The organism is Lentibacillus sp. CBA3610, from assembly GCF_013373365.1.
Taxonomy (GTDB): Bacteria; Bacillota; Bacilli; order Bacillales; family Amphibacillaceae; genus Lentibacillus.
On record NZ_CP035925.1, the window covers coordinates 1,384,119 to 1,614,804 of the forward strand.

248 protein-coding genes, 6 tRNA genes, 1 other RNA gene, 9 pseudogenes and 2 other annotated features (1 of these 266 running past the window's edge) are annotated in these 230,686 nt (G+C 40.7%); of the genes and pseudogenes, 48 read left to right on the top strand and 216 right to left on the bottom strand.

The window, feature by feature from the left end:
• Window positions 1–141: 141 nt before the first annotated feature.
• A complete protein-coding gene (locus tag Len3610_RS20755) occupies window positions 142–309 on the top strand; it encodes a helix-turn-helix domain-containing protein (RefSeq protein WP_255259826.1) in 168 nt (55 codons plus the stop codon).
• Window positions 310–1,369: 1,060 nt separating this feature from the next.
• On the opposite strand, the pseudogene Len3610_RS20760 reads toward Len3610_RS20755, so the two are convergent.
• Window positions 1,370–1,820 (bottom strand): annotated as a pseudogene (locus Len3610_RS20760) (hypothetical protein).
• 142 nt (window positions 1,821–1,962) lie between these two features.
• Window positions 1,963–2,964 carry a DUF3231 family protein gene (locus tag Len3610_RS06970; protein WP_176447307.1) on the bottom strand — a complete coding sequence of 334 codons (1,002 nt, stop codon included), beginning with the start codon at window positions 2,962–2,964 and terminating at the stop codon, window positions 1,963–1,965.
• Window positions 2,965–3,218: 254 nt separating this feature from the next.
• Here Len3610_RS06970 and Len3610_RS06975 point away from each other — a divergent pair, with 254 nt between their 5' ends.
• Both Len3610_RS06975 and Len3610_RS06980 read left to right on the top strand, forming a co-directional pair.
• Window positions 3,219–4,235 (top strand): DUF3231 family protein, encoded by a 1,017-nt coding sequence (locus Len3610_RS06975; RefSeq protein WP_176447308.1) that lies wholly within the window; start codon window positions 3,219–3,221, stop codon window positions 4,233–4,235.
• 132 nt (window positions 4,236–4,367) lie between these two features.
• A complete protein-coding gene (locus Len3610_RS06980; RefSeq protein ID WP_176447309.1) occupies window positions 4,368–4,823 on the top strand; it encodes a hypothetical protein in 456 nt (151 codons plus the stop codon).
• Between the two features lie 165 nt (window positions 4,824–4,988).
• On the opposite strand, the gene Len3610_RS06985 is transcribed toward Len3610_RS06980, so the two are convergent.
• The 10 genes and pseudogenes from Len3610_RS06985 to Len3610_RS07030 all read right to left on the bottom strand — a co-directional run bounded on the left by Len3610_RS06985 (window position 4,989) and on the right by Len3610_RS07030 (window position 11,218).
• The gene (locus tag Len3610_RS06985; protein WP_176447310.1) at window positions 4,989–5,708 is read right to left on the bottom strand and encodes a nucleotidyltransferase domain-containing protein; all 720 of its coding nucleotides are present in this window, start codon (window positions 5,706–5,708) and stop codon (window positions 4,989–4,991) included.
• A 250-nt stretch (window positions 5,709–5,958) separates the two neighbouring features.
• Window positions 5,959–6,471 carry a type 1 glutamine amidotransferase domain-containing protein gene (locus Len3610_RS06990; protein ID WP_010530576.1) on the bottom strand — a complete coding sequence of 171 codons (513 nt, stop codon included), beginning with the start codon at window positions 6,469–6,471 and terminating at the stop codon, window positions 5,959–5,961.
• Between the two features lie 1,057 nt (window positions 6,472–7,528).
• The gene (locus Len3610_RS06995) at window positions 7,529–7,972 is read right to left on the bottom strand and encodes a pyridoxamine 5'-phosphate oxidase family protein (protein WP_176447311.1); all 444 of its coding nucleotides are present in this window, start codon (window positions 7,970–7,972) and stop codon (window positions 7,529–7,531) included.
• A gap of 105 nt (window positions 7,973–8,077) precedes the next feature.
• Complete coding sequence (locus Len3610_RS07000) at window positions 8,078–8,662, bottom strand: nucleotidyltransferase family protein (RefSeq protein ID WP_176447312.1); 585 nt, start codon at window positions 8,660–8,662, stop codon at window positions 8,078–8,080.
• A gap of 92 nt (window positions 8,663–8,754) precedes the next feature.
• Window positions 8,755–9,153: pseudogene (locus tag Len3610_RS07005) on the bottom strand (VOC family protein).
• A 74-nt stretch (window positions 9,154–9,227) separates the two neighbouring features.
• Entirely contained in the window at window positions 9,228–9,584 is a 357-nt protein-coding gene (locus tag Len3610_RS07010) for a hypothetical protein (RefSeq protein WP_176447313.1), read from the bottom strand.
• A gap of 86 nt (window positions 9,585–9,670) precedes the next feature.
• On the bottom strand, window positions 9,671–9,919 hold the full coding sequence (locus Len3610_RS07015) for a DUF2651 family protein (protein ID WP_176447314.1): 249 nt from the start codon (window positions 9,917–9,919) through the stop codon (window positions 9,671–9,673).
• Window positions 9,920–10,017: 98 nt separating this feature from the next.
• Entirely contained in the window at window positions 10,018–10,380 is a 363-nt protein-coding gene (locus tag Len3610_RS07020) for a YfzA family protein (RefSeq protein ID WP_176447315.1), read from the bottom strand.
• Window positions 10,381–10,416: 36 nt separating this feature from the next.
• Complete coding sequence (locus tag Len3610_RS07025) at window positions 10,417–10,767, bottom strand: hypothetical protein (protein WP_176447316.1); 351 nt, start codon at window positions 10,765–10,767, stop codon at window positions 10,417–10,419.
• Window positions 10,768–10,924: 157 nt separating this feature from the next.
• Window positions 10,925–11,218 (bottom strand): hypothetical protein, encoded by a 294-nt coding sequence (locus Len3610_RS07030; RefSeq protein WP_176447317.1) that lies wholly within the window; start codon window positions 11,216–11,218, stop codon window positions 10,925–10,927.
• Between the two features lie 640 nt (window positions 11,219–11,858).
• Between Len3610_RS07030 and Len3610_RS07035 the strand changes: the two genes are divergently transcribed.
• Window positions 11,859–12,419: a group-specific protein gene (locus tag Len3610_RS07035; RefSeq protein ID WP_176447318.1), complete on the top strand. Its 561-nt coding sequence runs from the start codon at window positions 11,859–11,861 to the stop codon at window positions 12,417–12,419.
• An 84-nt stretch (window positions 12,420–12,503) separates the two neighbouring features.
• Here Len3610_RS07035 and Len3610_RS07040 read toward each other — a convergent pair whose 3' ends face one another.
• A complete protein-coding gene (locus tag Len3610_RS07040) occupies window positions 12,504–13,598 on the bottom strand; it encodes a pyridoxal-phosphate dependent enzyme (protein WP_176447319.1) in 1,095 nt (364 codons plus the stop codon).
• A 395-nt stretch (window positions 13,599–13,993) separates the two neighbouring features.
• Between Len3610_RS07040 and Len3610_RS07045 the strand changes: the two are divergent.
• Window positions 13,994–15,198: pseudogene (locus tag Len3610_RS07045) on the top strand (IS110 family transposase).
• Between the two features lie 159 nt (window positions 15,199–15,357).
• Here Len3610_RS07045 and Len3610_RS07050 read toward each other — a convergent pair.
• Window positions 15,358–15,573 carry a type II toxin-antitoxin system PemK/MazF family toxin gene (locus tag Len3610_RS07050; RefSeq protein WP_255259891.1) on the bottom strand — a complete coding sequence of 72 codons (216 nt, stop codon included), beginning with the start codon at window positions 15,571–15,573 and terminating at the stop codon, window positions 15,358–15,360.
• Window positions 15,574–15,676: 103 nt separating this feature from the next.
• Window positions 15,677–15,847 (bottom strand): hypothetical protein, encoded by a 171-nt coding sequence (locus Len3610_RS07055; protein ID WP_176447320.1) that lies wholly within the window; start codon window positions 15,845–15,847, stop codon window positions 15,677–15,679.
• Window positions 15,848–16,084: 237 nt separating this feature from the next.
• Here Len3610_RS07055 and Len3610_RS07060 point away from each other — a divergent pair, with 237 nt between their 5' ends.
• Genes Len3610_RS07060 through Len3610_RS07070 form a run of 3 tightly spaced genes read left to right on the top strand, consistent with a single transcriptional unit; the run spans window position 16,085 to window position 18,485 of the window.
• A complete protein-coding gene (locus Len3610_RS07060; protein WP_176447321.1) occupies window positions 16,085–16,822 on the top strand; it encodes a MerR family transcriptional regulator in 738 nt (245 codons plus the stop codon).
• Window positions 16,819–17,754 carry an ABC transporter ATP-binding protein gene (locus Len3610_RS07065; RefSeq protein WP_176447322.1) on the top strand — a complete coding sequence of 312 codons (936 nt, stop codon included), beginning with the start codon at window positions 16,819–16,821 and terminating at the stop codon, window positions 17,752–17,754. The genes Len3610_RS07060 and Len3610_RS07065 overlap by 4 nt, the downstream gene beginning before the upstream one ends.
• Complete coding sequence (locus Len3610_RS07070; RefSeq protein WP_176447323.1) at window positions 17,754–18,485, top strand: ABC transporter permease; 732 nt, start codon at window positions 17,754–17,756, stop codon at window positions 18,483–18,485. The genes Len3610_RS07065 and Len3610_RS07070 overlap by 1 nt, the downstream gene beginning before the upstream one ends.
• A 249-nt stretch (window positions 18,486–18,734) precedes the next feature.
• On the opposite strand, the gene Len3610_RS07075 is transcribed toward Len3610_RS07070, so the two are convergent.
• The 15 genes and pseudogenes from Len3610_RS07075 to Len3610_RS07140 all read right to left on the bottom strand — a co-directional run bounded on the left by Len3610_RS07075 (window position 18,735) and on the right by Len3610_RS07140 (window position 26,382).
• On the bottom strand, window positions 18,735–18,938 hold the full coding sequence (locus Len3610_RS07075) for a hypothetical protein (RefSeq protein WP_176447324.1): 204 nt from the start codon (window positions 18,936–18,938) through the stop codon (window positions 18,735–18,737).
• Between the two features lie 86 nt (window positions 18,939–19,024).
• Window positions 19,025–19,351 (bottom strand): hypothetical protein, encoded by a 327-nt coding sequence (locus Len3610_RS07080; protein WP_176447325.1) that lies wholly within the window; start codon window positions 19,349–19,351, stop codon window positions 19,025–19,027.
• 446 nt (window positions 19,352–19,797) lie between these two features.
• Window positions 19,798–20,238 (bottom strand): PH domain-containing protein, encoded by a 441-nt coding sequence (locus tag Len3610_RS07085; RefSeq protein ID WP_176447326.1) that lies wholly within the window; start codon window positions 20,236–20,238, stop codon window positions 19,798–19,800.
• Between the two features lie 149 nt (window positions 20,239–20,387).
• Window positions 20,388–20,924 (bottom strand): SMI1/KNR4 family protein, encoded by a 537-nt coding sequence (locus Len3610_RS07090; protein ID WP_176447327.1) that lies wholly within the window; start codon window positions 20,922–20,924, stop codon window positions 20,388–20,390.
• A 157-nt stretch (window positions 20,925–21,081) separates the two neighbouring features.
• Window positions 21,082–21,327, bottom strand: a complete 246-nt coding sequence (locus tag Len3610_RS07095; RefSeq protein WP_176447328.1) for a DUF3923 family protein — start codon at window positions 21,325–21,327, stop codon at window positions 21,082–21,084.
• Between the two features lie 212 nt (window positions 21,328–21,539).
• Window positions 21,540–21,845 (bottom strand): DNA-binding protein, encoded by a 306-nt coding sequence (locus tag Len3610_RS07100; protein ID WP_176447329.1) that lies wholly within the window; start codon window positions 21,843–21,845, stop codon window positions 21,540–21,542.
• A gap of 465 nt (window positions 21,846–22,310) precedes the next feature.
• Window positions 22,311–22,502, bottom strand: a complete 192-nt coding sequence (locus Len3610_RS07105) for a hypothetical protein (RefSeq protein WP_176447330.1) — start codon at window positions 22,500–22,502, stop codon at window positions 22,311–22,313.
• A 94-nt stretch (window positions 22,503–22,596) separates the two neighbouring features.
• On the bottom strand, window positions 22,597–23,067 hold the full coding sequence (locus Len3610_RS07110) for a GNAT family N-acetyltransferase (RefSeq protein ID WP_176447331.1): 471 nt from the start codon (window positions 23,065–23,067) through the stop codon (window positions 22,597–22,599).
• 63 nt (window positions 23,068–23,130) lie between these two features.
• Window positions 23,131–23,478, bottom strand: coding sequence for a nucleoside/nucleotide kinase family protein (locus tag Len3610_RS07115; RefSeq protein ID WP_369693652.1), 348 nt, complete (start codon window positions 23,476–23,478; stop codon window positions 23,131–23,133).
• Between the two features lie 31 nt (window positions 23,479–23,509).
• On the bottom strand, window positions 23,510–23,662 hold the full coding sequence (locus tag Len3610_RS21740; protein ID WP_369693653.1) for a nucleoside/nucleotide kinase family protein: 153 nt from the start codon (window positions 23,660–23,662) through the stop codon (window positions 23,510–23,512).
• Window positions 23,663–23,755: 93 nt separating this feature from the next.
• Window positions 23,756–24,286, bottom strand: a pseudogene (locus Len3610_RS07120) (DUF1572 family protein).
• A gap of 142 nt (window positions 24,287–24,428) precedes the next feature.
• Window positions 24,429–24,776, bottom strand: a complete 348-nt coding sequence (locus Len3610_RS07125; protein ID WP_068446691.1) for a DUF4181 domain-containing protein — start codon at window positions 24,774–24,776, stop codon at window positions 24,429–24,431.
• Window positions 24,777–24,930: 154 nt separating this feature from the next.
• Entirely contained in the window at window positions 24,931–25,452 is a 522-nt protein-coding gene (locus tag Len3610_RS07130; protein WP_176447332.1) for a DUF6141 family protein, read from the bottom strand.
• Between the two features lie 110 nt (window positions 25,453–25,562).
• Window positions 25,563–25,805: a hypothetical protein gene (locus Len3610_RS07135; RefSeq protein WP_176447333.1), complete on the bottom strand. Its 243-nt coding sequence runs from the start codon at window positions 25,803–25,805 to the stop codon at window positions 25,563–25,565.
• A 181-nt stretch (window positions 25,806–25,986) separates the two neighbouring features.
• Window positions 25,987–26,382 carry a hypothetical protein gene (locus Len3610_RS07140; RefSeq protein WP_176447334.1) on the bottom strand — a complete coding sequence of 132 codons (396 nt, stop codon included), beginning with the start codon at window positions 26,380–26,382 and terminating at the stop codon, window positions 25,987–25,989.
• A 914-nt stretch (window positions 26,383–27,296) separates the two neighbouring features.
• Between Len3610_RS07140 and Len3610_RS20765 the strand changes: the two are divergent.
• Window positions 27,297–28,142 (top strand): annotated as a pseudogene (locus Len3610_RS20765) (IS3 family transposase); the annotation flags it as partial.
• 539 nt (window positions 28,143–28,681) lie between these two features.
• Here the strand turns inward: Len3610_RS20765 and Len3610_RS20770 are convergent.
• The 3 genes from Len3610_RS20770 to Len3610_RS20775 all read right to left on the bottom strand — a co-directional run bounded on the left by Len3610_RS20770 (window position 28,682) and on the right by Len3610_RS20775 (window position 30,954).
• On the bottom strand, window positions 28,682–28,930 hold the full coding sequence (locus tag Len3610_RS20770; RefSeq protein ID WP_255259827.1) for an ATP-binding protein: 249 nt from the start codon (window positions 28,928–28,930) through the stop codon (window positions 28,682–28,684).
• A gap of 579 nt (window positions 28,931–29,509) precedes the next feature.
• Window positions 29,510–30,658, bottom strand: a complete 1,149-nt coding sequence (gene istA, locus Len3610_RS07155; protein ID WP_255259828.1) for an IS21 family transposase — start codon at window positions 30,656–30,658, stop codon at window positions 29,510–29,512.
• A gap of 8 nt (window positions 30,659–30,666) precedes the next feature.
• The gene (locus tag Len3610_RS20775; RefSeq protein WP_255259829.1) at window positions 30,667–30,954 is read right to left on the bottom strand and encodes a hypothetical protein; all 288 of its coding nucleotides are present in this window, start codon (window positions 30,952–30,954) and stop codon (window positions 30,667–30,669) included.
• A gap of 169 nt (window positions 30,955–31,123) precedes the next feature.
• Here Len3610_RS20775 and Len3610_RS07160 point away from each other — a divergent pair.
• Window positions 31,124–31,566 (top strand): annotated as a pseudogene (locus Len3610_RS07160) (IS3 family transposase); the annotation flags it as partial.
• Between the two features lie 729 nt (window positions 31,567–32,295).
• On the opposite strand, the gene Len3610_RS21745 reads toward Len3610_RS07160, so the two are convergent.
• From Len3610_RS21745 to Len3610_RS07235, 17 genes are all read right to left on the bottom strand, one after another.
• Window positions 32,296–32,967, bottom strand: a complete 672-nt coding sequence (locus Len3610_RS21745; RefSeq protein ID WP_369693654.1) for a YhgE/Pip family protein — start codon at window positions 32,965–32,967, stop codon at window positions 32,296–32,298.
• Between the two features lie 330 nt (window positions 32,968–33,297).
• Entirely contained in the window at window positions 33,298–33,897 is a 600-nt protein-coding gene (locus Len3610_RS21750) for a hypothetical protein (protein WP_369693655.1), read from the bottom strand.
• 216 nt (window positions 33,898–34,113) lie between these two features.
• Window positions 34,114–34,416 (bottom strand): YhgE/Pip domain-containing protein, encoded by a 303-nt coding sequence (locus tag Len3610_RS21755; protein ID WP_369693656.1) that lies wholly within the window; start codon window positions 34,414–34,416, stop codon window positions 34,114–34,116.
• Between the two features lie 747 nt (window positions 34,417–35,163).
• Window positions 35,164–35,748 carry a nucleotidyltransferase family protein gene (locus Len3610_RS07170; RefSeq protein WP_010529446.1) on the bottom strand — a complete coding sequence of 195 codons (585 nt, stop codon included), beginning with the start codon at window positions 35,746–35,748 and terminating at the stop codon, window positions 35,164–35,166.
• 125 nt (window positions 35,749–35,873) lie between these two features.
• Window positions 35,874–36,125, bottom strand: coding sequence for a hypothetical protein (locus Len3610_RS07175; protein WP_176447336.1), 252 nt, complete (start codon window positions 36,123–36,125; stop codon window positions 35,874–35,876).
• A gap of 136 nt (window positions 36,126–36,261) precedes the next feature.
• Window positions 36,262–37,926, bottom strand: coding sequence for a mercury(II) reductase (gene merA, locus Len3610_RS07180; RefSeq protein WP_176447337.1), 1,665 nt, complete (start codon window positions 37,924–37,926; stop codon window positions 36,262–36,264).
• Between the two features lie 38 nt (window positions 37,927–37,964).
• On the bottom strand, window positions 37,965–38,363 hold the full coding sequence (gene merR / locus Len3610_RS07185) for a mercury resistance transcriptional regulator MerR (RefSeq protein ID WP_176447338.1): 399 nt from the start codon (window positions 38,361–38,363) through the stop codon (window positions 37,965–37,967).
• 212 nt (window positions 38,364–38,575) lie between these two features.
• On the bottom strand, window positions 38,576–38,791 hold the full coding sequence (locus tag Len3610_RS07190) for a hypothetical protein (protein WP_176447339.1): 216 nt from the start codon (window positions 38,789–38,791) through the stop codon (window positions 38,576–38,578).
• Between the two features lie 85 nt (window positions 38,792–38,876).
• On the bottom strand, window positions 38,877–39,029 hold the full coding sequence (locus Len3610_RS07195; RefSeq protein ID WP_176447340.1) for a hypothetical protein: 153 nt from the start codon (window positions 39,027–39,029) through the stop codon (window positions 38,877–38,879).
• Between the two features lie 14 nt (window positions 39,030–39,043).
• Window positions 39,044–39,928 (bottom strand): permease, encoded by an 885-nt coding sequence (locus Len3610_RS07200; protein WP_176447341.1) that lies wholly within the window; start codon window positions 39,926–39,928, stop codon window positions 39,044–39,046.
• A gap of 82 nt (window positions 39,929–40,010) precedes the next feature.
• Window positions 40,011–40,328, bottom strand: coding sequence for an ArsR/SmtB family transcription factor (locus Len3610_RS07205; protein ID WP_176447342.1), 318 nt, complete (start codon window positions 40,326–40,328; stop codon window positions 40,011–40,013).
• Window positions 40,329–40,496: 168 nt separating this feature from the next.
• Complete coding sequence (locus tag Len3610_RS07210; RefSeq protein WP_176447343.1) at window positions 40,497–41,111, bottom strand: DUF6241 domain-containing protein; 615 nt, start codon at window positions 41,109–41,111, stop codon at window positions 40,497–40,499.
• Between the two features lie 153 nt (window positions 41,112–41,264).
• On the bottom strand, window positions 41,265–41,555 hold the full coding sequence (locus tag Len3610_RS07215) for a hypothetical protein (RefSeq protein ID WP_176447344.1): 291 nt from the start codon (window positions 41,553–41,555) through the stop codon (window positions 41,265–41,267).
• Window positions 41,556–41,775: 220 nt separating this feature from the next.
• Window positions 41,776–42,489: a RecB family exonuclease gene (locus Len3610_RS07220; protein WP_176447345.1), complete on the bottom strand. Its 714-nt coding sequence runs from the start codon at window positions 42,487–42,489 to the stop codon at window positions 41,776–41,778.
• A 79-nt stretch (window positions 42,490–42,568) separates the two neighbouring features.
• Window positions 42,569–42,994, bottom strand: a complete 426-nt coding sequence (locus tag Len3610_RS07225) for a single-stranded DNA-binding protein (protein WP_176447346.1) — start codon at window positions 42,992–42,994, stop codon at window positions 42,569–42,571.
• 16 nt (window positions 42,995–43,010) lie between these two features.
• Entirely contained in the window at window positions 43,011–43,619 is a 609-nt protein-coding gene (locus Len3610_RS07230; protein WP_176447347.1) for a hypothetical protein, read from the bottom strand.
• A gap of 197 nt (window positions 43,620–43,816) precedes the next feature.
• On the bottom strand, window positions 43,817–45,085 hold the full coding sequence (locus tag Len3610_RS07235) for a RecT family recombinase (RefSeq protein WP_176447348.1): 1,269 nt from the start codon (window positions 45,083–45,085) through the stop codon (window positions 43,817–43,819).
• Between the two features lie 647 nt (window positions 45,086–45,732).
• On the opposite strand from Len3610_RS07235, the gene Len3610_RS07240 reads away from it, so the two are divergent.
• A complete protein-coding gene (locus Len3610_RS07240; RefSeq protein ID WP_176447349.1) occupies window positions 45,733–45,855 on the top strand; it encodes an FbpB family small basic protein in 123 nt (40 codons plus the stop codon).
• 221 nt (window positions 45,856–46,076) lie between these two features.
• On the opposite strand, the gene Len3610_RS21760 is transcribed toward Len3610_RS07240, so the two are convergent.
• From Len3610_RS21760 to Len3610_RS07365, 27 genes are all read right to left on the bottom strand, one after another.
• Window positions 46,077–46,157: a putative holin-like toxin gene (locus tag Len3610_RS21760; RefSeq protein ID WP_369693685.1), complete on the bottom strand. Its 81-nt coding sequence runs from the start codon at window positions 46,155–46,157 to the stop codon at window positions 46,077–46,079.
• Between the two features lie 143 nt (window positions 46,158–46,300).
• Window positions 46,301–46,447, bottom strand: a complete 147-nt coding sequence (gene sda, locus Len3610_RS07245) for a sporulation histidine kinase inhibitor Sda (RefSeq protein ID WP_176447350.1) — start codon at window positions 46,445–46,447, stop codon at window positions 46,301–46,303.
• Window positions 46,448–46,536: 89 nt separating this feature from the next.
• A complete protein-coding gene (locus Len3610_RS07250) occupies window positions 46,537–47,235 on the bottom strand; it encodes a hypothetical protein (protein WP_176447351.1) in 699 nt (232 codons plus the stop codon).
• A gap of 13 nt (window positions 47,236–47,248) precedes the next feature.
• The gene (locus Len3610_RS07255) at window positions 47,249–48,094 is read right to left on the bottom strand and encodes a S1 RNA-binding domain-containing protein (RefSeq protein ID WP_176447352.1); all 846 of its coding nucleotides are present in this window, start codon (window positions 48,092–48,094) and stop codon (window positions 47,249–47,251) included.
• 99 nt (window positions 48,095–48,193) lie between these two features.
• Complete coding sequence (locus tag Len3610_RS07260; protein WP_255259830.1) at window positions 48,194–50,395, bottom strand: type IV secretory system conjugative DNA transfer family protein; 2,202 nt, start codon at window positions 50,393–50,395, stop codon at window positions 48,194–48,196.
• A gap of 135 nt (window positions 50,396–50,530) precedes the next feature.
• Entirely contained in the window at window positions 50,531–50,758 is a 228-nt protein-coding gene (locus tag Len3610_RS07265; RefSeq protein ID WP_176447353.1) for a hypothetical protein, read from the bottom strand.
• Entirely contained in the window at window positions 50,755–51,852 is a 1,098-nt protein-coding gene (locus Len3610_RS07270; protein WP_176447354.1) for a replication-relaxation family protein, read from the bottom strand. The genes Len3610_RS07265 and Len3610_RS07270 overlap by 4 nt, the downstream gene beginning before the upstream one ends.
• Window positions 51,853–52,119: 267 nt before the next feature.
• Window positions 52,120–52,782, bottom strand: coding sequence for a hypothetical protein (locus Len3610_RS07275; protein WP_176447355.1), 663 nt, complete (start codon window positions 52,780–52,782; stop codon window positions 52,120–52,122).
• 272 nt (window positions 52,783–53,054) lie between these two features.
• Window positions 53,055–54,140 carry a peptidoglycan DD-metalloendopeptidase family protein gene (locus tag Len3610_RS07280; protein ID WP_176447356.1) on the bottom strand — a complete coding sequence of 362 codons (1,086 nt, stop codon included), beginning with the start codon at window positions 54,138–54,140 and terminating at the stop codon, window positions 53,055–53,057.
• 17 nt (window positions 54,141–54,157) lie between these two features.
• A complete protein-coding gene (locus Len3610_RS07285) occupies window positions 54,158–54,850 on the bottom strand; it encodes a hypothetical protein (protein WP_176447357.1) in 693 nt (230 codons plus the stop codon).
• 55 nt (window positions 54,851–54,905) lie between these two features.
• Window positions 54,906–57,170: a CD3337/EF1877 family mobilome membrane protein gene (locus Len3610_RS07290; RefSeq protein ID WP_369693686.1), complete on the bottom strand. Its 2,265-nt coding sequence runs from the start codon at window positions 57,168–57,170 to the stop codon at window positions 54,906–54,908.
• 74 nt (window positions 57,171–57,244) lie between these two features.
• A complete protein-coding gene (locus tag Len3610_RS07295; RefSeq protein WP_176447359.1) occupies window positions 57,245–57,868 on the bottom strand; it encodes a hypothetical protein in 624 nt (207 codons plus the stop codon).
• Between the two features lie 22 nt (window positions 57,869–57,890).
• The gene (locus tag Len3610_RS07300) at window positions 57,891–60,482 is read right to left on the bottom strand and encodes an ATP-binding protein (RefSeq protein ID WP_176447360.1); all 2,592 of its coding nucleotides are present in this window, start codon (window positions 60,480–60,482) and stop codon (window positions 57,891–57,893) included.
• A 24-nt stretch (window positions 60,483–60,506) separates the two neighbouring features.
• A complete protein-coding gene (locus tag Len3610_RS07305) occupies window positions 60,507–60,971 on the bottom strand; it encodes a TcpE family conjugal transfer membrane protein (protein ID WP_176447361.1) in 465 nt (154 codons plus the stop codon).
• A gap of 90 nt (window positions 60,972–61,061) precedes the next feature.
• The gene (locus Len3610_RS07310; RefSeq protein WP_176447362.1) at window positions 61,062–61,286 is read right to left on the bottom strand and encodes a TcpD family membrane protein; all 225 of its coding nucleotides are present in this window, start codon (window positions 61,284–61,286) and stop codon (window positions 61,062–61,064) included.
• Window positions 61,287–61,317: 31 nt separating this feature from the next.
• Window positions 61,318–62,208: a conjugal transfer protein gene (locus Len3610_RS07315; RefSeq protein WP_176447363.1), complete on the bottom strand. Its 891-nt coding sequence runs from the start codon at window positions 62,206–62,208 to the stop codon at window positions 61,318–61,320.
• Window positions 62,209–62,213: 5 nt separating this feature from the next.
• Window positions 62,214–62,348, bottom strand: a complete 135-nt coding sequence (locus tag Len3610_RS20780) for a hypothetical protein (protein ID WP_255259831.1) — start codon at window positions 62,346–62,348, stop codon at window positions 62,214–62,216.
• Between the two features lie 31 nt (window positions 62,349–62,379).
• The gene (locus Len3610_RS07320) at window positions 62,380–62,601 is read right to left on the bottom strand and encodes a hypothetical protein (RefSeq protein ID WP_176447364.1); all 222 of its coding nucleotides are present in this window, start codon (window positions 62,599–62,601) and stop codon (window positions 62,380–62,382) included.
• A gap of 132 nt (window positions 62,602–62,733) precedes the next feature.
• Window positions 62,734–63,105 (bottom strand): hypothetical protein, encoded by a 372-nt coding sequence (locus Len3610_RS07325; RefSeq protein WP_176447365.1) that lies wholly within the window; start codon window positions 63,103–63,105, stop codon window positions 62,734–62,736.
• A gap of 3 nt (window positions 63,106–63,108) precedes the next feature.
• Complete coding sequence (locus Len3610_RS07330; protein ID WP_176447366.1) at window positions 63,109–64,161, bottom strand: ParM/StbA family protein; 1,053 nt, start codon at window positions 64,159–64,161, stop codon at window positions 63,109–63,111.
• A 33-nt stretch (window positions 64,162–64,194) separates the two neighbouring features.
• Complete coding sequence (locus tag Len3610_RS07335; protein WP_176447367.1) at window positions 64,195–64,398, bottom strand: hypothetical protein; 204 nt, start codon at window positions 64,396–64,398, stop codon at window positions 64,195–64,197.
• Between the two features lie 58 nt (window positions 64,399–64,456).
• Window positions 64,457–64,909 (bottom strand): metal-dependent hydrolase, encoded by a 453-nt coding sequence (locus Len3610_RS07340; protein ID WP_176447368.1) that lies wholly within the window; start codon window positions 64,907–64,909, stop codon window positions 64,457–64,459.
• Window positions 64,910–65,058: 149 nt separating this feature from the next.
• A complete protein-coding gene (locus Len3610_RS07345) occupies window positions 65,059–65,199 on the bottom strand; it encodes a hypothetical protein (RefSeq protein WP_176447369.1) in 141 nt (46 codons plus the stop codon).
• A gap of 429 nt (window positions 65,200–65,628) precedes the next feature.
• Window positions 65,629–66,276 carry a hypothetical protein gene (locus Len3610_RS07350; RefSeq protein ID WP_176447370.1) on the bottom strand — a complete coding sequence of 216 codons (648 nt, stop codon included), beginning with the start codon at window positions 66,274–66,276 and terminating at the stop codon, window positions 65,629–65,631.
• Between the two features lie 55 nt (window positions 66,277–66,331).
• Window positions 66,332–68,545 carry an SF1B family DNA helicase RecD2 gene (locus Len3610_RS07355; RefSeq protein WP_176447371.1) on the bottom strand — a complete coding sequence of 738 codons (2,214 nt, stop codon included), beginning with the start codon at window positions 68,543–68,545 and terminating at the stop codon, window positions 66,332–66,334.
• The gene (locus Len3610_RS07360; protein ID WP_176447372.1) at window positions 68,542–69,435 is read right to left on the bottom strand and encodes a transcription termination/antitermination NusG family protein; all 894 of its coding nucleotides are present in this window, start codon (window positions 69,433–69,435) and stop codon (window positions 68,542–68,544) included. The genes Len3610_RS07355 and Len3610_RS07360 overlap by 4 nt, the downstream gene beginning before the upstream one ends.
• 97 nt (window positions 69,436–69,532) lie before the next feature.
• A complete protein-coding gene (locus tag Len3610_RS07365; RefSeq protein WP_176447373.1) occupies window positions 69,533–69,742 on the bottom strand; it encodes a hypothetical protein in 210 nt (69 codons plus the stop codon).
• Window positions 69,743–70,238: 496 nt separating this feature from the next.
• Here Len3610_RS07365 and Len3610_RS07370 point away from each other — a divergent pair, with 496 nt between their 5' ends.
• From Len3610_RS07370 to Len3610_RS07415, 10 genes are all read left to right on the top strand, one after another.
• Window positions 70,239–70,787 carry a DNA-binding protein gene (locus tag Len3610_RS07370; RefSeq protein ID WP_176447374.1) on the top strand — a complete coding sequence of 183 codons (549 nt, stop codon included), beginning with the start codon at window positions 70,239–70,241 and terminating at the stop codon, window positions 70,785–70,787.
• 49 nt (window positions 70,788–70,836) lie between these two features.
• Window positions 70,837–71,241 carry an ImmA/IrrE family metallo-endopeptidase gene (locus Len3610_RS07375; protein WP_176449585.1) on the top strand — a complete coding sequence of 135 codons (405 nt, stop codon included), beginning with the start codon at window positions 70,837–70,839 and terminating at the stop codon, window positions 71,239–71,241.
• Between the two features lie 19 nt (window positions 71,242–71,260).
• Window positions 71,261–72,787 carry a recombinase family protein gene (locus Len3610_RS07380; protein ID WP_176447375.1) on the top strand — a complete coding sequence of 509 codons (1,527 nt, stop codon included), beginning with the start codon at window positions 71,261–71,263 and terminating at the stop codon, window positions 72,785–72,787.
• Window positions 72,788–72,814: 27 nt separating this feature from the next.
• Window positions 72,815–73,093, top strand: coding sequence for a competence type IV pilus major pilin ComGC (gene comGC, locus Len3610_RS07385; protein WP_176447376.1), 279 nt, complete (start codon window positions 72,815–72,817; stop codon window positions 73,091–73,093).
• Window positions 73,080–73,505, top strand: coding sequence for a competence type IV pilus minor pilin ComGD (gene comGD, locus Len3610_RS07390; protein ID WP_176447377.1), 426 nt, complete (start codon window positions 73,080–73,082; stop codon window positions 73,503–73,505). Before comGC ends, comGD begins: the two co-directional genes overlap by 14 nt.
• Complete coding sequence (locus Len3610_RS07395) at window positions 73,492–73,833, top strand: prepilin-type N-terminal cleavage/methylation domain-containing protein (RefSeq protein WP_176447378.1); 342 nt, start codon at window positions 73,492–73,494, stop codon at window positions 73,831–73,833. Before comGD ends, Len3610_RS07395 begins: the two co-directional genes overlap by 14 nt.
• Window positions 73,781–74,227 carry a ComGF family competence protein gene (locus Len3610_RS07400; protein ID WP_176447379.1) on the top strand — a complete coding sequence of 149 codons (447 nt, stop codon included), beginning with the start codon at window positions 73,781–73,783 and terminating at the stop codon, window positions 74,225–74,227. The genes Len3610_RS07395 and Len3610_RS07400 overlap by 53 nt, the downstream gene beginning before the upstream one ends.
• Window positions 74,211–74,573, top strand: a complete 363-nt coding sequence (locus tag Len3610_RS07405) for a hypothetical protein (RefSeq protein ID WP_176447380.1) — start codon at window positions 74,211–74,213, stop codon at window positions 74,571–74,573. The genes Len3610_RS07400 and Len3610_RS07405 overlap by 17 nt, the downstream gene beginning before the upstream one ends.
• Window positions 74,574–74,701: 128 nt before the next feature.
• Window positions 74,702–75,400, top strand: coding sequence for a helix-turn-helix transcriptional regulator (locus Len3610_RS07410; RefSeq protein WP_176447381.1), 699 nt, complete (start codon window positions 74,702–74,704; stop codon window positions 75,398–75,400).
• Between the two features lie 73 nt (window positions 75,401–75,473).
• Window positions 75,474–75,716 (top strand): DUF2626 domain-containing protein, encoded by a 243-nt coding sequence (locus tag Len3610_RS07415; protein WP_176447382.1) that lies wholly within the window; start codon window positions 75,474–75,476, stop codon window positions 75,714–75,716.
• A gap of 264 nt (window positions 75,717–75,980) precedes the next feature.
• Here the strand turns inward: Len3610_RS07415 and Len3610_RS07420 are convergent, their stop codons facing one another.
• A complete protein-coding gene (locus Len3610_RS07420) occupies window positions 75,981–76,604 on the bottom strand; it encodes an MBL fold metallo-hydrolase (protein WP_176447383.1) in 624 nt (207 codons plus the stop codon).
• Window positions 76,605–76,756: 152 nt separating this feature from the next.
• Between Len3610_RS07420 and Len3610_RS07425 the strand changes: the two genes are divergently transcribed.
• Window positions 76,757–76,924, top strand: coding sequence for a DUF2759 family protein (locus Len3610_RS07425; protein ID WP_176447384.1), 168 nt, complete (start codon window positions 76,757–76,759; stop codon window positions 76,922–76,924).
• Between the two features lie 79 nt (window positions 76,925–77,003).
• Here Len3610_RS07425 and Len3610_RS07430 read toward each other — a convergent pair whose 3' ends face one another.
• The 4 genes from Len3610_RS07430 to Len3610_RS07445 all read right to left on the bottom strand — a co-directional run bounded on the left by Len3610_RS07430 (window position 77,004) and on the right by Len3610_RS07445 (window position 81,983).
• Window positions 77,004–78,962: an LTA synthase family protein gene (locus Len3610_RS07430; protein ID WP_176447385.1), complete on the bottom strand. Its 1,959-nt coding sequence runs from the start codon at window positions 78,960–78,962 to the stop codon at window positions 77,004–77,006.
• A 193-nt stretch (window positions 78,963–79,155) separates the two neighbouring features.
• The gene (locus tag Len3610_RS07435; RefSeq protein WP_176447386.1) at window positions 79,156–80,112 is read right to left on the bottom strand and encodes an ROK family glucokinase; all 957 of its coding nucleotides are present in this window, start codon (window positions 80,110–80,112) and stop codon (window positions 79,156–79,158) included.
• Window positions 80,113–80,116: 4 nt separating this feature from the next.
• Window positions 80,117–80,326: a YqgQ family protein gene (locus Len3610_RS07440; protein ID WP_176447387.1), complete on the bottom strand. Its 210-nt coding sequence runs from the start codon at window positions 80,324–80,326 to the stop codon at window positions 80,117–80,119.
• 199 nt (window positions 80,327–80,525) lie between these two features.
• Entirely contained in the window at window positions 80,526–81,983 is a 1,458-nt protein-coding gene (locus Len3610_RS07445; protein WP_176447388.1) for a spore germination protein, read from the bottom strand.
• 239 nt (window positions 81,984–82,222) lie between these two features.
• On the opposite strand from Len3610_RS07445, the gene Len3610_RS07450 reads away from it, so the two are divergent.
• Complete coding sequence (locus Len3610_RS07450; RefSeq protein ID WP_176447389.1) at window positions 82,223–83,086, top strand: hypothetical protein; 864 nt, start codon at window positions 82,223–82,225, stop codon at window positions 83,084–83,086.
• A 905-nt stretch (window positions 83,087–83,991) separates the two neighbouring features.
• Here Len3610_RS07450 and Len3610_RS07455 read toward each other — a convergent pair.
• The 5 genes and pseudogenes from Len3610_RS07455 to rpmG all read right to left on the bottom strand — a co-directional run bounded on the left by Len3610_RS07455 (window position 83,992) and on the right by rpmG (window position 87,686).
• Window positions 83,992–85,551 (bottom strand): rhomboid family intramembrane serine protease, encoded by a 1,560-nt coding sequence (locus Len3610_RS07455; protein WP_176447390.1) that lies wholly within the window; start codon window positions 85,549–85,551, stop codon window positions 83,992–83,994.
• Between the two features lie 100 nt (window positions 85,552–85,651).
• The gene (locus tag Len3610_RS07460) at window positions 85,652–85,843 is read right to left on the bottom strand and encodes a hypothetical protein (protein ID WP_176447391.1); all 192 of its coding nucleotides are present in this window, start codon (window positions 85,841–85,843) and stop codon (window positions 85,652–85,654) included.
• Between the two features lie 64 nt (window positions 85,844–85,907).
• Window positions 85,908–86,921 (bottom strand): ThiF family adenylyltransferase, encoded by a 1,014-nt coding sequence (locus Len3610_RS07465; protein ID WP_176447392.1) that lies wholly within the window; start codon window positions 86,919–86,921, stop codon window positions 85,908–85,910.
• Window position 86,922: 1 nt separating this feature from the next.
• Window positions 86,923–87,492, bottom strand: coding sequence for a 5-formyltetrahydrofolate cyclo-ligase (locus tag Len3610_RS07470; protein ID WP_176447393.1), 570 nt, complete (start codon window positions 87,490–87,492; stop codon window positions 86,923–86,925).
• Window positions 87,493–87,537: 45 nt separating this feature from the next.
• Window positions 87,538–87,686 (bottom strand): annotated as a pseudogene (gene rpmG / locus Len3610_RS07475) (50S ribosomal protein L33).
• A gap of 301 nt (window positions 87,687–87,987) precedes the next feature.
• Here rpmG and Len3610_RS07480 point away from each other — a divergent pair.
• Together Len3610_RS07480 and Len3610_RS20785 are read left to right on the top strand one after the other, a co-directional pair.
• Entirely contained in the window at window positions 87,988–88,221 is a 234-nt protein-coding gene (locus tag Len3610_RS07480; RefSeq protein WP_176447394.1) for a hypothetical protein, read from the top strand.
• Window positions 88,222–88,230: 9 nt separating this feature from the next.
• Window positions 88,231–88,779, top strand: coding sequence for a hypothetical protein (locus Len3610_RS20785; RefSeq protein WP_255259832.1), 549 nt, complete (start codon window positions 88,231–88,233; stop codon window positions 88,777–88,779).
• A gap of 44 nt (window positions 88,780–88,823) precedes the next feature.
• Here Len3610_RS20785 and phoU read toward each other — a convergent pair whose 3' ends face one another.
• The 16 genes from phoU to Len3610_RS07565 form a co-directional block, all read right to left on the bottom strand.
• Window positions 88,824–89,480, bottom strand: a complete 657-nt coding sequence (phoU, locus tag Len3610_RS07490; protein WP_176447395.1) for a phosphate signaling complex protein PhoU — start codon at window positions 89,478–89,480, stop codon at window positions 88,824–88,826.
• A 20-nt stretch (window positions 89,481–89,500) separates the two neighbouring features.
• Window positions 89,501–90,322 carry a phosphate ABC transporter ATP-binding protein PstB gene (gene pstB, locus Len3610_RS07495; RefSeq protein WP_176447396.1) on the bottom strand — a complete coding sequence of 274 codons (822 nt, stop codon included), beginning with the start codon at window positions 90,320–90,322 and terminating at the stop codon, window positions 89,501–89,503.
• A gap of 244 nt (window positions 90,323–90,566) precedes the next feature.
• Window positions 90,567–91,445 (bottom strand): phosphate ABC transporter permease PstA, encoded by an 879-nt coding sequence (gene pstA / locus Len3610_RS07500; protein WP_176447397.1) that lies wholly within the window; start codon window positions 91,443–91,445, stop codon window positions 90,567–90,569.
• Between the two features lies 1 nt (window position 91,446).
• Entirely contained in the window at window positions 91,447–92,373 is a 927-nt protein-coding gene (gene pstC, locus Len3610_RS07505) for a phosphate ABC transporter permease subunit PstC (RefSeq protein ID WP_176447398.1), read from the bottom strand.
• Between the two features lie 129 nt (window positions 92,374–92,502).
• The gene (locus Len3610_RS07510; RefSeq protein ID WP_176447399.1) at window positions 92,503–93,504 is read right to left on the bottom strand and encodes a PstS family phosphate ABC transporter substrate-binding protein; all 1,002 of its coding nucleotides are present in this window, start codon (window positions 93,502–93,504) and stop codon (window positions 92,503–92,505) included.
• A 341-nt stretch (window positions 93,505–93,845) separates the two neighbouring features.
• Window positions 93,846–95,918, bottom strand: coding sequence for a peptidoglycan D,D-transpeptidase FtsI family protein (locus Len3610_RS07515; protein ID WP_176447400.1), 2,073 nt, complete (start codon window positions 95,916–95,918; stop codon window positions 93,846–93,848).
• Between the two features lie 73 nt (window positions 95,919–95,991).
• Window positions 95,992–97,263: an MFS transporter gene (locus tag Len3610_RS07520; RefSeq protein WP_176447401.1), complete on the bottom strand. Its 1,272-nt coding sequence runs from the start codon at window positions 97,261–97,263 to the stop codon at window positions 95,992–95,994.
• Window positions 97,264–97,433: 170 nt separating this feature from the next.
• The gene (locus tag Len3610_RS07525; protein ID WP_176447402.1) at window positions 97,434–98,045 is read right to left on the bottom strand and encodes a superoxide dismutase; all 612 of its coding nucleotides are present in this window, start codon (window positions 98,043–98,045) and stop codon (window positions 97,434–97,436) included.
• A 304-nt stretch (window positions 98,046–98,349) separates the two neighbouring features.
• Window positions 98,350–98,422 (bottom strand) — tRNA-Phe (locus Len3610_RS07530).
• A gap of 220 nt (window positions 98,423–98,642) precedes the next feature.
• Window positions 98,643–98,735 (bottom strand) — tRNA-Ser (locus tag Len3610_RS07535).
• 9 nt (window positions 98,736–98,744) lie between these two features.
• Window positions 98,745–98,821: transfer RNA gene (locus Len3610_RS07540), tRNA-Ile, on the bottom strand.
• 31 nt (window positions 98,822–98,852) lie between these two features.
• Window positions 98,853–98,928, bottom strand: a tRNA-His gene (locus Len3610_RS07545).
• 19 nt (window positions 98,929–98,947) lie between these two features.
• Window positions 98,948–99,021 (bottom strand) — tRNA-Met (locus Len3610_RS07550).
• Between the two features lie 3 nt (window positions 99,022–99,024).
• Window positions 99,025–99,099: transfer RNA gene (locus Len3610_RS07555), tRNA-Asn, on the bottom strand.
• A gap of 226 nt (window positions 99,100–99,325) precedes the next feature.
• The gene (locus tag Len3610_RS07560) at window positions 99,326–100,951 is read right to left on the bottom strand and encodes a Na/Pi cotransporter family protein (protein ID WP_176447403.1); all 1,626 of its coding nucleotides are present in this window, start codon (window positions 100,949–100,951) and stop codon (window positions 99,326–99,328) included.
• Between the two features lie 251 nt (window positions 100,952–101,202).
• Window positions 101,203–101,862, bottom strand: a complete 660-nt coding sequence (locus Len3610_RS07565) for an NfeD family protein (RefSeq protein WP_176447404.1) — start codon at window positions 101,860–101,862, stop codon at window positions 101,203–101,205.
• A 77-nt stretch (window positions 101,863–101,939) separates the two neighbouring features.
• Here Len3610_RS07565 and Len3610_RS07570 point away from each other — a divergent pair, with 77 nt between their 5' ends.
• Window positions 101,940–102,269, top strand: a complete 330-nt coding sequence (locus Len3610_RS07570) for a hypothetical protein (RefSeq protein ID WP_176447405.1) — start codon at window positions 101,940–101,942, stop codon at window positions 102,267–102,269.
• A 34-nt stretch (window positions 102,270–102,303) separates the two neighbouring features.
• On the opposite strand, the gene Len3610_RS07575 is transcribed toward Len3610_RS07570, so the two are convergent.
• On the bottom strand, window positions 102,304–102,711 hold the full coding sequence (locus tag Len3610_RS07575; protein ID WP_176447406.1) for an MATE family efflux transporter: 408 nt from the start codon (window positions 102,709–102,711) through the stop codon (window positions 102,304–102,306).
• A 163-nt stretch (window positions 102,712–102,874) separates the two neighbouring features.
• Between Len3610_RS07575 and Len3610_RS07580 the strand changes: the two genes are divergently transcribed.
• Window positions 102,875–103,159, top strand: coding sequence for a DUF2624 domain-containing protein (locus Len3610_RS07580; RefSeq protein ID WP_176447407.1), 285 nt, complete (start codon window positions 102,875–102,877; stop codon window positions 103,157–103,159).
• Window positions 103,160–103,222: 63 nt separating this feature from the next.
• On the opposite strand, the gene Len3610_RS07585 is transcribed toward Len3610_RS07580, so the two are convergent.
• The 39 genes and pseudogenes from Len3610_RS07585 to gpr all read right to left on the bottom strand — a co-directional run bounded on the left by Len3610_RS07585 (window position 103,223) and on the right by gpr (window position 143,956).
• Window positions 103,223–104,116 carry a deoxyribonuclease IV gene (locus tag Len3610_RS07585; RefSeq protein WP_176447408.1) on the bottom strand — a complete coding sequence of 298 codons (894 nt, stop codon included), beginning with the start codon at window positions 104,114–104,116 and terminating at the stop codon, window positions 103,223–103,225.
• A gap of 15 nt (window positions 104,117–104,131) precedes the next feature.
• Window positions 104,132–105,436, bottom strand: coding sequence for a DEAD/DEAH box helicase (locus tag Len3610_RS07590; protein ID WP_176447409.1), 1,305 nt, complete (start codon window positions 105,434–105,436; stop codon window positions 104,132–104,134).
• Window positions 105,437–105,511: 75 nt separating this feature from the next.
• Window positions 105,512–106,627 carry a Nif3-like dinuclear metal center hexameric protein gene (locus Len3610_RS07595; protein WP_176447410.1) on the bottom strand — a complete coding sequence of 372 codons (1,116 nt, stop codon included), beginning with the start codon at window positions 106,625–106,627 and terminating at the stop codon, window positions 105,512–105,514.
• Window positions 106,614–107,321 (bottom strand): tRNA (adenine(22)-N(1))-methyltransferase, encoded by a 708-nt coding sequence (locus Len3610_RS07600; protein WP_176447411.1) that lies wholly within the window; start codon window positions 107,319–107,321, stop codon window positions 106,614–106,616. Before Len3610_RS07600 ends, Len3610_RS07595 begins: the two co-directional genes overlap by 14 nt.
• A 106-nt stretch (window positions 107,322–107,427) precedes the next feature.
• Window positions 107,428–107,835 carry a c-type cytochrome gene (locus Len3610_RS07605; RefSeq protein WP_176447412.1) on the bottom strand — a complete coding sequence of 136 codons (408 nt, stop codon included), beginning with the start codon at window positions 107,833–107,835 and terminating at the stop codon, window positions 107,428–107,430.
• Window positions 107,836–108,047: 212 nt separating this feature from the next.
• Window positions 108,048–109,169, bottom strand: a complete 1,122-nt coding sequence (gene rpoD / locus Len3610_RS07610) for an RNA polymerase sigma factor RpoD (RefSeq protein ID WP_176447413.1) — start codon at window positions 109,167–109,169, stop codon at window positions 108,048–108,050.
• A gap of 24 nt (window positions 109,170–109,193) precedes the next feature.
• On the bottom strand, window positions 109,194–111,008 hold the full coding sequence (dnaG, locus tag Len3610_RS07615) for a DNA primase (RefSeq protein WP_176447414.1): 1,815 nt from the start codon (window positions 111,006–111,008) through the stop codon (window positions 109,194–109,196).
• 975 nt (window positions 111,009–111,983) lie between these two features.
• The gene (locus Len3610_RS07620) at window positions 111,984–112,787 is read right to left on the bottom strand and encodes a pyruvate, water dikinase regulatory protein (RefSeq protein ID WP_176447415.1); all 804 of its coding nucleotides are present in this window, start codon (window positions 112,785–112,787) and stop codon (window positions 111,984–111,986) included.
• Between the two features lie 16 nt (window positions 112,788–112,803).
• On the bottom strand, window positions 112,804–113,433 hold the full coding sequence (locus Len3610_RS07625; RefSeq protein ID WP_176447416.1) for a transcriptional regulator CcpN: 630 nt from the start codon (window positions 113,431–113,433) through the stop codon (window positions 112,804–112,806).
• 84 nt (window positions 113,434–113,517) lie between these two features.
• Window positions 113,518–115,596, bottom strand: coding sequence for a glycine--tRNA ligase subunit beta (gene glyS / locus Len3610_RS07630; protein WP_176447417.1), 2,079 nt, complete (start codon window positions 115,594–115,596; stop codon window positions 113,518–113,520).
• A complete protein-coding gene (glyQ, locus tag Len3610_RS07635) occupies window positions 115,596–116,474 on the bottom strand; it encodes a glycine--tRNA ligase subunit alpha (RefSeq protein WP_176447418.1) in 879 nt (292 codons plus the stop codon). Before glyQ ends, glyS begins: the two co-directional genes overlap by 1 nt.
• 426 nt (window positions 116,475–116,900) lie before the next feature.
• On the bottom strand, window positions 116,901–117,644 hold the full coding sequence (gene recO / locus Len3610_RS07640; RefSeq protein WP_176447419.1) for a DNA repair protein RecO: 744 nt from the start codon (window positions 117,642–117,644) through the stop codon (window positions 116,901–116,903).
• Between the two features lie 30 nt (window positions 117,645–117,674).
• Window positions 117,675–117,824: a YqzL family protein gene (locus Len3610_RS07645; protein WP_176449587.1), complete on the bottom strand. Its 150-nt coding sequence runs from the start codon at window positions 117,822–117,824 to the stop codon at window positions 117,675–117,677.
• Window positions 117,825–117,921: 97 nt separating this feature from the next.
• The gene (gene era / locus Len3610_RS07650) at window positions 117,922–118,824 is read right to left on the bottom strand and encodes a GTPase Era (protein WP_176447420.1); all 903 of its coding nucleotides are present in this window, start codon (window positions 118,822–118,824) and stop codon (window positions 117,922–117,924) included.
• 397 nt (window positions 118,825–119,221) lie between these two features.
• Window positions 119,222–119,632, bottom strand: a complete 411-nt coding sequence (locus tag Len3610_RS07655) for a diacylglycerol kinase family protein (protein WP_255259833.1) — start codon at window positions 119,630–119,632, stop codon at window positions 119,222–119,224.
• Complete coding sequence (gene ybeY / locus Len3610_RS07660; RefSeq protein ID WP_176447422.1) at window positions 119,622–120,086, bottom strand: rRNA maturation RNase YbeY; 465 nt, start codon at window positions 120,084–120,086, stop codon at window positions 119,622–119,624. Before ybeY ends, Len3610_RS07655 begins: the two co-directional genes overlap by 11 nt.
• Entirely contained in the window at window positions 120,086–122,230 is a 2,145-nt protein-coding gene (locus Len3610_RS07665; RefSeq protein ID WP_176447423.1) for an HD family phosphohydrolase, read from the bottom strand. The genes ybeY and Len3610_RS07665 overlap by 1 nt, the downstream gene beginning before the upstream one ends.
• A 74-nt stretch (window positions 122,231–122,304) precedes the next feature.
• A complete protein-coding gene (locus tag Len3610_RS07670; RefSeq protein WP_176447424.1) occupies window positions 122,305–123,264 on the bottom strand; it encodes a PhoH family protein in 960 nt (319 codons plus the stop codon).
• Window positions 123,265–123,266: 2 nt separating this feature from the next.
• Window positions 123,267–124,493, bottom strand: a complete 1,227-nt coding sequence (yqfD, locus tag Len3610_RS07675; RefSeq protein ID WP_176447425.1) for a sporulation protein YqfD — start codon at window positions 124,491–124,493, stop codon at window positions 123,267–123,269.
• Between the two features lie 23 nt (window positions 124,494–124,516).
• A complete protein-coding gene (gene yqfC / locus Len3610_RS07680) occupies window positions 124,517–124,798 on the bottom strand; it encodes a sporulation protein YqfC (RefSeq protein ID WP_176447426.1) in 282 nt (93 codons plus the stop codon).
• A 110-nt stretch (window positions 124,799–124,908) separates the two neighbouring features.
• The gene (locus tag Len3610_RS07685; RefSeq protein ID WP_176447427.1) at window positions 124,909–125,388 is read right to left on the bottom strand and encodes a hypothetical protein; all 480 of its coding nucleotides are present in this window, start codon (window positions 125,386–125,388) and stop codon (window positions 124,909–124,911) included.
• A 33-nt stretch (window positions 125,389–125,421) separates the two neighbouring features.
• Window positions 125,422–126,423 (bottom strand): flotillin-like protein FloA, encoded by a 1,002-nt coding sequence (gene floA, locus Len3610_RS07690; protein WP_176447428.1) that lies wholly within the window; start codon window positions 126,421–126,423, stop codon window positions 125,422–125,424.
• 30 nt (window positions 126,424–126,453) lie between these two features.
• On the bottom strand, window positions 126,454–127,788 hold the full coding sequence (locus Len3610_RS07695; protein ID WP_255259834.1) for an NfeD family protein: 1,335 nt from the start codon (window positions 127,786–127,788) through the stop codon (window positions 126,454–126,456).
• Between the two features lie 183 nt (window positions 127,789–127,971).
• Complete coding sequence (locus tag Len3610_RS07700; RefSeq protein WP_176447430.1) at window positions 127,972–128,418, bottom strand: GatB/YqeY domain-containing protein; 447 nt, start codon at window positions 128,416–128,418, stop codon at window positions 127,972–127,974.
• Between the two features lie 18 nt (window positions 128,419–128,436).
• A complete protein-coding gene (gene rpsU, locus Len3610_RS07705; protein ID WP_176447431.1) occupies window positions 128,437–128,610 on the bottom strand; it encodes a 30S ribosomal protein S21 in 174 nt (57 codons plus the stop codon).
• A 145-nt stretch (window positions 128,611–128,755) separates the two neighbouring features.
• Complete coding sequence (gene deoC, locus Len3610_RS07710; RefSeq protein WP_176447432.1) at window positions 128,756–129,427, bottom strand: deoxyribose-phosphate aldolase; 672 nt, start codon at window positions 129,425–129,427, stop codon at window positions 128,756–128,758.
• Window positions 129,428–129,569: 142 nt separating this feature from the next.
• On the bottom strand, window positions 129,570–130,922 hold the full coding sequence (mtaB, locus tag Len3610_RS07715) for a tRNA (N(6)-L-threonylcarbamoyladenosine(37)-C(2))-methylthiotransferase MtaB (RefSeq protein ID WP_176447433.1): 1,353 nt from the start codon (window positions 130,920–130,922) through the stop codon (window positions 129,570–129,572).
• Complete coding sequence (locus Len3610_RS07720) at window positions 130,922–131,692, bottom strand: 16S rRNA (uracil(1498)-N(3))-methyltransferase (protein ID WP_369693687.1); 771 nt, start codon at window positions 131,690–131,692, stop codon at window positions 130,922–130,924. The genes mtaB and Len3610_RS07720 overlap by 1 nt, the downstream gene beginning before the upstream one ends.
• Complete coding sequence (gene prmA, locus Len3610_RS07725; protein ID WP_176447435.1) at window positions 131,685–132,641, bottom strand: 50S ribosomal protein L11 methyltransferase; 957 nt, start codon at window positions 132,639–132,641, stop codon at window positions 131,685–131,687. Before prmA ends, Len3610_RS07720 begins: the two co-directional genes overlap by 8 nt.
• Before the next feature lie 149 nt (window positions 132,642–132,790).
• Complete coding sequence (gene dnaJ / locus Len3610_RS07730) at window positions 132,791–133,909, bottom strand: molecular chaperone DnaJ (RefSeq protein ID WP_176447436.1); 1,119 nt, start codon at window positions 133,907–133,909, stop codon at window positions 132,791–132,793.
• Window positions 133,910–134,373: 464 nt separating this feature from the next.
• Window positions 134,374–136,215, bottom strand: a complete 1,842-nt coding sequence (gene dnaK, locus Len3610_RS07735) for a molecular chaperone DnaK (RefSeq protein WP_176447437.1) — start codon at window positions 136,213–136,215, stop codon at window positions 134,374–134,376.
• 30 nt (window positions 136,216–136,245) lie between these two features.
• The gene (gene grpE, locus Len3610_RS07740; RefSeq protein WP_176447438.1) at window positions 136,246–136,839 is read right to left on the bottom strand and encodes a nucleotide exchange factor GrpE; all 594 of its coding nucleotides are present in this window, start codon (window positions 136,837–136,839) and stop codon (window positions 136,246–136,248) included.
• A 162-nt stretch (window positions 136,840–137,001) separates the two neighbouring features.
• Window positions 137,002–138,030 (bottom strand): heat-inducible transcriptional repressor HrcA, encoded by a 1,029-nt coding sequence (hrcA, locus tag Len3610_RS07745; protein WP_176447439.1) that lies wholly within the window; start codon window positions 138,028–138,030, stop codon window positions 137,002–137,004.
• Between the two features lie 76 nt (window positions 138,031–138,106).
• Window positions 138,107–139,267 (bottom strand): radical SAM family heme chaperone HemW, encoded by a 1,161-nt coding sequence (gene hemW, locus Len3610_RS07750; protein ID WP_176447440.1) that lies wholly within the window; start codon window positions 139,265–139,267, stop codon window positions 138,107–138,109.
• 73 nt (window positions 139,268–139,340) lie between these two features.
• Entirely contained in the window at window positions 139,341–141,146 is a 1,806-nt protein-coding gene (gene lepA / locus Len3610_RS07755; protein ID WP_176447441.1) for a translation elongation factor 4, read from the bottom strand.
• Between the two features lie 140 nt (window positions 141,147–141,286).
• Window positions 141,287–141,436 carry a hypothetical protein gene (locus Len3610_RS07760; RefSeq protein ID WP_176447442.1) on the bottom strand — a complete coding sequence of 50 codons (150 nt, stop codon included), beginning with the start codon at window positions 141,434–141,436 and terminating at the stop codon, window positions 141,287–141,289.
• Window positions 141,437–141,640: 204 nt separating this feature from the next.
• Window positions 141,641–141,907 carry a stage II sporulation protein P gene (locus tag Len3610_RS20790; RefSeq protein ID WP_255259835.1) on the bottom strand — a complete coding sequence of 89 codons (267 nt, stop codon included), beginning with the start codon at window positions 141,905–141,907 and terminating at the stop codon, window positions 141,641–141,643.
• A gap of 58 nt (window positions 141,908–141,965) precedes the next feature.
• The gene (locus tag Len3610_RS20795) at window positions 141,966–142,583 is read right to left on the bottom strand and encodes a stage II sporulation protein P (RefSeq protein WP_255259836.1); all 618 of its coding nucleotides are present in this window, start codon (window positions 142,581–142,583) and stop codon (window positions 141,966–141,968) included.
• Window positions 142,584–142,869: 286 nt separating this feature from the next.
• Window positions 142,870–143,956, bottom strand: a pseudogene (gene gpr, locus Len3610_RS07770) (GPR endopeptidase).
• Between the two features lie 188 nt (window positions 143,957–144,144).
• On the opposite strand from gpr, the gene rpsT reads away from it, so the two are divergent.
• A complete protein-coding gene (gene rpsT / locus Len3610_RS07775; RefSeq protein WP_176447443.1) occupies window positions 144,145–144,414 on the top strand; it encodes a 30S ribosomal protein S20 in 270 nt (89 codons plus the stop codon).
• 98 nt (window positions 144,415–144,512) lie between these two features.
• Here rpsT and holA read toward each other — a convergent pair whose 3' ends face one another.
• Window positions 144,513–145,532: a DNA polymerase III subunit delta gene (gene holA / locus Len3610_RS07780; protein ID WP_176447444.1), complete on the bottom strand. Its 1,020-nt coding sequence runs from the start codon at window positions 145,530–145,532 to the stop codon at window positions 144,513–144,515.
• Window positions 145,533–146,514: 982 nt separating this feature from the next.
• On the opposite strand from holA, the gene Len3610_RS07785 reads away from it, so the two are divergent.
• Entirely contained in the window at window positions 146,515–146,649 is a 135-nt protein-coding gene (locus Len3610_RS07785; RefSeq protein WP_176447445.1) for a YqzM family protein, read from the top strand.
• 291 nt (window positions 146,650–146,940) lie between these two features.
• On the opposite strand, the gene Len3610_RS07790 is transcribed toward Len3610_RS07785, so the two are convergent.
• From Len3610_RS07790 to Len3610_RS07840, 11 genes are all read right to left on the bottom strand, one after another.
• A complete protein-coding gene (locus Len3610_RS07790; protein ID WP_176447446.1) occupies window positions 146,941–149,217 on the bottom strand; it encodes a DNA internalization-related competence protein ComEC/Rec2 in 2,277 nt (758 codons plus the stop codon).
• 9 nt (window positions 149,218–149,226) lie between these two features.
• Complete coding sequence (locus Len3610_RS07795; protein WP_176447447.1) at window positions 149,227–149,790, bottom strand: ComE operon protein 2; 564 nt, start codon at window positions 149,788–149,790, stop codon at window positions 149,227–149,229.
• Window positions 149,791–149,861: 71 nt separating this feature from the next.
• A complete protein-coding gene (locus tag Len3610_RS07800; RefSeq protein WP_176447448.1) occupies window positions 149,862–150,443 on the bottom strand; it encodes a helix-hairpin-helix domain-containing protein in 582 nt (193 codons plus the stop codon).
• Between the two features lie 255 nt (window positions 150,444–150,698).
• Complete coding sequence (locus Len3610_RS07805; protein WP_176447449.1) at window positions 150,699–151,448, bottom strand: class I SAM-dependent DNA methyltransferase; 750 nt, start codon at window positions 151,446–151,448, stop codon at window positions 150,699–150,701.
• A 5-nt stretch (window positions 151,449–151,453) separates the two neighbouring features.
• On the bottom strand, window positions 151,454–151,810 hold the full coding sequence (rsfS, locus tag Len3610_RS07810; protein ID WP_176447450.1) for a ribosome silencing factor: 357 nt from the start codon (window positions 151,808–151,810) through the stop codon (window positions 151,454–151,456).
• Complete coding sequence (gene yqeK / locus Len3610_RS07815) at window positions 151,800–152,387, bottom strand: bis(5'-nucleosyl)-tetraphosphatase (symmetrical) YqeK (RefSeq protein ID WP_176447451.1); 588 nt, start codon at window positions 152,385–152,387, stop codon at window positions 151,800–151,802. The genes rsfS and yqeK overlap by 11 nt, the downstream gene beginning before the upstream one ends.
• Window positions 152,374–152,943, bottom strand: a complete 570-nt coding sequence (locus tag Len3610_RS07820; protein ID WP_176447452.1) for a nicotinate-nucleotide adenylyltransferase — start codon at window positions 152,941–152,943, stop codon at window positions 152,374–152,376. Before Len3610_RS07820 ends, yqeK begins: the two co-directional genes overlap by 14 nt.
• Window positions 152,944–152,966: 23 nt before the next feature.
• A complete protein-coding gene (yhbY, locus tag Len3610_RS07825) occupies window positions 152,967–153,257 on the bottom strand; it encodes a ribosome assembly RNA-binding protein YhbY (protein WP_176447453.1) in 291 nt (96 codons plus the stop codon).
• Window positions 153,258–153,259: 2 nt separating this feature from the next.
• Complete coding sequence (aroE, locus tag Len3610_RS07830) at window positions 153,260–154,105, bottom strand: shikimate dehydrogenase (RefSeq protein WP_176449588.1); 846 nt, start codon at window positions 154,103–154,105, stop codon at window positions 153,260–153,262.
• Window positions 154,106–154,121: 16 nt separating this feature from the next.
• Entirely contained in the window at window positions 154,122–155,222 is a 1,101-nt protein-coding gene (yqeH, locus tag Len3610_RS07835) for a ribosome biogenesis GTPase YqeH (protein WP_176447454.1), read from the bottom strand.
• A gap of 2 nt (window positions 155,223–155,224) precedes the next feature.
• Window positions 155,225–155,740, bottom strand: coding sequence for a YqeG family HAD IIIA-type phosphatase (locus Len3610_RS07840; RefSeq protein WP_176447455.1), 516 nt, complete (start codon window positions 155,738–155,740; stop codon window positions 155,225–155,227).
• 385 nt (window positions 155,741–156,125) lie between these two features.
• On the opposite strand from Len3610_RS07840, the gene Len3610_RS07845 reads away from it, so the two are divergent.
• From Len3610_RS07845 to sigK, 12 genes are all read left to right on the top strand, one after another.
• A complete protein-coding gene (locus Len3610_RS07845; protein WP_176447456.1) occupies window positions 156,126–156,272 on the top strand; it encodes a sporulation histidine kinase inhibitor Sda in 147 nt (48 codons plus the stop codon).
• 288 nt (window positions 156,273–156,560) lie between these two features.
• Entirely contained in the window at window positions 156,561–158,969 is a 2,409-nt protein-coding gene (locus Len3610_RS07850) for a Na+/H+ antiporter subunit A (protein ID WP_176447457.1), read from the top strand.
• Window positions 158,966–159,397: a Na(+)/H(+) antiporter subunit B gene (locus Len3610_RS07855; protein ID WP_176447458.1), complete on the top strand. Its 432-nt coding sequence runs from the start codon at window positions 158,966–158,968 to the stop codon at window positions 159,395–159,397. The genes Len3610_RS07850 and Len3610_RS07855 overlap by 4 nt, the downstream gene beginning before the upstream one ends.
• Window positions 159,398–159,399: 2 nt before the next feature.
• Window positions 159,400–159,738, top strand: coding sequence for a Na(+)/H(+) antiporter subunit C (locus tag Len3610_RS07860; protein WP_176447459.1), 339 nt, complete (start codon window positions 159,400–159,402; stop codon window positions 159,736–159,738).
• A complete protein-coding gene (locus Len3610_RS07865; RefSeq protein WP_176447460.1) occupies window positions 159,731–161,221 on the top strand; it encodes a Na+/H+ antiporter subunit D in 1,491 nt (496 codons plus the stop codon). The genes Len3610_RS07860 and Len3610_RS07865 overlap by 8 nt, the downstream gene beginning before the upstream one ends.
• The gene (locus Len3610_RS07870) at window positions 161,221–161,697 is read left to right on the top strand and encodes a Na+/H+ antiporter subunit E (RefSeq protein WP_176449589.1); all 477 of its coding nucleotides are present in this window, start codon (window positions 161,221–161,223) and stop codon (window positions 161,695–161,697) included. The genes Len3610_RS07865 and Len3610_RS07870 overlap by 1 nt, the downstream gene beginning before the upstream one ends.
• Complete coding sequence (locus tag Len3610_RS07875) at window positions 161,697–161,972, top strand: Na(+)/H(+) antiporter subunit F1 (RefSeq protein WP_176447461.1); 276 nt, start codon at window positions 161,697–161,699, stop codon at window positions 161,970–161,972. Before Len3610_RS07870 ends, Len3610_RS07875 begins: the two co-directional genes overlap by 1 nt.
• Complete coding sequence (mnhG, locus tag Len3610_RS07880; RefSeq protein WP_176447462.1) at window positions 161,959–162,324, top strand: monovalent cation/H(+) antiporter subunit G; 366 nt, start codon at window positions 161,959–161,961, stop codon at window positions 162,322–162,324. The genes Len3610_RS07875 and mnhG (Len3610_RS07880) overlap by 14 nt, the downstream gene beginning before the upstream one ends.
• A gap of 269 nt (window positions 162,325–162,593) precedes the next feature.
• The gene (locus tag Len3610_RS07885; protein WP_176447463.1) at window positions 162,594–163,070 is read left to right on the top strand and encodes a Na+/H+ antiporter subunit E; all 477 of its coding nucleotides are present in this window, start codon (window positions 162,594–162,596) and stop codon (window positions 163,068–163,070) included.
• Entirely contained in the window at window positions 163,067–163,363 is a 297-nt protein-coding gene (locus Len3610_RS07890) for a monovalent cation/H+ antiporter complex subunit F (RefSeq protein WP_255259837.1), read from the top strand. Before Len3610_RS07885 ends, Len3610_RS07890 begins: the two co-directional genes overlap by 4 nt.
• Window positions 163,347–163,733 carry a monovalent cation/H(+) antiporter subunit G gene (gene mnhG / locus Len3610_RS07895; RefSeq protein ID WP_369693657.1) on the top strand — a complete coding sequence of 129 codons (387 nt, stop codon included), beginning with the start codon at window positions 163,347–163,349 and terminating at the stop codon, window positions 163,731–163,733. Before Len3610_RS07890 ends, mnhG (Len3610_RS07895) begins: the two co-directional genes overlap by 17 nt.
• A gap of 163 nt (window positions 163,734–163,896) precedes the next feature.
• Entirely contained in the window at window positions 163,897–164,604 is a 708-nt protein-coding gene (gene sigK, locus Len3610_RS07900) for an RNA polymerase sporulation sigma factor SigK (RefSeq protein WP_176447464.1), read from the top strand.
• Window positions 164,605–164,630: 26 nt separating this feature from the next.
• Here sigK and Len3610_RS07905 read toward each other — a convergent pair whose 3' ends face one another.
• From Len3610_RS07905 to Len3610_RS07990, 18 genes are all read right to left on the bottom strand, one after another.
• The gene (locus Len3610_RS07905) at window positions 164,631–164,858 is read right to left on the bottom strand and encodes a YrhC family protein (protein ID WP_176447465.1); all 228 of its coding nucleotides are present in this window, start codon (window positions 164,856–164,858) and stop codon (window positions 164,631–164,633) included.
• Window positions 164,859–164,940: 82 nt separating this feature from the next.
• Window positions 164,941–165,630: a 5'-methylthioadenosine/S-adenosylhomocysteine nucleosidase gene (gene mtnN, locus Len3610_RS07910; RefSeq protein WP_176447466.1), complete on the bottom strand. Its 690-nt coding sequence runs from the start codon at window positions 165,628–165,630 to the stop codon at window positions 164,941–164,943.
• Between the two features lie 40 nt (window positions 165,631–165,670).
• Window positions 165,671–166,327, bottom strand: a complete 657-nt coding sequence (locus tag Len3610_RS07915; protein WP_176447467.1) for a YrrS family protein — start codon at window positions 166,325–166,327, stop codon at window positions 165,671–165,673.
• A 254-nt stretch (window positions 166,328–166,581) separates the two neighbouring features.
• Window positions 166,582–167,058: a transcription elongation factor GreA gene (gene greA / locus Len3610_RS07920; protein ID WP_176447468.1), complete on the bottom strand. Its 477-nt coding sequence runs from the start codon at window positions 167,056–167,058 to the stop codon at window positions 166,582–166,584.
• Between the two features lie 105 nt (window positions 167,059–167,163).
• Window positions 167,164–167,805 carry a uridine kinase gene (udk, locus tag Len3610_RS07925; protein ID WP_176447469.1) on the bottom strand — a complete coding sequence of 214 codons (642 nt, stop codon included), beginning with the start codon at window positions 167,803–167,805 and terminating at the stop codon, window positions 167,164–167,166.
• Entirely contained in the window at window positions 167,798–168,454 is a 657-nt protein-coding gene (locus Len3610_RS07930; RefSeq protein ID WP_176447470.1) for an O-methyltransferase, read from the bottom strand. Before Len3610_RS07930 ends, udk begins: the two co-directional genes overlap by 8 nt.
• 131 nt (window positions 168,455–168,585) lie before the next feature.
• A complete protein-coding gene (mltG, locus tag Len3610_RS07935) occupies window positions 168,586–169,704 on the bottom strand; it encodes an endolytic transglycosylase MltG (RefSeq protein WP_176447471.1) in 1,119 nt (372 codons plus the stop codon).
• A 160-nt stretch (window positions 169,705–169,864) separates the two neighbouring features.
• On the bottom strand, window positions 169,865–170,152 hold the full coding sequence (locus Len3610_RS07940) for a DUF1292 domain-containing protein (RefSeq protein ID WP_176447472.1): 288 nt from the start codon (window positions 170,150–170,152) through the stop codon (window positions 169,865–169,867).
• Between the two features lie 14 nt (window positions 170,153–170,166).
• Complete coding sequence (gene ruvX, locus Len3610_RS07945; RefSeq protein WP_176447473.1) at window positions 170,167–170,583, bottom strand: Holliday junction resolvase RuvX; 417 nt, start codon at window positions 170,581–170,583, stop codon at window positions 170,167–170,169.
• Complete coding sequence (locus Len3610_RS07950; protein WP_176447474.1) at window positions 170,584–170,853, bottom strand: IreB family regulatory phosphoprotein; 270 nt, start codon at window positions 170,851–170,853, stop codon at window positions 170,584–170,586.
• Window positions 170,854–170,947: 94 nt separating this feature from the next.
• A complete protein-coding gene (gene alaS, locus Len3610_RS07955; RefSeq protein WP_176447475.1) occupies window positions 170,948–173,590 on the bottom strand; it encodes an alanine--tRNA ligase in 2,643 nt (880 codons plus the stop codon).
• Window positions 173,591–174,016: 426 nt separating this feature from the next.
• Complete coding sequence (locus Len3610_RS07960) at window positions 174,017–175,081, bottom strand: AI-2E family transporter (RefSeq protein WP_176447476.1); 1,065 nt, start codon at window positions 175,079–175,081, stop codon at window positions 174,017–174,019.
• 47 nt (window positions 175,082–175,128) lie between these two features.
• Window positions 175,129–175,320 carry a hypothetical protein gene (locus tag Len3610_RS07965; protein ID WP_176447477.1) on the bottom strand — a complete coding sequence of 64 codons (192 nt, stop codon included), beginning with the start codon at window positions 175,318–175,320 and terminating at the stop codon, window positions 175,129–175,131.
• A 60-nt stretch (window positions 175,321–175,380) separates the two neighbouring features.
• Window positions 175,381–177,705 (bottom strand): SF1B family DNA helicase RecD2, encoded by a 2,325-nt coding sequence (locus Len3610_RS07970; protein WP_176447478.1) that lies wholly within the window; start codon window positions 177,703–177,705, stop codon window positions 175,381–175,383.
• A gap of 18 nt (window positions 177,706–177,723) precedes the next feature.
• A complete protein-coding gene (locus tag Len3610_RS07975; RefSeq protein ID WP_176447479.1) occupies window positions 177,724–178,392 on the bottom strand; it encodes a tetratricopeptide repeat protein in 669 nt (222 codons plus the stop codon).
• Window positions 178,393–178,434: 42 nt separating this feature from the next.
• The gene (gene mnmA, locus Len3610_RS07980; RefSeq protein WP_176447480.1) at window positions 178,435–179,544 is read right to left on the bottom strand and encodes a tRNA 2-thiouridine(34) synthase MnmA; all 1,110 of its coding nucleotides are present in this window, start codon (window positions 179,542–179,544) and stop codon (window positions 178,435–178,437) included.
• Window positions 179,545–179,561: 17 nt separating this feature from the next.
• A complete protein-coding gene (locus Len3610_RS07985) occupies window positions 179,562–180,704 on the bottom strand; it encodes a cysteine desulfurase family protein (RefSeq protein ID WP_176447481.1) in 1,143 nt (380 codons plus the stop codon).
• Window positions 180,705–180,733: 29 nt separating this feature from the next.
• On the bottom strand, window positions 180,734–181,153 hold the full coding sequence (locus tag Len3610_RS07990) for a cysteine metabolism transcriptional regulator CymR (RefSeq protein ID WP_176447482.1): 420 nt from the start codon (window positions 181,151–181,153) through the stop codon (window positions 180,734–180,736).
• A 140-nt stretch (window positions 181,154–181,293) separates the two neighbouring features.
• Between Len3610_RS07990 and Len3610_RS07995 the strand changes: the two genes are divergently transcribed.
• Both Len3610_RS07995 and Len3610_RS08000 read left to right on the top strand, forming a co-directional pair.
• Window positions 181,294–182,568: a replication-associated recombination protein A gene (locus tag Len3610_RS07995; RefSeq protein WP_176447483.1), complete on the top strand. Its 1,275-nt coding sequence runs from the start codon at window positions 181,294–181,296 to the stop codon at window positions 182,566–182,568.
• A gap of 287 nt (window positions 182,569–182,855) precedes the next feature.
• The gene (locus tag Len3610_RS08000) at window positions 182,856–183,512 is read left to right on the top strand and encodes an RsfA family transcriptional regulator (protein WP_176447484.1); all 657 of its coding nucleotides are present in this window, start codon (window positions 182,856–182,858) and stop codon (window positions 183,510–183,512) included.
• A gap of 380 nt (window positions 183,513–183,892) precedes the next feature.
• Here the strand turns inward: Len3610_RS08000 and ssrS are convergent.
• The 4 genes and pseudogenes from ssrS to Len3610_RS08020 form a co-directional block, all read right to left on the bottom strand.
• Window positions 183,893–184,080, bottom strand: a non-coding RNA gene (gene ssrS / locus Len3610_RS08005) — 6S RNA.
• Between the two features lie 157 nt (window positions 184,081–184,237).
• Window positions 184,238–186,004, bottom strand: a complete 1,767-nt coding sequence (gene aspS / locus Len3610_RS08010) for an aspartate--tRNA ligase (protein WP_176447485.1) — start codon at window positions 186,002–186,004, stop codon at window positions 184,238–184,240.
• Window positions 185,997–187,285: pseudogene (gene hisS, locus Len3610_RS08015) on the bottom strand (histidine--tRNA ligase). The gene aspS and the pseudogene hisS overlap by 8 nt, the downstream one beginning before the upstream one ends.
• A gap of 53 nt (window positions 187,286–187,338) precedes the next feature.
• Window positions 187,339–187,620, bottom strand: a binding site (T-box leader).
• Between the two features lie 50 nt (window positions 187,621–187,670).
• Window positions 187,671–187,844 carry a hypothetical protein gene (locus Len3610_RS08020; protein ID WP_176447487.1) on the bottom strand — a complete coding sequence of 58 codons (174 nt, stop codon included), beginning with the start codon at window positions 187,842–187,844 and terminating at the stop codon, window positions 187,671–187,673.
• Window positions 187,845–187,940: 96 nt separating this feature from the next.
• On the opposite strand from Len3610_RS08020, the gene Len3610_RS08025 reads away from it, so the two are divergent.
• Complete coding sequence (locus Len3610_RS08025) at window positions 187,941–188,762, top strand: N-acetylmuramoyl-L-alanine amidase family protein (protein WP_176447488.1); 822 nt, start codon at window positions 187,941–187,943, stop codon at window positions 188,760–188,762.
• A 39-nt stretch (window positions 188,763–188,801) separates the two neighbouring features.
• Here Len3610_RS08025 and dtd read toward each other — a convergent pair whose 3' ends face one another.
• From dtd to Len3610_RS08060, 7 genes are all read right to left on the bottom strand, one after another.
• Window positions 188,802–189,248, bottom strand: a complete 447-nt coding sequence (gene dtd, locus Len3610_RS08030) for a D-aminoacyl-tRNA deacylase (protein ID WP_176447489.1) — start codon at window positions 189,246–189,248, stop codon at window positions 188,802–188,804.
• Window positions 189,249–189,274: 26 nt separating this feature from the next.
• Window positions 189,275–191,476 (bottom strand): RelA/SpoT family protein, encoded by a 2,202-nt coding sequence (locus Len3610_RS08035; protein ID WP_176447490.1) that lies wholly within the window; start codon window positions 191,474–191,476, stop codon window positions 189,275–189,277.
• Between the two features lie 262 nt (window positions 191,477–191,738).
• Window positions 191,739–192,251 (bottom strand): adenine phosphoribosyltransferase, encoded by a 513-nt coding sequence (locus Len3610_RS08040; protein ID WP_176447491.1) that lies wholly within the window; start codon window positions 192,249–192,251, stop codon window positions 191,739–191,741.
• Entirely contained in the window at window positions 192,241–194,568 is a 2,328-nt protein-coding gene (gene recJ, locus Len3610_RS08045) for a single-stranded-DNA-specific exonuclease RecJ (RefSeq protein WP_176447492.1), read from the bottom strand. Before recJ ends, Len3610_RS08040 begins: the two co-directional genes overlap by 11 nt.
• Window positions 194,569–194,623: 55 nt before the next feature.
• Window positions 194,624–194,953, bottom strand: a complete 330-nt coding sequence (locus Len3610_RS08050) for a LapA family protein (RefSeq protein ID WP_176447493.1) — start codon at window positions 194,951–194,953, stop codon at window positions 194,624–194,626.
• Between the two features lie 104 nt (window positions 194,954–195,057).
• Window positions 195,058–197,334 carry a protein translocase subunit SecDF gene (gene secDF, locus Len3610_RS08055; protein WP_176447494.1) on the bottom strand — a complete coding sequence of 759 codons (2,277 nt, stop codon included), beginning with the start codon at window positions 197,332–197,334 and terminating at the stop codon, window positions 195,058–195,060.
• 61 nt (window positions 197,335–197,395) lie between these two features.
• On the bottom strand, window positions 197,396–197,680 hold the full coding sequence (locus tag Len3610_RS08060) for a post-transcriptional regulator (protein WP_176447495.1): 285 nt from the start codon (window positions 197,678–197,680) through the stop codon (window positions 197,396–197,398).
• 126 nt (window positions 197,681–197,806) lie between these two features.
• On the opposite strand from Len3610_RS08060, the gene spoVB reads away from it, so the two are divergent.
• Window positions 197,807–199,360 (top strand): stage V sporulation protein B, encoded by a 1,554-nt coding sequence (spoVB, locus tag Len3610_RS08065; RefSeq protein WP_176447496.1) that lies wholly within the window; start codon window positions 197,807–197,809, stop codon window positions 199,358–199,360.
• Window positions 199,361–199,897: 537 nt separating this feature from the next.
• Here the strand turns inward: spoVB and Len3610_RS08070 are convergent.
• Complete coding sequence (locus Len3610_RS08070; protein WP_176447497.1) at window positions 199,898–201,190, bottom strand: ArsB/NhaD family transporter; 1,293 nt, start codon at window positions 201,188–201,190, stop codon at window positions 199,898–199,900.
• A gap of 138 nt (window positions 201,191–201,328) precedes the next feature.
• Between Len3610_RS08070 and Len3610_RS08075 the strand changes: the two genes are divergently transcribed.
• Window positions 201,329–201,706 carry a TIGR04086 family membrane protein gene (locus tag Len3610_RS08075; protein WP_176447498.1) on the top strand — a complete coding sequence of 126 codons (378 nt, stop codon included), beginning with the start codon at window positions 201,329–201,331 and terminating at the stop codon, window positions 201,704–201,706.
• An 80-nt stretch (window positions 201,707–201,786) separates the two neighbouring features.
• On the opposite strand, the gene yajC is transcribed toward Len3610_RS08075, so the two are convergent.
• The 30 genes from yajC to Len3610_RS08215 all read right to left on the bottom strand — a co-directional run bounded on the left by yajC (window position 201,787) and on the right by Len3610_RS08215 (window position 226,629).
• Window positions 201,787–202,056 carry a preprotein translocase subunit YajC gene (gene yajC / locus Len3610_RS08080; RefSeq protein WP_176447499.1) on the bottom strand — a complete coding sequence of 90 codons (270 nt, stop codon included), beginning with the start codon at window positions 202,054–202,056 and terminating at the stop codon, window positions 201,787–201,789.
• 19 nt (window positions 202,057–202,075) lie between these two features.
• Window positions 202,076–203,215 carry a tRNA guanosine(34) transglycosylase Tgt gene (gene tgt / locus Len3610_RS08085; protein ID WP_176447500.1) on the bottom strand — a complete coding sequence of 380 codons (1,140 nt, stop codon included), beginning with the start codon at window positions 203,213–203,215 and terminating at the stop codon, window positions 202,076–202,078.
• A gap of 756 nt (window positions 203,216–203,971) precedes the next feature.
• A complete protein-coding gene (gene queA, locus Len3610_RS08090) occupies window positions 203,972–205,000 on the bottom strand; it encodes a tRNA preQ1(34) S-adenosylmethionine ribosyltransferase-isomerase QueA (RefSeq protein WP_176447501.1) in 1,029 nt (342 codons plus the stop codon).
• A gap of 18 nt (window positions 205,001–205,018) precedes the next feature.
• Window positions 205,019–205,216 carry a DUF2905 domain-containing protein gene (locus Len3610_RS08095; RefSeq protein ID WP_255259839.1) on the bottom strand — a complete coding sequence of 66 codons (198 nt, stop codon included), beginning with the start codon at window positions 205,214–205,216 and terminating at the stop codon, window positions 205,019–205,021.
• Window positions 205,213–206,214: a Holliday junction branch migration DNA helicase RuvB gene (gene ruvB, locus Len3610_RS08100; RefSeq protein WP_176447502.1), complete on the bottom strand. Its 1,002-nt coding sequence runs from the start codon at window positions 206,212–206,214 to the stop codon at window positions 205,213–205,215. The genes Len3610_RS08095 and ruvB overlap by 4 nt, the downstream gene beginning before the upstream one ends.
• Before the next feature lie 15 nt (window positions 206,215–206,229).
• Window positions 206,230–206,832: a Holliday junction branch migration protein RuvA gene (ruvA, locus tag Len3610_RS08105; protein ID WP_176447503.1), complete on the bottom strand. Its 603-nt coding sequence runs from the start codon at window positions 206,830–206,832 to the stop codon at window positions 206,230–206,232.
• A gap of 123 nt (window positions 206,833–206,955) precedes the next feature.
• A complete protein-coding gene (locus tag Len3610_RS08110; protein WP_176447504.1) occupies window positions 206,956–207,687 on the bottom strand; it encodes a YebC/PmpR family DNA-binding transcriptional regulator in 732 nt (243 codons plus the stop codon).
• A 209-nt stretch (window positions 207,688–207,896) separates the two neighbouring features.
• Window positions 207,897–208,445, bottom strand: coding sequence for a YhcN/YlaJ family sporulation lipoprotein (locus Len3610_RS08115; protein ID WP_176447505.1), 549 nt, complete (start codon window positions 208,443–208,445; stop codon window positions 207,897–207,899).
• Window positions 208,446–208,517: 72 nt separating this feature from the next.
• Window positions 208,518–209,258, bottom strand: a complete 741-nt coding sequence (nadE, locus tag Len3610_RS08120; protein WP_176449593.1) for an NAD(+) synthase — start codon at window positions 209,256–209,258, stop codon at window positions 208,518–208,520.
• A gap of 31 nt (window positions 209,259–209,289) precedes the next feature.
• On the bottom strand, window positions 209,290–210,246 hold the full coding sequence (locus tag Len3610_RS08125) for a phosphotransferase (RefSeq protein WP_176447506.1): 957 nt from the start codon (window positions 210,244–210,246) through the stop codon (window positions 209,290–209,292).
• Window positions 210,239–211,231 (bottom strand): SafA/ExsA family spore coat assembly protein, encoded by a 993-nt coding sequence (safA, locus tag Len3610_RS21455; RefSeq protein ID WP_176447507.1) that lies wholly within the window; start codon window positions 211,229–211,231, stop codon window positions 210,239–210,241. The genes Len3610_RS08125 and safA overlap by 8 nt, the downstream gene beginning before the upstream one ends.
• Window positions 211,232–211,470: 239 nt before the next feature.
• Window positions 211,471–212,322, bottom strand: a complete 852-nt coding sequence (gene pheA, locus Len3610_RS08135) for a prephenate dehydratase (RefSeq protein ID WP_176447508.1) — start codon at window positions 212,320–212,322, stop codon at window positions 211,471–211,473.
• Between the two features lie 29 nt (window positions 212,323–212,351).
• Window positions 212,352–212,816: an Obg family GTPase CgtA gene (gene cgtA, locus Len3610_RS20805; protein ID WP_255259840.1), complete on the bottom strand. Its 465-nt coding sequence runs from the start codon at window positions 212,814–212,816 to the stop codon at window positions 212,352–212,354.
• Between the two features lie 111 nt (window positions 212,817–212,927).
• On the bottom strand, window positions 212,928–213,155 hold the full coding sequence (locus Len3610_RS20810) for a GTPase (protein ID WP_255259841.1): 228 nt from the start codon (window positions 213,153–213,155) through the stop codon (window positions 212,928–212,930).
• A gap of 326 nt (window positions 213,156–213,481) precedes the next feature.
• On the bottom strand, window positions 213,482–213,616 hold the full coding sequence (locus tag Len3610_RS20815) for a hypothetical protein (RefSeq protein ID WP_255259842.1): 135 nt from the start codon (window positions 213,614–213,616) through the stop codon (window positions 213,482–213,484).
• Window positions 213,617–213,954: 338 nt separating this feature from the next.
• Window positions 213,955–214,161, bottom strand: coding sequence for a Spo0B domain-containing protein (locus tag Len3610_RS08145; protein WP_176447509.1), 207 nt, complete (start codon window positions 214,159–214,161; stop codon window positions 213,955–213,957).
• A gap of 205 nt (window positions 214,162–214,366) precedes the next feature.
• Complete coding sequence (gene rpmA, locus Len3610_RS08150; RefSeq protein ID WP_176447510.1) at window positions 214,367–214,657, bottom strand: 50S ribosomal protein L27; 291 nt, start codon at window positions 214,655–214,657, stop codon at window positions 214,367–214,369.
• 36 nt (window positions 214,658–214,693) lie between these two features.
• Entirely contained in the window at window positions 214,694–214,987 is a 294-nt protein-coding gene (locus Len3610_RS08155) for a ribosomal-processing cysteine protease Prp (RefSeq protein ID WP_176447511.1), read from the bottom strand.
• An 11-nt stretch (window positions 214,988–214,998) separates the two neighbouring features.
• Entirely contained in the window at window positions 214,999–215,307 is a 309-nt protein-coding gene (gene rplU / locus Len3610_RS08160) for a 50S ribosomal protein L21 (RefSeq protein WP_176449594.1), read from the bottom strand.
• A gap of 12 nt (window positions 215,308–215,319) precedes the next feature.
• Window positions 215,320–215,402 (bottom strand) — a sequence feature (ribosomal protein L21 leader region).
• Between the two features lie 189 nt (window positions 215,403–215,591).
• A complete protein-coding gene (locus tag Len3610_RS08165; RefSeq protein WP_176447512.1) occupies window positions 215,592–216,455 on the bottom strand; it encodes a site-2 protease family protein in 864 nt (287 codons plus the stop codon).
• A complete protein-coding gene (locus Len3610_RS08170) occupies window positions 216,442–217,203 on the bottom strand; it encodes a M23 family metallopeptidase (RefSeq protein WP_176447513.1) in 762 nt (253 codons plus the stop codon). Before Len3610_RS08170 ends, Len3610_RS08165 begins: the two co-directional genes overlap by 14 nt.
• A gap of 95 nt (window positions 217,204–217,298) precedes the next feature.
• Window positions 217,299–218,096 carry a septum site-determining protein MinD gene (gene minD / locus Len3610_RS08175; protein ID WP_176447514.1) on the bottom strand — a complete coding sequence of 266 codons (798 nt, stop codon included), beginning with the start codon at window positions 218,094–218,096 and terminating at the stop codon, window positions 217,299–217,301.
• Window positions 218,089–218,775 (bottom strand): septum site-determining protein MinC, encoded by a 687-nt coding sequence (minC, locus tag Len3610_RS08180; RefSeq protein WP_176447515.1) that lies wholly within the window; start codon window positions 218,773–218,775, stop codon window positions 218,089–218,091. The genes minD and minC overlap by 8 nt, the downstream gene beginning before the upstream one ends.
• Window positions 218,776–218,816: 41 nt before the next feature.
• Window positions 218,817–219,356, bottom strand: coding sequence for a rod shape-determining protein MreD (mreD, locus tag Len3610_RS08185; RefSeq protein ID WP_176447516.1), 540 nt, complete (start codon window positions 219,354–219,356; stop codon window positions 218,817–218,819).
• On the bottom strand, window positions 219,356–220,237 hold the full coding sequence (gene mreC / locus Len3610_RS08190; RefSeq protein ID WP_176447517.1) for a rod shape-determining protein MreC: 882 nt from the start codon (window positions 220,235–220,237) through the stop codon (window positions 219,356–219,358). The genes mreD and mreC overlap by 1 nt, the downstream gene beginning before the upstream one ends.
• A 12-nt stretch (window positions 220,238–220,249) precedes the next feature.
• Window positions 220,250–221,290 (bottom strand): rod shape-determining protein, encoded by a 1,041-nt coding sequence (locus Len3610_RS08195; RefSeq protein WP_176447518.1) that lies wholly within the window; start codon window positions 221,288–221,290, stop codon window positions 220,250–220,252.
• A gap of 229 nt (window positions 221,291–221,519) precedes the next feature.
• Complete coding sequence (gene radC / locus Len3610_RS08200; RefSeq protein ID WP_176447519.1) at window positions 221,520–222,209, bottom strand: RadC family protein; 690 nt, start codon at window positions 222,207–222,209, stop codon at window positions 221,520–221,522.
• A gap of 196 nt (window positions 222,210–222,405) precedes the next feature.
• Window positions 222,406–223,356, bottom strand: a complete 951-nt coding sequence (locus Len3610_RS08205) for an SPOR domain-containing protein (protein WP_176447520.1) — start codon at window positions 223,354–223,356, stop codon at window positions 222,406–222,408.
• Window positions 223,357–223,492: 136 nt separating this feature from the next.
• Window positions 223,493–225,226: a sensor domain-containing diguanylate cyclase gene (locus Len3610_RS08210; protein ID WP_176447521.1), complete on the bottom strand. Its 1,734-nt coding sequence runs from the start codon at window positions 225,224–225,226 to the stop codon at window positions 223,493–223,495.
• Between the two features lie 107 nt (window positions 225,227–225,333).
• Entirely contained in the window at window positions 225,334–226,629 is a 1,296-nt protein-coding gene (locus Len3610_RS08215; RefSeq protein WP_255259843.1) for a bifunctional folylpolyglutamate synthase/dihydrofolate synthase, read from the bottom strand.
• An 88-nt stretch (window positions 226,630–226,717) separates the two neighbouring features.
• Between Len3610_RS08215 and Len3610_RS08220 the strand changes: the two genes are divergently transcribed.
• Window positions 226,718–227,611 (top strand): ATP-grasp domain-containing protein, encoded by an 894-nt coding sequence (locus Len3610_RS08220; RefSeq protein WP_176447522.1) that lies wholly within the window; start codon window positions 226,718–226,720, stop codon window positions 227,609–227,611.
• A gap of 10 nt (window positions 227,612–227,621) precedes the next feature.
• Complete coding sequence (locus Len3610_RS08225; protein WP_176447523.1) at window positions 227,622–228,482, top strand: ATP-grasp domain-containing protein; 861 nt, start codon at window positions 227,622–227,624, stop codon at window positions 228,480–228,482.
• A gap of 476 nt (window positions 228,483–228,958) precedes the next feature.
• Here the strand turns inward: Len3610_RS08225 and Len3610_RS08230 are convergent, their stop codons facing one another.
• Window positions 228,959–230,686: the 3' portion of a valine--tRNA ligase gene (locus Len3610_RS08230; RefSeq protein WP_176449596.1), read on the bottom strand. The gene runs 918 nt beyond the window's last position; 1,728 of the gene's 2,646 nt are visible here — the last part of the coding sequence; the start codon falls outside the window, past its right edge — the gene reads right to left on this strand; it ends in the stop codon at window positions 228,959–228,961.

A 230,686-nucleotide genomic window follows, 5' to 3' on the forward strand; every position in this document is an offset into this window, starting at 1 on the left:
TTTATTTTGCTTAATTTAATTGTGCCCAATCTAATTGTGCAATGCTATAAAACATAAAAGTTCTCCTCTCGTCAAAAAACAGTTTGACATTTCATGAACTTCATTATAGTTTAAAATAGAGAGGACTGAAGGAAGAATGTTATGGAGAAAGATGAAGCAATAAAATTAAACAACCAGCTGTGTTTTTCTATCTATTCATTATCAAGAGAAATCAATAAATTGTATCGTCCGTTTTTGGAAGAACTCAATTTAACTTATACACAGTATCTTGTCATGCTTGTTTTGTGGGAAAAGAATCCTGTACAATGAGGAGTTGGGAGACAGTCTTTTTCTCGATTCCGGAACACTTTCCCAGTGCTCAAGCGCCTACAGAAGAGCGTTAACATACCGACGAGGATCCCGATGATGAAAGGCGTGTATTAATTTCCTTAACTGAAGAAGGAAAACAATTAAAGGAAACGGCAGCGGAAATTCCCGGTAAGCTTATTAAAAAGAGTGGTCTCAGTGAAGAGGAATTTTCGAAGACCCTTTTCGACTTCACAAATTTATTACAGCAAATTCAGCAAGCGAATACAGAGTAGATCATGTGCTTCAGCAAAAAGGAAAGAAAAGGTAACAGGCCCCTCTTTCCTTTTTACAGTTTAAATGTCTTTCGCTTACTAGAATATTTTTGTATCCGGGATGGCTGATGCTCCTGAAAAAAATCCAAAATCAACAATAAAAAAAGGCGACAACCCCTCACCTCCTTCCTTACTTAAGTTAAACTACTTTTCTTCCTCAGCTATCATTAAAAGCTTATCATTTTCTCTATTTAGAGTACTGTTTTTTTTATGAATTCAATTTAAATACCAATCCATTTATTTTTAACATATCTTATTCAACTATCTGGCCCATGAGCCAAGAATGTAACGTATTCTTATTCCTGATATGCGCCCGATTGGAGAACAAATTCTTTGTAGTTATTCCTCTCATTCTCAACTTAAATTCCTTTATTTTGTTCTGTTTGAAACTCTCTATTCCTTTTATTAATCCCTTCCTTTTGTTTTTGCCACCACTTAGTACCAGAAATAATAAAAATAATACCAATTACCCCTATTTTTTAGGGCTGTTATGTCGGGAATATTATTTAGTCAACAAAAGTGGAGAATCAGCCCCTCCACTTTGCTTTACTGTCTTAAATCCTCAATTAAACCATCAAAAAAGATTCCTTCACTCAAAAATGAAAACTCCTACATAATATGGTCCAATTTTAAAGGACAACTTGTTAAACAAGCGCGCCGCCCGTTTCTTAAATAGTCTTTTTGGATATTACTGCAGAATGAAAAGGGGATAATCAAAAAGATTGAGCTTGGCATCACATCTCCATCTTTCATTGTTCTGATACGTACAGCATAACCTTTTGCACAATGAATCCAACCAACACACCCAGTATCACAAACAACATCGGTAGCCATACAGGTCCGAAAAGCACACCAAACAATGTCAATGTCGTAGAGTAAATTAGACCAACAGTTACAAAATAAGCCGAAAATACGAACGGTAAAAATGCAAAACGTGATTGTCCTTCTTCTGCATCCTTAAAGGCATCCCACATCGTAAAAAGGTAACAGACAGGGACAATAAAACATCAACCATCCATAATTGGCTTGCACTATTGCTGTTTGTATATCTCCTTGGAAACTGTAGAGGATTGTCTGATTAAAATTTGTCTGGATATTAATTATGAATTCAAAGATAATGAGCAGAATCCCTTTGATGTGTTTCCCGTTCAAAAGCTGACCGAATCCGGGGAGTGCGATGGACCAAAGCAATTTTTCCATTCATATCGCCTCACCCTTCCCTTTTTTACTCCGTATGACAGATCGCCTCCCAATTCTATTATTTTTAAACGGACCCACTGAAATTAGAGTTTTCTATCCAGCTTTGGCCAGTACTTTACTTAAAAAAGAGGGGTTCATTCGATTATAAGGAACGCTGAACATCGGAAAACTGAGGTGGCTGTTCCAGCCATTTATTCTTAATAGCCAACTCTGCACTATTTTTTGCATAACGTTCGGATCCTGTTATTAACTTTCCAAACAGAAAAGCTAAATCAGATCTTTGAGATTGTCCCATCGCTATACCATAATCAGAAATGCCAATGCCAGCAAGAAATGCAACATGCCCCATCATCAATTTGTCTAAGAAAGGTGAAATGGTCGAGTCGGTCACTTCAAAATCCGGAAAAGAAGGAGGATCAAGGTTTTCGTTTTTTATTTTTTGATTTAAAGTTTCTCTATGGCTGTCTGTAATGCCTTTCCCTTTCAGCATATGGTCTCTGACTTCTTGGGAATCGGCAACCTGACTGAAGCCTAACAATAAGTAACCTCCAATAGTATTCGTTATGGTGCTTTTATAAAGATGTCTGATCTCTACGGCATTTAAGGGCCTATCATTTGTGAAAAGACCGATATTCAAATAATACTTTTCGTCTTGTATAAAACTTGAATGTTCAGGATACGAAAATTTTGGGGCATGAGAATACACACCCTTATCTAACATTAATTTCGTCGATTGATCCTGTAACTTTATTGTTTTCATCAGAGCTTGTTCAAAAAAATTTAATGTTCTTTGATCTGAGGAATAGGAGTAATACGTTCCATAATTTCTTAATCCATAGTTCGCCATATGCTTGACGTAGACCAAACAAAAGGTGTCAGAAAATAAACGGGGCACATCCGGATTCACGTCACCCTCTGTAAACCCTTCAGGGATGGGATATCCCTCACTTTTGAAAATTTCTTCAATGGATTGAAGATGTTGGACACTGAGGTTAAATGCGTTCTCTATTATTTGTTGCATCTCTTTATCCACCATTTTTTCAGTAAAGTGCTGCAGAACACGCCGAGATAAACTTGCACTCATATAAGTCGACCAAAGAGAACCAATTTCTATAGATGTTAACTTATTCTTAGGATTTTCCATGTTGTTTCCTCCAAACATCCTATTTACGGTTATTTTTTACCTCCCCTCATTAAATATTCATTATAGATAAAATCAGCATTTAACGGACTAGTATTGCACATGGGTTTCCCAATGAAACAAGGGGATTGATTTTTTGTTTTCTACATCCCTTTCACTTTTCGAATCGTTTCCATAACCCAGTTTGATTCATTCATAAAATCCACTTTTATGCTAATAATAAACCTATCTCAGCATGCTTTTAAGGAGGCTAAACAATGAATGAAAGAAAAATTAATATAACATCTGCCGAAATTGGTTCTCTTTGGACGGGTTATATGAACGATAGCATGTCTAAATGTATCTTAGGTTTCATGCTAAAGCATATTGAGGATCCAGACATAAAACCTGTTATTCAATACGCCTACGACATATCATCCAATCACTTGGAACAGCTACTCGTTACATTTGAAAAAGAAAAATACGCAATTCCTAACGGGTTTACCGAACAAGATGTAAACATGAACGCGCCATGGCTTTTTTCAGACACATTTTGTTTAATGTATGTGAATCATATGGCGAAGGCGGGAATGTTAATATACAGTGGTTTTGTTTCTATGAGTTACCGGGATGATGTATGTAACTATTTTGTGCAGGCGTTAAATGAAACCAGTAACCTTTATAAACAATCTCTCGAAACTGGTCTTTCCAAGGGAATAATTTCCAGACATCCGTATATTGAAGTTCCTAAAGAAACAGACTATATTGACAGTAAAAAGTATTTAAGCGGTTTAAACCCCTTCAATGACAAACGGCCATTAAATGCTGTTGAGATTTCTCATTTATATCAGAACTTACTAACAAATTCAATGGGGATGAAACTATGCATTGCATTTGCTCAAACATCACCATCTAAAGATGTACAAGATTACATGATTCGTGGAAGAGACATCTCGAAAAAGCATATAAAAATTTTTACAGATTCACTTATGAAAGATGATATTGAACCTGCACAGACGAATATAGGCATAAGTGACTCCACAACCCAAACCTTTTCAGATAAATTAATGATGTTTCACATGAATTTGCTTATTACTTCTGGAATAGGGAATTATTCAACAGCAGCATCTGCAAGTCAACGAAGTGATTTGATGCTTAATTATGAACGATTATCATTAGAGGTTTCTCGGCTTGCCAAAAGCGGGGCTGATATCATGATTAAACATAATTGGTTGGAACAACCGCCTGGAACTAAGGACCGTAAAAAATTATCGAAAGATAAACAAAAAGGCTGATCTTAAAATGGATTAAACAAAAAAATAAATAAGAAGGTGACATCATGCGTTACATTCCTATTCCTGCGAATGCACAAAATAACCTCTTTTTTTTAGCTCGATCACTGATAAATACCAGGGGAAGGTTAGTATTTGAAAGCAGTTGAAGCCTTATTATGGAGCATCGCATTACCGGGATTTGGTCAATTATTAAATAAAATGTATATCAAAGGATTGGTATTGATTTTATTAGAGTTTTTGATTAATGTACTGGGAAATTTTAACGAAGTTATTATTTTAAGTTTTCAGGGGAACGTGGAAATGGCAGTTGAACAGGCAAACTATCAGTGGCTTATGTTTTATCCTTGTTTATACTTTTTTGCGATGTGGGATGCGTATAAAGATGCAGGTGGAGGAAAAGAACCTTTTTCCTTTTTACCATTTGTTTTTTCAGCTTATTTTGTGACGGTGGGAACGATCTATTCATCAAAAATAACGCTATTCGGCCAATTATTGGGAGTTATCTGGATTCCAATGTTGAGTGTACTCCCGGGGTTATTTGTGGGATTGTTATTAAAAAGAATATTTACAAAAAAGCTGATCTCATGATCAGCTTTTTTTATTTTCCGCAAAAAATTAGTGACAATTAAATTGTTCTTCTTTTATTCAATTATCCGGTCCGATTAATCAAGTAATGACACGCTTCTTATTCTGTTCTCGCGCCCGATTAATGAATAGTCGTTTCCAATTTTTAGCTGCTATTGCTTTTAAAAATTATTCCTTACCTAAAGAAAAGCCATCAAATAATCGTCCCCCATACGGATGCAATATTTCATCAACCAACGTGACAACTTTATTTTTAACCCCATTTTTATAAAATTCATCAAAAGCTTCAACAAATTGTTCTGCGAAATTTATGTCGTAATCCCTTAATGAACGTATTACCCACTTGGATGCACCAATCCATTTATTATTTGTCCTTAATACAAATTCACTGACAAGTTCAGCGAGCGTATTAGCAACGAAAATCTCTTCTGCTCTATTATTGCAACCAATAAAGTCATCAAGCGTATCCGTTATAAAGTATCGTTTCGTATTTATAGTATCAGTCGACCACATTTCCGGACCTTCAGATAATAATTCTTTTGCTTCACGTTTTATAGAATCAATTACCCCTTTATCTTTCAGAATTGTACCTTCTGATACCATGCGGGGAAGTGATGGCCTAGCTCTTTTAAAATCACTTTCAAAATAGTCTTGATAAGAATTTAAGTTGTGCGCAAATACTTCTATCCGCCAACCATAGGCAATTAGTGACTCCCTATAAGAAGATCTATATGTATCATCAAATATTACTATATCAAGGTCTGACGTTTTTGTTGCTTCACCACGAACAACACTTCCTGCCAATAAGGCTCCATCACAATTTGGAAAATAATTTTTGATGAATTTCTGTGCTGCTTTTAATGGTTCTAGCCTGTTAAACTCCCCCATAAACATCCCTCTTTTCGATACTTATCTTATTTTAACTCTACTGCCCTATAACGGACTAAGTACCAAGATAATGGCTGCTGAAACCAGCCCATATTGTTCAATTTTCGCGCCCAATTTATAAACAATTTTATTACGCAACTGCGCCCGTTTGAGGAAGATCATGGCAGATGGGCATGAGCGCTTTATCTATTATCAAATAAAAAATAAAGAGAGGCTGCATGATTAACAGCCCCCCTATACGATCGACGAATTATTTTTCTAAAAGCTTTAGAGATTCGCGATTGAATGCAGGAAGATCATCAGGTGTTCTGCTTGTTACAAGGTTTCCATCTACGATTACTTCTTCATCTTTTACAGTTGCTCCTGCATTTTCCAAGTCTTTTCTTACGGAAACAAAGCTTGTTAGCTCTCTACCTTTTAGTTGGTCTGTATTAACGAGAAACTGTGGACCATGGCAAATTGAAAATATGGGTTTATTATCTTGGAAAAATGTTTTCGCAAACTCACTATTCTTCGGATTAATACGTAGTAAGTCAGGAGAAAACCCGCCAGGTACGAGTAATGCATCATAATCGTTTGCATTTACTTCATCTATGCCTCTATCTGCTTGTATTTCGTCCCCATTTTTGCCATTGATGGTTTTTTTTGCTTCATTACTGATAATATCTACCGTATGCCCAGCTTCTTTGTAAGCTTTCACAGGATCAGTTAATTCAATTTCTTCTACCATGTCTGTTACAAGGACTGCAATGTGTCGACTCATATAGCACTTCCTCCCTTTATCATTCTCGAATATATTCTAGCAGACTGCCCATAACTTTATTAAGCAGTATGCTCATGAACCGTATTATACACGAACCAAATAACGATGCTCTAACTGACAGGCACTTGTTCCCTTCTACCTTATCGTGTTACATAAACGTGCACTACAATGGCATTTGGCCGCTGGTCTTTATTCCCCAACTGTTAGCAATAGGTAAGCCTTTGAAATTATCTCCAGCTTTTCCCCTGCTCCACATGGAGCATGCAGGTTTCCCCGCACTCCACGCTCCATCTAACGATATGTAATAAATGATAAGTTCCTCGTCAACTTCAGACAAGAGGAAAACTATTGCCCAAACAGAAAACTCTTGCCTTGAAGCTCGCACTGTGGAAAATCCCACGTTCCTACCCGATCGGTGCGATAAACGCTTGGAAAACCATCGTTCCATTCGCTAGACTTGGGGCTGTTCCTCCACTTCCATTACAGAAGATTCATAGGTCGTACCCCTACCTTCACAAGGATAAATACCTTTCGGCATATGCCTTATAGTACCGTTTCGGATGACAGTCCTTGTTTCAAACGTCCCTTGCTTCCCAAGTCCCTTACAACATAGCTATCGATACTGAACGTAGGTGCTTCCTATAAGCCTGTGAGCTGGATATCGCCCTTGTTCGGTATAGCGTATTTCAGAGGGCGCATTTTTAATCTACACCAATCACGCTTAAGAACATTCTCACCATATCCAGTTTTTCAGCCGTGCGGCATACCTTCTCTCATGGAGTGGCCCCAGCCTTCGTTCTGCCGAATCTACCTGTACTTCAAACCCCATGACCTGTCAGTCATGACGCATGCAGGAGCATTGACGGGATGGTTTCAGGAAACATGGTTCCATCATTCCCATCCTCGGTTGTAACGTTTAGATAATAATATTTTATAATCTACTGCCTTTCACGTTTGAATACGCTTATAGCAGAACTTGTCGATCGGCGCCCGTTTACGGAAGATCGTGAAACTTTATGTTAGCAGGTAATATCAACTCCTGCCACACAGGATAGCATCATTCATCGTTAAGAGAATATGATTGATCTCTAACCACTACGGTTTCAGGCTCAAAACGAATGAACACATTTTGAGGATCTTGATTTTTAAACCTAGAATCCCAGTTGTTTTCATTTGAACCCAAATATTTTGTAAATAACCGTTTAGCTAAGTCAAAATTAAATTGTTTTACGGTTGCTTTTCCTCTAAATCCTGCGTGCAACACTTTCCCTGTAGTAGAATCAAAATCTACAATACCGATAGCACAATATGGATGTTTATCTATCCTCAAGGGAAATGTATCTTCAGGGGTTCCTATAATCCAAAGACATTTATTCTCCCAAAGAAACCACACTGGTGATTGTCTTGGCCCTTCTGGTGAAAATGTTGAAAGATGAGCAAACAATGGCTTCTTTAAAAACTCATCCAAATCAAAACTTCTTTTACCTTTTATAATTTCCATTCGTTTCACATCCAATTATATAAGTTCAATATGTATGGAACAGACGCCAAGTCTTATTCCGGAATGGCGCCCTATTATGGAACAATCAAGACTATCTTAGTTGGTTTAATCAAGCATATTTTTCATATGCTTAATCCTTATTTTATTCCATTTAGAAATCCAATTTTTCTTAACCATCCGTTCCTCATAAATGGATATCCTTCCCCTGGAATTTATGAAATAACTGGTTGGTTTTACCTCTAAATTGATAACATCTTCAACTCCATAGGGAGCAGCTAATATCAGATTATCATATTTATCTAACTTTACCCCTAAAGCTGTCGCTGTTTCTGGGAATTTCGATATGGCATCAACAGAAGATGAATAAGGTTCAATATCATTAGCAATGTGCATTCTTGCTTCGTTCTTGACAGACCAAGGTTCCTTAGGATGTATTTTAATAAGCTTTTGTTCCAATCTTTTTTCAGTAACTTCATCTGTATTTGTATTATCAAAATAGATAACATCAATATCCGGTACTCGTGTCCTTTCACGAAACCCGTGTAAAGTATCCCAAATCTTTGATCGTATAAAACCGGCACATATCCACCAATCTGGCAAATTTAAAGATTTAACTGTCGCTAAGATCTCCATCATCCAATCATCTTCGCTAATTAAATTTAAGATATCACGTTCGTTTTTTAAGTTCATAATAGTCCCCTTGTGCCTATTTTTGTTCCAGATTGGCACCCCATAATGGAAGATCGACTTCAATACTTTTTTGCTACTTTCCAGAAGAGGCTTTATTGCGGTGCAACAAGCTCTACTTTTATTCTGTCTGGGTCCTCGAAATAAAGAGCATAATGGTCTTCACCCCCGGCAAATGGGTGCTAATCTTTATAGAGAATATTAATTCCTTTATTATTTAGTGTTTCAGTCATTTCATCGACGTGTCGCCGTGACTCTGCGTGAAATGCTATATGATTAAGACCCACCCGACACCTATGATATGGAACATCCTGAAACCTTTCCTCAGTTTGTACAAAGACGATATAGGTGTCGTCTAATCTCCAACTTTGTCCACCATCCCATTTCTGAAAAGTGTTATATCCGAGTTCTTCAAGGAACCAGCCCCAAAATTCAGCTGACCTTTTTAAATCCGTGACGTATATCTCAATATGGTGAAGTAATCCCTTGGTCAAGAAACACCCCCCCTTTATGTTCGAAAGTAATCGTCCTAAAGAAAAGCACATTCTTATTCAATTAGCGCGCCCTATTACGGAACAATGATATTTGAGATCATTCCAAAAATTACCGAACATACTATTATAAATATTGTTTGTATGCAAATAAGTGATTTTACCACGTCATAACCCGTTTTATCTGCCATATTTTTTGCAGCTTTTAAATTGGTTGGCACAAAGTATAAAGAAAACAGAAGTCCTCCCGAAAGTGAAATACTTATATAAACCAGAAATGGGTTAGTGGTTATATTTTCCACTGCTACTCCAATGATAAAGAAGGGAACGCCAGCCCATATAAAAAAGGTTGGAATTAGCAAAACCAATGCCATTATTACTAACATAAAGTTCTTTTTAAGCGACTTTAAATAACTTTGATAATAAACATTCATCGTTGAAACCCCTTGATATTTAATTCTTCTAAAGGCGTCTTTTTATTTAAGGAAAGCGGCCGATTGGGTTTAGATATAAGGTGTTTTCAGGTTGGCTTTTTTGAAAATAATAATTTAACAATTAATCCAGATAAAAATGATAATAATGTATACAAGGCTGCCCAAAACCAGAATGTATAATTAAATACCGTAAAGATTGCTATCACTGTGACCATCGCAATAATTATCGGTGTTATATAAATATTTTTAAAGATATAATATCCAAGAGCACCCATTATAAGAGAAACAGCTGGAAAAACAAATATAATAGATATGATAAACTGAGCTGAATTCATAGCCTATAACTTCCCCCTCTCCACATACGATTCAATTGTGGGATTCCCTGTAACAACTTCGATTCACAAATAAGTGTTCCTGATTAGCGCCCGATTGCTTAACTGGGTTTCGTATCCTTTTCCTTAAATCCAAGAACTGCGGTTTTTATTAAAACGTAGATTATATGAAGTATTGCAATAGGTGTAATGAGTCTAAAAATTGGATTATCATAAAGAAATGACCATATCTTAAAAAATTGTGCATCTGCTAAACCACTTGCAAAATTACCAATTCTGTTAAAATTCGGTTCCAAAAATGTCCCGTCAATAGCAATAAAGATTATCTGCATAATTAAAAAAAGACCAATAGTTATAATCAATCTTCTCAATTCATTAGCAAAGCCTTTTTTCTTTTTGGAGTACTGACTAAGATTTAACAAAGAACTTTTCAGCTCACCCACATCGCCTTTTTCATTTGTCATTTGTTTTCCCTCCCCTTATGACTTAGAAGTCATTCGCTATTCACCAGCTTGAAGCAAATACCGTTTTTCTTTTCCATCATACTCAACAATCAGAATGTCTTTTCTTTCTTTTAGTACAAAGATACTCGCACCAACAGGTAATTTATTAGCCATTCCTTCTGATATTTCTCCTATTTTTTCACCCTTGGTCAACTCTTCATCTTCGATCCAATCTACACCCGTTTTATAAACTTTATTATCATATTCAAAGAAGTCTGCATCTGGATCTAATTTTAGTACTTGTTTCTTACTTAATGTTCCCCCTTCATTCTGTCCGGGAATATCTGCACAGCCAATCAATATAGAAGGGATTAACAATAATATAGGAATAGTTGAAAATAATCGCAATAAGAGACCTCCAATAATCAATGCTAAAATAGCTTATATCAACATCAGATAAGGCATTGCTCCATAATATGAACCGACAATAGTAAACTGGGCGCTGACTCTTATTCCGTTCTCGCGCCCGTTAAAAGAATAATCCAATAAGCTTTTAGAATTATTACTACCCTTTTGCAGTCTTTGATTTATTATCCTCAACCTCTTTTAACAGCGTTGCTACGTCCTTACAAATTTTATGAACAGAGATGTTAAATAGAAACAAAATAATCCCCAATAACAAGAAAAAGACACACCAAATGGAGTAGGTACTACTTGCAGCTGCCCAGGGTCTAGTTAACACTTCCCACCCACCGATGAAGAAAAACACTGCCGAAATAGCAAATGATATCAAACCTGAAACGGTTAACATTATAATTAAACCACCACATTCTCTAAAATCGTAATATACCTTCTTCATTTGTCCACTACCCCCTTATACAAATTTACTCATACAATTAAAATATCAATAATCTTTACTCCGCATTGATTTACACTGCGCAAAAGCCTTGTTCAACAAACTGGCCCTACAATGGCAAATTGGACTCTGTTCTTTATTCCTGAAGCGCGCCCGATTGTTTAAGACGATTGTTTCTTAATCCTTAGTATAAGAGGATATAACAGTGATAGTCCAAAGGCAGATATAATAATCCGACCCGTTTCTCCAAACTTATTACCTTTCCACATAAGGGTAAGCCCTGCTGGGAAAAACAAAATTAACATAAATACGACAAACCAAGTCCTGTAATAATAGGGATAGTTCTCTGACATTGAATATTCTCCTTTTTGTTGTGTTGTTTAAAAACAGCAAAACTTCCATTTGTTCAACTATATGGGCCGACAAGAGCAAACTAGGCGTTGATCTTATTCGATTCGTGGGCCCTTTTGTGGAACACCAAAATAATGATTTTATCTTTAATTTCTCAAACTAAGGCATCAACAGTTTATTGAATTTTTCTAATTCCATTATACCTTATTTTAAAAATGAAAAACAGACTATAAATTACTCGTTTTAAGCACTATGATGGAATTATTATTTCAAAGGGGAAAGGGGTAAGTTCATGGAGTACTTGTATCATGTAGTGCCAAAAGATATGGTGGGAAGCCAGTTAATACCGCTCAATAACCTAAAGGTAAGTCAACCCGAAATTTATAAAAAAGAAATTGCGAAGTACAACGATCATCCGCAGCGCAAACGACTACCGAATACTAAAATTCCAAAACTTGATTGCCTATGGAACGACGTGGTTCAGCTCTGTCCAATTCATCCAAATATGATATACCAAGGGTGGGTTTATGTTGGAAAAACTATATCGCGTTCCTTGCAGTTCTTTCAAATTCCTATTACCGAAATTCAAGATAAGCCAACAGCTATTTATCACTACGATCCTGACCATACGGTAGGTACGCCTTTTAAAGATAAAAATTTCGAGCTCATACGAGTAGAAGACTATAAGGAATTGACAGCCTTACCGAACAAAACGTTGAAATGGTATCAATTATTGCACGAAGAAGGGAAATTTGGTGCTCATTTTCATGCGATGCCCCACATTATGGTTAAAGGGAACGTTAACATCAGTCATTCAAGAATAATTGACTGGAAAGAAGCTCCGGCAACTTAGCCACTTTTCTAAAAAGTCCCATGAATGAAATATTGGCGCTAATTCTTATAAAAGATTAGCGCCCCGTTTGCGGTAGATCCGATTTTATATTGGCGTAAACCTTGAGGAAGTTGTCACTGCTATTATGCTATCATTTCCTTCTACTAATTTATCCTTCCTAATTTGTTTAATTGCAGCAATTGCCGTGGACGATGATAACTCTAAATGGATTCCTGTTCTACCCATCAATGCTTGAGCATCCAATGCTTCTTCCTCTGTTACATTAATAGCATATCCGTTACTTTCAATGACCGCCTGTAAAGATTGCCATGTAACCGTTGCTCCGGCTATTGATTTTAAATTTGTATTTTGGTTAAAGTGATTCGTATATTTTTCACCATCTAAAACTTTACTAATCCTTTCAAACGGTTCCACCGCAAATAATTTAGGAATTTTTTCAATAAATTTCGCTTGCTTAAGTTCAGAAAAACCTTCATAGATTCCCCAAATTAAATCTCCTCGGGATGTAGGAATAACTAATGCATTGGGATTAGACCCTAACTGACCGTAACATTCCCTTGCAACTAATTTATAAGCCTGTATACCGATGGGCTGACTTCCCACTGGCGGATCAATATAATTCGTAGCAGAAAGAAATCCATCTTTGACATACTCCTTGGTCAATTCCCATCTTTCTAAAGATGTTTTTGTTAATACCAATTCAGCACCAGTACTCTTTATATAAGAAGCTAACTGTTCATTCAGATTATCAGTAGATATAATAACACAAGGAATGTTTGCATAACTCGCATACGAAGCAAGTGATAAACCTGCATTTCCGCTTGAAGCAGCCACAACTCCTCGATATCCATTTGCGATTGCCATTGATATTGTAAATGAACTCATACGATCTTTATGAGAACCTGTAGGGTTTGAGGCTTCATTTTTTATGTAAAAGTTTCCATGGTTTGTTGCTACATCAAGTAATGGTGTACTACCCTCACCAAGACTAACTGCCATTTGAAATGGAAGCCAATTTTCACCGTTGAAGAAGCCTTGGTAGATAGGTTTTACACTGGATGGCTTGCCATTAGACTTACATCTAGGACACCCTTCGTACATATCTTCTAATGGATATTCTCTTTTGCATTTTATACATTGATAACCAATTATCTCATCACTAAAATTAACCTGATTCATCAAAAATCCTCACTTTTGAACTTTTAATTAGGCCAAAATGATATCCATTACTTTAGACACCATCTTTTATAATACATTCTTTATGCTACGAAGCCAGAATAACCCAAATGGCCACTTTAATTTTATTCCGTTAAATGGCCCGATCGTATTATAAGGTCAGCCGGTCATTGAACTGGTTGACCTATTTTTTATAGGTTTTCTATGCTTGAGGAAGTCGGGGGAGGACGTCTGCGCCCGTGGGACACTGATCCCGTCCGTAATACTGTCCACCCCTTCCTTGTAGAAACATGTTTGAGGCTGGTTGGGACACGATCCCGCATAACAAGCGAAGCTATGACACTACAAGGAATGTGAGGGGCGCACCGACGAATCTATTTAAGGAGTTGTGATCAGTTATGAATCCTGTTATCGGCCTGGATGTCGCCAAAGGAGAAAGCCAGGTCCAAGCCTTTTTACAAAGGAAAAAAACGTATAAGCAAAGCTTTAAATTTGCGCACCATCTACAAGGACTTCACACGTTTTATCAGTTTTATCAGGAAGTGGAACAGGTTGCCGGTCAGCCTCCGGCCGTCATTTTCGAATCCACCGGGCACTATCATGAACCTGTGCTTCAATTTCTGGAGGATCAGGCTATCACGTATTATGTCATCAATCCGGTCGTTTCTTATGAGGCCAAAAAAACGGGTCTGCGTAAGGTGAAAACAGACAAAGTCGATGCGTATCATCTAGGTGAGTTGTACTATAAAGAAGATCTGGAAGCCTTTCAGAAGAAAACCGAGCAATACCTGGATCTGCGTCAATTAACCAGACAGCACAGTGCTTTAACGGATAGCTATGTTGAAGTAAAATTGCAGTTCCAAGCTGCAGTCGATCATATTTTTCCGGAATATCATAATGTCTTCAGTGATCTTTGTGGCAAGTTATCGTTGAACACCTTACTGCATTATCCGACTGCTTCGGCTATTCAAAAAGTCTCTCAACAAACATTAGCCGACGATATGTGTCAATTCGGGGCTAAGCGTTCCGACGCATGGTTTTTGGATAAAGCAGACCAATTAAAGGCTGCGGCAGACCGTAATCCCTTTCAGCATCCTATCTGTCAGGGTCATATTGTCAGCTTACAGATGTATATTCAGATGCTTTTTCAATATCAAGAGCACCTATCCCAATTAAAAAACGAGAAATAGATGCCCTGACTCGGTCTTTTGAAGACCATGGATTGATCCAGTCGATTCCCGGGATTGGAGATAAGCTTGCAGCTACAATTATCTCCGAAATCGGGGGAATCAATCAGTTCGAACGCGCAAAGCAACTGGCTGCTTATGCAGGACTAGACCCAAGTGTTTTTGAGTCAGGCAAGTATAAAGCATCCATCAACCGTATCACCAAAAGAGGGTCATCACGATTGCGCCAGGCCCTTTACACAGCTGTGCAATGCGGTCTTGCCAAAAACCGAAACAAGAAACTGATAGCCTTTTATAATCGCAAAAGAAACGAGGGCAAGCCACACAGGGTCGCTGTGATTGCCTGTACCAATAAACTCGTTCACTGGATTCATGCCATGTTCAAGCGTCAGGAAGTCTTTGTAGATCAATCCTAAGAAACTATTAAAGTTCACAATACTCTGAAACCTTACTGGTTCAGCAGTAAGGCTATTTGGTATGCTCAATTTGTAGTGTAACATGTTTTTTAAAACTTTTTTAGCCTTGAATGTTGACAGCTATTGGCTGGTATTAATGGAATAGGACAAGCTACACTGCTAAAATAATTTTCTGCACATATGAAGTACTCGGTCAAGAACATGCTTATGTAATACACCTATATGCCGTTTCAATTCAGATCCATGTACAGAAATAATTTTTGAAGTACGTGCCACAGATGGTTTTAATAACCCGGCCTCGTTCCAATACTCCAAAACTACATCAAATTGATTTCGTGGCTGTTGGCTGGTAATCGGAGCAATAATGACATCCACATCCAATGCCAATTCATTTCCGACAATAAAACATTAGCGCTGCTTAGTTTGACGAGTTCCTTTGAAAAGGACATCTGCCAACCAAACATCACCCTGTTTCATCCTACTGGTCATTATAGATGTCATCCTCCTCATTATTCCACCAGGCATAATTTTCACTTAGTAAAATAACATCCCTAGCCATATACTTTTCTTTAATTTTATCGAGTACCTTTTGCCTTTCACCCTCACTCAACATGTCAATTTCCTTGATAATTTTATCCGGAATAGACATATCAGCACCTCCATTTAGTTGTACTCCTATTATATCTTATATTCGATGAGACATAAAACGTTCAAAGGATTTTCTTTAGTCAAGAAAATAACGACTCCCCGCAAGATAGGACACCGATTCTTATTCCAGATAGGCGCCTCGATTCAAGAAGAGGGATGATAAAAATTTTTCCTTTACCTATTGAACAACACGTTACGTGTTGTTTTATACTAAAGAAAATAAAGATGAGGTGAAGCCATGTACACGATTGGAAAGCTATCAAAGAATACGGGAGTTACGGTGAGGACATTGGATTATTATGATGAGATTGGTTTGATTCAACCTTCATCAAAAACGGAAGGAGGGCACCGTTTATACAGTGAAGATGACGTCATGCGGCTGGAACGTGTTTTAGCGTTAAAATATATGGGGTTTTCACTGGAGCAAATTAAAGACATCATGGAAAACTCCACTTCGAACTGGCAGGAATCGATCCAGCAGCAACTGGAATTGATTAAACGGGAACAGGAACGACTGCAGACGCTGGAACAAGCACTGCTCGGTGTCTTTTATTCTATTGATATAGAGGGAGAGATTAACTGGCAAATTATTTTTGGAATTATTCAGTTGTACCAGCAGGATCCTTTAGATGCCTTAAAGCAATATGAGGATTACCTGAATAAAAACGAGATGAAAAAAATCATGGATATGAATCCGCAAAATATGAGTGAAGAAGACATCAGAGATTGGATAAAGGTCATTCAGGACATCAAAAATAACCTTGACATTGACCCGGCTTCAGATAAGGCCAAGCAGCTGGTAGAAAACTGGGCAAATCAGTCAGATGAAATGTTTGGAAATGATAAAGAATTGATGGGAAATGTGTGGGAAGCACTGCAAAATTTAAAGGAGGGCATTGCTTTTTACCCAATGAATAAAGATGTCATCGATTTCATTGAAAGGGTTTATATGACAAAGGAGGGAGTGGATAAATGATTCTCGATGTAAAAGGTGTCACGAAAGTTTTTCGCGGTAAAGGAAAATCCAGGAATGTTGCCAATGACAATCTCACATTTACGATTAATAAAGGCGAAATATTTGGGCTTCTCGGACAGAATGGTGCCGGTAAAACTACGTTGGTGAATCAAATATTAGGACTGTTAACGCCTGACGATGGTGACATAGAACTGTTGGGTGAATCAGTAATGCAGTCACCTGCCCGTGCCAGGTCTATTTGCTCCGTGCAGCCGCAATCTCAGGTGCCATTGGGGTTACTTACGCCAAAGCAGGCAGTAACACTGATGGGGAAAATGCGAGCCGGGAAAAAGTTCAATCCGAAGCGGGTAGAGAAGCTTTTTGAGGCATTGGATATGGGGGAGTGGGCAAACACAGAAGGTGAAAAGCTTTCAGGTGGTGCCAAACGTCTAACAACCTTTTGCATGGCGGTGGTTGCCCCGGGTGAATTAGTCATCCTTGATGAGCCTACCAATGATGTTGACCCAGTTCGCAGACGCTATCTTTGGCAGGTGATACGTGACCTGACGAAGAATGGAAACTCAGTGATTTTAGTAACCCACAATGTCATGGAAGCGGAAAAGGCGGTGGATCGAGTGGCTATTATGGATAAAGGAAAAATCCTAATACAAGGAGATCCATCAGAAGTAAAAAGTTCAGTGGGTGACCGGATGAGAATTGAGCTCAGTTTAGAAAAGGAATTAAAACATATCGAGGTTCCCAGTTGGGCGCTTTCTTCTCATCAGAACGGTTCGCGTCTCGTTTTCTCTATGGATCCATCCAAAGTATCATCCACCGTTAATTGGGCAAAGGATCAGGCAGATAAAGGACTTGTTATAGACTACGCCTTGTCTCCAACTACCATTGAGGATGCGTATATTGAATTAACTGCAAAAAAAGAGGCGGTGTTGTAATGGGTATAGTCAGCCATTACAAGTATGTTTTTCAAATTCAGCTTATTAGAAATGCCGGGTTTTTTATATTTATTGCTTTACTGCAAATCCTGATATCCATAGGGATTGTAATAGGATTCACCTATCTTATTCCAAATCCGGATACAGAAACTATTCTATTTTTAGCAACAGGTGCTCCGACGATTATATTCATTTTTACAGGGCTGGTAATTCTGCCTCAGCAAATCGGTAATGCAAAGACAGATGGATATATGGAGTATATGCGTACATGGCCGGTGAATCGTTCCGTCATTCTTGGAGCAGACACAACGATATGGTTGTTAATTACCTTGCCGGGAATAATCGTTTCAACTATTGTTGCACACCTTATGTTCACTCCGGGATACGATATCTCCTGGACAGTAGTCCCTGCATTACTCATGATTGCATTAACCTCCATCGGTATTGGATATGGATTTTCCTATCTGTTGTCACCAGTAGCATCGATGGGCATTTCTCAGGCTGTAGTATTTGGAGCACTTATGTTTTCCCCAGTGAATTTTCCAATGGATCGGCTGCCGGAATGGCTTCAGTCACTCCATGAAGTGTTACCAATTTATTCGATGGCAGAAGTGATGCGCGCTTCCCTGGCTGCATCTACCTTTGATGCAACGATAGGAAATTATATTAACCTAATGGTATGGTGCATTCTAGGGTTTGGTGGAGCTATATTTATTTTAAATCGAAAGTAACGGTAAAAAAATATTCCATTTCAGATGAAAATAAATTGGAAAGGGACTTGGAGGGAAGTCCTTTTTCTGTTTCTGTGGTATTATTATTTTTCTCATTTTTTATCAACCGACTAGCCGAAATTGGGTTATATTGTCGCCATTGACTGACTCCCACGGTTTCCCGTTCCAATGTTATTAAACTATTTGGCCTTACAATGCCAATATGGGCGCTTCCCATTATTCCGGATAAGCTCCCGGTGATTGAATATTTTATTCTGCCAATCTTTGTCTAAAATTCTTATAAAATCCAAATATGCTTTCCGCTGCAAAAACAATTCCTAAGATTAAATAAAGCATTGCTCGGTCCATCTCATTCCATCCAGCAATAGAAGCTAAAATTAGACCTACAGCAAAGATGAATATAAATGAGTGAAATATCAACTTGAACCTTCTATAACTTTTATTTTTATCCAATGCATTTACACTCCCTTTCTTATTCCGCGAAGGCGCCCGATTGCAGAAAGGTTATGATCCAAAAAGGATTTGTTAAGCAGATTAAACTACTTCCCCATCTGTTTAAACGCCTCTTTCATGACGTATTCAGTTATTTTTGGATCCTCCATAATATTTTTGATAGCATCTGTTTGAGCTTGCTTTTCATACAGTTCTGATTTACTCTGTATTTCAGTTTTAATTCTATCTATCTCCTGGGCATGCTGCTTCTCCATTTTTTCTAAATCAGCTTTCCGTTGTTCCTCCATCTTTTTTAAATCGGCTTCTTGCTGATTCTTTAAATTTCTAAGCTCTGTTTTGCCTTTATATGTTGCCAAAAAGTATGAAGAAACTGAACCAATTAAAGCTACTATGACAGGTATCCATATTTCCATTATTTATTCTACCTCCAATATACAGTTATTCATAAACGCTGAAAGTGTTTATACCAAATGGCCCTATGATGCAATATTGGAGCTATTCCTTATTAGAGAAAATCGCCCTCTTCTTGAATAGTTTTTTTGCTATTAGCTGGTACGTTGAATCTAATACTTTAGAAATATTCATTTATTATTTTAACCCAGCCAACTACTGCCAATATGAACATAACACCCCAAAAAAAGCTTCTGCGCCATATCCGAGGTATAGCAAACCAGTAAGATACAATCTTCAAAGATGTATCATCTTTTTTATTATTGTTTTTATCACTAATATGCACCACTCCAATTGTTAATCGCTTCTTAGATTAAAGCGCCCTATTATGGAATAGTCGTTTAAGCTATTAACCGGTATTTTTGAAATAAAACAGTAAAACTCTCTCATCCACCATTTTGACTTTACATTAATCATTTATATGGATATTAGGGTTTTTCCTTTGTAAATAGGAAATAAAAGCAACTTTACTTTTGGGTGAGACCATTGCAATTTCAGTGGTTAATTTGCCATAGATAATTTCATACTTATCAAAAGAAAAGGTGGCATCCGCGAGAATACCCTTAGTATATTTAATTGAGATAATGTCATCTATGGGGACTTTAGCCTTATGCGGACCAAAAGAAATAAGTAAAACATCGTCTTCAATTGAATAATATGCTCCCCACCAAACCCAACCTAAGTATATACTAGCAACTAACAAAAAGATTGCTATGAACCCTTTTAACATAATTGAAGAACCATCATTAGTTGGTACAAATAAAATTGCCAATATAGCCGTTATTAGGGATGCCAGCATAATGTAGTTCATAATAAAATGAAACAAACTTTTTTTCGGTTTGAATTTCAACTTTTCAGCCCCTATACGGATTAAATTATCACTAACAGATTAGTTCATCTCAACAATTTGGTTTTGGAAGGGTACCAATCCTTATTCCTGATAGGCGCCCGTTCGTATTGTTTAACCCCTATAACTCAAAACTAAATAGATTTATTTATTTATTTATAATAATTTTCTGGTTTAATTATATTCCATTCCCAAAAATGCGAACCTTGAGAAATAATAAATCTATCAAACCAAAGCTCAAAATTTGAGTTTAATCTTTCCCATCGATCAACCGGTGAAGATGAATCATCCCATAATAGGTAATCTAACTCATAGTCCTCGCACTTTTCAGAATTAACAAATAAATATTCTTCTGCATAGTAACCAATTGGATAGCAATAACCAGGCATATGGGATAAATGGTTTGATTTCATTTCATTTAAACTAAATAATTCCATTCCTCCACCATATTCACTCTCAAAAATTAATGCTCCATTGTGATGTAATAAAAAATTTTGCAAATCATCCGGGATTTTCCAACCAGTCTCTTTTTCAAAATCGTTTATATCCTTCAAACTTGCAGGTTCATTAAATTTACATTCAGCTTTTAACAACATACCTTCAGGTTTTTGTATAAGCAAATTATTATCTTTATCTAATCTTCGTTTTAATCCTTGAAGTGTCAAATGAACAAATGATTGATGTATCAATTGAGAACCTCCTATAGAATAAACTAACCGTTGACTTTTAAAAATGATCAGATATAAATACTATTTCAACAGTACTTGAAAGAACTCCTTCTTACTTGCTCACTTGACCTAGAAAACAACAAGTTTCTTCCGCGAAAGCGCCCTGTTTGCAGCATAGTTACTGTTGAATATTAGCTTTTTTGTTATTGTTAATTACCAAATTAATAATTAACCATATAACTTGAATTATTGCCGGAATTAAAAATGCAAGCAATAAAACCAAAAACGACAATAATTTAGTCTCAGGCGTTTGTACAGCACCCGAACCATCCACCTCTCTTGACCAAACAAACACTGTACCTACAACAAAAAGAATCATCCAAAAAACATTTGATATCCACCAGAAAATCCATGATATCTTCAAATTATTTTATACCCCCTTATTTTACTACTTGAAATTCTTTCCTTTGGCAGCTGTCTGCAAATGTGCTCTGTAGTTTAACATCTAAAAACATAAATCTATAATATTTATACGGTATCTAACCCCATAGGTTTCATCTTACACGACACTATCACCCTATATACGATTTTGGCGCCTTTCCTTATTAGGGAAAAGCGCCCGTTTATTTAATAAGTTTATTTCTCGTTGGCTTCAATAGAAGATAACCATTCCAAGAATTGTTTGTACGGATAATATGTTGTGCCATTTAGTTCTATTTTAGGAGCATCAGGATATTTATTTAGTAATTCTTGAACCTCTTTTTTATTTAGATTAGAGTAAAATTCCAGATCGTTTTCTTTTATAAAAAGATTATAATTATAATTATCTTTATCTGGTTCACCAATATTCTGCAAGCCCTTTCCTATAAAATATCCCACAAACGCTAATCCAACAGCCAACAAAATTAAACCAGTTCCTAAACCAGGTATTTCTACTTCCATTCAATTCCCTCCCATTTTTTTGTTCTTAGATCATACCGCTTCGTTAATTTTATTGTAATTCTTCACAACCTCAATAATTATTCTACACGAATACGTGAAAACCTCCTTTAACAATCTGTTCCTATAAGCCAAGATCGGTACAAACCTTATTCCGGATTTGCGCCCGATAACGTAATTAAAATGAATACAGATTTTTATTTTTTGTCTTTTTTAAAAACATTTCTTAACCCTACTCCGATAAGTATTCCTATAAAACCAGCTATGCTGAAATTAACTACGAATTCCCAGTCCATTTCCTCGTTTTGCAATAGGCTCGAAAAATACTCGTAAATAATTACTCCCAGAATCCAACAAGCGTCACTTTTATTATGCGCAACATCAACCCCCTCTCGGATAAATTAAATCACCCACAATTAAAGCGCCCGTTTGCAGTATATTTTTATTGCAAAGGCTATAGGTGTATTTTCAAAAGGAACTATCATCTGGTTTCATTTTACCCTTGGCAAATATCCCAACGACCAAAACAATAATGCCTATAATGCCCCCTATGAACTCAGCAATATAAAAATCTGAGTCCCATATTAAACGAATAAGAAATCCCCCAGCAAAATTTATTGTCATTGCAATACCAAGGATGATTAGAAAACCTTTCATCATTTTGCCCACTTCAAAAAAATATGACCCAATGAAGCAAATAATGGGAACAAAGGTTTTTCCGCGAAAGCGCTCGTTAACGGAAGTCCTCTATTAACTATTTTAAAATATCTTTTTCCATCTCTACACATTTCAAGACCGTTCCATCTGAAATATTATGACCCATTTCTTTATTTGGAATAAAACCCAACCGATTATAAAATCCAAAAGCATTTAGTGAAGAAATCAAGTTTAACTTTTGCAGTCCATTATCTTTGGCAATACTTTCAAGATTTTGGAACAACTGCTGACCTACACCCATTTTAGGATTATTCGAGCTAACATATATGGCTTCAATTTCACCATTACTAAGATTAAGTTGACCAAATCCCACAATTTCATCATTTATTTCTGCTACGAGCATTTCCTTATTTTCAATGCTCTCCAAATAAGAATTTGGATTTATTTTTCCTGCCCAGGCATTTACTTGATTGGGGGTATAATGAGAGCTGCACACATTCTTTATAGCATCTGTATGCACTTTCCAAATTGCTTCATTATCACCTTTTTCAGCTCTTCTTATAAGCAAAGGCAATCACCTCTCTCAATAAAATTACATACACCCATTCTTAGACAGAAGATACTCATAAATTTATTCTACCTGTTCGTATATTTCGATCTTACAATTTTTGATATCGGTTGGTGTTCCATCAATGATAATGTCGGAGTTTGGCTTAATTGTATTTAACATTTCAATATAACCTTTTCTTCCGTGAGAGATGCAATTCTTCATATCTGACAGGATATCTTCGGTAGAGGCCTGCTTAAAGTCCCTTGCAACCCGGCGCGCTAACGCAATATCCAATGGAGTATCAATAAATACAGTGAGGTCAATAAATTTACTTGTTTTGAAATGTTTATAGGCGAATGGAAAATCCAAGACAATATAATTGAGGTCGCAAAGCATCTCTAAATCCCTATGAGAGTGGTTAAATTCCATAAATTATAATCAGATCCACTCTCGACCACTTTTATAATATCCTCAGGACCTTCAAATCGTAGTTCATCAAAATAAGTGCCTTTGAATTATTTAGTTCCTGAATCAATCGTGCTGTAACTGCTGTCTTTCCTCCACCAGAAACCCCAGCAATTGCAATAACAAAGGGAGACCCCTTTTCTTTCATAAAAATCCATCCCTAACGATTTCCTTGTTATATATTCATTGGCATAATGTTATTCCTGAAATGCGCCCGATGATGGAACAAAGGCTAACGACTTTATGACTGATGTCTTTTTAGCATTTGTTGTAAATATTCTTCTGATTTCCCTTTTGGGATACTAAGGGTTTCCCAATTCTCATCTTTTGTTTGTTTACCAATATAAACGATTTGCCCTATATGATAGGCATAGTGAGCCATTTGTCTTTCAATCGCGTCTAATACCGTATGACTTTCACCACGGATGTACACATTTTTTAGTAAATCTTGCTCCTCTTAAACATTTATGTTTCAAATAAAGTTGTTCAACCTTTTTCCCAAACTGTTATCATCCTCTTTAGACGTTATATCATTCTCAATTCTTGGTCGATTCCTGTACGGCTTTTCTCCATCCGAAAGTTAAAAGTCAGACCATCTAGAAATCATATTTCCGCTTAAATGTTTGGCTATAACAGCAACGCTATTTGAGGCTTCATTTAAAATCCAGTGAATTTCGTCGTTCGACAATTGACTTATTGTCTTATCCCCGAGGTCTTTGACACTTTTAAATCTTTCCTGTACAACTTTTAGGTACTCATTCCCGAGATTCATAACGAATCCTCCCTGTGAGATTGAATTCCGATCAATAAATACAATTTATGGGAATAATTTTTATTCAATTACCGCGCCCGGTTGCGGAAGAACACTTCACAGTTACCTATTTAAAGCACTCAAATTAATTATAGATAAAACATTAGAATATAAAAATTAAAATATAAATTAGCCCAATCATTAGTACAACTAGTGAAACCATATATTCCCTGGTTTCCCTCAGAAACTTCCACTCTAAAAATGATTGAAAGCCCAGTGTTATTGTCAAAAAGAATAACCAAAACCACTTCATAACATCATTATTGGAAATATCTAAAACAAAGAGAATGCAAGATATACCAATAACACCAAATATCACTAATCCGACTATTTGAATATTTTTACCAAACTTGTCAGAGATTTTTCTCTTTTTATTCCCGACAATTATCTTACCTACAATGATGTACGCAATACTGACAACCAACGCTAAAATTGGTGTTGTAATACCCACTCTCATATCCCCTTGTGATTAGAATGATGCCTATAATTTAAAAAAATTCTATAAACCTTATTGAACTAAATACACCTTAGTCGCTAAAAATAATAAAGTGGACTGAATAACATAGGCAGGATGTTATTAAATATTCGCGCCCGTTAATGGCATACTAATTTTCATTGTATTTTTGTACCGAATCCATTGCTTTTATCAATTCATTTGAGTTTTGTGTACCTACAACAACATTGTTGTTTCTGAACTGTAGTTCTACTCCTTGTTTACCACTAATGTTATACGCTGTTTCCCCTTTGGCGTTAAAACGTACTCCCCAACCACCAAAACGCTTGAGCGAATTGTATACTACGGGTTTATAGCTAATAATGTCCTTAAACAAGAAAGACTTATAGCCTTTATGAAAGGGGGCAAAGCGCATATAAACCCCATCTGAGCGTACTTCAATGATTAATCTGCATATCCATAGCATAAACACTGGAAAGATAATTCCAAATGCCAACCAAAAAATCACTAATAGTAAATCGGGAGCGGGGTTATCGCCCATAGGGATTCCAAAAATAATCTGCTTGATTGTGATATACCACATAAGTCCAGCAAGCAACAAAACTAATATCCATAACCAAACTTGGTGGAAACGTTGAATCTCACAATACACAACTTTATTAGTTTTCCTCATTTCATCCCCCTTTTTGTTCCGTTAAATGGCCCTACAATGACAAATTGGGCAATTTCCTTTATTCCGCAAGTGCGCCCGATATTTGAAGATAAAGATAAATCATCCGATTGTTATAAAAAGTTACCAATAAACTCCTTTATTGAAACAGAAAACATAACGAGTGCTGTAACAATGTATAGATACCCCCACTTTCTTTTATCTTCCTTAACTATTTCTAAACCACTAAAAAAGAAAAATATAGTCAAAAATAAAGGAAAAACACCCGCCGAAATATTAAAATTATCTATAGAAAAATAATAAAAGCCAAGAGCTATAGCAGTAATTGCCATAACTATATTTATTTTACTCAACATTTTCATTTCCCCTCATTCAACAATACTGCCCATTTATTTAACACCAATTATTTAAAATGCTAAAAATTAAATCGATATTATACTGTAAAAATGGCACTTACCTTATTCACGACAAGCGCCCTACAATGGCAATTTGGATACTGTCCTTTATTCCGGAATGGCGCCCGATTGCTGAACTTTTTTACTCTTTACCGACTATGATTTTAGTGGCGATCATTTGGTTTTCGGGGTTATTATTCCATTTACCTTTAACCCAAATTTCCACATTTTGTTCTGCCTTTAACCTTGAAAATTTATTAACGTTTCCCTCGATGTCCGTTTGATTATCGATAAATACTTCATATGCAGGATAAGATGCCTCAGGGTCAACATCATCTGTTCCAACCGTAATGCTGGACTTTCCCAACTCTAGGATTACACCTTGGAAATCAGCACTATTTTCGCCAGAATTTGTGTCATCCACGCTAAGGGAATCAGAACCTGTTTGGTTGTTTGAAACAGGATCGTTACTTGTTCCGCATCCCGCCATTAACACACTTGCTAGAAGAACAATCAGAAAAAGAAATATCCTCTTCACTAAACATAGCCCTCCTCGATCTTAACTCTTTGCAATATTAGACGCCTTAAATTCTTTAAAGGTTTCGGATTTCTTCAACAATCTGGCCCGTTTGTTGCATAAAATTTAAACCGAAAATGTTTGATTCAATACCATTTTGTTATAATCTTTAGATTTATTTTAACATAAATATTTAGAGTACCTGGCTATTTTTTAACTGTTGGGGAAAAATCCATTTGATTAATTTTTTTAGAATGGACTCAATACTAAATTACAACTTGCCTTACAAAACGATCTTACAGTTGAGGTAGAATATTACGATTATAATTCACATGACTCTCGAAAAATAAAGGGAAAGTTGTTGGTAGCCGATACATTGGCTAATACTTTGAAATTTGACAACGACGAAAATACGGCTGTTTCGCTTGATGATGTTTTGGAAGTGCTGATTGATTAATATAATGAGAAACAACATTTAACCTTTTTGTTTTGCCCAAACATTTCAAATTTCATGTTAGTATTAATATTGAATTTTCTTTCAAGAATGCTTCTTCTAACAACAGTCCTTGTCCACCAGCTAAAAGAAATCATTTAGCCTGTTCAATTAAAGGGCCAGTTTCTGGAACTATAATGTCAAATGAAACTGGATATTGATGATACAAGACGTATTATTCACGTAAGATGAATAAAACAAAGCTGCTTAGTATTAAATGTACCCTATAGATTAGACACTTTTTAAAAAAGTCTCTCTGTGGGGTACTTTTATTGTATATGTGATATAGGCATATTGAGGAATATTATTTAACTACGGCTTGGATTTAGGTGTTTATGATTGTTGACCGGGGAGGGGGGCAACATCACACACGCGCGCGCCGGACAAACTACTTAGAATGGGAAGCCAAAATGAGTAATACATTTACAGAGAAAGAAATTAGATATTATCACGTAATCTTTATGTTAAATCGGTTTAGTATAAAGGAATTAACATATACAAATGAATTTAAACGTTATTTTTTATTACGGAAAATGAAAAGGTAAGTTCCCAAGGGAGATATTTACTGAATATGGTTTCGATATTAATATTATTGGTTTAAAGCGTGTTCAGTCGTCGGGTAAGAGGTGGCGTGCTGCGTTTAGAAAAAATGGAGTAGTCGGCCTACAGGATACCAGAAAGGCAAATTCGGGTAGACGAGTGAGAAAGAACTTTCATTGGCAGAAATATGCTCGACTTGAGCACAAAAATCATTATTGAAAGCAGAGAATGAAACTCCTAAAAGATCGAATAAATGGAGAGGGGGCTACGGAAGAAGAAATAGTATTAGCGGCATTTCAGAAGTTTGAACTTATTAATGGGATCATTAATAAATACAAGCTAAACAATAAAGTCAGCTACTTATGCAACCTAGCTGGTGTGTCACGATCGGGTTTATAATTATTTTTCATTAGAATCCCAAAACAGGAGAAAACAGCGGGAAAATCAAGATGAAGAAGTAAGAGATATTATATTGAAGGCGTATCACTTTAAGAGACGTAAAAAGGGTGCCAGACAAATTAAAATGACATTAGAAGGTCAGTACGGTATCGTTTATAATTTAAAGCGTATCAGAAGAATTATGAAGAAATATAATATTATTTGTCCAATTAGAAAAGCAAACCCTTATAGAAGAATGATGAAAGTTACAAGGGAACACACCGTTGTGCCTAATTTACTTAACAGAAATTTCAAACAAACTACACCCGGAAAAGTATTGCTTACAGATATAACCTATTTATTTTATGGAAATGGTGATTACAGCCATCGGAATTTACCACCCTTGCCATCTTTTTTACCACTGTTTGCCAAGGTATTTACCACCCATTGCCTGTGTACTTACCAATGATTGAAGAAGCTTTGCCGGCCAATGTTAAAAAGCAGAGTTTTTTAGCTTATGAGTTGAATATCACAGCGGATATGGCTCATCCTTTATTTTATAGGGGGTTGGGGGCGTAGCTTTCGTCATGAGCGTTTGCTTGCGGAGCAAGCTAACGCGATTAGAAGGAAGCAGCATACGCGCGGTAGCTATCTCGACAGTATATAATAATTACAGCCATTTGGGGCAGAATTTAGTCCAATGGCTGCTTTGATTTATTTAAACTTTTATCAACCTATTGCTTATCAATAATCTCGATTGCCAAAGTACAAGTTCATCATGCTCTAAATCCTCTTCCTCTGCCCATATGCAAGGGGGTAATAATTTGTTTTCAATGTCAATTCGCACCTCATTAGGTAAATACCTATGGAAAAAATATTTAGCTATACGGTTTTCCACTTCTATAGGGATCATTTAGATTCCACCAATCCATGACGCTCACGCATGGAAACTTCTCCGTCTATCAGGATTTGATAGGAATCATGGATTATGCGGTCTAAAATAGCTTCCGCAATTGTTTCATTCCCTAATTTCAGGTGCCAACCACTTGGATCAATTTGGGAACAGAAGATGGTTGAAGCTAATTTATGGCGTACCTCAGTGATTTCAAGCAATATGGCTGCTTCGTCAGCTGTTAGGTCAGTCAGTAACCATTTCATAGAATAGCAGATCGACTTTGAATATTTTTTAATGCATTCCGATAAGTCCGTCTGCGGCTAACTTGGCAAGTTGTCAGTTCATCCATAACTCCGGTAGGCGAACGTATTTACTTTATTAAAATGCCGACAGGCAGATATACTAATGCAGTTGCTAAAAATGATTTGCCAGAGCCGGTTGCTCCTTTTATAACGTTGTGACCATCCTGGATATAAACACGCTTTGCTAGCTTTATATCAGGTCTTTATCCAGTTTGGCGATCATCATGTACTCTAAATCTCGATACAGGCCTTTGAGTTTAGGAAAGTCGCTTGCTTGATCAGCCGTTGAAGCTTATTGCTCTTACGGCGAGAATGTTCCAGATCGACTAGTAAAGAAAGCCGGTCTTCAAACCATGTTTTGAAATTCTTGTTAAATGCTTGTTTGTAGGCTCAGCCATGCCGGTTATTTTCGTGTAATTTTGTTCAGTGTTGGTTCATTCATTATTGATCCATCCTATAGTAAGCAGCTCACGAGTGAACCCATAGTTATTTTCTTTGACTTCCGTTTTGCGTTTTAATTCTTGCTCGGCATCGTTCTTTTTATTGTTCTTTAAAAGCGTTTGAAGGCTCTTGACTGTCGGCCCTGTTCGTCATCGAAGTTATCATTTTACACGCACGCTCTATCTCGTATTTCGTATAACGGCGCTCTAATTTTTTTAACGAAAACACGGATTGTAATCCTTGTTTTTCCGCCTGTGTCGTATTCAGAATGAATTGAACAATATCGAGAGTAGATGGGCCAATGCTTTCGGCCCATTCAATCGCTGCCTCTGGCGTTTGATCTACAAACAGCTTATGATTGTCAGGCATATGGTCACGGATTGTAGCTAATTGACCAAATTTCCCATATAATCGCTTGTGAGAAGCAACTCGCATATGATTAAAAAAGATCTCGACGAGATCATCTGAAAGTTTTATTTCCACTTCTCGATTGATATACTCATATGGAACAGAATAAAACATGCTCTCAACAGAGACATGGTAATCAGGTCGCACCTTTGCCTTTTTCCATTGAGACATTTTATAAGGGGCGTTTGGAAGAGGAGAAAGCGCAAATTTCTCCTCTTCTTCAAATGCTGACAGGCGACATCCTTGTTTGCGAGTGAAAGGGCGCTGATTAAACTCATCTAATTTCCGCCAAACCTCTTTATTCAGTTCATAAATGCTAAAGCATTGTGTATTTCTTAATGCTGCAATTATCCATGTTGAAATAACACCGACAGAGCCTTCAACACTTGGTTTATCCTTGGGAGCGCGAACCCGGGCAGGCATAACTATAGTATTATAGTAATCTGCCATTTCTCTGTAAGTAGGATTTAAAACTAGGTCACGCGTTGTATGCTTTGTTACACTTGCTTTCAGATTATCTGGTACTATAATCTGCGTCGATCCGCCAAAATAATCGTACGCATGATTATGGGCCATTATCCAAGCATTTAAATCCATGGATAAAGTTGCTTCTGCGTACGATAATTGACTACAAGGCAGAGTCGCAACAAAAATGTAGGCTTTAATTCTCTCCCCAGTATCTCGGTCAATAATAAAGGCTGTAGAACCCGCCCAATCAACTTCCATGATTTCACCAGGTTTTCTTCGAATGCGTAAAGTAGCCTTATATTTATCCGCATACTTACTGTAATGACGAACAAAGCTACGATAGGAATATGAATTTATGATTCGCACGGGCATTCATTTCATTATTCATGATGAGCAGCGATAGAGTCACATTTGGGCTTCGCTAACTCTTTATGATATATTCGATCTATGGCTTTCGGCCCTGACGCCTCCAAGGTTGTCTCTGGATAAAGGAACTCTTCCAGCCATTGATCTGACATTTCCTCTTCTAATGGACACATCACCCCTTTCTTTTTTGCCAGTTCGATAACTTCTGTTACCTTCTGACGGGAATTGCCTGTACTTACTGAAATGCCCCTAAGGCTGATGCCTTCATCGTGCAATTCCAGTATCTTTCGATAATGAATCATTAAAAAATACCTCCTATAACCATGTCACGCCAAAGGCGTGCTCATTAATTATATAGAAGGTATCGCGTAGGTGGTACATTTATTTGTCATTTGATGGTACATTTCTTGTCATTCAGTGGTAAATAACATGTCACTAGTGGTACATTTTGTTGTGGCCGCAATCAAATGGAAGAAAGCTTATTTATCGACCATTAAGGATGTTCAACAAATGAAATATTAGCGTATAACGTTTCTAGTAGTCTAGCATTAGATTTGGCAACTGACACTATCCGAAAACTTATGAAAAACAGAAAAGTTAAACTGGCAACAAATGCATTTATACATTCTGACCAGGGAGTTCACTATACTAGCCCGGAGTTCCAGGCATTAGTAAAGAAGTACAACTTAGGACAATCTATGTCACGACGAGGAAACTGCTGGGATAACGCACCTCAAGAATCATTCTTCGGTCATTTTAAAGATGAAGCCTATATAAAACCATGTGAAACCTTAGAAGAGCTAGAGAAAGAAATTAAACAATACATGATTTATTACAATAATTATAGATACCAATGGGATCTAAAAAAGATGACTCCCATACAATTTAGGAGTCATCTTTTGGTTGCCGCATAGTCTTTTTTAAAATGTCCTTGACAAAGGGTACAATTATATTGGGTTACCGAAGTAGCATGTGGGCTCCCCACAAGGAATAAGTTGGCTTTTTTTGGCATAAGCCTTATAGCAACCGTTTCGGATGACAGTCCTTGTTCCCAACGTTCCTTGCTTTCCAAGTCCCTTACAAACGTAACTATCTATTCTGGACGTAGGCGCTTACTATAAGCCTTTGATGGATGCCGCCGTTGTCCGGTATAGTGTATTTCAAAGGGCGAATTTTACTCTACACCACTCACACCATCGTTGGATGACTCATAGGTTTCCCTATGTTTAATCTTTAGACCCGTACATTCGGAAATTCGCCAGTTCCGAACATTCTCACCTTATCCAGTTTTTCAGCCGTACGGCATACCTTTTCCAAAAGGAATGGCTTCAGCCTTTGTTCTGCCGAATCTACCTGTTCTTAAAACCCCATGACCTGCCAGTCATGACGCATGCAGGAGTATTGACGGGATGGTTCCGTCATTCCCATCCTGCGTTGTAAAGTTTGGATTAACTATAAGTAATCCTCTGCATTTCACGTTTCAAAGTGCTTATAGCATAGCTTGTTGAACGGCGCACTATAGCGGGCTTTTTCTATACTGATAAACATTAATGGAATAAACCAGCCTCCTTGGACTTTTTCATCAGCCTGTCGGTATGTTTATTAACCACATTTTTAAACAGGACACCGAGCCCCCGAGTGCTTCACCGCCAAATTAAACAAAAATCCCCAATGCAAACAATAAAGGTGAAACGGAAAAGGGGAAACGGTTGATTGCCTGGAAAAAAAACAGGAAGCCAAAAACAACCCGGATATGTGCCGCCCGCACCGGCAATTTGCAGAACAAGCAGGACAATGACCATTGCTTTTCCGACATCGCCAAAAAGTGAAACGAGAGTATAGATGATTGTCATAAACACCAGACTAATCAACAGTCCGAATATCACAAACCAGACAGGGTGTGCCATGTAGGCGTCTACGATAAATCGATCACCCAACGTCACAATAACTGTCTGCAGTAATCCGATCGTAAGGAATGTGAGCAACTTTCCAATATAACGCTCCCTGTCCGTTAGTTCTTCCCCACCATGAACGTCTGCGGCCAATAGGGAAATCAGTAGCAGACCGCCAACCCATATAGCCAGGACAGTGTAGAATGGGGTCATCCCGGAACCGTAGTTCGGAATTGGAAAAAGTTCATTTTTGCTGAGCTTGACCGGTTCCTCAAAAAAGCTCCGTTCTGCTTCAGGATCGTTCTGTAATAATTCAATAATTTCATTGATGTCAGTTTCACCCTGGATGTCACGAATTTTATCAGCAAGTTCATTGACTTTACTATTCACGTACGGATATTCGCCAAGAATTGTATTCAGCATTTCCTGCCCTCACCAATATTATTTTCGGTATTTGACAGGACTTGTTTACCCTCCGGATTGTGACTGATCTGATAAAATCCCTTTTGCATCAGATAACGTCTGTTGCGCATTGTTGATTTTCTGTTTGACTATTGGCTCAATATTTTCTTTATAATCTGTCAGGAAATCTCCTATTCTGTTTGCTGTATTGCCAGATAACTCTTCTAAATCGATGATAACGGAATCGACTTCCTGCTTTGTCCCTCAATGATGCTGTATGTTTTGACCATTCTTCTGCGCTCTTCAAGAGCTCCACGCAGTGTGCTCAAATCGTTCTATGGGCATCTTTAATTACCTGATCCTGATAGCGCTGTATTCTGGCCGTTTGTCTGATATTATTCGGTCGCTGTTTTCCTGACCGTTTGAACCCTCATCACTATTCTGCTTATTTCCATGTTCACCGCCATCGGCCTGTTGCTCCTGATTCATTTCCTTCAGCTGCTTCAACTTTGCTTCTATTTCACCGATGTGACTGGTTGCATCACCCAATGAACTGTCAATGCTTTGCTGCAGTTCTTTACCCTTGCTAAAATCAATGTTCACATTCTGGGCATCTTTAAGCAGTTTGTTGATGTCTTCAGCAGTGCCTTGCGCTTTTTTCAAATCCTCCTCAATTTTCGGTGCCATTTCATTTAAGCGGCCTTCAGCTTTTGACATTAAGTCAGCTGTTTCATTAACCGTTTGAAGGCCATCATTGGTTGTCCGCTCAGCTTCCGGAAGCATGTTTTGCGCTTTATTGATGATAGACTGCGCATCCTTTGTATCCTGCAGGCCATTTGAAATCAAATCATGAATTTCCGGTAATTTTTTTTCCATCGTAAAAACATAATCCTCAAACTTTTTGATATCAGGCAGCTTTTCGTTCAGCTCTACACCAATTTCATCAAACATATTAAATAACGCCAATTTTACTGTGGAAATAAATTGCTACTGACCTGCTTCCACAATCGTACTGGCACTTGTCTGTTATTTTCGGGGATATGGGCATGATTTTTTCATTTACGTAGATTCCGTTTTGCTTTTTTTTTTGGATATCTGTAATTACCGTTGACAGGTTATCGGAGAAATCCTCCGGTATGACAATGACAGCAAAAATATCGCCATATTTTAGATTTTCCATTGCCTTTTCACGGTTTGTAAATGCCAATCCATTGAATCGTTGTTTTTAAGTGTATTGACAAGGTCGTTACCAACGTTGATTTTTTCGTCCCTGACCTGCCCCCCTGCATCTTCATTCACAACACCGATTGGAATTTGATCGGTCTGCCCATATGGGTCCCAGGAGGCCTTTATGTTAAACCATGCATATAATGATGGCAATATAATAAGTCCCCCAATCAAAATAGCTGCAACCCAATTGCGTGTTATATTCTTCATATCTTTCGAGTAAATTTTCCAGCCATTCTTCATGCATATACCTTCTTTATTCTTTATCATTTTGACAGTTTGAGGATCAATAACTTTTTCGCATTTAAACATTGTAGCACTTTTCACGTTGAAAACATAATCGAAAAGAAAACCTTAGCATTCCCCTATTAATAGTATACTTGGTTTCAGCAAATATTTTCCACAAAAATTAAAGGTCTGTTAATCGTTCACAACCCTTTTTTAAAAGAAAGAGATTTATTTATGGGAACATTAGACAAACTACAGACTTTAGTAATACTATTTGCTGTTGGTTGGAAATAAATGTATAATCTCAAAAATGATTGGGCCACTTAATCTCCACCTTTCAAACTGAATGGAGTATAGCATTCCCTTGCAGGACCTGTTCTAATGCCTGTAACCGTTTCTGCTGCCGTCCTACCATTTCAACTGCTGTTCAACCGATTGTTGCCATCTAGCTTTCCTTGATTTGCTCCAATGAAAAGCCCATATATAAAGATCCCCTTATATAAATACTATGAATTTCCCTTGGTAAAACATAAAGGCAGCTCTCTTTTATTCGCTGGATTGCTAATTGAAATTTATGATTAATTTTTTCAGAATCAGACTCGTTTATTATGTAGCCTTTGTCATCCAAGGAACATAAGGATCCTATTTCTCTAATCTCGGTCATTATATAAAATCCCCCATTTCTTTTGTTGATTGTGTTTATTCGAAAATATGGCCCTATGATGCAACATTGGTACAATACTTATTAGAGATAAGCTCCCGTTAGCTTAATACAGTTGGAATATGCTGAACCTTTATCTGATTCCAATTCGATGTCCAATTCTTCTTCAATATCCGTTTTTCATAAACTGCTGCACGTTCCTTGGTCTCTGCGAAAAATGCAGTTGGCTTTACTATCATATTTAGAACATCATCGACCCCATGGGGGGCAGCCAATACCAAGTTGTCATGTTCATCTAGCTTAACCCCCAAAGCCGTTGCTGTCTCTGGAAATTTTGATATGGCATCAACAGAGGATGAATAAGGGGAAATATTATTGGCAAGGTGCATTCTAGCCTCATCCTTTACAGACCAAGGCTCATTAGGACAAAAACTTAACAGCCTTTGCTCAAGTTCCTTTTCTTTATCCTCATCTGTATTTGTATCATCAAAATAGATTACATCAATATCGGGCGTGGTTGTCTTTTTATCAAATTCGTGTAAAGTATCCCAAACCTTCGACCGAACAAAACCAGCGCAGACCCACCAATCTGGTAAATTTAACGATTTTGCCATGACCAAAATATTCGTCATCCAATCATCTTCACCAATTAACTTTAATATATCAAGCTCGTTTTTTAGTTCCATGCTAGCCCCCATTTTCTTTCTTCGCTATGCCGCAAAATGGGCCTACAATGGCAAACTGGACGCTGCCCTTTATTCCGGAAGCGCGCCCGATTGAGGAGTATTCCTCTTAATCTCCGCCTTAAAAATCACTTTTGATTTTTAGTAATTTTCATTGCCCCAAATATAAATAAAATCAAACCTAAAGCCAATAAAAATCCAACATAGAAGTTGTCAAAAAGGCCCGGCATTTCTAAAGGACCGTAAGAACCATTTTCATTCAATTGGATTGAAAAAACTTCAATACCGTATAGGAAAGCCGCAATAAACCTTTCGAAAGTAAATAAAATTCCACTCAATGCTATTAATCCAATTCCTGAAAAGAAACTAACCTTCCCCATTTATCTCCCGCCTTTATCTCTGTTGTATTGTTACTTTTTCAACTGTCTGGACACCAAAAGGAGCAGCCTTATTCGATTAGTGCGCCCGATTGTTTAAGTGTATTCATTCACATAAAGCACCTATAAAATCAGAACTTTACCCTGCGCAACAAGATAATTTTGAAACATCTTTATCAAATGTAAGAGCAGCTAGCCTTAGCCCTTCAGCCATTGTTAAATATGGTGCAAGGCTATCTTTTAAATCATCCACGGTTAAGCCATGCTTTACTACTAGCGAAGCTGCATAAATTACATCTCCTGCATTTTCAGATACAATATGAACCCCAAGAACTTTTAATGTTTTAGCATCAGCAACAATCTTAAATACACCAATCGTTTCATGATTTACTAATGCCCTTGGAACGGCGTCTAGAGATAATACCGATGTTTTTACTTCATAGCCTTTTTCATTTGCTAGTTCTTCAGTTAACCCAACTGTTGCAATCGATGGATTTATAAACGTGACAGCAGGTATAACGGATAAATTTAATTTTTTATTTAACCCACCTATCGCATTATCAGCAACAATTCCACCTATATAGGCTGCTACATAGACAAATTGAGGTCCCAATGTTACATCTCCTGCTGCATAAATCTTCTCATTACTTGTTCTAGCATATTCATTTATCTGGACTTCGTTTCGTTTTCCGACTTCAATCCCTACTGCACTTAAATTTAAAGAATCCGTATTTGGTTTTCTTCCTGTTGCAACAAGTACATGCTCTGATTCCACGACTTTTTTCTTACCATCTACCGTTATATTAACCTTTTTTATCTCTCCAACTTGTTCTACACGATCATAAGTTACCTCTTTAATAAGGTTTATACCCTGTTCGATTAAGACTCTTTCTACAGCTTCCGAAATTTCTGGGTCATACTCTTTTAAAAGGCAATCACTTCTTTGAATAAGCGTGACTTCTGAACCTAAATTATGAAATAGTTGTCCAAGTTCCAAACCGATATAGCCTGTACCAATAACTGTTAATCGTTTAGGCACCTTTTTTAATTCGAGTAGTGTTGTACTTGTTAGATAATCCACTTCTTCTAGTCCTGAAATTGTTGGTATAGCTGGCGAAGCACCTGTTGCAATTAAAAAGCGTTTTGCAGAAAGTTTCTCCCCATTTACTTCAACTGTATTTTCATCAACAAACTTAGCTTCACCTTTTATTAAATCAATGCCATATTCATCAATTAAATCTATATATTTTTGATTTCGAAGTCCGCTAACTAATTCATCCTTTTGACTCACCAAAGAGGCTAAATTGATTTCCCCAGCAGATGTTTGTAAACCTGTGAACGGATTTACTTTTGCTAAATGATTGATTTCTCCTGCTCTAAGAAGTGTTTTTGATGGAACACAGCCAATATTTACACAAGTTCCTCCAACTATCTCACGTTCAATCATTCCCACTTTTGCCCCATATTCAGTTGATTTAATAGCCGCAGAAAAAGCTGCCCCTCCTGAACCGATTATGAGTAAATCATAATCATCTTTGTTGTCTAACTCGATACTTTTTAAGTCCTGTAATGAAATTTTTTCTATTTCTTCTATTTCTTCTATTTCTTCTGGTTGATAATTTGTTTGCCGAATTGCCTGTCTTACATTTTCAGCATTAACATCATCTGGTAATTCAAATACCGATTCACCACATTTAAAACTGGTTTCGATATTTTTAGCACCTATGCTTGTTAATGCAGCATCAATATGTTGTTCACATCCTGTACAGGTCATTCCATTGATTTTAACACGATATTTTTTCACTATTTCTTCCTCCTCTATCTATAAAATCTATAGTACCCTCAATCAAATATTAACGATTCAATAATAGGACATTGATTTATTGCCTTTTGATCTGGACATCGACTTTTTAAATCCTTTAACATTGACTCAATACGCTTTAAGTCTACAATTTGTTCTTGAATTTCTATTTCTTCTTTTGATACAAATTCAAATATATTTTTGCAACGAATTTCATCGTTATCAACAACACCAAGTAATTTATAGATTTCACTCAATGAAAAGCCCAGGTCTTGCAGTCTTTTGATAAATTTTACACGCTTAACATCGTCATCCGAATATATCCTATAACCTGTATTGATTCGGGAAGGTTCTTTTAATAATGCTTTTTGTTCGTAATATCTAATCGTCTCTTTATTTACACCACACTTTTCTGCAAATACTTTAATTCGGTAACTCAAATTATTCACCTCTATAAACATAATAAATCGTGTATCTTAGTACACGGTCAAGTATAATATTAAATTTCTCTTCTTCAAGTATCTGGCCCTTATGTGCGATATTGCGATATTACTTTTTAGAGAATAGCGCCCTTTTGATGCATTAACATTCTTGTAAATCTGCATCTAAGTTATTTTATCATACTGTTTCTCCACCGATAATTAGATTGTCTTTACCATTCACCTGATATATCAGTTTTCAATTCCTTATAGGCTAATAAAAAATTCTTATAGGTTTCCTGCCCAAAACGGTTTTCATCCTCTCCAAATAACTGTTTAAAAGCTATGTTCTTTGCCTCTTCAGAAGAACATTCATTTGCACTTATAATCAATTTTATATAGGACTTAAAATAATCTTGGGTTAGTGTTCCTCCATGATTAACGGTCATTGAGAATCATCCTTTTCTACGTCTCCCTGTATAATTTTTTATGAAAAGGGATGCCACTTTATTTAAAGGCATCCCTAATAAGCCACTAGGCTTCTTTTTGTTGGTTTTCACTGTTCTCTTCTTTTTCACCGCAGCATTTATCGTTTTTAGTTTCTTCAACTTCTTCAATTTCAACGCTGCAACAATCCTTATCAGGCTTGGAGAATAGCCTTTTTAGTCCTGATTTTTTCTCTGCCATGCTTATCACCTCCTTTAAAGGATAATTTGAAGGATAAATCCTGTACTGATAGCAACAACCAAAATTGAAGCCACAAACGTAATCACTAATTTCTTTTTAAAAAGCTTACTCAATAGGACAACCTCAGGAATGCTTGCTCCGGCTCCTCCGATTAAAAGAGCGATAACAGTGCCGATACCCATCCCTTTGCTTACGAGCGCATCACCAATCGGTAAAATGGCCTCTGCTCGTATATACATTGGAATACCGACAACAGAAGCAATCGGAATCGTCCAGGGTTTGTCCCCCCCTGCATATTTGGCGATAAAATCTTGCGGGATAAAGTCATAAATGAATGCCCCGATAAAGACCCCGATTAATAGATAAGGAAGTAAGGGATAAAAGAAGCCCCAAGCATCTTCCAACGCTAGTTTCCATTTGGATTTCCCTTCATTATTGTCTTGACTACTTGCTTTTCTTACATTCACGTTTTTAACCGAACGATCCAGCCCCAACGCTTTCCAAACAACACCGATTAAAATGGCAAATATGCCGACAATGACGACGTAATAAAGTGTCAGTTTCCATCCAAGTAACGTCCAAAGTAATATGACAATGACTGGATTCAACAGAGGCGAGGCAATCAAAAATGACATTGACGGACCAAATGGTGCTTTAGATGATAATAAGCCCGCTAAAATTGGTATTGTTGAACAAGAGCAAAACGGAGTCAAAGCACCTAACCCTGTTCCATATAGATAACCACTCCATTTATTGGGTCGATCAAGTATCCTTTTAATCCTGTCCTCTGTAACCATCTGCTGTAGCCAGCTTACCAAGAAGCTGATAAAAATAAATAACACGGTTAATTCCATAAAAAGCGTAAAAAATGTTTTTAAAAACTGCAAAAAGCTATCCATTCTATCCCCTCCTCCTTCTTTATAAATCAAATTAAGTTGATATATAAATCAAATTTATTTGATGTTTAGTTTAAAAATTTTTTTATTTTTTCTCTGGATAAAAAATACAGCATAACTCTTCTGACAATAGCCCCCTTACTTCCTCCTCATTTAAACGATAATAGTTCCAAGTACCAATCTTTTCTCTCTCGATTAGATTAACATCAAGTAAAATCTTCAGATGATAAGATAATTTTGATTGAGATAAACCAATAATTTCAGTTAAATCACAAACACATATCTGCCCTTTTTGATTTAACTCATACATAATCTTCAGGCGAAGCTGATCAGACAAGGCTTTGAATTTTGCTTCATACGTCCTAAACATTTCCTGATTAGCATCACTTATTTTTTTTAGCATCTCTTTATCACTCCTATAAATCAAAATTATTTGATTTAATGTTATTGTATTACCATCTGTTTTTAATTGCAACCGTTAAATCAAATATTTTTGATTAATATTTAACTTAATAATGTAAAAGGCGCTTAATCTTATTAGATTAAAGCGCCCATTAATTGAACAAAATTTCTAATTGGAAGCTTCTGCATCTTTATACGTTTCATCAATTTGCTCTGTATTTTCAATATATTCTTTTTCTTTCGATTCACTCAATATCTCCGTAGCCTTCTGGCTTTCTTTTTCTCCCCCTAAAATTTCCCAAACATAGTTATGGTCATTGACGACATCGCTAAAATTACCGTCTTTCCATCTATTCAAAATGTCTTTATATTCTTCCGCCTTCTCCAAATACTCTGTCTCATCTATTGCATCTAACAACCACTCAATACGCTCATCCGTTATTTCAAAAAAACCCCATTTATCATCTGCTTTAACTTTTTGATGGGACATCCAATGGATATATTGTAAAATATTGCTTTCCATTATTTGAGACTTGTCTTTTTGATTGCCAAATGGATTAAGTTCTGGTTCTGTTGCTTCTTTTCCTTCCTTGTTGTTTTCTTCTACTCGTACACTGTCATTATTGTTTTGAGAATTATCTGCTCTGCCGTTATTAACTTCATCATTATTTAAATTACAGCCATTTAAAAATAGTAGTATCAACGTGAAAATCGTATAACTAGTTACTTTTTTCACTTCAATTCTCCCTTCATACAATATTCTTTTTAACCAATAAATTTCCATAGATAGTATTCCTAAGGTTTTTTACATAGATTACGAATTCGCTATATCGGCGCTAGTTCTTATTAGGGAATATCGCCCGATTATGAAATCTTTATAAATGCTTGTGTGGCAATTTTCTTCTATTAAAAATCCCATTAGCAAGATTTTAATTTCTTAACTCGATGTAGCCATAGTCATACCAATTTTAAACCCTACAGGAATGGAAGCCCAAGTAAATATAAGTGATATTACAAAAAAAGGTATTAAATCCTTAAAGTACTGAATCAAAACGAACAAGGCGCCAACTCCCCAAATAACTAGGATGATGAAAAACTCTGGTGCAACAAACGTTTTGTCTGTATAATTTTCCGCAATGGCTCCCCCGGCAAAAAATATAGATATCGCTAGGGCAATAAAGCCACTTATTATAAGGTTAACCAGTGCTACTATCTTTCGTCTGCTCATACTTTTCCCCCTTTCATTATCTTAGTCCATCCATATAGTCTAAGTGCATAACATAATTTATCTGAAATTAAATTGTTAACATTCAGCAATTTATTGTTACATTTATTTCTAGTTATAAATACATAGTAATACAAAAAGTTATTCCATTAAATGGCCCGATTGTTGAATATTATAACATTTTTAGCTTGTTAATAATAACTCAAAAAATAACACCGCCAGATTATACTCCAAGCGGTGTTTCGATATCATTTATTTTAATACACGACTTTGCAAAAGGACAGTGACTGCATAAACGTGACGGTTTAGCCGGATACAGTTTTTTATAGTCGTGCGGCTGTATTTTTAATAATCCTTCCTTTTCGTTAATTTCTTTTGCCAGTTCCAGCGCCCATTTCCTTGCTTTTTCCATATCGTCTACCGTAAAAGTATGGCTGCTTTCCTTCTTAAAACGAAGAAAATTTAGAACACCTTTCACTGTTTTTAAATCTTCTATTTGGCTGATTGCCCAAGCATACAATGCCAGTTGCTTATTTGCGGTTATATTATAAGAAACACGGTTTGTTTTCCAGTCTGTTATAATGCCATCTTCATACAAATCAATATATCCCTGGATTTCAGGTGCATTGGCTTCATCTGCTAACGGCAGTTTGAAATACATCTCCGTTTCACCCATATTTAGCTGGATGGGTGCTCGATCAACCAACTCCGAGATTTCCTGTTGTTTCAACTCTTTATGGAAATCCGCTGCAGCATACCCATTCAAGACGGCTTCTTCATGAGACAGGCCATTTATTTTATCGTCAATGGCCTGATGAACAGCCTTTCCCAGTGCCAGTGGTTGTGTCACGGGTTCGTCTTTACCCAGGATATATTTATTGTAGAACCGAAACGGGCACTGTTCATACAAATTTAATCGAGAAAATGAAAAGATCATGCGTTCACCCGCTTTGATAATTTTAATTTAAAAAAGGAAGATGGATCTTTTACCATCTCCCCTTTGTTCCATTTTTCTTTTAAAACGGCAAATCCTCATCGTTGACATCAACCGGTACGCCCTGGCCCTGATACGGATTATTCGATTGCTGATTTTGGTTGTTTTGTGGTTTTCCCTGACTGCTTTGATTGCGTGTATCAAGAAATTCGACGTTATCGGCGACGACTTCCGTCATAAATACGGTTTTGCCATCCTGCCCCTCAAAAGAGCGCGTCTGGATACGGCCTGTGACACCTACCTGAGAACCTCTCTTACAGTATTGTGCTGTGTTCTCGGCAGGTTTGCGCCACACCTGACAACGAATGAAATCCGCATCCTGATTGCCCTGATGATTTCTAAAAGGACGGTTGACCGCCAGCGTAAAAGTTGCCACGGCATTGCCGTTTTGTGTGTATTTCAGCTCCACATCTTTTGTCATGCGCCCGATTAATTGGACATTGTTCATTTTAAATGACACTCCTTTAAATTTGTATTTTGACATGACGCTTGGTATCCTTAACTTTGTTATATAACTTTTTCTGTGACACTTTCCGTTTTGGATTGTGTCTTTTTTTATCATCAATTTTCGTTAGCGCTTTTAAAAACAGGATATTGAGAAACAACGAATCCAGATCAATATCCATCGTTTTCAAACAAACGCGCCACGCACTGCGGCCCAATTCTGTTCCTTCTGCCGCCCAATCTTTTAAATCCTCATAGCGTCCTAAAAATGCATTTTGAACTTGGTCATACATGGCAGGAATCGGTGACGTCCAGCATTTTCGTATGAACCAAGTCATCAATTCCTTTTGCCGCTCATTTTGATTTTCCAAATGCGCGATGCACAGAAACAGCGCATAATGCGTCACCAGTTCATCATGAACAAATTGCTTCCAGTCTTTGAGTACGTGCTCCCGCTTCTGCAGAAAGCCGTTAAATGATATTCGTTTATAATTCTGCCATCCGATGCATTTCAATTGGTACGGATTGAGTTGATAGGCCGGATGAAGCGATTTTCGCACTTTACCGAAGTACTGTTCTTTCACGGCGTTAAACGATTTACCGCTTAACTTGACCTCAAAGTCCAGCACACCGCCGGCCTCCTTGCAAAACCAGCACTTGTATAGATTGTCTTCCGTGTTTAACGAAAGATAGTGCTTTTTAGGTTTCCTGGCATCCTCACGGCAAAAAGGGCATTTACACAACGTCTCCTTCCTGCCATATGATTTGGCGTGAAAGGTTAACCCATATTTTTGCGCAACATCCAGAATACTTGGCAGCACGCTGATCACCCCACTTGCTGCCGGCTCGATTCAATCACTTCAACGAGAAAGAGGAAGCCGTTTTCCTTTTTCAGGGAAAGAGTGACGTTAGCACCTTGCTCCAAGCCTTCCGCTTGTTTAACCGCTTGGTCTCCGCGCGCAAGAATCAATTGGGTGTTACCATCAATCTCACCGCTGATTTTGGCAAACATTTCGGACCCTTTCTTTCCAAATTGGACATTTTGAACCAGAACCTCGCAGGTGTTTTCGTCTTGCTCATTTACCTGAGATGCCTGTGCAGATTCTTCAGCTTCGTTTGCTGGTTGGCCGCTTTGTTTCGTTTCGTTTTCATCTTTCTGTTGATGAGCTCTTTCGGCATAATCTTTAAGGAAATAGAAACTGTTTTCTTCATATAGTTCCAGGTTTAAAATCTCCCCGGACGATACATCCTGCAGAGACTTCATCAACGACTCATCCCGGATCAACACCTGAACAGCCTGATTGGACGCTTTGCTCTGAACCGACAGGACACCGTATTGTTTATTGGATGAGCTTGTTTTGATGTCGTACGATTTAACCACCATTTCCTGATTGATGACATCGTTTCTCTGCTGTGACGTATCTTTTTCATCGGTTTTCAGTTCCACTTTGTGCTGATTTGATTGCTGTTTGACCGTTGATGCTGTTTCATTGGCATCCGCCGTTTGCAGCGTGTCATCCAATCCCATCTCTTCCTGCGTATATAAGCCGCCTAATGGAAACTGCCTGCGCAACACAAAGGTTTCAGCAATTTTGATGATCATGGCGCTCGGCAGTGTGTCCCACACGTTGGGGTTGCCGTAACGGGAGTTTTGCCTGCCGCTGTTGGCTTGAAAATACTCTTGAAAATCCACAAAAACAGCCACAGGATTATGCTTTTTATGCTGCATAATCGCATATGCGCCCAAAATCTCACCACGTTTTGCTCCGAATTTATGCCTGACCGTTCCTTCAGAAGGGAGAAACTCAAAATGATCGCCTTCCTTCACCACGTTGGCGTTGGGCGGTCCGACATATCCCGGCTGACTGGTTGCGACACGGAGAAGCCCATCACGTGTGGTAATAAATTGGGTTTTGGCGCCGCGTTTCGTTTCATAGCGCTGAAAGACAATATCGCCCAATAACGGGTTCAACCCAAAGTTTTCACAGACTTCCAGAAAGTGCTCTGTTTCCTCAGGCGTGCCTTTAGCCGGTTCGATAAATCGTTTCCAGATCAGGGACTTTTCATTGTTTGAAAATTGAAGTGCTTTTTCCATGCTTAAACCATCTCCTTTTAACATGTTTTAAAAATAACCGGTGATTGCTCCCTGACAGAAAACAACACCGGTTCTTTACGTGACTTCCCATAACCAATACAACCATCCCGTTTGTTACGTCATGGCATCACTCCTTCCATATAAGGTTTTTATCTATAAAAAAAGCCAGTTCACCTCATAAACATGAGATAAACCGGCTTTTATTAGCAATAAAAAAGCGCATTGTTCCGGCCAATACACTGCTTTTAATATCTTGAGTTTTCATGCATATCATACGTTATTCAGGCAATTGCCTGAAAGCTGTTCAACCTTTCCTTCAATGCAACATCGGACTATTCGAACATGAAGCATGTCGTGTCGAATCTTCCTCCCAGTGGAGGATGCGACGACTTTCACCATGGTGGGTGACAAAAACACTACTAAATTATAATTGTAGCTTAACAAAAACGAACAAATGTGTCAAAAATGTCCGAATAGTCACTGAATGTATTCACTCAGTTTTATGCCTTATTGTTGTTTCTTCCATCTTTTTTACCGAATTGTCATAAACTTTCACATATTTGTTATAATTTCGTTGTTTCGTGAAGGCATTTTTATATTATAATTGAATCAGGATTTGAAATAGTATGATAAAGGAAGTGAGACACATGCGACATCAAACCCGACTTGATGAATTAACAGACAACATTAAAGAGGAATTACTCAATGACGAAGAAGCATTGAAAAAAATCGAGCAAAAAATTGATGACCGTTACACAAAACAAGCTTAAAACGTATCAGACCAAAAACTCGCTTTGGGATCAGGCTTCTTAACGTTTAGAGTTTTCATTTAAGCAAATTTCGGGTATAATAAAATTAGAAAATACCTCATATAATAAAAATGACCGTTAGTGCGGATACACTAACGGCCATGTACAACAGCCCTTCAAGGGGGCGACTCACGAAGTTAGGCTTCATAACCACCTACTTGCTTGTCAGGCTTACAGGGTGGTTATTTTTTTGTGTTTGACAATATTGACACGACCAATGTTGCAAATACAATCATCAGTAAAAGTGTTTGGAATACTGTCATAAGGCATCACCCCCTTTCCAGGGGCGTGAGCCACCACCCATGAAAGCCTTATTGTACAAACTCTATTGTAACAAAAATCAGTTTATTATAACAGAACATATTTTCTCATTTTGAAGTCAAAGCTATTTGTGTTTGTTTTCTGCTTAATGTCTGTTGTCTTCTTCTATCTGATCCAACAGGTTACGCCTTACCAATTCTTCCTTTAACAGCACGATGAAATTTTCCTCCAAATTCAAGCGAAGAGCTTGGTTATACGCACGGATTAAAGTCTCATCGGACGCACGTTTCATTCTAACCCTCCATTTAAATCCAAATATTCGGCCTAAGACAGTCAATCACCCGTTGATTCTTTATTGACATGCTTGTGATCAAGCAATCACTACGTTTCTTTCACGATTTCACCCCTCTCATCCAAAAAATAAAACATGTTTGCAAAATTAAACCCACTTGCCATTAAATCCTCATCAGTTGTGACACGCAATTTTATTGCCTTTGCATACATTTTCAACGGTTCAAGATGTTTGATGGCTTCCGTGATGACAATCAGCCGCTCGTTTAACGACGGGCCCTGCCACTTTAAATGCATCATTAAGTCTTCCACATCGCCGCGAGCACTGTATATATAAAATAGTTTTCCATTCCGTTCGATGGCACCAGCAAACGGTTCCGGCGCAGGTACAATTGTTGATGCCTGAAAGTACTGATACAACTCAAAAAACACCAGACGTTTCAGTACATCACTTAAGCGGTACGCCACCCAATAATTCGGTTCATACGACACGTTGGTGATGACAGCGCCCGTCTGTCCCAATGTATAAACAGGCATAATCTGCTTGTTGCAACGCATTTCATGGCGGACGATTTTTTGTTCGCGCACCATCTGTTTTAAACGTTTTTTCTGGAGCCGGAATAATCGGAAGAGTTGTTTTCCTCCGATGATCCCGACTTTCGCCAACGCATCCAAAGCCGCCCTTTCTTTAGGGGATTTATCATTCACATAATGGATTGGCTTCAGGTTGGACGGGAGCCGCTGCCAGTGCAATGTCCATGGCTGTTCGATTGAAAATGGACTCAGCATCGTTTGACCTCCTTTATAAAACACGGGTAATCCGTGTCCGGATCTGTTCTTTTTCCGTATTAATGTTATCGACGCGTACCAGCACCCGGTCATCTTTCCGGACGTTCTGGAATTTTAAGTGGCTGGACAACGAGTCCACACCCGGCTCCAAACGGACAAAGACCCCATATTCCCGGACGCCTGAGACGACCCCGACGTATTCACCGTTCTTTTGATACCGTTTGACACAATCGGGCCATGGGTTCTCCTGCAGGGCTTTGGCACTCACATCCACCTCTTTTTTATCCCTGTCAATGGCCGTAACTTTGACCTTAAGCGCATCCCCGACCTTAAACTCCTCGTGGATATCATCAATCCACCCGTAGCGGATTTCCGAAATCGGGAGAAATACCTGAATCCCGCCGATGTCGCCCAGCATATAGTCATCACCAACATGCCGGACGACCGCAGGGATGACATCACCTTCCTCGATTTTCCGAAGGGTGATATCGGCCATTTTTTCCAATGCTTTTGTCCGGGAGCCGGTAAACACCCCATTTTCCTGATCGTAATTGAGCACCATGAACGCGATATCCTGACCGGTCATGGCACGCAGATGCCGAAGATTTTCCGCTCCGGTAAATTCCAACGGAATCAGACCGCGGATGGCGCCGACACGAACGACTGCGCAGGCTTTTTTGTCTTCCCCGTCCGGGCCGACTTTTTCAATGCCTGAGATGGGCGCATAGAGAATTTTGCTGTTCTGATAGGCTCCGTATATGGTCATCCAATTTTCCATACTGTGGTCCTGTTGCTGATCCACCATTCTGGCCGGGTCAAAGCCTTCAATCATCACGTTTTCATTCAATTCTTCCGCCATTGTTGATCGCTCCTTTTAAATATTTTTTCATATAAAAAAGCAACCCTGTTTAAAGGATTGCTGCCTTATAATTTTTCTCTGAGGTTTTTAATTTATGGTCTAATCCCAAAAACCATCACCGGATACTCTTTGTTTTGAGGTCACCTTATTTGGGTTACTTTGTTCAGCCGCGTCTTTTTCTTCTTTACGTGTCTGTTGGGCTGGCTCGGTGACAATTTCCTTTCGATTCTTTGCTTGGCTGGCTGGTAATGATTCCACCTCGTCATGCGTGTTAATCTCAGGTTGTTTTGTACTTTCTGACTGCTTGAGTATCGGTTCTTCAGCTGCATTGTCCTCCGATTCATTTGAAACCGTTTCTGCTGGCATTGGTTCTGTTGCTCGTGCTTCCAATGCAGCATCTCTTATTGGCTGGTAATCTTTGTTCTGAGATTTGGATGCTGCAGCACGTTTTAGCTGTCGAATAGTCCCAGTACCGGCTTTTCTCATAAGATTGTTCACCTTATATGACAGATTTTTCGTCTCCCACGCTTTCTTTTCTTTCCAATCAGCCGGTACGAGATTCCCTCTTGCCAGGGATGGTTTCTGCATGGCCGCTTCATACATAACTTTATGAATAAAACTGTATTTCGGCAGATTATCCATAATATCCGTCGGATCAAACCGGTATTCCTCTGATTCCGTATCCCGATACGAATGCGGGAACAGATTCGGCATAAATATCCGATGTTTGTATGTTGACTGCCTTAACATGATTTTGTCCTTGCCGAATTCATCCGCAAATTCCCGGGCATCCTGATAACCAATTCCGTTAAAGCATAATTTGTTCCGGCAGTTGGTCATAATCGCCTGCTTCATGGCACGGGGGCTGATATCACCCGCTTCCACTTCCAATTGGCCGAGTGATTGTGACGCCAATACACTCGAAACCTTATAAGATGCTGCAAGCGATAGAAATATTTCCACCTGCGGGTTGATGTAACGCTTATACTCATCTATCACCATGAAATGCGGTGTCCGTGTGTCTTCCGTTCCCGGTCTACGAAAGGTGCCATTTTGCAAATGCATTATTAGGAACTGTCCAAATGCATCGCCAGCTTTTTTAAGGGTGCCGAGGGCAGTATTAACAATTAAAACACCATCGTTAGCAAAATGTTCATCGACTTCCAGATCGCTTTTGCCGGACATGATGTTTTTCAGCAGTTCATTACTGGTGATATTCTCCAATTGCGCCCGCAGGCCGATGACAAACTGTTTGTATTTCTCAGCCATGCTGCCGAGCAGCTCGTGCTCGATTGAGTGAACGAGGTCGGTTTCCCCGTCACGCTGTCGCAGTTCACTCGTTCGTTTCTGCAGAAGTTCCAGATCCCTCAGTGTTTCCAGCACTTCCATCAGATCCACATCGTCCCCTTTGAGCTCTTTAAGAAGCCGTGTGACGTTACGGGCGGCCAGTTCCTGCACATTGGCAAAGAATGCATCCTGTTTGCCGAATAAACCGCGCAGAACAATGACGGTTCCTTCCACCACGTCTTCCACATTGCCTTCCATCGGATTGAATTTATCGGTATCCGGGCTGGTGGGGTCAATGTAGATGTAGGGAATAGCCATTTCATCACAGAATTCCTTCACTTTCTCAGCAAATTCACCTTTGGGTTCAACGACTGATAAGCCGAGTTTCTTCCCCTGCTTCTTTTGCATCAGCAGCTGATATATCATCGGCTCCAGGACGGATGCGGTTTTGCCTGAACGAGTGGCGCCGACCACCAGCATATGGGTGAACATGTCTTTGCCTTTCCAGACGATCGGCACATCGCTGTGTTCAAGCGAGTTGCCCAGCACCGTCACAATCTCATCGCTCTTTTTGCTTTTTGACTGCTTCAAGTCTTTTTTATATTCCGTATACCCTTCTTCAGGCTGTTCCGTGATGCGTTGATTCCCCCTCTTTTTGCGATAAGCGGATTCCGCCCGCATGACCATAATGTTCAAATAGATGCCAAGCACGCCAAATAAGATGAGTATCAATTGCATCATAAATTCCCTTGTCACCATCTGTTCCCATTGCCAAAGTTCAAATGCAAGGCTTCCCAGCGTTAAGACCATAAACAATGTGATGGTAAACGCCATAAGCCGGTTCGCTTTGGCTGGCTTTATCTTTTTAACCAAGCGCGTCAGAAAATAAAGCCCTACAACAATGCCCCCTGCCGTTACAATCAGCAGCGGGGCCGGGATGAAAACCTCCTGGAACATGAGTATAAAACCGCTCACGGCCAGGACGAAGCCTAGAAAGGCTATTGTCATAAGCATGCGTATCACCTCTCTTAAACTAATTCATGTAACGATCGTCTAAAACCAGTGCTTCCTCGTTCGTTAAAATTAATAACTTTTGAATTATACACATTTTTCACACTTCTCCACATTCGATTGTGGATAGGATTTTTCTTATTCATCAGGACGTTTATGGCGTTTCAGATTCTCGACGGATAATACATAAGCCATTTCATCCGCCATCAGAGTCTTCATGGTACGGAGTATACGTTGCTGAATTTTGGGCCGGAATGTTGCCAGCTCATAATTCAGCGATTGTTCGGAATGTGTAAGGCTTGTAATGGTTTTTAGCTCCGGCATGATGTCATATGTCGGATAACCATTATGTTCTTCTGCTATCATGTGTGAGCCTCCCTTTCATTGGATTTGGTAAAGGCGCGGTGCATAAAGTCTGTGCTGACGTCTAAAAATTCAACGTGATGAACATGCTCCAGCAGTTCTTCGTGTTTTGGGCGCAATCCCGGGTGTGTTAAAATAAGCACCTTGCGTCCATCCCGCTCATACCGGTCTTTACGGTATTGCAGAATGTGTTTGATTTTGACGACATCGGTATCCAGCAGATTGATAAAGTACATATCCTCACCCTGGTACTGCACAATTTGATCAAAACCATCCGGGTGGCGTCTGTTCTCCGAATTTGTATGCTCAGGTAAAAATCTCAGGTTCAATTGACTTGCCAGTTCCTTTTCCAGCGCTGTTTCGCTCGCACCGAACGTTAAGAGATAATCAATGCCGAACGTCTGCGGAAAGATTTTGAGGCTTTCGCACTCCCGGATGACCCGGCTGTCCATCAAACGGTTCACAACCTGATCATAGCTATCCTGCCCTCTGGCAAAGAAGGCATAGGCGTCAAAATGGCGCTGGCCGTTTTTCGTTGTGACATCGGATTGGTGCTGATCCATTTCCCGGATGATTTTCGCCAGGTTTTTTGCCGACGTGCTGTGCATGAACGTGTAAATCGTGAAGGCTGGACCTTCTGGGCTTGTGATGATGCCCTGCACGTTGCTGGAACGGTTCAGGTTATATTGCCGTTTGACATCCCGGCTGTCCTGCACCGTCCATCCTGCCTGTTCGAGTTTGACGAGAATGTTGTTGGTCGATAGGACAAACGGCAGATGGAAGCGTCTTACACGCAAGTCGTCCGCCCGACGCTCAACAGGATAGCCCTGCTTCCGCAAGCAGGCTATGCCGGTCTCGCTGATACGGTGGTAGTTTCCCTGCCGGCTTTGGCTCTTGATATAGCCGCGTATCGGTTCCGACTTAATGTAGCCGGTATTGCGCAATAGGTTGAGCTTGCGATAAGTGTACGGCATCGTCATGTCATGAAATTCGCAGATCTGTTCGGTGCTCAGTGCCCGGTAATCGTATAAATGTTTGAGTATCTGAACGTCCAATGGCTGCAGACGTTTGATGACCTGCTTTTTGGTTTTTGCCATGTTTTCACCTGCCTTTCTCAATTCGCGTGGGGGCTGTTTTGTTTCGTCATTTCTCCGTGACCTCCGCACTGCCTCAACAAAACTTCGCTTATTGGGCTATCTGAATTCAATTCGTTTCTTGTTTCCAAAACGGGTTATCGGCCAGCTGAGGCAGAACTGCAGTCCATGTATAATATCAATTAAATCGCTGAATCGAATATCAGGGATTGCAAAAATCGTGAATATTATACATAAAAAAACACCGTTAAAACGATGTATAACATTGACCTATTCACCCCATAATTCTTGAAACGGCTGTTGCTGATAAAATGAGCTTGTGTCTTCCTTCCGATACTGTTTCAATTCACACTCTAACTCGCTTCGTTTCCCTACTTCCGGTATTTTCTTCAACTGGTGTTGATGGTGTTTAAGATAGCTCAAAAAGTTAATTTTATTTTCTTCTTCCACCAGATAGACCTGAATATGGTTCCCCTTATCGTGTTGGCCTTCTTCGATGATTGAAAGCTCTTGCCAGTTATCATCTTTAACAAGGCCTGTATAGCGTATCGCATCGATAACATACTTTCGATTTCGATTATCGAGATCCCGAATAACATGATCATTGAAGAAATGTTGTATGATAAGCCCGGCACGCCCAAACTGGTGTTGAACATCAGCATAGTTATACGATTCAAACGTAATGCGTTGATAATAGTGGCGCACCATTGCTGCATAGTCTCTGTCATTCGCTTTGTATAACGGCAGCATACCGTCATACGAGAACTGAAATACAGGATAACCATTGACCATACGTGGTGTGGCTGTTGCTAAAGGGTTACGGCTTGGCTCCTTGTTGTTGATATCTTTCGGTTTCTCTTCATACAACCGGCGCATTGTTTCTTCCTTAAACATTTCAACACTTTTAAGTAAATCCAGATAGTGTGATTTCAACAAGGTCTCACCTCCTCTCTAATGTCAGACGTTAGTTTGCCTTTTAGAACACTGATACTGCAACATTCCAATTTCCTGTCGTCTGACATTATGGAATTCTATAAATTATATCCATCTAACGTCCGACGCCTTACTGTAGAAAGTCTGTTACAATTATAAACACCCCCTTTTAAATACGTCTGACGTTGTTTATGACAGCGTCAGACATTCTTATTTATTAAGTCCTGTCATATCAGTAGTTTAATACTTTTTCTAACGTCAGACTTTGATGTTTACTGGCTGTTTCCCAAAAAGTCATTGACATATGGCATCGGATCCACACGCTGAAAACCTCCTTTTTCTGCTTTGACATGAACTTCAAAATGCAAATGAACACCTGTGGAATGCCCTGACGTTCCCATTTTCCCGATAACCTGGCCTGCCTTGACTTTGGTTCCCGCCGAAACACCTTTTTCCATCAAGTGAGCATAGAACGTCAGCATATGATCACCGTGTTGAATGACAACCAGATTGCCATAGCCATCACTGTTATGCTGTGATAAAACAACTGTCCCATCTTTAAAGGCAACAATCGGCTTTCCCCGGTCATTGCCTGCCGCAACATCAATACCACCGTGGAAATCCCTCTCGCCATTCATCGTTCTGTACCCATAATCCGACGTAAGGTTTTTTGTATGTGGAACCATCCAGGCTTTACCGTCGAGTACTTCCACACTTCCGCCATCTTTTGCTTCAAACCCGTCATTGTACAGTTGGTAGTAATGCATCACATCCTCCACATACCAATGAGCATGATTATAAGCGAACAGTGCATCCCGCAGTCCCGTATTGCCATCAATATAGCCGGACAAGTGATTAGCCGCGGCAAAAATGGCATCCTCTTTTTCCCACGGACTTGCCTTGCCATTGCCATTGGCATCCACCCCGAAACCACCGTAATCTTCAATCTTTTCAGGATCTGTTTTGATTGCTTCCGGGATGTCGATTCCTCCCAGCCCCTCACATTTGGGATAATCCCAGCCCAGCCAGCTGCAGGGCATCATCTGCATATGGCCTTGTGCATTAACCGGTGACACCATTTCAATCGAGGAAAATACCGTTTCCACACGATGTATTGAAGCAAGTAATAACCATGGGACATCGTATTCCTCTCCGGCTTCTTTATAAATTGGAATAAATTGTTCCGGTATTTCCTCTTCGGCAATTTGTGAGGGCGCATTGGAAAATGCCATTTCGTCCTCACCAAATTCAAATCCTGTAACAAACAGGAGAACAAATCCCAAAATTAGAGAAGCAATCATACCACCAACAAGAGCTACACCAATTAGCGAGCCAAATACAAATTGTATTGCTCTCATAGAGGTTTACACCTCAACTAAAAAGGAGCATTCAACGTATAGTTTTTTACCTTGAATGCTCCCTCCACCTTTGTTGTTTTGATGGTATAGACTTGACGCTCCACTGCCGTTTTATCGCCATTCTTATCAAAATCATATCCCTTGACCTGAACGTTCCATATTAACTGTTCTTGGCCAGGGTCATAAGGTTCATAAACATTAAGTGATGCTGCTTCTTTCTTATAGGTTGCGGCTGTTGGCCTGGGCGTTTGTTCCATTAATGCCTGATACAGGTCAGCGGTACTTAAAGGCTTTGTACTCTTCACATGTGCCATCGCCTCATCACCATTAAATGCGTATAAGTTTTTTACAAAACGCCTGGCTGTTTTGCGTGATTTTTCAATGTCTTCTTTTGAAAAATGGTCAGCATATTCACTTTCCGAGTTTTCCAGTGTCTCTGCTTTAGGCATTTCAATGTCTAAAGACCCGTGCTGTTCCACAATCGAATCTTTTTTCGTCTCTTTATTTTTATTTTCTTGGGTATATTCATCATCTGCTTCATATTGCCGTATTGCCTGTGATTGCGACTTTCCACCCGCCAGACCAGCCTCTGGTTCTTCCGCTTTTTCTTCTTGTTTTATATGGTTACCGACAAAAATGGCATAAATAAACAACGCAATGACAACCACCATCACGCTGTAAACAATCATATTTTTAGTTTTAGGACTCACACCAAATTCCCCTCCATTGCATAATTAGTGGGTTACCTTAGCTGGTTTTTCCATTTTAATTTGATTTGTCTTCCTCAGGCGGTAGCGACGCTTCTAACGATGCTAAATCCGCTTTCTCTACATCTGATCTTGTTGTATCAAATTCCGGTCTAACTAAATCACTGCTGTACTTGTCACTCACATACATATCTGATGTGTTTTCCATCTGAGTATCTGGTTGATACTCATTCTGCTTGTTATTTTGACTGGAACTGATTGGCTCTGAAAACATATCAGAATTTGTATTTGCATTCACAGCAGTTGTGCTCTCTGACCAATCATTGGTTTCAGGAAATGACTGATTAAACTTTTCTTTTTCGGCCGTTAATTCAGCTTTTGGTTGTTCTGATTTTTGTAAGTTTGACAGGCTTTGATATTGATGTTTCAACTCCCTGTCTTCCCGTTGCTGCCGATCAGCTAATCGTGTCGCGTGATCGCCTTTTGCTTCACCATCATGTTCCCCTTGTTGCGTTATGTGGTCATGAGTGCCATCCAAATCATCTAATGAAGCATGTTCAACTTCACTCCTTTCGAAGGCATTAGGTCCGTGTGCATCACTACTGTTATTTATTACATCGGCGCGAATATTTCGAGCTTCTGCATCTGATACACGGTTCACTTGATTGGCCTCAGAGTTATCGGCAGATGATGTTTTACGTAGTGACGCCATTTGCTGTGAACGATGCGCTTTCATGCCACTTTTGGCAATGTCACCAGCACTGCCTTCCCCCGTGGCTGCCTTTCCAACTGAACTTCCAACATTCGCACCCGCAATGGCGCCAGCACTTCCTGTTGCGGCCGCTCCAACTGCTGCTCCGGTAACGGTACCGGCCCCTTGTATCCCTTTTTTCAACGGGTTGTTAAGCTCGTCCATTCCTTCACGCAATTCCTGGACACTTTGAGAACCGGCGGAAAAAATCTTTCTAATTCGTTTACGCAAAAGGAAAATAAGCATAAACAACACAAAATGAATTAACGCAGCTGCGATGTAAGCAACAAACGGATTGCCATTATCAGAAGCTATAAAATCAGCTTCATATAATAAATCGGATATGGCAAAAATGACTAAGGCTGTAAACGAAACAACAATTTTAAGCACCAAAGGCAAGCCCAACTCAATAAAGTAGCGCTTCACAACGTTAAACTGGCCTGGTATCGCCCCAAACAAAAGCGCAAATGGTGCAAAAATCGCGATCAGCATAAACCAGAACTGAAAGATTAACAGCGCCAATGCCAAAAAATAAATTGGAATAGATACGATCCCATTTATCATCAAATACATTGGCGTAAAGGATAAGCGTGTGCTGATATTATCATAGAGTAGATAGTCATTATCATAATTGGTTAATTCATTGGATATCGCTGTAAAGCGTTCTTCTGAATTTGGCTGTTCTTTTAGAATGCTGTTCACCCTGTCCACTGCTTCTTCTTCACTTCGAGCTAAATTATTTAGATTTGTTTCACCATACATCATATATAGATACGGGCGGTCAACAAACAAAGCCCAGATGTTATCTTTCATACCATTTTTTAAGCTCTGTTCATCCAAGTTTGTCGGCGTATTTGCTTCAATGGGTTGTGAGCCGCCACCGGCATCTCTTTCTTGTGAATTTCCTGCTAATATTAAGGAACTCGCTTGTGTCGTAACCTGATTTAAGCCAGTTAGAAAGGTTGCGTAATTCGTGAACAATAAAATGGCGATTGTTAGCGCCATAATGGTTTGCAAAATGGTTCCAATTGATGCAAACATTGACCGTTTCCAAATCATAAGAAACGCTGCATAAATCACTGCAAATACAGCTGTGAACATAGCAAGGTTTCCAAACAGACCGGAATCAGAAAAATGACCGCCTCCGGTTATCCCTGTAATTTCCCCCATTATTTCATTTAACTTTTCAATAATTGTATTGATAAAATTAAAATCATAAGCGAAATCCAGGGAAAAGAGCATGAAATTGGTCATAAGAATGTTCATATCAAATGCTATATTTGCAATGTAGTTGAACATTTCGTTCATTTTCTGGGTTATTTCGTCCGAATTTAAAAACCAAAGATTACCCTTTATTCCATCAATAAAATTTTCTTCTTTAGCAAAGTCTTCAGGAACAGCATCCAAGTGATAATGAGACTTACCACCTTCTTTGAAATTACCTAATTGCTCTTCCCCTTGCTCCACTGCTTGGTCATCATCAGCATAAGTAGGCTGAGTAAACCCTGTAATGCTCAACACAACCATAATCAAAGTAATTTTTATTATCCGATTAAAGGTAAATTTACTCATTTTCAAGCATAAAAAATAACCCCTTTAAAAAGGGATTATCTTAAGCCGTCTGCCTCCTTTCTTTTATTCAATTATTATTCAAATCCATACTCATCATCTTCTGATTCCTCAGACTCTTCATATTTATGAATTATTGTTCCTGACTCTGCATCTGAAACTTGATCAGGTAATACACTATCTACAAACTCTTTTACCTTCCATTCGCCTTCTTGGTTTTGCTTCATGCTGATGAAATTATAATCAGCATCATCAAATTCAAATCCAGTCCAAGGTTGAACATAGTAGATAATTTCTTTGGAGTCTTCACTATAAACAGAATCGTACCGACGAATTTCGTAAGCATCACCCAACTCGTCAAAGTCTTTGAATTGGTCAGAATACTTATCTTTATAATTTTGATAATCCTCTTCCTGAATCATGTCCTGTGCGTGAAGCTTGTCACCGTTGTCTTTCACAACATCCGTTACATATGTTTCATTCTCAAGTTTGTCCTGTCCTTCCGGCGAAAGCATGGAATAGACTTTTGGAATATTTAACTCAAACCCCGCCCGATAAAATTCCTGTACAATTTCATCGGTTTCATTAAATACTTCAGCATTTTCATTTTCCTCAGGACTAGCATCCCCGTTGGAAGAACAGCCTACCACGAATAGTAAGCTGACAACCATCAGAACCAATCCTGTCAACTTCCTGTTCAAACTAACTCACCCCTTTATAATTTTAAGAAGTCTCCCTCAGCTCCCTCTGACGTTCCTCTTCAGTCGCCGTTGACGAGTCAAAGGCATCTAACAGATCTTTAAATACCGGATTGACATGAATAACAGCTGAACGCCCAAATATATCCTGAAACAGTGCGTCTCCACGCCCGAGATTTTTTAACGTATCAATATTTTCTTCGGTTTGCGGCAAGTTAAAATAATTTAACATTTCTTGAGCTTCTTCAGTCTTACGTAATCCAAAGCTGAATTTCATACCCATATTGGCGACTTCTTTTCCATGGTCAGACGCGTTTTGAGACCCTTTAATCAGCGTGGTGTTGTAGTAACGGCCCATTCGCACAATAAAATCCATCAACTCAGATCCGATTGCGCTTCGTTCAATAGCACTGGCCTCATCCTGAAGAATAAACTTGTGACGCATGCGGTCCTGATTAAACATATATTGTTTGGTGAAAGCCGTTAAGGAGATCATAATAGCTTCGGATATTTTGTGCTGCGGCCGCAATGTCTTTGCTGCGCTGCCCGGCAGGTTTAAGTTTTGAACCATTAGCACTTGAATGGGCACACTCGTTTTTAATACTTTATATTCCTGCCCGACTTCACCAAACAGCAATTTTGCCAGCTGATTACGTCGTAATGTTTCAAGCGTGCTCTTTAATTTTTCTACGGACGCAAAGCGAACGGCTGTCATTTTATCCTTTTCATGGTCATAAAGGTTTTGTAAGTACGTTATCACAGCACCAATACACGGGTCGTCCTGTTTCGATACAGTTTCAATCGCTTCACTTAACAGTGTATAAGCATCGTCATCAATCCCCACATTCACCAAATGGGACAGGATATCCATGCAAATGTCTTTTCCTTCTTCCAGGTTTGTGCTTGTCCGAAACGGGTCCAGCGAACCGGCGTCCCGTTCATCACGTCCCATTTCCCAGACGGATATCGATTCTTTTGGAATATACGGCAGCCCGTTTATCCATCCTTTCCGGTCACCTTTCGGGTCAATAATCAATCCCTGTGAGCCCGTTAAGGCTGCGAGATAGACAAACAGATTCATAAGAAATGATTTGCCTTTACCCGTCATGCCGGCCACAAGAACCGAAATAGAATCGAAAACATTATTCAAATTTTCATAAGCTTTCGCTGCAAGATCCGGTTTAATAAATACCGGCTTTTGAAACTGTTTCGTATAGCCGATATAAAACCCCCGATTATCACCGATATTGGTGGTCGCCCCAAACATCATACCGGCTAAAATATTAGGCGACACATGCATTTGATAATCGTTCATAAAGGATTTGGAACCGGGTATCGTTTCCATCATCAGATTCAATTGTTCCCCGTATGGCGGGAGAACAGATAATCCAAACCGGGATAATTCATCGGTTAGTTGTCCCACACGGGTGCTTAACGTTTTCTTATCTTTGGCGCTCACTTTAAAAACAAATGAACAGCTATAGGCCGGCTGTCCTGTCTGTTTAAAATAGTTTTCCATTTGAACAGCGCCTTTTTCCGATTCGTTAACACTGAGATCTACGTTTTCATGTCCTTTTGCTGCTTCCTGTCTTTGATCTTTAAATTCCAACCGGGCATTGCTCAGTTTCTTGCGTATCGATCTGTTAGATTGATAGTTTGCGCGAATGGAAACACTGACCGGAAAAGGCATTCGGGATTGCAGATGATACAACCACTCAAAACCAGGGTGCATGCTTATATCCTCCATGTTACTGCAAATAACGTACTGGGTATATAGTTCTTCTATTTCATTATTGATGATTTTACTTGTGCGTAATGTTTTTGGATCCACTTCTTCAATATTCGCATTCTGGACATCAACAAATGCTTTTTCTTTTGGCCGAACGGCTTCGTGTGATTGCGCTTTAGCATCTGTCCCTTCCACGCTATAGCCGGATTCAAAATCTTCCCGGTACGCCACATCCTGATTGGACGTGGAGACGGAGTATGTTTTCTCAGCCAGGTAGATGATTTCCGATGCCGTCGCAGGTTTAACCATGGACGAAAACCCATTGATCATATTGCCAATCAAACTTTCAGCCTGTTCCTGATAGGCTCGAATCTCCTCAATCGGAATGTCATAAGGATCTAATCCAACCGCATGATAAACCGGCGAACTTAACCCCTGAAGAAAGTTTTTCAACTGATAAATCGCCGAGTTTCCCATATTGAGGGATTGTATTTGATTTTGGGCCGGATCTAACTGAACGCCCAAATAATGAACATATTCGCCGGATTCGTTGATGGTACGCTGCCGGTTTAATTGGCTCTCCACTTGCTCCATAAAGTGAAGCCCGTTTTGTTTTAACGGGTAATCCAACCGGTTCATTTCCTGCTTGGTCTGGCTCATAATACCGCTGATATTCATCGGTGTCGGATCAATGATAAAGTGTAAATCATGCCCATTATTGGCTAAAAATCCCAATTGCCGCTGGAATGGTTTTATTTTATCATCGAAATCCAAAAAGTCATACCCGAATCCTTCAATCCGATAATAGGCCCAAACTGTTTGATCATTTGCAAAGACAAGATTTTCATCGATATGTTTTATCGGAAACTCTAAAATACTGGTTCGCATCTGTTAACTCCTTTCTGACTGACGCTATTTATACGTGACAACCCCTTTATAACGATAGCTTTTTGGTTTAAAAGCATCTTGCTTGATGCCATAGGTGTAATAACCGTGAAAACCATAATCCCTTTCTTTTGGAATTGCTCTAGCCCGGTGATACGTGACGCGCTGCCATTTGCGCAACTGATACAAAAACAGCGACCGAAAAAATGCCACCGGCGAGCGATTTTCTGTGCCGACGTCTGTTATCAGCCATGCAAGAACAATTGGCAGAGCAAACAGGACACCCGTTGGAATCCACTGAATCAAGTTGCCTAACACCGGTGTGAAATACCAAATAACTTCCAGTACGCCAAATACCAAAAAATATAGGACACCTTTAAACGGAATCGGTCTCCCTAATTTCACACCAAAAAACTGATATAACTTGCGATCGAACTTCAAAAAATTATTTAACACATACAAAGGGATGCGTTTGTTCTGTTCAGGTCCCATGTTTATCACTTCTTTCACATGTTTGCTTACCACCAATTAAGAGGAACAGTCAGCCTGTGCAACTATTCCTCTCCATTGGTCTGCGGTTATTTAATTAGCACCAATATTTAATTTGTCACTGAACCACTCGGACAAAGCCAAAATCGAATCCGGATTCAAAACAAAAATCCCGATAAAGGCCCCTGCTATCAGAACACCGACGGCAAATATCCATGCCCGCTTTGCGACAGCTACGAGAAGCAATACCAGAATGACAAAAAACAGCACATACTGCAGTTCCTCTGTAAACCAATTAAATAAAGATTCTAATGACATGAACACCTCACCTTTCCATTCATAAATTCATTCATGATTCAGATGCTTTTTCTTCAATGTTTTGTTCAGCATTCAGTTTGGCTACCACATAATGATCGTCCTTTTTCGCAACCACCAGCTTATAAACCGACTTCATTTCCATTTGCGTTGCAGGTTCCTCAAACGTGACCTCCGTCATGACAAAATAGTCACCGGCTTTGTTTCCTTCATAGAGCTCCGTCCTGTTTACGCCTTTGAATTTCAGTGCCCCGTTTAGTCCATTCCGGGCCGATTTATCCGTCAGCATGTAGCTTAACTGGTCTTCTGAATCTTGAACATAGCTCTTAAAAAAGGTTTCCAGAAAAGCTTCGATATTGTCGATTTCACCGTTATCGTTTATGGATGTTAAATTTGTCCGATTGACTTCGCGGTCTGCCTCGACATCGGTCCCGTCTTTCAGATATGTCACAAACGGAAGTTCATAAACACCGTAAGTACTCCCGTTATGAACAACAGGCACAGCAAAATCTTTCGTCACGAGCTTTGACTCCTTATTCTTTTGCATTTCGGAAGTGACCTCAAAGATAATATGGGCTTTTCTATCGGTTATTTCATCGGTTTTTTGATATGCAATTTCCTTACTTGCAGCATTCCATTCCAAATTTTCCGTTACAAGCCCTGCCTGGTCATCCAACCCTTCAGCCAAATAGTTGGACAGGCGCTGGCTTCGGTCTTTCCAGCCTTCAGTCGTTGGCTCCCAATTAAAATACGCACGGGTAAATTCTTTGGCAAATTGAATGGCAGCCGGTTTTGTAGCAGGGTTTTGATTAACCTCTGTTTGCTTGTCGTTACGGGTTTCTGCTGATTCAGGAGTCGATGTAACCGTGATGAACACGACAAGGAACATAAACGCGAAAAGCATCCAAAATGTGATCACGCCCATCTTTCTTACCACATACGTTTTCGGACGACGCGGCTTTTCTTTTTTGGGCTGCGCTTTAACAAACTTTTTGAATCGCTAAACCAGCCTACTTTCCGACTGTCACCTGCTTGCTTCTTTTTCTTCTTCTGGATTTTATTCATTCAGCTAATCCCTCCTCTCCTTAAGCAACTGTTACAGTTTTCGGTTTGAGCCAAAGACGACAAAAATCGCAATAATGATAATAAAGGTAGTGACGGCGCCATAACGGACCAGCGACATGTTGTATAACTGAACAACCTGTTCTTTAAATTCCTCCCAAAGTGGCTGTGTTGCCGGGAATTCTTCTAACACGAGACTCCCAACAATGAGAAATAAAAAGATGCCCAATATCAGTGCAAGAAAAAAGCGAATCAAGCTGCACCCCCCTTTCAATTGATTCTGGACTGAGTATTTTTGGTTTTGCCACATCCCCCCTTTAAATAATAAAAATACTCTGTCCTGAATTAAGACAGAGTTGCATTTAAGCCTGATAAAATTTTTGTTTGGTTATTCATCACTGATGCCAAATGACGCCAGGAACGCATTAGCTGTATCGGCTACAGCTTGATTACTCATTTCGCCATTTGTCCTTTTCGCCTCTTGCCTTTCTGTTGGATAAGCCAAGCCTTCTTGGACCCCTTGACGCAATAGGTCATATTGGTCCGTTTGAACGGCTTTGATATCGTTTAATGCTTGCATGATTTGCTGCAATTCGTGTTGGCGGTGGTCTTCCGCTTTAAGATAGTTGACCGCAACCTCTAATAAATAGCGAATCGCCTCGCTTCGTTTATTACTGGGTAACTGCTCCAGGAATTCATGAATTGCTGTGTCATGATCGGTTAGGCGAAAACTATAACGCTTTTTCCAATTGGCTGCCATAGGTTAACCCATCTTCTGATGGTGTTCCGGCTGTAATAACGTTTTGCCCAATCGCAAATAACCAATGGTATTGGCAAACTGATTTTCCGTAATACATTCCAGCCGATTATCAAAATGTGGCTGGAGAAACGACTCAAACAGTTTTCCGCCGCCCCCAGCCACAAATATGGCATCAAACAGATCGCTTTCTTCCGCCCACACACCTTTTAAACGATCCGCAATATTCGTCGCAATCGACTGTTTACTTTCCCGAACAGCTTCCGAAAATTCAATACGCTGACCTTTATAGGTGATGTATTCATGTTTCAAGACCCGGCTAATATTTGATTCATTTAAATCTGCACCACCCGTTTTTGCCTTGAATAACTGCCTGATGTCCCTGTGAAGATTAATGACCCCTTCATCGATTGTCCCGGAAAGTTTTGCCTTTGGGACAAATGCCCCGTTTTCCTGCATCTCCACAACAACAAAATCAGTCGTGCGAAAACCGATATCGATCAAAGCAATGATATTACCTTCCGTCATTAAATACGGATAGACAAATTTTCCTTCGTGGTTCATTAAGGCTGAAAATATGGCTGATGCTCCCTGCGGAAAAACCATGGCTTGATCAATGTTAATACGTTTTTCCTGCCCGGCAAGCGGTCCGGTTTCCCAAACTGTGACAGGCTGCATCCCGATGATGGTTTGCCTGAATTCTTTGGCCTGGGATTGATAAAAATCCAACGGCAAACCTGTTGAAACCTGAACAATGTCATCCTCTGTTACCAGTTGAATTGCTGTGTTCAGCAAAATTTGTGTGTAAACATGACTGAACCGTTCCCGTTCAAAGATTCGCGACACCGACCTCGATTCCTTAGCCAGTTCTCCCACAAAATACGCTTCCTGTTGATAGATCAGATGGATATTTTGACGATCATCAGGCGTTTCACCCATAACACTGGTAATACTGCGGTCATAGCCTTTTCCAACGAGTGATGGAAACAAAATGCGTTTTCCCGATGCGGAAACAGCTTTCACAAAGCCATAACCCAAATCAACTGCAACGTGCTCCATTTCAAAGTCCCCTTTCGACATTATAATAACTATTTAACTATGAGACAGATTCATATAGACTGCTTGAAACATTGCTTCCGCTTGTTGTGGTGACACATCAATGGCTGCATTCATCTCTTGAGCACTGACATGACAATCTGTTTCATAGTAACCACGTTTTCCTTTTTCAATTTTGACAACTTCCCCTGTTAATGGGTGGTTAACATAGCAGTAATCCGGCAAGTACGATTTTGCCATGCTCTTCCACTTCCTTTCCTTAAAAATCCACTTAATTTATATGACTGCTGCTACGTAATTAAATCAATGTCATCAACGTTTCGCGGCCTATATAAACTAACAATAGGATGGCTGTTAACCGGCCAATCATGTTGAACATCAAGGGGCTGGTGCTGATACCAAATGATTTTTGGGCTGGATAGAAAAACCTGACTTTTCCTGTCAGCATATCCCCTAAGCTGTGTGCCATTATGCCAGCAAACGCTGCAAGCCATATCCATGGGTCTGTAAACAAATATAAAATAATCCCTGCTAAAAAAGCAAAGAGCAGCGAGTGTGTGATGGTCCGGTGACCGAATGTTTTATTTAGAAAATAAGCAAGTGGCAATAAAACTTTTCCGACCTTTGACTTATGGTCATCCAAATCAGGAATAACACCGGCCAGGCCGCCAACAAGTGCTGCCCGCCAATCGCCGCCTGTTACCATATGACCGGCAGCCATGCCGGATAAGCAATGTGTCGTCCATTCCATCAGGAGTGCTTCCCATTGTTTATAAGTTCGTTTATTTTAAGTTCAATGCCATCGATCAAGCTTAAACACTCATGACAAACAAATTCGTCATTCTTTAAACCGCCATCATCTGCATACGTTTTACATATTGAGCACATGGTGAAGATCATTTATGAGTCCTCCCTTGTTTCATTTAAAAATTGTTTAACAGCCTTTTCTGTTTCCTTTGCATAGACACTGTCCGACTTACTTTGCAGGAACCACAAAAATTTCTCTAATTCTTTAGCATCCAGACATTTTTCTTCTTTCATTTTCTTACCCCTTCCCTTCAAAAGATCGCTTAAAGCTTAAACAGGATTCTTTGCGGTAAATTAACGCATTGTACATGACCAGCCAGCCCAATTCATCACTAAGGATTTCTCTAACCTTAAAAAGAAACAAATATTATCGGGTTAAGCTTCAACTCAACCGTTCATACCGAGTAACTCAATTCAATATTTATTCGTATAATAAGAGAGTGAGAAACGACACCACACCTGATATCCCCCTCAAAGTTGATATCACAGCTTTTGTCCAGTTTTTAGGGTGTGGCATTTTCGCCACACATGTGTGGTTTTTTTGCCACACCCCCTTTTCATACGTCTCCCATTTATGGGGTGTGGTTGTACTGCACAAGTCTTTCAATTAACAGCCCAACACCTTGATTAATCAGTGATTTAACGTGTGGTGATATACCACAACTACTGACGTTTCTTTAATTGCAAGTAGGTTTTACGCCGGTAAAGCCTTCCAAACTCACTATTATATTTCAACCATAATTTCCATGGCAAATACACCTTTTTTCGTTCTAACCGGTCAAATTCCATAACCAACCTTGAGAGTGTTGCGTTTATCCGGTTACGATCACCTGAATAAATAATTTCCGGATTCATAAACAACGGCCGCTGCGACACGCTTCGTTTATGTTCCTTAATTTCCTCTACATTGGCGAACTCAAACAGCATCCCTTTCTTTAGCAATTTGGACACCAGTTTACTTGTCGAAGTCCTTTCCCTGTCTAAGTACCGTGCAATATTTGCGATACTCATAAATTCATTGGTTTCACGATCAACAATCGCATTGGAATGCAGTTGAACTAATGGCATAAGCGAAAGGAGCAAGCCGATTTCACTGTTCATTAAAAGTTTGCTTCTTATAACCATGTCGAGATTTTCCTGTATAGCCTGGCAAAACGGCGCATGATTTTTTTGTTTAAGCTTATAAAGACCATATCCCTGTTCATTTGCTTTCACTTCTTCCTCTGATACGGCCGTCAAATTAATATCGTTTTGTCTATCACGCGCCTTAGCATTGCGTTCCACCTTATCCAAAGCTTTATGATCATCCATTCGAACACTCACTCATTTCCATCATTTTTCTTTATCTATTTCTCACGACTATTTCTCACGGATTGGAAACAACCCCTTTCAAGTTACCATTAGTGATTTGCTTGCCGGAACCCATCATCCGCTCAGCCAGCTTGCTGTTGCGCTGAATGGTTTGATCATTTTGAGCAGCAATCATCATTGCTTTTTCCGTCCCGATAAAGACCAACTTTTCTGTTGCCCGTGTCATGCCGGTATATATCAAGTTACGAGCAAGCATGACATAATGACTGGTCGTTGCCGGGATAATTACAACCGGCGCCTCACCGCCCTGCGACTTGTGAATCGTTATCGCATAGCCTAATTCCAATTCTTGAATCTCATGCCTTGTATAAGCGATGACTTTGCCGCTGTAGTCAACATGCATCACGTCAATCTGATCACCATTCTTGTCTGTTTCGCTGGAAAACGACTGAACTATCCCTATATCACCATTGAAGATTTGCTTATCATAATTCGTTTGAATTTGAATCACTTTATCCCCTTCACGAAAGACCCTTTGACCGATGTGCCATTCACACTTCTCAGGAAGTGGAGGATTGAGCGCGTCACGCAGTTTTTCGTTTAAAGCAATTGTGCCAACCGGCCCTTTCCGCATCGGACTTAATAACAAGATGTCAGATAATTTATAACCCAATCTTACAAACCGTTTTGCGCTTTTCACCATTAAAGCAGCAATCTTTTCCGGATCTTTTTGCAACAGAAAAAAGAAGTCATCCTTTTCTTCGTCAAAAAGAATAGACTTCCCTTGATTTATGCGATGTGCGTTTAGAATAATTTGACTTTCCTGTGCCTGTCGAAAAACTTCTGTAAGTTTAATCGTTGGCAATCCCGCTTTGATCATATCACCAAGCACATTGCCAGGGCTGACCGATGGCAGCTGGTCCGTGTCCCCGACGAATAATATTTTTGTATTGCGGTCAAGTGCCTGTATAAGATGGTTGGCTAAGCTGACATCCACCATGGACATTTCATCTACCACCAACAAGTTGCAGGATAAATGATTATCCGCATGATATACCGGTGGCTCGCCCTGCCGGTAGCCGATAAGCCGATGAATAGTTGACGCTTCGTGACCGGCCACTTGTGACAACTTTCGGCTTGCCCGTCCAGTGGGCGCTGCAAGACGTATTGAATCTTTTGGATACATGGCCTTATAGATATCAACAATCGCCCGGACCACAGTTGTTTTCCCTGTCCCCGGTCCACCTGTCAATATCAGGAGTCGTTCATCAAATAATTGCTGAATGGCTTCTCGTTGTTTTTCAGCAAGAATCATTTTATGCGTCTTTTGATACCGATCGATGTATTTTTTAAAATTGGACATACCTCGATCGCTGCGAGCAAAACGCATCTTTAAAAGTTTTTTGCTCAATTGTTCCTCATGATGATAGAGAAACTTCGGGAATATACAATCGTCCTCATTGACGATAAGTTTTTCTTCTGTACACATTAAGCTGTTTTCCAGCTCATTCATAGAGACCCTATCGGCTGAATCGGCATTATGGTTCAAAGCCCTTTCGGTTTCCACCAACAACTCGCTTTTGGGGATATACGTATGGCCTGACTCAAAGCATCGTTTTTTTAATATATATTGCAAACAGGCTTCGATTCGGTACCCGGATGTCGGCATAATCCCCATCCGCTTGGCAATCTCATCTGCTTTTAAGAACCCAATTAAGTTTAACTCGGTCAATTTATACGGGTTTCTTTTAAGCGTTTCAGTGGTATGCAGACCATATTCCTTATAGGCTTTTAATGCCATGTTGGCTGTAATGCCATATACCAGTAATTCTGATACAATCTTCTGTACCTCGAAGGTTGCTACCACGCTGTCTACAATTTTGGCAGCCCGCTTTTTTCCGATACCATTTATACTTGTCAAACACGCTTCACGCTCTTTAGTTATCACGGTTAATGTTTGGGTGCCAAATGTCTGTACAATCGCCCTTGCCTGTTTTTTGCCACACCCCTTTATCATCGGAGATGAGAGGAACGCAAGGATTTGTTCCTCGGTCTGTGGAATTGGTCTTTCCCAGGACTCCACAGCCAGCTGCCCCCCGTATTTCGGGTGTCTCTCCCATTCGCCCCGGACCGTCACCTTCTCCCCTTTTTCAACGCCATAAATACTGCCCTTGATTTTGATTGCCTCATAATCTGTTTTTAAAATAGCAATCAAAAATGCCTCATGTTGATAGAGAATCCGTTTAATGATACCGGTTTGTTCAATCATGCCAGTATCACATCGCTCCGTCTTAACCATCGCCACAGACGATGAATAAAATCAGAGGAGGATTTCAATTCGGCCGGGGGTAAACCATCATCCCCTTCATCATAGTACATATGGCGAAAGAGGAATGCAGGCATGGAGACGGTCGTACGCTTATTCTTAATAAATGTTTTGACTCGTTGCATCATTGGATGTTCTGTTTGCTTCATAGCATTGATTTCTGCTGTAACATCCGTATTCATGTCATCAAGCTGATTAACCATCGTTTGACTCTCTTCTGGGTTGTTCGTTTGATTTGCTTGATGCAGAAGCTCACTTTGCCTTTGAACATGTTCATCATAAGAAAGCAGTTCATTGAACTTAACTTCCACTTCGGCTGACATTTCCACTTCTTCAAAGAATGCATTTATTTCATGCTGAGGAATGTTCATTCGGCTTGGGAAACCGGTTACTTTAGGGATCGCCTTAATAAGATGCCACAAATGCTTTGGTAAATAATGAAAGTTGGTGTCCAATTCAATTAGAATATAGCCTTTTAAAACACTTTCAATTTTCTTTGAGTGATGGCGATACTCTTTTAACCTGCTCGTTAAATCTTTTATTTGCTGCCGATATGCTTCCATTAGATCAATCGTTTCGGTGTCTTTATAGTCTTGCATTTGATTATAGGCAAAACGCAGATTGCTCAAATTTTCCTGCAATCGCTGAACATATAGATGGTTGGTGATATCTGTTGTAGTTAAGTCATCCAAAGGATGAGCTGTCCGGGTATATGTTTCAAGTGCATAAATTGATGTAACGGTGTCATCTCCCGATTGATGTAAAACATCTTTTAACATTTCTTTGACTGCTATTTCAGACCCTGTACTCACTTGAACAGCAAAGAATGCCATACGCCCACCTCACTTCGCATTTATTTGAACCGAAAATCTTTTTAAACTCTGGAAGGTTTAAACAATTCAGCCATAAAATAGCCTTGTTTCTATGTTGTTAGTTGAAGCTGACAGCTTTAGGTGCTGAGTCTATGTCTTTCAAACTATCGTTCAGCTCTTCGTGCAATACTGTTATAGGAGAACTTTTTTCTCCCCATTTTCTTAATAGATTGATAGCTTGATCGGAATCTACATAAGATAACTCCGCTAACTTAATCGGTATCTCTTCTCTTTTTTTAAGCAGGTCAGTATCGATGGGCAGAACCATGACTAACACCTTCTTTCTGATTTTGATTATTTAATAATGTGTTAACCCTGTCTCGATCTTTTTAGGAGGTTGTTGTCCTTCATAAAAGACATAATCATTAAAATCGATATTTTCGAAAAAACAATAAGCTGCTACCTTCGAAAGAAATTTTGGGCCTGCATTACTGTTTGAATTTAGAATCCTATGAAGTTGTCCGGTGTCGACATTTAGCATTCGGCTGAATTGGTTGTAATTCCCACCCGTTTTCTTATTCATTAACTGTTTCATTCTTTGTTTATTCAAGTACAAACTCATCCCCCCTATTGAATGTTTTCATCAAAAAGCCATGATATTCGTTGAATTTATTCAATATTGATTATATTCCACATTATAAACATTGTGTTGAAACTAATCAACACCTTTGTGGAATTTTTTCAATAAATATTTTGTTCCCATTGATTTTATACAACAAAAAAATTATTATTAAAGTTAAGACGTTTTAGGAGGATTTTTGGCCATGGGTAAATTTGATAAAGATTTGTTTGGTGATCTATTAAATGCCGCAAAGGGAAACAGATCTATAAATAATTATGCTCAGCAATCGGGGGTTGACTCTGCTCATATATCAAGATTTATTAGAGGTAAAGTTTCAAATCCACCAACACCATCAACTATAGAGAGATTAGCAAACGTTGCACAAAACAATATAAGCTATCAATCATTAATGATTGCAGCGGGTCATATAGACGCAGATCATAAGCATTCACCGAATAAATCAACAGGTGATCCGTCAGATTATCATGAGGAATTAAAAATTAAGGAAAATCAAAATAAAAATTACGATGCTGATGCAGATACAAAAGAAGAAAAAGACATTGCAAAAAGAATGAAGCAAATTAGAGAGGATTTGACACATGACGACGGGTTAAATTTTGATGGTGAACCGATGAGTGAGGAAGCGATTGAGTCACTTTTAGATGCTATGGAGTACGCGGTTCGACAAACACAGCGTATTAATAAAAAATACATTCCTAAAAAGTATAGAAATAATAAGGACAACAATTAGGCCTGCGGGGAGGATTAGTTTGACTTGGATTAAACATATTGTACAACAGATGGAAAAAAAGTATAAAACCAATAATCCATTTGAAATTTGTTCTTTAGCCAACATTCAAGTAGTTCCATGGGATTTACATGAAGAAATCAATGGCTTTTATAAATATGATAGGCGAAATAAATACATATTTATAAACTTAAATTTAAGTGACGATATGCAGCGCTTTGTGTGCTCTCATGAATTAGGCCATGTTATTTTACATCCAAGATCAAACACACCCTTCTTAAGGAAAAAAACTCTATTTTCAGTTGATAAGCTTGAAGTTGAAGCAAATACCTTTGCAGTGGAACTTTTAATGAATGATGAAAAGGTTTACAAATTTAAAGATACGAACCTTTCGATTCGGGAAATAGCTAAGATTTATGGCATCCCAGAAAACGTTGCTTATCTAAAAAAATTGTAAGAAAGGAAGTTCATTTAGCATGCGTGTCGCAAATTATTATCGAGTATCCACACAATTGCAGGAAAAGAAATTCAGTCTCCCTGCGCAAAAACAGGAATTGAAAAGTTATATTTCACAAAAAGAATGGACATTAATTGATGAATTTATAGATGTTGAATCAGGCGGAAAATTAAAAAAAGATGGGCTGAATGCTTTACTCGACCTCGTTGAGGAAGATGGCATTGACGTTGTTTTATGTATTGAACAGGACCGCCTTTCACGTCTCGATACTGTTGCTTGGGAATACCTGAAAGATACCCTGCGGGAAAATCAAGTTAAAATTGCTGAACCGGGCGTATTAATTGACTTAGACAATGAAGATGACGTCTTCATTTCTGATATTAAAAATCTCATTGCACAGCGCGACAAGCGTAACATTGTCAAGAAAATGATGCGTGGTAAGCGCCAACGTTTACGAGAGGGAAAGGGATGGGGGCAGCCCCCTTTTGAATACAAATACAATCGTGAAACTGCACAATACGAAGCGAAGCCCGATTGGAAATGGGTCATTCCCTTTATTGATGAGTTGTACCTGAATGAACAGCTGGGCATGAGAATAATAAGTGACAAGCTGAATGAAGTCTCCAACACACCTACAGGTAAAAAATGGAATGAACATTTGGTGGAAACGAGAATTAAATCAAAAGCTTTTCACGGTATTCAAGAAAAGAACCATAATTCAGGTGAGATAATTTCAGCTTATGTCTATGAACCCTTAAGAACTGAAGAAACTTACAATCGATTGCAGGAAGAACGCAATAAGCGCGGTAAACAATACAGTGTCGCAGGCCGTAAGAATACCAAGAATATACACATGTTGAAAAGAACTTATCTGACATGCGGCCATTGTGGAAGAAAAATTAATCTTGAAACACATGGCTTGAAAAGCAGACCCCTTTATTACGCCAAACACGGCCGTAAAACTAGCATAAAATATGGTTATACCTGCGACGTAAACATTAATACAATTCGTTTTGATGCAAACATCATGAAGGCATTAAAAGACGTTCTCACAAGCGAGGAATTGGCTAAAAAATATATCCAAATCGACTACGATGAACAAGAAGTCAATCAATTAAAATCAGAGATAAAAGAACTTGAAAAATCCATTTCTGACCTTAATGCTTCACTCGATCGATTGTTGGACATATACCTTTCCGGTGACTTAAAAAAATCTAAATACACGGAAAAAGATCAATCGATTAATGCAAAAATAAAAGTACAGGAAGATACACTGGCTAAATTAAACCGTAAACTAGAAGCGATTGATGCAAGTTCATTTACTTATGAGAGTTTATACCAATACATGGAGATTGCCAAAAATATTGAAACAGAATTAACCGGGCTGGAAAGAGCCCAGTTAATTGGTACCCTCTTTCCAAAAGGTGTTGTTTACAAGGATAAATTGGTATTAATAACTGAGGTATTTAAAGGTATTCCTATTGAAATCACTATTTCTATTGAGGATGATCCCTATACTTGGCACCATACAAAAAAATTTAAATAACATGGGTAATCACCTATATTAATCGAAATGTTAATCGTTTTGATGATTATTTCCGTGCTGATCATTTTAATCGTTCCCAACTTGGGCGATAAGAGCGAGGAGGTACATGATAAGGGATGCGAGGCGTTAGTCAGTGTTGTGCAGGCGCAAGTGGATGCCTATCATATTGAAGAAAAGACTTACCCTGACAGTTTGGACGTACTAGTCCCCCAATATATAACAGAAGGTCAAAAAACATGCCCTGATGAAACTGAGCTGGATTATGATTCTGCATCGGGAGAGGTCTCAGAAAGTGAATCAAGTTAACGGTTTCACCCTTATCGAGGTACTGTTCGTTCTTGCTGTATTGTCTGTCTTAATCCTTATCACCACACCGCTTCAACTTTCGGTCCTGGATAAAAAGACGGAGGAACGTTTCCTGGAAACACTGGAGATGGATTTATTGTATATGCAAACATTAGCCTACAATTCCAGAATGACTCATCGACTGGCATTTCTCGACAGTGAACGTTATGAAATTAAAGCAAACAATACTTCAATTCTGGAACGAACAGTACCTGAAGGGTGGGAGATTGATACCCGTACATTAAAAACAATCTCATTCAATAAAAAAGGAACCATTGTCAAATCAGGCACGTTTGCCATCAAGACATTGACCGATCACTATAATGTGGTTTGTCCGCTTGGGAAGGGGCGATGCTACTTTGAGAAACAGTAAAGGTTTTTCGCTGATTGAGGCACTCGTGGCAGCCAGTCTTCTTATGATGATGATCACAACCCTGATTCCGGCCACGAACCTTCTTCTGAACGAACGTGAAAATTTGCGGCAAAAACGGTATATGATTAATGAATTGCAACATGAACTGCAGCCTTTTTTATGGGAGGCCAGCCATGACCTCCCCCACCGTTTTTTAAAAACAGTGGATGGATCTGAAGCGGAATTCCGGATGACACCTGATGGCAAATTGGTGAAAGGATGTGTAACTTGGAGCAATGTTAAAAACAGAACAGAAGAATTTTGCTTATACGGATATCCCGACCAATGAAAAAGGATTTACATTCATTTCAATGCTAGTGATGGTCAGCATCATATTTATGATGATCCCCTTTACTGCTTATCTCGCGAAAACAGTTGATTTCACCTCCAACTATGAACAGTTATCAGTACAGCAGTTTTTCCTGTTTCTGCGTGATGAAATGATTATGTCGACCGATATGACGATTGAATCAACAAAATTAACATTCGAACAAACAGATGAATCAACGGTTTCAATGGAAAAATATAATAATCTGATCGTCCGGCGACTAGATGGAGGGTTTGAAATATACCTGCGCGATGTTGAGGATGTTCATTTTACGTCTTCTTCGTACGGACTGCACGCTTCCATCAAAATGATGAATGGTGATCAATTTGAGAAAAACATTGTCTATTACAACTAACCAGCAAGGCTTCATTTTTCCCTATGTTCTGTTTATCATTGCCCTTACGCTGATTGTCATCACTGCAAGCGTTCAACTATATCAGAGCGAAATCCACATTACACAAAACCAGACAGAGCAACTGAAGATTGAAACATTATTTCAAATGGCCCATACACAGTTTAAAGAGGATATTACCAAACAATCTGAATCAAGCGGTACCATTTCATATGAATTGCCTTATGGTGACGTTCTTGTAGAATATGGACAACTTAACGAACGTGAGTATCCAACAAATTTCATTATGGAAACAGACACTGGCGCAACACACAATATCAACAATCGGATTTCAATTGACTATGAATAAAAATAACCGTTCCGTACCATCCTATAATTGACGTCAAGTTGTGTACAATTTTCAACAATTACACGAAAACTCCCATTTCACAATCGTTTTTTATTATAATAAAATTAAACGATCGTGAGGTGGTTTTGGTGGAACAAACATTAAAAGTGACCAACGTGCTGAGTGATCCGACCAGATTTAACATTTATCAATACATGATCAAGCATCATCGCGAAGTTACTGTAGCAGATATAGCAAAAGAATTCGAAATCCATCCCAATGTGGCAAGACTTCACCTATCAAAGCTGGAAGACATCCATATGGTGGAGTCGTACTCGGAAAAAACCGGCAGAGGTGGTCGTCCCAGCAGACTTTATCGGCTTTCGGACGAAGTGATTGAACTTCATTTTCCACATCGGGACTACAAACTTCTATCCTCGATAGCTTTAGAATCGTTTGTTGAACTGGGTGTGCCAGGCAGACAGGCACTGTACCAAACGGGCTATAAATACGGTGCGAAAATGGTTGATCAGTATCAGCGCAACCCTTCATCTGCTGATCTGACAACAGAGCAAAAACTTTCGATACTGGAAGATGCAGGTACAATGCTTGGCATGTACCCTGAATTTCAGTATAATGAAACAGCAGACAGCGTATCATTCCAAATCAACAATTGCCCTTTTAAAGAAATGGTTTCTAAAAATCATACGATGGTATGCCGCATGCATCATTCTTTTTTAAAAGGGATGTTTGAAGCGCTGTTCGATAATGTTGAATTAACTGAGACGGAAAATATGTTTAGCGGATGTGAAAATTGCACGTACGTGGCAAAGCTTTCAGTTGTTTAGCATGATTCATTTACATTATGCGGCAGGTCGTTTATAATAACATTTATAAGGTAACCTAAAGGAGGGGGAAAACATGGATCGGATGTTTAGGGTCCTTGCTTTTTGGGCAGGTATCATTGCTGTCATGTTTTACGTTGGAGATATGCTCAACGTGGCATTGCTTTTCCTTGTTCAAACGGCATTTTTCCTGGCAGTAAGCTATCTGAAATTATCTGAACGTATGTATATGTATTTATTCGGAGCTTATTGTACCATATTCATGGTCGGATTTACCTGGTATTCAGAATTCATATTAGTACCGGGATTCGGGCATTAATACGAAAATCACCTTACGAAAAAACCCTGCTTACATAAAAATTACAGGGTTTTTTCATTTTTTTGGGTTTTCACTATTGACATAGTGTTAACTTTACGTATATACTGAACGTAGTAGCTTAACTTTTATCCCTAACCAACAAAAGAGCAGAGCACATCCCCCCTAAATGTCAGCCATAACCGATGGCTGACATTTTTATTGCTCGCTTTATCTTACGCCCTATAAACATACGACGTTTTATAAAACAACTTTTCTATACTTCCTTCAAATGGGAAAAAATGGATTGTGCTGTTTTTCATTTTCAATAGTTGTTTCCGGTCCATGCCCAGGATAAACCGTGTAGTGATCTGGCAGTTGATACAAAGCATCCCGAATACTCGCCTCCAGCGTTTGTATATCACCACCGGGCAAATCAGTCCGTCCAATTCCCTGATTAAATAAGACATCCCCACTGATTACAAATCCATCATCATAAAATATAAAGCTGACACTTCCTGGTGAGTGTCCCGGCGTATGAATGACTTCGAATGGTATCGTGCCTATTTGAAATTTGCCGGGACGTAATACTTGCTCAGCACGATCCGTTACAATTTCACTTCCCATAAACAATGATGAGCCATTGTACTGCGGGTTTTCCAGCCAGGAAGCTTCATTTTCATGAAGATAGACGTCAAGATTATAATGCGCTCTTAACTCACCTACACCTCCAATGTGATCAAAATGTGCATGTGTTAACAGAATAGCTTTCGGTTCAAGCTTTTCTTCCGTCAAATATTGAATCATCTTTTCGGGATCTCCGCCAGGATCAACAATTAAAGCATGCTCACGATTATGTGCGATATAACAATTTGTTCCTAATGGTCCTGCTGGCATACTTTTAACATTCATTTTGATAGCCTCCATTAAATAGTTACTGAATTCATAAGGATTTAACTCGACAAAACTCATTTTATACTATAAAATAAGTATAGAAAACTGTTGACTACATAATAATACAAATAAGTTTTATACGCTATGTTTACAAGGAGGATGTATTACATATGGTTTTGGCAATTATCTTTTTACTTGTTACGTTACTGGCAATTGTATCTGTCATACGGCAGCTTAAAATCAGGAATTTATTTGCGCTTGGTTTTTCAGCCATAACCGTATTGGTTTTCGGATTCTTTTCAATCGCAACCATTATTACGGAATTAGGTAATATGTAAAAAACTAACTTTATCAGTTAGTTTCTTATTTAGATCAATAAAAGCTGACCCGGGAATTATCCGAGTCAGCTTTTATTGTTTATTCATTGTTTTGTTCATCTTCTGTTTCAGCAGATTCTATAAACCGGAACAAGTCTCCGTAAATAAGATTATCCGAGAGTTCCATTTCTTTCTCTACTTTTTGCTGGATCGGACTACAAGGAGAATCAGGCTGGTTTCCTGTCCGGTTTTCTGCCTCTGACTGATCAGCAGCAGACGGATCCTCATTCTCTTCAGCTTCTACAGGCTCACCGGTTTCCCTGTCGTAACAGACACCACTGGTTGATATATAGTCATCACTGATAAAGTCACCGTTTCTTAATCCGATATAGCCTTTACGGTCGTCAATGAACATGTCATTGCCGAATTGAATATCATTTTCAGCCGATACACCAAGCATATTCAGTAATGTAGGTTTGACATCAATCTGACCTGTTACCTCTGACATGACTTTTCCATCCTCATGTCCCGGTATATGAATGAACATGGGCACACGCTGTAATTGCACATGATCATATGGTGTAACCTCATCCTTGCCTAAATACTCACTCATGGCTCTATCGTGGTTTTCACTAATACCATAGTGGTCACCCATCATAACAATGATGGAATCCTCATACAGCCCGGCTTCTTTTAATTGGTCAAAGAATTGTTCAACGGCTTCATCCATATATCGGACAGTCGGGAAGAAATTATTCAATGTGCTTGAACTTGAATCATATTTATCAATTGAACTGTCTTCTTCACTGAGTTCAAACGGAAAATGGTTCGTCAATGTAATGAACTTCGAGTGAAATGGTTCTTCCATTGATTGCAGATACTTGATCGACTGCTCAAAAAATGGTTTGTCCTTCAATCCCCATCCAACTGAGTTCTCTTGATTAACCTCATAGGCTTCTTCACCATAGAAATGATCGACACCGAGACTATCGTACATTTGATCACGGTTCCAGAAACTTTTGTTGTTGGCGTGAAAGACAGCAGAATGATAGCCCTCTTCACCTAAAATTTCTGACAACCCATTATACTCATTCCCGCCGTGTGTAAAGAATACGGCTCCCCGGGATAATGGGTAGAGTGAATTTTCGACTAGAAATTCGGAATCTGAAGTTTTCCCCTGCAGTGTCTGGTGATAAAAATTCTCAAAGTAATACGTGCTTTCATCACCGACCAGACTGTTCAGAAATGGTGTTATTTCTTCTCCATTAACGTCATTATTAATAACAAAACTTTGAATGGACTCCAATGTTATGAAGATAACATTTTTATCCTCAGCAATACCGTATAATGGTGATTTCTCATCACGCTTAACTTCTTCTTCAACATACTCCGTTATCTCCGGCAATTCATTCCCATCGGCAAATACCCGCTGTGTTGTTGCCCTGGAATGAACTGCCGCATCATAAACATGATAGTTAAACAGACCGATATTTTTAACAAGGTATTCCCTGTCGAATGCGCGGGTGAATAATTGCGGACGTTCCATTTCAGCAAGGAAAAAGTTACCCGCAAGGAGCAGGAATGACATTGCCAGGGCAAATACCTTCCCACTTTTTTGATAGCTCACCGTCATGAGTTCCGGTTTCTTTTTGCTTAAATACCAGATAATCACAACATCGAGGAAAAGCAGCACATCATAAATTTCAATCAATGTCAGGATACTTGATCCCAAGTCACCCATGTTGCTCGCCTGAAATAATTGCGGCACTGTAATAAAATCATTAAATGACCGGTAGAACACAAGATTGAAATACAAAACCAGTGTTCCGATCAATGCCGTATATCTTAAGAATTTCATTTGGCGTGACTGCTTTCTAAACCAAACACTTAGGGCAAAAATCAAAAACGCAGACACAAACGGGTTGATGATCAGGATAAACTCCTGCATTTTATTTTCCAATTCCATATTAAACATAAAACGATAGATTATATACGTTTTAATCCCGAACAAGAATGTAGCCAAGATAAATAACGGGATCTTTAACCGTTTAAAGTCCATATTATTGCCTCCCAGTACTGGCATTTTGGGGGATTTGTTAATCGTCAATTCTTTTATTTCACAAACTGATATTTTTAAAACATATGGTTACCCTATACCATTATATGACGCTTTTCATCAATTAAAAGTTTCATAGAAGTTACAAAAAGTTAATGAAATGTTATTTTAATAGAATATGCCAATAAAGTAAAGACTAGAATGTCAAATCCTCGATATATTGCTTCACTAAATAGGCAGCACCGATAATACCGGCATCGTTACCTAATTGGGCCGTTTTCAATTCACAAATATCACTTGCTCTTGTCAGGGAATATTCGCGAAAAGCATCCTCAATACGTCGAATGAATTTATCACCTGCTTTAGACAAACCGCCACCAATAAGAATTTTTGAAGGATTAATAATCGCAGCAGCATTTGCAATCGCTAAACCGAGAACATCAGCAGTATATGCAATAATGTCGCTGCATGATTCATCATCAGCCTCTGCCAGTTCGAAAATATCCTTTGTTGTAATGGCGCCGTTCAACTTATACCTTCTGGCAAGTGCACTTTCCGGGTCCTGTTCCATCTTATCCATGGCCTGACGAACCATTCCGGTTGCTGAAGCGAGTGTCTCAAGACATCCTTTTCTTCCGCAATTACACAAATAACCATCAGGAGCAACCGTGGTGTGTCCGATTTCACCTGCCGTTCCATTTTCGCCATCAAGAATATCGCCATTAACGATAATACCACCGCCAACCCCTGTACCAAGTGTAAGGGCGACAAGATTCCTGGCATTGCTGCCGGCACCTTTCCAGTTTTCACCTAATGCGGCCACATTGGCATCATTTGCCGTAAATACCGGTAATCCGGAAATAGACCTTAATTCATCGGCCAGTGCTTTATTCCGCCACCCAATATTAACCGCTTCATAGACATAACCGGCATTACTGTCGATAAAGCCAGGCGCACCGACTCCGATACCTTTTATGGCTTCTGTATCTGTATTTTCTTTTATTGAATTCCATATATCTGAAATAATGGAAGCTCCGTGATTGTCTTTATTCGTAGGGATCTGCCATTTATCCATCACAGTCCCGTCATTAGCAATAATGCCCAATTTGACGGTTGTGCCGCCAACATCAACACCGATTATTGACTTCCCCATTCGATTATTTCGCTCCTTTTTCATCCCGCAGACGTGCTGCTTCTTTCCTCAAAAGCAGCAAGGCCTTTTGATAGTCGTTTGTTTCAATACATTGGATGCGGTACAATTCTTTTACTTCGTTTTCCATCAGTTCAAGGTCAGCTGATCTTTCTCCGGTATATATAATCGTGCCGAACCTTTTCAGTAATTGACGTACATCATAAATCGTTTCCATTCAAATCACCAAATTATATTATACCAAATCGGGGCGCAATAATGAATAAGAAAAACTCAGGGTTAGCCTCGTCTTTCCAGAGGTCAGAAGTAAGCGGTTGGATTGGTCGAAATCGGGAAATTAGCCGATTTCAAGATTGAAAACGTCCCTTGAAATGAAAAAATGCTTTCTTAACTCTTAAAAAAACAGACCACTGAAGTCAGCGGTCTGGATCTTGCGGATTCAAAAATATGGGTCTGCGGTTTTTCAATGGAATTGGTGAGCGAATGAATACATCCCTGAAGGCTCTGTATGAAAATGGCAGCAACGGCCAAAAATAGGCAATCCGAAATGACGACATCCGTACCAAATAGAGAAGCCAAAGCGTTATACCAACGATGTATCCTATAGCGCCAAACATTCCTGTCACGATGAGGAGAAACATTCTGACAAGCCGATTGGCCATGCTCATTTCATAACTTGGCGTGGCATATGTTCCAATCGCAGCAATTGCTATATAAAGAACCACTTCATAAGAAAACAATCCGACTTCGACTGCCACCTGACCGATTAATATCGCTGCAACCAGGCCAAGAGCTGTGGCCAGGGCAGATGGTACATGGACAGCAGCGAGCCTGAGTACATCAATTCCCAACTCTGCCAGAATGAATTGTGCGATTAATGGTACCGTTCCTTCTTCGCTCAGTCCGATAAATGAAAGATCCGCCGGCAAATATTCCGGATTAATCGCCAGCAGATAATACAGTGGCAGTATAAAAATCGATGCAAATACTGCTATATAACGGACAAATCGTAAATATGCTCCTACAATCGGTTTTTGCCGGTACTCCTCTGCATGCTGGAGATGATGCCAGAAAGTTGCTGGTGTGATCATCACACTTGGTGAGCCATCAATAAAGATTAAAACATGACCTTCATACACATGGGCAGCAGCTGTATCAGGTCTTTCTGTATAGCGGACACTCGGATATGGATTCCAGTGACGTCCACTAATAAATTCTTCAATTGTTTTTTCCGCCATCGCCAACCCATCTGTATCAATCTTCTCTACAATAGCTTTGGTTTCATCTACCCGTTCCTGATCTGCTATATCTTCCAAATAGCAAAACGCAATATCCGTCATTGAACGTCTGCCTATCTGCATATATTCCATCCGCAGCGAACGGTCCCGAACTCGCCTTCTGAGAAGAGCCGTATTAAAAACAATTGTTTCGACGAAGCCGTCCCTGGAACCACGGACAACCCGTTCAAGATCCGGCTCTTGCGAGGACCTTACAGGATACGTCCGTGAATCAATCATAATCACTTTATCAATACCTTCAACAACCAAAGCTACCGGCCCGCCAAGCACAAGGTCTGATGCCTCATTTAAGTCATCAACACGATCGATTTCGATGTATGGGATATACGTTTTAAACAGCTTTTCCAATGGATCAGGTTCCAGTTGTTCCGGTTCCAGTTGTGCCAATATCCTCATGATATAATGCATAATGTCATCTTTGGCAAACCCATCAATCATAAATAATGCCATATTCCGACCGGCATATTTCAAATCCAAATGGATGATGTCAAAACTTTTATCAACCGCCAGCCTTTCTTTCATATAGGAAACATTTTCGGAATACGTGGAAAATAATGATTGCTTTTCTTTCTCCATAAACTCACCTGCTAAAAAATAAATTGTCCATATGGCTTGCTGTGAAAATGGACTGCACATTTCTTCGTGTAATACCTCGTTGGCGAAGTAAGTCAATTTTCTCTGATAGTTTGTGTGAAACAACCGCTTCTATACACGAATAGACATAAAGATAAACACCTTTTCATACATTCTTTGTGAACAGGTTGTTTTAAGTCCCGAAAATCGCCTAATTGAATCAATCTTAAAGGATGGTCAGGATGAATAAACGCGTATTACTGCTGATCGCTATTCTATTAGTCAGTACAAGCCTGATAATATACTTATGGCAGCATGAATCTGCACCGGCAATTACTTATTTCCCTGAGGATGAGGAATTAAGTTTTACTGAGACAGGCACCTCGCTTGAAATGGTTTCGGAAAAAACAAGGGACTCCTATGAATTGGTCTGGAGAAGTCAATCGGTAAGTGAACGTAAGTTATATTTGCGTCAGGATGCTTCTTTACTATTTCATAATGGCCGTCTGCTCGGTATACGAAGTAAATGGGAAGAAAATACAGACACCATTCAAATAAAAGAAAAAATAAACGGTGAGGACAGCAATTACTTTCAGGCGATATCCTTTCATCATGGAGAAGTTCATTACCCGGATGATGAAATTAAAAGCATCCATCATATGACATATGACGAGCTATATGTTATTGACTCTCCAAGTACGACACTTGAATCATTCAAAACGCCTGAAACAGATTATGAACAGGAATGGTTCCGTCTTCTGGACCATACAACACAACAGCAATTGCAGTATAACTGGAAACGTCTTATGGAGCATTTTAACATTGATGAAGAATCTTACTGGGCTGTGCCACTTACAGATCTGTACAAGTACACTTCTGAACCGCTGAACGCCTTGACCCAAACGCAGACAAATCAAATCCTGGGCCAGCTTTGGGAAGGCATATACAAAAATTATATCCTGAACATCAAAGATTCTGAAGCCGGCACTGCGGATAGTTTTATACCACTTGTATTATTTGATAAACAAAATGAACATTTAATCGTTTTGTATGAATGGAATGGTGAAAAAGAAAGACTTATTCAGCAATACCCTGATGATTTCTAACGCTTAAATCCATCATTCCTTAGTGGAAGGCGCTTTTCATATACTTCGTTGCTTTTTACCTCGTAGTTCATATAAACTGAGACATACTGAAAAATCTCATTTGTGACATTCTGATTAAAGTTATGTGCTCAGAAACGCTTCGGCTATAAACTTGGGTGCTCACCTGATTTGCAGGTTTTTCGGTGAAGCGGCAATTCTCGCAATTCCCGGCCTACTCGGAAGATGATTTCGCTTGTCGCTCGGCCTCGGCTTTCTCAAATTTTCAGACTTTCCTGCACCTTCCTGATAGGTTTTGGACTTCGAGAAGACCTTTCGAGTCCTTTCTATCGTTTTTTTGATGAATTTTGGCACCGTCTCTAGTCCGTTTCATCGTCTTTTTGATGAATTTTGGGCACTGAGAGCCTTTCTCTAATCCGTTTCATCACCTTTTTGATGGATTTTGGGCACTGAGAGCCTTTCTCTAATCCGTTTCATCGCCTTTTTGATGGATTTTGGAAATTGAGGACCCTTCTCGAGTCCTTTTCACTGCCTTTTTGATAGATGTGGGAATCAGGAACCTTTTTTCGAGTCCTTTTTGCCGTCTTCCTAACATTATTGAATCATTCATACCACCTGCATCGTCAGAAGGCTATTCTAAAAAACAGTAGCACTATGTGTCGCAGTTTATCCCGCATTCAATAATGGTTAGTATCCCGCCAAAATACGGCGGCTAACTGGCCCTAAATGCCTGATTCTGTTCGGGTCGACACGATGTTGGTCGCGGGAGACGTTGCAACAGGGCGCCCGAATTTTTAGCCTTTGTTCCTCTACTTCAGTGCGGAAAAGTGCACTCCGCTGAAGGGAAGTTTCACTTTAAGGATTTTGTAGCAAAAACAACAACTTTTGAGAAAACGGGACTGATGCATTTACTCTGTCCGGTTTCCGGTTATTTCTTCATACAATCGCTGGATATCTTCGTGTTCGGGGTCTAGTTCATATGCTTTTTCAATGTGTTCCGCCGCTTTATCCTCTTGCCCATCATTGCCATACAAAATCGCCAAATTATGATGCGCCTCTGCAAATGAATCATTCAATTCAATCGTTTTTTCCAAATCTGTGACCGCCTGCTCAGCATTATTCAGTTGCATATGGCTGTATGAACGCTGAAACAATAAGAGACTTTCCAATTCCCTGTCAATATCATCTGAAATCTCAAGTCCCTCGGTTGTTGCTTCAATGACCTCTTCGTGCTGTTCTTCATTAATGAACTGCTCCGCTTTCATCAAATGATACGAAGGACTATTTTCATTATTCTCAAGACCATAAACCACAAGTGCTGAAACAGTCAGTAAATAAACAATGAGCGCAGAAAATTGAATGACGCCATTCTTTTTCTTTGGGAGATACAACATAGCCGATGCGATAAATCCCGAAATCAAACCACCCAAATGAGCACCATTATCCACCTGAGGAACACTTAATCCAAACACAATATTGATTCCGATAATTATCAGCAAATTCATGCCCATCGTCTGGAAAAAGACTTTTCGATGTATGCATCCGAAAAATAATAAGGCGCCAAATAACCCAAACAATGCTCCGGAAGCGCCCGCTGAAACGTTTGTCGTAAAGGCAAAACTCGCCAGACCTCCTCCGATCCCTGCCAGAAAATAAATAATGAAAAATCGGAATGAACCATATATTCGTTCCACGGCGGTGCCCAAATAATAAACAGCCAGCATATTCATCAATAAGTGAAATATCCCGATATGCAGGAACATTGACGTGATGATGCGCCACCATTCACCATTTTCTATAATGGCCGGATTATATTTTGCCCCAAATTCGATTAATGTTGGTGTTGAGGTGCTGTTGCCGTTCAGTTCAAGCAATAAAAAGAACAGGACATTGATTGCCAGGAGGACATACGTCAAAAAAGGCTTACCGTATGAAAAAATACTTTGGAATTCCCGTTCTCTCTGTTTAATCTGTCCGACTAGGTTTTTCCGGAAATTGGTCACCTCTGCTTCTTTTTGTTCTTCAGAGAGATGTTCCCCGGAATCCTGGAATGTACTCCCGATAGCCTCCTGCAGTCTTGCTAATTCTTCCTCTTTTTCATTATCTGATAAATAATAGACATTCATCCTGATTGGGTTCTTTTCATCCAGTTGCATTTGTTTTTTGAGAATTTCCCAATCATCTACCGGGCTATGGGAATCGATATAAACATTATGTATTACAATATGTTTCCCCCGAAAATACCGTCTTATGGCTTTGGCTTTCTGAAAAACCTGGCCTATGTCCTTCTTTAAATGATTTTTCCAGTCAAATCCGCCATGAAATAGACGCACGACCTGTGACGTTTTACCTTCACGTTTTTCCAGCCATAATTCTTCATTTTCATTAATATGTAATAGTTCAAAGCCATCTTGCTCTGTCAGATGTGTTGCTAATTTATACATTGTATAGCTTTCATCCAGGTACATTAAAGTTCCCCCTCACAACGCCATGATACCAAAATTTATTCAATATTTCTCTCTAAACATACAAAAGAAGCTGTTTTCTTAACAGCTTCTTAAACATGAATTATTTAACTGACTGGCGCTGAAATAAAGCCGGCATTAATTTTTCGCGAATGACTGGCATATTCATTGAAATCATAACTGCCGCCCGCCGCAAAAAGCTGATTGCCAATAGTGTATTCATAATCCGGAAACGCCATCTGAAAATGACAACAACAATTGTCATAAGCAATGTTAAAACTGCAAAGAATCTCATCGGTGACACCCTTTTCTCATTTTATGTCAGTCATAGTCTTCTTCTATTCGGATGAGATTATACATCATGATCCAATATAACGGTCATACCAGGTTCTAGCCTGAACACGATCTTCTGTGCCCTGAACGAGAACGCGCCCATCCTTAAACATGACAAAGTGAATACCTTCTTCAAACGTCGCCTTTAACAAGAATGGTGTTCGCTTTACATCGGCAATATTCGCTAACTGACCTTCCCATTGTTCCAGGTCTAAGGCGGGCTTGCTGTGAATCTGGACAGTGTCCCGGCCGCATAACACCGTTTCTTCGTCTTCTGCATTTTTTTGCAAAGCAGGGAATTCATTTTTTTGGCATGTTGCGCAATCCGCATCAGGGGTCAGAAGCTTCATATCATAGTGGCGATTATGCCAGATATCAATTGTTTTTAAGGTGTTCCGCAATGACGGCTCATTCAACGTTAACCATTTTAATGTCTCTGTCACCTGAAGTGATGCAACCATATCAACGGCCGGGGAAATAACACCAACCGTATCACAAGTCTGGCCGCCTCCTGCCCCTTCATGAGTGACACACCGTAAACAAGGCGTTTTTCCCGGTACAAAAAATGCAGTCATCCCCCTGGAACTGACAACACCACCATATGAAAATGGTATTTGCTGCTTAAAACAGGCATCATTTAAAAGAAACCGCGTGGAGAAATTATCCGTTCCATCCAATACAACGGTCATATCTTTTATGAATTCATGTATATTTTCAGCGGTGACATTTCCAACAATTGCCTCGATTTCTACCTGACTATTAATTTTCTCCAGTTTGTTTTTAGCCGCTACCGCTTTTGGCATTGCTTGTTCCACATCTTCCTCATCAAACATCATCTGCCGCTGCAAGTTGCTGAGTTCAACATAGTCACGGTCGATCAGCCGAATTTTACCAATTCCGGCTCGTACCAGCTGGTTGCTGATGACAGTGCCTAATGCACCTGCACCAACCACAAGTGCAGAACTGGATGACAATTGATGCTGCCCACTTTCCTGGATCGGGCCAAATAGCATTTGCCTTGAATAACGGGTTTTATCCATGTTAGCTCCCTCCCCGCTCTATAAAACCGCTCTCAGTAATGATTTCATCTACCGGAATATCAAATGGTTCAACCGGAAGCTCTTCTGCGATTTGCCTGTTTGCTGCCAGTGACAGCTTCAGATTTGGAAAATCAATTAAAAAACGATCATAATACCCGCCGCCAAACCCAATCCGATAGCCATTTTTATCAAACAACAATCCTGGTACGACGAGTAATTCAATGATATTTTTCATCACTTTCCCGGTTTCGTCAGGCTTTGGTTCCCATAAATTATAATAGACGGACTCCAATTGATTGAAGTAATCTATTATACGAAAATCAAGCTGCCGTTCCCTCGGCCAGCATTTGGGAACACAAACCGTTTTACCTTCCTGCCACGCCTTTTCGATAATCGATCTTGTATTCCACTCCATTCCGTGTGAAACCGTTATGCCGATTACTTCAGACTGCTTCCATATATCAGATGTCACCAAATGCTCCGTCAACGATTGTTCTATTCTGTCACGTTCCGAAAGTGATAAATTATTTAATCGGTGAATGATATCTTTCCGAAGTTCAGTTTTTTCCATATCATTCAACCCCCTGCCTGCATTATATACAATCACGGCAAATCATTATTTCGTCTCACGATGCAAGTTGTGTTTTTTCAACCGTGGACAATTTCCATCAGTCTATACCGTTCCGGGTTTTTCCGCTTGTTTTTTGTAGAAATATAGTTACGGTCGCCTGTTTCTGTACAAGCCATGTAATATCTACACCGCATTTAATTCCCTCCAACAATGACTGCGTTTTAAGATCTAGGCGGTGTTCAAAGAGTCCGGTGAATGACATCGATTTCTTCTCGTTAGCTTGCTTTTCCGCTGCTCAAGCTTTCGGCTGCGCCTCGAACTCTCGGTCCTTTTCATCCTCCTTTTGAACACGCACTTTTATGACGTTTCAGACCCTAACTATAATAGCAGATGTATGGATAACTTTCAAGATGCTGGATTGTTAAATTTTGACCATTTCTCTTTTTTGTAATGTATGTTATAACTGTATTGATAGATGAATGGAGGGAAATAAACATGATGTATACGATAATCGCCATTATCGTTATTGCAGTCGTCCTGTTAATTCTATCGTTTTTTATGAACGATAAATTTGATGACTTGGAAAGCGAACTGGAACAGCTCTCAATCTCAACAATGCAGGAAAACTATCAAATTAAGAAAAAAATAAATATCCTTGAAGAAGAACTGCTGACAGACGACTTTTCCAATGACACCATACATAAAAACGATCAATATACAGAAAGATAGGGGAACCATATGAAACAAACCGTTCGTTCATTTGCAATTGGCCTGTTAACGGCTGGTATTATTCTGCTCGGTGCGTATTATTTTGCCGGTGATTCACAGACTGAAGCTGAAGACATACCGACAGAGGATATGATTGAAATTGTTGAATCTGAAGGTTATCATGTGTTGACTGAATCCGAATATATTTCCGTTTCTGTAGAGTCGGACGATAATACGGAAGAAAATAATGATACGAACAATGAAAATAATAACGAAGCGGAACAATCCGGATCTGATGAAACAGAATCTGATAATAGCAATGACGGGAATAATGAACAGGAAAATAATTCAGACGATACCAGTGAAGATAGTCCAACAACTTATACACTGACAGTAGAATCCGGAGTCGCACCATCCGAAATCAGTCAAACACTTGAAGAAAATGATATTATCGACGATGCTGATGCGTTTACAGAGTATTTGGAGGATGAGGATTACAGCCAATTGGTCCAACTGGGTGAATTCGAACTATCCAGCGACATGGACCATAATGAAATTGCCGAAACCCTTACAAACTAAGCTGTATTGCCAATCGCAATACAGCTTTTTGTTTATGCTTAAGCTTAATTTAATTTATACGACTCGCCTTTAACAAGATATAAAATGCTCTCGCCAATATTAGTTATATGATCGGAAAATCGCTCAATATAGCGTGCGCTGAACGCCATTTGCATGACATATTGGATTTTTTCCGGGTTTGTCGCCGTCTCTGATAATAAATCACTCACGATCCGTTCATATAACCGATCGACCTTGTCATCCATAGCCGATAGTTTGCCTGCAATGGATACATCCTCATATTGGAACGCCCGCATCGCCGTTTCATTCATATTAATCGCCATATCCCGCATTTCCTTAATGCGCGGATGGATGGTCAACCGGTGATCTTGCCCAAGATGGCATGTTGATTTGGCGATATTTTTGGCATTATCAGCCATACGTTCGATATCTGTTGTGATTTGCAGCGATATGACAAGCCTGCGCAAGTCTGTTGCGACAGGCTGTTGTCTGGCAATCAACAATATCGTCTGATCGTTGATCGCGTGTTCCTGTTTATCGACACGTTTGTCTTCATCAATCACGCTATTTGCCAGATTCAAATCCTGGTTATACAAAGCGTCAATTGCTTTACGCAAGGCATCCACCGACGCATTTGACAGTGCCATAATATCCTCTTTAATATCACTCAAATCCGTCTCAAACTGTTCTCTACCAGTCATTAAAATCCTCCTTTATTAGGTCAGCCAAACCGGCCGGTAATATAGTCTTCCGTACGCTTATCATCAGGGTTGGAAAAAAGTTTATCCGTATCGTTGTATTCAATGACTTCACCATTCAGGAAAAATGCTGTCCTATCCGAAATTCTGGCAGCCTGCTGCATGTTGTGCGTCACGATTGCGATACTATAATCCTTTTTTAATTCCTGTACAAGTTCCTCAATCCTTGTGGTTGAAATGGGATCCAGCGCCGAGGTAGGTTCATCCATCAAAATGACTTCAGGTTCAATTGCCAGACATCTGGCAATACAAAGCCGCTGCTGCTGACCGCCGGAAAGCCCAAATGCATTTTCATTCAGCCGATCCTTCACTTCATCCCAAAGAGCTGCTTCTTTTAAGCTTTTTTCAACTATCTCATCAAGTATTTTCTTTTTCTTAATACCGTGTGTTTTCGGACCGTACACAACATTTTCATAAATCGATTTTGGAAAAGGGTTCGGATTTTGAAACACCATCCCAACGCTTGTTCTTAAATCTTCCACTTTAAACTTCGGACTGAATATTTCTTTATCATTATATTTAATGCTTCCGCTCATCTTTACGGATGGCACCAATTCAACCAACCGATTCAGCGACTTAATAAACGTTGATTTGCCGCAGCCGGATGGTCCAATGATCGCTGTCACCTTATTCACGGGAATATCCAGCTGCACATCATAAAGTGCCTGGTTATCGCCATACCATAAATTAAAGTTATCAATAGAATAAATGGTTTTTTTATCTTCCTTATCCGGTTCAATTGTATTAGTGATCGTTACCTGCTTGTTCTCTGGTGCATTAGTCATGACAAAACCTCCCGATTAATTACTAATTGTGCGTGTTCAAAAAGGAGGATAAAAAGGACCAAGAAGTTCGAGGCGGTGCAGTTTCGAGCAGCGGAATGTATGCATTTAGATACATGAGCACAAGGATTGCTTCCCTGAATCCGCATCCGCACGCAGGAAAAGCGGTTTTCTTTTCCAAGGAGCGAAGAAACAAGCCAACGAAAAAATTCGACGTGTCATTTTTACCGGACTTTTTGAACAACCTCTAATAACGTTTAGAAAATTTGTTACGTATGAAAACAGCAATAGAATTCATCAGTATTAAGGCTACAAGCAGCACGATAATACCTGCTGAAGCGATAATATGGAACTCTTCTTGCGGCCTGCCGGTCCAATTGTATATTTGGATCGGTAACACCGTAAAACTGTCCCGGATACTTCCCGGCACATAAGCGACAAATGACATTGCGCCAATCGTCAATAAGGGGGCTGTCTCACCAATCGCTCGTGATAAAGCCAATATGCTGCCGGTCAACATGCCGGGAATTGCTGCCGGTAAAATAACTCGGCGGACCGTCTGCCATTTTGTGGCACCCATCGCATAAGACGCCTCATACTGGTTTTGCGGGATGGACCTTATAGCTTCTTGTGCAGCGACAACAATGATTGGCATTATTAACAGGCTCATGGTCAATCCACCGGCCATAACACTCCGGCCCATTTCCAGCAGCCGGACAAAAACCGTCAGACCCAATAGCCCGAAAACAACGGAGGGAACCCCTGCCAAATTTGATATATTCATGCGTATAAAACGGGTGAATTTGTTTTCTTTCGCATATTCCTCAAGATAGATCGCCGTCCCAACACCCAATACTATCGAAACTGGAGCGGTGACAGCCATCACCCAGAGCGTACCGAAAATCGCAGCTTTTATGCCGGCTTCTTCCGGAAAACGGGATGCAAAGTTTGTCAGGAATTGCCAATCCAAATAAGGAAGACCCTGTGAAAATACCCGATAAAGCAAGACTGCCAGCACAGCGATTCCAAATGATGTAGCTAAGAAAAACACCGTCCGCATAATCCGGCTCTTGATGATCCGGTTATTCATTTTATTTTGAACCAGCTGTTTGTCGATCAAGTTCATATCAGTAATCCTCCTTGAAGCGGCGGGAGATATATTGTGACAGGAGATTCATCAGCAATGTGAAGAGGAACAACGTCATCCCGACTGCATAAATGCTGTAATAAGTGGTTGTGCCATAGGAAGCATCACCAAGTACCACCTGTACGATATACCCGGTCATTGTCTGTATCGATTCTGTAACATCCAAGGTAAGTGTTGGTGTTGAGCCGGCAGCAACCGACACAATCATCGTTTCTCCGATAGCCCGGGAAATACCCAGCACGAAAGATGAAATGATCCCTGACAATGCTGCGGGAACGACGACCTTCAAAGCCACTTCGAGTCTGGTGGATCCCATTGCCAGCGCACCTTCCCTCATAGAGTTGGGAACAGAGCTCATGGCATCTTCAGAAAGTGAAGCAATCATCGGAATGATCATGACACCTACTATACCCCCCGCGCTCAGTGCATTAAAAATTGGAAGATCAGAAATGAACACCTGCAGCAGTGGTGTCACAAATGTCAAAGCAAAGAATCCGTAAACAATTGTCGGAATGCCGGCCAATATTTCAAGGATTGGTTTGACAACTTTGCGCACTTTTTCTGATGCAAACTCACTCAGATAGATAGCTGACGCCAGTCCGAACGGGATAGCTACGATCATAGCAATCACCGTAATCAGCAATGTTCCCGAGATTAACGGCAGAATCCCGAAGCTAGGATTTTCGCCAAAAGGCCACCATGTTGTCCCCGTTATAAATTCCATGAAAGGAACACGCGTGAAAAACGTAATGGTTTCTATCAGCAATGTGAGAACAATACCGATTGTTGCAAGTATCGATACAATGGAACAAACCAGAAAGAAAGCTGGTGCTGCTTTTTCAGTAAATGTCTGTAAAGAACGATTGGATTTTTTTTCTTTCATTAACTCTTTGACGTTAACAGCCATAAAGATACCCCTCTTTTACATTAACTAAGCTAACATAATATAAATTAATCATTACAATAAGGTAAGTGAGGAAAGGTATAGCCATACACCTCCCCTCACTATCCAATAAAATTCATTTATAGCTCAGGATTATTGTCCGGCAATTTCATCCAACGTTGACAGCATACCTTCATATTCACTGTCAGGTTGCGCAACATAGCCTACTGATTCTGCCATTTCACCTGCGTTTTCAAGTGTATATTGTACAAAATTGTAGACTGATTCATTATCCTGCACTGCCGAATGTTTCACGTAGATGAATAATGGTCTTGAGAAAGGATTATAGTCACCTGATTGAACGGTTTCCTGATTTGGTTCTACTGGTTCACCACTATCGTTTACAATCGGAACTGCTTTCAGTTGATCTGAGTTTTCAGCATAGTAAGCATATCCGAAGTATCCGATAGCATTCGGCGAACCTGTTACACCCTGTACAAGCACATTGTCATCTTCAGACAAGGTCGCATCCTGACGAAATTCTCCTTCTTCTCCCAGTACGACTTCACTGAAGTAATCAGCTGTACCGGAATCTGCGCCCGGGCTGTAAAATTCGATCTCTTCATCCGGCCATTCTTCGTTAAGATCAGACCATGTTGTGACACCGCCGTCTGCTGACCACATTTGATTCAATTGGTCAACTGTCAGCTGATCGACCCAGTCATTTTCCTGGTTAACCACAATTGACAGTCCGTCAAGCGCTATTTGAAATTCAGTGTATTCAATGCCTGCGTCTTCAAGTGCTTGTACTTCTTCATCTTCAATTGGACGGGAAGCATTTGAAATGTGCGTTTCACCGGCAGCGAACTTTTCAAAACCGCCGCCGCTTCCGGAACTGCCAATGCTCACACGTGCGTCCGGGTTTTCCGTTTGATATTCTTCAGCAACAGCTTCCATAACTGGGAAGACGGTGGACGATCCATCGACGATAACTTCTGTTTGTTCACTGCTGGAGTCGCCATTCCCATCACTATTTCCGCCATCAGCATTTCCGCTTTCCTCTCCATTCTCATTTCCTTCTGCATTGCCGCATGCTGCCAGCAATACAAGTAAAAATGATAACGCAAGTGCTGCAAATAAAGACCTTGACTTCATTTAATAAGCCCCCTGTTATAATGTGGTTTGTCAGGAACAGAATCTCGTTTCCCCTCCTGCAATTCCTATCGTAACGAATGAGTATTAACCTTCTATGAATTAAGTGTAAAAATAATGTAAAGTTGATAGATTTATAGTTGCTCCCCTTCTAACCTATAATCGAAATGAAAACAAAAAAAGGGGCGTGATTTTTTTAAAATTTCACGCCCCTTTTTTGCAGATTATTTCGATTGTAGGGGTAGAAGGAGGGATAGGAAAGTCGGCAAGCGATAGCGCGATTGGCATTAATAAAGCCTATACTCTTTCAAAAGAGTATAGGCTGCCTGAGTTGGCGGACTTTATTATTCTTCTTCATCTTCATCTTCGTCATTCTCTGAGTCAAAATAAGCGTCCAATATACCTTTACCTATATTATGGTTAATCGGATGGTCACTGCCTTTACCTGTATGTGGTACCATGACCGCAAAAGCAACTTCCGGGTCATCATACGGTGCATAACCGACAAGGGATGAGTTTTCCGTGGAAGCAACAACTTCGCCATCTTCAAAAATATCATATTCTGCTGTACCGGTCTTTCCAGCAGCATCGTATGGTTTATCAGCGAAATGTTTTGATGCTGTTCCATTCGGTTCCTGGAACACCCGGCGGAACCCTTCCTGAACACGCTCAATTTCACTGTCACTCATTTGGACCCGATTCATGACCTCTGTATTATGGCTTTTGTATACCGGACCAAGGCCTTCATCATGCGGGACCGGATTACGGATTTCTTTCATGAAATGCGGGCGCACCCGATAACCATCATTAGCTATTGTCGATACATACTGAGCCAGCTGCATCGTCGTATAACTGTCATACTGGCCAATTGAAAAGTGAAGTAAATTACCGGCGTCCGGGTTTGCCCCAACGTATCCGGTTGATTCATACGGGTAGTCAATGCCTGTACGGACACCTAACCCAAACTGGCCGAAATAATTGCGCAGTTCCTGGAACGTATCATAATTGATATCAATCGGTTGATTTCGCTGATAATTATATTCACCGCCCATACGCATGGCGATATAAAACATGTAAACGTTGGATGATTGCTCCAGTGCCTGATAATCATTAACCAAACCTAAATTTTGCCAGGAACTCATTTCTTCTGTTCCCTTTATTTTAATCGGCTCATCATAAAATTGCTGACCGGGCTCAATCACATCCGAGTGATAACCTGCCAGAACCGTAGCACCTTTAATGGACGATCCGGGTGCATTGGCATTATAGAGATTAGCTGTTCCGGTATTGGAAAATTCATTCTCATCATGATCGTACTGCTGTCCGCTTGCAGCAAGGATTTCACCTGTATCGGGATCCATAACGACAGCCATGGCATTTTCCAGATTTTCATTTTCATTGGGATATTCCGAAATCGCTGTTTGCATTTCTTCACGGATTATACTATCAAGTTCCTGCTGCAGTTCCATATCAATCGTCAGGACAAGATCTTTTCCGCGTTGACCTTCAACCACGACATCGGAATCAACAACCGTGCCATCATTATTAGTTGTGTATTGAATTTTTTCTTTACGCCCTCTCAGCACACTTTCATATTGCTCTTCCAATCCGCTGTTTCCAACTCGGTCATTCCGGCTGTATCCTCTGGAGAGATAATAATCCTCTTGATCCGCCGGGATCCCTTGGGACTGGGACGTGATGGAACCGGCAAAGTCGCGGAATGTTTCCTCATACGGATATTCCCGATTCCAGTCAGTTGTTGCATTAACACCGGGTAATTCATCCAATCGTGCAGATACGCGCGCAAATTCTTCAGGCGTTACATCATCATTTTTTATCACTTGCGGTGTCAGCGCCTGTGCTTTATCCATTTCCTTTTTTATGGCAATGACTTCAAGTTGCTGTTTTGAAAAATCATTAAGCTCGTCTTCATCTATTCGGTCGAGCATTTCATTATATGCTTCACCATCGTCCATTTCTTCCGTTTCTTCCTGAGACATCAAACTTTCAGCTTCTTCCGTGTTCTTTAAGTACCAATATTCTTGTTTATTCCGTTCGGTCACACCATCAAGATGCTCTTCTGAATCCATGGAAATATATTCTGACAAATTTTCAGCGACTTCCAGCCTGTCCTCTGCCTGTATTCCTTTTTCAGGTGTGTATGTTATCGCGTATTCGGCATCATTTCCAACAATCAAATCACCATTACGGTCGTACATTTTTCCACGGGGAACCGAGACTGCTGTTGTATCATTAGTGGTCCGATCAATCTCAGCCTGAAATGCTTCCCCATTTAAAATCTGAACAACACCCAGCTGGAGTACTAATGCCGAAAACAATAAAAAAACAATAAAAAATAAAATATTCAAACGAAAGGGAAGTTGCGCCTTCTTTCTTTTCTTCATTTTTGAAAACATGATTCCTCACCCTATGCCTCAAGCATTTATACCATTACATTATAACATTTATTCAGCTGAATTCTAAGAGATTTTATCGATTTTTTTCGTCAGTCAATGGCTCTTTCGTAATCGCATCCTTTTTGCCTGCACTCCCCAGATAGATGTTTTTTACGAATACATAAATAAACAAATGGCCAAGACCAAATACAGCGAGCAAATATGGAATAATTGTTTCTGCCGGAAAAAGTGTGACAGCTATTATGAAAATGCCTATCGACAGAACCCTGCCGACATCAACAAACAGTTCCCTTACAACAATATATTCGACCCGAAGCTCCTTGGCTTTCCATGCCTTACCAATCACATCGTAGGTTAAGGAGGCATATGGCACGTTAACGATCGGATACGCAAGTCCGATCAGGGCGGCATAAATCATCAGCTGAACATAACTTATATTGAACAAAATAATATATATGGAAAAATATAGGATTAATGCTCCAGTCAGAATAGCCTTTTTTCTTAAAGAGGGTTTGACCCATTTCGTTACGATGAAATAAAAGACAAATGATAAGCCTGACAGGAACAAGTTAAATACCCCTAAAGCAAATTCACTTTGGGTTGTAATGAATACCCAGATGGTAATGACAAATAAAAAAATGCCTTCCCGGAGTCCTTGCGACACATGGGCGTTTAGAATTCTTTTCCAATTTTTATTGTGGCTTCGTTCAGTCAGAACACGCTTGAAATGAAAAAGTCCTTCTGCCGGTCTGCGCTTCAGGAAAAAACTGCACACAACAGCACCGATAAATAAGATGAACGAGATTGTAAAAATCACACTATACCCTATATTCTCCTGCATACTGGCGATGATGGTACCGGCAAGCAGTGGGCCGATCATGCCTGCAAATGACTGCAGCACCCCGAGAAATCCATTAAAAAAATCCCTTGATTCAGGCTCCGTAATCTCAAATGTGAGCACATTAAATGCCAGCCAGTAAAAACCGGATCCAATACCCAGTAAACTTCCAAGCATAAAATTATAGGTGGCCGCCTGTTCGGCAATCAGTAATACACTCAAAAAAAATAGAGATAAGAAAATCACCCCTAAACGTAATACGATAACCCGATCAACTTTCTTGGCTATTTTTCCCGCCAGTATAAAGGTAAGCGGCTGGAATACATAGATCCCCAGGTTGTAAAAGGCGATGGTCATGTAGTCTCCAGCCTGCTTCCATAAGTAAATGTTTACAAAGGTGTTGGAAAGGAAAATACTAAGGGAATACAGTCCCCCTATGACCAACAGCAAGATAAGGTCACGGCTGATTTCAATTTTTCCTGCGATGTTTTCTAGGCTTTTATGCATATCCATTGCTCCTTTTCGTTCATTTATAGTGTGAACAAATCAAAGTCAGATATGCAGTAGTGAAAAAGACGAGAGCCTCTGTCCGCGCCTTTCCCTGTATCAGCAAAAAGTAAAAAACTTCGGCATTCGCTGTGATTTAACGAATGCCGAAGCTTGTCTAACGTATATGCTTATTTCGCTTCATTATAATTTTTTGTTACTTGATCCCAGTTGACAACATTCCAAAATGCAGCAACATATTCAGGGCGTTTGTTTTGATATTTCAGATAGTAGGCATGCTCCCAAACGTCAAGACCCAAAATTGGTGTTTTGCCTTCCATTAATGGTGTATCCTGGTTTGGTGTATCTGTAATCTCCAGTTCACCATTGTTTACAACGAGCCATGCCCAGCCTGAGCCAAAGCGTCCTTTTGCAGCATTTTCGAAAGCTTCCTTGAATTTTTCAAAACTTCCGAATTTACTATTGATCTTATCGGCTAATTCGCCTGATGGTTCACCACCGCCATTCGGTGACATGACCTTCCAAAACAGGCTATGGTTGGCATGCCCGCCGCCATTGTTGCGGACAGCAGTGCGAATGTCTTCAGGAACAGCATCTAGATTGCTGACTAAGTCCTCAACAGATTTACTCTCAAGGTCTGCTTTCCCTTCAACCGCAGCATTCAGCTTGGTTACATAAGTATTGTGATGCTTTGTGTGGTGAATATTCATGGTTTCTTTGTCGATAGTAGGTTCTAAAGCATCGTAAGCGTATGGTAGTTCTGGTAGTTCAAATTTTGCCATTTTTAATATCCTCCTTTGATTCTTTTTAAAAGGATTGAAAATTCACCCTTTACATTTAAGGCTATCAGAGCCAACACGTACATGCAAATTAAATGCATTTCTTCCAAGGTGTGAATAGTGAAATCATTCACTTCAGTGGATTGATGGGAACTCAGGCTAAATTATAAGTCTTGTCGCAGCTCTCATTGTATTCATCCTGCAGATTCAAAAACCACTGATTGAAGTTTCACTATATCTGTACCCATTCTCAATATGTACAAAACTTACATAAACAAAAAAACAAGCAACTGCTTGTTTGGAAAGATGGCTCGGGACGGAATCGAACCGCCGACACACGGATTTTCAGTCCGTTGCTCTACCGACTGAGCTACCGAGCCGGATTATAGGTTTCATTTTGTAATATAGTTCTCGCACCATAATATTGTTTCGATGTTGATTCGAGGATGCTTTGTGTTCGTCGTGTTGCAAGGTCTTTCGGTGAAGCTTCACTCCTCACAAGCCTGCACATGGAAGCCTATTCGATGAGGCTTGCGGCTTGCTCTACCGACTGAGCTACCGAGCCTTATTTAATTCTGACATCTGACCTCTGGTTATGTATGGAGGAGGTAGAGGGATTCGAACCCCCGCGCGGTTTGACCCGCCTGTCGGTTTTCAAGACCGATCCCTTCAGCCAGACTTGGGTATACCTCCGAATGTTGATGGTGGACCCTGCAGGATTCGAACCTGCGACCGATCGGTTATGAGCCGATAGCTCTGACCAGCTGAGCTAAGGGTCCGTATAGTAGCATTTTAAAAAATTTATCATTATGGGGCGACCGGTGGGGATCGAACCCACGTATGCCGGAGCCACAATCCGGTGCGTTAACCACTTCGCCACGGCCGCCATCAATCTTTGATTATAATAGCGGTGGAGGGGATCGAACCCACGACCTCACGGGTATGAACCGTACGCTCTCGCCAGCTGAGCTACACCGCCACATGGCTCCACAGGCAGGATTCGAACCTGCGACCGATCGGTTAACAGCCGATAGCTCTACCACTGAGCTACTGTGGAATAATTTAATATGGGCTATCAATGCATTATTACTTAATGCATTATGCAGTCACTTATTAATCAGCGACGAAATATAATTTACCATGTCCGACAGAATCTGTCAATGACCTATCTGAATGAAATTTATGTAACTCAAGTTAAAATGCAAGCGACATTTAATAATATACCATGTTAACAAATAATTTTCAATTAAAAAGAGGTGTTTTTAACACACCCCTTTTACTTTTTATTCACCTAAAACAGTTTCTGCAATATTGGAAGCATGGTCACCGATACGTTCAAGGTTGCTGATGATGTCAACAAAAACGATTCCGGCTGACCCGCTGCAAAGCCCTTCGTTCATGCGAATAATATGCTTTTTGCGGTAATTGCGTTCCATTCTGTCAATTTGATCCTCTTTTTGAACAACAGCCAGTGCCTCTTCGCGATCCATATTTTCCAGTGCTGTAACTGCCTGTTTCACTGTCATAATTGTCAAGTCAAACATATTATTCAAATCTTCCTGAGCCTGCTCTGTCAAGTGAACTTTATTGGATATTTTATAATCAATTAATTCGATAATATTTTCAAAATGGTCACCGATGCGTTCGATGTCCCGTACTGAGTCCATTAATACTGTATGCTTGGCACTGTCCATTTCAGACATCGATTCACCGGATAATTCCACCAAATATTCCGTAATGCGCTGATCCAAATTGTTGAGTGCCCCTTCAACTTGCATGGATATTTCCGAATGCTTCTGATTTTGTGTTGTTAAATACAAATTCGTTTCTTCAAGTCCTTTATACGCATATTCACCCATCCGGATAATTTCTGCTTTTGCCTGATCCAAAGCAAGTGTGGATGATTGCTGAATGAAAATCGGGTCCAAATGTTTTGGGTTATATTCAACAATCGCGTCATCACCAGGAACTATTTTCGTCACGATCCAGGCAAGCGCCCCAATAAATGGAAATTGAATAATAAGGTTGGCCAGGTTAAAGCTTCCATGCGCAAAGGCAATCGTCATTTCCGGATTGAGCCCAAATGAGGATTGCAAATACATGACATATTGCGTGAAAAGCCCAAGTAACAGTACCCCAATTACAGCACCAGCAACGTTAAAAATGACGTGAACTAAGGCGGTCCGTCTGGCTGCAACCGATGCACCAATTGATGCGAGAACCGCTGTGATCGTTGTTCCGATATTATCCCCGAACAATACCGGCAGTGCAGCCTCCAGACTAATGGCGCCTTCTGAAAACAGTCCTTGGAGAATACCAATTGTAGCAGTTGAACTTTGCACAATAACTGTAAATAATGTCCCAATGACAACACCTAAGATGGAATGCTCACTCATACTGACTGTAAGATCCTGAAATGCCTGTACTTCACGTAATGGTGACATCCCGCTGCTCATTAATTCCAATCCAAAGAACAACGCACCAAAACCAAAGACAGCTTGTCCGATGTTACTAACTTTTTGGCTTTTAAAGAAAAACAATAGAAAACTGCCGACAGCTATGATAGGTAACGCGTATTCACCTAAGTCAATACCGATTATGAAAGCTGTAACGGTTGTCCCGACGTTAGCCCCCATAATGACACCGATTGCCTGTCTCAAGGTCATAAAACCGGCATTAACCAAACCGACTGTCAAAACAGTTGTCCCGGAACTGCTCTGAATGAGTATCGTTACGACAATACCGGCCAAAACACCAAGAAATGGATTGCTGGTCGTTTTGTCAAGGATATCCCGCAGCCTGTCACCGGCAGATTTCTGCAGGCCTTCCCCCATATATTTTATACCCAGCAGGAAGATACCTAATCCGCCGATAAATTGAAATATCAGTGTTTGCACATCGATATCCAAAGATTATTCCACCCTTCGAACATTGCTGAAATTTGTCACATACCTTCCCCATTATTAATGCACTATTGATAGTTTGTAAAGGCCATTACCGAAAACTTAACATAAAATTTACATTCCGATGTTATTTATTAGTTACCCATATATCGTACATTTCATTCTTAGCATTTAAACTAACTTGCTGCACTTTCGAATAGTCCCGTCTCCACCAATATCACGTTTAACAAAGAATTCACAAAAATACTCATGAATCCCTATGATCCATGAGTATTATTTCGGTGTTCATTTTCAATTATTTCGACTAAAATTTTTGTTCCATCTACATGGGTTACCTTAACGGCACTGTTTTTAGGAATCCATTCGGCATTTGAAACAGCACTGTAATTTTTATTATCAACACGTATTGTCCCGACCGGACGCAAATCACTTAATGTGACGCCCTGTTTCTCGAGTAATTTTTTATAATCCTGGTTCATGGAATTATAACCTTTTTCCGTTGTCAGCTGATCCTTTAACGTTATTTTGGACCACATATTCCGGCGTTTAAATACTTTTAAAAATAAGGGTGACGAAAACCCTCCAATCAGCACACCAATAACCGCGTATAAACCTGCGAATAAATTTGGTGCAGCCAATGCGACTGCGAGAAGCATACAGGCGAGGCCGATTGTTGCAAGTGTCCCGTCATTAACGACTTTACCATCAATCATAATAAGTAATATTCCAGCCAGATAAATAATAAGCATAATGATAAATGAGCCTGTTTCAAGGTAAGCTGTAAAATAAACGGTAATAAAGCCTAAACCAAGCAATCCAAAAATACCACGCATATTTACCAGAAGTTCACCGATAAGGAATAATGTAGCAAATCCAGTCAAAATAAAGCCGATCCAGTCCAATGAAAAGATATCCATCTCATCACTCCCCCATTCCCTTACTACACTTATACGGTGTTGGTTCAATATTGGTTTCATTTTAAGGAGCAAAAAGTATGAATGCAATTAAAAAACTGCTTCTATATACATTTATAATCCTTTTCCTGATTAGTGTCCATAAAGATTTAACTGTTGGAACATCATTAAACCCTGACACGGATTCACAAAATCAAACACATATGATTGAACAAGAAGAAAGGACAGTCCTGAAAGTACAAGTCAGTACTGGGGAAACTGTCCTGTCCATTGCAGAACGCATTAATCCACAGGATAGCAATCATTTGGATATTTCACAAGTTTTGGATGATTTCCGGGCATTAAACCCCGATGTCGAACCAACCCATATTACACCCGGGGAATATTATTATTTTCCGTTATATCATTAGAAAAAGGGACTGAAAAAAATTCAGCCCCTTTTCGTTAAACAAATGGAAGTATAAACAGTGTAATCAGGATGGAAATTGCACCTGCAATGATTGCCGTATTACCAAGCGTTTCCGTACCTCGGTTTCTTGATATAAAGCCCACTATAATCCCTGCGCCACCAAGGATGATTGGCATCATGAAATACGAGATAATCGATAACGCCAGCGCAATCCATCCAAAAGCACTATTCGCCTCTGTGCCATCTTCATCTGAATCAACTGGCTCGTCGATGTCATCCGCAGTCATTTCATTAGCAAATTCCTCATCCCGCCTGCTTTGGACTTCTTCCACACGCGGTTCATCGCCGCCATAATCGGTGGCAACCATATCGTCTCTATCCGATTCTTCTTCCAGCTTTGGTCCGTTTTCCGCACTGTTCAGCCGTCGATTGTCTTCATCCATCAGCAAGACCTCTCTTTCCTAAATGAGGTGCGTTTATAGTTTATGGATGGTCTGCAAATATACAGCTGGTAGTTAATGGGAATGCATTTTGAAGGTACAAGTAAATTTTTCCGATTTCCAACATATAATGGAACAGAAAACAAATATGGAGGCGACTGGATATATGTCAAGCGTTATCAAACAACTGGTCAACAAAAAATTAAAGCAGCTTTCGCCTGATGAACTGCTACAATACGCACATCAATATAATTTTTCGATCAACCGAAAGCAAGCTATCGAAATCGCAACATACCTGCGTCAAAACACAATTGATCCTTTTGATCCCGGACACCGCAAAAAAATGTTTGAGGAACTTGCTCGTATCACAGATAAAGCAACAGCCAATCAAGCACAAAAATTATTTGTGGAAATCATAAAATCCTATGGCTTGGAAGGCTTGTTTAAGTAAAAAGAAGGTTTCTGTTTAACTAACATTCAGTGGAGAAAAACCACTCCACTGAATGACGTTTCTCTACTGGTTCATTATTTTTTCTTTTAAATCCGTTTCAAATTCACCATTTTTAATCATGTCAATTTCAAATTTGTATGGTGGCTTTTTATTTTTCTTGTTTTCTCCGACGAAAGGTGTTTCCAAAATTTTGGGTAACGCCTCCAACTGCGGATGGTTTATGACATAATGCAGTGCATCGAAACCGATGTGGCCAAAGCCGATATTTTCATGGCGGTCTTTATGTGCGCCTTGTTCGTTTTTGCTGTCATTGACATGGACAACTTTTAGCCGGTCAACTCCGATAATCTTATCAAATTCATCCAGCACACCATCAAAATCCCGAACAACATTATACCCGCCATCATGAATATGACAGGTGTCAAGGCATACGGACAGTTTTTCGTTATGGGTAACCCCGTCAAAGATTTTGGCCAGTTCATCAAACGTGCGTCCGATTTCGGATCCTTTTCCGGCCATCGTCTCAAGTGCTATCTGGACGTTTTGTTCCTTATCAAGTACTTCATTCAATCCTTCTATAATCTTTTCAATTCCTTTATCCGCGCCGGCACCGACGTGCGATCCGGGGTGGAGAACAATTTGTTCCGCTCCGATTGCAGCAGTCCGATTGATTTCGTTTCGTAAAAAATCAACACCCAATTCAAATGTTTCGGGTTTTGTCGTGTTGCCGATATTAATGATATAAGGCGCGTGAACCACGACATCAATAATACCATTCGCTTTCATATGTTCCCTGCCGGCCTCAATATTTAATTCTTCTATCGCTTTTCTTCGTGTGTTCTGTGGTGCGCCGGTATAAATCATAAATACGTTGGAACCGTACGAAGCAGCCTGTTCGCTGGACCCCTGCAGCATTTTCTTTCCACTCATTGATACATGTGATCCAATTTTTAACATTTCCTCACCCCAAAATTATTTTCGCTTCTTATTTGTCATTTGTTTCTTAATTTTTTCTTGCTGATTTTTCATTTTTTTCTTATATCCGGGTTTTACTGTCTTCGGCTTTTTAACTTTTTTCCAGGCTTCGGAATCGGTATTATCCGGAGTCTCCCTGTTGCGGCTGTGTCGCCTCCGGGATTTGATGTCTTTCCATTCCCCGTTTTTGATATCCCGGTGTGTGAATGTCAGGCGTTTTTGTTCCAATTTTTCAATCAGCCGCATATCCTGATCACCGTATAAACTGATGACTGTACCTTCCATTCCGGCGCGGGCCGTTCTTCCGGCACGGTGGATGTAAAAATCTTCTTCCTTAGGCAGTTGTGCGTTAATAATATGGCTGACGCCTTTAATGTCGATGCCCCGTGATGCCAGATCAGTCGCAACGATATACTGGTAACGCAGGTTTTGTATGTCCTTAAGCGTCCGTTTGCGTTCTCTTGGTGAAAGTCCGCCGTGGATGATTCCGACATCAAGACCTTTCTGCTGCAAAGACATAGCAAGCGTATCTGCAGCTTCTTTTCCATTTGCAAAAATAATACCCATATACGGCTGTACAGCTTTGGAAATGTCGATAATAACGTCAGATGCGTCGCGGTGGCGGAGCGGAATCAACACATGCTCCATTGTCTCCGGTGATAATTGATCATCAATTTTCACATGCAGCGGATTTTCAAGGTATTTCCGGTAAAAATGCTCCAACTGCTGCGGGATGGTTGCTGAAAAAGCAAGAATTTGTATCGTTTCTGCCGTCCGTACAAGCAATTGATCAATATCACGAATAAAACCTAAGTCAAGCATGAGATCGGCTTCATCAATAACAAAAGCTGAAGCCGTGTAAATCGAAATCGCACCTTCCTGGACTAAATCGAGAATCCGCCCCGGGGTTCCGACAATAATATGTGGTGACCTTTTCAGCGTATCCATCATTTTTTGCTTATCTGTTCCCCCGACAAGCAGTTTAGCGATCCATGTTCCTCTCATATCAGCATAATCAATCATCTTTCTGACTTCTTCATATATTTGCATTGCGAGTTCACGGGTTGGTGCAGTCAAAACAACCTGAACTTCCTGCTTGCTTGACTCAAGCTGATTGAATAACGGCAAAAGATACGCATGCGTTTTCCCGGATCCTGTATGTGACTGCCCAATAACGCTTGTCCCTTTCAGGATAGAAGGTATAACCCGGTGCTGAATAGCCGTCGGTTCATGAAAATTTAATTCCTCGATGACGTTTTTCATCACAGGATGAAATGAAAACTGATTGAATTGATTAGTCATAAGGTTGTTCTCCTTTTAAAAACGTGGCAAAACTGCCATATCTGTTTATTATAAACATATTTCTCCCGTCATGCATTAAATAAATTGAAATGGTTCAGTATTCGTTTTAGAAACGATTACTTCTATATCACCTGCTGTAAAATAATCATCAAGATACGACTTGGTACAGGCTTTCATGACTTTTTCCACATAGTGCCCGGGGTCAATGATCGACAGCCCCATAACTTGTGCATCCTGAGCAGTATGGAAAGTCATATCGCCGGTTATATAAACGTCAGCTCCCATTTGCTTTGCCTTGTGAATATATTTTTCACCACTGCCGCCCAGTATAGCCACTTTGTTGACTTTTTTGGATAAATCACCTGTTACTCTGACATTCCGGACATCAAATGCTGTTTTAACCTGCTCACATAAAGCTTCTAAAGTGAGTTCATCAGATAATCTGCCAATTCGTCCAATCCCATATGCTTCTCCGCTGTTTTCAACCGGATAAATGTCGTAAGCTGCCTCTTCATATGGGTGTGCAGCTGTCATCGCATCAATGACAGGTGTCAACTTTGCGGCTGGGATAATGGTTTCCATTTTCACTTCATCAACGAATTCAAGCTCACCTTGCTTACCAATATAGGGATCGGTACCATCAAGAGGCATAAACGTTCCCTGTCCCGGTGATTGAAATGTACAATGACTGTAATCCCCTATATGGCCTGCACCCTTTTGACTCATGGCATCCCGTACTTCTTCAGCATGCGTTTCCGGAACAAATACAGCAATTTTAAGCAATTGTTCTGTATAACTCTGTTCAAGAATCACCGGCGCCTGGATCCCCAGTAAATCACACAACATATCATTCACACCGCCATTAGCTGTATCCAGATTCGTGTGAGCGGCATAAACAGAAATGTCATGCTGCAATAGTTTCTGGATGGTACGTCCTTTTGCTGTATCAACATTGACTTGTTTCATGGATTTAAATAAAAGCGGATGATGTGCAATAATCAAATCGACATTATTTTCGATGGCTTCATCTGCAGTCGATTCCAATACATCCAATGTCACCATCACCTTTTTGACAGGTTTATGAAACGATCCGACCTGTAAGCCGACATTATCCCAGTCATAAGCCAAATGTTTTGGTGCCCATGTTTCGATTGCCTTGAAAACATCAGTGTTACGCTTAGTGGCTGTCATCGCGCAATACCTCCTCTATCCATGTTAATTCCTTTTTGAATGCTTCTATTTTGTTATCATTCGGTAATGCAGCTTTTTTCATTTGATCGATAATCCGTTGTCGTTTGGCGTATTCATTCTCCCACTTTTGATAAAACAGTTCCGGCTTTTGTTTCAGTAAACGGGGGCCGAATAGCAATTGCTTTTCGGTCATTTCCTGTGTCGTTGGGTTTTTATCACCTGCAATAATCTCATAAATATGCCCGTTTTCTTTAATCATTGCTTCGTTTGTGATTGTATAGCCATGGGTATAAAACCATTGGCGGACACGTCGTTCACCAACGTTAGGCTGGGCAATAATTCGCTTAATACTCTTCAGACGGTCTTTCCCCTCATCTAAAATCGTACTGATAAGGGCACCTCCCATACCTGCCAACACAACTAAATTAACCTCACCGTCTTTCAAAATTTCCAATCCATTTCCCAATCGTACATCAATTCTTTTTGCCAAGCCATATCGCTTAACGGTTTCCTGAGCACTTAGGAAAGGACCTTCATTGACTTCTCCGGCCACCGCCTGTGCAGATTCATCATGCAGACATACATAGCAGGGAAGGTAGCCATGATCGGAACCGATATCAGCAAATTCAGCACCTTTTGGTATTAACGACGCCACATTTTCCAGACGCCCGGAAAGTTTGATTGAGTTGTTCATGGTTATCTCCTTATGTATCAATACCTCTTGTAAGAGCATAAAAGAGTAAGCCTGCTGCATGTCCAGTAAGCTTACTCTTTTGGCATTAACAATATTCACGTTAATATTACTGTTGCTCAGAAAGCCACTGTGCAACGGCTTGGGCATCTTCTCCCTGGACGAGTCCCGGAGGCATTCCGGCGTCAGGGAACCCATCTGCTATGATTTGTTCAATTTCCTCCTGGGAATACTTGCTCCCGACAGTGTCCAGTGCCGGTCCGGATTGACCTGATAAGTCCTGACCATGACAGCTTGCACAATTGCTTTGGTAAACCTCTTCGCCATTGGCAGCCGTTTCGCCACCGCCGGATTCACCACCATCGCCGGAGCCGCCTTCCTGCTGCTCACCCTGTTCTTCGCCGTTACCTTCCTCTTGAATAGCCTCCTGTTGATCCAGGCCAACAACTGATACTACAATAACTAATAGTATTCCTATACCAGCAATTAAAGCATAAGGTATAACCGGGTTTTTCATCGTAGTTCCTCCTTATGTATAGTCCTTTTATGAATTTAGTACATAACTATTTATATTTTACTCCAAAAACTGACACGTTTAAAGGAAAAAGATATGACATTTTATAAAACATAGGATAAGGACAGCAGCAAAGAAAAGTTTGGGTGTTTCTCGTAAAAAATATGTAGGCAGCCATTGCACACATTAAAATTGTGCTCAATGACTGAGAGACACTATTCCAAAAAATCTTTTAATCGTTTGCTGCGGCTCGGGTGGCGTAATTTACGCAATGCTTTGGCCTCGATTTGGCGTATTCTCTCTCTGGTTACACCAAAAACTGAGCCAACTTCTTCCAGTGTTCGCGTTCTTCCATCATCAAGCCCAAAGCGTAACCGCAGAACATTTTCCTCCCGGTCCGTTAACGTGTCCAGAACATCTTCCAATTGTTCCTTCAGCAGTTCATATGAGGCGTGATCAGATGGCGAAACAGCTTCCTGATCTTCAATAAAATCACCCAAATGTGAGTCATCTTCTTCACCGATTGGGGTTTCAAGCGAAACAGGTTCCTGAGCTATTTTCAGGATTTCCCGAACCTTATCAGGTGCAAGGTCCATTTCCTTTCCGATTTCTTCAGGGGTCGGTTCTCGGCCAAGATCCTGCAGCAACTGCCGCTGGACACGGATAAGCTTGTTTATCGTTTCAACCATATGAACCGGTATTCTGATGGTACGTGCCTGATCCGCAATTGCCCGTGTAATGGCCTGTCGAATCCACCATGTGGCATACGTACTGAATTTAAAACCTTTTCGATAATCAAATTTTTCAACAGCCTTAATCAGTCCCATATTGCCTTCTTGAATTAAATCAAGGAACAGCATGCCGCGACCGACATAACGTTTAGCAATACTGACAACCAGTCGTAAGTTTGCTTCTGAAAGGCGTCTTTTTGCTTCTTCATCACCATTCTCTATCCGGGTTGCCAAATCAATTTCTTCGGCAGCTGATAACAAATCAACCCTGCCAATTTCCTTCAAATACATTCTGACAGGATCATTTATCTTGATGCCAAGCGGAACACTAAGGTCATTTAAATCAAATTCTTCCTCTTTGGCAATTTCCTGCATTTTGGGATCTTCCTCAGAATCCCCGATTACTTCCACACCTTGCTCTGTCAGGTACTCATAAAACTCATCCATCTGATCTGATTCAATTGCAAAGCCGGACAGACGGTCAGCAATTTCTTCATAAGCCAGTACACCGCGCTTTTTTCCCATTTCAAGCAGTTGGTCTTTTGCCTGCTCAAGTGTCATCTCACTGTTATTTTCCTTAGTTTGTGAAGGCTTATTTTCGGCCATGAGTCCCCCTCCTTCCAACTACAGTCATTTTATACTCTTCAATTGCTTCTGGAGTTCAATAATTTGCATTGCTATCCCGGCAGCTTTTATCGGGTCATTTTGCTGTTCCGCTATCCTTTGTTCCTCTTTTAGTGTTTGAATCGTTTGCTTGTTGCTATTTTCAGCACGAATTATTCGAATATAATCATTTATTTCTTCATTCGTTATATGATCGTGCACAGGAATCATTGCAATTTCGGTAACTAATTGTTTCAGTTTATTGTCTGAAAGCATTTCAACGAACGTACTCACATCCGGTTGCTTGTGTTCTTCATAGTAGGCATACAGGTGTGTGGCAATAATTTTATGCTCATCTATATTAAAGGACACACCTATTTCCTCCTGCACTTTATCAATAATGGACGCATCTTGCAACATATATGCAATTAACTGCCTTTCAGCATTATGGAAAGCCGGTAATAATTGTTTCGTATAATGATCATTTGACGCCCTATTAGTATATCTGTTCTTGTTTATCTTATCCTTATCAAGCCCCATCTTTTGACGGTAATTCGTAATTTCCTGTGTTAATGAATCCATTGATACATCGTAAGCATCATTTATTTCCTTCAAATAATATTCCCGTTCGATGGAGCTATCAATCGTTGCGAGATATTCCAATACTTTTTCTATATATTGTATGCGGTCGCCTTCGAGTGTAAGATTAAAGTCTTTCTTCAGATATCGCATGTAAAAGTTTGTGAATGTCAAACTTGATTTGATAACATCATGACGAAATGCTTCTGCACCAAATTCGCTTATAAAATCATCAGGATCCATGTTTTCCCGTAAATTGGCTATTTTAACATGGCACCCGGCTTTTTGCAGCAGTTCAGCACCTTTATATGCAGCTTCAGTGCCTGCTTCATCAGCATCATAACAAATGATGACCGTATCGACATACCTTCTGAGAAGCCTTGCCTGTGATTCTGTAAGCGATGTTCCCAAGGTTGCAACAGCATTCTTCACACCTGCCTGGTATGCCGATATGACATCCATATAACCTTCAAATAAAACTGCCTCACTCTGCTTACGGATGTGTTTTTTAGCTAAATCGAAATTATATAGAATTTTTCCTTTTTGAAACAACTCACTTTCGGGACTGTTCAAATATTTAGGTTCCTGACCTGAAATTGTCCGGCCGCCAAAGGCAATCGTCTTTCCCAAATGATTACGAATTGGAAAAATCACTCTGCCACGGAATCTGTCTGCTGCAGTATTATCCTCGTTAAGTGACAATAAACCTGCTTTGACAAGAAGCTGCTGATGGAATCCTTTTTTTTTCAGAAACTCTGCTGTAAAGTCTTTAATGTTTGGTGCAAAACCGAGCTGGAACACATCAATCGTTTCATCCGTAATGCCACGATCCTTAAAATACTGATAACCTTCTCTGCCGTCTTTCGTATAACGCAGTAAATGGTGGTAAAGCTTGGTAATCCACTCAGAAGCAGACAGGATACTTTGATTTTCCTGTGAAATGGACGTATTCTGCTGATGAGACAGATCGGGCAGATCAACACCGGTTCTATCTGCAAGCAACTTCAGCGCTTCATGAAACGAATACTCTTCCATTTCCATTATGAATGTTACAACATTGCCACCTTTTCCGCACCCAAAACAGTGGAAGATCTGCTTTTCCTGTGTTACCGAAAATGAGGGTGTTTTCTCACCATGGAATGGACAAAGCCCAAAGTAATTCCGGCCTTGTTGTTTCAATTGTATATATTCTCCAATGACATCAACTATGTCATTGGACCGGCGTACGTCTTCAATGACCTCTTCAGATACCTGATTTGCCATATTAACCACCATACTTATATAATTCGATATCCGGAAAGAAAATCCTTCATATTTCGACAATCTTTTTGTTTAAGTCGAAAAAAATTCCTCCCATTGGTAACAGGATAAAATTGCCTGTCCGAAATCGCGTGTCTTTCGGGATGAACAACTCTGGAAGGACTTTCGACTTACTGTATTATTGTACCTCCTAAAGCACTTATATAAACGTACTTTACGCTATAGATACTTACATACCAGTATTCTACATTACAATTGATTATTCCTTCCCGGAACGTAATGTTTTACTTTTCTGAATATATGACAGCCATAAATCACTCAAATACATATTCATTTTTTACACAAAATATAATTATAATACAAAAAACTAAAATATGCCAGAAAAAAATTTTTTTATCATTACTTTTTCAGAGCCCATAACAGAAACAGAAAAACATTCCGCTTATACGGCAGAATGTTTTTTCATATGACTGGTGTCTCAAAGATTGTTTTTTCGCCACAAAACCCATAGACTTCGACACAACTGGTTTTCCTTTGTCTATAGGGGCCTGAGTGCTATTTCGTCGCTGCGGAAAAATACTCGCTTTCCGGGGGGAACGCTTCAGCCTCCTCGCTCGCAAAAACCGCTCGCTGCGGGGTCTTCAGACTGTTCCTTTCCCGCAGGAGTCTCGCATTTTTCCGCAGCTTCGTGTCGTGTTCTGTCCTAGTGAGAGAACATTTAATGTACAAAAAGTCAACACCAGCGGAGGAAATACGCGGAGACTCCTGCGGGAGGAAAGGCCTCGGTGAGACCCCGCAGCGCGTCAGCGATCTTTATCTGCGAGGAGTGCTGCTTCACCGAAAACACTTGCAACACGACGAGCACGAGGAGGCTCACCAGCCGCCCTAAGGTGCGCGGAGCGTATTTCCGGAGCGGTGTCATTGCACTCAACTTTTTCAGTATCCCATTTCATATCGAATACAAAAAAAGACTTTCGATTATTTCCTGATCATACGCATAATCGTATTGGCTGTCTCTTCAACGGCTTTATACGATACATCAACAACTTCACAACCGATTTTATCCACAACATTATCGAAATATTCCAGTTCCTGATTGATTCGTTCCAAGTTGGCGTATGTTGCCTGGTCGCCAAGTCCCAATGCTTTAAGCCGTTCCTTCCTGATATCATTTAATTTCTCAGGATTTATTCGCAAACCAATACATTTGGAAGCGTTCACCCCGAACAGCTCTTCCGGAGGTTCTACTTCCGGTACGATCGGGACGTTTGCCACCTTCAGACGTTTATGAGCTAAGTACTGTGATAACGGCGTTTTAGAGGTGCGGGAAACCCCAATCAAAATAATATCAGCGCGCGCAATTCCCCTCGGGTCCCTTCCATCATCATATTTGACCGCAAATTCAATTGCCTCAACGCGCTTGAAGTAATCCTCATCCAATTGGTGGACAAGTCCGGGCTCCAAACGGGGGTTACTGCTAAAAGCACGTTTCATGGCATCCATCATTGGTCCCATAATATCAATGGCTTCCATGCTCATATTGCTGGCCTGATCATTTATATAGGCCCGCAGTTCAGGATCGACTAATGTAAAACCGACTATCCCCTGTTTTTCCAGTGCCAGCTGCAATGTCTCATCAATTGTTTTTTTATCTTCGACGTATGGCACCCGCTGTATTTGGTATTCACCACTATTGAATTGACTTAAACCCGCTTTAATCACTAATTCTGCTGTTTCGCCGACCGAATCGGAGAGAACGTAAACAAGTGGTTTTTCTCCCATGGATCGTGTTCCTCCCTTATAAATGCTCATCCTTAATCAATTCAACAAATGCTTTTGTGATCGTCGTTTTTGTAATACGTCCAACAATTTCAGTTCCTTTTTCTGTTTCCTTTATAACCGGTAAGCCATCAATTTGTCTGTCAATCATTTTTTTGGCTGTATCAATCATCAAATCATCCCGATAACATACAGTGATGTTAGGCATCCTGGTCATAATGATATGTACCGGAATGCTATTTAAATCCTGATTGCCGATACTTGCCCGTAATAAATCTTTTCTTGATAAAACACCGGTTAAACATGAATCATCGTTGACGACAAACAAAGTGCCCACATCTTCCAGAAACATCGTCGAAATGGCATCATATACAGACGCTCCCTCTTTCACCACGACTGGAACAGACTGGTATTCATAAACTTTGAATTTTTTGATTGTGTCCGTTAAAAGCTCTGTTCCTGTTTTACCTGTATAAAAATACCCAACACGAGGTCTGGCCTCGAGAAATCCTGCCATCGTCAAAATGGCCAGATCCGGACGTAGTGTAGCACGTGTCAAATTCAGGCGTTCTGCTATATTTTCACCGGTTATCGGACCATTTTCCTTTACGATCCCGATGATTTGCTCCTGTCTATTCGATAATTCCACTTTTTCACCACCTGCGAACGAAATGTGTCATACCACTTCCCAATATTATACACTTTTCACAGGGAAAAAGGAAATATTGTCATCCTAAAAATGCTGTTTCCATTCAATTGCCGACAAATCTGCATAATCATATATTAAAGCTGCAATGTTATTAATCAGTGCCAGCCGGTTATTGCGGATTGATTCATCATCAGCCATTACCATATTATCATCGAAGAAATCGTGGATAGGCTGAGTGAGTTTTCCTAATTGATGTAATGCATTGTCTGCTTCCTGCATGCTGTTGGCATTTTTATAGCCGTTCATGACGGTCAAATAGGTATCATACAACCTTTGTTCAGAATCTGTCTCAAAATCTGACTGGGTGATTTCAGTCCGATCTGTTTTGGCAGCCAGGTTCAATACACGAACAAGTGCTTCCTGTACCGGTTTAAATTCCGGGTTATTCCGTTCTTGTGATAAGGTTTCAGCTTTTGCCATCATATAAGGTATAACGCCAATATCTTTGTATAAAACAGCTTGAATAACATCAGCTTCAATTGATAATTCCTTTAAAAGATATGTGATACGGTTGCTGAAAAATTGCGCTATGTCGGCTCCGGATCTATTTTTGTCCATCAAGTCAACATTCTCATATTGCTGTTCAGCCAATTCAAGTAATGATTCAACACTTATATCCCATTTGTATTCTTTAAGTATTTTTAACACACCTGTTGCCTGTCTTCTCAGTCCATATGGGTCTTGGGAACCGCTGGGCATCAAGCCGGCTGAAATACAGCCAACAATCGTATCAAGCTTATCAGCGACACTGACAATCGCGCCTTCAACTGTTTCCGGGAGTTTTCCATCAGCCTGAACAGGTAAATAATGCTCTGCCACAGCCCTGGCAGCAGCCTGATGCTCCCCGGCATTAAGTGCATATGTTTCGCCAATAACGCCTTGCAGCTTGGTAAATTCATCAACCATATTGGTCGGCAAATCAAACTTGGCTATTTCGGCTGCCCTGACCGTGTTCGATCGTGTTTCGTCATCCAGGTCAAGCCATTGTGATAAATGATGCGCGATGGCAGTAACCCGTTTTACCTTATCACTGATTGTTCCAAGTTTTTCCTGAAACACAATCCGTTCCAGTTTCTTCAAATAATAATCAATTGACTGTTTCTGATCTTCTTCAAAAAAGAACTGTGCATCTGATAATCTTGCCCGCAGTACTTTTTCATTTCCTCTGACAACTGTATGAAGGGCATGCTCATCCCCGTTGCGAACACTTACAAAATATGGGAGCAATTCCCCATTCTTTGACTTGACAGGAAAATAGCGCTGATGTTCCTTCATCGATGTTATCAGAACTTCAGACGGCAGCATCAAATAGGAATCATCAAATGCCCCAACGAATACGGTTGGATATTCCACCAGGTTAGACACTTCCTGCAACAGTTCATCATCTTCGGGAATCTGAAAACCGTGTTCTTCCTCTGCTTTTTTCAAGCCATCCGTAATCATTTGTCTGCGCTTTTCCGGACCTGCAATGACATACTGGTCTTGCAGCTTTTGCTCATATTCTTCCGGTACTTGCAATGTCGTCCTTTCTCCTAAAAACCGATGACCATAAGTGCGATTATCCGTTTTGACGCCGGCTGCTTCAAACGGAATGACATCACGGCCAAATAATGCCACAAGCCAGCGAATAGGACGTGCATAACGTAATGATTGCTCAGCCCAGCGCATATTTTTCGGGAATTGAATGGACGTAATGATATCACTGAACTGCGGCAATAATTCATCCGTTGGTTTACCGATAATTTGTTTTTTGACAAAAATGTATGTCGCCCCTTTAATATCCTTTGTATAAATATCATCAACGGTTTTTCCCTGGCCTTTTGTAAAGCCGACTGCCGCTTTTGCCCAGTTTCCTTCCTCGTCTTGAGCGATTTTTAATGTTGGTCCTTTCACTTCTTCCTCCAATGACGTCTGTTCTTCGGCAACGTCTTTGACCAGTACAGCCAATCGGCGCGGCGTTGAAAAAGAAACGATGGACGTATAAGAGATACGTGACTGATCAAGCCAGTCTGCGGTTTTATTCAACAACTGACTTTCTGCGTCATCCACAAACCGTGCCGGAAGTTCCTCAAGTCCAATTTCTACCAGTACATCTTTAGCCATTATTCTGCCTCCTTTTTCAGCATTGGGAAGCCCAATCGTTCCCGTTCCGCTACATATGCTTTGGAAATGCTTCTGGCCAGATTGCGGATTCTGGCAATATACCCGGTCCGTTCGGTAACTGAAATAACACCTTTGGCATCAAGCAAATTAAACGTATGGGAACATTTTAATACGTAATCATATGCCGGGAAAACCAGTCCTTTTTCCATCGTATTCCTTGCTTCGTTCTCGTACATCGTGAACAACCGGAAAAGCATATCTGTGTCAGATTCCTCAAACGTATATTTGGAATGTTCATATTCAGGCTGGAAAAAGATATCGTTTAGGCTGACACCGTCTGTCCATTCCAAGTCAAAGACATTTTCTTTGTCTTGAATGAAAGATGCCAGACGTTCAATCCCATAGGTCAGTTCAACTGAAACGGGATTAGCTTCAAGCCCGCCAATTTGCTGAAAGTAGGTGAACTGGGTGATTTCCATACCATCTAGCCATACTTCCCATCCCAGCCCGGCCGCACCAAGCGTAGGATTTTCCCAATTGTCCTCGACAAACCGGATGTCATGCTCCAATGGATTAATCCCCAGTACTTTAAGTGATTCGAGGTACAAGTCCTGAATATTATCCGGTGATGGTTTCATGATGACTTGAAATTGGTGATGCTGATACAAACGGTTTGGATTCTGTCCATATCTGCCATCTGCAGGACGTCTCGATGGTTCAACATACGCCACATTCCATGGCTCCGGCCCCAGACTTCTGAGCAGTGTCATCGGGGACATTGTTCCTGCACCCTTTTCCACATCATAAGCTTGCATTAAAATACAATTTTGATCTGACCAATGTTTTTGCAATGCTAAAATCATTTCTTGAATTGTCATGGTTATCCCCTCCGTATTCATTAATGAGAAAAACTCAGGCCTAGCTTCGTCTTTCCAGAGGTCAGAGGCCGGAAGTCAGACTTGAGGAAATCGGCGAATTCGCCGATTTCAAGATTGAAGTCTTCATCTGAAATGTTATTCTTACTGATCCTACAAATAAAAAACCCCCGTCCCTATGTCATTGACTGACATAGGGACGGGGATTAATCCGCGGTTCCACCCTACTTGCCCTTTTCATAAGGGCCACTTTATCACGATTGCTCCGGAGCGCCGTTCCTCATGTTTTGTTATCCGGCTTCCACCATTCCGGACTCGCTCACAACAAGAATCCATAAGTACTCTTCTCCATCAGCACAATATCAGAATCTGTTAAAATGACGTATCAAAATAGTACGATATGGCTGATTCTTTGTCAAGAAAACAGATCTACCTGAGCTTATCCAATTGCTTTAAAAACCGTTTTGATTTCAGATAATAGCCGCCATATTGATCATAGTATGCATCCATAATATCTCGGAGCAGCTTTTTGTTTTCCGGTTTCACTGAGATAGTGCCAACGCGCTCCAGTCCAACTTCGGAAAAAACGTAAAACAATCGGGCCATGTTGCCTGTCAGTATCGCGGATTTCGGATCATTGTTCATACACGCTGAACAAAGCAGACCACCTTCTGATATTGAAAAAGCGAACGGTCCTTCTTTACCGCCACAGTTCACACACCTGTCAACAGTAGGTGCAAAACCACCTTTCTTAAACAGTTTCAGTTCGTACATCATTATTGGGATATCGGCTTCATCATATTCCGCTATCCAATTCATGGTCCGATAAAGCTGGTCAAATATGTAATGATCAGGTGAATGGGAATCCGTTAACTTATCAGTCAGCTCAACAATATAGGATGCATATGCTGTTTTGATGATATCTTCCCGCACGTGACGGAATGAATCGATGACACTCCCTTGCTGAATCGTGCTCAGTCCTGAATTAAGATAAACAAAAAAATCACCATATATGAATGGCTGCGTCACTGCAGCCATTCTGCTTTTTGGTTTTTTTGCACCTCTGGCAATTGCAGAGATTTTCCCTGCTTGATAACTGAATATCGTAACAATTTTGTGTGTTTCACCATAGTCTTGCGTTTTCATGACAATACCTTGCATTTTTTCAAGCAAACAGTATCACCTTCTTATGGTACAAGGCCTCTAGGATTTTGTATTGAGAGAAGTACTCTCTTTCATCTTCTGCCATTGATCATTTTGTTCAACTGCTTCATTGTTTTCCAGTTCTTTTAATAGTAAATAGGTTTCAATGTTTCCTGTTTGACTGAATAGTTTCCAGGTAAAGTCGATCACAAGAAACCCCGCCTTTCTATTGCATGTTTGTAATGTGTTGTTCATTTTTAGATTTTCCATAAGGCGCTGAATCAATGAGTTTTAAAATTTACCAAGTCTAATATTCATCACTTCGGAAACCGAATTCATGCAACTGGGACTCTTTGTTGCGCCAGTCTTTTCGGACTTTCACCCAAAGTTCCAGATATACGTTGGAGCCGAGCAGTGATTCGATATCTTTACGGGCATTTTTTCCGATATCCTTCAGCATTGAACCCTGTTTGCCGATTATAATTCCTTTTTGGCTTTTTCGCTCAGTCACGATTGTTGCCTGAATGAAGACCGTATCTGACTGCCGTTCTTCTATATTTTCAATCACGACCGCAATTGAGTGTGGAATCTCTTCTCGCGTTAATTCCAGCACTTTCTCACGTATTAACTCACTTATAATAAACCGCTCAGGGTGGTCGGTTATATGATCTTCAGGATAATACTGGGGGCCTTCGGGAATAAAGTTCGTTAGTTCATCGAGCAAATGCGTCATATTATTACCCTGCAGCGCGGATATTGGAATCACTTCTTCAAAATCATATTTATCCTTATAAAGATCAATTAAAGGTAATAACTCATCCGGATGGACAAGATCAATCTTATTGATGACTAAAAATACCGGACGCTTAACCTGCTGCAGCCTGTCCAGGATGTATTGATCGCCCTTTCCATAGCCTTCTTTGGCATTAATCATAAACAATACTGCGTCCACTTCGTTTAAGGTATCCTCAGCCAATTTAACCATAAAATCACCTAAACGATGCTTCGGCTTATGAATACCTGGTGTATCAATGAATACAAGCTGTGAGTCATCTGTTGTCAGTACACCTTGAATTCGGTTTCGGGTTGTCTGTGCCTTATCACTCATGATTGCAACCTTTTGTCCGATCATTTGATTCATGAAGGTTGACTTTCCTACATTCGGCCTGCCAATGATAGCAATAAATCCTGATTTGAATACGTCTGCCATGTTGTGTCCTCCGATGTAAATTCTAGTGATATTTTTAATCATACTATAAAATCAAGTCCGTTTCATGCAAATAGACAAAACCTTTAAAAAGAACTGTTGTTTCAGCAAATAATGACATGAATAGTGGAAAAACCCGGCTGGCTCAATCCATAAACTGTGACACAAATGGTTGAGAGGAGTGACACCGCTCCGGAAATACGCTCCGCTGTTTTCTGTTTATAATCTCATTTTATGTTGTTTAATCAAACCTCTCTTAAGAGTGCTGATTGGAGGGAGGGCCAGTCGACTCCTGCGGGAAAGCAGGAAGTAGTTTTCTTCCGAGGGGACTGAAGTGTTGCCCTAAGGTGCGCGACTGACCGGAACGGAAATCAACATAGCACTTATGTCGCAGTTTTTATCAACTACGAGGGTAAATAGCAGCAAAGTTTACGAAAACAGTTTGGATATATGACAAAATTTCAGGAATAAAAATAAGCAGCCCTACAACCACAGCAATAACGGCAGATATTAAGACTGCACCTGCCGCCATATCCTTGATCGCTTTTGCACGTGGATGTATGTCCGGTTTTAAATAGTCCATCATTTTTTCGATAGACGTATTGATGACTTCGGTAACTAATACGAATCCAATGACTAATACAACAACTGCCCACTGCATAACTTCCAAACGAAAAACGATACCCGCTGCAATAACACATAATGATGCTATCAAGTGTATCCTGAAATTCAGTTCTGTCGTGATGACGCTTTTGAGACCATTTAATGCATGTGAAAATCCAAATCGAGACTTTCCTTGTTTATCTTTCAATGCCAAATTCACCTAACAGTTCATCTTGTTTTCCGAACATTTCTGCTTCGTCTTCCTTGTTCATATGATCGTAACCAAGCAAATGAAGGAAACCATGCACCGTTAAAAATCCCAGCTCCCTCTCCAGCGAATGACCATATTCCTCGGCCTGTTCTTTCGCTTTATCAAGCGAAATGACAATATCACCGAGAACAAGCGGAAGATCTTCACCAAAAATATCCGGTTCATCACCAACCTTTTCCTGCATCGCAAACGAAATAACATCGGTTGGTTTGTCCTGCTGGCGGTAATTTCGGTTAATTTCTTTGATTTCCTGATTACTGACAAACGAAACGGATACTTCAGCTTCACTGGCAACTTCCTCTTTTTGTCCTGTGAAAATAAGCAATCGCTGCAGCAGATCAATATAATCAACAGGAACGGAATTTGTCTGATCATGAAAATCTATATGCATTATTTAGCCTCCTTCATAGGGTATTGAATTCTTGAATGAAAGATTCCTTTTAGTGTTTCACAAATCGTTTGGTGTACTGTATCCAAATCTTTCAATGTCAGCGGGCATTCATTTAATTGATCATCCATCAAGCGGTCTTTAACAATCGATGTGACAATCTCTTCAATTTTTTCCTCTGTCGGTTCCTTTAAGGAGCGGACAGCTGCCTCTACCGAATCACAAATCGATATAACTGAAGCTTCCTTTGACTGCGGTTTCGGCCCTGGGTACCTGAAATCTTTCTCGTCAACCTCCTTGTTTTTTTCCTTTTCCCTATAATAAAAGAATTTTAACAATGTGGTTCCGTGATGCTGTATCGCAATATCTATAATCGCTTGTGGCAGATTGTGTTTCTTTAGGATGTCAGCACCATCATAGGGATGATTAATAATTATTTCAGCACTCTCCCTTGGCTGCAAATCATCATGCGGATTGTTAATCGCCATCTGATTTTCAATAAAATATTGCGGCATCACCGTTTTGCCAATATCATGATAATAAGCGCCCACTCTCGCCAAAAGCCCGTTAGCACCAATCGCTTCACATGCTGTTTCACTGAGGTTCGCCACCATAATCGAATGATGATAAGTGCCCGGAGCCTCCGTTAATATTTTGCGGAGCAGCGGCTGGTTCGGCTTTGCCAGTGACAATAATTTATAATCAGATAATATTCCGAGTCCTGTCTCAAAAAACGGCAGTAAGCCAACTGTCAGGACAGCTGATAAAAATGCAGCCATAACACCGTATCCCGATTGCAAAAGTATATCCGAAAAGGAATACTTTTCAATCGAAAGGAATAAAAATAACAATATAGCTAATATATTTATGAACGTCATGCCAATAGCCGCTTTTAAAATAGCTAAGCGATCCTTTACACTGACAAGAAAGATGATGCCGGCCATTTGTGAGAAAAAGAAGTAAATACCTGCTTCCACATTAAGTGAGCCGGGGATCTGGCCGTTAAAAATAATACTTCCGAGAATAGCATAAAGCATTGACAGAACAATCGCTAACCGCTCATTCAGTAATACCTTCACCAATAAAGCACCTGTAGCTACCGGGACGGCAAAAAACAGCTGATTAATAGAAGTTGTATACAGACTGAATAATTTCATAAACGTGATGACAATAAGGCTGATGAACAATATGGACCCCAGTTTCCGTTTATCCAGTCCTTTATTTTTCGCCTGCTTGCTCATCTCGTATATCATGACAACCATGATAAGGAATATCAATAGAATTAAACCGATGACAGGAAACATATTTTGCTGATCATCCAAAACACCGGCAAGTTCCAATTCCTCGTAAATTTCGTTTGTGACAGTCTCCCCTTCTCTGACGATAACCTCTCCAGCCCGGATGACAACCGGATCCACATTGCTGGCGGCTTCTTTACGGGCTTCTGCCGTCTGTTCGGCATCAAAAAAGGAATTCCCGGTAACAGCAAAACGACTTAATTCGACTAAAGATGCTTTCATATCATTATCCAATTCGGAAAGTTGAATATTTTGTTCAACTTCAGATTGAGCATGCTGAATATTGTCAGCCCGGACACCCTCTTCCATCACCTCTGTTACAGAGTTGATAAGGCGTTCTTTGGCATCCTCACGCTCCCCGGGTTCAGCTTGGAGCAGTTCATAAAACACGTCGTCATTGACGGATTCAGTTAGATCTGATGACAGCAACTGTTTCAACTGTTCCAATTTTTCTTCTGGCCTCAGCGTATCGTTTGTATTGTCAGCAGTTGATTCCATTGTATTATTTCGATGTTCCTGCTGATTCAGTGTCGAGACGGCATCAAATACCTCTTCAATATAAGCCGTTTGTTCTTCGGCTATTTCATCGGAGATATTATAACGGTCTTCTACTGATTGGACAAAATCTCTTGTTTTACGTTCTGTTTCCTGTTCATTTTCAATGGTTACGGGGGATCGGATTGTTTCATCGGCACTGGAAAATCGCTCAACCTGATACGTTTCAGGCAGAACGTTCTGAATCGTTACGAGAAAAAAAGCAGCACACAGAAGGATAACAGTCAATAATACCATAACCCATCCGGACCAAATTTTTTTAAGAAACGCGTTTATGGTGTGCAGCCATTTCATTATTTTTCACCCCGCAACCGAAATCAAAATAGAAATAAGACCCGCTATCTTTGGGGTCTTACACTGATTAACCATTACTTTGCTTTTTCGTAGGCATCAATAATTTTTTGAACTAACGGATGCCGTACGACGTCTGTTGCACTTAAATGAACAAATGAAATCCCATTGACAGATGCCAAAATTTGATTGGCAGTCTGTAATCCTGATTGCACTCCTTTAGGTAAGTCGATTTGGGTGATGTCCCCATTAACGACCATTTTGGAGCCAAAACCCAACCGTGTCAAAAACATCTTCATTTGTTCAGGGGTTGTATTCTGTGCCTCATCCAATATGACAAATGCATCATCGAGTGTACGGCCGCGCATATATGCCAATGGTGCGATTTCAATGGTGTCCCGCTCAATCAGGCGCATCGTATGTTCAGCGCCAAAAACATCATGCAGCGCATCGTATAAAGGCCGCAAATATGGATCGACTTTTTCTTTCAAATCACCTGGTAAAAAGCCTAAGCTTTCCCCCGCTTCCACTGCAGGACGTGTTAGAATAATCCGCTTCACTTCGCCATTTTTCAATGCATGGACTGCCATGACAACCGCAAGATACGTTTTACCGGTACCAGCCGGGCCAATCCCGAAAACAAGGTCATTTGACTTAATGGCATCCGTATAATATTTTTGGCCCAAGGTCTGGACACGAATCGATTTGCCTTTAGCATTTTTCGAGATTTCATCTTCAAAAAGTGTTTCAAATTGTTTGATTTTACCTTTTTTAGCTAAATCAACGGCATAGACAACATCCCGTTCGGTAATGTCCAACCCTTTCCGGACAATCGACAATAATGTCAGAAGGATTTCTTCTGCCAAAGCTATATTCTCATTACTGCCTGAAACACTTACTTGCTCGCCTCTCGTAATGATTGAAACCTGTAATAATTCTTCAATTTGTTTTAAATATTTATCATTTGTGCCAAATAAAGCTAATGCCTCATTTGGACTGGTAAGCTCTAACTCGATTGTTTTCAAGTTATTCGGCATAATCAATCTCCTTGGTCTATTGGTTCATGTTTGACAATATTCTCTTCAACAGCCATATATAAGATTAATTTAACTTTACCATTCTCGGTCGATTCTTGCAAAATATTTTCAGAAATTATTTCGGCTTCCGGACCCAGTCTTAACTGGAGTTCATTCTTTGCTTGTCTAATGCCGATATCAATCGCCTCTTCCTTGCTTCTGTCGACTTCCTGATAGTACTTTTCACTTAGAGTTGTTTCCATCAAAGTGATGGGAAGCTTCCAGTTAAAGAAATATAAGTCTTTTTCATAGCGCTCCCTGTGAATATCGCTGTAATCAGGATCACCAAAACCCCATATTGGAATTTCAGTCCCACTGATTTTGAGATGATATTTTGTTTCTGATTCACCGGTTAATTGTTCGTAATTCGCCTTTAAGGGGACGCTCACTTCGGTTTCATACCATGTTTTTGCAATCACCTCTCCTTCTGCAGCAACCAGTTCGTAAGACGCGTCCTTCTCCTCTTCGTCATCATCGGATTCTTCTTCATCAGCGAACTGTAATTTACCTGAAACGAGCACATCTCCCGGCTCCACATAATCATTGACCTGAACTTGTGGGAGCCCTTTTGAGACGTACATATTTTCAATCACACCTTTTTTGGTTGCGATCAGATTTCGCGGACCTTCAACTTCTTCTTCCTCAACAATCGTTTTCTCCACGCCTTCCAGCAAAAAGCTTGTCCCTTTTTGCTGGACACCAACCCATAATAATTCAGGGATGTCATTTATTAAATTTTGCTGTATGTCACTCGGGGAATCCAACGTAAATGACCATGTTCCCTGATGTATCCCATAATCTGCCAGCTGCTCACTTATTTTCTCCTCAATATCCTTTGGCACACCTGTTATCCGAACTTCCCATATGATATTTGACAAGAAGAAGATAAGCAATATACTTAACAAAAGACCAATCAGGACTTCTTTTTTCCGGATAAACCTCTTCATCAAAAATGGATACCCGTGCTTATGCGTGAACGACAATTTATAATGTGTTCCGCGTCTTACATTTTTTACATTGGGTATGTCCTGCAATTTAATATTCCCTGAACACGTACTTTCTGATTCCTTTTCGATATTCCAGACAATAATATCCTGTTCAATACATTTTTGAAAAAACAGTTCCGGGCGTGTCCCCTTTACAAGGACAGTAACATATCCCGTTATCGAAGCACCTTGTATATGTTTCATTTCCTCCTCCTTCAAATCAATTTCTACTCAGGTATGAATTTGACCTCTTCTATGTTTCCTTCCAGTAATATTTCTTCAGGCAGCATCATTTTCAATACAAATGATGAACCGGAAATTTGAATATAACCCTTGTTTGCTTTAAGTTTCAGTTCTGTATCGGAGTACACTGTCAACCCTTGATGATTCTCAATATAAACATGAAGCTGACCAATCATCGTAACTCTTGGTAATTCCATCATGACATCGGAAGGAAGTGAAAAATATTTTGATAACCATGGAGCAATTCGTTGTTGCCATTTTTTCACGGATGCGCCCTCCTCTCACAATATATTTATGAATTTTACGACAGGATAAGAACAAAAAAAGAACCAATACCAGCCATTCATTGACCTGGTATTGGTTCTTTGACGTTACTTTATCTTTTTCGTTCAGCAATAATACTGCGATATGGCCTGACAGCTCGTGGCTGACCTAAAACTTCCGACATGATGACGCCGTTGATTAAACCTGAACGTGTTAAATTACGATTCATTTGCTTTTTCATTCTTTTCTTTTCGATTGATAAATCATTTCCCGGTTCCCTGGTATTATGATCCATAATCGCATCATGTCCGTATTTCTGTGTTTGTGTTTGGTTTTCCGCTGTGTTCATACGCTCAGCCAATTGTTTACGCTGGTCATACTGAGTCTCTTCGATTGATTCAGTAGCAACCGTTGATTGTGGTTTCTGTTCCCTCTGTCTGCCCCCGTTTCCATTGCCGGCACCAGAGGGAAAAGGTGTCGGTTGTGGCTGATTATTGCCTCGTTTTGGTTTCCCTGTATCAGAGTCCTGGTTGTCTTTGAAAAAACCTGAGAGTGCTGCAATGATACCCAGAATAATGAAAATTAATTCCATCGTAACCCTCCTTAATCAGGGGCATGCGTATTATTAATCTTTTTGATCATCATCTTGATCATCATTATCCTTGCTCAATTTTCCGATTGTATCGCGCATATCTGTGTCAGCATCAATATTCTTATAGTTCATGTAATCCATGACACCCAAGTTACCGGAACGCAGTGCTTCTGCCAGCGCACGCGGAACGTCGGCTTCTGCTTCAACCACTTTCGCACGCATTTCTTCAACACGGGCAACCATTTCCTGCTCTTGTGCGACTGCCATAGCGCGTCTTTCTTCCGCTTTAGCCTGTGCAATATTTTTATCAGCTTCTGCTTGATCTGTTTGCAGAATAGCACCAATATTTTTGCCGATGTCCACATCAGCAATATCAATTGAAAGAATTTCAAACGCTGTGCCTGAATCCAAACCTTTTCCTAAGACATTATGGGAAATGGAATCAGGATTTTCCAAAACAGCCGTATGAGCTTCTGAGCTACCAATTGTACTGACAACGCCTTCACCGACACGAGCAATGACTGTCTCTTCTCCGGCACCCCCGACAAGCCGGTCAATATTGGCGCGAACGGTAATCCGCGCTTTAGCCTTCACTTCAATACCATCCATTGCAATACCGGCGATGAAAGGTGTTTCGATTACCTTTGGATTAACACTCATTCCCACAGCATCCAATACATCACGGCCAGCAAGATCGATGGCAGCCGTCCGCTCAAATGACAGTTCGATATTAGCTCTGTGAGCGGCAATCAGAGCATTAACTACCCTGTCAACATTTCCTCCTGCAAGGTAATGGCTTTCCAATTGATTCGTCGAGACATTCAGTCCTGCTTTATGTGCTTTAATCAACGGGTTAATGACTCTTGCCGGTACAACCCGTCGTAAGCGCATTCCGACAAGTGTGAAAATGCCGACTTTAACCCCTGCTGCTAAAGCGCTTATCCATAACATTACTGGAATAAACGTGAATAATACTGCAAGAACAATTATAATGATCGCGATTACAATAATCGGCATCAGTTGTTCCAAACCCATAAAAATTCCTCCCAAACTATTGTTTGCTTATTATAATTCTCTAACAACCACTCGAACACCTTCTACTTTAACGATTTTCACCAATTTATCTTTTTCTATGAAACCTCCTTCTGTTACAACATCAAGTCGCTCATCACCGAATAATGCACTGCCTGATGGGCGCAAAGGTGTCACGGTTCTGCCCTCTAAACCAATTAATTCCAAGCGGTTTTCAGATGAGACATACCCCAGCTCGCTTGATGTCTGATCCGTTAATACCATACGACGGAAGAATCCTTTATCCCCTCCCATCGTTTTAAATAGGATAACAGAAGCAATGATTGTAACAATGAAAGCGATACTAAGACTCATGGCCATTTGCCCTATATCCCGACCGGACATCATGAGTGATGCAATAATCGCTCCGACGCCTATTAAACCTGCGATACCTCCAGGTAAAAATAATTCTGCGATGATTAACCCAATACCCAGTATTAACAATATGATTGCTTCCATGCCGGCAAGCCCGGCAACCACATGTCCATAAAAGAATAGTATGAGGGCAAGCACTCCCATTATACCAGGGATCCCGAAACCGGGCGAAAATAGTTCAACAATCAATCCAATACTGGCGAGGGAAAGAAGAATTGGAACCACAACCGGATTGGTAATAAAGCGGGCTATATGCTCAGCAATGGTCATTTCCGATTCGTTTACGGATGCATCTTGCAGTTCCAGTGCTTCCAAAAGATCTGAACGATTTTCAACAGTCCCGTTGGAATAGCCTACTTCTTCAGCTGAACTTGGGCCCAATGTCAGATACGTGCCTTCTTCGGCATCATATTCAGGCATATGAATGCTTGAATCGGCCATAGCTGCCGCGTATTGCGGGTCTCTCCCTTTCGATTCAGCTGCACTTCTCATCGCTGATAACCATGCTGATTGTGCTTTCTCATCAGCAGCCGTACCATCCTGGGTAATGACACCGCTTGCTCCCATGGTGGCCTGGGGGTTCATGTAAATGTTATCCGTGTTTAAGGCAAGATAAGAACCTGCAGACAGCGCCCGGTTAACAATGTAAGATGTTGTTTCGATCTCCAGACTTTGCAATAACTCACCGATTTGCTCAGCAGCAGCCACAGCACCACCAGGGGTGTCGATTTCAAATATAATGTGGTCAGCTCCCGCTTCTTCAGCTTCTTCTGTCGCCCGATTAAGGAAAGATTCAAGCCCCTTTTCCACTTCATCCTCGATCGGTATCACATAAACGTTTTTTCCGCTGCCATTTTCTTCAGCTGAAGCAGAAGAAATCATACTGAAAATAGAACACATCACAACGAATAGAAGAACAGAAATTCTGAACTGTCTGCGTCTGTCACCGTTCACACTGACCCCCCTCTCTCTTAAGCTGTCAATCATCCCTACGTCCTGATAATGTAAAAGGTTTCATATTTATGTATAAATCATAACATACCCTGCAGAAGAGTTGATAGTTATTCCCGCATGATAAATGTATTTTAAACCGAAAAGTCTAAAAGGTCTTGCCAATAATGACAAGACCTTAAAAAATTAGCTTAAATGTTTTTGAACAAGTTTATTAATTCGGGCACCATCAGCCTTCCCTTTCACTTTAGGCATAATCGAATTCATTACCTTGCCCATGTCCTGCCTGGAAAATGCGTCTACTTCTCTAATGGTGGCCTTTACTATCTGCTCCAGCTCTTCATCTGTCAGCTGCTGGGGCATATATGTCTGAATAAGATCGATTTCAGTTTCAAGCTTATCAACAAGGTCATGACGATCAGCTGATTTAAACTCTTGGAGGGATTCCTTTCTTTGCTTCAACTCTCTTGAAAGTACTGTTAATTCCTCGTCTTCCGAAAGATTTTTATTACCAAGTTTAATTGACTCATTTTGCAATGAAGCTTTTACCATACGTATGACAGCGAGTCTATCTTTTTCTTTATTTTTCATAGCCTGCTTCATATCCTGGTTCAGCCGTTCAACTAATGCCATGGGAATGCACCTTCTTTATTATCTGCGTTTTCTGGCAGCTTCAGATTTCTTCTTGCGTCGTACGCTTGGTTTTTCATAATGTTCACGCTTACGATATTCCTGCAATGTTCCGCTTTTGGATACGTTGCGTTTAAAGCGACGAAGAGCATCTTCAAGAGACTCGTTTTTACGAACGCGAGTTGTATTTGACATGCTAATTTCCCTCCCTCCGAAGCACAAAACAATAAATAAAAGCAAAGACAAGTATCATAAAATATGACATGTCTGTAATAATTATAATATAACCAAATTATCAGGTCAACTTAAAATATGACGTTATTACAAATTCAGCCGTATATTAATAGTCGGGTTCTCCTGTTTTACCGGCTATAATATCCACACCGGCACTTGCACCAATTCGTGTTGCACCAGCTTCAATCATGGCTTTTACAGATTCCAGATCGCGAACTCCGCCTGATGCTTTAACACCCATTTCACTTCCGACCGTTTTCCGCATTAATTCAATATCTTCTACAGATGCACCGCCACCGGAAAAGCCTGTTGATGTTTTGACAAAATCAGCTCCTGCTTTTTTAGCCAGATGGCATGCACGCACCTTTTCATCATGATTCAGAAGAGATGTTTCAATAATCACTTTTGTCAATGCGCTTCCTTCCGCTGCTTCGACAACTGCTTCGATATCCCGTTGTACTGCTTCATCATTTCCTGATTTTAATTCACCGATATTTATAACCATATCCGCCTCTGTTGCGCCATCTTTTATGGCCTGTTTGGTTTCGTGCACTTTAGCTTCTGTTGACGTCGCCCCCAATGGGAATCCGATGACGGTACACACTTTCACCTCAGTGTTTTTCAAGTTTTCATAACAGTAAGGAACCCAATACGGATTAACACAGACCGATGCAAAGTTATAAACACGTGCTTCATTTACAATCCGGGTAATCTTTTCTTTCGTTGTATCAGGCTTTAATTGTGTATGATCAATGTATTTGGCAAGATCTGCACCCATGTTTCTCTTCCTCCTAAGTTTAGTTGTTCGTACTTCTTTCCCATCATAGCATGTCCAATTTCACCCGTAAAACAACGTCACTCAGCACACTTTTCCAGCCCGCTGTATAATAGCTATAGAAAATTCCCGGAATAACCGGGAATTAAATACTCATCTCTGCTCTTTCATTTTCAGCATTGTCCATAACACGCACAAAAGTGCCTTCATTATAAGGATAGCCTGACTGCGTTATTTTCACGCGTACAATTTTTCCGATTAAATCTTTGGATCCGTTGAAACGGACTTTCAAGTAATTATCCGTGTAACCTTCAAGCATATTTTCTTCAGCTTCTTTTACATGTTCTTCAGGTATGACCTCGAGCACTTCATCTTCATAGTCGGAAGCATATTCTTTCGCTAATTGGTTCGATAATTCAATCAATCGGTTAACACGGTCATTTTTGACATCGGCATCAACCTGATCCGTCATATGCGCAGCCGGTGTACCGGTACGTCTTGAAAATGGGAAGACATGAAGTTCTGAATAACCAATCTCGTTAACAAAATGATAAGTCTCCATAAACTCTTCTTCAGTCTCACCCGGAAAGCCGACGATAACATCCGTTGTAATGGCCAGTCCTGGGAGTGCCTGATGAATCTTTTCCACTTTTTGCTTATAATACTCTGTGGAATATTTTCGTCTCATACGATGCAGTACACTGTCTGACCCTGCCTGCAGCGGAATATGCAAATGACGAACGATTTTTTCTGATTTATCAAGGACTTCAATGACTTCATCCGTGATTTGACTTGCCTCGATCGAAGAAATACGGATACGTTTCAGTCCTTTAACCTCGCTCTCAAGCTGCTTCAGCAATTTGGCAAAATTATAATCATTCATGTCCTCTCCATAACCCGCTGTATGTATGCCGGTCAAAACAATCTCTTTATACCCTGCGTCTACCAGATTTTGGGCTTGTTTGATCACATTTTCCGGTTCTCTTGATCGGAGCAGCCCCCTTGACCATGGGATAATACAAAATGTGCAGAAATTATTGCACCCTTCCTGGATTTTTAAAGAAGCACGTGTCCGATCAGTAAATTCCGGGACGTCCATTTCCTCAAATACCCGGTTTTTCATAATGTTCGATACACCATTGATGGGCTCGCGTGTCTTCTGATGCTCTTCAATATAATCAATCATTTTTTTTCTGTTTTGTGTCCCAACAATCACATCCACACCAGGTATTTCCATAATCTCTCCCGGTGATGTCTGAGCATAGCAGCCTGTCACACAGATAACGGCATCAGGATTTTTACGGACTGCCCGGCGGATAACCTGCCTGCTCTTTTTGTCACCGGTATTCGTGACTGTACATGTGTTGATGACATAGACATCAGACTGGCGATCAAAATCGACACGTTCATAACCGTTATCTTTAAACATGTTCCAGATTCCTTCAGTTTCATAATGATTCACCTTACAGCCTAACGTATGAAAAGCTACTGTTGGCATTATTTGCACCCCAATTCTTCAAATTGATAAGAAATACTGGCCAATGCGTACAAAGCAGCGGTCTCAGTACGTAAAATACGTGGTCCCAGCCTAACGGGCATGAATTCACGCTGCTTAAGTAAAGCTGCTTCCTGTTCGGAAAAGCCGCCTTCCGGTCCAATGACAATCAGCACCCGGTCGCCTGAATTCATTTTACTGACGAGTGTGCCAAATGACTGGAAGCTTTCAGTTTTTGCTTCTTCCTCATATGCAAATAACTTCAAGTCATATTGGCTGTTTTCATCTGCCAATTGCTTGATTCCATTCACCGGTTGTTGTATAAGAGGAATTTTATTACGGTGGCTTTGCTCGCTGGCTTCTTTTACAATTTTCCTGTATCGATTCATTTTCTTTTCCATCTTTTTATGGTCCCAGACAACTACTGAACGGTCTGCTTGTACTGGAATAAATGCTGCTGCACCTAGCTCTGTTCCTTTTTTTAGCACGAATTCCATTTTATCGCTTTTGGGCAGGCCCTGTGCGATTGTCACGTCAATTGGTAATTCAGCTGATTCATCAAGCCATTCGCTTATGACAGCACGAACGTTATCGCTTGTTATGTCCGTAATTTGACAGATGGCAGCCTTCCCGTCCGGATGATTGCAAATGATCTCATCTTCAGGTTTCGACCGCATGACACGGCTGATATGGTGTGCATCATCATCTGTCATGATTACCTGGTTGTCTTTCCAATTTTCAGCTGGTACAAAATACCGTTGCAAATCAGGCACCACTTTTCTTTTCAATCTTTTTGGCAACAATGGATACCCAGTCTTCCATTTCATCGACTTGGACAATTCGGAAACCCGCTTGCTCAAGATGATCTGTAACCATCTGTTTTTTTGCATGGATAATACCGGACGTTATGAAAAATCCATTCGGTTTCAGGTTATTCCAGGTGTCAGAAACAAACCTTACAATGATCTCAGCCAGGATGTTGGAAATAATGACATCAGCCTGCATATCCACTTGATCAAGCAAGTCATTTTGTTTCGCCATTACCCTGTCTTCTATTTGATTTAATTTGGTATTTATTTGTGTACTTTTAACAGCGACGCCATCTAAATCAAGTGCATGAACTTCTTTTGCACCAAGCAGTACCGCGGCAATGCTCAGTACACCGGACCCGCATCCTACATCAATGGCAATGTCGTTTTTATTTATGTATTGCTCAATGGCTTGAATGCTCAATACTGTTGTCGGATGCGTACCGGTTCCAAAAGCCATTCCCGGATCAAGTTCAATAATCACTTCGTCACTTGATCCGGGTTCATATTCTTCCCAGGTAGGCATGATTGTAATCTTTTCAGAAATTTTGACTGGCTTATAATATTTTTTCCAGGCTGTTGCCCAATCTTCTTCGTTTATTTCACGTAACGTAACCTGATTCTTTCCTAAATCAATATCATACAATTGCAAGTTATTTATCGCTCGCTTTATTTCATCAACCTTTTTATCCAGAAAACTATTAACGGGTAAGTACGTCTTGATATAAACGCCTTCTTCCGGGTACTCAGCGGGGTCTAATTCATAAACCTCACCAAATAAGGTCTCTCTTTCCTTAACCAAATCAATCGGGTCTTCAATGACGACACCACTTGCTCCTTTTTCGTGCAAAATATTGGAAATAGGCTCCACAGCTTCGTTTGTTGTATGAATACGTATCTCAGACCAGTCCATATTAAACCCACTCGTTTCCCGGAAAATTTATTGGAAAAACTCAGGCCTAGCCTTGTACCGAAGTTTTTCCTATAAGGTCTACCATATTTTTTACTTTCTGACGTTATGAATATAACCTATGTAAACGGTGCAGGTGAAGCACCGTGTTTTTAGCTTTTAAAAGCATTTTTAAAACGCTGGAACAATGATCCTTGCTCATCAGTAGCTTCATTACCACCGATTTCATTAAATTCCCGCAGTAACTCTTTCTGGCGTTCGGAAAGACTGCTTGGCGTCACAACTCTTATTTGAACATGTTGATCTCCATAGCCATAGCCACGCACATTTGGAGCACCTTTACCCTTCAGACGGAAGGTTTTTCCTGTTTGAGTGCTGGCAGGAATTGTCAGCATTACTCTTCCATGTACTGTCGGCACTTCAACTTCATCTCCAAGAGCGGCTTGTGCAAATGTTATCGGCAATTCGCAATAGATATGATCTCCTTCACGCTCATAAAATTCGTGGGACCGTACTTGAATCACGACAAACAAATCGCCTGGAGGACCTCCGTTCACACCCGGTTCACCTTTGCCGGCAACTCTGATTTGCTGCCCCTCATCTATACCTTTGGGAATCGAAATGTGAATGCTTTTGTGTGTCTTCACTCTGCCGGAGCCGCCACACGTATTACACTTTTCCGGAATGATTTTACCGGAACCATTACAATGGTGGCATACACGACGATTAACTACACGGCCGAATGGTGTATTTTGCTCCATATTCAGCTGACCGGACCCCTGGCAATGGGAGCATGTTTCAGTTTTAGTGCCCGGTTTTGCACCTGAACCAGTACACGTGTCACATTCCTCTTCTTTAGGAATATTGATATCTGCTTCCTTCCCAAAAATCGCTTCCTCAAAGTCCAGAGTCATCGTATATTGTAAATCCGCCCCTTGTTGAGGTGCATTTGGATCCCGTCTGCGACCGCCGCCAAAGAACATATCAAAAATGTCACCGAAGCCGCCAAAGTCACCAAAGTCTGATGCGCCTCCGAATCCGCCCTGGCCTTGGGCACCTGCATGACCAAATTGATCATATTGGGCTCTCTTTTGTTCATCACTTAATACTTCATAGGCTTCTTTTGCTTCTTTAAACTTATCAGATGCATTTTCTTCCTCACTGACATCAGGATGATACTTTCTTGCCAGTTTACGATAAGCTTTCTTTATTTCATCTTTAGAAGCGCCTTTGTCAACACCAAGCACTTCATAATAGTCGCGCTTACTCACTTGTGAATCACTCTCCCGACACTATTGCATACATTTTATCCTGCATATAACAGACAGTAACCCGCAAAAATCGGCGGTTAACTGTCTGTAAATGTCCGATTCTGTTCTACTGACATTCAGCGGAAAAAACCGTTCCGCTGAATGAAGTTTCACTTTTCCGCACATATAAAGGTCAGTAACCCGCCAAAAAACGGCGGCCAACTGTCCTTAAATGTCCGATTCTGTTCTACTAACATTCAGCGGAAAAAACCGTTCCGCTGAATGAAGTTTCACTTTATCTTACCATCATTTATATTATGATAGCAAACAAGAAACGACCTTGTCCCTTTGATATCAGATGACATTAGAAAAAAGTCAAAGTCAAGGAGTTCCTGACTTTGACTTGGGCCTATAGGATGTAGGTCAGTTCGACGTTGCCACATGATGTGGCGCTCTTAATCGAACTTCCTTTTCTTATATGATGCTTATTTTTTGTCTTCTTCTTCATCATCCACTTCTTTGTAGTCACCATCTACGACATCATCATCAGAACCTTGCTCGTCACCTTGCTGTTCCTGGTTAGCCTCTTGTTCTTGAGCCATTTGTTCATACATTTTAACTGAAAGCTGCTGTACTTGCTCCTGCAATGCATCTTTCTTTTCTCTGATTTGATCGAGATCGTCAGCTTCAATTGCTTTTTGCAATTCTTCTTTAGCTTCTTCCGCTTTTTGTTTTTCTTCATCTGTTACATTGTCGCCGAGATCTTTAATGGTTTTGTCTGTTGTAAAGACAAGCTGATCAGCTTCATTGCGAAGATCTGCCTCTTCACGGCGTTTTTTATCTTCTTCAGCATTTTCTTCAGCTTCTTTAACCATTTGATCGACTTCCTCATCTGACAAGCCTGATGAAGATTTAATGGTAATGGATTGCTCTTTATTTGTCCCTTTATCTTTCGCACTGACATTCACAATACCATTAGCATCAATATCGAACGTTACTTCAATTTGTGGAATACCGCGTGGTGCAGGCGGAATGTCTGTCAATTGGAAACGCCCGAGTGTTTTGTTATCGGCAGCCATTTCACGTTCACCTTGCAGCACGTGTATATCAACTGCTGTTTGATTATCTGCTGCTGTTGAAAACACTTGAGAATGACTTGTTGGGATTGTTGTATTCCGTTCAATCAATTTTGTGGTGACACTTCCCATTGTCTCAATACCCAATGACAATGGTGTAACGTCAAGCAGCACAACGTCCTTGACATCACCTTGCAGGACACCGCCCTGAATAGCTGCACCCAGTGCAACAACTTCATCAGGGTTAACGCCCTTTGATGGTTCTTTGCCAGTTTCACGTTTAATAGCATCCTGAACAGCCGGAATACGTGTTGATCCCCCGACAAGAATGACTTTATTAATCTCATTTGAAGAAAGGTCCGCATCCTGCAATGCCTTACGGGTTGGCTGCATGGTGCGTTCAACCAAGGCAGATGACAATTCCTCAAACTTAGCACGTGTCAGATTCATTTCCAGATGTAATGGTCCATTTTCACCAGCTGTGATAAATGGCAGGGAGATTTGCGTTTGCGTTACACCTGAAAGGTCTTTTTTAGCTTTTTCAGCAGCATCTTTCAAGCGCTGCTTTGCCATTTTATCTTGTGACAGATCAATGCCATACTCTTTTTTGAATTCCTGAACCATATGGTCCATGATCACTTCATCAAAGTCATCACCACCCAGACGGTTATCGCCGGCAGTCGAGATAACTTCAAATGTGCCATCGCCGATATCCAGGATGGAAACATCAAACGTACCGCCGCCTAAGTCGTAAACGAGAATCGTCTGATCCTGGTCTTCTTTGTCAATACCATATGCTAATGATGCTGCAGTTGGTTCGTTGATGATACGCTCAACTTCCAGACCGGCAATTTTCCCGGCATCTTTAGTAGCCTGACGTTCTGCATCGTTGAAGTATGCCGGTACGGTAATAACCGCTTTTTCGACAGTATCTCCCAAGTAATCTTCAGCATACGATTTAAGATACTGCAGAATAATAGCAGATACTTCCTGAGGTGTGTACTCTTTCTCGTCAATTTTAACTTTGTAGTCTGTTCCCATGTGACGTTTTATGGACTGAATCGTATTTGGGTTGGTGATGGCCTGACGTTTCGCTACTTCACCCACCTGGCGTTCGCCATTTTTGAATGCAACAACAGACGGTGCTGTTCGGTTCCCCTCCGGATTGGGAATGACAACTGGTTCACCGCCTTCCATCACTGCGACACATGAATTTGTTGTACCTAGGTCAATTCCGATTATTTTACCCATAATCAAATTCCTCCTTAACTGCTCTTCTATTTACTTATTAACTTTAACCATTGCTGGGCGGATCACACGATCTTTCAGGTAATAGCCTTTTTGCAGTTCTTCTGTAACGGTTTCCGATTCAGCTTCTTCATCCTCAACTTGCATGACAGCGTGATGGATATTCGGATCAAACGGCTGACCGACAGATTCGATTTCTTCAACACCCTGTGATTTCAATGCATCTGTAATCTGGTTATAAACCATGGTTACACCGTCGACAAAGCTTTTCGTTTCGTCGGTAACCTCCACTTGCAATGCCCGTTCAAAATTGTCAATAGCAGGCAACAATTCTTTTACAACTTCTTCTGCCTTGTATTTCCGCTCAGCTTCTTTTTCTTTCTGGGAGCGTTTTTTAAAATTATCGAATTCTGCCTGTACGCGCAGCAATCGCTGATGCATGTCATCCTTTTCCTGCTTAAGCTGATTCAGTTCTGCTTCACGGGAATCCTCATCAGTATTATTTGAATCGGATTGGTCAGTACCGTCTTGATCATCAGCATCAATAACTTCTGCGATGACATCTTCCTGTTTATTTTCTTGTTCAGTCTCATCATGATTTGTCTTTTCCTGATTTTCTTCTGTCATCCCTGCCACCTCCTATATGAAAATTGCCAAGATAGAATATAACATGATTCATATGTTTATTAAATCAATAAACATTAGAAAACTTGGCTTGGCGCCAAGCCCTCATTGTCTTATGCAGACAGAGAAGAGTTTAAACTGTCTGTCCTACAGTGACTTACCTTACTAATTATTTTGATACCATTTATATAATACATCTGACATCTCAGTTGATAAAGCATTTAAAAGCGCAATAACCTTTTTGTACTCCATTCTCGTTGGGCCAATTAATGCAATTGTGCCCATTTGTTCCTCGTTCATTTCATAAGTCGCCGTTATCAGACTGCAGTCTTTTATCGCATCGACTTTATTTTCGTGTCCGATTGTAACTTTAATGCCATCAGTGGCGTCCTTTAATAAACTGGCTATTTCATCTTTTTCTTCAATCATGGAGTAAAATGACCTGACTTTATCAATATCATTGAATTCCGGCTGCATTAAAAGGTTTGTTTTGCCGCCGAAATATAATTTCACTGGATTCTCACTGAAGAATGCCGCTTTCAGATAATCATATGATGCATCAAAATCTGTCAAATATTTATCCATCAGATTGACAATCTCAGTGTTGAGTTTTTCATGCAGCTTGAAAATCGGTACCCCATATAATCGATCATTTAAAATGTTAACCATTTTTTCCAAATCTGATGAATCAATTGCTTCAGGAACAGAAAATGACCGATGTTCCACATGGCCGGTATTGGTTACCAATATTGCTACGGCTGTATTCGGTGTTAAGGATACAATTTGCAGCTGTTTCAATTTTGTCTCAAACACTTCAGGTCCCAGAATAATGGATGTATAATTTGTAATTTCAGACAGTATTTCAGCAGAACTTTGGACGATTTGTTCAAATTCAAATAATCCATCCTGCATGATACTGCGTATAATCCGAACATTACTTTCAATATCCCGGGGGGTCACTAAATGGTCGACATAATGACGGTATCCCTTCTCTGATGGTATTCGACCGGAAGATGAGTGTGTTTTCTCCAGGAAACCCATATCTTCCAAATCGGCCATTTCGTTTCGTACGGTAGCCGAGCTGTGCTGTATGTTACCTTTCTTGGCAATAGAGCGCGAGCCAACTGGCTGTGCCGACTCGATGAAATCATCAATTATGACTTGCAGGATCAGCAACTGTCTTTCTGTTAACATGATGATCACCTCTGTTAGCACTCTATCCTTCCGAGTGCTAATGCTAATCATAAATTATCAAATCCTTATTTTTTTGTCAACGGACAAGCATCAGGTCATCTTCTTCCAATAAAAATTGTTCAAATACGTCATTACCAAACAGGACACCCTGGTCAGTCAGCTGTATATTTTCACCGTTTTCTTCCAGCCAACCTTTATTGATGAGATAGGCGATTCGTTCTTTATACAGTTTCTCGTAAGGAAAACCGAATTTCTCATAAAATTGATTGGTGTTAATGCCTTCCATTCTCCGTAAACCAAGAAACATTTCTTCCTCAACCATTTCACGTATACCAATTGCTTCAGTATTCAAAACCGGATGGCCATCTTCCTTCGCCTTCTTGATATAAGCCGGGAGCGGTCGGATATTGCCTGTCCGTTCGCCTGGTAAATACCCATGCGCGCCTGCGCCAAATCCATAGTAGTGTTCATTATTCCAATAAACCTGATTATGGCGGCTTTCATAACCTGGTTTAGCAAAATTGCTGATTTCATATTGCTGAATACCTTTGGAGCGCATCGTGTCTTTTAAAATGGCATACATTTCGACTTCTTCTTCTTGCGGAGGCCTGTGCAGTTTTCCTTTTTTATAACGCTGATAAAAGACTGTCTTCGGTTCAATCTGCAGAGCGTACGTGGAATAATGCGGCAGATTGAATGCAACAGCTTCATTCAAAGAACGCCTGAAATGCTCGACAGTCTGTTTAGGCAATGCATAAATGAGATCAAGACTTATATTGCCAAAACCATTTTGCTGCAATAGATCGATTGAACGATAAACATCTTTCACCTTATGCAGCCTGCCAAGCTCTTCCAGCATGGCATCATCAAACACTTGAACGCCTAATGATATACGGTTGACACCAAATGCCCTGAGTAATTTAATCTTGTCTTCATCAAAGTCCCCCGGGTTGGCTTCAATCGTGAATTCAATACAATGCGCTACGTCAAATTTGTCATCAATCAGTTGCAGCAGCGAACGTAATTGTTCCATGTTCAATGCAGTTGGTGTGCCGCCACCGATAAAGATCGTGTTGACTCGATTCTTAGTGCCATGAACCTGTGTGTCGACTTCATTCGAAAGTGCTTCAATATATTCTGTTGCCAGCTTCTCATCATAAAAGAATTTCGTGAAATCGCAGTAATGACAAATTTGCTGACAAAATGGAATATGGATATAGACGGATTGTGCCTTCATTTTAATCTCCCCTGCATAGAAAAGGGATAAACTGACGCCTCCAGCGAAAGTTTTCCCTGTGCTTCAAAAATATTTAATCATCATTCATTTCCAGTACTGCCATGAATGCCTCTTGAGGAACTTCAACAGAACCGACCATTTTCATTCGTTTTTTTCCTTCTTTTTGTTTCTCCAACAGTTTCCGTTTCCGTGTAACATCGCCGCCATACAATTTGGACAGCACATTCTTTTTCAAGGCTTTAATCGTCGATCGTGCAATGATTTTGTTCCCGATGGCTGCCTGTACCGGCACTTCAAATTGCTGCCTCGGGATTAGATCTTTCAATTTATCCACGATATTTTTTCCTCGTGCAAAAGCAAAATCCCGGTGTACAATAAATGATAGCGCATCGATGGTATCACCGTTTAATAAGATATCCATTTTAACCAAATTTGATGGGTGGTAACCAATTACTTCATAATCAAATGATGCATATCCTTTCGTTTGCGATTTTAATTGATCAAAAAAGTCATATACAATTTCAGACAACGGGATATGATAGATCACATTGACACGAATTTCGTCAAGGTACTCCATATTAACAAACTGACCGCGTTTTCTCTGGGATATTTCCATAACCGGTCCGACATAATCATTCGGTACCATAATTGTCGCTTCAACATATGGTTCGCGTACTTCCTGAACGAGCTGATTATCCGGCATCGTGGAAGGATTGTCGACTTCAACCGTTTCACCATCTGTTTTCTCGACTTCATAAATGACAGAAGGAGCTGTTGTAATCAAATTAATATTAAATTCCCGTTCAATTCGCTCCTGGATTATTTCCATATGTAATAGTCCAAGAAAACCGCAACGGAAACCAAAGCCCAGTGCCTGTGAACTTTCGGCTTCATACTGCAGTGAGGAGTCATTAAGTTCCAGTCGTTCCAATGCCTCACGCAAATCGTTATATTGATTCGGATTGACCGGGAATAACCCGCAAAACACCATCGGATTCAATCGTTTATACCCGGGTAATTGTGTCTCCGCCGGGTTTTTGGCAAGTGTAACCGTGTCGCCTACCCTCGTATCGCCAATATTTTTAATTGATGCGGTCAGAAAACCAACATCACCGACAGTCAATTCATCTTTTGCAACGGGATTGGGCCTGAAAACACCAATCTCATTAACTTCAAATTCTTTTCCGTTTGCCATTAATCTGATTTTATCCCCGACTTTGACAGAACCCTCTTTAATACAAACATAAGTAATCACCCCACGGTAAGGGTCATACAATGAATCAAATATAAGTGCTTTCAGAGGGTTTTCAGATTCACCGGATGGCGCCGGAATATCCGATACAACCCGTTCCATAATCTCGTCAACACCAATATCATCTTTTGCCGAAGCTAAAATAATCTCATCTTTATCAATTCCGATGACATCTTCCAGTTCCTGGGCCACACGATCAGGATCAGCATTCGGCAAATCGATTTTGTTGATGACCGGAATGAGTTCAAGGTCATTATCCAAAGCTAAATAGACATTGGCAAGCGTCTGTGCTTCAATTCCCTGAGCAGCATCCACAACTAAAACGGCACCTTCACATGCCGCAAGACTTCTGGATACCTCATATGTAAAATCGACATGCCCGGGTGTATCAATTAAATGAAATAAATAATCTTCTTCGTTTTCACTTTTATAATTCAGTTGTACAGCATTCAATTTAATCGTGATTCCCCGTTCGCGCTCCAAATCCATCGCATCAAGAAATTGATCCTTCATCTCGCGCTGTGTCAATGCTTTTGTCTTTTCAAGAATACGGTCTGCAAGCGTTGATTTCCCATGGTCGATATGAGCAATGATGGAAAAATTACGTACATTCTCTTGTTTGATCATAAATGCAGTCCACTCCTACTTTGTCTCTCGCCACTTCTTACTGTTAAAGGCGAAACATAACTAGGATTGATTATAGCAATTGAGCTGCTGACATTCAAGAAAGTCAACATAAGTGGCGGTCTCCGGCGTAAAGACAGCAATCAGAAAAACACTTGAACAAGCTGATACGTAATCCCAACAATTAGTTCATAAAATCCTTTTACACCTGATTCCAAAAATGATGCCGCTTTCTGTGTGAAATGCTCAGGTGTATCGAGCTCCCTTGTAACATCGCTTGATTCGGCTGTCAATTACACCTGGTTTCATCTCCTACATCAGTTTGCTCCAACGACTCCATCTGCACTTGCATAGTCTCCGTTTTCCTGATTTACTGCGATCCCACGCCTAATGATAAACTGTTAAAAAGAACAGCACTAGTGATAAAAGTATAACAAGGGTGCGCATATTTCCCTCCTATTGATTGACATCACTTGCTCGCATCATTCCAGTAATAATCACTGAACCACTTCTGCCATTGCCATCTGCCGTACGGTATAGTTCATCCAAATGATACCAACCCCTCCGAATTCGATCAGCATGGCATTCGGTGATAAATCCTGATTATATACACCATTGCTTCCTGATCCGTTTTTGGTATGACGCCCCTGCTCAACAGGGTATTTCTCACCATCTCGTGCAGCTGATTGGCAATTTCCAGATCTTTCATACTCGGCATATTTTGCCCCGAACGACAAACATGAACTCTGGCATTTTCCCTTCAATTTCTTTGGTTCTCCCTTCGAATCAGCAGGTGTAAATCAAACGAAAAAACTGAAATCATCACTGCCAGCAATGCCTCTTGAAACAACCTCTCTGGAAGCTCATAGGACTCATGGTATTCCAGATCCTGATCATTAAAAATATCATAATGTCAGTTTGATCAACTCTCCCATAGCCAAGTGAATCGGCAAATCGTTCACTGACCTTTCCAATATTCACCTCTCCATGCTGCGCCTTATCAGGATCATCAACTTCAGGGAGATGAGGTAGAAAGGATTCCCGGTTATGGGTGTTGTAAATAAAGACAACATCGCGTTCTCCCGTACTTGGCGTTTCCTCTTCCTGGTCTTCATCCTCCGATTCTTCCGTTTCTTCCTGTTTTTCCTCTTCCTCGACAACGGCTTCTCTTTCCTCTAAAACATCTTCAAGCGGTGGTGCTGACTCAACTGGTAAATTGGTATAATCCGTCCCTTCACCAGCTATAATGATTTCGTTCTGAAAGGTTAAGAAACCCGGGAGTTCCTGTCCCAATAAACTTCTGGTGTCGCTCGGCCGGATATTTGTTGCCATCTCAAACAGCATATTCGATATTTCGGGCAACTCCTGATCATCGGGATAAGCTTCCTGGAAAGCTCTGTTTTCCATTCCCATTAAATATAAAAAAGTTGTGGAATCCAAATCGCTTGTCCAGTTTGTAATGGTATTGGACGAAATCCGGTAGGCCGGCGAGACCGTGGTTAAAAGGCCGACTACAATGAATAAAGCAGCCACACAGATTATATAAATACTGCTCTTTTTATAAAAATGCCGTAATATCTTTTTATTTTTCGGACTGTTATCCTTTCAAGATACATGGTCCACCCCTCTGAAGAATTTCCTGCTATAAATCTATGAAATAACTTCAGAAGCTAGAACCAAATTCTTTATATAAAAAATTATCGTAATAGAATAATAAACGTAGACATCAGCGCGTGTATGACGCAAAATTCTCGACGGTCACCTGATCATGCAAAGCAGCATTTAATCCTGTTGCAATCACTGTCGCCATATCTTTCATGAAACCATCCACTCTTTCGGGGTACCATAAATTATGGCCTATTGGGGTTAAACTCCTGAATCAACGACTCTTTCTTCTTCTGACAATTTGCCTACAATTCCGAGAAATGTTTCGCGCTCTTCTTCATCCGGCAAGTCGTCTTCCGTGAATTCCTTATGTCCAAAAGATAATCCTGCAGGTGCCAATGACTTTGATGGTTTATCCTTATCCCGCAACTCTCTGCCAAAATGCTTCAGCATAAAATCGATTGTATCACTTGTGATTGTCACAGCATCCACAACTGTCGGAACACCACAAGCGAAGACGGGAACGCCGATTGTGTCTTCACTAATTCTTCCGTTTTATGCCGACCCTGAGCCCGGGTGTATGCCTGTATCTTGAAATCTGGATGTTTCATTAACGCGTTCAATTGACCGGACGCAAGCGCATCAACAGCAATAACAAAATCCGGTTTGAACTTCTCGACAATCCCAAAAATGATGTTGCTTGTTTCGATACCCGTTACACCCATTACCCCTGGCGTAACAGCTGCCAGCGGGCGATAGCCTTCTGATACCGATTCATGCTCCATCTGAAATAAATGACTGGTCACGAGCACTTTTTCAACTGACATAGGTCCCAATGCATCAGGGGTGACATTCCAGTTGCCAAGTCCGACAATCAAGCCGGTCCCATCTGCAGGTACCTTGCTTTTTGCCATTAATTCTTCCAACTCTTTACTAAAAATTTTTGCAGCTTTTTCCTGTTTTTTTGTATCCTGTTTTTTAACCCCGTCGGCATAGATTGTTATATATGATCCCTGTTTTTTTCCAAGACGCTGTTCTCCCTCAGCATCTATATCGACGTAAGTTATGGCAATATCATCTTCTTTTTTTTCTTTAATGGTCACGCCTTTTACATCTTGTTTTTGCTCTCCTTCATTTTCCACGTACATATCTCTGGACTCGACTGCCAGGTCTGTTCGGACGTTAAATTGTTGATCATTATCTGCCATGATTAGTCCTCCTTTTTGCTTGAAGAAGCTTTATTAACAGGTTTGACTATTTCCCCCTAAATCATACAGCAGACGGCAAAGCTGTTGAAAAGCTTCAATCCGTCTGATAAAATTACGTTTGCTACACTTGAAGAAATTATTTTTTCAGTGCTTCATGATGAACAGTCTACACTGGGAGGTGAGTTTAAGTGGCAAATATCAAATCAGCAATTAAACGTGTCGATATTAATCGAAAAAAACGTGCTCAAAATACCGACTTTAAAACAAGTATGCGTACAGAGATCAAGCGTTTGGAAAAACTGATTGATGAGAAAGATGCAGAAGGAGCAAAAGCTGCTCTCTCAACTACCTTTAAAAAGATTGATAAAGCTGTCCAGCATGGCGGCATCCATCAAAATAACGGAAACCGTCAGAAATCACGTTTAACGAAAAAGGTAAACGAATTACAGAGTGCATAAAACAATGATGGCACATAAGCCGGACGAGCTTATAAGTGCCATCGATTTTAAATCTGCTCATAAAAAAAACGATCCTGTACAATGGATCGTTTTTATAATCAGTTATAGGTCAATTCATGCAGCAATAGTTCGAATGCAAGTCCTTTTTCCATTTTGCCCTGCTTAATGGCTGCATCGGTTTGGGTTAACTTATCCATGATGGTTTGCAGACGGTCAACCGTGAACTTCCTTTCGCGCTGACCAGCCATTTTGATCACATATGGATGCGCTCCGATTTGTTTTTGCATCTGAAATTGGCTATACCCTTTTTGGCTCATCAGCTTCACTCGTAAAATTGTCCGGAACTGAAACGCAAGCAATGCTATCAGACCAATTGGTTCCTCATTCATTTTTTCCAGATCTTTATAAATCGAAACAGCTTTATCCAGTTTGCGCTCAATGACAGCATCAACAAGCCTTAGTGATGAATTCGTTTCCGTATGGGAAATCAGATTTTCTGCAATTTCCTTCGTGACAACACCATTTTCACCAACATATGCGGACAGCTTTTCCAATTCATTTCGCACTTGATGCAGATTGGTCGATAATTCCGACTCAAGCATTTCATAGGCATCTTCCTCAATTATCATTTTCATACTGCCGGCCAGATTTTTAATCCAGTTCTTCAAGTCGTAATCCTTAATTGGATTACATTCTGCGGTAACACTATGCTGTTTCAGCACTTTACTGATTTTTTTACGTTCGTCAATTTTCTCATAAGATGCCGTAAATACAATAACAGCATAATCTGTTGGCTGTTCCAGATAATGAATCAGAACATTCAAATCATGTTCGAACGGTAATTTATCCGGTTTTGCTTTTAAAAACGAAGGATTATGGGCCATGATCAATTTCGTTCCGCCAAAAAAAGGGTATGTCTCTGCATCGGTAATGACTTCCTGAACAGGCGTTTCCTCTAAATCATAAACAGACAAATTTTCATCGGCCGCTTCTGGCAATACTGCCTCTGTTATATGTTTTGTTATATTTTGTATAAAATAAGATTCTGTTCCATATAATAAATATACAGGTGCAATCTGCTTTTGCTTGACTTGCTGTAATACGTTCATATATGACATGCGGTTCACTCCAATTATACGATATCATTAATCGTAAATCGTAACCACTGAAATGACAAGTCATACTGCTGAAATAAATTGGCTCTTTTCGTAAACGTTGTTGCTTAGTCGATGTAAACTGCGATACTCTGAAAAATTTGAGTGCAATGATACCGCTACGGAAATACGCTTCGCTTTCCGCGGGCGGCTGGTGAGCCTCCTCGTGCTCGTCGTGTTGCAAGATTTTTCGGTGAAGCAGCACTCCTCGCAGAAAAAGATTGCTGGCGCACTGCGGGTCTCACCTATGCCTATCCTCCCGCTGGTGACTTTCTGTACATTAAAAGTTTTTCACTAGGACAGAACATGACACGGAGCTGCGAAAAATACGACACTCCTGCTGGAAAGGAACAGTCTGAAGACCCCGCAGCGAGCGTTCAAGGAACAAAGGCTAAATTCGCCACGTCATAGCCAACGCCTCCGCGAACCAACATCGTGTTGGCCCGCGAGCGAAGGAGGCCTGAGGCGTTCCCCGCGGAAAGGGAGTATCCGCAGCGACGGACGAGCACTCAGGTCCCGATAGAATGGAGAAACACATTCCAAAGTTGTTTCGCAGTATGATTTTGCGGCAAAAAAAACAACTTTGAAAAAAACATATTCCTGGCCATCGGAAGGCGAATGGCAGGAAAAAATATTGTGAGCCCTGAGGGAAATGGTGCTTCATTTCCCCCATGATCTATATAAACGTTTAAAATCCAGCCCTAGGAACTAAATTTTAAACGATGTTTGTAGTTATAGCGTAACCTTTATAGCCAAAAGTATAGATGTCAACTCTTTCTAATAATGGCTCAACATGCATTCAGCCGCTTTTCGACAGCCGTATTGCAAGCCCTTGATTCAATAAAATAACAATCCTTCAGGGAATGCCTTCATTAAAATTTCTTGATTTAAAAGTGGATTTTTTTATGTATTTATTTTATACTGGAACTATATAGGAGGGGTAAAAGTGAACGATTTTGAAAACGATGTACAGTCAAAAAATAACGATGTTGTCGATTCCATCAAAGGATTTAGCTTCTCTTTTATTTTCTTTGTTCTGATTTTCGCTATCGGTGCACTCGTTAATGTTCTCGGCTCCTGACTGTTAACCTCACTTATACTTGGAAAAACTCGGCATTCGTTTGGTCTTATAACGAGTGTCGAAGTTTTTTGCAGGATCTTCCATAATTTCTATTTTCTGAGACTGTTATCTCAAAGCTCACGGGTCACCCTAAGGTGGCCGAGTGTATTTCCGAAGCGGTGTTATTGCACTCAAATTTTTCTATGCCGCAGTTTATATCGACTACAAGGTTAGAAAGCAACAAAGTTTACGAAAAGTGCCTTATAAAAAGAGACTGCTGTGAATGACAGTCTCTTTTCGTGTTAATACAGCCTATGGAAGATATGTGGAAAATGTTCCTTCTGATTCCTTAAAATAATAGTGAATGGCTCCACTTTCATCTGTCCGGAAAATCCTGATGTTTTCGTCTTCAAGTCCTTGGATCACATCGCTGTGCGGATGACCATACATATTATTTTCACCTGCCGAAATAAGGCCATATGCAGGTTGGAGATGTTTTAGAAACATTGGGTCTGTCGACGTGCTGCTGCCATGATGCGCAACCTTCAGTACATCAGCAGTCAATCCGGGATATTTATTTATGATGTCCATCTCCGTATCACTGCCGATATCACCAGTAAAAAACCATGTTTTCCCGCCCATTTCAGTATATAGGACAAGCGAATTTTCATTCGTATTTTGCCGGTCCTCCTCAGGTGACAAGACATAAAACGGCTGATCACCGATCGTTATTATTTCCCCTGCCCTTGCCCGAATAATGCCTGCTCCATTAGCTGCCAGGCGTTGAGATAGTTGTTCGGAAAATGTGTAGTAGTTGCTGACAATAACCTGATCAATTGCCATGTCATCAACCATAAAAGGCAGACTTCCCATATGGTCTATATCAGCATGTGAAATAAAAACAGCATCAATACGAGAAATCCCTCTGGAATATAAATACGGTCTAATAATTTGTTTGTATACATTTTCAGAAATCTCGTTATCCTCAAAGGTCATTTGTGCACCCGCATCAATCAAAATAACACCTTTCCGGTAAGGCAGCTCCATTACAATCGCATCACCCTGCCCGATGTCAAGCATTGTTACATTTCCAAACGGTGAAAAATACGGTCTGATGACGATCATCATGATTAAAGCTGTTAGATAACAACCATATTTAAAAGCCTGCTTCAGCTGTTTTAGCTCCAGGTTCTTCATCAGCGCCAGAAACAATCCATAATATACAATAACACCAATTATCGGAAACGAGCCAATGACCCACGGAAAATATAATGTCTGATCAATAAACGCGATGAACGCTATAATGTGTTCATGAATCATGACAAAAAACGCATCAGCATATGAAACCAGTGAACTTGCTGCAGGAGCCATCAGTAAGAGGAGAAACATAAATGGTATGACAAATAAGGAAAAATATGGAACGACGATAAGATTTAATAAAATAGATAGTGGCTGAAACGTGAAGAAATATTCCACCTGAAGTGGTAAAATCATCATTTGGGAGACAAAACCTATATTCAGAACAGAGAAAAAGGAAATAGTCGTTTGCGATAGCCAGTTTTTAGACAGAAGCAGTCCAAGGGTAACACAAAACGATAATTGAAACCCTATGTGATAAATAATATGAGGATCCAGTAAGATCAACACCATAAAAACAATACTGATGACATCCGTAACACTGAACTTCCAATTCATTTTATTCGCTAACAGGAACAGAATCACCATTGCACTGGCCCGAAGTACAGATGGCTCACCACCTGCGAGCCACGCATAAAGCGGCAGGAAGAATATGACCACCCATTGCGCTTTTTCTTTGGTAAGAACATTCAGTTTAATGAGCAGGAAATATACCAATCCGACAACGATCCCTACGTGCAATCCGGAAATAGCCATGATATGCGACAAATTCCAGCGCTGAAACAATTCAATTATGTCATCTTCAATTCCAGTATCATCCCCAAGTACAAGCGCATTTAACCAGGCAGCTGTTTCAGGGGAAATTTCCTCCTGAACAAAAGTCAGCAGTTCACCGCGAAGCTGATAAATCCTATTCATGAATGATGATCCGGTGCACTCAAGATTTTCCAGTGAATCGATAACGACTTGATATGAGATTCCCTTTGACAGCAAATAATTCTGATAATCAAACTGCCCGGGGTTTCTGCTCGCATCCGGAACTTCCGGGCTGCCATGAACCGTACATGTTGCACCATATTTTAAACCATCTGTTTCTTCATTTTCGGCATCCTTGAAATGAACAATCAGGAACCTGCTGTCAGATGAATCATCTGAGAATTCAAAGGCAATGCGTGATTCCGACTCGGTAATTGAACTTGAAACTTGACCTGTGAAGGTTGATTGTTTTGATGTGGCAATTTCTTCAGGAGGTTTTTCCAGGACGGGGATATAGGTGTAAGCGAAAATGGAGAAGGTTAAGGAAATGAGAACCGTTATCTTCCCTAACCTCTGATCATAATACAGATACAATACCCAGAAAAAGAAAACAGCTAAAAGCCATTTTGAGGTAAATAAAATCGCCAAAAAACTTGCAGCTACGCCAAATGCCGGAATATGCCAATATCCTTTCATACCGGCACCCTATAACTTAAACAGTGATTCAGCCTCTGCTTTTAAGGCGTCATATTTTTCCGGATCATCTGATTGTGTCTTAAGTTCTTCCAACAGCTTGCGAATATATGCTTCCTTTTCCCGGAAATGGTAATCAACAGCCAGATCGGTTAATGCTACTTTTTTCGTTTCAATACCGGCATCCCTGAACAGCTCGATAGCATATGGATGGTTTTTATAATCCTCAGCATAATAAAGTGTTTTGATGCCGGCTTGGATGATTTGTTTAGAGCATTGCAGGCAAGGAAAATGTGTGACGTAAATTTCGGCGCCTTCAGTTGGGACCCCGAATTTAGCACACTGCAGGAGGGCGTTAGCTTCCGCGTGAATTGTACGGACACAATGACCATCAATCACATAGCATCCCTCATCGATACAATGGATCCCGCCGGAAACACTGCCATTATACCCGCCTGCAATGATCCGTTTTTCACGGACGATAGTTGCGCCCACCATCAGTCTTGTACAGGTGCTCCGGAGTGCCAGTAAATGACTTTGTGCCATAAAATATTGATTCCATGAGATTCTTTCCATAATTGTTTAACCACCTTTAGCTTGTCTCTCACTTTCAGTTTACATGCGGCTTATAAAATTCGTCAATTTGATTAAGGGACTTGTATATCCTCCTTTAATGAATCAAGGGTTTTTTCGCCAATGCCCGACACATCCAGTAAATCTTCCTCGGTTTCGAAAATCCCATTTTCATCACGGTATTGAATGATAGCTGCTGCTTTGGACGGGCCGATTCCGTTCAATTGTTCAATTTCTTCCTGTGTTGCATAGTTAATCCTCACTTTGTCATCCCCGTTGCCACCGGGTGAAGAACCGGAAACCTGCTCACCCATTTTCGGAATCATAATAATCATTTCATCTTGAACTTTTTGAGCCAGATTAACCATGGATTGGTCTGCATCCTCTGTGAAACCGCCAGCCATTTGAATGACATCATTAACACGTGATTCAGACTCGATTTCATATACACCCGGTGTCGCTACTTCCCCTTTCACATCCACCATCACGATGGCCGGTGCCTGCTCTTTCTCATTCAATGAATCAGGTTGCTCTTCCTGATTCTGATTTATTTGGGAAACATTTTCATCTGCATCATCATGGTTAAGAAATAAAAAAGCGGCAATCACGATAGCAATCACAATCGGAAATAAATATTTCTTGAATGGTTCAAACAATTTGGGGTCACATCCTTTGGGGAAATCAGGGGTAAGAAAAACATAGCTGCTGCCTCGTCTTTCCAGAAGCCAGAAGTAAGAGGCCGGATTGGGTGAAAACGGCGAGAGCTGATTTTATTTAAATTACATACTTTCTTTTCGATTGAAAAAAACCGGTGTACAAATGATAAAGGTCTACATATTTGAAGCCTATACCATAACTATTCGACATCGTTTGGCAAAATCCTCCCTCAAAAAATAAAAGATCGGAAAAAATTATTCCGATCGTTTGACAGCAGTTATGAAAATCCGTTCAGCATCTTCATTAATATAATGATGCGGTGAAAAATCACCGGCTAAATGCTGAAGGTCAAATCCGTTTTCATTTAGTAACCGTTTATAAAATTCGATGGGAAATGTGCATTGATGGTGCAACTCATCAAAACGGGAATATTTGTTATCATCCGCAACGAAAAATGTTAAATCATGATACATCTCCCCTTGTCGGTCGCCCTCAACACAAAACCATATGTAAGAAATATCATCATAGACTTCAGCAAACGTCTGGTTCACCATATTATTCCTGGCGTGATAGAGTGAATGGACATCGAAAATGAATATACCACCAGGTTTTAATATATTGGCTGTATTGGCAAACACAGTACGCAGCGCATCTTCTTCCGTTATATAATTTATGACATCACAGTAACTGATCGCCATATCCTGGTTTTCAATACCGGTCAAGTCAAGGAGATTTTGCTGCAGCCATTGAACCGGGATTTTTTCATTGCTTGCACGCTGTTCTGCAATGCTGAGCATATCACTGGAATAGTCCACACCAATCATCTGATAACCTGACCGGGCCAGCCGTGTTGTAATTTGACCTGTTCCGCAGCCTAAATCGGCTATTGAAACAACCGATTTCCCGAACTGTTGAATCATCGTCTCGGTAAAGAAGCGCCATTTATCGTAAGGGGCATCCTGCATGAGCTGATCATAATAATGTGCCATTTGCTGATAAGCCATTTTAACTACCTGCTATCGGTAAGATGGAGTTCGACTTTGGATGCATCGCCCCATAACCGTTCCAGATTGTAATAATGGCGTTCGTCTTTATGAAACACATGACAGACGATATCATCCAAATCAACTAAAATCCAGCGTGCCTGTTCAAAGCCTTCCATGCGCTTCACTTGAATATCCGTTTCATCCATCGACTCCTTAATTGCCCTTGCAATCGCCTGCACCTGCCGCTCATTACCCCCATGACAAATAAGAAAATAATCAGCCATTAGCGAAACATCCTGCATATTCAAAGCAACAATATCTTCTGCTCGTTTATCATCACATGCGCGTGCAATTACTTGAATGATTTCTTTATTGTCCATGAATGTTATTACCTCCATTTATTCGTAATGTTAAATCATTATATGCGTGAAACGTGTCCGGATAGACGGTCACATGTTTTCCGACAAGAAATTGAATCGTATTCCTGAGAGCCATCCAAGCGGCGCGGTTTAAGTCCGTTTTTGCCGTACTTCTTACTTCTTCTACACCGGGGAAAGATCTTCCCGGCTCAATATAATCCGCGACAAATAGAATAGTCTCCATTTTACTCATGCCAGCCCTGCCTGTTGTATGATAGCGTATGGCGTTTCGTATGTCCGGATCTGTCACACCATGTTCCTGCTTGATGATGACAGATGCCGCCGGACCATGCCATAATTCGTGATGGTAATCAATCAGGTCATTCGGAAGTTCACTTTCTTCAATAATCTGTTTCATTTTATCGAGCGGAAAGTACTTGGCATAATCATGCAAAATCGCTGCCAACCTCACTTTTTCAACGTCTTCATCATATATTCCTGCAAGTTCTTCAGCTGTTTCAGCCACTCTGAGTGTATGGTCAAATCTTTCCTGTTTAAGATGTGGCTTCACAATACTGATTGCTTCATCTGTCTTCATATAATTGCTTCTCCTTCAAGTAATTCTCAACTTTCTCAGGCACCATATATATAATCGAACGATTATGTGCAAGCCTTCGTTTTATCTCAGTTGAAGAAATTTCAATGAGCGGAGCATCAACTTCGGTAACTTGATACTCACTTTTTAAATCATATCCTTTTCGCTTAACCCCTATAAACCTGACCATATTGACAAGTTCAGCAATATGATGCCAGCGTGGCAGGTACTCGACCATATCAGCACCGATTATAAAATAAAAAACGGCATCAGGATGCTCTTTCTTTAACAGCTTCATTGTATCAAATGTATATGATTTCCCTAAACGATTCACTTCTATCGTTTCAACTTTGAAATGGGGATTTCCGGCAACTGCTCTCTCTGCCATTTCAACGCGATCTAATGTCTCGGCTACTGCCTTTTGTTTGTGCGGGGGTTCATGAGACGGCATAAACCATACTTCATCCAGGTCCATGGACTCACGAACTTCTTCAGCAATCATTAAGTGACCGATATGAGGGGGGTCGAATGTACCGCCTAATATACCAATATGTTTCATCGCAGTCTCCTTTTTTCCTCGCTTTAAGGAAGCTGAATACGTTTATTCTCTTCAGACGCTTTATACAATACAATCATATGGCCGATAATCTGAACAACTTCCGCGCCGGTTCCGGCCGAAAGCTGCTCAGAAACCGTGTGTTTATCTTCCATACAATTCTGCAGGATACTGACTTTAAGCAATTCTCTCTTCTCAAGGGCTTCATTAATTTGCTGAATCATATTATCATTAACCCCTGTTTTGCCCACCTGAAAAATCGGCTTTAAATGATGGGCTTCGGAACGTAAATAGCGTTTTTGTTTTCCTGTTAGCATTATTATCTTCCTTCCAATATAGATTGTAATGGCTGCTCCATATCATCAGCCGGCACCTTTTTGCCCGTCCAAATTTCAAATGCATACCGGGCTTGATACAAAAGCATCGTATGCCCGTAATGAATCGCTGCACCACTTTGATCAGCATCATGTAAAAATTGTGTTTTAATCGGTTGATAAACAATATCACTGACAATACTGGTGTTATCGATTTGTTCCAATGAAAGGATCGTATCGTTAACATTCGGTTTCATCCCGACATTCGTCGTTTGGATAATCAAATCATAATGATTAAGTTTTGCTTCGGCTTCTTCCAATGACAAAATTGACGTATTCATTTCCGAGTCACCTGATACAGCAATCGATTCTGCACTCGATTGTGTCCGGTTGGCAATATCAATTCGTGTGAAACCTGTTATGGACAAACTTTTGAATATACCCCGTGCTGCACCACCGGCTCCAATGATTAGTATGTTACAATGATTATTCTTAAAAATAGATGGATGATGGTGTCGCAAACTCGTAACATAGCCTATACCATCTGTATTGTAACCGATCCATTTCCCATTTTGCTGTACAACTGTATTAACGGCCCCAATTTCTTGAGCTGCAGCATCTAATTCATCAAGAAAAGGTATGATTTGTTTTTTATAAGGGACAGTCACATTAAACCCATCGAACTGACTGTCCATGATATCCTGAAGTGCTTTTTCAAACGAATCTTTCGGGTCTATCTCCAATGTTAAATATTCCCCTGATAGTTCAGCCTTATTTAGAAAATGCCGGTGAATCCATGGTGACAGTGAGTGCTTAACAGGGAAACCGATCAAACCTAATTTATACTGCAATTGCATCCTCTCCCCCCTAGATAAAGGATTTTCTTAATGACACCTGTACACCTTTCGGGCTATGTGCTTTAACCGTAATACCACCCTCGGGCACTGTCACCCATCCGAGCCCGGGAAAGACAATGTCGGTTTTTTCATGCTGCAATCGGAATGTACGCTCTGTAAGTTCTGGTATTTTTTCAAGCGTGTCGTGGCCTGGTGGCGACAAAAGCCCGCCTCGATGTTCGTTTAACAGATTATCCGCGTTTTTCAATTTGGTCCGGTGAATGGCCAACTCATTCGAAAAATAACAAACAAACGATTGCCTTTCCCCTTTAACGAAATCAAGACGTGCAAGCCCGCCAAAATAAAGGGTTTGCTGGTTATTCAGCTGATAAACCCTTGGCTTGATTTCTTTTTTTGGGGTAATGAGTTTCAAATCGTGATCCGAAACATAATGTGCCATCTGCTTTCGGTTAACGATGCCGGGTGTATCAATTAGCGCCGTATCATCATCAAGCGGAATTTCAATAAAACCTAAGGTCGTGCCGGGAAAATAGGAAGTTGTGATCGCATCCTTCGTTCCGGTTGTCTTTTGGATTAATTTATTAATGAACGTGGATTTTCCGACATTTGTCATTCCCACGATATAAACGTCTTTCCCGTTTCGGTATTCTTCAATTGCCTCAGTCAGACCAGACATTCCATGGCCTTTTACGGATGAAATCAGATAAACGGCCTCAACGGATATACCTGCCTCTTTTGCAGCTGTTCGAAGCCATTTGGTCAATTTATTGTGGTTTGTCGACTTTGGCAATAAATCCATTTTATTCGCTGCCAAAATAACCTTTTTATTGCCGACGATACGAGGCAGGCTTTCAATCATAGTCCCATCTACATCAAAAATATCAACTAAGTGAACCACAAGACCCTCTTGATCCCGAATTTGACTGATCATCTTCAAAAAATCATCATCCGTCATGGAAACATCCTGTATGTCATTATAATGTTTAAGACGAAAACAGCGCTGACATAAAACCGTTTCTTTTTCTGCTGCTGCTTTTGGTGTATATCCGGCTCTATCCGGATCAGTCGTTTGGATAGAAACACCACAGCCTTGACAAATTAGTTCTTCCATTCTCATTCCTCCCAGGTTATCTTACCCTTCTTACGCATATAACTTAATACTCGCCGTTCAATTTTCCGGTTAAACTGAGTAACTTTTCCATCGGTCTCGACAATAGGAACAACAAGTATTGTATAAAAACCTGCAAGATTGCCGCCAAGTACATCTGTTAAGACCTGGTCCCCTATGACAACAATTTCGTCTTTAGTCAACTCCATTTTTTTTGCAACCCGTTTAAATGCGTATCTCAATGGTTTTCTGGCACTGAAGACAAATGGCGTATCGAGTGGCTCGGAAAAAATCTTTACCCGCTCCATTTTATTATTCGATATAATCGTCACTTTAATGTTATGTTCTTTCATCCGTTTGAACCATTCAATAACTTCCGGAGTTGCATCGGCAACATCCCAGGCAACTAAAGTGTTATCCAAGTCAGTTATTATCCCTTTAATTTTTTTCGCTTTTAACGATTCCGGATGAATATCAAAAATGCTATTCACATGTTCGTTTGGCAACAAGTAATTCAGCAACTTTACACCTCTTACTCCATTATTAAGTTTATTCTATCAGGCTTTTTTCATATTGATATAAATAACAATCAATACTATAAGTTCATCTTATAATAACTTTCCATCATAGAAAAGATATTCCATATGAAAACAGCCGTCAAGTAACAGGTATTATACCAGGAAACGTTCGACATTTTCTTTCATTATTCGATTTGTGGATAACTTTATACACAAAATCCACAGCGAAACATCAACATTTTTCGCCTGTTTTTCCCATTTATACACAAGTTATCTACAACCGCCTGTAGATAGTTATTATCTTGTTCTCTTATCTATTTCGTGATAAATTATTACCAATCAACGTGATACAAACCTTGAAGTTCAAATAGTTGGGAGGGCTATATTCATGAAGTATTTATCTGACGAGTTGCTGGTGGAATCCTATCATAAAGCAAATGAATTAAATTTAAGCCCTGATTTTCTCTTATTGATTGAAAAGGAAATTAAACGCAGAGATTTATGGCATAAAATTAAATTTGGAATACATGGTTAACTCTAACCGGAAAGGTGGTGCCCGTACAGGAGATTAATCCGTTCGAGTACCTTCTTTTTTTATTCAGGCAACATTGTAATTACTCCAATTATATTATAATCCCCCGCTTTTTGACATAAAAATTTTTAATCAATTCACCGTATTTCTTCCTATTTAATAAGCAGAATAATAATAGCGTTACCGGAGATTTCTTACATGCAAACCGCTCTAAAATACGTTATAATAACAAATTGATTGCACATATAACCGTGATAATTTTCATTTACAGTTTTATAGGAGGTATTCCACTTGACGATTTTACACTGGGCGACATTATCTCCCTTTTTATTTGCCCTGCTGATTCCAATGCTTTATAAATATATAAAACGAATACATACAGGATGGTTTGTGCTCATAGTCCCACTTGTTTTATTTATTTATTTTCTATCCTTTCTGCCGGTAACATCATCAGGCGGGTCAGTCAATCAGACCTTAAACTGGGTTCCTTCACTCGGAATTAATTTCAATCTTTACGTGGATGGTTTAAGTCTGCTATTCGCCTTATTAATCACCGGTATTGGCACATTAGTCGTGCTTTACTCGATATATTATTTGTCAAAAGGAACTGAAAAACTGAATAATTTCTATGTTTATTTAATGATGTTCATGGGTGCAATGCTGGGTATTGTCTTATCTGACAACATCATTGTTATCTACGTATTCTGGGAAGTTACAAGTATTGCCTCTTCACTGTTAATCAGCTACTGGTTCTACCGTAAAAAATCAATTGATGGTGCCGTAAAATCCATGCTGATTACAGTTTTTGGCGGTCTTTCCATGCTTGGGGGATTTTCCCTGCTATATGTTATCAGCGGTACCTTCAGTATTCGTGAACTGATTGCAAATGCAGATATGATAGCTGAAAGCAGCCTGTTTTTGCCTGCAATGCTGCTTGTTCTGCTCGGCGCCTTTACAAAATCGGCCCAATTTCCATTCCACATCTGGCTTCCGGATGCCATGGAAGCACCGACACCGGTCAGTGCATATCTTCATTCGGCAACAATGGTTAAGGCAGGTATTTACTTAGTCGCACGATTGACCCCTGTATTTGGCGGTTCTGCTGAGTGGTTTTGGATTATTTCCATCGCCGGTACTGTCACCTTGTTCTGGGGGTCGATTTCTGCAGTGAGACAAAAGGATTTAAAATCCCTATTGGCTTTTTCCACAATCAGCCAGCTTGGTCTCATCATGACGTTGCTGGGGCTGGGATCGGCTGCCTTCTATTACAGCGATGGAATGGAAGACTCCTTATATACAACAGCTGTTCTGGCAGCGGTATTCCATTTGGTAAACCACGCCACGTTTAAAGGCAGTTTATTTATGACTGCCGGGATTGTGGACCACGAGACGGGCACCAGGGATATTCGAAAACTGGGCGGCTTGATGACCATCATGCCGATCACTGCTACGGTATCACTCGTCGGCTTGGCCTCAATGGCTGGTTTGCCGCCTTTTAACGGTTTTCTGAGTAAAGAACTTTTCTTACAGGCAACAGTGAATGTCGTATCATTTGACTTTTTCAATCTTGAAACATGGGGCGTTTTATTCCCTGTTTTCGCATTTGTTGCCAGTGTTTTGACATTCCTTTATTGCATTATCATGTTTGCTAAAGCCTTTACCGGAAAATTCAAACCCGAGAATTACGATGCCCATGTGCATGAAGCACCGTGGGGAATGCTTATCAGCCCTGTCATTCTCGGTTCATTGGTTATTATTTTCGGTTTATTCCCGAATATACTCTCTTCTTCCATCATTGAGCCTGCAATGGCAGCCATTATGCCGCATACTCAGGGTTTTGATGTCAAAATATCACACTGGCATGGCTGGTCCAGCCCGGCATTATGGATGACGATTGGTGTGATTGTATTTGGGCTGGGGTTATACATGTTAATGAATAAGTGGTCGCAAACATCATTTTACTTAAAGGAACGTGATCCATTAAATCAGGTTTATGATAATTGGTATGACGGTCTGGTAAAAGGTTCACAGACCGTAACAAGGATTCAGATGACCGGACTCTTGAGGGATTATATCGCCTACATGGCTATATTTATTGTGATGTTGCTTGGCTATTCGATGATTCGTTATGATGCGTTTGCCATTGATACAGCACATGTATCAGAAGTCACACCATACATGTGGCTGCTTGTTCTTGCTTTTACTGCGGCGACAATTGCTGTTCCGTTTATCAATAACCGTCTTACAGCTGTGATTGTCATCAGCGTCATTGGATTCTTACTGTCACTGTTCTTTGTGCAATTTAGGGCACCGGATTTGGCTCTGACGCAGCTGCTCGTCGAAACAGTTACGATTATATTATTTATGCTCGTTTTCCAGCGTTTGCCAAAGCTGAAAAAAGAGAAATCACGCCCCCGGTTTAAGCTTGTGAACCTTATCGTATCGATAGGTGTTGGCGGGATCTTTACGATGATCGCATTAAGTTCCTTTGCATTTGGAAGCGATGTGAACTACGATTCCATAGCTGAGTACTTTATCGAGAATTCCAAAGAGTTAGCGGGCGGTTATAATATGGTTAACGTGATTCTGGTTGATTTTCGCGGATTGGATACAATGCTTGAGATTCTGGTACTTGCCATTGCGGCACTGGGCGTCTATACCTTAATAAAACTCCGCCTTAAAGGGAGTGAAGATGTATGAAACCAATAAAGAGCAACGAGGTTATGCTGCAAACACTAACACGAATTTTGGTGTTCATCGTTTTATCGTTTTCCATTTATTTGCTTTTCGCCGGACATAACCAGCCCGGCGGAGGGTTTATTGGCGGACTTATGACAGCAAGTGGCATTGCACTTCTCTATCTGTCATTTGATATAAAGTCAGTAAAACAATCATTGCCGATTAATTTTATTACTGTTATTGGAATCGGGCTTTTACTTGCCGTTGGAACCGGTATTGCAACCATGCTTCTGGGGTATCCATTTCTGACACAATTTTTTGATTACTTCTATTTACCTGTTTTCGGTGAGGCAGAGCTGACAACCGCTATTCCGTTTGATATTGGTGTCTATTTGGTGGTAGTGGGAGCAGCCATAACAATCTTTTTATCGATTGCGGAGGATGATTAATAATGGAGATTTTAATATCTGTCATGATTGGTGTTCTTTTTACGGTTTCTACCTATTTGCTATTATCCAGAAGTCTGCTTCGAGTTGTATTTGGTACATTGCTGCTTTCACACGGAGCACATCTTTTGATCATAACGATGGCTGGTCTGCAAAGGGGTGTATCACCGCTGTTAAGCCTTGATGCCGATGCTTATACAGATCCGCTTGTACAAGCTATGGTTTTAACAGCCATTGTGATTGCTTTCGGTGTTACATCATTTATCCTTGTATTATCCTATCGAATTTATAAGGTGCACCAGACAGATGATTTAGAAGAATTAAGGGGATCTGCTGATGAGTAATTTAGTTTTACTTCCGGTTCTACTTCCTTTTATTACCGGAGCGATTTTAATCTTATTTTATAAAAAACGGAGAACTCAGCGTGTAATCAGTGGTTTCAGTGCTATTGGCATGCTGATCTTATCCATTTACTTAGCCTATTATGTTTACCAGGAAAGTGTTGTTGTTTTAGAAGTCGGAAATTGGCCGGCACCTTTTGGCATTGTTATGGTTGCTGACATTTTTGCTACCATTATGCTTATATTATCAAGTATTGTGGGTGCAGCTTGTTTATTTTTTGCTTTCCAGACCATTTCCAAAGAGCGTGAAAAAACGTTTTTCTACCCTTTCTATTTCTTTCTGCTGACAGGGGTGAACGGCGCATTTTTGACAGGTGATTTGTTCAACTTATTTGTGTTTTTCGAAGTCATGTTGATTGCTTCGTACGTTCTGATTGTAATGGGTGGAACGAAATATCAGCTTCGCGAATCATTTAAGTACGTGATTATTAATATGTTCTCGTCAGCACTGTTTTTAATAGCCATTGCTTATTTATACTCAATCACAGGAACAGTCAATATGGCCCACTTGGGAGAACGCGTGGCCGAATTGGAACAAACCGGTATTGTGACCGTTGTAGCCGTGTTTTTACTAATTGTCTTTGCTGTTAAAGGAGCCTTGTTTCCTTTGTATTTCTGGCTGCCGCGTTCCTATTATGGCCCGCCTGCTCCCATTGCTGCACTATTCGGGGGACTGCTGACAAAGGTTGGAATCTACGCGATTATACGAATGTTTACATTGGTTTTTAATCATGATGTAGCATTTACACATAAAGGGATCATTACGGTTTTAGCCGGATTTACCATGCTTTTTGGTGTCCTCGGAGCTGTGTCGCAATTCGATTTTAAGCGTATCCTTTCCTATCATATTATAAGCCAGGTAGGCTATATGGTTATGGGCTTGGGGATCTACACGCCGATTGCTGTTGCAGGGGCTATCTATTATATCGTCCACCATATTATTGTTAAATCTGCTTTGTTTCTGTTTGCGGGAGCAACTGAGCGCATTACAGGAACAACTGATATCAAACAGATGGGCGGCGTGCTGAAAACACATCCTTACCTTGCCTGGATGTTCTTCATTACTGCACTCTCTTTGGCTGGTATTCCTCCGCTCAGCGGGTTTTTCAGCAAATTCCCGATTATTGTTTCCGGTTTTGAAGAGGATCAGCATATCATTGCAGGCGTTGCGCTGCTTGTCGGATTTTTGACGTTATTCTCCATGGTAAAGATTTTTCAATATACATTCTGGGGAGAACAAAAACATACGGAGGAACAAGCCAAAATTCCGGCCGGGAAAATGCTTTTGCCAACCGTACCCCTTGTTGCTTTAACCATTATTTTGGGACTGGCAGCTGAACCGATTTTCCAGTATTCCATGGATGCAGCACAACAAATCATGGATCCGTCGATTTATATCGAATCTGTCTTAAGGGGTAATGAATGATGGCTTTTCAAATCTTAATCAATATTACAATCGCGATTATATGGATGTTTTTGCAAAATAGCTACACTGCTTCAAGCTTTATAGTCGGGTATGGTATTGGCATATTACTTCTGCTTTTCCTGCGCCGATTTTTAGCCTTTGACTTTTACATGAAACGTGTCTGGTCGATTTTCAAGCTGATAATACTCTTTATAAAGGAATTGTCATTAGCAAACATTGATATGATGAAAATAGTTCTTGGACCTAAAAGCAACCTTAAACCAGGCATTATCGCCATGCCGACAAAACTTGAAACCGAATGGCAAATTACTTTGCTGGCTTGCCTTATTTCCTTAACACCCGGGACCATTTCCATGGATTTTTCCGATGACAACGAAATCATCTACATTCATGCCGTTAATGCTGGAGATAAGGAAGAAGTGATCAGGAATATTCAGAAGAATTTTGAGCAAACGATAATGGAGGCGACAAAATAATGTTCCAATTCATTCAATATATTGCGTTGATCACAATGTCAATATCTTTAATTATTTGTTTTATTCGAACGTTAATCGGCCCGTCCATTCCTGATCGAGTATTGGCTCTTGATGCATTTGGGATTAATTTGATCGGGTTTACGGGGGTCATTATGATTCTTCAGGATACCATTGCTTATTCTGACGTCATTCTGGTCCTCAGTATACTTTCATTTGTAAGTACTGTGGCAGTATCCAAATTTATCGAAAGGGGGACTATCTTTGAGCGTAACTGAAGTTATTGTCAGTATTTTCCTGCTTATTGGAGCTTTTTTCAGTTTGCTGGGAGCTCTAGGGCTCATTCGCCTGCCGGATGTCTACAACCGAGCTCATGCCGCGGGAAAAAGTTCAACATTTGGGGTCATCTTTCTTATATTGGCAACTTTTTTATTCTTTCTTTTTACTGGAGAATTTAATGCCAAGTTACTGCTTGCGATTCTCTTTGTTTTCCTGACAGCGCCATTGTCTTCTCTAATGGTTAGCCGTTCCGCGCACAGGACTGATGTCCCCCTTTATGATAAAAGCATTCGTGATGATTTACAGGAGACACATAAAAAGAAAGAAAAGAAGCAGCAAAAAGAAACATGACGATTTTTCGGACGGAACGCATATGTTGCCTCTGCTTAATAACAAATAAATATCTTCATAAAGATCATTATCTCCTGATAGACAGAATGGGGCGCATGCAGTTAACGATGACCGTTTAACTGCATGTTTTTTTGATAGTCAAAATTAACATAGTATGTATTTATGCATGAATGTCCATCCTGTTGTAAAGGATTGTACTTTTATAATCAACTCAAATCAAATTGACGCTTTCGTTTAAAACGCAGTAATGAAAGGATGATCGATTCTTTATGACATTCCAAATTGTGATAAACCTAATCATTGCAATCGGATGGATGTTTTTCACTGAAAGCTATACGTTACCCGGTTTTATAATGGGATACATACTTGGTATTCTTTCCCTCCTTCTACTCAGTCGCTTTATATCGGATACGTTTTATTTAAAGCGGCTGTTTAAAGTTGCCACACTCATCGGAATGTTTTTCAGGGCATTAATAACATCAAACATTGATATGATCAAGCTCATATATATGAAAAAACCGGAATTTGAACCGGGCATTTTTGCTTTGCCGACGACGTTGAAAAGCGACTTGGAAATCGTGATGCTCGTTCATCTGATTTCCCTTACTCCCAGAACATTATCCGTCGCTGTAGCTCGTGATCATTCTCATTTGTATATTCATGCAATGGACATTGATAGCATCGGTGAAACAATTGATACTATCAAAAGTTCGTTTGAACAAGCGATCATGGAGGTGACACGGTGAACGCATTACTAACCATGACTGAAAGTTTTATAGAAATCGTAACAATCATTTGTTTGGCTGCCATTGTTGTTTCACTTGTTTTGATGGTTTACCGGATCATCACGGGACCGACCCATGCTGATCGTTTAGCAGCCCTTCATGCAATTGGCATAAATATGATGGGAATAACCGCGTTAATAGCGATATTAATCCCAACAACCCATTTAAACAATGCTACTCTTTTGATTGGAATCTTTATATTTATGGCAACACTATGGGGAGCAAAATATTTGGAGGGTGTTACGATTGATTGAAAATTTGATTGAGATTATGTTAAACATCTTAATTGCTTTTTTGTTATTATCGGGAACGTTTTTCCTGGTATCGAGCTCCATAGGTGTCATCCGGTTTTCCGATGTATATGCAAGACTTCATGCAACAACAAAAGCTGCTACACTCGGCATTTCGGGGTTGTTGATTGGTGTTTGTCTATTTATGCATGTTGAGCATAAGACTCTCAGTGGACAATTGTTATTGGCGATTGTATTTGTATTATTAACGGCGCCTGTTGCAGCTCATATGATTTCGAAAGCAGCCCATCAGGCCGGGATCAAACCGGTTGCAAAAGACAAGAAGGTTAAATTCAATAAAACGATTCAAAAACAGAAGCAGTATCAGAAGTGACTCCGGATGGGTCGCTTTTTTTATGCGGATGTTATGCAGGATTCACCGAACGTCCAATTTAAATGGTTAAATATCCATCGGACAGACACAAAATGATCACCTTCTTCATACAGTTAATATATAGGCGTTTAGCCCGGTCGCCAATTTAAGGAGGTGGATGTATTTGTCAGGCATTTTAAGTTTTCTGGCCCTGCTGATCAAAGAAGCGCTTTTTTTTGTCTCCTATGTTAAAAACCACGCATTTCCACAACCTTTAACCTCTGAAGAAGAAACGAAATATATCAAACAAATGCAGGAAGGTGATGAAGAGGCCCGAAACAAACTGATTGAACATAATTTACGGCTGGTCGCACATATCGTAAAGAAATTCGAGAATACTGGTGAAGATATGGAGGATCTTATTTCAATTGGAACTATCGGATTAATTAAAGGAATTGAGAGCTATTCTTCAGATAAGGGAACAAAGCTGGCGACATACGCAGCCCGGTGTATTGAAAATGAAATCTTAATGCATTTGCGTGCACTGAAAAAAGTAAAAAAGGACGTATCTCTCCATGATCCCATTGGTCAGGATAAAGAAGGAAATGAAATCAGCCTGATTGATATCCTGGAAGCTGAAAACCAGAATATCATTGAATACATTCAATTGAATATGGAAATCGAAAAGATGAATGATTATTTGGCCATTCTCGATAGCAGGGAAAGAGAAGTGATTGTGTACCGTTATGGATTAAATAACTATAAAGAAATGACTCAACGGGAAATTGCCAAAACGCTTGATATATCGAGAAGTTATGTATCACGAATCGAAAAGCGGGCTCTTATGAAAGTTTTCCATGAATATTACCGAAAAGAATACAGGAAGGAATAAAAGCGCGGGATTTCCTCACTCGCGCTTTATTTCTGCAGTTTAATTTTTAAACGATGTGTCTGCAAACTGAACCACCCTGCAATGGTGACTGCTGCAAATGACAAGATGGTTAGTCCACTGCCATCCGGCGAATAATGAATATACGTATTGATAATGGCACCCATATATAAATAAGAAGCTAATATTAATAAAGTTACTGAAAAGCGGTGATAATCTTTGAGCTTTAATTTCAATTCATTTTCATGATGCTGCATATTATACCCCCCCTGTTATCAAATCATAACACATCAAATGATCAGCTAAGGAAGGTAAATCATGGATAAATATATAACTCAATTAAAATGTCTTAACGAATTCCATTATCAAATTTGCTGCATTCTCTGCTGCTGTTTCCAGGAATTCATCAAATGAAACCGATGATTGTTTTCCGGCGATGTCGGATAATGCACGGATCACGACAAATGGTGTCCCATATTGATAACATACTTGTGCGATGGCTGCAGCTTCCATCTCAGCAGCTATCATTGTCGGGAATTTGGTTCTGACAGCTTCCACTGTTGCATGATCTTCCATAAACGAATCAGCCGTTGCAATAATTCCTTCACTGAAATGAACGTCCAGTTGTTTAATAGCTTGTTTGGCTTTAGCAACTAAATCCGTATTTGCCACATACATCGCCGGCATGTCCGGAATTTGCCCATATGCATAGCCAAACGCTGTAACATCAACATCATGATGAACAACGTGTGTTGAAATCACAATATCGCCAACATTTAAATCGTCCTTAAAACCACCGGCTGATCCGGTATTGATAATCGATGACGGCCCGAACCGTTCATGCAAAACAGCAGTCGCCATCGCTGCATTCACTTTTCCAATTCCGGATTTAAGCAACACAACGTCATACCCCAGCAAATTCCCCTGCAAAAATATACAATTTGCAACCTTGGATTCCTCTATATTTGTCATGTTTTCCTGTAATAACGCTATTTCTTCATCCATTGCTCCGATAATTCCTAATGTCATAGTTTATTTCCTCCGTTAGCCGCTTCATTTATTCAAAATGCTAGTTTTGATCATTTTCCTTCAGTCTTTCCACTTTAGTCGGCTGCCATCCTTCATTGGCAACCCACGTATTATAAACACGGTATATTTCGGTTTCATCAGGATCGGAAACGGTATTAATGACTTTTTGGTCGCCGTTACGTCCTGCCCACCACATGATCAGATTATCCCTATCAAGTCCTGTTGCAGCAGCTGCTGCTGTCCGCATTTCCTGTCTGTCCTGTGAACCATCTGAAAAGTTAATGGTATGGGGTTCAGACTGTTCCGTGCCAACCGGCAGCCAATCACCTGTATAGGCTTCAATGACATTATCATCAGATGGTTCAACTTGTTCCGTTTCCACTTCACCGTTATTGTCTTCTTCTGCTTCGGGGTCCTCTGTGGAGCCTGTCTCATCTTCAGAACTGTTTGTTTCAGAGTCAGTATTATTTTCCAGCGCGTCACCCTGTTCTCCCACTTCCGAATTGGAATCAGTTTCCTCCTCTTGCATTGATTCATCTATCTGATTATCATCTATGCTATCCGCTTCATCATCTCCGCCAAAAATAAGCAGAAATAAGAATATAATCAGTAATATGCTTCCAAATACAATAAATAGTGATAGAAGCTTTGTGTTTTTTCGTCTTTTTTCAAATTTATTAAACCGTGAAGTCGGCACAGGCTAACCCCCTTATAAAGAATACTGTTAAGTCCCCTTTTTCTGCGCTTTACTGTCAGATACATGCCAAAATACTATCACCTATTATGGTATCATATTTTTTAAAAGATACTATATGACAATTTGCTGATTTTTAATATGAAAAAATATGTCTCCCCTCTACATCAAAATCAACTAAATTTTTGTGACATACATAAATAAAAAAGAAGCTATATATTCCACTATAGCTCCCTTTGTATTCGTTGCATTAACGTTTATTCGACGTTTTCTATTCTGACCATAATATCCCCGCCGGGTGTTGATACAGATACTTCAGTTCCCTTTTCCTGGCCAATCAGGCTTTTCGCCATCGGGGAATCATTTGAAATTTTACCTTCAAATGGATCGGCTTCAGCACTGCCCACGATGGTATATGTCTCTTCATCTCCATCCGGAAGCTCTTTAAATGTAACAGAACTTCCTAATGAAACAATATCGGGGTTTTCATTATCGTTCTCAATGATAACAGCATGGCGAATCATATTTTCCACTTGGGCTATACGTGACTCAACAAATGCTTGTTCATCCTTTGCCGCGTCATACTCGGAGTTCTCAGATAGATCACCAAAGCCGCGTGCAACCTTAATACGTTCCACTACTTCCTGCCTTCTATCCGTTTTCAGATATTGCAGTTCTTCTTCCAGCTTATCTTTCCCCTCTTCTGTCATATAAAAACTTTTCTCTGTAGCCATTAACTAATACACTCCTTTTATCTTCAGGTATTGCTGCTTGCACAGATAATGTCATGAATACTAAAAACTACTATGGCAGATTCATTTTAGTTTTTCAATACTTTTTCATTTTAATTTTTGCTGATCTCCGGCCAGAATTTTTTCGATTTTTGTAGCCATGATATCAATAGCTACATGGTTTTGACCGCCTTCCGGAATAATAATGTCCGCATAGCGCTTTGTCGGTTCAACAAACTGCAAATGCATTGGTCTGACATTATTTTCATATTGGTCAATGACAGAATCCAATGTTCTGCCCCGTTCCTTAATGTCTCTGGATAACCTGCGAATAATACGGACATCTGCATCCGTATCAACAAATACTCTAATATCCATTAAATCAACCAAACGCTGATCTTCAAGTATTAATATACCTTCCAGTATGATCACTTCTTTAGGCTCGACATTAATAACTTCATTTGATCTCGTGTGCAACTTATAATCATAAACAGGTTTTTCAATTGTCTTATGATTAATCAAATCATGAACATGACGGATCAATAAATCATTGTCAAATGCCAACGGATGATCATAATTGGTACTCAATCTTTCTTCATACGGCAGATGACTTTGGTCTTTATAATAATAATCCTGCTCAATGACAAGAATTGTTTTATCCTGGAAGCGCTGGCAGATAGAGCGGGTTACAGATGTCTTCCCACTCCCACTCCCGCCGGCAACACCGATAACAACTGGTTTTTCAGGCATGATACGACAGCTCCTTTCCTCTGCCTTTTATACTGATTGCAATTCCATCCCCAATGGGTACGATAGATGTCGTAAAATCGGGATGATTTATCAGCCAGTCATTATATGTGCGGATCTTTTCTGCAATAACCTGGTAGTTTGGATGTTGTTTCTCACTATCTGCTACATAACCCTTAAATAAAACATTGTCGGATAATATCAATCCGCCATTTGTCAAAAGTGGTGCGGAAAGTTCAAAAAAGCACTGATACTTTCCTTTAGCAGCATCAATTAATACAAGGTCAAAAGTGCTGTCCTTTACTTGCTGCAAATAATCTATAGCATCCCCATATACGATGTCGATATGGTCCTCTTTACTGGCATCCTTGATATTCCGCTTAGCCTGTTGAAACCGCTCTTCATCTTTTTCAATCGTGACGATTTGTGCATCCGGGTTAGCCTCGAGCATCCTTAGCGCGGAATAACCTATGGCTGTACCAATTTCCAAAATTCGCCCGGGATTTGTCAACCGAATTAATTGCATCACGAAATTCATTCCTAAAGGATCCATGATGGGCACACCATCTTTTTCAGCAGTTTGCTCCAGTTCAGTCACCCGAGCTTCATTTGCTGGCAATGATTGCATTAAGTATTCTGTTATTTTATCCATTCGATCACTCTCTTTTATACGGGCATTCGAAAAAACATAATTGTTTCGGAATTATCCGGCTCAATTATTCAAAAGGTAGCATTAAAAAATGGGAAATGCGGCGTACCGTTCATACGCCGTATTTCCATTTCCTAATTAATATACTTTTCTCTTAACGCATTATGTTCTTCATTTGTCTCCGAGAAGTGGATATTACCTTCGTCATCATGCAAGAAATACAGGTGATCCGATTCTTCCGGATTAAGGGTTGCTTGTAATGATGTTTCAGCAAAATTAGAGATTGGTCCAACAGGAAGCGTATTGACATGATACGTATTGTACGGTGATTCAACTTCCAAGTCTTCATACAAGACTCTATCCTTATGCTCCCCAAGTGCATACAATACAGTAGGGTCCGTTTGAAGTGCCATTCCTTCCTCAAGCCGATTATAAAACAAACCAGCAATTCTTTGGCGCTGTTCATCGGAGCTTGCTTCGTTTTCAACGATTGAGGCCATTGTCAGTGCTTCATGAACTGAGAAATCCTGTGCAGAAATTTCATCCAAATAAGGTGTGATGACATCAGCAGATTTTTCAAGCATTCTGTTAATGACGGTTTCGACAGATGGATCCTCACTGTAAAATTGATAAGTAGCGGCAAACAAATACCCTTCCAGTGGTGTTCTGATCTCCGGATTTACTATGTCATCCGTTAATATATTTGGATACGCATTGATTAATGTCTCAATATACTCCGGATCATTTACCTGGTCAAGAAATTCGTCTTTGCTGAATTGAAGTTCATTCGCATATATTTCAGCTATCTGATCAACTGTTAATCCCTCAGGTATCGTAATGGTATATACTGGGTCATCTGTAACTCTTCCGCTTTGGAGCGACTCCAATAATTCATCAACGCTCATCGAAGGAGAGAGGGTATAGTCACCTGCTTGAAAATCAGTTTTATTACTAAATTTACTATAGAATTGAAAGATCGTACTATCTTTTACGATACCATTCGTTTCGAGGATTGATGCAATATCAGATGCAGAGGAACCCATTGGAATTTCAACATTAATATCCTCATTACTGTCAGGATCGACAGGTTGCAATGCGGATCGCACATACAAAAAACCTGATATGCTGCCTACAATCAAAATAAGAACCAGTGAAATGATAATCACTGCAGCAATTTTTCGGACCGTTTCAGCATCATCGCTGCGCTTCAGAAAGTTGTCCTTAAAACTCCCTGACATTTTCTTTTTGGACATTTGTCTCCTCCCTTCACCCGGTATATTATACTAAAAAACAAGATAATAATCTATTATGACATTTACGGGTTCTCCAGTTCTTTGGGGATTGCTGTAGAAACAGAACAAAGGAAAAGCTGATACCCATCAGGATATCAGCTCATTTTCAACCGATTCCTCTTCATTCGTTGTTTTCTTCGTCGATCAATGTATGAAGCACTTCCTCGACCATTTCCCATTCCTCATCCGAGTCGATTGGAAAAAGCGAAAGATCATCCTCATTCTTTTCCTGCTCTTCATAGCGGAAAGCGTATACTTCGACTTCTTCATCTTCCTTTTGTTCAGCTGGTACAACAGCTACATAAGAATTACCGGTCTTGTCAACGTCAAACGTGAACAATACTTCAAAAAGATGCTCTTCACCATTTTCATCGGGGATAATAATCCGTTCGTTTTCTTCAAGTGCCATGATTTCACTCCTTTTTATTTTGCCTGATCAAGATAAGTTTGCAATATCATGCCCGCTGCCATTTTATCAATGACTTTTTTCCGTTTTTTCCTGCTCATATCCGCCTCGAGCAAAACGCGTTCAGCTGCAGCAGTTGTTAAGCGTTCATCCCATAGAATTACCGGTATGTTATGAACTTTTTTGACGTGTTCAGCATATGCTTCAGATGCTTCACCGCGTTCGCCGATTGTACCATTCATATGCTTCGGCAATCCAATAACAGCTTTCCCGATTCCGTGTTCTTCTATTATTTTTTTCAGTTGTTCGTCGGCAGAATAAATATCCTGTTCATCCCATTTGATTGTTGTAAGCCCTTGTGCTGTCATACCTAACAGATCACTTACAGCCACACCAATCGTTTTAGAACCGACATCCAGTCCCACTATTTTCATTTAATTTTCCTTTTGCTGTTCCTCGAGATAAAACTTCACAACTTCTTCAATAACCTCGTCCCGCTCAATTTTACGAATTAAATTCCGTGCATCATTGTATCTTGGTATATACGCAGGGTCACCGGATAATAAATAGCCAACAATCTGATTAATCGGATTGTAACCTTTTTCTTTAAGAGCCCCGTGGACTGTCAGTAAAATCTCTTTTATATCATGATCAAAGGGTTCTTCCGAAAAATTAAACTTCATTGTTTTATCAATAGAGCTCATCGTGACACCTCATTCCACATGGTTTACCTTTTTCTATTCTAACATGTTTATTGGTCCTATTATATCTTTTTTAACAGATAGAATCCAGGTTATTTTATTCACTTAAATGATTTTTAACATAGTGACCCGCAACATTAAGGGCATCAGCAATTTTTTCAGGATTTTTACCGCCTGCCTGAGCCATGTCCGGACGGCCGCCGCCACCGCCGCCACAGATTTCGGCAGCCTGTTTGATCAGGTTACCGGCATGTAATCCTTCACTTATCAAATCTTTTGTCACGCCTGCTGCCAATTGCACTTTCTGATCACTCTCTGCAGCCAGGAGAATGATACCTGAATCAAGCTTTTGCTTCAGATCATCCACCATATTCCGGAGCTGATTCATATCCTTTGCACTGACTTGTTGTGCCAAAACAGTGACGCCATTAATCGTTTCGCTATTTTCGACGATGCTGGATGCTTCCTGATTGGATAGCTTTGCGTTTAACGATTCATTTGCTTTTTGCAATGATTTAATTTCTTCAAATAAACTTTCGACACGTTCGGTGACATTATCATCAGTTGTTTTTAATAATTCGGCGGTTTTCTGCAATAGGCCCAATTTCCCGTTGACATGCCAGTAAGCTTGTTTGCTCGATACAGCTTCTATTCTTCTCGTGCCAGCACCTATACCTGTTTCCGCAACGATTTTGAACAAACCGATTTCGTCTGTGCTGCGGACATGGCAGCCACCGCACAATTCAATACTGTATTCGCCAATCTGAACAACCCTGACAATATCACTATATTTTTCACCGAATAAAGCCATGGCCCCCATTTCTTTTGCCTCTTCCAGCTTTTTATAATCGATGACAACCGGCAGGGAAGCCCAAACCTTTTCATTTACTTTTTGTTCAATTTTCTCCAGTTGTTCCTCAGTCACTGAACTGAAATGTGAAAAATCAAAACGTAAACGATCAGGTGCTACCAGTGAACCAGCTTGATTAACGTGATCACCGAGAATATCTTTCAGAGCTTGATGAAGCAGGTGTGTCGCTGTATGATTTTTCACGATAGCGTTACGAAAAGCCTTTTCGACTGCCGCCCGGACTTCCTCCCCTGTTCGCATCTCACCTTCTTTTACACGGACTTTGTGAACGTTTTGTCCGTTCGGGGCCTGTTGAACATCTTCAACATATGCAGAAGCATTATCTGTATATATCCAGCCATTATCACCAATTTGTCCGCCGCTTTCAGCATAAAACGGTGTTTCTTTCAGAATGACATAGACATCTTCACCAGATTCAGCGGTATTGGTATATTCTTTTTCGTTAACCATCACTTCCACTGTGGTATTGACTTCGAGCTGTTCGAAGCCGACAAACGTGCTGTCCGCCGTTACGTCACTGAGCATGCTATTCTGAACTTGCATAGAGTCGACTTTCTGCCGTGCATTTCGGGCCCGCTCACGCTGTTTTTCCATTTCCTGTTCAAAGCCCTGTTCATCAATCGTAAATCCATGTTCAGCAATATATTCATCGGTCAATTCTTTTGGGAAACCATACGTATCATACAGTCTGAACACTTCTCGACCCGGGAATACATCACTGCCTTTTTGGCGTTCCTTTTCAATAATCCTGTTTAATATTTCCAGACCATCGTTCAGTGTTTCATGGAATCGTTCTTCTTCCACTTTGATCACATTTTCGATATACGTTTGCTGTTTAAGCACGTCCGGGTAAAAGTCGTTCATAATTTCTCCGACTGTCGGAACGAGTTTATACATGAACGGTTCATCGATGCCAATTTGCTTGGCAAAGCGAACAGCGCGGCGGAGTAACCTTCTCAGTACATACCCTCTGCCTTCATTGGATGGAAGTGCCTTATCCCCAACAGCAAATGCTACGGTCCGGATATGGTCGGCAATGACTTTAAATGCCGTATCGTCTGCCGGATTCCCGCCATATTTTTTGCCGGAAATGCTTTCTGTTTTCCGGATCAGCGGCATGAACAGATCGGTTTCAAAGTTTGTCTGCGTATCTTGTATAACCGATACAACCCGTTCAAGTCCCATCCCAGTATCGATATTTTTCTTTGGCAGCGGGGTATACGTATCGTCAGGGTTATGATTGAACTGGGAAAAGACAAGGTTCCATATTTCCAGATAGCGTTCATTTTCACCACCGGGGTACAATTCAGGATCATTAGGATCGTTACCGTAGCTTTCGCCGCGGTCATAAAATATTTCCGAATTTGGTCCACTCGGTCCCTCACCGATATCCCAGAAATTTTCTTCAAGCCGGATGATCCGTTCTTCCGGAATTTGGATATCATGAAGCCAAATGTCATATGCCTCATCATCCTCGGGGTGAACGGTCACAGATAATAATTCCGGATCAAAGCCGATCCACTTATCACGCGTCAAAAATTCCCACGCATACGCAATGGCTTCTTTTTTAAAATAATCACCAATTGAAAAATTGCCGAGCATTTCAAAGAACGTATGATGGCGTGCTGTGAAGCCAACATTTTCAATATCGTTTGTCCGGATCGATTTTTGCGCATTAACAAGACGTGGGTTTTCCGGAACAACCCGCCCATCAAAATATTTCTTCAATGTAGCAACACCGCTGTTGATCCACAATAATGTCGGATCCTCTTTGGGCACCAGTGATGCACTCGGCTCCACCCGATGGCCCTTTTCTTTAAAAAAGTCCAGAAACATTTGTCGTACTTGAGCTGATGTTAACTGTTTCATGTTTAACCTCCAACTTTCATTTTATAAGCTCCGTAGAATTATATCTTCAGACATTAAAAAATCCCGTCTCTCAGTTGCTTTAGAGACGAGATGTTTCGCGGTACCACCCTAATTATGAATGGACACATCCATTCACCACTCAGCATGATAACGGTATGAAACCGACGGGGATTAGCCGTACTCAGGTTTAGCTTTCCATGACTCGACATTCAGGATTTCTTCCAGCCTGTGGAAATCCCTCTCTGAAGCGTTTGTTTGTCTAATCCAGGGATTTAGAGGCAGCGTTTACACGCTCTTAACATCTGGACTCGCATAAACTGCTCCTAATCCCAAACTCTCTTGAACGGAGGCACATGTACTTAGAACCTTCAACGTAATGTACGATTAATTTGCTGATAGTATAGACAACTTTCTTTGAAATGTCAATTATGTTTTTCTGACTGACATGATATGTTGTATCATAACTTTTAAAACAAACAGAACGGGTACAGCTAAGATCATCCCTGGCACACCGCTTATTTGGCCACCCAGAAGCAAGGCAAAAATAATGGCAATCGGATGGATCCTGATGCTTTTACCGACAATGTAAGGCGATAAAAAATTCCCTTCAATCACCTGAATCACGAAAATACTTGCCAGCACGATTAACATTAATTTGCCGGAAATGGTTGCGGTAATGGCAACAGCAGGGATTGCTCCGATGATTGGACCGAAATACGGAATAAAATTCGTAAGTCCTATAATGATCGCCAATAACAGGGCATATGGTATATCCAAAAATTTAAATACAGCGAATGCTGCCAGAGCGACAAACAGACAAACTATCAACTGTCCCCGTATGTATTTTCCAAGACCTTCATCAATGGCCCGGCCTAACGCTTTCGTTTGTTTATGATACTTTTCGGGAATCCATTTTTTAAAATAATGTTTTATGGAATCAAAATCCTTCAAAAAGTAAAAAACGAGAACCGGAATAATTGTAATGATGACAATCATATCGAAAATTCCCGTAAAGCCTCTGACCAGATCCGTCAGCAAATCTTCCATATATGTCTCTGCCTCGGATATCAGCTCATCCATTTTATCATGGACCGTTTCCGGCAAAAAGGCTGTGTATTCATAAAGGCTGTAAACAAAATCCCGGTACATCTGAATCAGTTGCGGCAGTTGCTCCTGCAAATCACTCAATTGATAAATGACAGCGGGATAGACACGGTAGCCCAAGTAACCGATGCCACCAAAAAAAAGCAAATATATCAATAGAATGGCCAAGCTTTTCGGCATATTGTGCTGATGCATCTTCTCAATAACCGGGTATAACAAATATGCAATGAGTACAGCAATCAAAAATGGAAGAAAAAGGTGCCAGAGGAATGAAATAATGGTACCATAAACAGGGAAAAGCTTCACAAGTAAATAGAAAAATAAAAATACAAATATTCCGGTTATAATCCAAAAAAGAAAATTCAATGGTTTATTGAACTGGAACATGCCCTACACCTCCTGGGAAAAGGTAAGGTCATTTGCTTTGCAGCGGGTCACCATTGAATTTTCCGTTCATCTTCCGTAAACAAATCATCAAGCGAGCTTAAAGATCCGTCTGACTCTACCTGATGAATTGCCAGTTTATCATTAAACACGGACAGTTCAATAAAACAGTTCCAGCAGTAAAATTGCTGAGCGCCGATTTTCCCTATATCTTTCTCATTGCAATTCGGGCATACTAACATCGTTAAAGCTCCTTTTTATTTTTCTATGCTTGCCCGAAATCAGAAAAATATACATACCAGTCACATAAAATCATACGGTGTAATTTCTTTTTCTTCCTCGTCCGGCGCTTTGTTTTCATAATTATCGTGTAAACGCTCGCGTAACTGTTGTTTCAGTGATGTATACCGTTTATTTGAATCAAGTCTTTGAACCCCACGTAAAAATGCCTGCCGGTCGCCGCAAATAATGAGTGATTTTTTACTTCTGGTTATCGCCGTGTAGAGCAAATTTTTCTTCAGCATACGATTGTAGGCAGAAACGACTGGCATGATAACAATCGGAAATTCACTTCCCTGTGATTTATGGATGGAAATACAGTAAGCGTGTGTGATATTGACATAGTCTTTCCGCTCATAGCTGACTTCTTTACCTTCAAAATCCACGACCAGCTGTTCAACGTTATCGACATTCTCATCTTCCTCAAATATAGCAACCACTTCACCAATATCACCATTATAAATGCTGTCTTCCGGCTGATTGACAAGCTGCAGCACTTTATCACCAACTCGAAATACAGCGTCTTTCGTTTTAATCTCCCGTTTTGATGGTGATGACGGATTGATAAGTGTTTGCAAATGCTGATTGATCATGGTTATGCCCACTTGGGACCGATACATTGGTGCCATAACCTGGATGTTTTTCAAATCAATCCCTTTTTCTTTAGCCCGATCGATGATGGTCGTCACAACATCAATCAGCTGGTCTGTACTGCACGAAATGAAACTGAAATCTTTATCATTCTTTAAAGCACTTTGGCTGCATGCATCCTGTTTGATTAAGTGTGCCAATTCGATTATTTTCGATCCTTCTTTTTGCCGGTATACATCATGAAGGCTGACATAAGGAATGTATTCACTTCCAAGCAAGTCAGCCAATACTTGACCAGGACCGACTGATGGCAGCTGGTCCTCATCACCTACAAGCAAAACCTGCATATCATCCGGAATGGCTTTGAACAGATTATTGGCAAGCCAAATGTCAACCATGGAAAACTCATCAACGATTAAATACTTTCCTGCCAATTGTTCATGTTCATTTTTTTCAAAACCGCTTTGCCCATCCCAGCCTAATAGACGATGGATGGTTACCGCCGGGAGACCCGTTGATTCCGTAAGCCGTTTAGCCGCCCTGCCGGTGGGTGCTGTTAAAATAAATGGATAGTCCGAAGCAGAATCGTATTCACCCGGGTCAGTTGAAATGCCATGGATTTCAGCATAGGCATTCAGAATCCCTTTGATGACAGTTGTTTTGCCGGTTCCAGGTCCCCCGGTAACGATCATTAATTTGGAACGTAATGCTTGCTGAATGGCTTCGAATTGTTCCTTGCCATAACTGAGGACTTCCTCTTCTTCAATATCACCGATAATTTTCATCAATTCTGCTAATGGGGTATCATGTTCAACTGGCTTGGTAATCAATCGTTTAATGTTTGATGCAAACCCGTCTTCGGCATAATAAAGTGAAGGAAGATAGACATTGCCCTCGTTTAAGATAACGTCCTTTTCCTGGTTTAGTGTTTCCAACCGATTTGTAACCATCTCACGGTTGAGCTGCTGATCCGGGTGAGCCAGCAAATCAATCACCTGGTGCACACACGCATCAATCGGCAAAAACACATGACCATCCTGGATATTTTTTTGCAGCACATAAATACACCCAGCTCCTATACGGCTTGGGTGTGTCAATGACAGACCATTCGTGCGGGCAATCTGATCCGCAGTCTGAAAGCCAAATCCTTCTATATCAAACACGTATTGATAAGGATCTTCCTGCAACACGTTAATCGCTTCATCCTTATAATGCTTGTAAATTTTTTGTGCCATCTTCAGACCGATCCCATAATTGGACAAATAAACAGCAATGTGCTCGAATCCCTGATTTTCTTTTAACGTTTCAGCAAGATGATCGGCTTTATCTTTTTTTAAACCGGGGACTTTTGTTAACACGTCCGAATCATTCAAAATTTTGGAAATAGCACTTTCACCCAAAGTGTCGACAATCTTTCCAGCTGTTCGCTTTCCGATTCCATAAAACATATCACTGGATAGATAAGAAATCAGTCCATCTTTTGTATCCGGAATAAATGTTTGATAGGAAGCCACTTTATACTGCAGTCCAAATCTGGAATGGCGTTCAAAACTTCCATAAAAATAATAGGCAGCCGTTTCCTGCAGATCAGAAAAATACCCTTTTATGACAATGTCTTTTTCCTGATAATCTTCATTCGTGTCATGGATTTTAATTTTGGCAATGGAAAAGTTCTCCTGTTCATTCTGAAAAATCGTGTACAGCAGTTCCCCTTTAATATATCCATTTTCCTGGCGGGTCTGTTTATCCGTTGCCATACGAATAACCTCACTATCTTACATATCAGTATTGTTCATTACTTGCATAATCTGTTTTTTGGCATTTGCTGCCAGTACATGTTCCGGCTGGACTTCCAGTGTTTGATTAAAATGGTCCAATGCAGTTTGCAGTTCTTCTTCATACAAAGCAATGACGCCCAGGTTATAATAAGCATCACTATGACGTTCATCCAATTCCAGCACGTGTTGGAATATGGGTTTTGCATCATTGATATGCTCGCTTTGAGCCAGTGACAGCCCGTATTGAAACAAGTATTCTGTATCTTCGGGATCCAATTCAGTTGCCCGCATCAAGTATGGAATAGCCAGTTTATATTCCTCTTGATGGAAAAATGTCATCCCGAGCAAATAAAATACATCAGCTTCTTCCAGACCGATTTCAATAGCTTTTAAAAAGTTTTGCTGGGCATTTGAAAAATCCTGTTTTTCATAAAAGAGATTCCCTAACCCGTAATAGGCTGTTGCTGCATTCTGATCTAACTCGATTGCACGGTTATAAAAACGTTCCGCACGTTCATCATCATTGATATGCAGCAATAAATTGCCAAAGTTTATATAACCGACCGGATCTTGCGGATTCGCTTCAATTATATCATTGAAAAGCTGTGCTGCTTCCTCATACTTTTGTTCTTTCATCAGCTCTATCGCCTGCTGATTTTTATCCATTCTTTCACCTCTAATCATCGATAGCGGGACAGAAACCACTCATCAACCGACATAGTCAAGATAATTTTCATCTTTGATAACTTCATCGATCGTACCGCCTCCCAGACAAACGTCACCGTCATAAAACACGACCGCTTGTCCGGGTGTTATTGCCCGCTGTCTTTCATGGAATTCAACATGTACGTTACCATCTTCCATTTTAGTGACCGTCACCTCGTTATCCTGCTGACGATACCTGAATTTAGCGGTACATGTGAACGATTCACCCGGCGTCGGATTGATCCAGTTGACGTCTGAAGCAATCAAACCATCTGAATATAATTTGTCATTATCAAAGCCCTGGCCAACATATAAAATATTGTCCTTAAGATTTTTACCGACGACAAACCATGGTTCACCTGATCCACCGATTCCCAAGCCTTGGCGCTGACCGATCGTATAATACATAAGACCGTCATGGCGGCCTTTTTCAACACCATCCAATGTTGCCATGACACCCGGCTGTGCAGGCAAGTATTCGCTCAGGAATTCTTTGAAGTTTCGTTCACCAATAAAGCAAACGCCTGTACTGTCTTTTTTCGTCGCAGTCACCAGACCATGTTCTTGGGCAATTTCCCGGACTTCATGCTTATTCAGATGGCCAAGTGGGAATATGACGTTTTCAAGCACATCTGAGGTCAGTTGATTTAGGAAATACGTCTGATCTTTATTATCATCCACGCCCCGGAGCATTTCATATTGCCCATTATTATTTCTCACTTGCGCATAATGACCTGTAGCAAGATAGTCTGCCCCAAGTGACATGGCATGCTCAAGGAAGGCCTTAAATTTAATTTCCTTATTGCACATCACATCCGGATTAGGTGTTCTGCCCGCTTTATATTCATCAAGAAAATACGTGAACACTTTATCCCAGTATTGTTTCTCAAAGTTAACGGCAAAATAGGGGATATCCAGTTGGTTGCATACCCGGACAACGTCATCATAATCTTCTGTAGCGGTGCAGACGCCATTTTCGTCTGTATCATCCCAATTTTTCATGAAAATACCAACAACATCGTAACCTTGTTCTTTCAGGAGGAGTGCGGCGACAGATGAGTCAACACCACCGCTCATGCCAACAACGACCCGTGTATCTTCATTTTTTTTCATGTTTATCACCACCTTATTTATTGTGTTAACCGTTTAACAATCGTCGCAACACGGTTTGCTGCTTCAATCACATTTTCTTCTGTATTGAACGACCCAAAACTGAACCGGATTGAGTTAGTCGTCCGGTTGTCATTTTCCCCGTACATGGCTGCCAATACATGGGACGGCTCCACTGACCCTGCTGTGCATGCACTGCCGCTTGATGCCGCTATACCATCCAAATCAAAATTTGTCAACAGAGCCTCAACGTTTGCACCGGGGAAACTGATATTGACAATCGAAGCTATACTTTGATCCAGCGCGCCGTTCACAGCGTAATTTACCCCGTTTTCGGAAAGCTGCTTCATAAACTGTTCTTTATAATGGGCGTATGTCTGCCTTCTATCTGCCTTGTTATCCAGCGACAGTTCAACAGCTGTCTGAAACCCGACAGCAGCAGCAACATTCTCCGTACCCGGGCGGCGTTTTCGTTCCTGTTCGCCCCCAAATTGCAATGCTTCGATTTTTACACCATGCGAAACATACAAAAACCCGATGCCCTTAGGCCCGTTTATTTTATGGGACGAAACAGTTAACAAATCAATTCCTGATTGTTTCACATCAATATCCAATAAGCCGAAAGCCTGTACAGCATCTGTATGAAAATACGCCTGATGATCTTTTAGTATCTCACCAATCGCTTCCACCGGCTGGATGACACCTGTTTCATTATTCACATACATGATGGATACTAAAATGGTTTCCGGTGTGAGCGCCTCTGTTAAATCAGCAATGTTAATCCTTCCCGTTTCATCAACCGGAAGATACGTGACATCAAACCCTTGCTGTTCCAGGTTTTCAGCTGTATATAGTGCGGCATGATGCTCCTGATGCGTCGTAATGATATGATTCCCTTTATGCCGATTAGCCAAAGCTGTTCCAATCATGGCCAGATTATCTGCTTCAGTTCCGCCGCTTGTAAAGACAATTTCTTTTTCATCAGCTTGAATACTCCCTGCCATTGTACGACGCGCCTCATCAAGATATTGTCTGGCTTTCCGTCCGAATGCATGAACACTTGACGGATTGCCGAAAATATTTGTCATAATCGGATTCATTGCTTCAATGACCCGTTTATCCATTGGGGCCGTAGCTGCATGATCCAAATAAATGTGGTCCATGTTTCTTACCCTTTCCTGCTCAAAATTATTTAAATATAAAACATATAAGCATCTTGCAGCTTATCATTTTCATGCCGCTTCAAATCTTCCAGGGTTGTGGTATCCAGCACATCTTTAACGGCATCCCTGATCCTTATCCATAGCGCCTGTTTAGCAGGTTCTTCATCCTCAATTCCTTCGACAGGTGAGATGGGTCCTTCCAATACACGTATAATGTCACCTGCTTTTATATCGCGCGCGTCTTTTGCCAGTATATAGCCGCCATAGGCACCCCTGACACTCTTAACCAGACCCGCATTTCTTAACGGTGAGGCCAGCTGTTCCAGATAATGTTCAGACAAACCCTTATCACGTGCGATTGTCTTCAGTGATGTTGGTCCATCACCATGTCTCCTTGCCAGTTCAAGCATGATTGTTAACCCATATCGTCCTTTTGTGGAAATCTTCATTTGTAACACCTCGTGACATAAACGTCCATATTCTTTATAACAATACACAATATTATAGCATGAATTACCTGTCTCTTGCATTTTAACACAATCAGAATTACGCTTTTACATATACAGCTTATTATTTTATAAAAAGGACGATGAAAATGAAACCACTTGCTTATCGCATGCGACCCGAACACATAGACGACATTATCGGCCAGGAACATTTGGTCACCAAGGGAAAAATACTTAACCGCATGATTCAGGCTGAGCGCCTGTCTCCGATGATTCTTTTTGGCCCGCCCGGAACCGGAAAGACGTCATTGGCATATGCTTTGGCCAAAAGTTTAAATATCCCGGTAAAAATGTTAAATGCTGTCGTTGATAAGAAAAAAGATATGGAAATTGTGGTGGAAGAAGCAAAAATGAGCGGCCAAGTCGTATTAGTGCTTGATGAAGTGCACCGACTGGACAAGGCAAAGCAGGATTTCCTGCTTCCGCATATCGAGAGCAACCTTCTGACATTAATTGGCTGCACGACAAGTAATCCTTATCATTCTATTAACCCAGCCATACGCAGCAGATGCCATTTGTTCGAAACGATGGACAATATCAAAACAGCCATTATAAGAGCTGCGAACGATGATGTGAATGGATTGGGTTCTGAGCCAATTGAGCTGACAGAAGAGGCGTTGGATCACTTGGCGTTCGCTGCGAATGGTGACATGCGCTCAGCCTTGAATGGCCTTGAACTTGCCGTATCCTCAACACCCAAGAACAATGATGGAAAAATCGTTATCTCACTGGAAGCCGCTGAAGAATGCATGCAGAAAAAAAGTTTTTCGCATGATAAAGATGGTGACGCGCATTATGATGTCCTGTCAGCATTTCAAAAATCAATCCGGGGCAGTGATGTTAACGCAGCATTGCATTATCTCGGCCGATTGATTGAGGCAGGTGATCTGGATAGCATCGCTCGACGTATGATTGTTATAGCGTATGAGGATATCGGCCTTGCCAACCCACAGGCTGGTCCCCGTGCCGTTTCCGCTGTCCAGGCTGCAGAACGGCTTGGGTTTCCGGAGGCACGTATACCATTAGCCGTCACCATCGTGGAACTGGCCCTGTCTCCTAAATCCAATACAGCATATAAGGCGCTTGATGAGGCACTCTCTGATATCCGCAGCGGAAAAAGCGGGGATGTGCCGGCCCACTTAAAAGACACCCATTACCAAGGGGCTCAAAAAATTGGACGGGGCGTTGATTATAAATACCCGCACAATTATGAAAACAACTGGGTCAATCAGCAGTATTTGCCTGAGACAATTAAAAATAAAGATTACTATAAACCTAAGGACAGCAGCAAATTTGAACAGCAATTAAAACAAGTCCACGAAAAAATTCAGTCGGAAAAAAATAATACTAGATTTTAAAGGTATAATTCCTTTTTCAAACGGTCAAACTAAACAATATAGATAAAGTGAAACGTCCATCAGTGATGAAGGTCTTCAGCCTCCATTGATGGTTAAACACAACATCCTGAAACGCCTTTGATACCTGTAACGTTCAGGCCGAAGCAATTCAGGGTGTCAGCGTCCGCTTTCTCCCCCTGAACATTTAACTCATGTTCCTGAGTTAGGAGACATACGGACGATTGCACAGGTATACAATTCTATGTTTTAAATCATGATGACCGTTTTTGAAAAAGGAGTTGACTATAATGGGAAAAGTAAGACAGGATGCTTGGTCGCATGAAGATGATCTGTTACTGGCGGAAACTGTATTACGCCATATCAGAGAAGGCAGTACACAATTACATGCTTTTGAGGAGGTTGGCGATAAGCTGAATCGTACTTCAGCCGCCTGCGGATTTCGCTGGAACGCCGAAGTCAGGAATAAATATAACGATGCTATAGAACTTGCGAAACGGCAACGGAAAGAGAAAAAACGTGCCGCTGCCAAAAAAGCGAAACAACCTGTTATCGCAATGCCGCAAAATGATAATGCAGCTGTCGAACCCGTCAAAACAGAAAATGCGGATGAACAACAATCCCTAACAATGGATTCTGTTATTCAATTTTTAAAACAGTTGAAAAAAGACTATCAGGCTTCCAATCAATCAAAACGCTCACTGGAGCAGATGAAGCAGGAAAATGAAACGTTAAGGGATCAAGTGAGTGAACTGGAAAGTCAATTGACCCGTACGACAAAGCAACTTGAAACAGTACAGGAAGACTATCAAGTATTTATGCAAATTATGGACAGAGCTCGCAAGATGACTGTTTTTGAAGATCAGGATTCATTACAAGCCCCATCATTCCGCATGGATAAAAATGGAAACCTGCAACAGGTTGTGGATGGTTCGTCCAACCAATAAGAAAAACTCAGGCCCAGCCTCGTCTTTCCAGAGGCAGAGGCCGGAAGTCAGCTGGAAGAAATCGGCGAATTAGCCGATTTCAATACTGTGAAAACGTCACCTAAAATGATATACTTTCTGACTTATGAGAAAAGCAAAAGGAATCGGCACAGCCGATTCCTTTTATTCTGACCTCTGGCATCTGTTATTATCCCGCATGTAACGGACATTAATCCCCCCAAAATACGGGGGATAATTGTCCGTAAATGCCCGATTCGGTTCGGGCCAACACGATGTTGGTCACAAAGGCGTTGCAACAGGACGTTGCGTACTTAGCCTTTGTTCCTTTTCTAAGCGAGGGAAATACACCCTCGCTTATTGAAGTTTCACTTTATGTATCTATCAATCCCAATTGTGCCGTCTGTTTTTTTTGTTTTGATCCCGCTCAAGGCAGGTGGGTGCCCTGTTCCATATATTATTATGCTTCCCCTTTTCAGGGGCATGCACGCAATATGAAAACCTATTCGGGCTCCCATTTATATAAGTGTTCGGTCAAAACGAATGTAGCAGACGTACACATCAGGATTGAAATCATTCGCTTATCTTTTGTAAGGCTATATTAACATACACTTAACGTATTATCAATAAACACTCATATGAAATATACATGACAGATGTTAAAATTATACAACAACTTTCTGCGTGAACTGGCAGTAACCGATTTAAGTTTCACTTTTTCAATTGAATCATTCTTCATGTTTGATTTGAATGGATAGTTCCTGCAACTGCTCATCACTTACATCGCTTGGCGCATCAGTAAGCAAGTCTGAAGCTGATGCTGTCTTTGGAAACAAAATTGTATCCCTGAGATTTGACCTCCCAGCCAAAATCATGACGAACCTGTCCAGACCCAATGCAATGCCTCCATGTGGAGGCGCACCATATTCCAGTGCTTCAAGCAGAAATCCGAACTGTTCCTCGGTCTTTTCGTTTGTAAATCCCAAAACTTCAAACATTTTCTCCTGATGTTCTTTCTTATGAATACGCAATGAACCACCGCCAAGTTCATAGCCGTTTAAGACGAGGTCATAGGCATTGGCGCGGACACTTCCCGGATCAGTGTCCAATTTGGCCAAATCATCCTCAACCGGCATTGTGAACGGATGATGCGCCGCAAAATACCGTTCAAGCTCTTCATCATATTCCAGTAACGGCCAATCAGTGACCCAGAGAAAATTAAACTTGCTCTTGTCAATCAAGTCCAATTCTTTGCCCAGTTTTAGCCGCAGTGCCCCTAAGCTGTCATAAACAATATCTGTCTTATCGGAGCCAAACAGCAGCAAATCGCCATCGGATGCATCTGCCCTGTCGATCAGGCCTTGTTTTTCCTCATCGGATAGGAACTTGGCAATGGGTCCTGTCACGTCGCTTCCTTCAATTTTCAGCCATGCCAATCCTTTTGCACCATAAACTTTTACAAAATCGGTCAATTTGTCAATGTCTTTTCGGGAATAATTTGCCGCCTGCCCTTTTACATTTAACAAACAGACTTTCCCTCCTGCTTCCAGCGCTCCTCTGAATACCTTGAATGATGAATTCGCCACAACGTCCGACACATGAATGAGTTCCATGCCCAGGCGCGTATCAGGTTTATCAGAACCAAATCGTTCCATCGCTTCATGATATGGCATTCTCGGCAATGGCAGTGAAATATCGATATCTTTTACTTCTTTCAAAACATGCTTCATCATTCTTTCAGTCATGTCCATGATATCATCACCGGTCATAAAAGACGTTTCAATATCTATTTGTGTAAATTCCGGCTGACGATCTGCCCGTAAATCCTCATCCCGGAAACAACGTGCAATCTGGTAATATTTTTCAAAACCGCTCATCATGATCAACTGTTTGAACAACTGTGGTGATTGGGGAAGAGCATAAAATTCACCCTCATGCACACGACTTGGAACGAGATAGTCTCTTGCACCCTCAGGCGTACTTTTTGTCAATATAGGGGTTTCCATTTCTAAAAAGTCATCATCATTCAAAAAGTTGCGTATCGCCTGAGTTGTTTTGTGACGCATTTTAAACGTTTCCTGTAATGGACTTCTGCGCAAATCAATATAACGGTATTTCAGGCGTAAGTCCTCGGCAACATCCGATTCTTCCTCGATCAGGAATGGAGGTGTCTTTGCCTTATTCAGGATTGTTAACTCTGACGCAATCACTTCAACGCTTCCTGTTTCCATTGCCGGATTCACCGTAGAGGCATCGCGCTTAACCACTTTGCCCTTCACTTCCAGAACATATTCAGTCCTGACCGTATCAGCTATCTCCAACGCTTTTTGAGAATGATCCGGATTGAAAACAACTTGAACAAGTCCGGATTTATCACGTAAATCAATAAAAATTAAGCCGCCTAAATCCCGGCGTCTCTGCGCCCATCCCTTTAATAAAACAGGTTGTTCAACATCTTTTTCATCTAATGTACCGGCTGAAATCCGTTCACTCATTAGTATTTCCTCCTGACAGCTTCGCCTGCAAATATTCGACTAATTGCGTTAGACGTACTTCTTCCTGGTTACCCGTATCATTTCTTTCACATTGATCACTTGCTGCGCTATTTCACTTTCACCCAAAATTAATACATATTTAGCGCGGAAACGATCCGCTGCTTTAAACTGTGCTTTCGTTTTACGATCCTGGTAATCACGGTCAATTTGGATACCATTTTTTCGCAATTCATGAACAAGTTGAACAGAAGCCTTTTCTGCTTCATCACCGACTGTAACAATAAAGCAGTCCAGATCCTCGTCGGCGGGAATTTTAACATTTTCAGCTTCAAGAGCCATAAGCAGCCGTTCAAGCCCCATTCCGAATCCAATCCCCGGGGTTGCCGGTCCGCCCAATTCCTCGATCAGGCCATTATACCTGCCGCCGCCGGTAAGTGTTGTAATCGCGCCAAACCCTTCTGCTTCACTCATGATTTCAAATGCTGTGTGATTATAATAGTCAAGACCGCGGACAAGATTTGGATCAACTTCATAATCTATCCCCATCAGCGTCAGATAGTTTTTGACTTTTTCAAAATAAATCGTGGAATCCTCATTCAAATAATCAAGAACAGATGGCGCCGTCTTCATAGCGGGGTGTTCACTATCCGTTTTACAGTCCAGAATCCGCAATGGATTTTGCACGAGCCGCGTTTGGCAGTCATTGCATAATTCAACCTTGTGCGGTGTGAAATGATCCACCAATGCCTGCCGGTGGTTTTCCCTGCTTTCTTTATCACCCAGCGAGTTTATCACCAGTTTCAAGGACCTTAGCCCAAGTTCCCGATAAACCGACATCGCCAAATCAATGACCTCCGCATCGATGGCCGGGTCAGCGCTCCCCATTGCCTCAACGCCAAATTGGTTCAACTGCCGCATCCTGCCCTTCTGCGGACGCTCATAACGGAACATTTGGGCAAAATAATACAGTTTAACAGGCTGACTCGGATTTCCGTGCATCTTATGTTCAACAAATGAACGTACGACGGATGCTGTACCTTCCGGGCGGAGTGTCAGACTTCTGCCGCCGCGATCTTCAAATGTATACATCTCTTTTTGCACAATGTCAGTCGAATCACCTACCCCGCGCTGAAAAACTTCTGTATGCTCAAACAAAGGTGTCCGTATTTCATCAAAATGGTACCGTCTGCACACATCTTTAATTTTCTGTTCGACAAACTGCCATTTAGCAGCCTCTTCCGGTAAAATATCGACCGTACCTCGTGGAGCTTTCATACTCATTATTACAACCCCCTATTCCTATTTTACATATAAAAAACTCCCATCCCTTATATATAAGGGACGGGAGTTTGCCCGCGTTGCCACCCTGATTGATGTTCTTACAACATCCGCTCTTCACAGTTAACGCCTGCAAAACGTCTATACCTACTCTATAACGGGAATACGATACAAAACAGCTGTGGTAAAACCGATTTCCCACAAACTATTCCAATCCCTGTTCGATACAGAACCTAAGGAATGTCGTTCATCAGGGCTTCTGTGAAAATGTTTCCAGCCTATGACATTTTCTCTCTGGTCACAAGCGACCTGACTACTGTTTCCATCACTGGTTTTGTTTATCTATCACATTGAATGAATACTATAATAATGTTTCATGGCTTCGTTGTCAAGTACGGGTTATTTTTTTCTTCAACCTTTTAACTTCGCCAAGTGAAACCCCTAGCTCTTCTGCGATTTCCATATGATTAAACCGGTCTTCCATTTCCGTAAAACGGTGAAAATCCACACCGAAAATTTCCTTATCAGTACTCGAGTGCCACTGCTTTTCATGTATACGCACCACAATTCCTCCCTTGTCTCTCCTAGTTTTGCCTAATTGAATACTTTTTATTAAAATAGAGAGAGGTTATGAAAATACACGATAGGATGAATGTGAGTGCACTTAAAAAAATCCGCGGTAATGTTTACCATTATTCTATGCCTTTCATTTGCATCTGTTGTACAAGCTAAAAACACGATCACGATTCAATATGACAATACCCATTTACGTGAAGGACCTTCAACAACATATGAAATCAACGGGTACGCCGAAAAAGGAGAAGAATTTAACGTTATATCAGCAGAAGATAAATGGATCGAAATTACAAATGGGCAAATGTCGGGCTATGTATTCAAAGAATTTATTAATAATCAGTCAGCCTATACGTCATCAGGTCTGGATAATAAAACAATCGTCATAGATGCCGGGCATGGCGGGATTGATGTGGGTGCAATTGGTGCAAGTGGCTCTTATGAGAAAGATTTCACCTATCGGACGATGCAGGAACTGGAAGAAAAGCTTACCATACTTGGCGCTGACGTTATTTTAACAAGAGGGGAAGATCGGTATGTGTCACTTGCGAGCAGGACAAGCCTGGCCAATATAGTGAATGCAGATGCTTTTATAAGTATCCATTACAACAGTTTTTCCGAAGCACCCAATGTAACAGGAATCGGCACATATTACGATCATGAACAGGACGCGCCCCTTGCAGTGTCTGTTCAAGATGGTTTGATCAGCAAAACTGAAGCAGCTGACCGAAAAGCACAGGAAGAAGACTACTACGTCATCAAACAAACCTTCCGCCCGTCTATTCTCGTTGAACTTGGATTTATTTCCAATCCGGAAACAGACCAGCTTCTTCAGACCAATCGTTACCAACAGAAACTAATATCAGGTATTGTTACTGGGCTGAACAATTACTTTTTACACCCCTGAAAAATCAGTGGGGAAAGTGCGCCCCACCGAATGAAGTTTCTACCGTTCATGGCTGTCAAGGATGATTGTTACCGGTCCTGAATTGGTTAATCGGACATGCATCATTTCGCCAAATTCGCCTGTTTCCACTTGAATTTGCTGCTGTTCGATCTGCTGATTAAAATATTGGTACAGTTCATTTGCCTGTTCCGGTTTGGCGGCATCCAAATAACTTGGCCGCCGTCCTTTTCGTGTATCGGCATACAGTGTAAACTGCGATATGGACAGTACTTTCCCTGAAATATCTTTTAATGACCGATTCATTTTGCCATTTTCATCATCAAAAATCCGCAAATGAACCAATTTATTCACCAGATAGTCCGCGTCTTCTTCTGTATCATCGTGTGTTACACCAAGCAGGACAACCAGTCCATGATCGATCGCTCCTGTTGTTGATTCATTGACGGTGACACTGGCCTGTCCCGAACGCTGAATTACTGCTTTCATGCCTCGATGACTCCTTTATAACTAATTTATTGTGTCGTCCGTGTCACGGTGTAAACATCTTTTATCTGTTTAATTCGATCGACAATCCGTTTTAAATGTCCTATATTGTGAATAAGGATTGTTATGTGAATAACAGCCATTCTGTTTCGATCTGAACGGCCATTGACATACGTAATATTCGTTTTCGTTTCATTTACCGCTTGTAATACTTCGTTGACGAGACCACGGCGATCATATCCGGAAATCTCCAGATCAACATGGTATTGCTTTTTGTCCGTGCGGGTGTTTTCCCATTCGACATGAAGCAGACGTTCCTTAACTTCTTCTGACTGTACATTCGGGCAATCTTTCCGATGTACAGAGACACCTCTTCCTTTTGTAATATAACCAACAATCGGATCACCGGGAACCGGATTACAACATTTCGAGAGGCGGACTAATAAATTATCAACCCCTTCCACTTTAACACCCGAATCCCTTTTTTGGATTTTTTTCGTTATCGCATCATTTTTAACTTCCTCAATTGTTTCTTCAAGGTTCTGTTCCTTTTGTTTGGCTTGACGCAACCTGTCTGTCAGGCGTGTTGCGATTAATGCTGCCGTAATTCCCTGATATCCTACTGCGGCATACATATCGTCCTCATTGGAAAAATTAAACTTTTCAAACACACGCTGTAAATTATCATGTGTTAACACGTCTTTGGGTTCAATTCCGAATGCGCGAATTTCTTTATCAACAGCTTCCTTGCCTTTACTGATATTTTCATCACGGCGCTGCCTTTTAAAGAATTGTTTAATTTTACTTTTCGCCTGTGATGTCTGAGTAATTGCCAGCCAATCATGAGAAGGACCATATGAATGCTTGGAGGTCATGACATCCACAATATCCCCGTTTTTCAGCTGATAATCGAGTGGTTCCATTTTTCCGTTCACTTTCGCACCAATTGTCTTATTGCCCACTTCCGTATGAATCCGGTAAGCAAAATCAAGCGGGACTGAGCCTGACGGCAACTCGATGACATCACCTTTGGGTGTAAACACATAGACCATATCGGAAAACAAATCAACTTTTAATGTTTCCATAAATTCCTCTGCATCATGTGTCTCATTCTGCCAATCGAGAATTTCCCGGAACCATGTCAGTTTATCTTCAAACGCTTTACTCCCCTTCGATGGCTGCTTCCCCTCTTTATAAGCCCAATGTGCCGCAATTCCATATTCTGCAATTTCATGCATTTCCTTGGTGCGTATTTGGACTTCAAGCGGATCACCTTTTGGACCAATGACCGTAGTATGCAATGACTGATAAAGATTTGGCTTAGGCATAGCAATGTAATCCTTAAATCTGCCCGGCATCGGTTTCCAGCATGTATGAATGATTCCCAGCACTGCATAACAGTCTTTAATGCTGTGAACAAGAATGCGAACGGCAAGCAAATCATATATTTCATTAAATTGTTTGTTTTGCTCGGCCATTTTTCGATAAATACTGTATAAATGCTTCGGTCTGCCGGAAATATCCGCTTCAATGCTGACATCCTTCAATTGATCCTTCAATTCATCAATAACGTCATCAATATAGGACTCCCGTTCTTCCCGTTTTTGTTTCATCAGTTGAACAATGCGGTAATACTGTTGTGGATTCAGATAACGTAATGCGGTATCTTCGAGTTCCCATTTAATGGTTGATATCCCGAGCCGATGAGCTAATGGGGCAAAGATTTCCAATGTTTCATTGGAAATCCGGCGTTGTTTATGTGGCGGTAAATGTTTCAGCGTCCGCATGTTATGCAGCCGGTCCGCAAGCTTAATTAAAATAACCCGGATATCCCTTGCCATTGCAACAAACATTTTCCTGTGATTTTCTGCCTGAAGAGCTTCCTTCGATTTATATTTTATTTTTCCCAGTTTGGTAACGCCATCGACCAGCATGGCCAATTCATGGTCAAAAGCATCTTCCAAATCGTCTAATGTCACATCTGTATCCTCAACAACATCATGCAAAAATCCCCCGGCAATTGTCACCGGATCCATATTCAGTTCAACCAGAATCCCGGCAACCTGAACCGGATGAACAATATAAGGTTCGCCAGATTTCCGAAACTGATCCTTATGGGCATCTTCGGCAAATTTATATGCATCATGAAGGTATTCAGCATCTTCCTCTGATAGGTACCGACGGGCCTTATTAATCACTTCTTCACTTGTTAATGCTTCCTCTTTAGCCATAAAATCACCTGAATTCACTTTAACAATAATTCTTAACAGTTCAGATCCGGCACTCCGGCTTCTTGCGGGTTCCGTTCAACCCTTGCACTATGGGAGTGATTAGGGATCCTTTTCTATTGTTTATAGTATTGAAAAATTTCACCTGAATGTAAAGGAAAAACCATTGGTAATGTCAACTTAATTTTTCAGTTATCTAAGCAAACAAATAAGAATAGGCCTGACGAATGGTTGGTTCGATCAGACCTTGCACGGCAGACATTAACTAATAACGCATTAATGTCAGCACATCATATCCTTCCAGTTTATCAAGCCCGTTCAGATAAGACAGTTCAATCAAGAAGGCACACCCTGCTACAATTCCTCCCAGTTCTTCCACTAATTGGATGGTTGCTTCGATTGTTCCGCCTGTTGCGAGCAAATCATCCGTAATCAGTACACGTTGGCCGGGCTTAATGGCATCTTTGTGAATCGTCAGCACATTTTTGCCATATTCCAGCCCATAATCAACTTTAATCACGTCACGCGGTAATTTTCCTTCTTTCCTGACCGGTGCGAATCCAACTTCCAGTGCATAGGAAACAGGGCAGCCAATAATGAAACCTCTTGCTTCGGGGCCAACAACACGATCAATATTTTTTTTGCGAGCATATTCCACAATTTCATCCACTGCTGATTTAAATACTTCTCCATTATCCATTAAGGGCGTAATATCTTTAAATTGTACGCCTTCTGTCGGCCAATCTTCAACAATTTCCACGTGTTTTTTATAATCCATATACAAGTTCCTCCTTAGGCATGTGCCTATCTTTCATGCATTCACTCAACCATGATCGCAGTTCATCATACGATGAATAATAGAGTGTTTTCTCGATTTCAGCCTTGTTCAGACGCTCCTGATAGATAGCAGATTCGGATAAATCCTTTTTCACAGGATTAGCGTTCAATTGAATAAGACCATTTTCTATTTTAACAAAACCGAGATCAAAAAACACATTTGCCATAAACTTTATCCGATCTTTTGTCCATGCTTTAGCATCCATGATCATGGCTAATTCCTTATTTATATCAATCTGTTTTCGTTTGGCAAGAAGTGCGTACAGCCATTTGAAATCGTCTCTTGATGGAAAAGTCTTCATAAACGTACTATCTTCCAGCCGGAAACATACGTGAATATTGACCGGGTTAAGTTGTTGCAGTAATAATTGCAGTGTTTCCAGTTTTGTTGGTAAATCATACAGAAAAAGCGTATGGACGTGCTTCAAGCTGCCTATATCCGTATCATATGTAACCCATCGAACATTATCGGGTAAGGAATCTCCATCCTGTACTGTTTGCTTAACTGCTACATGGTCAGTATGAGACGTTACAAACCGCATCAGATCGAACTGTTTCTTTCCCCGGTGATCAAATAGCTGTCTTTCATCAATTTTCATATCGTGCATGACAATCTGTAATTTCCGAAAACCGTTCCACTCATTAATATTGAGCTCGCCAACAACAGATATCGGTGTTTTAGGTGAGAGATGATCATATAAACCACCAAACCCAAAGCCAATTCCATCAATCGTCTTATTCTGCTGCCGGAATTGCATTTTTAAATGGTTCCGATTACTTCCAATCTGTCTTACTTCTGCAGGTACATCTTTTATATGGAAAACAGGTTTTGGATTAGCCATGCCAAAAGGTGCCAACTCCCTAATCTCCTCAACCAGTTCTTCATTGATTTCCGGTAAAGTGACAGTCTTTGCAACCTCAATTTCCTGGGTAAAATCTTCCGGTGTCAGCTGCTGATGAATCATATCGTTCAGTTCCGACTGCAGTGTTTGCAGGTTGTCCAACGGCAGCGTCATCCCGGCCGCCTGTGCATGCCCGCCAAAGTGCGTAAACACATCTCTTATTTTCATACAATTCGAAAACAAGTCAAAAGCAGGGATACTTCTGGCTGATCCTTTCATAATCCCCTCTTCCGGTATAATTGAAAGGACAATCGCCGGACGGTCATATTTCCGTACAAGGTTTGATGCCACAATTCCCAATACACCTTGATTCCAGCCTTCTTTGGCAACAACAATGACGCCTTGCTCAGCCGCTGGAACCACCATCTCTTCGGCTTCTTTCACAATAGCACTTACAATCTTCTGCCGCTCCTGATTGAGCGACTGAACCATCTCTGCGATTTGATCAGCCTCATCCTGATCATCAGTCAATAACAGCTCAACAGCCATATCAGCATCCTGCAACCGGCCAACAGCGTTTAGTCTCGGACCAATTGAAAAGCCTATATCCTCTTCAGTAACATATCCTTTAATCCCACAAACGTTCTTAATTGCTTTCAACCCCGGTTTCTTCGTTGCTGATAAAGCTTTTAATCCATAAGAGGCCAGGATACGATTTTCATCAACTAATGGAACAAGATCAGCAATCGTGCCAATCACCAAATAATCAAGATAGTGTTCCGGAAAGGAGCCAAGCAAACTTTCCGCAAACTTAAATGCGACGCCTGCACCTGCCAATTCCTTGAACCTGTAATTAGGTGAACACTTAGGATGAATGATCGCATATGCATCCGGCAACTGTTCCTGAGGCTCATGGTGATCGGTAATAATCAGGTCAATCCCAAGCTGTTTCGCAACAGCCGCCTCATGTATCGACGCTATTCCTGTATCAACGGTTATAATTAAATGATAGCCATTGTCATAAGCTGCTCTGAATGCTTCCTCATGCGGTCCATATCCCTCTGTAAAACGATTCGGTATATAATAGTCACAATGTGCACCAAGCTCGCGTAACGTCTTAAGCATGATTGCCGTTGAACTGACGCCATCAGCATCATAATCACCATAGACGAGGATTTTTTCGTTTGCAGCAATCCCTTTATGTACGCGTTCTGCTGCTTTGTCAATATCTGATAAATACTTGACACTGTATAATTGTGATAAATTAGGAGATAAGAACATTTCAGCTTCTTCATCTGATGTGATACCCCGCTGTCGTAACAATTCCTTGATTAGCGGTGAGCATCTACTGGAATTCCAATTTGGCAAGTCGTTTTGTTTTTTTGCAAACTTCCATTTCATTTTACTCTCTAACATAAACTCACCCCTGACTAATCCAGTATACAAGAGATAGTCACGGGGAGCAATCAGGTTATTTTTTGTTTTTATCCAATTGATCAGTCGCTTCATTTTCGATGTCAGCTTCATGAAGTAAATCATGCTTTCTCAAAGTTTCTTGTAACTGATGTTTCTCTGATATCAGTTCATGACGTTCCCTCTGCAACTGGAGAACTTTCACAAGACCGGCTGCTGCGGTTATGATCCCACCCATCAATACAGAAAATAAAATAACCAATATCAAAGGTGCCCTTCCAGTGCCAAATAAGTAATTTACCTCCACCGGATCAACATTGATCACAGCAAATACTGCGATAATGAAGACAAAAATAATGGCTGAAATGACATAGGTTTGCCCTCTCATATTTTTTCCTCCTTTTGATGAAAACTCTATTGTCTGAATTACCCTTTTAGTTCTAAACATAACCATAAAATTCCCCTAACACGAATAGCATTAGGGGAATTTCATCATACTTGCGGGCCCTCTGTACGTTTCTTTTTGACAAAGCTGACCGGCTTATCCTTTATATTCCTTCCGCGCCAGACAAGCCATAGCTGTGAAGCCAGGAACAAGGATGAGTACGTGCCCACCAGCAGCCCGACTGCCAGTGCGATGGCAAAACCTGTTATGGATTGTGCACCGAGGAACAGAAATGCCAGGACAGCCAGGAGCGTTGTGACCGTTGTATTAATACTGCGTGTCATGGTTTGGACAAGGCTGCGGTTGACAATTTCAGCAAGCTCTTTAAACGTTCTGACCCGCTGCTTTTTCTTTATATTTTCGCGAATCCGGTCAAATGTCACAATCGTGTCATTGATCGAATAACCGATAATGGTCAGGATGGCTGCCACAATCGTCACATCAAATTCAATCCTGGTCAGACTGAATATCGCCAATATAAAGAACGCATCGTGAACCAACGCAATAATCGCTGTAATCCCAAAAAACAGTTCAAATCGTAACGTGACGTATATAATCATACCTATTGAGGCAAGAGCTACAGCGTAAAGTGCATTTTGGACCAGTTCTTCTCCAACGATAGGCGAGACGACACTGACACTCGTTTCGGCATTGAAATTTTCCCCGAAATAGGTTTGAATGTCGGAAATTCGATCCTCATCAATCACCCGGTCATAACGGAGTATGGCACCCTCATTGTTAGTACCTGTAAGGACAACTGATTCTGCCTGGAGATTCAATTCTTCCAGACCATTTTCGATTTCCTCTGTATTCAGGGTTTCTTCTGCTGCCAGCTGAATTCTTGAACCACTGGTGAAATCGATGCCGGGATTCAGTTGGAATATTCCAAGGGCAATGCCTCCAATCACGACCATTATGGCCGAGGCAACAAAAAATTTCTTACGGTGTTGCACGACATTAAGCTCCCGGTTGAAAACTTTTGGTTCATATTCGGTTTTATCAGCAATATCCTTAATATCCTTCTGTTTCACACCGAACCAGCCCGGCCGGTTTTTCAGGAATTTGCTTCTGACCCATAACTTCATCAATAGTCTTGTTCCGTAAACTGCCGTCAGAAAACTGACAACAATACTTAAAATCAACATGGTTGCAAACCCTTTGACCGAACTGGTACCAAAAATAAACAGGACAGCCGCAGCAAGCAATGTCGTAATATTGGCATCGACAATGGCACGCAGCGAGTTTTTCGACCCTGTTCTAAACGATGCCGGAACCGATTTTCCTTCCCTGAGTTCTTCTTTAATCCGCTCGAAAGTGATGACATTCGCATCAACGGCCATACCAACACCAAGAATTAATGCTGCAATTCCCTGCAATGTCAGCACACCATTCATCAGATTGAAAATTAATAGAACCAAAAAGATATAAACACTTAAATTAATGGCTGCAATAACCCCTGGAAAACGGTAAACTGCCATGATAAAAATAAACACCAGACTTATACCGACAATCCCGGCAAACACCGTTTTATCCAGTGCCTGTTCACCGAATTGTGCCCCGACGGTGTTGGAATACAGTTCCGTCATGTTGACCGGCAGCGAACCGGCATTGATAATATCTGCAAGCCGCTGAGCCGATTCAACCGTGAAATTGCCTTCTATCATAACGTCGGTCGTATTTAGCGTTTGTTTTACCCCAGCAGCTGAAACATATTTAGGGTCCTCTTTCTGGACTTCTTCGTCGAACGAATCACCTTCCTGATAATCCATCCAGATGACAAGTAAATCTTCCCGCTCCGGAAATAGGGCACTCGGGTCATATTTGGACGATAATTCACTTGTGATGTCACGGAACTTCGAGGCATCCTGCAACTGTAATGTTACAATCGGCTCATTGGTCTGCTGTGAAAAATCCTGACTGGCCGCTCCTTCAACCAAATCGCTGCCATCCATCAATTTCTCATCTTCCACATTCCTGAAAGACAAACGTGCAGAAGTCGACAACAGTTCACGGGCCTCTTCCTGGTTATCCACCCCGGCAAGCTGGACACGGATCCGATCATCGCCTTCAATATCAATATTTGCTTCACTTATCCCTAACCGGTCCACCCGGTCGTTAAGGATTCTGACAGTGGATTCCAGTAATTCCCTGTCGGTTTCCTGATCTTCTTCAACAGGTTCCACTTCATACAAAACTTCAAAGCCGCCCTGAAGATCGAGTCCTAAATTAATATCTTTTGCAATACCTGTCACCGTTGACCCAATCGTTCCTGCCAATACAAGGACAATCAGAAAAAAGGCAACAATTCTTCCTCTCGTTTTCATCTGTCGTTTTGCCTCCCTTAATAACTTACGGGTCCATTATGTATACATTAATTCTTTCAGCTTAATCGTTATCAGTCAACGCAGCTATTGATGCTGCTAAGTCGTCATCCTGATGCGCATTAATGGTTAAATAGCTCATATAGACATTTGATGATAGGTGAAAAATATCCTGAACCACTTCATATAAACGCTTTGAAGGATTACCTTTCCACACTTTATCCTTCAGACAATTCCATACATCTTCACTCGTTGCATTATACCCCATTATCTTTAGTTCAGTCGCTTTACTTTTTAATGCTGGTTCAATTTCAGGTTTCCATTCTCGTGCATTTTTTATTATTTCCATGCCAAGTCCCTCCTCTTCAACAAACTTGTCCATTTATATCATCATGCTTGTCATGCTTGGCCTACTTGTTTGCATATATATCATTGTATCTGAAATTTTATTTTTTGAGAAGGTAGGTCGGCAATATTGGCCAAACAAACATTTCTGAAGGGAACATTAATTCTGATAATGGCAGGCATGATAACAAGACTGCTCGGTTTTATCAATCGTCTGGTTGTAGCCAGGATTATGGGTGAGGAAGGTGTCGGTTTGTATATGATGGCACTTCCCACGCTGTTTTTGGTAATTACGCTGACACAGCTTGGACTCCCGGTCGCCATCTCAAAACGGGTATCTGAAGCTGAAGCGAAAAATGATAAAGTCAAAATAAAACGCATTCTTGTTGTATCACTGCTCACAACAGGTGTTTTGAGTATTATTTTCACAATTGGCATGGTCATGGCCGCACCATTTATTGCCACAACGCTGCTGACCGATGAACGAACCATGTATCCATTAATTGCCATAAGCCCAATTGTGCCGATCATTGCTATATCTTCGGTTCTGAAAGGCTATTTTCAAGGACGCCAAAACATGAAGCCACAAAGTTTTGCGTTGGTCATTGAACAAATGGTACGGATTACATTTGTTGCTTTTTTCATCAAGCTTCTGCTCCCTTATGGCGTGGAATTTGCAGCAGCCGGAGCCATGTTTAGTGTGATACTCGGTGAACTTGCATCCATGCTGTATTTGGCAGGGATGTTTAAACGTCTGAAAATCATTCGCGTCCGCCACAGATTTTTTCAGTATATTAGGTCCAGCAAACATACGTTAAAAGAACTGTTTTCAATCTCGTTGCCCAGTACTGGCAGCGGCCTTATAGGCAGATTGTCGCATTTTCTTGAGCCTATCCTTGTTGCTCAAAGTCTGGCAATCGCCGGAATCTCCAGTTCTATGGCAACCAAGCAATACGGGGAACTGACCGGCTATGTATTACCGTTATTATTTTTACCTACATTTATCACAAATTCACTATCCATTGCTTTGGTGCCTTCCATATCCGAAGCAGATGCCCATCAGAATAAACAACTTATCCATTACCGGATCCATCAATCAATCAGAATTTCATTTGCGTCCGGGGCAATTGCAACGATTGTGCTAACATTATTTGCATCACCAATACTAAATTATATGTATGGAACCACCAATGCAAGTCATTTTTTAGTACTGATGGCTCCTTTTTTCATCCTTCTTTATTTTCAATCGCCATTACAGGCAGCATTACAGGCACTCGATTTGGCGAGACCAGCCATGTGGAACAGTTTAATTGGAGCAGCCGTAAAGCTGACAGTTCTGTTTTTACTGGCGTCCAACCCTGACTTTGGTATAAATGGGGTCGCTATAGCCATGGCAGTCGGTGTTGTCCTTGTCACGTTGCTTCACCTGGCCAGTCTTTACAAGGAAATTGGATTTATGATAGCAGGCTTTGATTTGTTTAAAATGGGGTTACTGGTCGCTTTAACATGGGTGTGCGGAAGATTTATAAGAGATATGTTTACCGGAATGGAATCGAACCTGTTCATATTTATTTTAATGCTCATAGCCCTGGTGATTATTTATATATTCCTGCTCTTTGCTTTAAGATTCATTACGAAAGAAGAATTAAGACAAATACCAGTGCTGCAAAAATGGGTTTCATAAAAAATATAAAAACATAACGCCGGCAGGAGAGCTGCCGGCGTTATGTTTTTTAATAGGGTTCTTTCAGTAAATATTGTTGTTGTTAACCTCGCAGTTGATGTAAACTGCGACGTAAGTGCTTTGTTGATTTCCGTTCCGGCCAGTCGCGCACCTTAGGGCACGGCTTCAGCCTCCTCGCGGAAAACCGCCGCTGCGGGGTCTTCAGACACGTGCTTTTCCCGCAGGAGTCGACTGGCCTCCACTGCAATCAACAATCACAGGAGTGGTTTTATTTGAAGTATCACAGACCAGCGGAGGAAATATGCGGAGACTCCTGCGGGATGAGAGGCATAGGTGAGACCCCGGAGCGCGTCAGCGCGAGGAGGCTCACCAGCCGCCCTAAGGTGCGCGGAGCGTATTTCCGGAGCGGTGTCATAGCACACATAATATATTCTAAGTCGCAGTTTATGGGTTTTGTGTTAAAATAACAACTTTAGAAAACAGCATTTAACAGCAATTGTGCCTGCGATTTTATACTAAGACCCAATAAACTAAAATCTAAGACATATATGGAATCAAATACCGAATGTAAATATAAATTGTTGCTATCACAAGCGATAATATAACAAATGGCACGCCATACAACATAAATCGGATAAATGATAGCTTCTGACCCTCCCCTTCTGCCAAACCTGCCACAACGACATTCGCGGAAGCTCCGACCAGTGTGGCGTTTCCACCCAGGCAAGCGCCTAATGCCAACGACCACCAAATCGGATCCAGGTAAATCATGCCATAACTTTCAAATTCTTCAACGACCGGAATCATTGCTGCGACAAACGGAATATTATCAACAATTCCCGAAAACAATCCGGAAATCCATAAGATCAATATAGCCGTTGCTGCGAAATCACCATCGGTCCAAAGTACAATCGCCCTTGCAAGCTCATCAATAATCCCCGCTGATTCAAGACCGCCCACCAACGTAAAAAGTCCGATAAAGAAAAATAAGGTGACCCATTCAACCCGTGAAAAAACTTGTTCCGTATCCATTTCTTTTTCAGTGAGCAAGAGCAATAAAATGGCTCCGCTTAATGCGATAATGGTCAGGTCGATATGGATGAAGGCATGCAATAAAAAGCCCAGCAATGTCATCGTCAATACAGCAATCGATTGGTATAACATAGGCGTCCTTACAAGATAAGCAGATGCATTTGTTTTCATTAAATCCTCTGTACTGGTGTCTCCAGAACGTAATGTTCGTCTAAACAAAGGAAGCACAGTCCCCAGCATAATGAAAAACATAATAATCGCCAGCGGAGCCAGGTGGTTAATGAACGACAGGAACGTCAGATGATCCACAGCCTGTCCAATCATTATATTCGGCGGATCTCCAATAAGCGTTGCTGTACCGCCTATATTGGAGCTGAAAATAATCACCAGCAAATATGGAAAAGCCGGCAGATTTAATTGTTTTGTGATCTTCAGAATAATCGGAACCAATATCAGTACTGTCGTAACATTATCCAACAGTGCTGAACCAATCGCTGTCAAAATACTTACACCAATGAGCAGCGGAATCGGTGAACCTCTTACTTGCTGAGCAAACCGCACAGCAACAAAGGAAAATAATCCGGTTTTTTCAGTGATTGATATCAGTACCATCATGGAAAACAATAAAGCAATGGTGTTCCAGTCAATATAATTCGTAAACATTTCATTGATATCGTAAATGCCTGTCAGTAACAGTAAAACCCCGCCTGCCATAGCAACCACAGCTCGATTTATTTTATCTGTCATGATAAAAATATAACTGACAATAAAAATAATTCCCGCCAAAATTATGTCCATATGACATCCTCTTTCAATGTAATTGGTTGTCCCTTTTACAAATATATGTCGTAAACCGCAAAATAATTTCAGTCTATTTTTTATTTAAATGAATAGGATGATAATACATGGACAATCATTGGAAGGGAGGCGAGCAGCATGCGCAAACAACAATTTATTGCCTTACTGTATGGATGGATCATCGTTCTTGGCCTGATACTTTTGACAAGTATCATTCTTGCTTTTTTACTTCAATTTACCGGGATGAATGAAACGACATTATCATGGATGACATTAGCAGTTGGATTAATCAGTTTATTTATTGGCGGTCTTGTTGCGGGTATTAAAGGAAAAGAAAAAGGCTGGGTAATTGGAGCCATTACCGGAGCAGGTTTTACACTTTTCACATTCCTGGTTCAATATCTTGGTTATCAGCATGGTTTCTCATTGGAACAGTCACTTCATCATACAGGATTTATATTGGCAGCACTTCTCGGTGGAATGATCGGGGTAAATATGATCAAATCAGAAAATTAATAACTAATACGAAAGAAGTCAGCCCTGACTTAAATGGACTGACTTCTTTTCATTTTCCTTTATGTACCGGTCATAAAGTGTTATTGTGCATTGTCATTTTTGACTTCCCGAATAGCTGAACGATCATATGTCAGCCTTGGGCCATCACCCGGCTGAAGTACCACTGTGTCTTCATCAAGTGCATGGATTTCAGCGTGAAAGCCACCGATTGTTATAACTTTATCACCCTTTTGCAAATTAGACTGCATTTCTCTGACTTGCTTTTGCCGTTTCTGCTGCGGGCGAATAAGCAAGAAGTAAAAAATGACAAACATCAGGATGATTGGCAAGAGTGTTGCAAGCATTTCCATTTATCCAAACCCTCCTTTATCAAAAGTTTTTGGCATTCTCTTTATTAAAACCATATTGTTCAAAGAATGCTTCTTTAAAATCACCAAGCCGATCCTCGCTTATAGCTGTTCGTACTTGCTCCATCAATTTTAACAAAAAATATAGATTATGGTAAGTAGTAAGCCTGAATCCGAAAGTTTCGTTGCATTTCACTAAATGACGGATGTAGGCACGTGTATAGTTCCGGCATACATGGCAATCACAATTTTCATCAAGCGGGCTGAAATCACGGGCATATTTTGCATTCCGGACAACCAGACGGCCATTGGAAGTCATACATGTCCCGTTGCGTGCGATACGTGTTGGTAATACGCAATCAAACATATCAATTCCACGGATAGCGCCATCAACCAATGAGTCCGGTGACCCAACCCCCATCAGATAACGCGGCTTATCGGAAGGAATGAGTGGGGTTGTGAACTCCAGCATACGGTTCATAATGTCTTTCGGTTCTCCAACAGACAGCCCGCCTATGGCATAGCCGGGAAAATCCAATGAAACTAAATCTTCTGCACTTTGCTTTCGCAGGTCTTCATATTCACCGCCCTGAATAATTCCGAATAAACCTTGATCAAAAGGGCGTTCATGAGCTTTTAAACAGCGTTCTGCCCAGCGGGATGTCCGCTCCACAGAGGACTTCATATAATCATGTGACGCCGGATATGGCGGGCATTCATCAAATGCCATCATGATATCCGAGCCAAGCGAATTTTGAATAGTCACCGCCTTTTCGGGTGATAAAAACAGCTTCTCTCCGCTCAAATGATTCCGGAAATGAACGCCTTCTTCCTTAATGTCACGCATATCACTTAAACTGAACACCTGAAATCCGCCTGAATCAGTCAAAATCGCCCCATCCCAGTTCATAAACTGATGAAGGCCTCCAGCTTCCTCAATAATGTCATGTCCGGGCCGCAGCCATAAGTGATATGTGTTGGATAAAATAATGTTTGCGTTCATATCTTTTAATTCTTCGGGACTCATCGTTTTTACGGTGGCTAACGTTCCGACAGGCATAAACGCCGGTGTATCAAACGACCCATGCGGTGTATGGACTTTTCCGAGACGGGCACCCGTCTGCTTGCATGTTTTAATGTGCTCATATGTTATTGCTGTCATATTAATCGTTCCCTTGTTAAAGTAGTCCAATGTTTTGAAAGGCTGTTCTCTATATAATTGATGTTCAAATCCATAAAGTGAAACTTCATTCAGCGGAGCGCACTTTTCCGCTGAATGTTAGCTGAACAGAATCGGGCATTTAAGGTCAGTTAGCCGCCGTATTTTGGCGGGTTGCTGACCATTAGATGCGGGATAAACTGCGACACAACTTTTGGAATGTCTTCCTCCCATTCTATCGGGGCCTGAGTGCTAGTTCATCGCTGCGGAAAAATACTCCCTTTCCGCGGGGAACGCTTCAGCCTCCTCGCTCGCGGGCCAACACGATGTTGGTTACAAAGGCGTTGTCACAGGACGTGACGTTCTTAGCCTTTGTTCCTTAGTCGCTCGCTGCGGGGTCTTCAGACTGTTCCTTTCCCGCAGGAGTGTCGCATTTTTCCGCAGCTTAGTGTCGTGTTCTGTCCAAGTGAGAAAACATTCAATATACAGAAAGTCAACACCAGCGGAGGAAATACGCGGAGACTCCAGCGGGAGGATAGGCATAGGTGAGACCCCGCAGCGCGTTAGCGAGGTTTTTTCTGCGAGGAGTGCTGCTTCACCGAACACACTTGCAACACGACGAGCACGAGGAGGCTCACCAGCCGCCCTAAGGTGCGCGGAGTGTATTTCCGGAGCGGTGTCATAGGCCTCTAATTTTTCATTGTGTCGCAGTTTATATCAACTGCAAGGTTAAAAACCGCCATGTTTACGAAAAGAGCTTTACAAAATTAACATGGCGTCGCCAAAACTGAAAAATCGATAACGCTCCTCAACAGCTGCCTGGTAAGCGTTCATGATCCTGTCCCTGCCGGCAAATGCACTTACCATCATGATTAACGTTGACTTAGGCAGATGAAAATTGGTAATCAAACCATCAATAGCCTGAAATTCATAAGGCGGATAAATGAAGATATCCGTCCATCCGCTTGATTCGACGAATATCCCGTTATTATCCCGGACAATTGTCTCCAGTGTCCGCGTTGACGTTGTACCGACAGAAATAATCCGGCCGCCATTATTTTTGACTGATGCAAGTGCATCGGCTGTCTCCCTGGACATATGATAAAATTCGGCATGCATTTTGTGTTCTTCAATTTTTTCGGCGCTTACCGGCCTGAACGTACCGAGACCAACATGCAATGTAATAAATTCAATCGAAACACCCATCGCCCGAATCTCATCCAACAGTTCATTCGTAAAATGCAAGCCTGCAGTTGGTGCAGCCGCTGAACCTTCTTCTTTTGCATACACTGTCTGGTATCGTTCTTTCTCTGACAGCTGCTCTTTTATGTAAGGCGGAAGCGGCATCTCGCCCAGTTCATTCAATGTTTCATAAAAAATCCCCTCATACTCAAGCTGCAACATGCGGCCACCGTGATCTTTAAGACCCGTACACGTTGCACGAATTTTACCGCCGCCAAAGTTTATAACCGTTCCGATCTTAATCTTTTTGGCCGGCTTTACAAGGACTTCCCATAAATCCTCTTCCTGCCTGCGAAGAAGCAGCACTTCCACCTTGGCCCCGGTGTCCTCTTTTACGCCATATAGTCTGGCGGGCAGCACACGGGTATCATTGAGAACAAGGCAATCACCTTTTTTTAAGTGTTCCTTGATATCTGTGAACTGTTGATGCTCTATTTCCTTTGAATGACGGTGCAAAACCAGCAGCCTGGATGCAGCACGATTTTTCAATGGTGTCTGGGCGATTAACTCTTCAGGCAAATCAAAATCAAAATCTTCTATGTTCATGATGCTCTCCTAACTATTCTAACGAAATTTTCCTAAGATGAAAAAGATAAGCGTTAAAATAACACTCACGACAATTGAGGTCATGATTGGAAAATGGAATGTGAAATTGTCGCGTTTAATCGTAATATCTCCTGGCAATTTACCAATAAATGTCCAAATGGCACCAATCACCACAAAAATAATACCGAGGATGATAAACAATTTTCCCATATTCATTCGTTTTCGTTCCTTATTCCTAAATGCTGGTATGCTTTTGGTGTCACAACGCGCCCTCGAGGCGTCCGCTGAATAAAACCGATTTGCAGTAAAAATGGTTCATACACATCTTCAATCGTCTGAGATTCTTCACCAATTGTCGCCCCGATTGTATCCAATCCAACCGGTCCACCCTGAAAACCTTCTATAATGCCAGTCAGCAGTTTATGGTCAATGTGGTCCAATCCCGCATCATCAACCTGAAGCATATCCAGTGCATAATCAGTGGTTTTCAGACTGATTTCCTCTTCACCTTTCACTTGCGATATGTCACGGATCCGTTTAAGCAGCCTGTTGGCAATTCGGGGAGTCCCTCTTGAGCGACGGGCAATCTCGGCAGCTGCTTCGTGCGTAATCGTTGTTTCAAAGATTTCGGAAGTCCGTTCAACTATGTCGCACAATTCGTTTGCCTCGTAGAATTCCAACCGGCTCATGATACCAAAACGATCACGCAATGGTGCAGACAGCAAACCTGCTCTTGTCGTGGCTCCTACCAGTGTGAAGGGAGGCAAATCGATACGGACAGATCTTGCACTCGGTCCGTCGCCAATCACAATATCAATAAAAAAGTCTTCCATCGCCGGATATAATATTTCTTCAACAGACCTTGGCAGGCGATGCACTTCATCAATAAACAAAACATCACCAGGTTCAAGTGACGACAGAATCGCAGCCAAATCACCGGACCGTTCAATCGCCGGACCTGAGGTGGAACGGAACTGGACCCCCATTTCATTGGCGATAATGGCTGCCAATGTGGTTTTACCAAGACCGGGCGGACCATATAATAATACATGATCAAGCGCTTCTTCACGCATTCTTGCTGCCTGAATAAAAATACTGAGATTTTCCTTAACTTTTTGCTGACCTATATATTGATTCAAATTCGTGGGCCGGAGACTAAGCTCAACAGTGGAATCTTCTTCCTGTAATTCACCTGTAACCATACGCTCGTCCATTATTATCCCACCTTATTAATTTCTCATTAGTAATGCCAGTGCTCTACGGACAATTTCATCCGTGTTGCTCGTGCTCTCCTGTTGCAGTTCGGGCATCACTGCTTTAATCTCACGTTCAGTGTACCCAAGCGATTTTAATGCTTCCTGAGCTTCTTGTAAACCTTCTGAAGCTTCCCGGTTTTGCGTGTCTGCTGAACTTTGGGAAGAAATTGATACCACCGCTGACAATTTACCTTTTAAATCCAGAATAATTTGTCTCGCCGTTTTTTTACCAATGCCAGGGAAGCTTGTCAGGTATTTATCATCTTCCCGTTCAATCGCTTCAATAAATTCACCCGCATCAATACCTCCCAATATGGATAATGCACCTTTTGGACCAATACCGGAAACAGAAATAAGATTTGTAAATAATATTTTTTCATCCTCATTCCGGAAACCATAAAGCATTTGTGCATCTTCACGTACATAATGAAATGTATTAATTGTCACCTCATGATGCAATGATGCCTGAAACGAAAATGGATTGGCACAGACAATCTCATATCCAACCCCTTGAACGTCTACAATCACTGCATTTTCATTTACACTGACCAGTATTCCCTTTATGTAAGCAATCATCTGACCTTCTCCTTTATTTCCCTCCACCTATCTTAACATAACTATACCTGAATAGGTTATATAAATGCAGGGATAAAAGAAAACTTCCATCCCCATTCACAGAGAATAGAAGTATCACGTTTATTAACCTGAGTTCTCCATATTGTGATGAATATCTTGCGTATCTTCACTATCTTCCAGCATATTAATCAGGGTTAACATCTTTTGTTCATCATCTTCGGAGGGTGCAGTGTACGTTTGCGGAATAAATGTTACGTCAGCTTCGGCAAGTTCGTAATGATTATCGCGTAAATGATCACGGACACTTTGAAAGTTTTCCGGATCGGTATAAATTTCATATACGCCGTCTTCAGCTGTGATATCATCAGCTCCTGCCTCAATGGCTTCGAGCGTCATGTCGTCTTCATCTATTGCCCCATCTGGATCTTCAATGACAATATAACCTTTACGATCAAACATGAACGTAACGCTGCCGTTTTCCCCAAGGTTTCCATCATTTTTCTTAAACGCATGTCTGATTTCTGAAGCGGTCCTATTTTTATTGTCAGTCAGAACATTGACAATCACAGCGATACCGCCAGGACCATAACCTTCGTAGGTGATTTCTTCATAGTTTACACCGTCGAGGCCGCCTGTAGCTTTTTTGATAGCACGATCAATGTTGTCGTTTGGCATGTTATCCGCTTTTGCTTTTTCAACAGCTGTTCGCAAAGAAGGATTCATATCGAGATCGCCCCCACCTTCTTTAGCAGCGGTATATATCGTTTTGGCGTGCCGCATAAATATTTTGCCTTTTTTGGCATCTTGTGCATTTTTTCTTCGTTGTATATTATGCCATTTGGAATGACCAGCCATACGGCATTCTCCTCTCTCCAGGATTGTTCGTACTAACTATATCAAAAATGCCATCATCAAAAAAGTGTCTTACATTAATAATCATTAATGTGACACTTTGGAAAGATAAAATGAAACGTCAATCACTGGGGTGTTCTTTCCTCAGCCCGAACAGAATCGGACATATTTTGCTGAAAACGTCGGGCCGAGGAGTTCAATGAGGGATAAATTTAAAAATGTTCTCTGTCCCGATTGAAAAATTCCCGCAGATACTCTCTCACATCACCATTTAGCTGGTCCAGTTCCGCGTCTTTATTGCGCATCCGGTCCCAATAAATATCATCTGTATAAACATAAACGTCTTTGTTTGGAACCAATTGCTGCACTTCTTCTTCAACAAGATCGCGCATATCCGGTGGTGCTTGATCAGTAAGCATGACCCCAACAACGACCTTTTCATCTGTTACGGCGACTTGCGCTTGTCTGACATCATGCCTCTGCTTTAAATGATTGGAAATCGACAATGACATCTCATTTGTGAACTTGTCAGTATTCTTACCGCTATCACCTTCATTTATATCTTTATACTTATTATCCGGATAAGTCTTTTGCTCATCAGATTCTGTTCCAAGCCGTTCATCCTGTTCTTCCTGTGTTTCATATTTAATCGGCTGGGAATTCATGTTGTCCTGAGTTCCATTGTCCCCTGTTTCATATTCTGCACATCCAATAAGTGTCAACACGAAAACTGGTATACTCATCCATTTAATCACCTGCATAAAAAACAACCTCCCTTATTCATTAGGATGGATAAGAAAGGCCATTTTAATCAGTAAAAACATGTCATTATTTTAGGACCGATGAAATTTCTTCAACGGTTCTCGTTTATGGGCTGTACTTTGATGCATCTTATCAATGATTTCTTTATCTTGTTCAGGAATTTCCTCCCCTTTCAGATAAGCATCAATTTTATCATACGTTGTTCCCATTTCATCTTCATCGGTCTGCCCTTCCCACAGGTCTGCACTTGGTTTTTTGGATAAAATGTCATCAGGAACACCTAAATATTGTCCCATTTCCCGTACCTCTTGTTTTGTGAATTCCACTAATGGCAATATATCGACACCGCCATCACCATATTTAGTGAAATAACCGGTATACCACTCGGATGCGTTATCGGTTCCGACAACCAAATAATGATAATGTGCCGAAATTGTATAAAGCGTACTCATCCTTAGGCGTGCCCGCAGATTTGCACCTGCAAGCTGATCATTTTCCTCTTTAAAGGCATTCTTTTGCTTTAATTGATCACTGATTGTCGAATACATTATTTGATGGGTTTCAGTCAGATCAATCGTCATACCATTAATCCCGGAACTCTTAATGACTTTATCTGCATGCTCCATATCCTGTGGTTTCGTGTTCAGCGGCATCATGACTCCAAGTGAATTTTCAGGGAAAGCCCGCTGAATAAGGTGTGCGACAACTGCTGAATCCAGCCCGCCGCTGAGGCCGACTAATAATCCATTGACACCAGCCTCATGAACGCGTTCCTGCAACCATTGCACGATTTCATCAATTGTTTCTTCCACCATTATCACCTAATTTTTCAGATTTCCTATTTCAGTTTAGCATCTTTCGGGCAGTTTTTAAAAAATATTGCCGTTTAAGCCAATCCATTTCCAGCTCCTCTAAATAGTTACGAATCGGGCGCTCGGAATTACTGTCTAAAAAATACAGCCATTCCCGCATGACATCGCTGGGAATAAAAATGGAATACAGCCATGGTTTTATGGTTTTCTGCGGTACGATTTTGTATGATAAAAGCCGGTCAAGATCCCAGTTCAAATATGGTAAATACCGCTGACCAATCTGTATATAGTCATTTAGTGGCGGGGCACATGATAATAAATCGAAATCAATCAGATGAATTTGACCGGAAGACCGAATGAAATTATGTGCAGCAACATCCCCGTGAATCCAAGTGCCAAGCTGTCTTGCCTTGTCATGCAATTCACCCCAGTTAAACGCAGATACAAGCTGTAAATATTTCTCAGCCGTTTGGACAATATCTGTAAACAATGGGTTGAATCTGTATTCCTTAAAAATTGGCTCCGTATACATGAATTTCTGCAGTCTTTTATGCCACTTTACATAAAACATTTCCTTTATTAATGGATGCCTGATCTTTACCCCTTTTGTATCATTATGAAACATTTTTAATACATTTAGAGCGTCTTTCCGATCCTTTGCAAATACATAGTTTAATTTCCTTCCATGAATATACGGCGAAATTGTCCAATACCTGCCATTATCATATAAAAATTGCTTTTGATTGGGAAACCTCTGAAAAGATACAGGGATAGAGGATGATTGCTGTTCAAAAAAATGCCATTGCTGTTCAACACGTAACTTATTGTTGTGACGTTTTAAAATTAATCTTTCACCTTCATTCGTTTCGATGTAAACAACATGCTCCTGAATACTGGTCAGGCGAACTGGCTTCAGTCCCCCATTTTTCAGCAAAAAAGAAGAGAGACGATCTGCATTCATCTCGTCTCCTTGTATCGAATCACTCACTTGTTGACTCTTCCCCATCTTCACGATATTTATTCTGGAATCCGGGCGGCATTGGCATAGGATTGCCTTTAAAGTGTGGATGTGATGCTGGTGGCATTTGATTGTAATGAAATCCCTGCTGCATGCCCATTGATTTAGGTGTCTCTGTCGGATGATATAAGCCGGAATCTTTCATACTGGGATATAGTGTCGGTTTTGCTGGCATTTCCAGGTTTGACGTTCCTTTACATGAATCCATCATATTTCCGTCGTATGGATGATATCCTGTTTTCATTGGCTGCTCAAACATTGGCTGCTGCACGGGAGGCGGCTGGTGCTTCATTGGTTCCATCATGGGCTGATGGTGCATCGGTGGCATAGGCATTGGCTGTTGATGCATTGGCATGTGTTGATGATGGTGTGTTGGCTGCTGGTGCATCTGCATAGGCGTTTGTTTTGGGCCTCCACAACCGCAATCGTTCTTAGGCGGAGCATACGGTTCCTTTTGAGGCATCGGAGCCGGTGGGTGCGGCATATGCTGATAAGGCTTCACAGGTACTGGATACGGCTGATAATACATCTTTTTTTGTTTTTCGGAGGATTCATCATCTTCGTGTTTGTAGCTGGGGATCTGTGGCAGGTTGATTGTGTAATGATTCATTTCCTGTTCTATTGTCGGCATCTTTGGCTGCACTGGCATCTTTGGCTTGACGTCTTTTGGCTTTTTAACATCATCCTCTTTAATCGTCGGCATCGGCTTTGGGGATGTGTCTTTATATGGTTTTTCAGCAGCCGGTTTTTGCGTTTCTTTCTGAGTTTCTTTCTGTTGCATGCCTTCTTGTTTGACTTGTTTGGATGTTGCCGGTATTTTGATTTTCATACCTGGCATAATCATATCCGGGCTGGATAACTGCGGATTCAGCTGTTTGACTTGTTCAAAATCCACACCATATTGCTGGGCTATTTCCCATAATGTATCACCTTTTTGGACAATATGAATTTTCAATTCAACATACTCCTTTCTCTTCCGGTTTCAAACTGGGCTGCTCACACACTACCAACATATGCAAATAAATGACAAATGTTGAACTAAAAATAAGAAAAAACGCTGACGCGTCTTTTCAGATGCCAGAGGTCAGAGATTGGATTGAAAGAAATCGGTGAGTTTGCCGATTTCAAGATTGAAAATGTCCCCTGAAATATATACAAAAAACCGTCTGCTCTGTTTCGAGCAGACGGTCCTGATTACAAATGCATTTGATAAACAGGATATGTACCCAGGATTGTAACATTACAGCCAAGAGCCTCCAGTTCGGCTTTGACACCGGGAAATAAAACATCATCATACGGTTGATTGACATCGATAATGAAAAAATAATTTCCCAACCCTGTTTTCATTGGCCTTGATTCGATTTTGGAAAGATTCATTTTACGCCAGGCAAAAGCGGCCAGAACCTGATACAAAGCCCCGGCATAGTCACTTGGCAATGTTACCAGCAGGCTCGTTTTTTCTGTTTGTGATTCATGTTTAATCCGGGCACTATTTTTATCTTTGGCAAGTACGGCAAATCTGGTATGATTATTTGGGTAATCATGAATGTTTTCCTGGAAAATCGACAATCCATATTCACTTGCTGCCAGAGTATTGCCAACAGCAGCTACATTTTGTTCACTGTTACTAACAACTTCTGCCGCTTTCCCCGTAGATGACGTGAAATCCAGTTTGGCATCAGGTAAATGCATATGCAGAAATTGATGACACTGTGCAATGGCGTGACTGTGTGAATACACATTCGTCACTTTGGATAAATCACCGTCAAAACCAGGAGATACCAATAAATGCTGCTGAATCGGGACCACTATTTCCGCTATGATCGGTAATCGCACCTGATGAACCAAATAATCAACCGTCAATTGCACTGTTCCTTCAATAGCATTTTCCAGCGGCACAACACCGATATCAATTTGTTCCTCATCAACGGCATCGATACACTCCGGAATCGTTGTGAAACTTTGCTTGTCCCCTCCATTAAATGCCGTATCAACTGCAAGTTTTGTAAATGTTCCGCGCGGCCCCAGATAACCTATTTTTACCATCCTGTCATTCCCCCCTATATTAAACCCTGCTACTCAATAAATTCAAATTCAAAATCCTTTAATCGAATGGTATCACCATCTTTAGCTCCCCGCTTACGCAATGCATCATCCACACCCATTCCACGCAGCTGACGGGCAAAACGCTGGACAGCTTCATCCTTTGTGAAATCAGTCATCTTAAATAGCTTCTCAAGTTTGTCACCTGACAAAACAAATGAACCATCCGAATCTCTTGTAATTGTAAATGGTGTTTCCTCTTTTTGATAACGGTACACGACTTGTTCATCGGATTCTTCAATTTCCTGTGTATATTTTGGAATCTGATCCAATGTATCCGCAAGGGCGAATACGATTTCCCTTAAACCTTCTTTTGTTAGCGCTGAAACGGTATAGACCGGGTACTCATCGTTTAATTTTGATTTAAATTCCTGAAGATTTTCTTCCGCTCCCGGCATGTCCATCTTATTTGCTGCCACAATTTGTGGACGTTCCATCAGCTTCGCGTCATATGCCTTTAATTCACGATTGATTTTTACAAAGTCATCATATGGATCTCTTCCTTCGATCCCGCCATATCAATGACATGCAGCAAAAGCACGTGTCGCTCAACATGACGCAAAATTGATGGACCAATCCGACGCCTTCATGGGCACCTTCATCAGCCCGGCAAATCCGCTATCACAAACCTTCGCTGGTCCCGGTATCAACGCCAGGTTCGGTGACAGGGTTGTAAAATGGTATTCTGCCGTTTTTGGCTTGGCAGCACTGACGACCGATAACAGCGTTGATTTCCCTGCACTCGGAAATCCGACCAAACCAACATCAGCAATCAATTTCAATTCAACTTTAATTTGGCGATCCTGACCGGTTCTCCATTTTCAGACAGTTCGGGTGCGGGGTTTTTGGAAGTTGCAAAACGGAGTTACGCGCCGCCGCGACCCACCCTTTAGCGATGACAGCTTCCTGACCCATGCTCTGTTTAAATCAGCTATGCTTCCGGTAATCTTCATCAACTTACGGTTGTACCAGGTGGAACATCAACATTAAGGGTCGGCAATTTTGCCATGTTTATTTTTGCTCATGCCATTCTCCACCGCGTTTTGGCTTTAAATGACGAATTATAACGGAGTTCCAATTAGTATTCAATCTTCATCCACCCTTAAAAAATGACATCTTCCGCCATCTCCGCCATCTCCGCCGGCAGGACGCCTTTTGGTTCATAGATTTCCCGCCGGTAGGCAGCTATCATTTCCGCCATCTCCGGCTTTAACAAAAACACTAACCTGATCAACAAACATTAATTATTCACCTCACTTGCTCACTGACAATAAATTTTATTTCGTTATCCCCCTGATACATTGCTGCTTCATTATCCTTATCCGTCATTGTATTTTGCAAGGAAGAAACATCCGGTAAATTGCCGTTTACTGTGGAACGCCATCCAATAGTGTCCAGGGGATTCATTCATACAACCGTACATTCAATTCATATAATTCCATCTCGGTCAGATACATGCTCTATCTTTTTCATCACTTGCTCACAGTGTTCACAAGCAGCCGGTCCACTGACTGCAAATTCTTATTTTCAGTGTGTATAATGGATATGTTTAAACGAAAATTCGTATGTAGGGAATCAATTGCAGTAAATATAAAACACAAAAGCCGGCGCATGCATATTGACCAGTTTGCCTTCCTCCTGAAGTAACTGCATATAATTCGTTAATTTCTTTTGGGCTTTTTCCATTTTCCCCATACTTAAATACCCTTGTACAATCTGCAAATGGTTCATCAAATCATGCCGATAATGCCGGAGCAGTTGTATGACCTCTTTTTCCTCCATTTTCCTCCCCCCCAATAGTAAAGAAAGTATAGCAAATATAAAGTGAAACTTCCATCAGTTGGGATTTTGGCCAGGCGAATGTACGTTGACATGGATTTGGCGGTTTTAGTAATCGGTCCTGATTTCCCTGGTGATGAAAATAGCCTAAAGAAAAGCAAAAAACTCCAGCCAAAACAGACTGGAGTTCATTTATTGAAAACTAAGGCTATGCTTCCCTGGCAACCGGATAAACACTGACTTTTTTACGGTTACGGCCAATGCGCTCATACTTTACAACACCATCAATTTTGGAGAACAGCGTATCATCTCCGCCGCGGCCTACATTTACACCCGGATAAACTTTTGTTCCACGCTGACGGTAAAGGATACTTCCACCGTTTACCGTTTGGCCATCGGCGCGTTTGGCACCAAGGCGTTTCGATTCTGAATCACGACCGTTCTTTGTGCTTCCGGCACCTTTTTTCTGTGCGAAAAACTGCAAATCCAAACGTAGCATTATACTGCACCTCCCTGCTGTTGAATGCTGATAAATTCACTCAATTGTCTTCAGGGAAACAAGCATGCCTTCCAGCAGGAGCTGGGTTTTTTCCATCATTTCACCTGATATGTTATCAGGCACCGTCACCTGAAGGAAACCACCCTCATCTCCCTGTTCAATTTCCAAATCTGCACCGCTTAATGTCAGGGCCGCATTAACGGCTCCAAATGATACAGCCGAAGCGCCTGCACATACTAAATCATAACCATAAGGTCCGCTATCAGCATGCCCGGACATTTCGAACTGTTTAATTTGGTTGTTTTCCCGGTTCACATTGACATTGATCATATCATTACCTTCTATGCATTGATTTTATCAATGACTAATTTGGTATAAGGCTGACGATGACCCTGCTTGCGATGATAATTTTTCTTTGGCTTATACTTAAAAACAGTTATTTTCTTCTGACGACCCTGTTTTTCGACTTTTGCCGTAACGGATGCACCGTCAACATATGGGGCACCAACTTTAACATCGTCACCACCGACGAACAAGACTTTATCAAACGTAACAGATTCGTCTGTATCAGCTGCTACTTTTTCGACATAAATCTCCTGTCCTTCAGTAACTTTAATCTGTTTACCGCCTGTTTCAATAATTGCGTACATCATTGCACCTCCCTAATGACCAAGACTCGCCATGCAGGTATCCCTATTGTTCAAAAAGGAATTTAAAAACCTGTTCTGAGCGGTTGTAGCACTGGTGCTACGTTGATTAACGTATAAATATTATCATGATATAAAACCGCTTGTCAAGATGGAAAAAACGCTGACGCGTCTTTTCATATGCCAGAGGTCAGAGGCCGGAATGGAAGAAATCGGTGCGTTAGCCGATTTCAGTATTGAAAACGTCATCCGTAATTTTATACTTTCTGGTCGATATTAAAAAATCATTACGATACATAACTGACCAGCTCACCAATCGGTTTTCGATAGTTCCGTTCATGAAAATAACTGTACAGACATTCTGCCTCGCTCATTGATTGTCGGGTATTCCCCGGAAATGTAACATAGACTGTATGGTTTTTATCCCGGCGAAAGCGATTGAAAACATCCATCAAACTGGTATTATACGTTACTTCAATTGTATGAATACGATTGAAATGGTTTTTGCCTTGATAACGCTGCAGCAGAAATCGCATAAATACATAATAACGGTGTTTCCAGTCCTTTCCATTTTCCATCAGCAGAAATGTGAACAGGAGAAATGCACTAAGCGTGAACGGTACCAATAAAAGCAATGCAACAATCACGATCATATTGATACATATTGATAGAATGATAGCACAATCATACGCTTTACGATATGGAAATAACTCTGAAAAAAGCAGCAATACAAGTTTGCCGCCATCCAGCGGCCAAATAGGCAGCAAATTGAATAATAGGATCACAGTGTTATAAAAAAAACCCATCTCGACAATTGACGGCAAAACTGCATGGCTTCCGGATAAAAAAAATAATACCAAATAAATGAATAGATGTTGGATCGGGCCTGCAATTGTGACCACTACTTCCTCATGAAACGGTCTTGTCCCATTTTCATCGGTTTGCATGACACCGCCAAACACCCATAACATAATACCGCGAATCCGCCACCCAAACCATTTTGCAGCTGTAAAATGACCAAGTTCATGAATCAATACAATCACTAATATTGTCATCAGTTCAATAAATGTACCAGTCAAAAACGAAATGATGATAAAAATTAATAAAATCGGGTGTATGTGGACTGGAGGCAACAAGTTATTGAGAGTCATCAACTTGAATCACCTGTACAGGATCCACATAATCATTATCTTGTTCAATAGCGAAATAGACATTCTTATTTTCATCATCCGGAGTGAACACACCGAGTTTTTGGCCACTGTCAATGAACTGATATAAATGGACATCAACAGAACTTAAATTGCCGTAAACGGTTTCGCTATTATCAGGATGCTGCACAATAACAGTCTTACCCGTTTCGGTATCATTTCCTGCAAACGTAACAACACCACCCTGTAAAGCTGAAACGTCCGATTCCTCCTCGGGTGCAAGCATAATCCCTGTACCATTGGCTTGAAAGGTTTCTGAAACAGTACCATTAACCGGAAATGCCAAAGCTTGTCCATCCTCACCAGAATCAGACGACAATGCCATTGGTGCACCAAACGTGTCCTGATACCATTGATTTACCCTGGCAAACGGAAATTCCTCTGTCAGTGCGTTTGCGGTCCATGTTTTAGGTTCGGAAAACAAATCTGAATCAGTCTGAAATAACAACCCTGCTCCAAAAAAAAGCATAATTGATAAGATTCCTTTAACCGCAGCACCGGAAATTCGCCGATTGGTACGCTTTGCCGAATCCGTGTGATCAGTAAAAACAGGGAAGTAACCATGTTTTTCTTCTTCCTGTGGAAAAGAAGATGGCATGATTCGTTTTGGTGATGTTTGTTCGGAAGTGATACCGCGCATTTTTTTTCGCTGATTAATTGATTTTCTGACTTTTTTGACGCCTTTATTCATTCTGCTCACAACCCTTTGATACTTTTGTACAAGTGTATGAGTCAGAAGCAGAACTTATGCCAGCTTATAAATGAAACAAGCTGAGTATTTCGTAATTAAGAGCGTATTCCAAAAAACTTTTTCACCTTTTGAAACATGCCTTTTTCATCATCGAGTGATTGAAGTGGTACGGTTTCTCCCAGTATTCGCCGGGCAATATTCCGGTAAGCTACTGAAGCTTTGGAACTTCCCTCAAGTGCAATAGGCTCCCCGGTGTTGGACGCCTTAATAACGCTGTCATCATCAGGTACAATACCAACAAGGTCAATCGAAAGTATTTGAATTATGTCATCAATATCCAGCATATCACCATTTTTCATCATATGATTTCGGATACGATTAATAACCAATCCTGGCGAGTCAATCTCCTCGTTTTCCAATAGACCGATAATGCGATCAGCATCTCTGACACTGGATTTTTCAGGCGTGGTTATAACAATTGCTTTATCCGCTGCTGCAATTGCATTTTGAAATCCCTGTTCTATTCCTGCCGGGCAATCGATAATGATATAATCATAGGTTTGCTTCAATTCCTGAACGATTTTTTTCATTCCATCCGTTGTAACGGCCGACTTATCGCTGGTCTGAGCTGCGGGTAAAAGGGCCAAGTCGTCAAATCGTTTATCTTTGATCAAAGCTTGTCCGAGTTTGCAGCGCTCTTCAATGACGTCCACGATATCATAAATAATCCGATTTTCCAGACCCATTATGACATCAAGATTGCGCAGGCCAATATCCGTATCAATCAGGCAGACTTTTTTCTCCATCAGCGCTAAGGCGGTACCAATATTTGCAGTGGTGGTTGTTTTACCTACGCCGCCTTTACCGGAAGTAATTACTATTGCTTCACCCATTCAGCATTCTCCTTTCAAACCCGCTTATATCTTTTCGCTTCTGGGAAAGAACCTGCAGCCGGTCAATGACAATTTTATCCTGTTTTTCATCAATGAGTCCGCATTCCATATAGACACCTTCTGTTTCATAATCAGGTGCACGGCTTATATAATCTGCTATTCTCAGCTGACTTGGTTTCATATAAGATGCGGCTATGACCGCCTCCCGATCATCATTTGCCCCGGCATGTGCAATGCCAAGCAGACTGCCCATAATAAATACATTACCGGTTGCGATAACCTTTCCCCCAGGATTGACATCACCAATCAATAACAAATCGCCGACATTTTCAAGGACCTGACCAGATCGTACAATTCTATTAATCACTTTAACGTCGCTATTTTCTTTCCAGCTTAGAGCGTCGTCCTGGTGTATAACATTTGAGTCAAAGGAATCAATCGTAAAGCGATTTTTATTCCCAATCAGCTCGCGTAACTGCTCTTTCTGGCGCTCATTTATATACCGATCCCCTAATTTTACAGTCACCGGGACAACCGGTTCATCTTTTTTGGGCTTATACTCTGAAAGCTTGTCGGCGAGCTCATGTATGACATTATCAAACGTTCCGCGGTCATCAATGAATAGTGTCAACCCATCTTTTGTACCTTTAATCGTAATCGTTTGGTTTCCTTCTAGCACGATACGTTCACCTCAATATTTCACCTTGACATTGCGCACGACTAAAATTGACTGCTGGCTGATATTTGTTCCTCTTTCCACTTGACTAGCCGTTTTATCGTGAATGGATACAAAATCAGCAGAAAAACAATATTAGCCATCACTGTCGGCACCAGTCTATAAACTAAATAATCCTGCCAGGCCAATTCAGCTATTCCTGTAACTGAAAAAATGAAATTGATAAATATTTCAGCCAATATCAGGCCTGCAGTCCCCAGTAATAGCGTTACAAAAAAATTAGCATGCAGTAATTTTGTCATCCCATGAACCAAATAAACGCCTAAAGCGTAGCTGAACATGTAAACACCTAAAACCCCGGTATAGACAATATCGATTAAGAGTCCAAACAACAGGGCGTAAAAAACTGAAAAATAGGTGTCCTCCCTATCATAAAAAATAGCAATAAGAATGAGAAACATAAAAACCCAATGGGAGACAAAAACAAAATCACCTTTCAAAAGTGAAACCGGCAATATATCCAGGGCGACACCTTCCATAACCAGCAGCACAAATAAGAAAAGCAGAATCAATAACCGTTTCATTATGATTCATCCTCCTCAGATTCTCCTGAGTCACTATCATCAGTCTGCTGGCGCTCAACGACTATGACATTATTGATATCGTACATATCAGCCACCGGTTCAACAAATGCCGTACGGGTTAACCCATATTGATCCGGTTTGACCTCTTGCACTTCACCAATTGGTAAACCAGCCGGGAAAACACCACCCATTCCTGAGGATAAGACTAATTCCCCTTCCTCCAAGTCATCACCGGACTCTTCTATGATTCGAAACAGCAAATGATCTGATTCCTGATCATATCCTTCAATCATACCGGAAATATCATCGCCTTCTTCCCGGGAAATGGTTGCCGATATACGATTAAATTGGTCGAATCCAGTCAAAAGTTTCACTGTTGATGTAAGTTTTGATTCGGCTTCCACCTTACCGATTAACCCATCAGCCGTAATAACCGCCATATTTTCCCTGACACCATGCTGAGTCCCTTTATTGATCGTCACTTGTTCAATCCACCGTTCGGGTGACCTGGACATGACGGTAGCCTGAATCGGGTTATAATCACGAATTGATTCGGTTTTGTCCAATGTTTCCCGCAGTTCGTTATTTTCTTCTTCTAATTCCTGCACCTCATACTGAAGACTTTTATATTCTGCAACTTTTTCACGCAGTATTTTATTTTCATCATAAGTATTCCTGATATCATCAATGTTTTGAAAAATACCTGTTACATAATCAACAGGCGTGTGTATGATGTTCTGTGCCCATCCAACTGTATCTTTAATGAACTGTTCAACCATTGTTTCATTTTCTCTATCCTGTAATGAATAACCGATCAATACGACAAGAATGATGATACCGATTAACAGGATAAATAATCTTTGTTTTTGAAAAAACTTCATGTCAACACCTGCTTACTCAACAGTAGGACGGGAAGATACATTCGGATGGGAACGGAAATGATGAATGTATTCCAATGATTTACCTGTTCCGATTGCTACACTTTCCAGCGGATCTTCCGTAACAAATACAGGCATTTTCGTCTCATCACTAATAATTTTATCCAGGTTTTTTAAAAGCGAACCACCGCCCGATAGGACGATTCCGCGATCCATAATATCAGCAGACAGTTCGGGTGGCGTTTTCTCCAATGTATCCTTGACAGCTTCCACAATGTTTTCGACTGTCTCATTTAATGAAATGGCTATCTCCCTTGATGTAATCGTTACTGTCTTGGGCAGACCGGTAAGCAAATCACGACCGCGTATATCCATTTCAACATTTTCTGTCACTTCACCTGCAACACCGATATCCATTTTAATCGATTCAGCTGACCGTTCACCAATCATCAGGTTATAATGTTTCCGAATATAATTTGTAATCGATTCATCCATATTATCGCCTGCTGTACGAATGGAACGGCTTGTCACAATACCACCAAGCGAGATAACCGCAACTTCTGTTGTCCCGCCGCCAATATCGACAATCATACTGCCGGTTGGTTCCCATACAGGCAAACCGGCGCCAATAGCTGCCGAAAAAGGCTCAGCAATCGGAAAAGCATCCTTAGCACCGGCTTGTTTCGTTGCATCAAGCACAGCACGTTCTTCCACCATTGTAATACCTGATGGCACACATATCATGACATTTGGCTTTTTAGCAAAAAGCGATCTGCTGGTCATTGCTTTTTTGAAAAAATATTTCATCATAACAGCTGTTGTATCATAGTCAGCAATAACACCATCTTTCATCGGCCTGACAACCGAAATATTCCCGGGAGTCCGGCCAATCATATTCCTGGCTGACTCTCCGACTGCTTCAATCTCACCTGTTTCAATATTTTTGGCAACAACAGTCGGTTCACGTACAACAACACCCTTTCCTTTAACAAAAACGAGTGTGTTGGCAGTACCCAAATCTATTCCTAAATCCTGAGATAAACTGAACCTCACCAAAACAATCTTCCTTTCCCGAATAACAAACTCTTACATTTGCAGCTTCTATTTATAAGTTTTACAGTCACTTTAACTTCAATGCTTCATTTTAAACATGTTTTATCGGAAAGTAAATAAGCACATTTTCCGCAAAGCACGATAAGCGCCAATCTCAGGTCAAAAAAAAGAAACTGGCGCTAATAATGACGTCTATTCAATTATACGAAAAAAATAAAAAAATAGATAGTGTTTATAAGTATCCTTTTTCTTTAAGCGAAATAAATTTCCGATCACCGATTACCAGATGGTCCAAAAGTTCGATACCAATCATTTTACCTGATTCAACCAGACGTCTGGTTACATGAATATCCTCCTGGGAAGGTGAGGGATCTCCGGAAGGGTGGTTATGTGCGCAGATGATCGAAGCTGCTGAACGTTTAACAGCTTCCCGATAAATTTCACGCGGGTGTACAATGGATGCATTTAAACTGCCAATAAAAATCGTTTGTCTGTGGATAATCTGGTTCTTCGTGTTTAAAAATAAAACAACAAAATGTTCCTGGCTCAAATTTCGCATTTCTTCCATAACATAGTCTGCCCCGTCTTCCGGTGAGCGAATGACATATCGGTCATCAGGCTTATACTGATTCAGTCGTTTCCCCAATTCCAAAGCGGATAACAGCAGCACACCTTTAGCGGAACCAATACCTTTAATAGCTGTCAGTTCTTCAATAGTAGCATCTTTTAATAAATTCAAGCCTTCAAAATGCATGAGAACCCGATTAGATAAGGACATCACGGATTCGTCCTTCGTTCCGCTGCCAATCAGGATGGCCAGCAGCTCCTGGTTGGATAAGTGGCTTGGCCCAAAATTCAGCAAACGCTCGCGTGGGCGATCTTCTTTGGGAACATCTTTTATCATAATGGTCGGTGAGCTCATTTACAGTCCTCCCTAAGCTAAGATACGTCTATCGTATCTGCTCATCTCTCATTGGACAACTTTGTAAAAAAGCATTTTCACCTGATTTAAATGTTTCATTTTTTAAAAACTCTCCGGCTAAAATTAAATTTTCCACCAAGGGATAGCCTGCATAACACAAAAATCCTCATTTTTCTTTTAATCCGGCTCCATGTAATCATTGTAAGACCAACTGACTAAACTGTTCCAATAGATTTAGCAAAATGACCCGATCCTGCCATATATCCGCTTCGCCCATCTGCTGGTGCTGTTCCCTTAAAAATTGAGTGAAATCAGTGATTTGCTCAGTGTTTTCCGGGATTTCACTAACAACATCTGCCCATGCATCCTGTGAAAGCTGATTGCCATCACTAACAGCAGCTAACGCACCATTCCATTGCTCTTCAAACATTTGAAGCCATTCCTTTTCCTGAGGCGGGAGTTCAAGATCGCCTGATGGCACTCCCCATTCTGTCACGTAAACTTCAAAATCATCTTCAGCAAACGTGCTTGCCAGCTGTGTCCCCTGCTCCCTTGAGTTGGTAATGCCTGCTATGACAAAGAAGAAATTATCTTTTTCCCAGATCATAGCTGGAAAACCTGTCTGTTGAAGTGCGGCCGCCATTTCATCAGCATTCGCTTTTTCACCGAACTTGCCGGCCTGCAGGATAAATGGATTAATAGCCTCAGTCGTAACCGGAGACGTTTCCTCATTTCCGCCTGAGTTATCATTCCCTCCTTCATCATCCGTACTATCTCCCTCGTCATCCTCACCACCGGCTGCAGCAAGAGGAGGAGAATCCCCTTGCCGGCTTATATCATCATTAATATCAACAAACATATTCAACATGAAGAAACCTAATATGGAACCGACGATAATAGCAGATAGGGCAGCAAGTAAAAACGGTTTAAACATTTTGAACCTGGGCTTTCGGGTAAAATAGATCTCGTTGTCAGGATCGTCACTATCCTGTCTAATGAGTTCAGGTATATCGGAATCTTCTATTGTAGCAGCATGTTCTTTATTAAATTCTTTAATCGAATATTTTTCATCCGGCTTGGTATCATGATGCGTCAGATTTGTCTTTTTGCCATTCATCCGTATTTCGATTTTTTTACCTTTACTCAACTATTTCCCCTCCATATGCCAGTTTGTTCAACTCTAGCACATGGATAGTAAAAAGTAAGGCGATTATTGTCTATCTTCCAAAAAAAACTTTCAACATAATACAACAAAAGCGAAAAATGTCCTGGTGAAGAATTTTTCAGGATGTTTCTAAAGCTTCCTGGTTATACACAGCGACTCTATTTCTCCCCTTTTGCTTTGCTCCGATATACATGGCACGATCAGCATGACGAATGAGTTCACTCGGTGTTTCACAATCTGATGGATACGTGGCAACACCTATACTGGCTGTTATACGAATATCAATTGGATGGTTTAAGTCGAGCATATGGTTTTCAATATTAAATGATTCGCTAAATATATCGGAACGCAATGTTTCTGCCATTTGCACCGTTTCAACCAGGTCAAAATCCGGCAGAAAAACAACAAATTCTTCTCCCCCATACCGTGCAGTGACCCCGTTATTACCAGTGGCTGCTTTAAGCCTTTGGGCAACCTGGGCTAATATTTCATTTCCCGCTTCGTGACCATATGTATCATTGACATGTTTAAAATGATCCAAGTCCAGAATAATTAAAGAAGCCGGCTTTACGATACCTTCACGTTTCATTGTGTCAAAGTGATCCTCCAGCAATCTCTCGATATATGTGAAATTATATATATTAGTCAGACCATCTTTTTCGCTGTTTAATTTTGCCGTTTCATAGTTTTTGGCGTTTTCAACTGCGACACCAAGATAACCCGTTAAAATGGTCATCACCCGCAAGTGCATCTTCTCAAAAGCATTTCGGGCTTTCGATTCAAGCGTTACAACGCCGATAACCGTATCACCATATTCAACCGGGAGTGATAATACACTTTCTGTATCTGGAAATATTTTTTCACTTTTAATATCTGACCAGTTAGAAGCATTTTTATACAAGAGAGGTTTTCCACTTCTCAATACAGTTCCGCTGAATCCCTCCCGACATTCAATTACCCTGAACGGCGCATCTGTCTGATGGTGAACATCTTCAAATCGTTCCAAAACCAGCCGGTCCTGATTTGCCATAAAAATATAGGCATAATCAATCGGTAAGAGATCACTGATTTCCTGGATGAACACATCATAAACATTAGTCAGTTCCATACGGTTTGTCAGTCGATGGCCAATATCCCCTGTTTTCTCGAGAAAGCGGTTAATTTCCTGATACGAGTAAAGAAGCATCAGAATAATTGAGATAAAAACAAATGGAATACCTAAGTAAAAAATCCCAAATATGCCAATTTCTGTATATAATACAAATAAAACAAACCCGACAGGTATTGTCATGGAGGCTGAAATAAACTCCCATCTCAGACCTTCGTCAAATATTTTCACCTTACGATTGTAAAGCACTTTTTCCAACAGTTTATTAAGAAGCGTATTGAAAAGAAAGATGGAAATGGCATATCCGAAAACAGCTGCAATTTGGTCCTCACTTTGTGCCGAAATTGTCTCATGACTGCCCCCGAGTAAGTTAAATACAGCTGCTGAAATGACTGATACAATGGAAAACATGAGCATATTCAGCGGGTATCGGTACAAGTCTTTCTTACCGGCACCAATTTTAAGCAGAACAATCACGATGGCTAACAATGTCAATATAATTTCGACAAAAAGACCAAAAATAAGAAAAACAGCCATGCTTATCCCATTAACAAAAAAAACGGGATTATCTTTGATTGTTATCGGAAACCAGGCAACAATTCCGAGAAATAAACCAAACAGGGATATATCAACGATGTGATTTTCGATATTGACATAATAATGATGATAAGACAGCCACAAAATTACTGGCCAAAAGATTAACCACAACAGCCATATGAAGATAACTTTTCGTTTTGTTACCATTTATTGACACATCTCCCAGCCCATCGAACCATTTTTCGCAATTTCTTCTGCATTTTAATCGTGACTTATGACTTATAGTTTAAAAATTTTCGAATAATTACAGTTTACTACAAGCCTGCTATTTCTTCAAAATATTTCCTCACAATTGCAATAAAATGTAATGAGCCGGTGACACAATAACACATGTTATCCTGCTGACAGCTGATTTGTTCAATTGCTTTTTGCCAGTCGCTCATCCATAGCGCATTTGGATGGTGCGTGACTTTTTGAAGCTGTTCATATCCGGCAGCCCGGGGATGGTCAAATGTCGTCAATGTAACCGAATCAAAATGAGGTTCCAGCTCAGCCAGCATTTGTTTTAAATCCTTATCCTTAAATGCAGCAAAAACGAGGTGTTTTTCCATATCAGAAAAATAATCTGTCAGCGTATCTGTGAAAGCCTGTACACCCGCAGGATTATGAGCACCATCCAGTATGATAGCCGGTTTGGTATGAATCTGCTCAAAACGGCCGGGTATTCGGGCAGTGGCTAATCCGGTTATGCAAGCATTCCAATCCAGTGCAACCCCGTTATCCTCAAGAATCACTAGCGCCATTATGGCCAGGGAAGCATTTTTTATCTGATGGATACCGGCTGTATTTAATGTTATGTCCATACATTTCCCGGGAGCTGAGAGCCATTGAAATGTTTGGCGTGAATTCATTATGTCGCCAATTTGGTACTGAAAAGATTCAGCAGCCGGATAGAGAGGTGCATGTTTTTTCGAGGCTTCTTCAGTTATGACCGATAATGCCTCTTTATACAAGTCTCCGGCAATGACCGGTCTGTTTTCTTTGATAATGCCGGCCTTATGATAAGCAATGGATTGGATGCTTTCTCCCAGAAAATCCGTATGATCCCGCTCGACATTTGTTATAATGGACAGAATGGGGATAAAACAGTTGGTTGTATCTTCCCTGCCGCCCATTCCGGCTTCAATTAAAGCAAAATCAGCGTAATCGGCAAAATATAAAAAAGCAATCACAGTGATGATTTCAAATTCTGTCGGATGATTAAGTTCTGCATCCAGCTGCTTAATAAACGGATGGATGTCATTAACATATTGAATCAAGGCTTTTTCTGAAATCCTGTCATTATTGAGCAATATATGACCTGTTAATCCTTCAAGACTCGGAGAATTAAATACACCGATCCGGTAACCATTCGACAACAATGCATTTTTCAGGTAATGAATGGTTGAGCCTTTACCATTGGTTCCGGCAACATGAACAGCATTCATGTCTTCCTGTGGGTTACCGAGCAGCTGCAATAATTTATGTATACGTTCCAGTCCCGGTTTCACACCGTATTGTTTCCGTTCCTGGAAGAAAGCTTCAATCTGACTGAAATGTTCAAACATCATAGACACCGCTTTTCGTTTATATTTACTCTAAACAGCATCATTATAGCAGTAATCAATTACAATTTGCATGCAGAAAGGAAGACGTCAGTTGACTTTGTATGGTTGGATTATTTATAACGGCTACTTGCCGGGCGAGAAATTTCTGGATTTTGCCGAATGGATTCAGCAGGCTGCAGCCAAACAGCATATTGAAACGACCATTTATAAAAATAATGAATTGTTAGCTCTTCTCGCTACTGAATCAATGAATGTGCTCAGTGCAGGAAAAACCAAATGGCCTGATTTTGTCGTTTTTGCTGATAAAGATATCTATTTGGCAAAGCAGCTCGAATTATTGGGGGTTCGCGTCTTCAACACCTCGGAGACCATTGCGGTAAGTGACGACAAGATTGCCTCATATCAGTTATTGGCATCCCATCATTTACCCGTTCCGAAAACGGTTATTGCACCAAAAGCGTTTTATAGTATTTCGGATAATCCGATTGATGACTATTATCAGGCTATAGAGGTTTTGCGGTTTCCTATGATTGTTAAAGAAGCATTCGGTTCGTTTGGTGAACAAGTTTATCTCGTTCACTCAACAGACGAATTAGCTGAAAAAATCGATCAGCTTCAAGGACGTCCGTTCATGCTTCAGGAATTTATTGCTGCCAGCTCCGGAAAAGATATGCGGCTGCATGTCGTTGGTGGTAAGGTTGTTGCTGCTATGACCCGTCATGCGCCAAACGACTTCCGGGCAAATGTAACGGCAGGTGGAACGATGGAAGCTTATCAGCCCACTCCCAAAGAACGACATACGGCTGTCAAAGCAGCTGAATCGATTGGTGCCGATTTTGCCGGTGTGGATTTATTGTTTGGAGCTGATAACGAGCCGATTGTATGTGAAATAAACTCGAACGCGCACATCCGTAATATGTTTGACTGTACCGGGATTAATGTTGCTGATTTTATCATGGAGTATATCAAAATGACGTTAAAGTGAGGGTATCACTATGAAAGGCTGGCTTATTTATAACAAGACCGATGCAAAACAGAATGAATCCTATATTGATTGGTTCCGGGAAGAAGCACACCTGCAAAATCTCTCGCTGCAATTGATTCTGCGCGAGGATTTAACGGTTGGCATCATGGATAACAAGCCTGCCGTCATGCTTCAAGACAGACCAGTGGAATTGCCTGATTTTGCTGTTATTCGAACGATTGAACCGTTTTTAAATTATCAGCTTGAATCATTCGGTGTAGCAGTATATAATTCATCGGAAACAGCGTTCATTTGTAATGATAAAGCACGGACACACTTTCATATGAGCAAATTAGCAATCCCTATGGCAGATACAGTTTACATTTCATCAAAAACAGGATTGCCCGCGTCACCTCCTTTAGCCTTTCCGCTTGTCGTCAAGAACGTCAGCGGCAGAGGAGGGGCGCAGGTGGAAATGGTAAAAAACCCCCAGGAATGGCAGCATCTGCAGCATCACCCGTCAACGGAAGATCTGGTCATTCAATCAGCAGCGAATATACAATCCGGGAAAGATGTGCGGGTATTTGTTATCGGCAGCGAAATTATCGGAGCAGTTATGCGTGAAAACAAACATGACTTCCGGGCAAATTACAAGCTCGGGGGTAGCGCTTCATGGTATCCCCTTAATACACATGAAATAGCACTGGTCAAAGACATCTGTGAATCTTTCCGGTTTGGGATGGTCGGCATCGACTTTCTGCTGAATCATGACGGCAGGTTTATTTTCAATGAAATAGAGGATGTCGTCGGTTCCCGCACACTGAGCGCCGTAAGTGACATTAATATTCTGCAAAAATATCTCGCATATATAAAAAGCGGAAGCCCCACCTGAACTTCCGCATTTTTATTTTAGGCTGTTTTACAAAAGATTGTTGTTCTTGCCACAAAATCAAAATCATAGACTGCGACACAAGTGCTATGCTGATTTCCGTTCCGGCCAGTCGCTTTCCGGGGGCAACGCTTCAGCCTCCTCGGAAGAAAACCGCTTCCTGCGGGGTCTTCAGCCGTTGCTTTCCCGCAGGAGTCGACTGGCCTCCACTCCAATCAACACTCACAAGAGGGGTTTAATTAAGCAACACAAAATGGATTAGAAAGTTCAACCAGCGCAGGAAATACGCGGAGACTCCTGCGGGAAAAGTGACTAACGTGAGACCCCACAGGGCGAATGCCCGAGGAGGCTCACGGGTCACCCGCGGAAAGCGGAGCGTATTTCCGGAGCGGTGTCTATGCACTCAACTTTTTCAGTGTTTCGCAGTTGATATCATCTGCCTGGTTAAAAAACACCGAGTTTACGAATAGAGCCTTATTTTATGATTTTAGCTCTTCAAGCCGCGCTTTCACTTTTGCTTGCTTTTCCAGATAATCTTTTTCTTTCTGTCTTTCGTCGTCAACCACTTGTTGTGGTGCTTTGTTGACAAACCCTTCATTCGCCAGTTTTTTCTGGACACGTTCCACTTCTTTTGTCCATTTCGCCAGTTCTTTTTCGAGCCGTTCGATTTCTTTATCGAAGTCAATCAAGCCTTCAAGCGGCAGGAATAACTCCGATCCGGTGACAACCGCTGACATCGCTTTGTCAGGTGATGCAACATCTGTGGCAATGACTAATTCACTTGGATTGCAGAAACTTTCCAAATAACCGCGGTTGTTTTCCAGTTCAGCGGAGATGGCTTCATTTTCGGTTTTGATAAAAAGTTTGATTTGCCTGGACATCGGCGTATCCACTTCAGCCCGGATATTTCGCACTGACTTAATAATGGAAACAAGCCGCTTCATTTCGCTTGACGCAGTTTCATCATGAAGTTCCTCTTTTGCTTCCGGCCATTTAGCAACGGTAATTGACGCGCCCTTATGCGGGAGCTGCTGCCAGATTTCTTCAGTGATGAACGGCATATATGGATGGAGCATCCGCATCGTTTGGTCCAATACATAAGCAAGAACTGATCTGGTTGTCTTCTTTTGCGCCTCATCATCACCATACAAAGGGAGTTTCGCCATTTCAATATACCAATCACAAAGTTCATCCCAGATAAAATTGTATAAATGACGTCCCGCTTCACCAAATTCATATTTGTTCGTATTCCTGGTAACGTGATCAATTGTTTCATTCAACCGCGTCAAAATCCACTTATCCGCCAGGGATTTTTCTCTGTTCAAATCGATATCCTCATAATCGAAATCTTCCATATTCATTAAGGAAAAACGGGAGGCATTCCAAACCTTATTGGCAAAATTCCACGTTGCTTCAACTTTTTCCCAATGAAAACGCAAATCCTGCCCGGGAGTCGAACCGGTCAACAGAAAATAACGCAATGAGTCAGCCCCGTACTGATCAATAACATCCATTGGATCAACACCATTGCCAAGTGATTTGCTCATTTTTTGCCCCTGGGCATCACGAATCAGGCCATGAATCAGCACATCTTGGAAAGGCCGCTTACCGGTGAATTGTTTTGACTGGAAAATCATCCGTGCTACCCAGAAAAAGATAATATCGTATCCTGTCACAAGCACATCAGTCGGGAAATACCGCTTGAAGTCTTCTGAATCGTCATCAGGCCACCCCATTGTTGAGAACGGCCACAAAGCTGATGAAAACCACGTATCAAGCACATCCTCATCCTGTTCCCAGTTTTCACTATCGGCCGGTTCTTCTTTGCCGACATACAATTCGGCGGTTTCTTTATGATACCAGGCCGGAATGCGATGCCCCCACCAAAGCTGACGGGAAATACACCAGTCACGGATATTTTCCATCCAATGCAAATAAGTCCGCTCGAATCGATCCGGAACAAAATGAACTTTCCCATCACTATCCTGCAGTTCAATGGCAGCATCAGCAAGTGGCTGCATATTGACAAACCATTGTGTCGACAAATATGGTTCCACAACAGCACCGCTCCGTTCAGAGTGCCCGACCAGATGTGGATGGTCTTTAATTTCAAACAACACACCCTGATCCTGAAGGTCTTTTACAATTTCCTGACGGCACTCGAATCGATCCATTCCTTGATAGCGGCCTGCATTTTCATTCATTGA

Coding starts and splice junctions, on each gene's coding strand:
- Len3610_RS20755 (WP_255259826.1), top strand. CDS start 142: ATGGAGAAAGATGAAGCAATAAAATTAAACAACCAGCTGTGTTTTTCT.
- Len3610_RS06970 (WP_176447307.1), bottom strand. CDS start 2,964: ATGGAAAATCCTAAGAATAAGTTAACATCTATAGAAATTGGTTCTCTT.
- Len3610_RS06975 (WP_176447308.1), top strand. CDS start 3,219: ATGAATGAAAGAAAAATTAATATAACATCTGCCGAAATTGGTTCTCTT.
- Len3610_RS06985 (WP_176447310.1), bottom strand. CDS start 5,708: ATGGGGGAGTTTAACAGGCTAGAACCATTAAAAGCAGCACAGAAATTC.
- Len3610_RS06990 (WP_010530576.1), bottom strand. CDS start 6,471: ATGAGTCGACACATTGCAGTCCTTGTAACAGACATGGTAGAAGAAATT.
- Len3610_RS06995 (WP_176447311.1), bottom strand. CDS start 7,972: ATGGAAATTATAAAAGGTAAAAGAAGTTTTGATTTGGATGAGTTTTTA.
- Len3610_RS07000 (WP_176447312.1), bottom strand. CDS start 8,662: ATGAACTTAAAAAACGAACGTGATATCTTAAATTTAATTAGCGAAGAT.
- Len3610_RS07010 (WP_176447313.1), bottom strand. CDS start 9,584: ATGAATGTTTATTATCAAAGTTATTTAAAGTCGCTTAAAAAGAACTTT.
- Len3610_RS07015 (WP_176447314.1), bottom strand. CDS start 9,919: ATGAATTCAGCTCAGTTTATCATATCTATTATATTTGTTTTTCCAGCT.
- Len3610_RS07020 (WP_176447315.1), bottom strand. CDS start 10,380: ATGACAAATGAAAAAGGCGATGTGGGTGAGCTGAAAAGTTCTTTGTTA.
- Len3610_RS07030 (WP_176447317.1), bottom strand. CDS start 11,218: ATGAAGAAGGTATATTACGATTTTAGAGAATGTGGTGGTTTAATTATA.
- Len3610_RS07035 (WP_176447318.1), top strand. CDS start 11,859: ATGGAGTACTTGTATCATGTAGTGCCAAAAGATATGGTGGGAAGCCAG.
- Len3610_RS07040 (WP_176447319.1), bottom strand. CDS start 13,598: ATGAATCAGGTTAATTTTAGTGATGAGATAATTGGTTATCAATGTATA.
- Len3610_RS07055 (WP_176447320.1), bottom strand. CDS start 15,847: ATGTCTATTCCGGATAAAATTATCAAGGAAATTGACATGTTGAGTGAG.
- Len3610_RS07060 (WP_176447321.1), top strand. CDS start 16,085: ATGTACACGATTGGAAAGCTATCAAAGAATACGGGAGTTACGGTGAGG.
- Len3610_RS07065 (WP_176447322.1), top strand. CDS start 16,819: ATGATTCTCGATGTAAAAGGTGTCACGAAAGTTTTTCGCGGTAAAGGA.
- Len3610_RS07070 (WP_176447323.1), top strand. CDS start 17,754: ATGGGTATAGTCAGCCATTACAAGTATGTTTTTCAAATTCAGCTTATT.
- Len3610_RS07080 (WP_176447325.1), bottom strand. CDS start 19,351: ATGGAAATATGGATACCTGTCATAGTAGCTTTAATTGGTTCAGTTTCT.
- Len3610_RS07100 (WP_176447329.1), bottom strand. CDS start 21,845: ATGGAAGTAGAAATACCTGGTTTAGGAACTGGTTTAATTTTGTTGGCT.
- Len3610_RS07105 (WP_176447330.1), bottom strand. CDS start 22,502: ATGATGAAAGGTTTTCTAATCATCCTTGGTATTGCAATGACAATAAAT.
- Len3610_RS07115 (WP_369693652.1), bottom strand. CDS start 23,478: ATGGAATTTAACCACTCTCATAGGGATTTAGAGATGCTTTGCGACCTC.
- Len3610_RS21740 (WP_369693653.1), bottom strand. CDS start 23,662: ATGAAAGAAAAGGGGTCTCCCTTTGTTATTGCAATTGCTGGGGTTTCT.
- Len3610_RS07130 (WP_176447332.1), bottom strand. CDS start 25,452: ATGAGGAAAACTAATAAAGTTGTGTATTGTGAGATTCAACGTTTCCAC.
- Len3610_RS07135 (WP_176447333.1), bottom strand. CDS start 25,805: ATGTTGAGTAAAATAAATATAGTTATGGCAATTACTGCTATAGCTCTT.
- Len3610_RS20770 (WP_255259827.1), bottom strand. CDS start 28,930: ATGAAATGGTTACTGACTGACCTAACAGCTGACGAAGCAGCCATATTG.
- istA (WP_255259828.1), bottom strand. CDS start 30,658: ATGCCCGTGCGAATCATAAATTCATATTCCTATCGTAGCTTTGTTCGT.
- Len3610_RS20775 (WP_255259829.1), bottom strand. CDS start 30,954: ATGATTCATTATCGAAAGATACTGGAATTGCACGATGAAGGCATCAGC.
- Len3610_RS21745 (WP_369693654.1), bottom strand. CDS start 32,967: ATGCTGAATACAATTCTTGGCGAATATCCGTACGTGAATAGTAAAGTC.
- Len3610_RS21750 (WP_369693655.1), bottom strand. CDS start 33,897: ATGTTTGATGAAATTGGTGTAGAGCTGAACGAAAAGCTGCCTGATATC.
- Len3610_RS21755 (WP_369693656.1), bottom strand. CDS start 34,416: ATGAAGAATGGCTGGAAAATTTACTCGAAAGATATGAAGAATATAACA.
- Len3610_RS07170 (WP_010529446.1), bottom strand. CDS start 35,748: ATGGAACTAAAAAACGAGCTTGATATATTAAAGTTAATTGGTGAAGAT.
- Len3610_RS07175 (WP_176447336.1), bottom strand. CDS start 36,125: ATGGGGAAGGTTAGTTTCTTTTCAGGAATTGGATTAATAGCATTGAGT.
- Len3610_RS07190 (WP_176447339.1), bottom strand. CDS start 38,791: ATGACCGTTAATCATGGAGGAACACTAACCCAAGATTATTTTAAGTCC.
- Len3610_RS07195 (WP_176447340.1), bottom strand. CDS start 39,029: ATGGCAGAGAAAAAATCAGGACTAAAAAGGCTATTCTCCAAGCCTGAT.
- Len3610_RS07200 (WP_176447341.1), bottom strand. CDS start 39,928: ATGGATAGCTTTTTGCAGTTTTTAAAAACATTTTTTACGCTTTTTATG.
- Len3610_RS07205 (WP_176447342.1), bottom strand. CDS start 40,328: ATGCTAAAAAAAATAAGTGATGCTAATCAGGAAATGTTTAGGACGTAT.
- Len3610_RS07210 (WP_176447343.1), bottom strand. CDS start 41,111: ATGGAAATTTATTGGTTAAAAAGAATATTGTATGAAGGGAGAATTGAA.
- Len3610_RS07215 (WP_176447344.1), bottom strand. CDS start 41,555: ATGAGCAGACGAAAGATAGTAGCACTGGTTAACCTTATAATAAGTGGC.
- Len3610_RS07220 (WP_176447345.1), bottom strand. CDS start 42,489: ATGATCTTTTCATTTTCTCGATTAAATTTGTATGAACAGTGCCCGTTT.
- Len3610_RS07225 (WP_176447346.1), bottom strand. CDS start 42,994: ATGAACAATGTCCAATTAATCGGGCGCATGACAAAAGATGTGGAGCTG.
- Len3610_RS07235 (WP_176447348.1), bottom strand. CDS start 45,085: ATGGAAAAAGCACTTCAATTTTCAAACAATGAAAAGTCCCTGATCTGG.
- Len3610_RS07240 (WP_176447349.1), top strand. CDS start 45,733: ATGCGACATCAAACCCGACTTGATGAATTAACAGACAACATTAAAGAG.
- Len3610_RS21760 (WP_369693685.1), bottom strand. CDS start 46,157: ATGACAGTATTCCAAACACTTTTACTGATGATTGTATTTGCAACATTG.
- sda (WP_176447350.1), bottom strand. CDS start 46,447: ATGAAACGTGCGTCCGATGAGACTTTAATCCGTGCGTATAACCAAGCT.
- Len3610_RS07250 (WP_176447351.1), bottom strand. CDS start 47,235: ATGCTGAGTCCATTTTCAATCGAACAGCCATGGACATTGCACTGGCAG.
- Len3610_RS07255 (WP_176447352.1), bottom strand. CDS start 48,094: ATGGCGGAAGAATTGAATGAAAACGTGATGATTGAAGGCTTTGACCCG.
- Len3610_RS07260 (WP_255259830.1), bottom strand. CDS start 50,395: ATGCTTATGACAATAGCCTTTCTAGGCTTCGTCCTGGCCGTGAGCGGT.
- Len3610_RS07265 (WP_176447353.1), bottom strand. CDS start 50,758: ATGATAGCAGAAGAACATAATGGTTATCCGACATATGACATCATGCCG.
- Len3610_RS07270 (WP_176447354.1), bottom strand. CDS start 51,852: ATGGCAAAAACCAAAAAGCAGGTCATCAAACGTCTGCAGCCATTGGAC.
- Len3610_RS07280 (WP_176447356.1), bottom strand. CDS start 54,140: ATGAGAGCAATACAATTTGTATTTGGCTCGCTAATTGGTGTAGCTCTT.
- Len3610_RS07290 (WP_369693686.1), bottom strand. CDS start 57,170: ATGAGTAAATTTACCTTTAATCGGATAATAAAAATTACTTTGATTATG.
- Len3610_RS07300 (WP_176447360.1), bottom strand. CDS start 60,482: ATGCGAACCAGTATTTTAGAGTTTCCGATAAAACATATCGATGAAAAT.
- Len3610_RS07305 (WP_176447361.1), bottom strand. CDS start 60,971: ATGGGACCTGAACAGAACAAACGCATCCCTTTGTATGTGTTAAATAAT.
- Len3610_RS07310 (WP_176447362.1), bottom strand. CDS start 61,286: ATGTCATTAGAATCTTTATTTAATTGGTTTACAGAGGAACTGCAGTAT.
- Len3610_RS07315 (WP_176447363.1), bottom strand. CDS start 62,208: ATGGGCGTGATCACATTTTGGATGCTTTTCGCGTTTATGTTCCTTGTC.
- Len3610_RS20780 (WP_255259831.1), bottom strand. CDS start 62,348: ATGAATAAAATCCAGAAGAAGAAAAAGAAGCAAGCAGGTGACAGTCGG.
- Len3610_RS07325 (WP_176447365.1), bottom strand. CDS start 63,105: ATGGCAGCCAATTGGAAAAAGCGTTATAGTTTTCGCCTAACCGATCAT.
- Len3610_RS07330 (WP_176447366.1), bottom strand. CDS start 64,161: ATGGAGCACGTTGCAGTTGATTTGGGTTATGGCTTTGTGAAAGCTGTT.
- Len3610_RS07335 (WP_176447367.1), bottom strand. CDS start 64,398: ATGGCAAAATCGTACTTGCCGGATTACTGCTATGTTAACCACCCATTA.
- Len3610_RS07340 (WP_176447368.1), bottom strand. CDS start 64,909: ATGGAATGGACGACACATTGCTTATCCGGCATGGCTGCCGGTCATATG.
- Len3610_RS07345 (WP_176447369.1), bottom strand. CDS start 65,199: ATGAAAGAAGAAAAATGTCTGGATGCTAAAGAATTAGAGAAATTTTTG.
- Len3610_RS07350 (WP_176447370.1), bottom strand. CDS start 66,276: ATGGATGATCATAAAGCTTTGGATAAGGTGGAACGCAATGCTAAGGCG.
- Len3610_RS07355 (WP_176447371.1), bottom strand. CDS start 68,545: ATGATTGAACAAACCGGTATCATTAAACGGATTCTCTATCAACATGAG.
- Len3610_RS07360 (WP_176447372.1), bottom strand. CDS start 69,435: ATGGCATTCTTTGCTGTTCAAGTGAGTACAGGGTCTGAAATAGCAGTC.
- Len3610_RS07365 (WP_176447373.1), bottom strand. CDS start 69,742: ATGGTTCTGCCCATCGATACTGACCTGCTTAAAAAAAGAGAAGAGATA.
- Len3610_RS07370 (WP_176447374.1), top strand. CDS start 70,239: ATGGGTAAATTTGATAAAGATTTGTTTGGTGATCTATTAAATGCCGCA.
- Len3610_RS07375 (WP_176449585.1), top strand. CDS start 70,837: ATGGAAAAAAAGTATAAAACCAATAATCCATTTGAAATTTGTTCTTTA.
- Len3610_RS07380 (WP_176447375.1), top strand. CDS start 71,261: ATGCGTGTCGCAAATTATTATCGAGTATCCACACAATTGCAGGAAAAG.
- comGC (WP_176447376.1), top strand. CDS start 72,815: ATGTTAATCGTTTTGATGATTATTTCCGTGCTGATCATTTTAATCGTT.
- Len3610_RS07400 (WP_176447379.1), top strand. CDS start 73,781: ATGTTAAAAACAGAACAGAAGAATTTTGCTTATACGGATATCCCGACC.
- Len3610_RS07415 (WP_176447382.1), top strand. CDS start 75,474: ATGGATCGGATGTTTAGGGTCCTTGCTTTTTGGGCAGGTATCATTGCT.
- Len3610_RS07420 (WP_176447383.1), bottom strand. CDS start 76,604: ATGAATGTTAAAAGTATGCCAGCAGGACCATTAGGAACAAATTGTTAT.
- Len3610_RS07425 (WP_176447384.1), top strand. CDS start 76,757: ATGGTTTTGGCAATTATCTTTTTACTTGTTACGTTACTGGCAATTGTA.
- Len3610_RS07430 (WP_176447385.1), bottom strand. CDS start 78,962: ATGGACTTTAAACGGTTAAAGATCCCGTTATTTATCTTGGCTACATTC.
- Len3610_RS07435 (WP_176447386.1), bottom strand. CDS start 80,112: ATGGGGAAGTCAATAATCGGTGTTGATGTTGGCGGCACAACCGTCAAA.
- Len3610_RS07440 (WP_176447387.1), bottom strand. CDS start 80,326: ATGGAAACGATTTATGATGTACGTCAATTACTGAAAAGGTTCGGCACG.
- Len3610_RS07445 (WP_176447388.1), bottom strand. CDS start 81,983: ATGGAGAAAGAAAAGCAATCATTATTTTCCACGTATTCCGAAAATGTT.
- Len3610_RS07450 (WP_176447389.1), top strand. CDS start 82,223: ATGAATAAACGCGTATTACTGCTGATCGCTATTCTATTAGTCAGTACA.
- Len3610_RS07455 (WP_176447390.1), bottom strand. CDS start 85,551: ATGTACCTGGATGAAAGCTATACAATGTATAAATTAGCAACACATCTG.
- Len3610_RS07460 (WP_176447391.1), bottom strand. CDS start 85,843: ATGAGATTCTTTGCAGTTTTAACATTGCTTATGACAATTGTTGTTGTC.
- Len3610_RS07465 (WP_176447392.1), bottom strand. CDS start 86,921: ATGGATAAAACCCGTTATTCAAGGCAAATGCTATTTGGCCCGATCCAG.
- Len3610_RS07470 (WP_176447393.1), bottom strand. CDS start 87,492: ATGGAAAAAACTGAACTTCGGAAAGATATCATTCACCGATTAAATAAT.
- Len3610_RS07480 (WP_176447394.1), top strand. CDS start 87,988: ATGATGTATACGATAATCGCCATTATCGTTATTGCAGTCGTCCTGTTA.
- Len3610_RS20785 (WP_255259832.1), top strand. CDS start 88,231: ATGAAACAAACCGTTCGTTCATTTGCAATTGGCCTGTTAACGGCTGGT.
- phoU (WP_176447395.1), bottom strand. CDS start 89,480: ATGACTGGTAGAGAACAGTTTGAGACGGATTTGAGTGATATTAAAGAG.
- pstB (WP_176447396.1), bottom strand. CDS start 90,322: ATGACTAATGCACCAGAGAACAAGCAGGTAACGATCACTAATACAATT.
- pstA (WP_176447397.1), bottom strand. CDS start 91,445: ATGAACTTGATCGACAAACAGCTGGTTCAAAATAAAATGAATAACCGG.
- pstC (WP_176447398.1), bottom strand. CDS start 92,373: ATGGCTGTTAACGTCAAAGAGTTAATGAAAGAAAAAAAATCCAATCGT.
- Len3610_RS07510 (WP_176447399.1), bottom strand. CDS start 93,504: ATGAAGTCAAGGTCTTTATTTGCAGCACTTGCGTTATCATTTTTACTT.
- Len3610_RS07515 (WP_176447400.1), bottom strand. CDS start 95,918: ATGTTTTCAAAAATGAAGAAAAGAAAGAAGGCGCAACTTCCCTTTCGT.
- Len3610_RS07520 (WP_176447401.1), bottom strand. CDS start 97,263: ATGCATAAAAGCCTAGAAAACATCGCAGGAAAAATTGAAATCAGCCGT.
- Len3610_RS07525 (WP_176447402.1), bottom strand. CDS start 98,045: ATGGCAAAATTTGAACTACCAGAACTACCATACGCTTACGATGCTTTA.
- Len3610_RS07565 (WP_176447404.1), bottom strand. CDS start 101,862: ATGGATATCTTTTCATTGGACTGGATCGGCTTTATTTTGACTGGATTT.
- Len3610_RS07570 (WP_176447405.1), top strand. CDS start 101,940: ATGAATGCAATTAAAAAACTGCTTCTATATACATTTATAATCCTTTTC.
- Len3610_RS07575 (WP_176447406.1), bottom strand. CDS start 102,711: ATGGATGAAGACAATCGACGGCTGAACAGTGCGGAAAACGGACCAAAG.
- Len3610_RS07580 (WP_176447407.1), top strand. CDS start 102,875: ATGTCAAGCGTTATCAAACAACTGGTCAACAAAAAATTAAAGCAGCTT.
- Len3610_RS07585 (WP_176447408.1), bottom strand. CDS start 104,116: ATGTTAAAAATTGGATCACATGTATCAATGAGTGGAAAGAAAATGCTG.
- Len3610_RS07590 (WP_176447409.1), bottom strand. CDS start 105,436: ATGACTAATCAATTCAATCAGTTTTCATTTCATCCTGTGATGAAAAAC.
- Len3610_RS07595 (WP_176447410.1), bottom strand. CDS start 106,627: ATGACAGCCACTAAGCGTAACACTGATGTTTTCAAGGCAATCGAAACA.
- Len3610_RS07600 (WP_176447411.1), bottom strand. CDS start 107,321: ATGAACAACTCAATCAAACTTTCCGGGCGTCTGGAAAATGTGGCGTCG.
- Len3610_RS07605 (WP_176447412.1), bottom strand. CDS start 107,835: ATGAAAAACCCGGTTATACCTTATGCTTTAATTGCTGGTATAGGAATA.
- rpoD (WP_176447413.1), bottom strand. CDS start 109,169: ATGGCCGAAAATAAGCCTTCACAAACTAAGGAAAATAACAGTGAGATG.
- dnaG (WP_176447414.1), bottom strand. CDS start 111,008: ATGGCAAATCAGGTATCTGAAGAGGTCATTGAAGACGTACGCCGGTCC.
- Len3610_RS07620 (WP_176447415.1), bottom strand. CDS start 112,787: ATGGGAGAAAAACCACTTGTTTACGTTCTCTCCGATTCGGTCGGCGAA.
- glyS (WP_176447417.1), bottom strand. CDS start 115,596: ATGGCTAAAGATGTACTGGTAGAAATTGGACTTGAGGAACTTCCGGCA.
- glyQ (WP_176447418.1), bottom strand. CDS start 116,474: ATGACAATTCAAGAAATGATTTTAGCATTGCAAAAACATTGGTCAGAT.
- era (WP_176447420.1), bottom strand. CDS start 118,824: ATGGCAGACGTATTCAAATCAGGATTTATTGCTATCATTGGCAGGCCG.
- ybeY (WP_176447422.1), bottom strand. CDS start 120,086: ATGCATATAGATTTTCATGATCAGACAAATTCCGTTCCTGTTGATTAT.
- Len3610_RS07665 (WP_176447423.1), bottom strand. CDS start 122,230: ATGAAATGGCTGCACACCATAAACGCGTTTCTTAAAAAAATTTGGTCC.
- Len3610_RS07670 (WP_176447424.1), bottom strand. CDS start 123,264: ATGCCGAATAACTTGAAAACAATCGAGTTAGAGCTTACCAGTCCAAAT.
- yqfD (WP_176447425.1), bottom strand. CDS start 124,493: ATGAAACATATACAAGGTGCTTCGATAACGGGATATGTTACTGTCCTT.
- Len3610_RS07685 (WP_176447427.1), bottom strand. CDS start 125,388: ATGGAATTAATTTTCATTATTCTGGGTATCATTGCAGCACTCTCAGGT.
- floA (WP_176447428.1), bottom strand. CDS start 126,423: ATGGGTTTGGAACAACTGATGCCGATTATTGTAATCGCGATCATTATA.
- Len3610_RS07700 (WP_176447430.1), bottom strand. CDS start 128,418: ATGGCATTAGTTGAACGGCTGAACCAGGATATGAAGCAGGCTATGAAA.
- rpsU (WP_176447431.1), bottom strand. CDS start 128,610: ATGTCAAATACAACTCGCGTTCGTAAAAACGAGTCTCTTGAAGATGCT.
- deoC (WP_176447432.1), bottom strand. CDS start 129,427: ATGGGTGCAGATCTTGCCAAATACATTGATCATACACAATTAAAGCCT.
- mtaB (WP_176447433.1), bottom strand. CDS start 130,922: ATGCCAACAGTAGCTTTTCATACGTTAGGCTGTAAGGTGAATCATTAT.
- prmA (WP_176447435.1), bottom strand. CDS start 132,641: ATGGACTGGTCTGAGATACGTATTCATACAACAAACGAAGCTGTGGAG.
- dnaK (WP_176447437.1), bottom strand. CDS start 136,215: ATGGGTAAAATAATCGGAATTGACCTAGGTACAACAAATTCATGTGTC.
- grpE (WP_176447438.1), bottom strand. CDS start 136,839: ATGACAGAAGAAAATCAGGAAAAGACAAATCATGATGAGACTGAACAA.
- hrcA (WP_176447439.1), bottom strand. CDS start 138,030: ATGTTAACAGAAAGACAGTTGCTGATCCTGCAAGTCATAATTGATGAT.
- hemW (WP_176447440.1), bottom strand. CDS start 139,267: ATGAAGGCACAATCCGTCTATATCCATATTCCATTTTGTCAGCAAATT.
- lepA (WP_176447441.1), bottom strand. CDS start 141,146: ATGATCAAACAAGAGAATGTACGTAATTTTTCCATCATTGCTCATATC.
- holA (WP_176447444.1), bottom strand. CDS start 145,532: ATGTCATATATGAACGTATTACAGCAAGTCAAGCAAAAGCAGATTGCA.
- Len3610_RS07790 (WP_176447446.1), bottom strand. CDS start 149,217: ATGAAAGGATATTGGCATATTCCGGCATTTGGCGTAGCTGCAAGTTTT.
- Len3610_RS07795 (WP_176447447.1), bottom strand. CDS start 149,790: ATGGAAAGAATCTCATGGAATCAATATTTTATGGCACAAAGTCATTTA.
- Len3610_RS07805 (WP_176447449.1), bottom strand. CDS start 151,448: ATGGCTTATCAGCAAATGGCACATTATTATGATCAGCTCATGCAGGAT.
- rsfS (WP_176447450.1), bottom strand. CDS start 151,810: ATGGACAATAAAGAAATCATTCAAGTAATTGCACGCGCATGTGATGAT.
- yqeK (WP_176447451.1), bottom strand. CDS start 152,387: ATGAAGACAGATGAAGCAATCAGTATTGTGAAGCCACATCTTAAACAG.
- Len3610_RS07820 (WP_176447452.1), bottom strand. CDS start 152,943: ATGAAACATATTGGTATATTAGGCGGTACATTCGACCCCCCTCATATC.
- yhbY (WP_176447453.1), bottom strand. CDS start 153,257: ATGCTAACAGGAAAACAAAAACGCTATTTACGTTCCGAAGCCCATCAT.
- yqeH (WP_176447454.1), bottom strand. CDS start 155,222: ATGGAAGAACTAATTTGTCAAGGCTGTGGTGTTTCTATCCAAACGACT.
- Len3610_RS07845 (WP_176447456.1), top strand. CDS start 156,126: ATGAAGTATTTATCTGACGAGTTGCTGGTGGAATCCTATCATAAAGCA.
- Len3610_RS07855 (WP_176447458.1), top strand. CDS start 158,966: ATGAAACCAATAAAGAGCAACGAGGTTATGCTGCAAACACTAACACGA.
- Len3610_RS07860 (WP_176447459.1), top strand. CDS start 159,400: ATGGAGATTTTAATATCTGTCATGATTGGTGTTCTTTTTACGGTTTCT.
- Len3610_RS07865 (WP_176447460.1), top strand. CDS start 159,731: ATGAGTAATTTAGTTTTACTTCCGGTTCTACTTCCTTTTATTACCGGA.
- Len3610_RS07870 (WP_176449589.1), top strand. CDS start 161,221: ATGGCTTTTCAAATCTTAATCAATATTACAATCGCGATTATATGGATG.
- Len3610_RS07875 (WP_176447461.1), top strand. CDS start 161,697: ATGTTCCAATTCATTCAATATATTGCGTTGATCACAATGTCAATATCT.
- Len3610_RS07885 (WP_176447463.1), top strand. CDS start 162,594: ATGACATTCCAAATTGTGATAAACCTAATCATTGCAATCGGATGGATG.
- Len3610_RS07905 (WP_176447465.1), bottom strand. CDS start 164,858: ATGCAGCATCATGAAAATGAATTGAAATTAAAGCTCAAAGATTATCAC.
- mtnN (WP_176447466.1), bottom strand. CDS start 165,630: ATGACATTAGGAATTATCGGAGCAATGGATGAAGAAATAGCGTTATTA.
- greA (WP_176447468.1), bottom strand. CDS start 167,058: ATGGCTACAGAGAAAAGTTTTTATATGACAGAAGAGGGGAAAGATAAG.
- udk (WP_176447469.1), bottom strand. CDS start 167,805: ATGCCTGAAAAACCAGTTGTTATCGGTGTTGCCGGCGGGAGTGGGAGT.
- Len3610_RS07930 (WP_176447470.1), bottom strand. CDS start 168,454: ATGGATAAAATAACAGAATACTTAATGCAATCATTGCCAGCAAATGAA.
- mltG (WP_176447471.1), bottom strand. CDS start 169,704: ATGTCCAAAAAGAAAATGTCAGGGAGTTTTAAGGACAACTTTCTGAAG.
- Len3610_RS07940 (WP_176447472.1), bottom strand. CDS start 170,152: ATGGCACTTGAAGAAAACGAACGGATTATTATCCCCGATGAAAATGGT.
- ruvX (WP_176447473.1), bottom strand. CDS start 170,583: ATGAAAATAGTGGGACTGGATGTCGGTTCTAAAACGATTGGTGTGGCT.
- Len3610_RS07950 (WP_176447474.1), bottom strand. CDS start 170,853: ATGAGCTCTATTGATAAAACAATGAAGTTTAATTTTTCGGAAGAACCC.
- alaS (WP_176447475.1), bottom strand. CDS start 173,590: ATGAAACAGTTAACATCAGCTCAAGTACGACAAATGTTTCTGGACTTT.
- Len3610_RS07960 (WP_176447476.1), bottom strand. CDS start 175,081: ATGTTCCAGTTCAATAAACCATTGAATTTTCTTTTTTGGATTATAACC.
- Len3610_RS07965 (WP_176447477.1), bottom strand. CDS start 175,320: ATGTTAGTATGCCCGAATTGCAATGAGAAAGATATAGGGAAAATCGGC.
- Len3610_RS07970 (WP_176447478.1), bottom strand. CDS start 177,705: ATGGCAACGGATAAACAGACCCGCCAGGAAAATGGATATATTAAAGGG.
- Len3610_RS07975 (WP_176447479.1), bottom strand. CDS start 178,392: ATGGATAAAAATCAGCAGGCGATAGAGCTGATGAAAGAACAAAAGTAT.
- mnmA (WP_176447480.1), bottom strand. CDS start 179,544: ATGAAAAAAAATGAAGATACACGGGTCGTTGTTGGCATGAGCGGTGGT.
- Len3610_RS07985 (WP_176447481.1), bottom strand. CDS start 180,704: ATGGACCACATTTATTTGGATCATGCAGCTACGGCCCCAATGGATAAA.
- Len3610_RS07990 (WP_176447482.1), bottom strand. CDS start 181,153: ATGAAGATTTCCACAAAAGGACGATATGGGTTAACAATCATGCTTGAA.
- Len3610_RS07995 (WP_176447483.1), top strand. CDS start 181,294: ATGAAAATGAAACCACTTGCTTATCGCATGCGACCCGAACACATAGAC.
- Len3610_RS08000 (WP_176447484.1), top strand. CDS start 182,856: ATGGGAAAAGTAAGACAGGATGCTTGGTCGCATGAAGATGATCTGTTA.
- aspS (WP_176447485.1), bottom strand. CDS start 186,004: ATGAGTGAACGGATTTCAGCCGGTACATTAGATGAAAAAGATGTTGAA.
- dtd (WP_176447489.1), bottom strand. CDS start 189,248: ATGAAAGCAGTAATTCAGCGTTCGGGACAGGCCAGTGTCACCGTCAAT.
- Len3610_RS08035 (WP_176447490.1), bottom strand. CDS start 191,476: ATGGCTAAAGAGGAAGCATTAACAAGTGAAGAAGTGATTAATAAGGCC.
- Len3610_RS08040 (WP_176447491.1), bottom strand. CDS start 192,251: ATGGATTATAAAAAACACGTGGAAATTGTTGAAGATTGGCCGACAGAA.
- recJ (WP_176447492.1), bottom strand. CDS start 194,568: ATGTTAGAGAGTAAAATGAAATGGAAGTTTGCAAAAAAACAAAACGAC.
- Len3610_RS08050 (WP_176447493.1), bottom strand. CDS start 194,953: ATGAGAGGGCAAACCTATGTCATTTCAGCCATTATTTTTGTCTTCATT.
- secDF (WP_176447494.1), bottom strand. CDS start 197,334: ATGAAAACGAGAGGAAGAATTGTTGCCTTTTTTCTGATTGTCCTTGTA.
- Len3610_RS08060 (WP_176447495.1), bottom strand. CDS start 197,680: ATGGAAATAATAAAAAATGCACGAGAATGGAAACCTGAAATTGAACCA.
- Len3610_RS08070 (WP_176447497.1), bottom strand. CDS start 201,190: ATGGACATAATTTTGGCGGGAATTATTTTTATTGTCAGTTATATTTTT.
- Len3610_RS08075 (WP_176447498.1), top strand. CDS start 201,329: ATGCGCAAACAACAATTTATTGCCTTACTGTATGGATGGATCATCGTT.
- yajC (WP_176447499.1), bottom strand. CDS start 202,056: ATGGAAATGCTTGCAACACTCTTGCCAATCATCCTGATGTTTGTCATT.
- tgt (WP_176447500.1), bottom strand. CDS start 203,215: ATGACAGCAATAACATATGAGCACATTAAAACATGCAAGCAGACGGGT.
- queA (WP_176447501.1), bottom strand. CDS start 205,000: ATGAACATAGAAGATTTTGATTTTGATTTGCCTGAAGAGTTAATCGCC.
- Len3610_RS08095 (WP_255259839.1), bottom strand. CDS start 205,216: ATGAATATGGGAAAATTGTTTATCATCCTCGGTATTATTTTTGTGGTG.
- ruvB (WP_176447502.1), bottom strand. CDS start 206,214: ATGGACGAGCGTATGGTTACAGGTGAATTACAGGAAGAAGATTCCACT.
- ruvA (WP_176447503.1), bottom strand. CDS start 206,832: ATGATTGCTTACATAAAGGGAATACTGGTCAGTGTAAATGAAAATGCA.
- Len3610_RS08110 (WP_176447504.1), bottom strand. CDS start 207,687: ATGGCTGGTCATTCCAAATGGCATAATATACAACGAAGAAAAAATGCA.
- Len3610_RS08115 (WP_176447505.1), bottom strand. CDS start 208,445: ATGCAGGTGATTAAATGGATGAGTATACCAGTTTTCGTGTTGACACTT.
- pheA (WP_176447508.1), bottom strand. CDS start 212,322: ATGGTAAAAATAGGTTATCTGGGGCCGCGCGGAACATTTACAAAACTT.
- cgtA (WP_255259840.1), bottom strand. CDS start 212,816: ATGGAACGTCCACAAATTGTGGCAGCAAATAAGATGGACATGCCGGGA.
- Len3610_RS08145 (WP_176447509.1), bottom strand. CDS start 214,161: ATGGAGGAAAAAGAGGTCATACAACTGCTCCGGCATTATCGGCATGAT.
- rpmA (WP_176447510.1), bottom strand. CDS start 214,657: ATGCTACGTTTGGATTTGCAGTTTTTCGCACAGAAAAAAGGTGCCGGA.
- Len3610_RS08155 (WP_176447511.1), bottom strand. CDS start 214,987: ATGATCAATGTCAATGTGAACCGGGAAAACAACCAAATTAAACAGTTC.
- rplU (WP_176449594.1), bottom strand. CDS start 215,307: ATGTACGCAATTATTGAAACAGGCGGTAAACAGATTAAAGTTACTGAA.
- Len3610_RS08165 (WP_176447512.1), bottom strand. CDS start 216,455: ATGACTCTCAATAACTTGTTGCCTCCAGTCCACATACACCCGATTTTA.
- Len3610_RS08170 (WP_176447513.1), bottom strand. CDS start 217,203: ATGAATAAAGGCGTCAAAAAAGTCAGAAAATCAATTAATCAGCGAAAA.
- minD (WP_176447514.1), bottom strand. CDS start 218,096: ATGGGTGAAGCAATAGTAATTACTTCCGGTAAAGGCGGCGTAGGTAAA.
- mreD (WP_176447516.1), bottom strand. CDS start 219,356: ATGAAACGGTTATTGATTCTGCTTTTCTTATTTGTGCTGCTGGTTATG.
- mreC (WP_176447517.1), bottom strand. CDS start 220,237: ATGAAGTTTTTTCAAAAACAAAGATTATTTATCCTGTTAATCGGTATC.
- radC (WP_176447519.1), bottom strand. CDS start 222,209: ATGAGCTCACCGACCATTATGATAAAAGATGTTCCCAAAGAAGATCGC.
- Len3610_RS08210 (WP_176447521.1), bottom strand. CDS start 225,226: ATGGTAACAAAACGAAAAGTTATCTTCATATGGCTGTTGTGGTTAATC.
- Len3610_RS08215 (WP_255259843.1), bottom strand. CDS start 226,629: ATGATGTTTGAACATTTCAGTCAGATTGAAGCTTTCTTCCAGGAACGG.
- Len3610_RS08225 (WP_176447523.1), top strand. CDS start 227,622: ATGAAAGGCTGGCTTATTTATAACAAGACCGATGCAAAACAGAATGAA.